This window comes from Bacillus sp. CZDM1, assembly GCF_055502545.1.
Genome location: NZ_JBUESO010000004.1, coordinates 57672 through 288357 on the forward strand (window position 1 = coordinate 57672; position 230686 = coordinate 288357).

A 230686-nucleotide genomic window follows, 5' to 3' on the forward strand; every position below is an offset into this window, starting at 1 on the left:
ATCGCATCGGCCGCTTGAATTCCATCCATTGGAGCAAACGTAAATTCAAGTTGGCTAGGACCGAATTCGTCTTCAATGGTTCGAAGCGGTAAGCCTAAATTGGTAATATGACTTATTAACACTTGGAGAATTTCATCAATTTCATCATTATGTGATTCTAGCTGATATTGATACCCTCTCGAAACCGGGCGTACCGTTGGAGGGATGGTCGGAGAACCAGGAGCACCTAAGTTATCCATCGTTAAATTCGTATCCTCGATTTTTGTGAGCACAAATTCCACTTCAAGTCCGACCTTCATGTCATACCCTTGATTCCTTAGGTCTGCAAGCGCTTGTTTACAAATTTGTCTTGTGTCATACATGAGCGGCTGACCACTTTTTAAATACGCATCACATAAAATCCAACCCGTGTTTGGCGCCCATGGCAGGATTCGGAATGTCAACGGATCGGGAACCAGTGTATAGTTCGGACACCCGGTCATTTCTTCTAATCCCACACCGCCTCCCCATTCAAAAGGATTATAGACAGGCAAATTAGCCGTATCAAAAAAGAGCGGACCCATATTAAAATCCATTCCATTTTTTAAGATACTGTCAAAATTATTTGCTGTAATGGTTTTCGCACGGGAAATCCCATGCTGATCAGCCCAAGCAATCCGAATCAACTGCAAATTATTTTCTTCCACTATTTGCTTCACACGGACAACTGCTTCCTTTTGTTCTTCAGTCCAATTTGGATGCTCCAACAATGCGATTTGTTCACTCATACACTCATCCCCTTTACCCTAATCTCCTATTTATAAAAGTAGCGTTAAATTTTCATGTGCCTGATCTGAATCCAACAAGTTGTTTTGCTTTACTTGTATCTTCCAGTCGTCCTTTTCTTTTGTTAAAAGATATCCATACCAGCCAGAAAGAAGTTTCATTCTGCCTGCACGAAGCTCAGGCAGCAGAAAATTACATCGTGCTCTGTAAAGATTTTCTTCATTTTCCTTCCATACTTCGACATTACTAATCACTCGAATCGTCCGGGAAGCTGGAACTTGGGACCATGCATAACCGGTTCTCAAGCGATAGATTCTATCTTCCAATCTTCTGCGATCATCAAAGGAAATCGTCACTTCTTTTGAAGGGTCGCCTCCACCAGGTGTGACCGGCGTCCAATATAGGCAATCCTTCGTAAATAGCTGCAGCCACTCTTCCATTTTGGCTTCATCTAATAGACGCGCTTCTCGGTACAAGAACTGTTCCACTTCAATAACAGTAGAGGGATCAGCTTTTGTACCTTCTGCTGTCCAGGCATTTATTTTTTTTGCAAGATCCTTATAGTAGTCAAGATCCATATAATAGGAATATCTAGAAGTATCCTCTCTTACATGACTTTCTATCATTTCCTTCACCCTTTCATCAACAATTTCTGCTTACTTCCCACAAATGGCCGCCAATTCAATACTTGCTTTCATTAAACGCTTCCACTCTTGGAAGTAGTTGCGCATTGGTAATTCATCGGTTACGGGGCCTTTTATGACTCCTTGCTCATCCACTTTTTGTCGTCCTTCGATACCATAACCACGAGAGGTGTCCACCCATTCCACTTCTGGAATTGTCAATCCAAAATGACATTCTTCAAAATTGGTCATATCATCGGGTTCTCCAAATGAAGGGAAATCCTCTTGACTGCGCATACGAAGAATATTGATTTCTTCTGGCAACCCTTCCACTTGGGTTGAATACCAGGTGAGTTCCGTTCTATCCACATCAATCGGCTGAATCACCTGAATTTGATTTCCTATTAGGAGTAAGTTCGGAAAGATGCAAAGATTCATTTGGCCGCCAATCGCTTGATCCAATAGACGGTCAGCTTCCTCGCCATACTTCGCACGGACGGCCTCTTCCATTGCTTCTCTTCCAGGCTGTGGTCGCTGCTGCTTCCAATAATCTCCTACATTCTTATAATTTGGCCGCTGGTCAACAAAGGTGTGACCATTCCCTAGATATTGAATCGTCATCTCGCTATGGTCAGGGTTTTGGGCAAAGTAGGTCATATCCTTATTTTCACCAAGACGTTGACCAACTGCGAGAAGCGAACGATGTGAAAAGGCTACATGATATCCATCTGCGCCATTATCATAAGAAAGTTTCCAATTGCCGTTATAGACCATTCGGTTGGCGTTGCGTACAACAATATTTTTTCCTTCATAACGGTCCAGCCATTGATCCATTAAGGCTGCAGCTGGCCCTAAGTGGTCCATTAATTCTGGTGCTTCCATGTTTAAAGTTCCAAAGATAAAGCCCCGGTAAGATTCCACACGAATATGAGAAAGATTCAAATTTGAACGGTCCATATCTTTTGCATATCCGCTCGGCCAAGGCATCCCAGCTAATTCTCCTGTGTTTTTAAAAGCCCAGCCGTGATAAGGACAAGTAAAAACCTTACTATTTCCTTTTTCTTCCCGACAAATCGTTGCCCCGCGGTGTGTACAACGATTAAACATCGCACTAAAGTGGCCATATTTATCGCGAACAACGATGATTGGTCGTTTACCCATATTGACCGTCTTAAAATCATTATGTTTGGGAATTTCACTTTCATGAGCTAAGTACACCCATGAACCCCCAAAAATTTTGATCATTTCTTGGTCGAAAATTTCTTTTTCTGTATACAGCTTCCGATGTACACGATGCGGTTGAACCATATTATCTAAACTAAGATATTTTTCCATTCCGTTGCCTCCTACATTTTCTACTCTCTTTCACGTTCGGATAAAACATATTTTTCGCTTATTTATAAACCGAATATTACGAATATTCTGAAATCGATTTACCCAAGTCATTCTATTTTTACTCAAAGTTATACTTCATCTATTAATCTAAAATCATACTGACATCGGTAATATGGCTGGTTGACACCTTTCTCTCGGCATTCTTCCATATCTGTAACTTTTTCTACCTTCATAATTAATTGCTCCTTTACCGCTCCAATCGCATCTGAATCTAACCAAGGAACATCTGGCGGGAACAATTGAGTGGTAAGTGTTTTATATCCCTCTCTCTCAATCTTGAAATGAATGTGTGCAGGTCGCATTGCGTGTCGTCCAACGGCTTTCATCAATTCTCCAACCGGACCTCCTTTGCCAATATCATACCCAGCCGGAACAACCGTTCGGAATTCAAAGCAACCATTGTCATCTGCTAAAATCCTTGCTCTTAAATTGTAATCTACCTGACGTTCATCCTCGTTTTCATAATCACCAAGTGCATTAGCCTGCCAAACATCCAATAATGCATTTGGAATTGGCCTTCCATTGGCAGCAGATACGACTTTCCCATGTACAAACAAAATATCTCCTGGTTCATCAATTTCACATAAACTTCCTGGAGTTGTTTGTAATGGGGCTTTTTCCCGATATAACGGACCTTGCACATTAAAGAGTGTCGCATCCCCAGCGATTTCATCACGGTGAGTAATTTCATCTACGACAACCGAAACCCCTAATACGTCTGATAATAAATGAAACTCGCCTTTTTTACCTACTTCATTTAAAAAGGCAATTGCCTTAAGCAGTTCTTCTTCTTTTATTTCGCATTCATTTACGGCATCTATGATCGCTTTGGATAATTTATCGATAGTGGCAACCAGCCTTTGATTTTGACTTACTTCAACCAATTCCTTACTCAATTTAATTCCTCCCTATTAAGAGTGATGTTTTGATTTCAAATGGTTTAATAGAATTGCAAAGATAAGGATTCCACCAGTAATTACACTTTGCCAATAAGAGGAAATCCCAGACAAACTAAGACCATTTTGCAAGACAGCAATAAACAATACACCTAATGTCGTTCCAACCACTCCACCTTCTCCGCCTTTAAAACTGGTTCCTCCCAATAACACCGCTGCAGCAACTAGCAATTCCATCCCACTTCCAATCGTTGGGGAGGCTGACGCTAATCTTGCGGTTTCCACTACTCCAGCAATTCCCGCAAAAAGTGCGCTAATTCCATAGACTGAAATAAGTATCAGCGGTACTTTAATTCCACTTAATTTGGCGGTGACCGGGTTTCCACCCACAACATAAATCGAGCGTCCAAAATGGGTATAGCGTAGGAGAAGATAGGTAAGGACAAATAGAACGACCATGATAATAATCGTTACCGGAATCGGACCAACACTTCCATTTCCAATAAAATTAATGAGCGGAAAGTCACTTGCATACTGCGTCTTTCCATCTGACCATACGTAGACGAGCCCGCGGAATAAGGACATCGTTCCAAGAGTGACCACAAAGAAATTTAAACCGATTTTTCCGATTAATAATCCATTTGTGGCAATCCCAATGATCGAAATGGCAATTAGTGTAATGATAATACTGACGAGTTCAGGTACCCCCGCATTTAATAAGGAAACCATTACCATCCCGCTTAAGGCAAGAACGGCTCCGACTGATAAATCAAACCCAGCCGTAATAAGAACCAAGGTCATCGCCATCGCCATAATCCAGATGCCTGAAGAGGCATTTAATAAATTAATCCAATTTTGAAACGTGAGAAACACGGGATTAACCAATGTAATGACAATACAGAGAAAAATTAAAAGAGGGCCAATACCTGTAAACTTAAATAAAAGTTTTTTTATATTGTGATTTTCCACTGAAGTTTTTGGATTCATTACAACTGTTTCCAATTCCACCACCCCTATTCATCATTCATTCCCTGTGGCATAATACATGATTTTTTCTTCAGATAATTCAGCAGAACTTAGTATTTTTTGAAGTCTTCCGCGAAACATAACTCCGACACGGTCACCAATTCCAATCGCTTCTTGTAAATCTGAGGTGGAGATAATCACAGTCATGCCTTCCTTGGTTAGTTGATTAAGTAAATTGTAGATTTCTGCCTTTGCGCCAATATCAATTCCGCGTGTTGGTTCATCAAGCAGCAATATTTTTGGAGTGACGGCAATCATCCGAGAAAGGATGACCTTTTGCTGATTTCCTCCAGATAAGGTTTCGATTGGTGTCGAAAGGGAAGATGTTTTAATGGTTAACTTTTGAACCATCTCTTCCATTTTTTCCTTTTCTTTTTTAAAATTTATCCACTTAAGCAAATGGTTATTTAACCGCAAACTTAAGACCCCATTTTCTTGAACAGACAAGCCTGCAACAATCCCCTCAGATTTTCTCTCTGCAGGGATATAGGCGAGCCCCGCATCCATAGCTTCCCTAGGTTTTTTAAATGAAGCTTGTTTGGAGAATACCTCAAGCGTCCCACTAATAGAGCTGATCCCGTAAATCCCTTTAATCAATTCACTTCTGCCGCAGCCAACCAAACCAGCAAGGACGAAGATTTCTCCTTTTCGGATAGAGAGTGAAACCTCTTTCACATTGTTGCCACATGAGTAATCTGTCATGGATATAGCGATTTCCGATTGCCTTAATGGCTCTCTTGTAGGAAAATACTCAGACATTTGTCTTCCGACCATAGCGTTAACGATTTGCTCCTCCGTGATGGCTGGTGGCTGTAATTCACAAATAAATTCAGAGTCTCGTAAAACAGTAATTCGATCACACAGGCGAGTATACTCTTTTAATCGGTGTGAAATAAAAATGATGATTTTTCCTTTCTCCCTTAACTCATCCAAGAGCGAAAAAAGATTCTCTGTTTGGTCCTCAGTTAAGGAACTTGTTGCCTCGTCCAATAAGAGGATATCCGGATTCTTTGCAAGTGCCCTTGCGATCGAGACAAGCTGTTCTTGGTCTGGTGGTAAGGTTTCCGCTTTGGCATTTATATCAATATTTGCTTTTAACTGGTCTAAGGCTGCTTTGGCCACTTCCTTATACTGATTCCAATTAACGAATAGTTTGGATGAAGAGCTATTCGAAAAAGCAATGTTTTCAGCGACCGTCAACGGAAGAACCAATGAAGGTTCTTGAGTAACCATAGCAATTTTATTTTTTGAGGTTTTTAGAAAGTCTGTCAACGTTTTGCCTGAGACCCGTACTTCTCCGCTATCCGCCTCTTCTAAACCCGTCAATATCCGTAACAGGGTGGATTTTCCAGAACCATTTTCTCCAGCCAATCCATGAATACTTCCAGGGTAAACCGAGAAGGTAACGTCTGACAAAGCCTTTACTCCAGGATAACGTTTTGATATTACTGAAAATTCAATCACCGGTTTCGTTACAATTGCATGAGGTTTAGGATTCATTGGTTTCCCCATCCTCAGATAACGGAGAAAATTCTTTCCCGTTTTGAATCGCTTCAATTTCTTCCTTCCAAGGAATAAATTCACTTACATTTTCTAATGAAATCATTGGTGAGGAGATAAGCACTTCTTTCGGAATTTCACTGCTGTTTTTCTTATCTATCAACAGCTGGTGGATATAATCTACAGAAATCGCGCCAGCCTTAACAGGGTTTAGATTATAGGTCGCAAATTCTTTTCCTTCTTCAATCGCCTTGATACCGCTTTCATCTGCATTAAATCCAATAATCATAATACCATCAGGATTTCCCTTGCTATATAAGGTTTTATTTGAGTTTATAGCCGCTTGCGCAGCACCTATTGCACTTTCATCGTTATAAGCAAAAACCGCTTTGATGTTCGGGTTTTTGGTTAACATATTATTCATTAACGGTTCTGCCCCAGATATATTATCCGTTGCGTTATCCTGTTGACCAACCCACCTTAAATGGTTATAGCTTTCAACTTCAGATTTGAACGTTTCCATGACAAAGAGATTGCCAGGTACAGGGATTGCATAGCCAATTCCTGCCACTTCTGTTTCTTTTGTAAAGGTTTCCGCCATTAGATTAGCAACTTGAACAGCCGTTTCTTCTCTTCCAAGAATCACTTCATTCGTTAATCCATAATCTGTGCCGCCTTTTTTTACATTAAAATCAATGCCCATAATGGGGATATCTTTTTCTTTTACACGATTAATCGCAGGTCTTAATGCATCAGCATCCAATGGCCAGATTACAACAGCATCCACATTTTGAGCTAGTAAACTATCAATATCACTAGCTTGTTTCCCCGGATTTCCATTCGCATCGATACCAACCACTTCAAATCCATAGGATTCTCCCCTAGCTTTTATCGCTTCAAACCAAGTTTTAACCGTATTATTTGCTTCTAGGGAAATGGAAACACCAATCTTTATTTTTTGATCCGCACCTGTTTCTTCACTGCTGCACGCACTCATCATCATTACAACGAAAATAATAAATAAGTTAACAATTGATTTTCTCATATATTTCCCCCCCACTTTTATCGGATTCGAAAACTTAGTTTTTCTTTAGGTAAATGGAATCAAAGCTCAAGGAAGACCTAAGTCTACTTGAGCATTAATTCTAGTGAGCTACCTAGCGAATTACTTCGGCCACGGTTCCTCTTTTGGCATCACTTATTTTTACCCCGTAATGTTTTTCTGCCACTTCTTCGGAAATATATCCATACTTAACTTCTTGTGCCACCAATTCAACCGGGCGTTTTTTCGGATCCCCATAACCACCGCCGCCACCTGCGAGTTGTTTATACATCGTACCAGCAGGGATATCAGAAATTAAATCTTTCGTTTTTGACTGATAGGTTTCTCCATTTGGATATTCTAGAATAACATGGTTCGCTTTCCCTGAAGTCCCTCCAAGGATTCCTGGAGCAGCATTTTCTTCTTTGCCCCCGTCACCAAATACACTCGCTTGAGCACCCCCTGAAAGGACGGTAAATTCCGTTTCAACCCCTAAACCGCCCCGCCATTCACCTGTGCCAGCCGAATCCGTCGCATATTCGTATTTATGAACAAATAACGGATTCGTGATTTCGAACATTTCCGGGTCTTGTGCCGCTAATGCCCCGCCGGAGGCAATTAAGCCGATATGATCGTACCCATCCGCACCGTATGTTCCTCCACTTCCACCTTTACTGGCATTTAAAAGAATATCTACATAAGGTGCCTGCCTGCGCTCATCATACCCATTCATGATGGTTGATAAAAGCGGGTTCCATCCTGCTGTAATTCTTTCAGGAAGAGCCTCTGATAAGGCCAGGAATATCGCCGAACAAATCTGGTCACTCAAATGATTTCCAAATCCAGTTGCAGCTGGGAAACGTGGATTAAGCATCGTTCCTTCTGGAACCTGAATCGTAATGCAGCGTTGAATCGCTTCATTTCTAGCGATATCTTGTTCACTTAACATAAAGAAAGCAATCATCACCGATGAAATCGTTACAGGCATCGGGGCATTCACATAACCTTTTGTTTGGATGTGTGTACCTGCGAAATCAAAGGTTAAATGGTGATCTTCAACCGTAATTTTTAAATCAATGTTCATCTTTGCATTTGGATTTAAACCATCATCATGAACCCACCATTGAGAGGAATATACCCCATTTGGGATTTTCCCAATTATGTCACGCGCCATTTTTTCCGTTGAATCAAAAATTTCTTCTACGGCTTGATTAAAGGTATTTACATCGTATTGCGTAAGTAAGTTCACTAGTTCCCTTTCACCGAGCACACAGCCGCCAATCATTGCTTGGATATCATCGGCAACAACAGGCAAACGAATGTTACCAAAAATCAAGTCCCAAACATCTCGACGTTTTTTCCCTTTTTCATAGACCTTAATTGGCGTGATACGAAGCCCTTCTTGCCAAAGGTCGGTTGCATGTGGGTTATACGATCCAGGTACCGCGCCGCCCACATCTGCTTGGTGCCCGGTAATAACTGTCCAAGCCACACAATCCCCTTCAAAGAACACCGGACGCAATACTTTCCAGTCAGAGTTTTGGTTCCCGCCAGAGAAGGTATCGTTATGCAAGAAGACATCCCCTTCATGAACATCTTCTTTAAAATAGTTAATAACCGCTTTTACTCCTGGAACAGCAGCATAACCAAGGATTGGGATATATTCGGTTTGTTCAATCAATTGTCCATCCCTTGTATAAATTCCTAACGAAAAGTCTCTCCCCTCTACAAGTAGAGGAGAATGTGCGCTTCGCTCAATCGCAGCCCCCATCTGTCTCCCGATTGACCTTAAGCGATTAGAAATGACTGACACTAGTATTGGATCCATACAGGTCCTCTCCCTTCTCGGTTTCAGCTATCTTGTCTTTCATTATGAAGTTGCCATTTTGGTCTAGGTTAATCTCGAATTGATATGGAACAACAATCGTTGTTGTGGTCATTTCAATAATAGCTGGTCCTGAAATCTTACTTCCAGCCTTCATGTGGTCACCATCATAGACTGGAGCTTGAATCGCTTTGCGTAAAATAGGATCAAAGATTTCACGTTCGTTTTTCGCTGAAAGCTTATCTTCACCCAGTGATTCAATCTGCTGAGGAGAAAATTGAGCATAATTACCACGGCAAGACAAGCGGACATTCACCACTTCGATTTCATGCCCTTTAAGGTCGAAACCGTATAATCTCTCATGCTCTTCATGAAACTTTTCTTCTACATTTGTTTTATTCCCCGCCAAAATCTCACCTTCCGGAACCTCAATCGTTACCTCATAATGCTGCCCGCTATACCTCATATCAAGGCCAACCATGATCATTTGGTCTTCGGTTTTAACACCTTCAGAAATTAGAGCCTCAGTACCATTCTCGCGGTCATTTTTAAGGACGTTGACAACATCTGAAAAGTCCGTGTTCATCCATGTTTTCTGAAAGCTCCTGACATAATCATGTCTCAACTGGGAAGCGAGCATGCCCACTGCGCATAAGACGGAAGAAAAGGTTGGAATAATTATCTCTTTAATTCCTAATTCTCTAGCAATCATCGCCGCATGAATCGGTCCAGCACCACCAGCAACAACCAATGGGAAATCACGTGGATCATAGCCGTTTTGAATGGTTACTTCTTTTACTCCATTGGCCATATTTAAATTAGAAATTTGGTAGATTCCATACGCAGCCTCTTGGTTGCTCATCCCGAGCGGATTAGAAATATACTTTTCAATCGCTTGTTTCGATTTATCGAGATCAAGACTCATCGTTCCACCAAGGAAGAAACCAGGGCTTAAATATCCTAAAACAAGATTGGCATCGGTACAGGTAGGCTGAACGCCTCCTCTGCCGTAACAAGCAGGTCCTGGAGAAGCTCCTGCGCTTTGTGGACCGACCCGGAGCAATCCTCCGGAGTCAATCCAAGCAATGCTGCCTCCACCGGAACCAATCGTATGGATGGATGCCATTGGCAGTGAAATAAGGTTTCGGTTAATTTCCCCTTCTTTCTTAATCGCTACTTGACCGTCCTCAATGATTGAAGCCTCAAAAGAAGTACCTCCCATATCAACGACAATCGCCTTATCATATCCAGAAGCCTGTGCAAACGCGCTGCCTGATACTGGACCTGCAGCAGGACCTGATAAAACGGTGGAGGCAGGAACTTTGGACACGGTGACTGGATTTGTTACCCCGCCATTTGATTGCATGATTAGCAGTTCGCCATTGGTAAAACCATTTTTTTCGAGCTTATCAATTAAACGGTCCATATAATTCTTTAAAATTGGTCCAACATAAGCGTTCATGGCTACCGTGCTTACACGGTTATTCAAGCGAACGACCGGTGCCGCATCGGTTGAAATCGTGACATATGCCTCTGGCATGTATTTTTGCACGAGTTCCTTTGCCTTTTGCTCATTTTCTGGGTTCGCATAGGAATGCATGAAGCATATAGAAACAGATTCTACGCCTTCTTCTTTGAACCACTCAACCGCTTCTATTATTTCTTCCTCATGTACCTCTTTAAGTACCTTGCCGGTTAAATCTGTCCGTTCGTCAATACAGATGACTAAATCTCTTGTAACAAGTGGAGGTGGAGCCACATATTTGTTATTGTACAAGTGTTCCTTACTCCTAACCCCTCGTCTCATTTGCAAAATATCCCTGAAGCCTTTGGTTGTCAGCAAGCCTGTTTTCGCACCCGTGCTTGTTAAGACTGCATTCGTTGAAACGGTTGTACCGTGAACAATTAAATTTGTGTTCTCCAGTAATTCTTTTGTTTCCATGCCTAGCTTACTAGCAATACTAGTTAATCCATTTATGACTCCAATCGATGGATCCGCTGGCGTAGAGGAAGTTTTTTCGATCATTTGTGTCTCATTTTCAGAATTTAAAATTAAAAAGTCGGTGAATGTACCGCCAACATCAATTCCAATAGTATACGATTTCAATCGAATCACCCTTTCATCTTAGAGATACGTAATGTCATAGGATAATTTACTTAGAGACTCTGCTCCGTCTTTACGGACGACCAACACATCTGCGATACTTGCTCCAACTGTTTCATTAGCGTCAGAAAAGTTTGGATGAATACTGAGGACCATGCCCTCCTCTAATACCACTTTGCTGTCATCCATAATATTTGGAATGTCATGGTCAACCCCTACTCCATGCCCATGCCAAATTCCCATTTTTACATTCAGGTGGTCTGTGTGTTTATGAATGGCATTTGCCACTTCCCCTACCGTAATTCCAGCCTTGATTGTTTGTTTGACTTCCTTCATGGCCGCCACACAAGCATTGGCAAGGTCTAACGTTTCCTGTGGCAAGTCACCTATTGCGAATAATCCACCCTTTTCGACCCAATAGCCATTTTCATCTATTAACTCCACATAAGCTGTGACTAATGCTGTTTCACTAATAGGTGTTTGAGTGGCTTTACGTAAAAAGTAAGCGCCTTCTTCAACGAAGATTAAGGTATCAATCGCCCCGCCTCCTCTAGCCACCTTTTCGATATCGGCAGCAATTTCAGAGGATGTTCTGCCTGGACGAATCACATCTTTAAAACCTGCGAAGCTTTTTTCAGCTAGAGCAAACGCCTGACGAATCATATCGATTTCTTCTTCCGATTTAATCTTCTTAAGCTCTTCTACCATTCCTGTTGCATCGACAACTTCTGCATTGATTTCTTTTATAAAATACTCATGTTGTTCGTAATTTAAATGAGATTTCAAGCCAACAAAGCCAACTTTACTAGGATTGGAATCATTGATTTCCTTAACAATTTCGGCATATAAACCGTTTTCACTATGAATGACATCTCCTGTGCCTACGTAACGAACGTCTTCAACCGTTCCCATGTCTTTTGCTAGAAAGTAATCTGCTCGGGTATTGTAGTATGCAACCGGCTTTTCTCCCTTTTTATAAAGAACAAATCCATGTCTAACAATAGGGAAATATCCGCCATAGTAGAATAGGTTCCCATAAAGGGTAAGCGCCCCTTTCCCATATACAATCACGGAATCTAATTGATTCTTTTCCATTTCCCTTTCAAGATTCTTCCACCTTTGTTTCATAATTGTTTCTTTCTTTGATTCAATTACTGTAGTCACTACAAACACCTCCGAATTTTTTAAATGATTCATAATAATTTCTAGTTTTCTAGTTTTAAAGTTAATTAATTAAAACTGCATTTAATTAAAATATCCCTTAAATAGAAAATTTTGAAAATTTATATATTTTTAATTTATCAAACATTTCGATCGATGTACATCGTTTTAATTGTATATTTTCTTTACAATTAAGATTAATCAATTTAATTAAAAGGATTGGTAGGAATGATAGGAAACATTTACTTAAAAGGTCAAAAAAAAATGAGGAAATACAATGGAATACTGGGTATTCACATTCTTCCCTCTGTCAAATTAGTAGTTTTGTAAGAAATTATTACATTTCGGCCTCTTTATTAGCAATGGTATCCACTTCAATTTTTTCATCAGGTTTACAGAATAGAATAAAGATGGTTCCAAAAATAATTAGCATATACGCCAAAAAGTGAAAGGCATTGCTAAATCCAGCCAATGAACTAGCAGAGTTCTCAATGATAATTCCAGTAATAATAGGACCAATAATTCCAGCGGTATAGACTAAAGACATGAGGGTTCCAAGAATTTTAGCACGATGTTTATCTGGGACAAACGAATCTAAGATCGCTGGTAGAAGAACGAAGAATACAGCTCCCATCCCAACTCCCATAGCAAACATGGCAACGGATAATAGATTTGAACCGACAAGTGGAGCAAAATAGAAAAGGATTCCACAACTCACAGCGATTGAGCCTAAAACGAATACACGTGATTTTCTTACACTGCCAGTTTTACGGTAGAGATGGTCAGAGAACAAGGCAATCGTAACTTGTCCCAGTGCTTGAGCTGCCCATAGATAGGCTGTGTAGGCTTCGCTCATGTTTCGGATCGTCGCCAGATAATTTGGCAGCCATGTTAACAATACAGAAAAAATCCAGTAAGAAGAAAACCCAATACAAACTAAGAGTAAAAAATTTTTCGAACGTAAGATTGGTGAGATTTCAGCCCAAGTAGATGTAGAAGGGGACCCAGCAGTTTGCTTCAAAGCTTCTTTCACTTGTTTGGCACCATCTGGATTATCTTTTGCAAAAATTATCCAAAGGATAATCCAGATAATCCCCAATATCCCGGTCATGATAAAACCATACCGCCAGCCAAACTCTGCAATCACGTATACAAGCAGAGGCATATAAAGAGCAACCCCGACATTTCCTCCAAGATTAATGAGCGTAAAACCAAATCCTAATTTGTCTTTTGGAAGCCATCTAGCCCCTGCTGTCATACTAACGGTATACGCAGGGCCTTCTCCAGCTCCTAAGATCATCCTAGTAACAATTAAATAGGGTAAGTTGAATGAAAACAGTGTAGCAAACTGAACAAATGACCATATACCTGTAATCCATGCAAGCATTTTCTTTGGTCCAAAATAATCAGTCAGAAAGCCGCCGATAAAACCTGTTAGTGTAAAAGTCCAAAAAAACGAACTTCCTAAAATTCCCCATTGGGAAGGACTTAAATCTAATTCTTTCATAAGTTGTACGGAGGACAATCCAATTATGGACTTGTCTGCAAAGTTAATCAGAAAAGAGAAGAATAATAACGAGAGCATCGTCCAGCCTGTTTTGGAAATTTTCCCGCTTCTCTCTTGTTCTAGTACAACGTATTTTGGGGCCTGTTTCATATTTCCTTCCACCTTCCTAAAATTAATTGAACACCTAATAAAATTTAAATTTTGAATATTCAGAAAAAATATAATAAAATCCTTGATATCCTGTAAATAGGTTGAACCCATATAAGATATCTTCAACCATATGTACAGGATTTCAGAGTTTTTCTTCTATCTTATTTACACTGTCCTACCTATTTTATTACCTCAACCCATATGGATGACTGTATGGCCATTCCATATTAATAACTTTTGTCAGTTCTTTTTTTGATACCATATGCCCAGGCTCTGAGGCACATAAATTCACGCCATCCGTTGCAGGATCCTCTTCCCTTTCGGATAGTATGTTTACCATTCTTTCTCTCCAAATGGTTTTCATATCAAGTTCAATATTCGAAAGATTTTTCAGCTCTTTTGGGTCTTCACGAAGATTAAAAAGTAGTTCCATTCCATCCTCTTCGTACCAAATAAACTTCCAATGACCATCTGTTAACATGAATGAGCGTTTACCGGTACGACCGAATTCACCCAAAATTACCTCCCTAACCAATTCCTCAGGTTCTTTTACAATCGTTAAAAGGCTTTTTCCATCGATGTTTTCAGGCACCCTTCCCTTAGCAATATCTAGACAAGTCGGCAATAAATCTTGTAATCCCACAACTGATTGACTAACTCTTCCTGGCAGCCAATCCGGACTAACTGAATCATCATACTCTCCGCTCAATGGAGGGGTAATGATAAACGGGATATTAGAAGCACCTTCGAGAAAGTTTGCTTTTTGCCAAAGATGATGATCACCTAAATTATCTCCATGGTCAGATGTAAAGATAAACCAAGTATTTTCCAACTGTCCTTGTTCCCTAAGCGTTCCTATAATTCTATTAACCTGGCGATCAATCTGGGTAACGGAAGCATAATAAGCCTTTCTTGCTAATGCAATCTGCTTGTCCGTCTTCCCTTCTCCAAATGAAAGATTCAAAGCATGAAAGGATGGGTGGACCTCGCTCCAATCACCATATACAGGCATTGGGATCTCATCTCCTTCATACATATACAAATCCTTCATTAGCGGTGTTAATGGAGGGTGCGGAGCTGTAAAAGACGCCCAGAGAAATAATGGTCGAGTCCAATCACGTCTTCTAATTTCTTTGCAAGCATTAGTTCCAATCCATTCAGTTGGATGTAAATGGTCTGGGAGATGCCAAGGGGTTGTCGCGTATTCGTTGACAGATATCCCATGGGAAAATGCCATGCCTGGATATCCTTGTTCGGCTAACCAATTTTCATAGTCGTCATACCCCCTATTCTCTCCAAGGTAATCACCAAATCTGGCACCTTCCTCACATAAGAGCATTGTTTCGAAGCCATAATGACAACGTTCTGGAAAGACATGCATCTTTCCGACAACCTTTGTTTGGTAACCCTCCTCTTTTAATAATTGAGGCAAAGTTTCTGTGACAGGAAGTTCAAAACCTTTTTTAAACTCTGTTAAGCCAAGACTATGACCTTCCAACCCAGTCATAATCGATGCACGAGCCGGGATGCAGATAGGTGTAGTGGAGTAAGCGTTTTCAAATCGAACACCATTTCGTGCTAGCTGGTCAATATGTGGTGTCTGAATCACTTGATGTCCAGCACATCCTAAATGGTCTGCCCTTAAATGGTCACATGTAATCAAAACGATATTGGGTTGCTGTTCATTCAAGATCCATTCAACCTCCTAATTAATTAAAATACAAAACCAAATTTTATAAACATTCGGAAAATTTCCTATTTGTAATTTATCAGATAACTGCAAATGTGTAAATATTAACATTTGTAAAAAAAATTTACATTTAGAAATTGCATTTTATTTCTTTTTTTATTATGATGAACAAAAAGGGGGAAAATTATGAAAATTCTAAACAGGAAATTACTTACTCTTCCCGAACAAATTGTCGAGCAAATAAAAGAATCGATTGTAAGTGGGCAATTAAAAAAAGGAGATAAGTTGCCCTCCGAGCAGGAATTGGCGGATCTTTTTCAAGTAAGCCGTCCAACCATAAGGGACGCATTAAAATTACTTACAGCTTCAAAACTGCTTGTTTCTCGACCTGGGGCAAAAGGTGGCCACTTTATTACCGATATTTCACCTGAATCTTTTATTTACGACTTCAAAAATTACATTTCACTGTCATTAGTTTTGAAAGGGTTTTCAATTGATGAACTGATTGATTATCGCATTGTTTTAGAAATAAAAACATGTGGACTAGCAGCTGTAAGAAGAACAGATGAAGACCTGAAAAAATTAAAAAGTTTAATACCTGACCCTCATGAAGGGTTAACGGATTATGAATATTTCGAACGAGATTTTGATTTTCATCGTGCCCTTGCAACAGCCTCTCATAACTCCCTAATATTTGTAACAATGGAGTCAATTATGAACGTGTTAAAACCAATGTTTCAATTAATAAGCTCGACAGATGAATTTAAAGTTGAACTCGCTAAAGAACTACAAGAGATTTATGACATTATTGAACTTGGCGACCAAAAACATGCTGAAGAAAAAATGGCAAACCACCTTGAACACTTTAAGAAGGACTTTTCTTTGATCGGTCATAAAGGTATAACGATATAACATTCAAAAACGGACATCATACTTGTCCGTTTTTTCTTTATAAAACGGGCAAAAATTTTGATTTATTCCTTGCAGAGCTATTTCATGTGTTAATAACAAAAGCATGATCATTCATATATGATTGATCATGCTTTATGAGATATTTACTTATGAGTATATTGCCGCACCCAATATTCCAGACATAAGGATGACTAAGGCCGGATGTAAACGAAGTTTTATTAAAGCAAAAAGAGATAATAAAAATATTAGTATTAGGCTAAAAGAGTGCCATGTAACGGAATCCGCTAGGTGATTGCTAATAGCAAATTTGATTGCTGCATATCCGATTAGCCCGGTAATAATCGGTCTTAAGCCATAAAATGCAGATTCCACATGTTTATTTTTATTGAATCGTTTAAAAAACATCGCAATAATGATTACAAGGATTAAAGATGGAAGCACCATACCCAAACCTGCTGAAATGGCACCCGTCATCCCTTTAACATGATAGCCGACAAAAATCGCACTATTTGTGGCAATCGGTCCTGGTGACATACCTGCCACTGCTATGACATCTGTAAACTGCTGTGTTGTCATCCAGCCCTTCTTTAATACCTCCATCTCGATGATTGGTATCATTGCATACCCGCCGCCAAATGAAACAAACCCTATTAATAAGAAGGAGCAAAATAATTCGACTAGTATCACTTTATATCCCTTCCCCCATAAACCATTCTCTTTCATCTTTAGAAATGTATTTTTCCTTTTTTTCAGGAGCACACCCCAAACGCTGTTTGATCTGAACAAGTACGATTCCAAGAAGAATACCAAGTAAAATAATTAACACAGGGTGAATATGGAAAAATAATAAAACAGACATGGCTCCAAAGGAAATGATTAAAGTTGTTTTATCAATTATGGCTGTTTTGCCAATCATATACCCTGCATAAGCAATTAAAGCTACAATCGAGGCCCGTATTGCCTTAAAAGCTGCTTCAATTTTTGGGTTATCCTGAATCTGCAGAAAAAGGATACTAAGTACCACTACGATAAAAAAAGTTGGTAAAAATACACCTAATAATGCAGCAACTGCCCCTTTTATTCCACCAATTCGGTACCCAATAAAAGTTGAAGAATTGATGGCGATGGCCCCTGGTATGGACTCAGCAAGAGCAAACACGTCCGTCACATCCTCAATTTTCACCCACTTCTTTTTATGGACGACTTCCCTTTCTATTAGCGGGATCATGGCATACCCTCCGCCGAAAGTTACTGGTCCAATTTTAAAAAAAGTCCAGAAAATCTGAAATAACCTTTTCCATTCATCCTTCATATGCATTCTCCTTCGTTTCATCATAGCCGATAAGGAATCCAACGTTAAGTTGTTCTTACCTACTACGGTAACATGGATAAGGCAGGAGGTATATTGCAACAAATGCATAGGTTATAACATTTTGTTATACTTATATATTCCCTTTCAATGTGTTAGCCTTAGTGTAATCAAAGTGCAACATTTTCTATGATGTTACGGGTGCATTTATTTCAAATAAAAACAGAAATGGTACTCTATATCTAAGTATCTAAATATGATAAACTCTATTAAAACTATTTGAGTGTTCCTAATTGTAACTACTATCCCTTAAGCAAGATTAAGAGTATTTATTTAGAAAAATAAGGAGTGAAAATATGACAAACGAAGTGAATATGTCCTGCTGTTCTATAAAAAGAGATACCTCCACCAATAAAACCGAAATACAAACACATCCTATTCATGACAGTGAACCCAACAAAACCTTATTTCAGGATAAAATGGTGTATATCCCTGGCGGGGAATTTTTTATGGGTACAGATTCAAAAGAAGGCTTCCCCGCAGATGGCGAAGGACCAATAAGAAAGGTAAAAGTGAAGCCATTTTTAATAGACACATATGCTGTAACAAATGCTGAATTTAACGAATTTGTCAAAGCAACAAATTATACGACAGAGGCAGAACAGTTTGGCTGGTCGTTTGTATTTTATGGTTTCGTTTCACAAAATCCTTCAGTTCAAGCTCAACAAGTAGTGAATACACCTTGGTGGTATGGTGTTCATGATGCTTATTGGTACCAACCAGAAGGACCCAATTCAACGATTGAACATCGAATGAATCACCCTGTTGTCCATATATCCTGGAATGATGCAAATGCCTTTTGCAAGTGGGCTGGAAAACGATTGCCTACCGAAGCTGAATGGGAATTTGCGGCTCGTGGCGGTCTTGAGAAGAAATTATATCCATGGGGAGATGATCTTACTCCAAATGGTAACCATTATTGCAATATTTGGCAGGGAAAATTTCCACATGAAAATACGAAAGATGATGGTTATGAAGGAACTGCTCCTGCTAAATCTTTTCCTCCTAACGGTTATGGTCTTTATAATGTTTCAGGAAACGTGTGGGAATGGTGCTCAGATTGGTTTAGTCGAAGCATTCATAACAGAGGAGGACGAACAAATCCTCAAGGACCTGTAACAGGAGAAACGAAAGTTATGCGTGGCGGTTCGTATTTGTGCCATAAGTCTTATTGTAACCGTTACCGCGTTGCTGCACGCACCTCAAATACACCTGATAGTACATCAGGGCACCTTGGTTTTCGTTGTGTTGCAGATGTATAGCAGATATAAAAAACCTGATAATCGTTTTTCCAGATATTAAATAAGGCGGGATAAATTAGATGAATTTAGAAAGCTTAAGAATGTTTTGTCTAGTGGTCGACGAAGGAAGCATTAGTAAGGCTGCGCGCTTAAGCTTCGTATCACAGCCTGCTGTTACTAGGCAGATTCGTCAATTAGAGGAACTATATGGAGCTAAATTATTTGAGAGAACCGCTGGTAAGTTAACCCTTTCAGAGGCTGGTGAAGTACTCTACCCTTATGCTAAAGAAATAGTTCAATACTCCAAAAGATCTTTTGAGGCCATTCAAGAGATCACGGCAATCCAAGAAACCGTGCTTAATGTGGGGGCAAGCTCAACCATCGGGGAATACTTGTTACCTGGTTTGCTTGGAAACTTTAGCAAAAACTACCCTGAATTAAAGTTTAGTCTATCCATCGGTAACACACCGAATATTCTATCAAAGTTGGAAAACTATGATATTGATATAGCATTCGTTGAAGGTGCTGTAGAGAATGATGAGTTTATTACAGAAAAATTTACTGATGATGAGTTGATTTTAGTTATATCACCTCATCACCACTGGAAGAAGAAGGGTAAAATCGATATTGATGATTTGTCGGAAGAAAAAATGATTTGGAGAGAAGCTGATTCAGGAACACGCCAAATTGTAGAGAATGCATTGCAAGAATATGGGGTTCTTGAAAAAATCAATAGTGAGATGGAGCTAGGAAGTTATCAATCTATTAAAAGTGCTGTGGCGGCAGATTTAGGTGTTAGTATTCTTCCCAGGTTAACCGTTGCAATGGAGTTAAAATACGGTATTTTACATGAATTGAAGGTTTCTGATTTTAATATATCAAGAGATTTATGGATGGTACAAAAAACGAATCGATTCAGGAAATCGGGTTTGAAGTATTTCATCCATTTTATTCGTAGTTATTATTGAACACCTTCATTCATAATAGTAGAAAGAGGCAAACAGCTGTATTTAAATTACAATCGTGCGGAGTTGTTTACATTCAAATCTCAAAAAGTCAAAATAGGAATGGGTTATTCCAACTTATACCCAAGTTTTCCTCCAAATAAAAACACCACCATAGTCGTTTATGATCCTATACGATACAGGGGTGTTTTTTCTATTTCTAATTTATATGGGTTTTCCCAATAACAGCAATCCATTTTATGCTTAAATTTCAACTATTTTAATGGCGGAAAATATTTCTTTTTCAGGGGATAGATTATTCCATTCATCTGGAAAGTATCCGAGTGGGTTGCATATCAATTCAATCCCTTTATAGGTTTCATGATGCCGGGTGTGAATATGACCGAATATGTATTTTTGAACACCATATTTCACAGCAAGTTCCCCGAACTGTTTGCTCCCCATCATCGCATTGAAAAAATCCCATTCAGGCTCATTTTTGCACTGGACAAATTGTTCGAAGGGAACCATATGTGTAACCATAATAATCTTTTTCCCGCTATTTTCCCGCAGCCAGTGCTCCAGCTTCCTTACATAACGGTTTGTCTCTTCTGTATCTGTTCCTTGCCAATTTGCAAACTGCTTATCAGGCCAAGTAAAGTCTTTAAAGGTACCCATCGAAAACTGTTCACTCGTATATTCAGGTATCCCAAAACTATAATCGTACCAACCTCCATCGCCAATCATTACCCATTCGTCCGTCAGTTGTACCGGACCATTCCCCAGGTTACCAGGAAACTTCAACAATGTTTCATAGGCACTTGTTGAGTTTTCCCCATAAATATCATGATTTCCATGTACGAACAAAAGTCTGGTTTGCGGGCATTCATTTTGTAAGCGGTTCAAATGGGTAAGCGCCTTTTCCGGCTTGGCTGTCATATCACCAGCTATGATAAATACATCAGGTGAATGGGTTTCTATCCATCTTTTGATTATATCTAAGATATCTGTTTTCGTATTTTTCCGATTCAACCCTTCATGAATGTCCGATAGAACAGCTATTTTCATCCTCATTCACCCCTTATATGTAAATAATCTCTCACACTTTCAGTTTAACAGGGAAATACCCAGATTTGTTATTCTATTTTGTTCCCAAAGTGCTGCTCTAGCTTCTCCAGTAGACAGTGTCGAGTTCCGCCTCTAAACTAGATCTGGAGATTCATTTTACCAGCATTTCAGATTTATCGATGTTAACCTGTCTGCTCTTCCAATTTCTTAACCAATTATTAATTTTATCTTTTAGTTCAGCATCAAGGGGTTGTTTCAGCAATTTTTTATTATGATTCATGATTTTGCTTATGCTGTATTCAATATCTGTTTTACGAAGCAAATGAGTCATATCTTGAATCATATGTGTTTCACATTCACCTTGAACCAGTGCTTTAATCTTTTCTAGGTCGCTGACCTTTACGTTAACATCCTTTGTACCTGTAATCGCAAGGACAGGACAAGTAATCTTTTGTAATGGTTGTGAAACATCAAAGTGTATATGCTCTCGATTCCATTTCGCATTAATCTTTTTCCCTTTATACTTAATAACCGGCTCATCCGATGCAAGCAGCGCCTTTATTAAATCATCATTCATTTTTGTGATTTTTTTATCAACTTTTAATAATCGAAGTAACCAGCCTTGAAACCCTTTTACATCATTGATGATTGCTTCACGCTGCCAAGTCATCGTATCGGCTAGAGGTTCTGCTGTACCTGCTAGGAGAATGATCCCATCGACCGGAACTTTTTCATTCACAAATGGCGTTAAAATACTACCTTCACTATGTCCTAGTAAAATTACATTCTCTTCGTCTATGCTTGGATGATTTTTTGCAAACTCTAACACAGCCTGTGCGTCATCAATTAAATCGTGCACTCCCGCTTCATAAAAGTCCCCTTTACTCGCTCCTACTCCTCGTTTATCATATCGTATACTCGCAAACCCTTCTGTAGCAACGACTTCACTTAATTCCTTAAAAATATTCATCGGCATTCCTTTTGTATTGGAATCCCGATCGGTTGGACCACTTCCGTGTACCATTACCACTATTGGATATTTTTCAATGCTGCCTTCTGGGATGGTTAATGTTGCGGCTAATGGAAATTGCCCTGGTATCGTCACTTCAAACTCTTTACTCATCCTATTCATCGCCTTTTATCATTTATTTAAACTTACTTATCTTATTAATTTTATTCATTAAAGATAGTACATCTAAACAAGCAAAATCGTTCATTTATTTATGTTCGTTTTTACAATATTCATTAATAAAGGTGCCTGTCACTGTTATGACAGGCACTCTATAATTATTCTTACCTCGTTAATTGTTTCACTTTTGTCGGCTTGGTTTCCTTGGTTAGTTTGATGATTTCTCCGATAATACTGATGGCAATTTCCTCCGTTGTTTCCGCACCTATCTCTAAACCTATTGGAGAATGTACCTGCTCAAGCTGTTCTTCTGTGACACCTTCACTTTTTATTTTTTCAAAAATGGTTATCGTTTTGCGCTTGCTGGCAACCATCCCCACATAAGCAATCGGAAATTGTAACGCTGTTTTTAAGACAATATCATCGCGATCTTTTGTCACAATGATCACATATGATTTTTCGTTTAGGCTGGCGGCGAGGAGAGCCTCTCCAATATCCTCGTTCACAAATATGTTGGTCGCATTAGGGAAGCGGTCCTTGGTTGCATAACCTGGGCGATCATCGACAATGCAATAAGGATATTCAAGGGAATCGGCAAGCTTTGATAGCGCATTTGCTAAATGACCGGCTCCAGCTAGGACAAGTTCTGGCCTGCTAGTATAAACTTCAATGAACACCCTTAGCGTACCGCCGCAATTCATTTGGATTCCATCTTTAGCATGTTTATTTAGTTTGTATTCAACAATTTTCGATTTACCGAGTTGGATTGCATTTACACTTTCTTCGATGATATAGTGTTCAGCTAAACCTCCGCCGACAGTCCCTTCAATCGTACCATCACGGTAGACAATCATTTTTCCAACATGCCTGGGAGTTGAGCCCTTTGATTCGATAATCATGGCTAGAGCAAAGGTTTCGTTTTGACGATTCAGCAAGGCGACTTTTTCCATTAGCAGCATATAGCTCCCCCCTTTTTAACATTAATTATGTTGTAATTGTTTCATGCTAAGAAAATAACGCAGGAGATTTAAGGCGACGGTCTTTCTGTATATAGCAGTCGAGCGCTGATCGTCAATGGGTTTAATGATTTTATCGAAGGCTGCCACCACCTGAGAGATGTCTGAATCTGCTAATGGTATGGTCTTCCCTAATAGCATCTTCTCAATATCTACGGAACGAACCATTGTAGGACCGACCGCCCCGAAAGCAAAGCGAACATCATCAATCACAGCACCATTTAACCGGATATATCCTGCAAACCCTACTTTGGCAATAGCGTCTGCGTTGCGGTTGCCGACTTTTTCAAAAACAACATGAGCTCCTTCTTCTAGTACGGACGGCAATATAATCTCAGCTAGAATTTCATTGGACTCTCGTTGAACTCTTCGCACACCTTGAATAAAGTCGCTAATGGGAACGGTGCGATCACCCTTTATAGACCGGAGCAATAGTTTTGCGTTGTAAACATATAATAATGGCAATGTGTCACCCGCCGGGGAGGCGTTGCAAATATTTCCTCCCAGAGTCCCTCTGTTTCGAATGGCCGGTGCCGCAATGGTTTTGATTGCCTTCTTTAAGACGAAAGGAATGAGCGGGTTTTCAAGTAATTCACTATAGGTACTGCAGGCCCCGATGTGAAGATCCTTCTGCTTTTGATACACCTGCTTTAATTCAGATAGATGATCAATAAAAACAATCGGTTTCGGGATTTTAGGGGGTACTCCTCTTCGACTTTTGTACATGACCATGACATCTGTGCCTCCGGCAATGATCGCACAGTTTTCTTTATTCAATTGGCTTAAGGTTTGGTCTAACCGATCGAACCGATACGCACTTATTTTTTCTGCCATAAGCCGTCCCCTTTTTTCGCTGCGAGGTTTATCGCATCCACAATCATGTTGTAGCCCGTACATCGGCATAGATTTCCGGATATCCCTTCCCGAATTTCTTCCTCTGAAGGATGTGGGATTTGAGATAATAAAGCTGCACTTGCCATGACCATCCCAGGAATACAGTAGCCGCATTGTACTCCTCCAGCATTGCTATAGCTTTCATCTAAAATCATAAATTGATCACTTTCCATGATTCCTTCTATTGTTACAATATCGGCTCCCTCAATGGAGCCAATTGGAATCAGACAGCTGTTTTGCAGGAGGTTATTTACAAACACGCTGCAGGCGCCGCATTCTCCTTCACCGCATCCTTCCTTTGTTCCAATTAACAGTTGATCATCTCTTATAAAATCTAGCAATCTCACTGTCGCAGGGGCATCTGTTTCTACCGTTCTTCCATTCAGGGTAAATTTAATCAACCATCTTCACCTTCTCTCACATAAAGACTTTCTATTATGACTTCCGGTGTAATCGGTATTTGCTGAAAAGGAGTCTGCACTGCATCCTCAATCGCCGCTTGGACTGCTGGAGCTCCGCCGATTAATGTTAATTCACCAGCGCCCTTCGCCCCGTATGGACCATCCGCATAGGGATTATCAAAAACTTTGCTTTGTATTGAAACAACATCCATTGAGGTTGGGGGTCCATAATCCGTTATGCTTTTTTGTTGGATTCTTCCTTCTTTTGAAGTCATCTTCTCTAAATATCCGTACGCCAATCCTTGTGCTAAACCACCGTCAATTTGGCCCTTCATAACCCGGTCATCAATGACCTTCCCCACTTCATAATTGGCGTATACTTTTTCAAGCTTAATATTTCCTGTTAACGTATCCACTTCTACTTCAACGATATTCACGCCCCATGAATATGCCGGATAGGCATCTCCGGTGAAGGTCAACTCGTTCCAAGGAATCATTTCACGGTGAACATAGTTCTCCACCACTTCCTGTTCCACCCCTGTCTGCCACTGAGCCTTCATCTTTTTCGCAGCCCGTTCAAGTAATTTCCCGACAATCATTGTCGTCCTGGAGGCTACGGTCGGGCCAGAGTCAGGAACCTCCTTTGTATCGGGATAAGGGTATAAAACTTCTTCGTAAGGAAGATCTAGTTCTTTGGCGACAATTTTACTCAGCGTCGTCAAAATGCCTTGTCCCATATCAGAATTTGATATTTTAAGTGACACCTGGTCATCTTTTGATTTAACCAGCTTCACCTTTGCTTTAATATGATCTCTTTCCCCACTGCCTGTAAATCCACAGCCGTGGAGGAACAATGATGTACCAATGCCTTTTTTATAGCGCTGATTTTGTTGATTGAACTGCTGATATTCCCGCTTTTTCTTTTTGTAATTTGAGGTATTAAGTAAGTCTTCAATCATGTCTTCCATTAAGATGGGGTCGCGGAAATTTCCTTTGGTGATGGTGGGATCTCCTTGTTTGACGAGGTATTTTCGTTTATATTCCAGTGGGTCGTTGTTTGCTAGTTTACTAAGATGACCGATATGACTTTCGATTCCAGCGAAGCTTTGAGGAGCTCCAAAGCCTCTAAAGGCACCATTCGGAACCGTATTTGTTTTTAAGACATAGCCTATTGCATGAAAATGAGGAATTTTATATACACCGGCACTATTTAATAAGGCGCGCTGGAGCACGACTGAGCTCAAACCCACATTCGCTCCGCCATCTAAAAAAATCTCTACACACATGCTCAGAATGTTTCCTTCCTTATCTATGGCCGTTCGATATTTAAGCTTGGCTGGATGCCTTTTCGTCGTTACCACCATATCCTCTGAACGATCGAACACAAGCATTACCGATTTTTTTACTGCTTTTGCTGCTACAGCTACATGACATGCCATCATCGAAGGAAATTCTTCTTTGCCGCCAAATCCTCCGCCGGTAGGGCTTTGAACCACTCTGACGTCATCATCGCCACAGGCTAAAGCATTTACCAATGCATTTTTTATATAATAAAGACATTGCATCGATCCCTGGACAACGATTTCATCATCCTTATAGATAGCGAGCATTCCTTGTGGCTCAAGATAGACATGTTCCTGATAACCTGTATCGTATTCTTCTACGATGATTTGATGTGCTTTTAGTTCAATAGATGTAATGGTGTCCAAGCTTTCCCCAAATTCATAGCTTGCCATATTAACCCCTGGTGCTGATTTTTGCTTGATGGCTTCCTCCAATGTATATATAGCCTGATGTTTTTCAAATTCAATCTTCACTTCATCTAGCAAACGATATAGGATATCTAGATCTTTTCCCACGAGCATAAGAATCGGCTCGCCAATATAATTGACCCACTCATTAGCAAAAATAGGCTGATCTTCTTTGATAATTTTGACATAATTCGGTCCGGGGATATGCTCCGCCCCAACCGCTTCATAGCCTTCCGGAAGATCTGGTAATTGAATGGATTTGATTTTTCCATAAGCAATGGGTGAGCGATACAAAACACCATACACCATATTTTCCACTTTCACGTCACTAATATAAGGCAACTGGCCCGATACTTTACCCTTATGGTCCTTTCTGGGCACTGAGGTGCTTATGTCTTTAAGATTCACATTCCAACAACACCCTTCGACTCATTTTTAAACAAAACCTCTTCCTACGATTTTATAAATAAACATGATGTTTTATGATTAATTTCATATAAGAATTTGATTAAAAGACCGTGGGGACGGTTCTATTGGTCTACTTTTCGACTTGATTGAACCAAGAGAAGCGTCCCTAAAGAGTAGTATTATAATAGTCAATGGCTTTTTGGTATTCCTCCTGTGTATCAACATCCATGAGTACTCCCGGATCTTCAACATTTATGTAGTCCTTTTCATAACCATTGAGGACTCCGCGCAAATTACTATCTGGATTGGTTTCGAGAATTTTCTGTTTTACTAGTAGGGATAGTTTGATTGGGTGACCACCTTTATATTGAAAACTAGGTATCACTACATTCCCATGGTGCCCTGATAGTAACTTCAGCGTCTCTCTTTTTACAAGAGGACAATCTCCGGGTGTTATGAAGAAAGTTGAGGCATTTATTTCTTGGCAACCCTTTTGAATTGAAGTAAACATTCCCTGGTCAAAGTTTTCATTGTAAACAACCTTTATCTGAAATGAAAAGGCATTTTTATTGCAAATTTTTGCAACTTCCTCTTGGATGAGTTCCGCATTAAACCCTGCAACGACGATGACTCTGCTGCATATTCCTTCAAATTTAGAAATGGTTTGCTCCAGCACAGACATTTGCCCCAGTGGCAAAGTCATTTTAAATGCATTTGCTCGGCGCGAATATCCGGCAGCTAAGACGATTGCTTCCATTTTTATCACCCTCTAATTAACGTTTAATCTTAATCTCTATTCGTCTAATGAGTATCCCCCTAGCTAAAGATATGGGGATATTTTTCATATTTTTTAGGATAATGTATGTGTCTCACTATACATTCAATACAGCTATTTGCTATGTTTATTCCGACATAATCATGATTATCAATTAACATATGGTAATTTATATTTTTTTCCTATTCCCCACATAAAAAAAGGAACCAGTCACTTAACAAGTAACTGGCCCTTTTGCCTTATCTTTATTAGCTAGAAGTATTATTTACTCTCCTTTTTTTTCCTTTTTGATTTTGGTGGTTTTGGATAAATTTGAGGTCTTTCCGGACCCATATCTTCGATCCAACAATCTAACATTTCATTGAGTATTTTGACGATTTTCGGTAAGTTGTGATGGTGATGAGGGTCATTACAGTTGCAATGATTCCCTGAATTGAAATTGTCATTAGGTTCATTATCCTCCATGGAATTGAACTGACTTTGAGTTGCAAATCCGCTTCCAGTACCTGTTAATGCAGTACCTTGTGTGACACCTGTAAATTGTGCATTTTCCAAAATAATTCTGTTTTGACGAGCTACAGTACATTGTGCAGCATTGAGGTAGGGATTCATTGCAGGGACAAAAGGGAACATGATATTTTGAGGATCATTGTTATGATCATCACCAGGGTTCGAAGGGTCATTAATTGTCGAGACGATAGGGCTTAGGCTCAGAATGCGGTAAAATAAAATATGACCTACTTCATGAGCAAGCAAATACGTTTCGAAGGCACCATCACTTAATGAGCATCGTCCATAGATACTATAAAGATTTGTGTTCGTTACGTTTTCGACCACTGGACCTGCATTTCCCACATGTCCTCCGTTAAAGGTTTCACCACTTAAATAAACGACATAGATCGCCGTAGCGAAATTTGTTGCGGCTCTTGCCTCATTGATCACCTGTATAATTCTTGGGTCTGTTGAACTCGTAACAGTAGAAGCGTCGATTGTCACCTCAGGACGGTAAAAAAGACTTTGTGAAACAAAAATAATACCACAAGCCACACCCGGTTGGTTCCCTGTCCCCCAAACTTCATTTGCTTTTTGTATATCAGCTTGCACCCTTGCATTACGCAGTTCGGGTGTTTCACTTGACCTAGCACCCCTAGTAAAAATACTGATAATAGAAACTACTGGCATTTATAACACCTACTTTCATATAAATTCCACTTACATAATAGTAGATGGGAGACTACCAAAAGTGGCTTGTACGTTTGAATCAGGTTATTTTAATCATTTTTAATAGAAATGCAGTCACAACCGGAAATTTCTCGAACTAGACTAGTTATAGCACCATTTTTATCTGCTAAATCTTAAAGTACGGTTTAATAAGTATGATATATAAAATGATATTTTCCCTTCAAATAATCCTAGTAAATTACGGCAGCACTTACTTATTTGGGTTACCCTAAATTTTTTGATATCATTTAGCAATGGAAGGCATCAAGGAGGTTCCCAAGAATGAGTTACATAAACTTACTATTTCGTAATAGAATAGCTATCCCGCAAGATGAAGTAATTACTTTTCAAAATTTAGATATGGTTCTTGAAAAGACTGCGAAGGCCATTCCGTTTAAGAATTTATGTATTATCGAGAATAGAACGAAGGAAATTACAAAAGAAAATTTGACGAGTAAAATACTAGAACAAAATGAAGGCGGCCTTTGTTACGAACTAAATTCAATTCTTTACCTTTTCTTATATGAGAATGGCTTTAACCCAACCTTAATCCGGGGAGTAACTTATAATCATATAAATCAACAATGGACTGCGACTGGGAATACCCATGTGGTTAATCTTATTACCCATAATGGGCAGATCTATCTCGTGGATACTGGTTTTGGAGGGTTCTTGCCATTAAAACCTGTTCCTTTAAGCGGTGGGCCTGTTGTTTCTAGTAATGGAGAATTCAGAGTGGATCGTGTAGACAGTGAACATGGGGATTATATTTTGTACATGAAATTGAAACATAAAGAGGGAGACTGGAAGATAGGATACGCTTTTAATTCTAAAGAGGAAATTCAAAATATAACTGAATTAAACGAGGTTCAAAGAATTATCATCGAACATCCAGAATCTGCCTTTAATAAGAAACCAATAATCACCAAACTAACAGATAAAGGGAACATAACGTTAACTGACACTTCATTTACAGAATGGGTAGATAGTGCAATAAATAAGGAAAACATTGATGAAGAAAGATTCAATGAAATACGAAAAGACAATTTTAATCTCTAAGGACCCTGGGGACGGTTCTTTTGGTCCACTCTTGTCTAACTTGGGCCAAGAGAACCCTCCCCAAATTAAATAGTTAACATAATATAATTATATAATAGTTATAGTTTCCTTAAGAACCGCCTGTGCGGAGTTCCCTTCGTCATCCTTTCTACCGTAAAAAGTGCCAGAACTATCCACATCTATGGATAGTTCTGGCACTTTTCTTGTTATCTACCGCAGCATTTTTTATATTTTTCCCCACTTCCACAAGGGCATGGCTCATTTCTGCCTATTTTAACAACCTTTTCGCTATCACTATTGTTGATTTTAGAGGTTGGAAGAGGTTTTAAATACTTATTTCTCTGTGCACTTAATTCTGTTGATGTATATCCTTTAAGAAACCATTCTCTCGTGTTATGCATCAGGTGAACAACTTTATCCATTAACGCTTTGACGGTATCTAAACTATCAATTTCGAATTGTTTACTTAAATAATTTAGAACATCATTAGGGCCATGGCCAATCCTCGTGGCATAAACACATTCTTCTACGATACTATCTGCTTTCACTTTATTTATTTTAAAGTTTTGTATAAGAAAGTTCACTAATTGTGTATAACTTATATTCCTGTCAACAAAACCTGGTTCACCAGCTATTAGGAGTTGTTGCTTTGAAAAAGGAAAGTAAGGTACTGTTTTTCTCGCTTGCTGTTCCTTAATAACTTTTTTCGAATCAAATACTCTTAAAGTAGAATAGCCATGTTCATTACTATAGTTTTCCTTACGAAAAGTATTAGCTTCAAAATTTACATCGAGGTATTCTCGGATGTTTATCTTTGCTTTTGTATAACTTTCCAGCATTTCTAGTAGGTTTGTTAAACTCAATGTTCCATAATAATATAAAAGACCGTTTGTTAGCCTTATCCACTCAGTATTTCTAGCTACAGTTTCCTTTATTTTTAAATTGTTATGTAAATCTAAGATTGGATCGATAATTTCATTAGGGACAGCTAGCATTTTATTTCCTTCAAAAGTCCCCGTATAAACCAACCCGCTATCACGAAAATACTCAATTTGATTCGCCTCTAGGTTTGGTACAATGATTTGACCACCATTACCGGCTATATTGGTGAGAATGTTAAAACGTTCTATATCCCATAATGAGAAAAGGCTCTCAATATTCTCAGGAATCCTTTCTTCCAACAAAGCAATCAACTCTGACTTTTTCAAACTACTTGCGTTTTTAAGGTCTAATTTTTTTCTAATATCGTCGAGGTCTGCTTTTGTATAGGAAGCTAATCCTTCTAATAGTGTAAAAGGAAACTTCCTTTCCCCCCAATGTTTTTGGTATTGTTTTTCCTCTTGTTCTCTTTGCAAATTTTTCAATCCATTGAATGCCTTTACCAAAGCATCTTCCACTTTTTTATCGCTCATTTTATACACCTACTCTAATACCTATTATATATAGTGAAGAATACACCAAAATCCTTTACTCCACAACCAGAAGTCCATAGGGACGGTTCTCTTGGTCAAATAGGCCAAGAGAACCGTCCCCACTGCATCCAAGCATCATGATGCTACTTCGACTTTGTCGATTTCGGTTTCTTTATTGAATTCCTTCAAATATTCTAAAACTCGCTTGGCCATTCGTTTATAGCCATTTGTATTTGGGTGAAATTCATCTTCTGCCAATAAGTCTTCATTTGAATTACTGAATAAGTCTTTTGTTGGAATATATCTTACATTTTCGTATTCTTCTGTAAGAGATTTTCCAGAATCATTCCAATTATCAATAATCATTCCAAGTTCTTTTATTTCACCAAAGTGCCGTTCAAACGGATTATAAAACCCAATTAGATAAATTTGGGCATCTGGATTCAGATTATTGATTTTATCAAAAATGGCTCTTAATCGCTCCATATATTTCAACCTCTCCACTTGGAAGGGTTCCATTGTCACATTCATAAAATTGGACTTTAGTACATTCATAATGTCATTCGCACCAATTGTGATTAGCACCATGTCAGCCTCCTTAATGGCAGAGGCAATCTCTTTATTTTCCATCCGTTTTAGTAATTGATCTGACCGGTTTCCTTTTTTACCGAAGTTTTCTACTTTGACATTTAGGTTATGGTCTTCAAACGTGTGACTAAGGATACCGACATAGCCGCCATTCTCCGTTTCATCTCCAACCCCCTCGGTTAGAGAATCACCGATTGCCACAATCTTTTGATTCTTTTTAAAGAAATCTAATGCAATTTCCACTACTTCCCTGACCTTCGCCTTAATATCTTCCTTTATAGGTTTATCGTTTGCGTCTTCCGGTTCTGTTTGTGCCTTTTCAACTACTGGAGCATTTTCAGCAGCAGTTTCTCCTGTATTTTCGGTTTGGTCTTGATTAACAGAAGCGATCGCCTTTACACTTTCCACCTCTGTTTGTTCACGATCTGGCAGAAATAAAAATAGAAGAAAACTCATAATTAACAAACTGCCTATAATCATCATCATCGTTGTTTTTTTTCTCTGCAAAATTCCATCACACCTATTACTTTTGTAAATTCATAATCTAAGAAAATAACATCTTAGTAATATATAGTTATTCATTTTATCATGGGAGGCAACATTCCGAAAGACAACAAATATTAGAAATCAAAGGGGGACTGTTTTCATGCTTCTTCGTTAACTAACCGAAGCGTGAAAAACCTCCCCCTCAATTGTTATTTATGAAAATGGAGGAATCCAGCTTCCGTGTGCTTCAAAGAGGTCATCACACAGTGAGATAATATCATCGATGGACAACTCTGCACTTGTATGTGGATCCAACATCGCGGCTTGATAAACGGCTTCCCTTTTCCCGGTGATGGCGGCTTCAATGGTTAGGAGCTGTGTATTGATATTGGTTCTGTTAAGTGCTGCTAACTGTTCTGGCAAATCCCCTATATAACAAGGCATGATTCCACTTCTATCGACTACACAAGGCACTTCTACACAGGCTTTCTCTGGTAGATTACTGATTAACCGTCCACTATTTAGAACATTGCCGCCAAATTTATATGGTACATTTGTTTCCATGGCTTCTATTATTCTTGAGCCATATTCTCGAGACCGGGTATGTGTGAGTTTACTATTATTCACCATCTGCTGCCTCATCGTTCTCCAGCCTTCCATTTGTTTCACACAGCGACGAGGATATTCATCCAATGGAATATTAAATTTGTCTATAAGCTCTGGGTATCTATTCTTGATAAAATAGGGATGATACTCCGCATTATGTTCGGAGGATTCCGTTACATAGTATCCGAATTTATCCATTAACTCATAACGCACCATATCTGTGTGCTTTGATTTTTGCTTTTCCTTTGCACGTTTCTTAATTTCTGGGTATAAATCCTGGCCATCACGTTTCACTTCTAGGAGCCATGCCATATGGTTGATCCCCGCGATTTTTTCCTCAATTCCTTCATGGTCGATTCCCAAATCTCTAAAAAGGTGCTGTGTACATACTTGAACGCTATGACACAGCCCTACCGTTTTCACATTCGTGTAACGGAGCATCACTCCAGTCAGCACTGCCATGGGATTGGTATAATTCAAAAACAGCGCATCTGGACAAACCTCTTCGATATCCCTGGCAAAATCGAGCATGACGGGAATGGTTCTAAGTGAACGAAAGATCCCGCCAATCCCTACGGTATCCGCAATCGTCTGACGAAGACCATATTTCTTTGGAATCGCAAAATCAATTACAGTACTAGGCTCGTAACCGCCGACTTGAATGGCATTAATGACATATTTTGCGCCTCTTAAGGCTTCCTTTCTATTAACATACGATTTAATCGTAATATTTTTATTGTAATTATTTTTTAAATTCGTCAACATATTCTCTGAATCTTTTAACCGCTGCTCGTCGATATCATAAAGAGCAAATTCAAATCCCGCTAAGGCTTGGACAAACATACAATCACCCAGCACATTTTTCGCAAAAACCGTACTACCTGCACCTAAAAACGTAATTTTTGACATACTACAACATCCTTCCTGTGTAAAAGCTCTCTTTTACTATTCGTTCACTACTAGTCTATTTCCTTGCTACTTAAGTCATTTCAATTATCTGCAGAAAGCAGCATCAATAAAGTGGGAAAGTTATTTTATCATCCTCCATATCTTCTACACTCTTTATATAAAAAAATCCGGTTACGATGATCGTAACCGGATTCCTTACTCATTCTTTAAATATGAATCAAACGAACTCATGTGTTTTAAATTGTGCTAATTCACCGGCCGCTTTGACACGGATTCGTGTTGCGTTTCCTGGCATATAGGCAAGTGGAACGTCTTCAATATCAACAATAACCAGTGATTCAGGATTTGCTCCCGCATTGATGGCTTCATTCATAGCGATTGATTTTGCATCTTCTAAGGCTTTTTCTCTTCCAATCACATCAAGTGTATATACCTTTTCGATTTGGCCGCTAACCTGTGAAATGGCTGAACCAATTGCATTTGCTACACCGGAATGTTTTGGTCGAATCACCTCGCTAGCTCCTTTTAATTCTTCTGGGAACAGGATGCTCCCTCCGCCAACTAAAATAACAGGGACAGGAGTTGCGTTTGTTTTCATTTTATCAATCGCTTCCTCTACCATCTCTACTATTTTTTGATAAATTTTCTCCAACAACGATTTATCTAGATGTGCCACCTTTGAAGCATCTCCCAATTCAACTTTCCCAAGGGCTACAGCAACATCGGTTGTTGTTAACGTATCTCCGCCAAAAATTAATCCCTTTTCAGGAAGTCGGTATCCGACACTGTCTGGTCCAATCAAGAATTCACCATTTTCTTGAATTCTTACAATCGTACCTCCCCCGAGTCCGATGGAAACAAGGTCAGGCATGCGGAAATTAGTACGCGCACCGCCAATTTCAACAGCTAATGAAGATTCTCTAGGGAACGATTGTACTAAAACCCCAACATCTGAGGTTGTCCCGCCAACGTCGACTACAATCGCATCGCTTAGATCACTCAAATAGGATGCTCCGCGTAAAGAATTCGTTGGTCCGCATGCCACAGTGAAAATGGGATATCGGACAGCGTAATCGACAGACATAAGCGTACCATCGTTTTGTCCGAAAAATACTCTCGCGTCAATCCCTTCTGCCTTTAGTGCATTAATAAATCCATCAGCCGCTGTTTTCGCCACATTTACAACGGAGGCATTTAAGATCGTCGCATTTTCTCTTTCTAGTAATCCAACGGAACCAATTTCTGAGGATAAAGAAAGAGCGATATCTTCACCAAGTACTTCTCGTAAAATTTCACCAGCTCTTTGCTCATGTGATTGCGTCACGGGTGAAAAAACTGAAGTTATCGCGACAGAATCTACCTTCCCTTTGATTTCATTCGCAATTTCGTATAAACGCTCTTCATCTAAGTCAACAATTTCTCGGCCGTCAAATTCATGTCCTCCACGGATTAGATAAACATGCTTGCCAAGTGCATCACGAAGGTCATCTGGAACACCAATCAAGGGTTTCACAGCTAAGGTAGCAGGTGCACCAATCCGGATTGCCGCAATTTTATTCAATCTTTTCCGTTCAACGATTGCATTGGTACAATGAGTGGTACCAAGCATGGCGTATTTAATTTGGTCACGAGGAACCTGCGCTTCGTCAATGATTTTTTTCATAGCATTGTAAATACCAGTCGCTACATCCTCAGTCGTCGCTGATTTCGTTTCTGAAACCACCTGATTATGCTGGTCTAAAAGTACAGCATCTGTATGTGTTCCCCCAACATCAATTCCAATACGATAAATACTCATTATAAAGCCTCTCCTTTCTCTACAAGCTCTTCAACTGGAACATAATCCACGTCATAGCCAAAGTATTTTGGACCTACTGTTTCAATCCCCTTAGCTGTCCTCCACTTCGGATTGCATGGAATTCCTATCACGACACATCGTGCACCATAGCGTATACCTTCTGTTGTAATCGGAAGACCCGTTTCCGCATCCAGTACAGCAATAAGGTCAGGTGTGACGCAAACAAGTCGCTGCTCTGTCTGAGCAAGTAAATGTTCATTTTGAAAGCTTAGCGTGAGCGTTTCACCCTTATACTCATTGAGCCCCTCAATTTTCGCTTCACCTCTGGCAAAACCTGTTTCTGTTTTTCGGTTAATATCACTAACCTTTCCGCTAAACAATTCAAATCCACCAACGGTTTTCAATACTTCTTGGATTGGATTTACATTGTTTACTTTTGCAAGTCTAATTGCTTTTCCAATCTCTTCTTCGAGCTTCAAGATACCGCTTATTCCGCTCTCTTTCAATTGCTTACCAGTCATCGGATAAATGGCACACATAACCGAACCACCCATTTGAATCGTTGTTGCACGAGCAATTCTCTCGGTCCAAACATTATTAATCGTTGATAACAACATCGTATTCCCTTTCTCATCGGAAATCACTCCAGGTGTTGCTGAAATGCCATCTAAATAAAATGTTACCATTTGTAACTCTGGAAAGGCTCTGCCCATTCCGTCCACATCAATGACAGGTAAACCTAATCTTGCAGCTGTGGCAAAAGGAAGCATTGAGTTCACTCCTCCTGCTTCTATCGGAAACGTTCCATAAATCTTTTTCCCTAAATATTCTTCAAGTTTTTGAAAGGCTTCAATTGCTTCTTCTCCACTCGGTGCTTTTTCAAGCATGACAGTCGGAGCTCCCATCATGGATGAAGGGACAACTAATGCGTCTTCCGGTACCTCATCACCTTCTAATAAAGTGATTTCTCCATATTCTTCAATGGCTTGAAGTGCCATAAGTTTCCCAATGTACGGGTCACCTCCGCCGCCTGTACCAAGCAGGGCTGCTCCTACTGCTATATCCTCAATTTCTTGTTTTCCTATTTTTCTCATAATCTAAAAACCTCCAAAATTCCAAAAATTTATTAGGCAGCTATCCCATTTCCAGCCTTTTTGTTTCTCATTGTTATATAGATTTTTGAACCGAAGTAATAAACAACTGCACTTACTACCAGTGAATTGATTGATGGAATACCAGCTGTCACGAAATATCCAGCTGCAAATCCTGCTCCCCATGCGATTAATGTCACAGGACTCATTTTTTCAACTTCTGCAGGCAACGTTCCATTGGCCCTGCTTTCATCTAGTGCTTTTCGATGCGTTTTTAAAATGAAATAATCGATTACCATTATTCCTGCTACTGGCGGAATAAAAACACCTAGTAAAATGAGAAAGCCGACAAACATATCTAGAATACCCAAAACTGAGAGCACGGTTCCAATTACCCCGATGATAAGTGTGACCACCCCGCGATTTAACTTGATATTAAAAACAGTATCAAAAATATTTGTAAAACCTAGAGATGAAGAATATAAGTTTAAATTATTGATTTTAATCGTAGAAAAGACAACTACAATCGCCCCTAGCCAGCCTGATGTTTGCACCATAATGCTGACCACGTCATTTGTTCTAGCCGCATGTGCCATAAGCACAGCAATCATGTTAATACCTAGCTCTCCAACAAAGGTCCCAATCATCGTCATCCAAAAAACATCTTTTCCACTTTTAGCAAAGCGGCTGAAATCAGGTGTGATGACCGCTCCTATGATAAAACCACCAGCAACCATAGTAGCAGCTACACCCATTGTTAATGGATCACCTGCAGGTGCAGTAGTTGTTAAATCGAAAAGAGAATGTTTACTAAGAACTTGATAAATTCCTACTCCCACAGCTAAAAGAAATGCAGGTACAGCAATGGTTGCTGTTACACTTAGTAATTTAAATCCAAAAATAACAAGGATGGTTACGCCTAATCCCGTAAGCGTTGCGGCAACTGGAAGACTTAACTTACCATTTGTTGCCTGAACGAGCCCATCTGCAAAAACCCCATTCTGTACACCAAACCAACCGATACATGCAATTGCAATGATGGCCCCAATAATACTTGAACCATAGCGTCCAAATCCGGTCCATCGTGCTAATAGACTCGTCGAAAGACCTTCACGTGCCCCCGCATAACCTAAAAGAAAACTAATGACCTGTAAAATTACGCTGCCGAACATCGTAGCCCAAAAAGCTTCCCAAAAAGTCATTCCGTATCCTAATGCCGCACCTAATATGAACTGTGAAATGGTTGCAAGGGCACCAACCCGTACAATTGTGATACTCCACAATGATTGCCGCGCAGATTGCGGAACACGTGATAAGGAGTAATCATCGCCCAAGACCTTTTTGTTTTCCAATATAATCACTCCTACTCGATTTTTTTATCTTCATGATCATAGCCAACAGAGTTAAATCTGCAATTCTCCCAAAGCCTTTATGCGAATCCTTAATACTTCCCCTTTAAAATAATCAAACGGGAACTCTTCGATTGAAACCACCTTAATGCTCTCCACTTTTGCACCTTTTAGGAAGAGCTGTTTAAATAGTTTTTCTTTCTCAAGCTCAATGATTTCCTCTATCGTTTGATTTTTTAACCAAAAAACTTTGTCCGTTTGGGCACTAAGGGGAGCATAGCAGGCACCAATGGCATTACTTATATGATGACCTGATGGATGAATAACCCTTTTGTATTTCCCGAATAACCGATTCACAATTAATGTGCTTCCCCCGCCAACCAACACGATAGGAAGTCCTTCACTATTTAGCTCTAAACGGGTAATCTTTTCCTTTATCTCCTGGGTCACCTTTTTTACGACTTTCTGACAATCTTCATATGTTAATTTCTTTAGCCAGTTAGAAGTCATCTTTTCGTTTGATAATGAATCCAGATCCATCCCAAAGAATGAATCTGTTACAGTCCAGGAATCTCCTCCCCAAGAAATCCCTTGATGTTCAAGGTCACTAGCAATCGTTGCCTTTATTTGTATTTCTTCATTATCCAGCGAAATCAGACTTCCGCCTCCATAAGGCAATGAATATATTTTCGGAACTCTCATATTGACATCGATGTTTAAAAAAGAGGTTGAACCCACAGTCAATTCCGGCTGGCCATTTCGAATTTTCCCGATTTCTATCGTACTTCCCCCAAAATCAACAACTATACAATCTTGTAAACCACTTATGATGCTTGCCCCTCTGAAACTATTTGTTGCTCCAGATCCAATTGTGAAAATGGGATATTCTATTGCATCTTGAAGTTCTAACAGAGAACCATCATTTTGGGTTAACCAACATGGGCATTGTAAGGAAAGCTTTTTAAATAATTCTGTTAAGTCCATCATTGCCTGACGAATAACTTTTGAGAAAACAGCATTTAAAAGGGCAGCATTTTCTCTTTCTACAAAACCCATTACCCCCAATTCATGGGACATGGTAATCGGAATTTCAGGAAATTGTGTTTTTAAATCATCTCGAAGGTATCGTTCTTCCGTATCAATTAGTGGTGAGTTTACACCAACAATGCAGATAGACTCAATGTTATCCTTTTGAATATGCTCGTAAAGCCTGTCCATCTCCCCAGGGTCTGGCGTTTTAGTTAGATCTTCATAAAAACTAGTAATATGAAAGACATTACCTATATATTTTTTAAGATGTTCTGGCCAAAATAGACCTGGTTTAAGAAGTGTCGGCTTTTTCATAATCCGAATTAACGCTGTTTTCGAGAGTTGTACTGGGTGATAAAGTGCATTTTGAACATGAGTGGTTCCAACAAAAACACCCTCAATTTCATTCGGTGCTATACCCGCCTCACTAATTACTTTTCTAGCTGCTTGCTCAATCCCCGAAATAATATCCTTGGAGGTTAATTGTTTATTCCAAGAAAGGAGCTTCCCGTTGCTTCCTATTAAAACAGCATCTGTATTGGTACCTCCGACGTCAATTCCAAGCTTCATGCGACTGATCTCCTTGCAATGGTTGATAGGTAACAGCTAGACCATAATTTTCAGGGCCAACCAATTCAAGCATATCCTTTGTCCGGAGGATATTGGGTGCTGGAACAGCAAATATTGTTACTGCCAAGCCTACTTGTATTTCGGAAACATTATAGGGGCTAAATTTTTCATCATCCAATACAAGAATTAGATCAGGCGTCATGCAACGATATAGTTTTTCTTTAATCGCAATAAATTCATTTTTAAACTCTATTTCCATTCTTTTATTGGAATGAGACGACCTTCCCTCTACGGTGAATTTCCCGATCAATGCCCCTTCTTCAAACCATCTGCTAACTTCTGTTATGACACCCGTGATGATAGATATCGGTTTTCCATAAAGTGAGTTTTCAAAGACTGCCATCATTTCTATCCTTTTTTCACTAACCGATGTTTCTTTCATTAAAGCTGACCCTAAGCGATAAATTAAGTTTAAGGAACCTGAAATCATTGATGTTTTCATCTTCCTAGCGTTTGAACCAAAGCCAACAAAATGAACATACCCGCCGCTTTTCGCAATAAAATTCTTTGTCTTTTCAGATGTAATTTGAATATCTTCATTTCCCTGTATAACTGTGTATGCATCATGAGTTTCAAGGACCATCGGTGAAACAGGAATCTTATTGAGATGATAGGTTGTCATTGATAATTCTGGAAATGCCTTTCCCATGCCATCTCCATCGACTACCGGCAAATTGTTCTGATAGGCCATCAGTAACGGTTCTAATCCGTTTACTCCCCCGATTTCAACAGGGATGATGGCACCAATCTTTTGTTCTATGATGGACTCATATACCTTTAACGCTCGACTTCCCTGTATACCTGTTGGAATGTTCTCATTATAAAAAATTGTTGAGCCCATCATCCCAGTTCCTACAATCCATTCATCCTCTAAATCAACAATTGTCTTTACTGTGATCGACTCTTCGTCTTTCATTATCGACATTATTAGATTCTGAATGGATTTTGTATCGCCACCACCTCCACAGGCAATTAATTTTGCCCCCAATGCTACTAATGGAATATCCTGTTTTTTAATTTGCCATGACATATACTGCTCCCCTTTCTTTTTATATTGCAAGTACCGTGCCAAAAAAATAAAACCTCTGAAACCAGAGGATAGAAGGATTTTTAAAATTCAATATTAAAAATTATTAGAATAATCTTGATAATGATAATGGCAATTTATAGCACGAATCATAATTATTCTCATCTTTACTCAATTTTTCTCATCCTTTCTCAACTTTTATCAATTTCTACTTTATTTTATATTTAGTAATCCTTCGATATAATGTTGGTAAACTTATTTTCAAATGTTTTGCTGCCTTCTTTTTCCCATTCGTATCTCTGCCATATTGGTCTAATAGTTCGATAATCATTTCTTTTTCATCTTTACGATTGGTTGTTTTACGTGCCAGAACAGTCTCTGTTTCCATTATGTGATCTTTTTTATCTTCTAATCCAAAATAATTCGGCATACTTTCAATTGTCACTAAGTCACCAATTTCTAATTGTACAAAATGATGTACAACATTTTGAAGCTCTCTTATATTTCCTGGCCATACATATCTAAGTAAATTTTCGATGACCACTTCTGATAACCTCTTCGGTGAACGCCCTAACTCCATAGAAATTTTATTTAAGTAATAATCAATAAGAATGGGAATATCTTCTCTTCGTTCTCTCAAAGGTGGAATCATAATTGGAATAACATTTAACCGGTAATACAAGTCCTCTCGAAATTCCCTATTTGCGACAAGTTCTTCTAGATTACGATGAGTTGCCGTTATGATCCGAACATTCACCGGCGTGCTCTTTGTATCCCCAACTCTTTCAATCTTTCTTTCCTGGACTACCCTTAGTAATTTAGCTTGTAAAGGAAGTGGAAGGTCACCGATTTCATCTAGAAAAATCGTTCCACCATCGGCAAGCTCAAACCTTCCCGCTTTATCACTGGTCGCACCAGTGAATGCGCCTTTTACATGTCCAAATAACTCACTTTCAAGTAAGGATTCTGGAATGGCAGCACAATTTAGAGCAATAAAAGGAGCTTCCCTCCGAGGACTAGCAGAGTGAATAGCTTGGGCAAATACTTCTTTTCCCGTTCCACTCTCTCCTCTTAATAGAACGGTCGTATCACTTGGAGCAATTCTTTTTCCAATATCAATGACATTTTGAATCGACTCGCTCGTTCCTTTGACATCATTAAAGTTATAAAGAACCCGCCGCTCATTCACCTTCTTTTTCGACTCCTTAAAAGGAGTTAAATGGAGAAGAAGAGAGACAATCTCCCCATTCGCCATTAAAGGATTTACCCTTACTGAATATTCCTTTTGTTTCCCGCTCGTTAATGGATAAGAAATCCTCCATTCTTGCTGCTTCGACTTATTTCTCATTTCTAACCAAACAGCTTGAGGGATGATTTCACTTATATTCTCACCCATTAAAACGGTTCGAGCTTTATTAAACTTCAAACTTCCACTATTGCTGATATTATGAATCGTTCCATCTAAGCCGACAATTAGCAGTGGATCCTCAATTAATGAAAAAACCCCGTTCATTTCTTCTAGAATTGAATGGTTTTCTTTTCTTAATCCTTCATTTTCTATTTTATTACTCATCCATTCCCTGCAAAAATCTAGCTGCAGTTCCATTTTGTTACAGTTATCAACTAACCATTCATCCTGACCTTTCACTGACACAGCTAAAAGTACTCCTATTACTTTTCTATCCTGAAATATAGCTTTAATCATAATGTTTTGGGCTTGACCAACTTCTGTTAATAAACATGTTTCACACGTATGCTCTATTCTTTTTGTAACAAAAACATCCATACCTGTCTTTTTAACTTTATTGAGAATAGGACATTTTAGGTGTAATTGATCAAAAAATACTACCTCAATTTTAATGGGATATGGCTCCATAATCTTGGATATAGTCCATTCCATATCCTTCTTTTCCATTTCTTTATACATATGTACCACCTAATCATCTAGCTTTTATTGATGTTAATAAAAAGTAATTCCTTCTATTCTAAACAATAAGAATTTTAAATTCAAAACTAAAGTAAGGTAACACCCTAGATAGAACGATTTCCTTTATAAATTCTTTGCCTGACATTCACCTATTTTTCCTCTTAACATAGGATGATTTAAAAATGGCAGGAGGTCGTATTATGGAGAAGGAACAAGCATCCATCACAAAGTCCTCTAGGTCAAAATGGCAGACTTTTGAAGTGATTGGCATCTTGTTAGTCTTTGGATCATTGATTCTTCTATTATTCGCTCCTAATTCATTGTCTAGCCTGTTTGATACGATTATTAAGGAAGTTAAACCAATTGTCGTAGATATATTTCTGACAAGTGAAGTTGGGATTGCCATTATTGTAAGTGTTATTGTTGGACGCCTATTGGAGCGATTAGGCTTTACGGATGGGTTAATTCGACTATTTGTTCCCATTATGAAGTGGTTCAAAATCAATCCATCCGTCATCATTCCAAGCGTATACAACATCCTTGGTGATATTAACGCTGCTGGAAAAATCTCTGGACCTATACTTGTCAAAGCAAATGCAACCAAGGCTGAGCAAAAAATTGCGGTAGCGACGATGATTCAATCTCCACAATCCTTTGCAACCTTTGTGTTAGGACTCATCGCACTATCAGCGTTTAGTATTAATGCCTTTCCACTCGTAATCTTATCTATTTTTGTCCCAATCATTGCGGTCCCATTTCTGTTATCTAGAACCATTTACCGAGATACAAAAAAAGTGGAGCTTGAGGAACTGCCGCGTTTTACACCTACTACAAAATTTCTGCAAACAATTTTCTCTTCCGCTAAAGAAGGCGTTGAACTGCTGTTTTTAATTATTATTCCAGCCGTTGCAGCTGTCTTTTTCTTTATCGGAGCCTTAAAATTCATAGGTGTTTGGAGTTTTATAGAATCTAGCTTATCCTCAGTTCTTACATTCTTAAGTATCGAACCAGCTACCGGTATTGTGTCCATACTTGCTGCTCCGACACTCGCGGTTGCTCAGCTTGCGGAACTCTCGAGTACCATTGATCCACGTTTAATTGTAGGCTCATTTGTTATAGCTAATTCTGGACTGCCATTGTCGGTCATCTTTGGCCAGGTGCCTGTCACCTGGGCTGAAACATCTAGTTTAAATGAGAGAGAAACGTTAGAGGCAGCGATTATTGGCATGGTTTTAAGATTTATTACGGCATGTGTATTGGGATATTTTTTAACTCCATTTTTGGTGTGATGACTGATGAACTACTTGATCCGAAGTAAAAGGTTAGTAACTGTCAGTCAGTTAGGGACGTTGGAAGATGGCGCAATGGTTATTGAAAATGGAAAAATAGCTGAGATTGGCAGCTGGGATAGTTTGAAGGAGAAATTTCCGGATTCCGTTTTGATTGATTGTTCAAACTATGTAATTACACCTTCATTAGTAGATTGTCATACTCACTTACTAGAATTTGCTCCAACCTCTCTTTATCCGGTGACGCCTCAAACTCATTTTTTGGCTGGAAAAGCGATTCTCTTTCAAGCATTGTCAGCAGGGATCACGGCACTTGGGGAGCAAATCTGCGGTCATCCGCTATGCGATTTTTCAAAGGAAGATTATCAAAAAGCCGTTCAAGATATACCACTCGATGTTTCCTTTGCAACAACTAGCATTTCGATTGGTTTCGAAAATTTGGCTCATTTTACTTCCATCTCACAATCGCGAGCTGTTACACAATACGATTTATCTGACCCGGTTTTAGTGCAGATGATTGCACTTGAAAGTGACTATCCTGGTGAAAATATCTTTATCAATGCCACACCAGCAAATTTCACCGAAAAAGAAGTACCGCGGGCTGGAGAGATCATCTACACACTCGAGGAGTTAAAAAAGATTGTAAAAATCTATCATCGATTAGGAAAACGAATAGGCGCTCACGTTGCAGGTGAGCAAGGTATCAATCTAGCCTTAGAGGCAGGAATCGATGTTTTGCACCATGCACATGGAATAACAGATGAACAAATTGACATTGCTGCAAAACAAGGAGCTGAAATTGTCGCCACTCCAATGGGCGGTACACATCTACGGCCGAACTCTCCAGAGGAAATTCTCAAATTGATGCAAAAAGACATTCCAGTATCAATCTCAACTGATTCCTATCTTCCACCATACCCGGGAACTTCATGGCTCCCCTTTCATGATCAAACATTACAAGGCCCTGATGTTCTAATGCTAATCGCGCAGCCAGCTATGCAGTTGTTAAAGAAACATCATTATGATGAAAATAAGATTCTAGCGCTTTTAACTGATAATCCTGCTAGACTATTAGGAAAAGATGATCGTTTCGGACGACTAGAAGTAGGTTTAGAAGCAAACTTTTTAGTATCTGAAGGTATTCCTGGACTAGAAATTACAGAGATTGATCAGATAAAAAACGTTTTTTATAAGGGTGTTAAGGTGATAGTTCGAAAATAAAAAAACGTGCCAGTAACCTACCAACAAAATTTGAAGGTGCCTGGCATGTTTTTCCGTTTGTTGAACCTGTATAGTTTTTTGTTAAAGCTGTACCCTTTTTTGTAGAAACTGTATGGTTTTTTGTTTAAACTGTACGGTTTATTATACAAACAGTACGGTTTATTACAATAAAAAGTGCCAGGACCACCCAAATTTGGTGGTACCTGACACTTTTTTCAAGCAAAAACTTTGCTTGTTTTCATAACTCTCTCTCTTGCAGCAACATACTCTTGATGAAGCTTCTTTTTATCTGGAATATGAATTTATTAATAAAGTTTCAAGTGAATCCTTACTCTGCTTGAAATCTATTTTTCCGCTTTAAGAGCATTTTTCAAGCTTTTAATGGTGCCAAGATGTTCATTTTCATGGAATGTAGCGTAGGAAAGGAGTTCACCGATGGTTTCCAATTTTAATGATCCTATAGTAAATGGGTTTTCAACATTTTCATTTAGTCTTCCGGCAAACGTTTCTTTCACACGTACTAATTGTTTTGAAAGTAATGGAAGAATCTCCTCTATAGTAGGCGGAGTGAGATTCCAGTCGGTTGTTTTGGATCCGGATTTGAATAAGTCGATATATCCCTCTGGCAAATTTGGAATTTCATTTGAAAAGTGAAAGACAATCCTCTCAACAGCAACATAAATATGACCCAACTGCCAGCGTAGTGAATTAGGGTATCCATTTGGGATAATGTCCGCATTTTCTTCCGTTATGTCTTGTGCCGCCTTTAATGTAGCGTTGCGAGCATATTCAAATAGATCAAAAATCATTTTTTCAGTCATGTTTAAGTCCCCTTTTCCAATCAGATTTTTTATTGCTCTACACTCTTTACTATTCAGCTATATTTCCCATTGCAATCGAAATTCTATTCCAGCTGTTTATTTGATTAATTAATAGAATGAGGTCCACATACTGTTTCTCATCATAGTGTTCACGCACTCGCTGATATAACTCATCCGGAACACGTTTTGTCGCAATTAATGTCACATGCTCTGCAAGCTCAAGTGCTGCTTTTTCTGCATCTGTGTAAAATGTACACTCTCTCCAGGCACTAAGACAAAATAGCCGTTGTTCGGTCTCACCCATTTTTCTAGCATCAGCAGTGTGCATATTGATGCAATAAGCACACCCATTTATTTGAGAAGCTCTAATTTTTATCAACTCACGAAGTTTACGGTCTAAACCAGTGGTTTTTGTATATTTTTCCATTTCCATCATAATTTTTAGTGCTTCCGGTGCTTCATTGTAGTAATTGATTCGCTGTTCCACGATCATTACCTCCTGTTGATGTTTTAATTGGCGACAACGTTAATCGACGATTAACTATATCTATAATATGACGGTTATTAAATTATGTCAACCCTCCGAAAAAGACCCTTAGTTGATAGAAAACTATATTTGACAAAGAAATAAAACATTCCTAAGATAAATGGAAGGAATTACTTTTTATTTATGAAGAAGGTGTTGGTATGCAGTATAGTATTGGCGTTGAATATGCACTTCATTGCCTCGTTTATTTAATTGATATTCCTGAGGATTCTTCCACTGGAATAAAGGAGCTTTCCTTTTTTCAAGGAATTTCAGATACATACCTTTCAAAGATTTTCACAAAATTATCGAAGGCGGGTATTGTCAGTTCAGTTCCCGGGGTTAAGGGTGGTTATAGACTTGCTAAATCTCCAGAAGAAATTACTTTTTGGGATGTAGTGGAAGCAGTTGAAGGGCCTAAGCCAATTTTTCAATGTAAAAATATTAAAGATAATGGGTATTTGTATAGAGAAAACTGCTGTACCGCTCCCTCTTTTTGCACCATCAATTTAGTGATGCTCTCTGCGGAGGAAAAAATGCGTGATTTCTTGCGCAGTAAAACACTTGCTTGGTTAAATGAAGAGCTAAATAATGTACTGCCTGAACAAGTACGTGAAGGTTCACGGAAATTTTTTTCAAAAAACAATATGTAAAAAACCTCTCGTGAGATTCTTACACTAACAGAATCCAGCGAGAGGTTTTTTATATGGCAATAATAAAAACGCGAAAGTGAATACTATTATAAGTTAGAAAAATAATAAGATTGACGACATATTAGGGAGTACATTTGTTTATGTTAATGAAAAACAATAATCAAAATCCTGCTGAGAATCAAACCCTTGGAGAAATAGTGAAAAGAGCAAAGAAATCATCTGATTTTAAAGAAATAGAAAAACAGGCTGCCGGAGTCCGAATATGTATCCTATACTTCACTACACTCATCGACCACAATAAGATGGAACGTGTATTTCTTCCCTATTTAAATGAGCGTGAAGAACAGATAGAACAATCTTTTGATGTTGATAATTTTAAAGATAATCTTCCTCTTGAAGAAGTAATTCGTACGCAGGACGTAAAAGAAATCGAAGAGAAAATTCATCTGGGATATGTACTCATTACCTTTGAAAATAACTCTCAAGAATGTCTTTTGATAAACGTTAGTAATTTATCTGAAGGGGTCCGAAAAACGAATGAAACGGAAAATGAGTTTAGTGTCACAGGGCCAAAGTTAGGGTTTGTTGAGAATCTTGATACGAATATTCTCCTACTTCGAAGTAAGTTAAAATCACCATTATTAACGACAGAAGAGTTTGTTCTAGGCACATTGTCAAAAACTAGGGTTACCATTGTGTATTTAGATGGAATAACAAATGAAAAACATATAGAAACCGTAAAAAAAAGACTCTCTGAAATAGATTTTGATATTATTTGGGATACTTCTGCTATTGACCAAATAATAAGAGATAACTCTAATACTCCTTTTCCGCTTTACCTATCTACAGAGAGGCTAGATAGAATTTCTTATACACTCTCTCTGGGCCAAGTAGTTATTTTTAGTGATGGTTCACCATCTGCAATAGCTGGTCCTTCTACTATACTCGATTTTTTTATCTCACCTGAAGATTATTATTATCATTGGGTTATTGGAACATTCTTTCGGTTAGTACGTATATTTGCAATAATCTTTTCAATCTTTTCTTCCTCTATTTATGTCGCGGTTGTGACGTTTCACTTTGAGGTGATTCCCGCGGATTTACTAGGTCCGCTCATAAAGTCCAGAGCAAACGTTCCATTTCCACCGTTATTGGAGGTTCTTTTTTTAGAAATGACCATTGATTTATTAAGAGAGGCAGGAGCTCGATTGCCTACTTAGGTAGGGCAAACATTGGGAATTGTTGGTGGTATTGTCATTGGACAGGCTGCAGTTGCTGCAGCACTGACAAGTAATATTTTATTAATTATCGTCGCTTTATCCGCACTAGCATCATTCACTACACCAACAATCATTATGTCCAACACAATAAGATTATTAAGATTTCCCTTTATCATTCTGTCATCATTACTAGGCGGGTTAGGAATTATGATAGGTTTTGCAGTTTTACTATGTCATTTATTTAAGCTAAAATCATTTGATACTCCTTACATGGTTCCTTTGTATCCGTTTCGGCGAAATAATTTTAAAGATAGTTTTATTCGGTCGCCTTATAGTGAAACAAACAAAAGGCCAGAATTTTTAAAAGCAAAAGATACAATAAAATATTCACTAATGAAGAAAAAACAGAAGAAGGAGGATATTAATGACGAATAAAACTTTTGTAAAAATAGGTTTTGTCGTTTTATTGTTACTCCTGTCCGGATGTGTACCTCAGAATATTATTGATGAGGTTTCTTTAATGCATAATATTGGATTTGATAGAGAGAAGAAAATGTTAAAAGGGTTTGTTGTCTATCCTGATTATCAACAAGGTAAGGAATCTTCGTTAATTTCTGCACTTGGAACTAATCCTTCGAGTTTACGTGAAGAGCTTGGCTATAAGTCACAATTTAGAGTAGAAATGGGACAGTTAAGGGTAATTATTTTTGGAAATAAATTAAGTACACATGGTTTAGCACAAGTTCTGGATACCATTTGCAAAGACCCTCAAGTTGGCTTTGTCAGGATTGTCATTTCAAATGATTCCCCTAGCAAAATACTCAAAAAAACTCTAAAAGAGCGTCCACTTTATTTAATGAATTTAATCGAACAAAGCATTACAAACGAAGGTATACCGGAATCGAACATCCATACCACGTATGATCAATTTTTTGGAAGTGGGATTGATATGTCTTTTCCCATTCTCACGGTAGACTCCGGCGGAAAAGTGAAAGTGGATGGCGTGGGCATATTTAAAAAGGATAAATTAAAATACACGATACCAACCAAAGAGGCATTTTTATTAAAATTGTTGACAGATCGAAATAAAGTGGGGGTATATAATTTAAAACTTACCAAGAATGATCGTAGCGATTACGTAGGAGTAAGATTACTATATGGAAAGCATAAAATTAAAATATTGAATGAAAACAATATCAATAAGGTAAAAGTCACTTTGGATCTGAATGTAGAACTTGGAGGTTTACCGGATTGGATGACAGTTGAAAATAAAAAAGATTTTCAAATCATTAAAAAAGAATTACAGCAATCAATTTCCTGGGATGCAGCAAAACTCCTAAAAGATCTTCAAGCCCAAAATGTAGATCCTATTGGGCTTGGCAGAATACATAAAATTAGCCAAAACAATTGGTCTGAGGATAACTTTTATAAAAATATTTATCCTAGAATGTCCTTTGATGTTAGTACGAACATTATTATTAGACAAGCTGGAGTTGGAAAATAGTGAGCGTTAAAGTAAAAGAACAATTTCAAGTTTCTGCTTTTTTTGCTTTCTTTTTAGTTCACGCTTCACAAACCGGAATTGGCATTTTAAAATACCAAGCCCAAATAAGTAAACATGCTGAACAAGACGCCTGGATTTCATTGATTATGTCAGGAGTTTCCATACATTTAATCCTGTACATTATTTTTAAAATGTTAGATTCCAAACATAACGATTTAGTAGCGGTCCACCAACACTGTTTTGGACGAATAGCCGGAAGCACACTATCCCTTTTAGTTTTAGGCTACTTTTGGCTCGCCTCTTTAACTGTTTTTCGAACGTATATTGTCGTTATACAAACATGGGTTTATCCAACCATTAAAACCTGGCAGCTTAGTATCATATTCGGTGTTCTAATATTTTATATCGTATCCAGTGGATTCCGTATTTTAACAGGTTTCAGCTTTTGGGGAGTTATTTTACCATCTTTATTATTTATTCTAGTATACTTCCCTATCAAGCATATGAACTACATTTATTTACTGCCCGTTTTCAGTCATTCTATAGGTGATTTACTCTTATCAGCAAAGGCTTCCACTTTACTTTTTCTCGGTTTTGAATGGGTTTTAATGTACTACCCATTTATCAAGGACTCATCGAAAATACCTAAATGGGTCTACCTTGGGAATTTTTATACCATTGTTGTTTACCTGATCGTAACCTTTATATCATTTCTCTATTTTAATCAAGATGTGATTGAACAACTCCCATGGGCTACGCTCATGATGGTGAAAATCGTCCACTTTAGTTTTTTGGAGAGGTTTGAATATATATTTATTTTTATTTGGTTATTGGTCATCATTCCTCCGATGTGTATCTCCATGTGGGCATGCACAAGAATCATTAAAAGAACGTTCTCAATTCCACCAAGGGGTTCATTAGTAGTATTAATTCTTTTAGTCATGATAGCTTCGATAATGTTGAAAGATCTTGAAAGCGTAGACATGATAAGTAATATTGCCTCTAAAGTCGGATTTGTATTTATCTATTTATACATTCCTTTCCTTTTTCTTATAAAACTAATGAAAGATCGATTACTAAAGAATAAGAGAACTAGTGCTTAGTGCATAACAAACTCTTGTACCATTTTTCAATTGCCGGCTAGGAGTTAGATAAGGAAATCATTTCCTCTAAAAAAAAGAATATCAGACACATAAATTTTTTTGTGTCTGATATTCAGGCATCATGGTTCACTTTTTATAGCTCTCTTCACCCCCCCTACTAGAAATAATGGTAGCGCCGATCCCCTCCTCAACCAGATCCGTATTAAACTTCACAGAGTAACATAAAACATAAATCACAATAAGCGCAGCAATCAGATTTAACACAATCAACGATAGGTTGATAGTTAAAAATTGAGTCAGAACTCCTACACCAACAACCGGACCAATAAATCCTGTGTATGCACATAAATAAAATGCAGTTATCACTCGGGGGCGCTCTTCCGGTTTTGGTAATTCACCGGAAAATCTCAAGGCAACTTGAAACGTCCATCCTGCGCCAATGGCTTGAATGAATATTCCCGCCCAAAGTAAGAATAAATTTGCTGTCTGACCGGAGAAAACGGTCACCCATGAACCAAGAACAAGAAACAGGATACCAAGACGCATCCGGGTAATAGGGTTACGACGGCCAAGGTGAGAACTGCACTAGGGCGCCCCCACCTAATAGCAATAATATTAACAATCCGGATATAGAGAGATTATCTGTGTGAATGACATTTCTAGTGAAAGAAGGAATAAGAGAGAATACAATTCCACATAACGTAAAAGCAGTAAAGATCGGAAGTCCAATCATTGACCAAAAATGGGACCGAATATTCTTTGGAACATCGAACGAAATCTTCGTTTTAACTGGTTGTTTTTGCCCTTGGGTATCCTTTTGCTCTGGTAACATTTCAAGACTTACCAAGGAACTCAATAACATAATGAGTAGAAACCAATATGGCAAATGAAGCGTCTGAAAATGCACATACTGTACAATTAAGCCGGAGATAGCCGGACCAAGACCAAAACCAATGTTTACTGTTATCCCTGACAGTTTAAGTGCCGTACTCACTTTATCTTGAGGTGTTTGCTTTAATAAGAAAACACTGGCCGTACCTGTAAAAGCGCCATACGCAATGCCTTCTAATATTCTTGCTACATAGAGCATCCAGACAGCATGACTCATAATAAAAATCAATGTTGATAAGATTGAGATCAATATACTAAAACGGACTACGCTTTTTAATCCCCAGTCACTCCCCCTAGCACCTACTATCAGCAAGGTAGGAATTAAGAAAGCTGCATAGATAGCAAATAGGATGGTAATTTGGAGACTATTAAGTTGATAATGCTCACTATATAAAGGGAATAACGATGAAATATACGTGGCACAACATGACATGATTAAAATGATCCAAAGCATCCTTTTCATTCTGTTTCCTTCTTTCAAAGTTAATTTACATCGATGCAAAGCAAATTTAACACATTCAAGAACGAACGGACAATAATTAATTTGAATGTTCGTTCTTAAATTTACGGAATCAAATAAAATAGAGCTGTAAAAACAGCTCTTTGACTAACCTTCCTGTTCGATTTGGATGAAAGTATTCCCAAATTGAGCAATCTTTCATTCAGGTTGATTTTCCTGTATTGATCAAATCTACTTAAATTTTAACTTTATAATTCCAATCAGTTTGTCCAAGATAGCTCAATAATTGCTCTTTTCGAAAATAATTTAGCACATTCAGGAACGTTCGGTAAAAAATTATTTTTGAATGTTCATTCTTAAATGCAAGGACGATTTTTACATTTTTGAAAAAGAACCGTAAGGCATGGTCGCCTTACGGTTCTTTTGATGTCTAATAAGCACTATAGAGTAATTGTTGCATCTATTCCAATACCGACAGATTCATTTTAATAATTTGGTGTAATTTTTCCCTGTCTGTTATCGTCTTAACCATCACGCGCAGTCCTATTAATGCATTAAGAAAATAATAAGACATCCCTTCCGCATTAAGTTTCTTGGAAAATTCTCCCGATTGTTGGCCGTCCACAATAAGATTACGTATTAACTGTTCTAATGAGGTCCATCTCAGATGAACCAAATCTATTGCCTCAGAATCATGTTTTGCCAACTCAACAGCCGTATTCACTAGGAAGCAACCCCTAGGAAACTCTTTTTGTTGTTGGATTGCCATTTCAAACAACAATTGGATTGCTTCCCTAGCCGAACGGATATCAGACATACGTTCGTTAACCAATTCCTCCAACATTTCACTATAACGTTTCAATGTTTTGACATACAAGGATCTTTTATCGCCAAAAGTATCATACATGCTTCCTTTATGAACCCCCATATGCGACACCAGTTCCTGCATGGATGTCTTTTCATAACCTTGTTCCCAAAATAACTGCATGGCTTTAAGCAGAGCAGCATCTTCATCGAATTCCTTTTTCCGTGCCATTTCAATCCTACCTCCTTAATATGTGGTACCAGCGATACTATTACATTAAAATATTTACGAGGACCTCTAAGTCCTCTAACCTGCGTCTACGAAAGATACTTATCAAATAAAAATACTGATTTTTGTCATTCAATTACAATTAGCTGTGATAAATATAATAACATAGTATTATTCTACTATCCTGACCATTAGGATAACAAGAAAAGGAGTTCATGGGGAGAGTTCTATTGGTCCACTTTTTATGTAACTTGAGCCAAGAGAACCGACCCTATTGTGTCGCGCATGATATACTTACATCAAATACATCAAAAAAGCAAAGGACTACTATTATGAACTTACAAAAGAATTTATACATAGATGAAGTACTTGTCCAATACTTTCCCGCAGGAAGCTGGGAGACATGGGTTGGGCAAAGTGGTGCAAACAATACGACTCGATTTGTCCGTGTTGATGATAATCAATATGTCCTCCGCGTTTACGAAACCCATCAGGATGAAGAAAAGGTAATGTATGAGCATACAATACTCGTTGCTTTAGCGGAAATGCCTCTAACTTTTTCAATACCTCAGCCTGTACGATCACGTGATGGAAAAACGATTGTACAAACCATGGATGGTAAGATTGCCAGTTTATTTCGATACTTGGATGGAGTAAACTCTGCTCTGGGTGAAATGGCAGAAATTCATTCTTACGGGAGAACTGCTGCTGAATTGTCAGCTTCGCTAGCAAATGTTCAAATCAATCAACGACCTGCCTACAACCCTTATTATGAGATTGAAAACACTCATCCTAGTTGTTCTTTACAGGAAGTTTTGAGCTTTTGCAAAAACCCCACCAGAGAATTTTCGGAACAGACTACTGATTTACAAGTTATTTATGATCAGCTCACCTCTTTTATGGAGCAAATTTTTAGATTAAGGCAATTGCCTCATCAACTTGTTCATGGCGATTTAAACGCGTCCAACATTCTGGTCAATGAAGATGGGATTGTATCAGCTGTTCTCGATTTTGAATTTGTTACCAACGATTTACGGGTGATGGAACTGGCTGTTTGCTTATCAGACTTCATCGAACCTTGCGAAGAAAAAACTAATACTTGGGCAAAAATTAATGCATTTCTTTCAGGTTATGGAAAATCCATAAAATTGACAGAAGCTGAAATCAAAGCCATTCCTGTCCTCATCCAACTTAGAAGTCTCGATGTATTCATTCATTTTCTGGGTCGTTATTTGGATCAGATTAGCACCATTGATATCGTTAAAGAATATATTCAAAAATCGGCGAAACGCTGCAATTGGATTATGGATAATAAAAACAAATTGATTACTTTTTGTACTACTAATTTGTTAGACGTAAATAGTTAATAATTCAAAAAAACATGGGGAAGGTTCTATTGGATTAAGTTAATCCAATAAAACCGCAAGAGATTTACCAGCATCATTCCAATTGTCAATAATTATTCCGAGTTCTTTTATTTCACAAATAAAAAGTGCACAGGCACCAACCAAATTTTTAAGAATAATCATTGTTGATAGTAGTTTGTTCTCAATATACTTAGGGTCTTCCTAAGGAGTCCCTTTTTCAAAAGATAGGTATTATCTATTAAGTTAGTAACTCGTCTATCAGTTTGATGGCTCCATTAAGCCGATCCAGATAATCTCCGTTCAGGATTTCATAATCGATGTTATGACTTTTTAATAATGTCTTTAGTTGCTGATTATTTTTCACCCTTACCTCGTCCTCTCCATGAACCCGAAGCCCATCATTCACCCACTTTACATCGGGTTCAAGGTATAGCCAAAGGTCGTAGTCTTGGAGTTTAGCGATTTCATCTAGTACGGTCTGATGCTCATTATTGTAGAGGTTTGAGTAGAATTGGGTCACAATGGCTTCTGTATCAATAAATACTACCTTATTGGCTTTTTCGATTGCCTTTATTTCCTCTATCTTATGACCGTAAGCAATTTGCAGGTAATCTTCTTTTACGATAATACCATCGCACCCTCCTAATTCCTCACAGACTATCCGCCCGTATTCTTCTACATAGGTAGTGTTATAGATTTTGGCGAGGTTTTTCGTTAAAGTTGATTTCCCACAGCTTTCTGTTCCAACCACCACAACCTTTTTTACAAAGTAGGGTTTCACAATGTCAGGAATAAACTCCCAATGACGAAAGACACCTTCTTTTCGAATCGCTGTTGCGGAGATGTTCACATGAGTGCGGATAGGATCGATTAAAAAATGCTTTGCAGTTGGATACAGTTCCTCAAAGATCTCGTTATATTCAGTTTCAGAACTAAACACATAGTCTATCGGTTTTCCAATTGCCTTTTTGATTAATTGAGCTCCTTCATTCCAGTCATAATCATCATTTCCTTGATAGTCTGCAATCGGAATCACTTTTACATGCGGCATATCCTTCGTGAGTTTGGACAGCCAGCGTAAACGTATTTGAGCAGGAATGTACTCCATTTTTGTGTCTCGACACAATTCATTATCACGCTTTTCACTATGAGACAAAACCACGTAAAGTTCATCCACGATCGATGAAGCCTGAACAATGGCATACACATGACCAAGATGCAGCGGTAGAAACTTACCTCCAAAGAATCCAACACTCATTTAGGCCACCCCCTGATTTTGTTTTAGATAAAGTTTTCGCCAGTTGATATAGCCATAGAGACTGTTTACGAGGAAGGCCGACCACATAACCAACATGGAGAAATCATTCCCGCCTTGAGTGAGTAAAGCACTTATCCAAAGGAATATCGATAAGACATTTACTGAAATCCATAGGATCCATTGTTCCGCAAATCGTTTCAACATCAATATTTGTGCCGCTATCGACAATACATTTGTTGCTGAATCCGTCCAAACATTGTTGCCGCCTAGGTATTTCAAGAAGAACCCATAGCCGATTGTAAGGATTAAAATGGTTACCAATGTATATATCCAGCCTGTTTTTGTAAGGCTTTTAACTTTGACATCTTCTCCTTTAACACCCTGTTCTGTTTTGTTCTGTTTCCATAAATAAATGCCTATAAATTGGACCGGAAAGTAAAACAGCGCGTTGAGCATGACCTCTCCATAAAGACCATACCCGTAAGCAATATACGCATACGTTAACGTTTGGACAATCCCAAAATAATAATTGGAGATTTTCCCTTTTGCCACTAGCACCACGCAGAGCATGCCGCTTATAGATGATATCAAGCCAAGAGTTGAGTCTGACCAAGCAAAGAATAGATATATGTTAACCAGTGTAAAGGTGAACAACCACCCTATTTCAAAACGCTTCCAATTCCTAACTATCCCCATTCGTTCTCTCCCCTTCACCATTTTGTTTTTTTACCCTTGTAGTTTGTTTCTGTACACGGAAACAATCGGTTGAAAATCAGTAAACCGATAAAGCTGAGCAGGTGTTTTGGAATAGGTGTTTGATTTTTTTGGTTTGCCATTTTCTGTTACTGCTTCTATAAATGGCAGTGTTGGTGCTTTTCTGAAAAAGGCTGCATCTGTCGAAATCGATGGGTCATCCAAAACTGTCAATAAAACACCTTGAAGCTCTGAAAGTACAAACTCTTCGGGAAGAAAATGCTTCGCAAGTGTGGTTAGTGCCATATCCTTTTTAATAAACCATAATGCATCATCAATGATTTTTCGATGGTCAAAGGCAAGGTGTAAGGCTAGCGCCTCTTCAATGGTAAACAATTGGATATCTTGTGCGTCATAAGTCGTTTTACGATTCTTTAGGGCAATTTCATTCGCTATCACATAGTGAGCATTCGAAATAATCCATCCTCTTTTGTCTCTGCTGGGGGAATCATAGACGCCAAAATGTTTGATTCGCAGTCCTTCTACTCCTGTTTCCTCCACAAGCTTGCGTTCTGCAGCTTGAAAAGCTGTCTCGCTAGGACGAACAAATCCTCCCGGCAATGCCCACTTGCCTGCTTCTATATTTGGATTCTCTTCATGATCGAGTTCACTTCGTTTGATCAACATGATTTTCAAGCTTTTTATTGGTGGTTTATACTCGCCACTACTCTCAGATGTGATGGTAAAGACAGCAATATCGCTTGTATAGCCATCGGGTGTTGTAAAGTTTATTTTCATTTTAGTCACTCCTTTAATTAACAGTTTGTTAATTGTTAATTAAAATATATTCCAGTATTTGTTTTTAGTCAAGAAATTTCTGAAAAAAATTCAGATGATAAAAAGCCTAGAGGCTGTTTCCCCTAGGCCATACTTATTCTATTAAAAATCACTTTACCTATTTCAAAAAGACATCGCCTGATTCTATCAATTTCTGAAACTCAATAAAATATTGTAACGCTTGTGGATTTAACAGGGAATCGGAATTAACAGCCTGATTGACGGGAATTCCCATTAGTATTTTCTTAATGGGTACCTCAATTTTTTTACCATTCAATGTTTTAGGCAGTTCATTAACACTAAAAATTTCATTCGGTACATGTCTAGGAGAAGAGTTTTGTCGAATTGTTTTGTTAATATGAGATTTCAATTCCTCCGAAAATGGGATGCCCTCTTTTACAACGATAAATAATGGCATGTAGGATTGCTCACTAGTAATCGGTATGTCCACAATTAAACTATCGTGCACTTCTGGTATACTTTCTAAAGCACTGTATATTTCACTCGTCCCCATCCGAATTCCGCCCCGATTAATGGTCGCATCTGATCGACCATACATGATTCCAGATCCTCTAGGGGTTATCTTAATAAAATCACCATGCCTCCAAATATCAGGGAAAACATCAAAATAACTATTTTCGTAACGTTCCCCATTTTCATCATTCCAAAAATAAATCGGCATGGATGGCATCGGTTTTGTCACCACAAGTTCCCCAATTTCATCCACTACCTCTTCTCCTGCATCATTATAGGAAGTTACAGCTACACCTAAAGATCGAGCTTGTAGTTCTCCAGAGTAAACGGGCATTAACAGGCTTCCCCCCAAAAAACCAGAACAAATATCTGTTCCTCCGGTAGTAGAATATAACCAAATATCACTCTTCACTTCTTGATAAATCCATTCAAACCCGCTTTCGGGCAGTGGTGAACCAGTTGAGCCTATGCTTCTTAAGTGTGAAAGATTAAATTCTCTTGGTCTCACATTTGATTTCATATTGGCCACTATAAAGCTTGCACTTGTGCCCATCATGGTCATTTTAGTAGATTCCGCAAACCTCCACAGTGTTTCATCATTGGGATAGCTTGGATTTCCATCATATAAAAGAACCATTGCACCGGTAAGCAAACTGCCAACACCTATGTTCCACATCATCCAGCCTGTTGTTGTGTACCAAAAGAATCGATCTTCACTTTGTAAATCCATTTGAAGTCCAAGGAATTTCAAGTGTTCTAGCAGGATTCCACCTTGACTTTGAACAATACCCTTTGGTTTTCCTGTGGTTCCGGATGAATATAAAATCCAAAGCGGATGGTCAAATGGAACAGCTGCAAAGGTTAATGGAACATGACTATAATCTCTTATCACCTTATTCCAAAGTACGGCATTCTTCAAACCTGATAACTCAGGCTGATCTTGCAGGTTAGGAATAATGATTGTTTCTTCCAAGGTAGGTAATTCCGCTTGAATTCTTCCTACTAATTCAAGTCGGTCGTATTTCTTCCCTCCGTATTGGTAGCCATCTGACGCAAACATTACTTTTGGTTCGATTTGTTTAAACCGATCAATTACACTCTGGATGCCAAATTCCGGGGCACAGCTTGACCACACTGCACCAATACTGGCACATGCCAAAAATGCAGTTACCGTTTCGTGAATATTAGGTGCATATGACACAACACGGTCACCCGGCTTAACCCCTTTAGACTTTAGGTAACCTGCAATGGCAGCTGTATTATTTTTAAGTTCAGCCCATGAAAGTTCCTGTTGTGAACGTATTTCCGATTGAAAAATGATCGCCGCTTTTTCTGGAGTTTCATTCCTAAATATATGTTCTGCGTAGTTTACTGTTGCACCAGAAAACCAATCGATATTTGGCATTTTGCCTTCAGATAATACTTCATGATAATCACTTTTGGCCATAATCTTATAATAATCCCAAATGGCAGACCAAAATCCCTCTACGTCGGTAACGGACCAATCCCATAACTGATTGTATTGTTCAACCTTTAGCCCACGCGTTTCATCCAGCCATGTCATAAATTTCTTTATGTTTGATTTTTCTTGAATTTCATGCGAGGGTTCCCAGAGTAGTTTTCCACTTACATTTGCGGTTTTCAATCTTATCCCCCCTATCAAAATCGATTATAGCTTCCGTTAAGCATTATGGCCTAACTTTGCAGAATTCGTTAAAGGTACTTGAATAATTATTTTGATGTAATGGTCTCTTTTAAGTAATCAGCTTCACGTTTTTCAAGAAAAGCGGAAATCCCTTCTTTTCCCTCTATGCTGCTTGCTCTCTCAGCAAGGACTAATGACTCCTTACTCATTTGAGACTCAAGTGTTTCTTGCAGCGAGTGATAAAAGAGCTTTTTTGTTTCTCCATATGCATTCATTGGACCATTTGCAAGGTTCTCTGCTAACTCTATGACAACCTCAAATAATTTCTCATCGCCAACAACGTGGTTGATAATCCCCCACTCACTTGCCTCTTTTGCATCCAATGCCCGATTGGTATACATTAACTCAATTGCCCGTTTCATCCCGACAAGACGCGGTAGGAAGTAACTCCCTGAACCATCCGGTGTTAACCCAATCTTGTTATACGCCATGACAAATTTAGAATGATCAGAAGCATAAGCCAGATCACAAGCGCATACGAGACTCATTCCGGCACCCGCTGCAACTCCATTCACAGCTCCGATAAAAGGTTTATTCATTCTAGTAAAATAGGAAATCGCTTGATGCAGGTAGGCCGTTACACTTTTTAGATGAGAACTGATTTGTTCCCCTTCCTCGGCAAAGCTTCTTAAATCTCCACCGACTGAAAACTTATTTCCAGAACCAGTAATAACCACCGCTCTAATTTCTTTGCTCTCCGAACAAAATAGTGCAACATCCATAAGTTCCTTAGCCATTTCTAAATGAATAGCATTACCAGCTTCTGGACGGTTTAACCTGACAATTCCCACATGATTTTGGATCGTTAACTGAACAAATTTATTTTCCACTTTTAAACCTTCTTTCTTTTTTTATGCTTGATTTTTCTCACGAAGACCCGATGAAGGACTAATCTCAATGAGGAATCTTCTGATTTGTCTTTCATCACGCTTATGAAGGACTAATCTCACTGGGAATTCTCCTGATTTGTCTTTCATCATACTTATGAAGGACTAATCTCGCTGGGAACTCTTCTGATTTGTCTTTCATAACACTTATGAAGGACTAATCTCAATGAGAATTCTCCTGATTTGTCTTTCATCGACCTTTTATACTGTTGTACTAATAGTCAACAATAAAATTTAACAAAGCATTTTTAATAAAAGCTTTATACCCTTTCTAAAATCATGGCAATGCCCTGACCTCCGCCAATACATAGTGAGGCTAGTCCATACTTTACATTACGTTTTTTCATTTCAAGTGCTAATGAATATGTAATTCTTGTACCGCTTGCACCAAGAGGATGCCCCAAAGCAATTGCCCCGCCATTGACATTCACTTTTTCCCTATCTACCCCTAACTCTTTTATAACGGCTAGAGATTGTGCAGCAAATGCCTCATTAAACTCAAACAAGTCAATATCACCTAAGGATAATCCAGCATTCTTTAGTGCTTTTATACTTGCTGGAACAGGTCCAATCCCCATAATTTTCGGATCAACCCCTGCAATTCCCCAAGAAACAATTTTAGCTAGTGGTTTTAATCCATGTTCACGGACATACTCTTCTGAAGCTAATAAAACGGCTGCTGCACCATCGTTTATACCACTAGCATTTCCAGGTGTGACAGTTCCGTCCTTCTTAAAAGCTGGCTTTAGCTTAGATAGGCCTTCAACTGTTACCCCGTCTCTAATATATTCATCAACCTCAATGACTAAATCTTTTCCTTTTCTATCTTTCCTTACAATAGGTACAATCTCTTCCGCAAAACGTCCGTTATCTCTTGCTTTGATTGCCTTTTCCTGCGAATAAACCGAAAATTCATCCTGTTCCTTTCGAGAAAGGTCATATTTCACCGCAAGATTCTCCGCCGTCATCCCCATTCCACAGCCAACATATTGATCAATGAGTGTTTCCCAAAGCATATCCACTACAACCGGTGCCTTATTTGGTGAACCAAAACGGGTACCCTTTAAAATTTGAGGAGCTAAACTCATATTCTCAGTTCCACCAGCAGCAACGACCCTTGCCTCTCCTAATGCAATGGACTGTGCACCCGATACGATGGACTGGAGTCCTGAACCGCATAAACGATTTAAGGTTAGTGCAGCGGTTGACTCTAGCATTCCGCTTTTTAGACCAATATGTCTTGCCAAATAAGCAGAAGCCTCCCCCGTTTGGATAACATTGCCGAACACAATTTCATCTATATCTGATGCTGGAATTCCACTTCTTTTAATCGCTTCCTTGGTTGCTTCGACGCCCAGTTCAATATCGCTTACATTCTTAAAAGATCCTCCAAATGTTCCAAAAGATGTTCTGGCGCCATCAATCAAATACGTTGCCATGTTTATTCCCCCTTATAATTGTTCAATCTAGCCTAACTATATTTCCATTTTGCTATTCCTACTAACCTATAAAAAAAGGGGATTGAGAAGGCAGCATTTTACGACCTTTTTTCCCCTTTCTTCAAAAATTTATTTAAAATCTATACTTTAGCCAGATCCAATACAAATTCTGTTCCCCAAGCGCTTAGTGATTCCCAAACTTTTGGTTTTAGCGGCAGCTCCTCGTGCCAAGGACGCGGTTCGAAAATACCGAGTTCTGGAATGAAAATATCCATGTCTGTATACAATTCCACTACATTTTGGTCAGGGTCATGATGGTAGGTTGCAATATTATGTCCAGCGGTATGGCGTGATGGGCCCCAAAGAACAGGGTGACCTTGCTTCGCCAATACATCCGAACTTGCATATTGATGACTTGCATCCTTTAATTGGAAAGCAATGTGATGTAACCGTGTTTCGTCCGATGCCACAATATTTAGTACATGGTGCTCGGTATTACAAGTTAAGAAATTTGCAAAGCTTTCACCGATTTTATCTGTAAACGAAAAGCCTAATGCATCCCTGTAAAAATGAATGGTTTCATTAAAATTTTTCGCATAAAATGCAACATGTCCTAATTTATGAGGAACAATCCCTGAAGTACCAAAACCAACATTTGTTTGATCCATTTCTGTAAATAATTCAATCGTGTTTCCTGCCGGATCCTGTAACTCTATCAATCGGGAAATACCAGGTTTAACATCAACTTTTATAGTAGAATTAATTCCTAGCACATGCAGCTGTTCTTGTACTTCTTCTAAGCTAAGATTGCCATCTAATTGGTATCCATAGCGGCGAATCCCTTTTTTATCAGAAGGCGTAATGACGATATTATGATGGTCGAGAGCGTTGCTTAAATAAGTAACGCCATCCACTTCCTCAGAAATACGATAACCCATAGTATTTGTATAATACTCCACCATGCTATCAGCATTTTTTGAATAAAAATCAACATACGCTAATCTAAAAACTTTTACAGTAGACATATCCCATTCCCCCATTTGATTTATTAATAGATTTTGGAAACCCTAAAAAGAAATCTGATATCAATTATTCAATGCTGGAATCCTGAATCTATCGAATTGTTTAGATAGATCCTCAACTAGTAAAGGCAAATCAGCTAAACTCTCTGTACCACCAAATAGATAGAAATCTGGACGAACCACAACCACTTCAAGCCCAGTTTCTTTAAAATATTGTTTGTATTTTCCATCGACATCGACTGCTTTTTCAGAAAATGCCTCATTATCCTCTGATGATTCTGAGATTTCAATAAATTTAACACCGATGTCCTCTAAAAACGCAATCTGTTCTTCATTTAAAACCTTTTTAGGATCATTCAAAGGACTTATTATCGTCCACCCACTACCTACAACATCATCAAATAAACCTGATTTCCCTCTATACTCTACCTGACCTTGAAATGAAAGTTTCCCGGTGTATTTATTATTTTTCCCGTCAGCTGATTGGTAGAGTATGCCTTCAGTTAGAAATGGAAATTCCGGAAATTCAGGGACACCACCTGTAAAAAATGCCTCATCTCTTTTTCTAGCTTCTACCGGATCTGTTACGCAAATGACATTTCCTAAAAATAAGGCTGCTTCAACGACCTCTCGATTATGAGGTTTACGCTCGGCTGTATACGTCTCTAAAATAGACTCTGCAGCTTTTCCACTTAGAATAAGGTCTAGCTTCCAGGCTAAATTAATAGAATCTCGAAGACCAGAGCACATACCTTGACCCATGAATGGCGGCGTTAAGTGAGCTGCATCTCCTGCTATAATAAGCCGTCCTTTTTGCCATTCATCCGCCCACAACGCCTTAAATGTATAAACGGCATGCCGTTCTAATACAGCGTTACTAGGAGTTATATTCCAAGGTTCTAGCAAGCGCCAGGCTACATCTTCATTGTTAAGATCTTCTTTTGTCTCACCAGGAAGAGCCATGAATTCCCAGCGTCTTTTCCCAGGTCCGCCTGAGACGACCGTTGTTGGACGGGCAGGATCGCATAGCTGCAAATTCATCGGGTTCCATTCTCTTTCTTCTTTCGTAACGATATCAACAACGAGCCAATCTGCAGCAAATCCAAGGTCCGTAATCGCAGGATCCATATTTTTGCGAACAAAACTATTCGCACCGTCACACCCAACAACATACTTTGCATGAATGGTACGAACTTCCCCATGCAGGACTTTAACAGTGAGCTCGACATGATTTTCGAATTCCTTTAACTCAATTGCATCATTTCCCATATTCACATTTACGCTAGGCTGATTACGGCAAGCAACATCCATTACTTTTTCAAGTTCTGGCTGATTGAAAAATAAATGTCCCGGCCACCCAGAAATGCCATCTTGAGAAAAATCGAGAGCCAATAGTAATTGTTGTTCAGCATTTCGCCATTCATATAAATCAGGGACTGGTTGTAAAATTCTTTCAATTTCACTTTTGGGAAGGATTGATTGCAGCATTCTCGCAATCTCATCATCTAGATGAACTGCCCGGGGAAGTGGATAGGCTTCAGAAAATCTTTCATATACCCCAACCTTCCATCCTTTTTGACCAAGTAATGCAGCTAAAAGCTTTGATACAGGTCCATAACCAACAATCGCCACGTCAACCATTTCTTGTTTCATTATCCACACCCCTATACAAATATTCTCAAAATTTAATTAAGATCCCGCTTTGTAAGCGCATACATTCTTATGAAAAATTAAAACTAATTTTTTCATTTACATGGACTTTAAATATATTTATGTAAGAACTAGAGGTTGCTGGGATCGTTAATCCCAGCGTATTAAACAAAATAAAATTTTAAGAAATTGCTACTTTACTAGAAACGACCTTATTTACTTGTTCACCAAGGTCAATTTTCCCGTCTTTACTCTTAATTTGACAACGAATAACATCTCCATCATTCAGATATTTACCATTATTGATTTGACTTTCAATAAGCAAATCGACCTTCTCCGTGTAAGAGACCAGATGGCTTGATAGTTTTCCTAATATCTCTGGTGTAAGACTTAATGCTACTCCGCCTGTGGTACCTGTAATAACCAAATCACCTTTTGAAAGATCCATTATCTCCGATAGCTCTGTTAGAGTTTCAGCAGGTTTGTATAATAATTGATTCGTATTTGCTGATTGACGTAATTCATTATTTACCCATAAATTTAATTCTAGATCATGAATGTGTGGAACCTCTTCTTTATCAAGTAAGTAAAAATAAGGTCCTGTTGGTCCAAAAGTACGGTAGCTCTTCCCTTTTAACCATTGCCCCTCAGAGAGTTGTACATCTCTTGCAGAAACATCATCCATAATAACAAGCCCTGCAATATATTGATGAAGGTTTTCATCTGTGACTTCAACGGATGAAGAAATCTCTGTTCCAATGACCAGCCCCAGCTCAATTTCATAGTCTAATAGCTTAACATGTGACGGACGAATAATCTCTGTATACGGACCACAAAGTGTGCTGTCTGCTTTACTAAAGAACATATTAAATGGCGGCCGAGATGCCTCCATTCCAGATTCAGCACGATGAGAGGAGTAATTGGCTCCCTGACAGACAATTCTTGCTGGTTTGGTCACAGGGCTTAAGATGGTCACTTCATTTAATGAAAGAGAATCACCTTGTCCTTGTTCTTTTAATCTTCTAGCTTCTTCAACACCTTCTTCTAAAAAATGAGCTAAAGAAGAATATGTATCCCCTAATACGAAAATGCGATTATTTGATACAACTCCCCATTGTTCTTTACTTTCCTTTTCAAATCTTACTACTTGAAGTCCCACATTTAACTCCCCCTAATTTTTTTGGTTTATGAAGGTTCAGAGAAACTAAGAATATATTTTTTCCAATATCCTTTTAACCCTTAGGATTAACTCAGTCATTTTATCATGTGCCATTTTTTCATCACGTACCATGATTGCTTCATATATAGAACGATGTCTTTCTAATACTTCGTTTGTCGGTGTATCAAATGGAGATTCTGGATAATCCTTAGCTGCATGTAACGTTTTTTCCCGGCTAAAGACGAGCGCTTTCCGAAGCGTTCTAACCGTATTGATGATTAAATCGTTATAGGAAGCACTTAAGATTCTTTCATGAAAATCATAATCCGCAATGGCCCATGCCTTCTCATCTCCGATTGATTGCTCAAGTCGATTGAACGCATCCTTAATGCTCGCCAAATCCTGATCTGTTGCTCTCTCTGCTGCTAAAGCTGCCGCCATGGGTTCCAGCCCCATTCTAACTTCTGTTAAATGCAGGAGAAAATCACGATTATTCTCATCTTCAAGCACCCAGTTAATGAGTTCTAAATTCCACCATTGCCATTCGGAACGTGGAAGCACGATTGTACCAGCCCTTTGATTTGATCGCACGAGCCCCAAAGTAGATAAAGTTTTAAGGGATTCACGGACTACCGTTCGACTCACATTATATATTTCACCTAAATCCTCTACTTTTGGGAGGACTTCTCCTTGTTTTAACTCACCCGTTACTATTTTACGTCCAAGCTCACTGACTAATTGTTCACTTCTATTTTTCATAAAGCGTTAACACTCCTATCCTTACTATGGTTTAACCTTACCACAACAACAATGGTATTCTGACTTTTTGGGATAGAAGGTTAATAATTGAATTCCACTTCAACAATGGAAGCGCACTCATTTATTATTGAAAGTCTTTAACACCTCCTTGTGATGAAGAGTACATCTTGTTGTAATAAATATTATTTATCTGATTATTATAATAAATAATATTTATTATCACGTCAACCTATATTTTATAAATTTTCTAAAAATTTCTTATCCTTACATTTTACCGCCATCGACCCTTCACTTATATGGTGTGAGCCAGGCACTTTTTTCTATTGTTCTAGATAATGTAGAACAGATTTGTTATAATAAATGTAGAACAGATTGGAGGAAAACGAGTATGATGATTAGAATTGAACCCGACTCTGACATACCCATTTATGAGCAAATATCCAATCAAATTGTCGAAGGCATCGCAAGAGGTTTGATTCAGCCAGGTGATTCGTTGCCTTCTGTGAGGGCTTTTTCATCTGACCTCGGCGTTAATATGCATACCGTTAATAAAAGCTACCATCAATTAGAGAAAAAAGGAATTATCACAATTGTTCCGAAGTCGGGAGCGATTATCTCTTCTCCCCAAGATTTCAATGAACTCTCTTTTGATCGACTAAAAGATGTCTATAAACCACTTATTGCAGAATCCCTGGTGGTTGGAATGTCTAATGAGCAAATTCATGAACTTGTCTCATCTATTATTGAAGACTTTAAGAAAGGCAATTAATTATAGGGGGAATTCATATGACTTTAGCCATTTTTCTATTTATCTCGATTATCCTGCTTGGAATCCAAACAGCTATTCCTTTTTTAGTGAAACGAACCATCATCTTTGGTATTACCGTTCCTGAAAAGCACATAAAAAACGAACAACTTCTATCCTACAAAAAAAGATATACTTTATTGGTTTCGCTCCTTTCCCTGGTGGTATTAGCGGTTTATGTTTTTTGGGTCCTCGGTACGAACCCTGGCGAAGAACCAACCGTCTTAGTTGGAACGCTTATCCAATTTGGCATTATTCTTTTCAGTCTTTCCCTCTATTTTTTCTTTCATGGAAAAACGCTTCAATTAAAAAGAAAAAATAATTGGATGGAGAATCTAAAACAAGTGAAGGTAACTGACTTATCCGTACGGTCTCAGGATGAAATGATTCCTTGGTATCTGTTTTTACTTCCAATGATTGTTACTGTCGGAGTTATCGGATATACCGTTTTCCAATATGACCTACTGCCCGCAAAGATTCCTACTCACTGGGGAATAAATGGTGAAGCCGATGCCTTTACAGAGAAAACACCAATGTCAGCGATCTTAATGCCACTAACGCTTTTAGCGATGCAGGTGATGTATTTAGGAATCCATATTGGAAAAAATAAATCTGGTATTAAATTAAGTGCAACTGGCACAAATGCTTCAAAGTTACGTCAGTTAACGCTGCGGAAATATTCAAGCTGGCTGATGTTTTTAGTTAGTTTCTTACTAACAGGTTTGTTTAGTTACTTTCAATTAACCACGATTCACCCAGATTTGTTTGCGGGCACTGCCATGATCGCAGCACCGATGGTTTTCCTAGTTGTTATACTAGCCGCGACCATTGTTTTTGCTGTAAAAGTCGGTCGTTCAGATAAACACTCTGTCGCTGCATCAGAGGAAGAAATAACGGATTACGATGAAGATTCCTACTGGAAAGGCGGACTCTTTTATTTCAACAGAAATGATCCCTCTATTTTTGTGGAAAAACGCTTCGGTGTTGGCTGGACCCTCAATTTTGCCAACCCACTGGGATACATTATTTTCATCGTGCCGCTAGTGGTCGTTATCGTATTATCATTTTTATAGAATTGATAAAAAAAACGAGAGTGAATCCTTTGATTAGGAAACACTCTCGTTTTTTGTAGTCAACAAAATGCCGTTTTGGTATTGATTTGTAGAAACTGTATGGTTTTTTGTAGAACCTGTACGCTTTATTGTAGAAGCAGTATAGTTTTTTGTAGAACCTGTACGCTTTATTGTAGAAGCAGTACACTTTTTTGTAGAACCTATACGTTTTTTTGTAGAAGCTGTACGATTTTGCCGTATACACTGTACACTTTTACACCAATATTTAAATAATTTCCCATTTCTTATGATTAGCTACTTCTAATAGTCGAGGTTCTGGGTTAACAGCAACAGGATTTCCTACTAACTCTAGAACATTTAAGTCCGTGTAACTATCCCCATATGCAAAGCTATTTTGCCAATCTACTTCTGTATTAGACAGATGGGCATTGATGAAATCACTTTTACGTTCCCCGTATATATATTTTATAGAAGTGGTCTTTGACAATTTTTCATCATGATAGGGAATGCTGCTTCCAATAATACAATCAAAATTTACATTTTTCGTAACGGAGTGCAGGAGCGGCTCATAAGCTCCTGATACAAGCATAGTATAATAGCCTTCCCTTCTATGCTGTTCAAGTCTATGTAACACCGGTTCACTAAGGTTTTGACTCATACTCTCACCAATTTGCGAAAAAAACTGGTCAATCTCCGATTTTGGAGAAGTTCCAAATGCAGCGATATACGACCACATTGAATATTCTTTCATTTTTTGTTCGGGGTAAAGCTTACATTTGTATGCTAGGTATACCGGTAAAAGTCTAAGGAAGAAATTCCGATACTTCTGAAAATGCAGGGGATGATTCTTCAAATGTCCCATCAAAAGTGGAAAAGTCTCATTCGGAAATAAAGTTCCATCAAAATCAAATATTGCAACCTTCATCTCATCAGCAGCCTTTCATTTTAAAACATGTCTTCCATTTTATAACACATAAAGTGCATTATTTCCACACAAAAAAACCACACAGGCATCATGTGAATGCTGTGTGGTCTCTAGAGAAGTTTTCTCCAACTTTATATTAGAGTTTATTTTCCCTTATTTGCAAAATCCCCATTGGTATATACGTAATGATAAATACAATGAGTCCCACTATTTCAAGATTAATATAATACATAATCCCACTGCCGAAAAATGATAATAGGGTTTCTGTTTCCGATGGACTCGCTAAGAAGAAAAAGTTTGTGTCTATCCATAAATTCAGGAAAAATATTGGAACAGCTATGATATTCAAAGTAATAAAGCCCGTTAAAATAGCTTTACGAGGAACTCTGTACCCTTCTAAGAGGATAAAATACAACACCGCTAATGGAATAGCGGAATGATGCAGGAAATATTTTAAGAAACAAAAATGAGGAAATTGATAGACAATATCAGGAGTGACCATACTTAAAATGGGAGGAATTAGACCAATAAAAAATAGCAAATGAAACACTTTTTGATTCTTTTTCAAAAATAAGTACAGTGCTAAGAAGGTACTAAGTGAACATAGCTGTAACGGGAGATCCCCCACTTCCCATTGGTTGGTAAGGATGAGCCACAAATGCATGGAAACTTCACAAAGGATCAAAGTGGTAAATAGTGTCCATTTCAAAATGTGCTGGTAGTTCTTAAGTTTCGTTCTGAAATACACAAAGAGGAAACAGGTAAGAAAGAAGAGAATTAACGTAACAACATGGGTTGTGGAAAAAAAGGCAAAAGTCTGCATTCCTGTAACAGAAAACATAATGACAACACCTCTTTTCGCAAGTATTCATTCATCACAAACTTAGAACTTCAAGGTACTAAGAATATATGACATATAGAGGTCGTATTAGACTTTATTGACCTCAGTGAATACATCATTTTACAAACACCTTAACATTCGTGCATGTCTTGCACTATAAACAAAAAAGTGCCAGGCACTGGACATTGAAATCAAGTGCTGGCACTCACAAAATCTATATTTAGTAATTTTCAAACTTAATTTACCAAGTCCAATTCGTGATAGAGAGTAACATTAATGCAGCTGCCGCTAATGCGATATTCTTTAGGAATTGATTCATTTCGCCCACTTTTGCATTCTGATCTGTTTCCTTCCAGAAATTATGCATGATGAAAGCTGAAAGAACGAGGAATATTACTAACAAATATATGCCCCATTCAATCCAATATGCCGTAAGGATACTCAATCCCCCGGCTAGGAGCATTATCCCGGTTACCACTACAGATAGTCCTGGTGCTGGTACCCTCTTATAGGATGCATACTGCTTCAAACCTTGAAATTGGATGAAATGATTTAGACCAGAATAAGCAAAATAAAGACCAAATACTGCCCGACCAACCAGCCATAGCCAATCCATTCAGACATCATCCCTTCATTAGGTTAGTTACTTTCTCTATACATATATACGAATATTTATTAGAATATTCCGTCTTATTTAGGTTTTTTACATTCATTCTAATTTCCTAATTATCCCACCTCTGGGACCACCCTCCTAATGACCATCATCCCTTTGACATGGTATATTTAGTACCGTATTCGAGAGCAACAAACATGAAATGGTGAGTAATCGCGGCTCATGTTTACATGAGTTGAGGAAAGTCCAGGCTCGCCCGGTGCTGAGATGCCCGGAGTGTTCGTGCCATCTGCAAAGGTGGGCAGCAGTTTATACTGCTGACGGCGGGGAAATTATGCTAAGTCCTTTATGGATATGCTTTGAGTACCCTGAAAGTGCCACAGTGACGAATTCTCCTGGAAACAGGAGAAATGGAACGGGTAAACCCCACGAGCGAGCAACCCAAACTTTGGTAGGGGCACCATCCTGCGGGAAATGAACCAAACGGATGGATCGGTCTTCGTGACTGATAGTCATATGATTACACCTGTTGTGCGAGATTGGCATCGTTTGAGCACGCAGGCACAGAACCTGGCTTACAGCCATTTCATGCGCCGGATTTTTAAATTTCACATAATCAAGTGTCTAGCCTATACATACCGTGCTAGACGGGGAGTCGGCGGTGCCCTGTAACCCGCAATCCGCCATAGCGGGGTTGAAATCCTGCCTTAGGTTTGATCATGTAAGGTCTGCCTTGTGAAAATAGTGTTGACAACTGGGTCCTACGCAATGGAAACCTATGAAACTGGTCAGGTCCGGAAGGAAGCAGCCATAAGTAGACATTTCTATGTGCCGGAGGATCGCCTAGTTTGAGCTAGCTTTCACAAGTAACGCTTGGTTGGTCCAATCAAAGGCAGGTGCACGGTTTTACATATACACCATGTGACCATAGGGACGGTTCTTCTGGTCAAATCTCATTGAGTCATCATAAGAAAATGTGCCAGGTAACTTCCATATATTATGGGAGTTGCCTGGCACTTTTCTTTTCAATTGGCATCAAAATGGTCCGAGGAAGCTTTATTTAATAATAAATCCGATAACTCACTCCCATATAAATACAACCTATGCATCGGTCTTGTCATCGCCACATACAACAATTTTATGTCTAATTCTTCTACACTGTACGCTTCTTCCAAAGTAAGGATCAGTACTGCATCAAATTCTAATCCTTTTGAAAGATACGAAGGTAAGATTACAATGCTTCCCTTTTTCATATCTTGCTTTTCTTCTAAAAGATGAATGGGAAGATTACTATTTTCTAGCATTTTATGTATGCGCAAGCACTCGTTGTCGGTTCTTCCAATGATAGCAATCGAGTTGAGTTCTTCCTCTTTGAGTAATTGGATATCGTATTCAAGCGTTTCTTTTACCTGCTGCAAATGGCTAGGATCAATTTTCGTAAAACGTGGTTTGTCCCCATGACGAATGACTGGCTGTACAATTGGCAAGTCTTTGCCCATAATCGATAGAATGTCATTTGCGAGGTGCATAATCTCGACCGTTGTCCGATAACTTTTTTGAAGAGCATGATAATTCGCATTTGGGAAGATTTGCGTAACTAATGGCTCCCAGCTGTTTAATCCTCGATAGGAATGAATCCCTTGTGCTAAATCGCCAACGATTGTAAATAGATCCGTTTCAAAGCCTTCTTTTAATGCTGCAAATTGGAAATAGCTATAGTCCTGAGCCTCATCAATGAAAACACTTTTCATTTTATATTTTTCATCGATTCCTTCAAGTTTTGCCTTCATGTAAAATAACGGAGCCAAATCCTCAAGCTCTAGAGCTTTTTTATCAAAAGTTCTTTGACAATATTGACTTAACTTCTTGCATTCTATTTCAGTAAGAGTACTTGAATACTTTTTTAACAGTTCAGGAGAAGTCGTCAGTTCCTTGTATAGTGAAAAAATATCTTTTTTTACAAATGGCTCCATATAATTTTTCACTGCTGCCTTCGATTCTTGCTCCACCGTACTTAACCTTTTCTCTTTTAAATCCATAATGGAGACTACTTTTTCTCTCCTTTTATCTGAATCCAGCCTGGTGGTATAAAGTGCCTTTTCTAAAGCTTCATCATATTTACTATTAATTTTGGATAGAATGATCGCTTTTTTTATCCTTAGATCATTTGCCAATAGATTTTTTATTTTATCGAGTCTACTATAGATGGGTAAGTATTGAAACTCTGTTAAAAATAGCCGATTAATCTTTTGCCCCCTCATAAGAAGCGATCTTTCAATGATAAAATCCTTTGATGGAGCTAGATTTATTTCAATATCTTTCAAATAGGTATCGATACACTCTTTAAAGTCCAGAGAACCTTTATACCCCGACACCCATTGTAACCATTTTGATTTTCCGTCCCCTTTAAGAAGCTTCATTAATTTGGAGTTAGGAGCAATAAATTTTATTTTCTTCCCCAAACAATTTCTCATAAATTCAACATAAGTGGTTTGTTTAATTTTGTTTACCCCTAAATCGGGCAGAACAGCGGAAATATAATCAATAAACAATCTATTTGGTGCAAGAATCATTAATTTTTCTGGAGGAAATCGATATCCAGAAGAGTATAAAAAGTAGGATATTCGATGGAGTGCTATGGTAGTTTTTCCACTTCCCGCAGCTCCTTGTACGATGATGGGGTGTTTAAGAGAAGCTCGAATGACATCATTTTGCTCATTTTGAATGGTTGCAACAATTTCGGTTAACCGATTGTCTGCTTTACCCGATAAGGATTTCTGCAAGAGTTCATCATGCGTGGTTAAATCGATATCTCTAATTTCCTTTAATAATCCGTCCTCAATTTCATACTGTCTTTTCAGAGATAAATAACCACTTTGTGTTTCCCCATAGGCGTCATACGTAACATCCCCTAGACGGCCGTCATAGTAAACATTTGCAATCGGAGAACGCCAGTCAACGATAATGGGAATCTGGTTTACCCGGTCAAATAGTGAAGCTTTCCCGATATACAAAATCTCCTCATTGGTGTCACCGCTGCTGGTAAAATTGATTCTCGAAAAGTACGGTTTGCCAATGACGCTCGCTAACCTTTCCAGTTCACTTTCTGCTAATTCCAGGTATTGAGCATTTGTCAGAAGGGTCATGTAGCTTAAACTGCTATCAGACGTATCTAGTTCCGCAAAGGCTTCTTTCAAATTCTCAACAAACTGTTCTTTATTCCCCTTGGATTGTTCCAAAACACTTTTAATGTATTCCTTTGTAAACTCAAGGCGCTCAATTTCTGCTTGATAATCTTTATGCTCACGAACTGATTTTTGTTTTTTTGAACTCATTCTCTTAAAACGTCACCTCTTCCACTAGTTTCCGTACAAATGAACAGGCACAAAAAGAAACATCTACAATCTTTTTGTAGATGCTTTCATACACAATGGAGATATATTTTACCATTTGGAAATTATTAATACAATCAAATTGCACAAAATAATTAAAAAATAAGGCCGGATTCTTTCACCCTTTTAAATATAGCAATACAATGAGGAAAATAATCAATCCTATTAAAAGGATTGGACCAACACCGGTGCTATAGACAATGTGTATTTTAATATGGAGAATCGCATGGACAATAAGAATAATGAGCAGGCAAATAAGCAATAAAATAGCTAATTGGACATTTGTATTTCGATTTCGATTCAATAAATTTGCTCCCTTCTAGAAGCTTTACAGGAACACTACATGTACCACTACTTTCTTTTTATATAAATATTTTACTGCTGCTAAAAATATGACATCCTTAAAGTTTATCTAATCCGATTGCTGCCATTACAATTGTACATAGTAATAATGAAACTTGTTCGTTGTTTTACCGTATATACTAACAGACCAATTTTAAAAGATGAAGATGGAGTGGAATGTTTGATGATCGTAGAATCGACTGATTATTTAAAGGACGAATTGATAAAGATTGAAGCATGGGAAAATGAACAGAAGGATTTATGGTTTTGGGAAAAGATTGGCCGTTTGCCCTTCATGCTGCTTGATAAGCTAACTCCAAAATTTATCCAAGATAAAATTGGCTTGGCGATTGATGAATTGGGGAACTACATTCAGACTGGCGGTCAATATTTAGTCAAAGAAGAAAATGTTCTAAAGAAGTTTGTGCCGCAGGATATATCAGCAGATGAGATTCGCTTAGACATGCTTGAACAGATTCCGATAAGAAAAATGGATGAAATCGCTGAGCAGTTACGAAATTCCAGAACAAAAATAGCGACCGTTCAAGGGGCAACAACGGGGATTGGCGGGTTGTTTACACTGGCGGTTGATATTCCTGTTCTCTTAGGTTTATCCCTTAAAGTTTTACAAGAGATTGCTATATGCTATGGGTACGACCCTAAAGAAAAATCAGAAAGAATTTTTATTGTTAAATGCCTGCAATTTACTTCCTCTGATATTGTCGGAAAAAAGGCAATTTTAGAGGATCTGTCTTCCTTCAATCAAGGCAATCAGAACAATCAAATGATTTCTCAGCTGCAAGGATGGCGGGAAGTGGTTACCACCTATCGGGATTCTTTTGGCTGGAAAAAGCTGTTTCAAATGATTCCAGTAGCTGGAATGATTTTTGGAGCATTTATTAATCGCTCTTCTATCGGGGATGTGGCCGATGCAGGAAAAATGTTATACCGAAAACGTAGAATCCTAGAGCGCCTCAATCAAATGGAAAAAATTCAAGGTTAATTCAAATAAGTGCCTGGCACCTCCCTTTAATGGAATGGTGCCTGGCACTTTCTTATTTTGCTTTACTCCCCTTATCAAAAACACCTATTTTAAAAATTGTACATAGAAAGCTTGAAACTTGTCTGCTTTTCCACCATATATATATTCCAATAATATTTTGCATGATGAAAATGGAGTGGAATATCTATGAAAGAGGAATCAGCAGATTATTTAAAGGAAGAATTAAAGAAAATTGAAGCATGGGAAGGTATACAAAAGGATTTATGGTGGTGGGAAAAAATTGGACGCCTGCCCTTCCTTTTGCTTGATAAGGTTACACCCAAATTCATCCAAGATAAAATCAAATTGGCCATTGATGAATTGGGAAGTTATATCCAGACTGGCGGGCAATATTTAGTCAATGAGGAAAATGTTCTTAATAAATTTTCACCTGTCGATCCATTTTTTGCTGAGGAAAAAATAGACTTTGATTACCTTAACCAAGTACCCATTCGTAAAATGGATGAAGTTGCAGACGAAATAAGTAATGCTAGAGCTAAATTTACTACCATCCAAGGGGCAACAACCGGGATTGGCGGAATATTTACGCTAGCAGTCGATATTCCAGTTCTCTTAGGTTTATCCCTTAAAATTTTACAAGAGATCTCCATATGTTATGGATATGATCCTAAAGAGAAATCAGAAAGGATTTTCATCGTTAAATGTCTGCAATTTACTACCTCTGATTATGTCGGAAAAAAAGCTATATTAGACGAACTATCCTTATGTCAACAAGGTAATCAGAACAATCAAATGATTTCCCAGCTGCAGGGATGGCGGGAAGTGGTATCTACTTATCGTGATTCCTTCGGCTGGAAAAAGCTTTTTCAAATGATCCCGATTGCTGGAATCATTTTTGGGGCATTTATCAATCGCTACTCTATAAATAACGTTGCAGAAACAGGAAAAATGTTATTCCGAAAACGTAGAATCCTAGAGCGGCTTAATCAAATTGATCAGCGTTAATCTATCTCATATTAGGCTTCGCTATCAAAAAAGTGCCAGGCACCTTCATATTTATTGCACAGTACCTGGCAGTTCACTAAGTCAAAGGTTGGATTAACGAGTACATCATCGGGGTAAATCTCATCCCATTCACCAACTGTTCTTTTTCGATATCAACAAATCCTAGTCGATGATAGACTTCTACTGCATAGGGTGATGAATTAACAGTAATCGTGTAAATAGAATTCACACTCTTACATTTCTCCAAAACTATATTAAATAATCGTTTTGCTATTCCTTTCCTATGAAACTCTTTTTTTACAAATAACAAACAGATATGATTCATTCCTCTTGTTGCGATTATCCCTGTTAATTCATGATTTACCTTGCATCCCCAAAAGAATATTTCTTCAGTTTCAAATTGTTTAATCATTGAGTCGTAAGAAATAAATTTCCTGAATTCTTCAATCCCCTGTTGAGAATAATCAGGTGCTTCGAATTCTTGAAAAACGGTCCAAACTAATTCAAGAGCATTTTTAATCTCGTTTTTCTTCAATTTAACGATAATCATATAAATCCAGCCTCCCCCACTGCTTTTTATACTAATCTGTTGTATTATTTTTTGACTAGTCTGAAAATAATACATTAAAATCATTAAGACTTGAATTGTCTGAAAATGGTTGATTTGTGATAAGCTATTAGGTGAAAAGGGGGAATTGAATGCAGAAACGGTACCTTTTTGCTCTATTTAGTTTCATCATTATTTTTCTATTTAGTGGTTGTGGACAAGAATCACTCGAAACCAAAGACATAGCGCAACGAAAAGAAAACCTAACGGAAAAGTCATTACCAACAGAAAATGATGAAACTCCAAGTACTGAAGAAAATGAAGCTGTACCCACTGATTTAACAGAACTTACGGTCCACTTCATTGATGTCGGTCAAGGTGATTCAACCTTACTTCAATTTTCTGATGATGGTGAGGATTTTTCGATTCTTATTGACGCTGGAAACTGGACTGGGGATGAAGTCGTCCAGTATCTTAAGCTGCAGCATGTTTCGCAAATCGATATTGCGGTTGGGACTCATCCAGATGCCGATCATATTGGGCAGTTAGACCAAGTAATTAACACCTTTAACGTGGGTGAGGTCTGGTTATCAGGGAATACAAACCCCTCGCAAACCTTCCAAAGACTTTTAAAAGCAATCGATTCAAAAGCTGTTGATTACTATGAACCAAGAATGGGTGATCAGTTCGAAGTCGGCCCGCTAAAGATTGATGTATTATATCCCAAAACGATTAGCGAGCATGATAACGAAGAATCGATTTCGTTCAAACTGACCTATGGTGAAGTTACGTTTATATTAACAGGAGATGCTACCACAGAAGACGAATTAAATATGCTTCAAAGTGGAATTGATATGAAAGCTGACATTCTGAAGCTTGGTCATCACGGCTCCTCCACTTCAACACATCCCACTTTCTTAAGGGAAGTGAACCCAGATGTTGCGATTTACAGTGCTGGCTTGAATAATACCTATGGTCATCCTCATGATGAAGTGGTCAATCTTGTTCAAAATTCGAAGATTCAACTTTATGGGACCGATGTTCATGGAACCGTACTGGTAGAAACAGATGGGAAAGATTATCAAATACTGACGAAAAACGATGGGACGATTACACCCTTTAGCAGCGGAAAAACACCAAAAGATGAGGCCAAGGTTGAGCCTGCACCTATTGTTGGTCAATGTATTGACGTAAATTCTGCTAGCTTGGAACAATTACAAGAAATCATTCACATTGGTGCTGCTCGTGCACAGGATCTAATCAAATTAAGACCTTTCACCTCAGTTGATGATTTAGGAAGAATGAAAGGAATTGGCCCGGCTAGAATTGCCGATATTAAATCGCAGGGACTTGCTTGTGTAGGAGGTTAGGACGATCAAAGGATACCTTGACAGAATCGAAGATAATCAATATGCAGTTATTTTAGTTGAAGAAATGAAAAAAGAATTCATCATTCCAACAGAAGACCTGCCACAAGGCAGTAAGGAAAATTCCTTTTTCGAGATTACCATCGAAAATGAAAAAATCACATCCATGGTATTAGATGAGCAAGCCACCCTTTCCGAACAGGAAAAAGTGGATGACATGATGACAAAGCTTCGTTCCAAGAGTAAAGGCAGCAAATTCAAAAAGAACGAATGACAAACTTACTGACACAGTGATTTGTATTGGAAAAAAAGAGTGTTGACTGAGTCAACACTCTATCATTTTACCATTTCGGATAAAAAGGCTCACTCCAAGTGTAAGCTTACATCATAATAAACTTAATCAAAACGTTCTGTCTCTATTCCATCCAAAATGTCCTCTAATTCTGTAAGAAAATTCAGCTGTACAGGAGCAGGGATTTGCTCCATCCACTTTTTTATTTCAGGTAACTCCTCCGCCTCATTTATATTACTTGGCTTCGGTTCAAAAGTTGTCCACCATTTCTTCAATTCATCAATAAATTCATAAAAGTAGCGTTCAAATCTTTCAGCCCATTCTGCCCCTTCATCACCAGAAGTCTTTTGCATCATACTCCAGGCCTCCATTGCTGTTTCGAAGTATTCATCAATTCTCCTCATGCTGAACTCCTTTCAACAACCTGTTAATACTCTTTATTCTCTCATTATTATGGTAGAATGCAATCGTTTTACGCGATTCATTTACGATTTAATAACAAAATGAACATCGAAACATTCCTTCAAAAACGATGTAATATTATATTAATGTTTTACCTTCGGAAATGTTGTTATAATGTTGATATGAACAACTTAGGAGGATAACAAAATGACAATATTTGAAAAGTTAAAGCCTATTATCGCAGACCAACTGGGTGTTAAAATGGAGAATATCACACCTCAAAGCTCATTTAAAGATGACTTCGATGCTGATTCACTTGATATGGTTGACCTGACGATGGAGATTGAAGATGAATTTGCGATTGAAATTAGTGACAAAGTCGCGGCTACACTTCAAACAGTCGGTGATGTGGTAACCTATATTGAAAAGCATCGTTAAATTAATCACTGTAAGTCCACCAACCATATTAATAGAAGCCCTTCTCTTTCAGAGAGGGGCTAATCTAATTTATTTTTCTAATTCCTTCACCAAGTCAGTAATATCTTCGCCATCTACAATCACTTGTTCCAGATCTGCTCCAAAAGGCATTTCCCTTTGTATTTTCTTCCACCAATCAAAAGCAACTTTTTCCTTTGTTCTTCCGTTCAATTGGAAGGAACCTCTCCGCATTACATTATTATCCCTTGAAATATAGCTTATTTGTATAAGAACATTCATCATTTTCTGCCTAATCCTTTTCTGGGATATGTTCAATTATATCTGTTACCATACACTCTAGATATTATACTGCCTTCAAAACTATCTAATTTTCCTTGCTTTTAAGTTAGACTACCACATCGGTTCCTCCTTGTTACTTAGCTTATATATATAGGGCATCCAAATAAGCACCAAAGCATTAGCAACTAACTCAAATGCTAAAATATAGCCTATAGGTACACCAAATGATACCAAAGGTAAAATCAATAATGGTATAATTACAAAGAGACTTAGTTGGTTTCTTGATTTCCTTGAAATGTATTGGAATGAAGCACAGGACGGACATTTTAACTTGGATTTAAAGGTAAACATTTTATTAAAAGTCTCTTTCCAACTCCAGTTATAACCACAGTGTTGACAGATTGGCATGGAAAACATCCCCCCTTTGAGAATATTTTTTAACTACTTCAATACCTCACCTTTAAGAAGCGAGTATATGTATAAATCATCGAATTTACCACATGTAAATTCGTAATGTCTGAGCAAACCTTCTCTAATAAATCCTTGTCTTTCTACGAGTTTTTGTGAAGGCACATTATTAGGTTCAATTAATGCCTCAATTCTTTCTAATTGATAATGCAAATAACCATACCTCACAACGGCTTCCAAGGCTTCACTCGCAATCCCTTTTCCCCAGTAATCTTTGCTCAATTCAAAACCAACTTCACCACGATGATGTTTGGACTTCATATTAAGAAAACCACAGCTGCCTATCACCTTATCAGAATCTTTTAGTGTAATTCCCCATCTAATCCCTGAACCTTCATCATAAATAGATTGATACCACTCAATTTCATCATATACGTCATTTATTGTTTGGAAAGGTTCTAACCCCATATGTTTCACAACATCTTTATTAGATAGATACATAAACATATAATTGGCATCTAATTTTATTGCTTTTCTTAATAATAATCGATTGGTTTCTATGATTGGAAATTCCTTTGCCATTGATTTCCCCTCCTCTCAAATTACTCTTCTTTTATCATTTTACCATTTATTTGAATTGGATTGTTCCGTAGGGTCTTCTTCCTTTACTTAATAATAAAATTTATCTGCATACCTATTTTACAATGCAAATATTCCAAAAACTAATCATAGAAAAAAATCTTTTTCTGCTTTAAAATAATAAATGAATTTTAATCAATTGAGGTGAGACATCATTTTTGAATTATCCTACATCGAATGGGTTATCGTTATTTTAAGTACTGTTTTTATTGGTTTTACAAAAACCGGAGTATCCAGTATGGGTATATTGGTTGCAACAATTTTAATGTATGTATTTCCAGCAAAAGAGTCTATCGGAATCCTATTGCCCATGTTGGTAGTAGGTGATCTCTTCGCCGTTATTTTTTATCGTAGAAGTGTTGTGTGGAAATACCTTATATCACTGGTTCCATGGGTATTAATCGGAATCATTATCGGATATTTTGTCCTTAATCAAATAAATAGCGATCAATTAAAACCACTGATTGGCGTCATTGTATTAGCACTGATAATCCTGCATATCAGTCGTGAGAGATTAGGAGAAAAGTTTACCAAGTCCCTTCCTAAGTCCATATGGTTTACCCTTTCTATGGGAATCCTAGCTGGATTTACAACCATGATTGGAAATGCTGCAGGCGGCGTAATGGCCATTTATTTGTTAATGAAGGGTTTGCCGAAGAAAGAGTTTGTTGGTACAGGGGCATGGTTTTTCATGTTCGTAAATTTGATTAAAATACCGTTTTATATCAGTTTAGGTTTAATTACAGTTGATTCCATCACATTTAATGCTTGGTTGATTCCTACTATTATAATAGGGGCTGTTATTGGAATTAAAGTGGTCCCTCTCATCCCGCAAAAAGCCTTTCAAACTCTTATACTTGGATTTGCCCTCATCGGAGCATTGAGACTAATATTAGTTTAATAGCTTTAAAAAAGTAACCATTCAGTCTTGAATGGTTACTTTTTTGGGGGTATACACAGATTGATTATTCTACTTCTTTATAAATGTTGATTTCGGAACTTTCTCGTAGTTCCTTTAGCCCTGGGACAATTCTTTTTACATGCTCCGCTTGACCATGTCGGTTCAATGCCTCTTCATCCACCCATTCCTCTAGCATCGTGACAACAGATGGATCATTGATATCTTGATGAAGAGCGTATGTGATACATCCTTCTTCTTTTCTAGTTTCAGCTACTAATTCTCTAGCCTGAACTAAATAGTCTTCCACGTTTATACCTGGTTTCAATTTAGCTTTTGCAACAACTTTTATCATTTCATTAATCCCTCTCATTCTTAAAAAACCTACACATCTATTTTGAACAATCTTCTCACAATTAACAACTTCTTTGAATTAAAAAAAGTAAAGCATTGGATTTGTTTTGATTTCCAAGGCTTTACTTAGATTCTATTAACCTAATTTTTTATGGATACTGCTCATGTATTGATATTTTGTTGCTTTGTAGGTCTGATGCGTATAATATACTTTTGCTGATGCGGTGTTATCACAAAGCGAACACTTAATTTTAAATGGAGCTTTACGTATATGGGGAATTTCTAATAATGTTAATGCTTCTTTCATATGCGTGTGACAAACCCACATCGTTCTCACCTCAAATGATAGGATTAATTTTTCTTATTTGGTAGATTGTATACCATTTTTATTTATTCGCAGCTACTTCTTGCTTTAGTTTATCAGGTTTTCTCATTTTTACTTGGTTGGTAATTTCCTCATCCCAAGAGATTTCAATATCTCCATTTGTAACAAAGGTCTGGCAGCCTAAGCGATACCCTTTCTCTAGCCATTCCTCTCCAAGTTTCCTTCTTTCCTGAATTTTAACATTGTCAAGGAATTCCGCCCCTTCTTCCGCCTTAAAAACGCAAGTGCCGCAAATTCCTCCTCCACATCGATTTGGAAGCTCTCCATCATAGCGAAGTGACATTCTTAAAATATTCGAATCCTCTGGAACCTCTAACTGTTTATTACTATTAATAAATCGAATGGTTGGCATCTATGAATTCCTCCTCGAAATGTTCCTCTTGGTATACAATATACCATAAATTTAATTTTCAGACAATGTGTAAATTTAAAATTTTCTAATTATTTTTCTTTTATTTTAAGATCCTTCTAAAATAGGATAAAAATAAAACAGGCTGCTTGAAATTTAGCTGCCTGCCTCAACTATTACTTCTAAGAAGCTTCTCTTGTAGACTTTCCATATAGGTGATGTATGCTTTTTTAGAGTTTTCAATATGAATCCTCATTAAATATTCAGCCATTTCCGTTTCCTGATTACGTAATGCCTTCATAATATCTATATGTTCCTTTAAAGAAACTTTCCTTCTGCCAGGTGTCTCATAGCCCATATTCGCTGCCATATGGATATAGTCTATTAAACCGGAAAGAATTTCTAGTAATTTTGGACTCTTCGATGCTTTGTTTATTAAATGGTTCATTTTAATATGTTCAAAATTAAAGTTTTCTTCTTCATTCTCTTGAATTTCCATCAATTCTTTTATTTTTTGATCCAATTCATTTTTTGTTTCTTGATCCATTCTTTGTGAAGCTAATTTAACGGCAAGAACTTCTAATGAAGCAAGAATCGTAAAAACCTCAATAACCTCATTTACCGAAATATTGGAAAGTACGACCCCCTTCCTCGGAACGGTTTTCACAAAGCCTTGTGATTCCAGCCGGAACAAAGCCTCCCTAATGGGCGTCCTGCTTATTTTCAATTTAGCTGCAAGCTCTCTCTCAATTAGACGGTCGCCAGCTTTAAACTCACCATCGAGGATCATCTTTTTTAAATATAGATAGGCATGTTCTCTAATCGATAATAGATTCTTTTCCTCCCATTTTACTTCCATCCTTTCACCTCCCAGCTTAATTAAATACGATTCCTAGATTAAGATAAAAAGATTCCTCCATAAAGGAGTGCTCCAATAATGACAAAAGATGGATGGACCTTTAGTTTGCTCAAGGTAAAAAAGCTGAGTACCGCTAGAAGTACAAGGTGAAATACCCCACTATTTTCAAAAGCTGTTAAAAAGAATTGATAAGCCATAACTGCAAGTAAGATTGCGATAATTGGCTGTACAGACTTTGTCATGAGCTTTACTTTTGGGGAGTCCTTAAATAAATTCACAAACTTAAACAACAAAATAACGGCAATGGCTGATGGAAGAATCGTAGCTGCAAGTGCAACAATCGAACCTAGAATACCACCTACTTCATATCCGATAAAACCTGCCATCTTCGTCGCGATTGGACCAGGTAAGGCATTGGCGATGGCTAACAGGTCGCCGAACTCGGATAGAGTCATCCAATCTTGTTCATTGACAACTTCGATTTGTATTAATGGGATGGTAGCCGGTCCTCCTCCATATCCCAAAAGATTCGCAATAAGAAACGACCAAAATATTTCCAAATATATCATGAGCTTTTCTCCTTTAGTTCAACCACCTCTTTTGGAGGATTGTTTGCGGCCTTTTCTTTCCGGCTAGCAATGAAAAAGGCAGAAATTAAAAAAGTGGCGATTAGGATTCCTGGGTGAAGTCCGACCAGTTCGATTAGGATGAAAGAAATGGCTGAGAATAATAACATCTTCGATAAACCTAAACCCTTTTTGCCATTTTGGAAAAAACGATAAGCCATTTCAGCTAGCATATACCCAATAACAGGCGTAACCCCTTGAACCATACCACCTACTATAGGTGAACTACTAAATGAATAAAGGACACCTAACAAACCAAGCATGGCAATGACGGAAGGAAGAACATGGGTCAGAATGGCTACTACAGCCCCTAAGTTCCCTTTCACTTTATAACCGATATAGGCGGCCATTTTTGTAGCAATGGGGCCAGGAAGTGTGTTTGCCAGTGCTAAAACCTCGCCAAATTCTTCCTCTGACATCCATTTATATTTTTTCACTGCCTCAAATTCGATTAACGGGATGGTAGAAGGTCCTCCTCCATAGCCAGTAACTCCGGTGCGCGCAAATCCAATGGCTAATTCCAAAAATTTATTCAATTGATTCTCCATCCTTCCTTTGTAGCTAGCCTTTGAAGTGTTAAGACTATTTAAGGACCTCATATTGTTCCAAGTTGGACAATGGTTGAGGTCCTCATTTTATTATATTTTAATATCTGCTTGTGTTAATACTGAAAGACCTTGAATTTCTACATGCTTTTGCAATGCTTCGAGTGCTGCGGTTCCAACGGCTATATCCTGTTCACCGTTTCCTCCACTTACGCCTACTCCTCCGACCACTTCACCATTTATTACAATTGGGAATCCGCCTACAAAAATGGCGAACTTTCCTGGCAGCATCTGTTGAATCCCAAATGCTTCGTTACCTGGTAATGCAGGACCATTTGGCTCCTTATTAAATAAATGAGTAGAACGTTTATGACCTGAAGCCGTGTATGCTTTCGCAATCGCAATTTCAGGGCCAGTTATTCTCGCTCCATTCATTCTTTCAAGAGCAATTAAATTCCCTCCATCATCCACAATGGCGATGGTTTCCAGCACATTGATGTCCTCTGATTTCTTCTTTGCAGCTTCAATCATTAATTTCACTTCTTCTAGTTCTAATTTTAAAATTGTTTTCATTTATTTATTCTCCTCAAACTTTCTAATTTAATATCCGATATATACGGTCTTTAATTGCGTAAAAAATTCCAACCCAACTCTTCCGGATTCACGGAATGTTGAGGTACTTGATTTTTTCAACCCGCCAAATGGTGCATTCATTAAATTACCAGTGGTGGTTCGATTGACCTTTACGGTTCCGGCTTGAATGTCTTTAGTGAATTTGTTAGCGATTTTCAGACTGTCTGTAACAATCGCAGCTGACAAACCATACTCTACATCATTTGCAACCTGGATGGCTTCTTCATATGTATCTACTTCAATGACCGCCACTACAGGACCGAAGATCTCTTCTTTTGCAATTCGATGATTAGGTTTTACATTACTAAAGATAGCAGGCTGAACATAATAACCCTGCTGATAATTACCTTCTGTTAGATGGTCACCGCCAAACACCAATGACGCTCCATCTTCTTTCCCATATTCAATATACTTAAGGACATTTTTCAATTGCTTTTCATTTGCCAGAGGTCCAATTTTCACGCCCTCCTCAAAGCCATTTCCAATTTTTAAGGCGCTCGTTTTTTCAATTAGTTTTTGAACAAATTGCTCTTTTACATTTTTCAAAACGATTACTCTGCTTGTTCCAGTGCACGCCTGCCCAGTTAAGGAGAATCCACCGTTAATTGTTAACGTAGCGGCTAATTCAATATCTGCATCATCCATGACGATTAATGGATTTTTTCCGCCGAGCTCCATTTGTGTCCGAGTAGTAAAAGAAGATTTTTTGTGGATATCTTCCCCAGCAGCTGTCGAACCCGTAAAAGTAATCGCCTTAATGGCAGGATGGGTAACTAAAGCATCGCCTACTTCTGAAGCCTTGCCTGTTACAAAGTTCATGACACCTTTTGGTATACCAGCCTGATGCAGTGCTTCAACAAGACGTAAAGCAATTAGTGGTGTATCTGAAGATGGTTTAAAAACCACCGTATTACCTGTGATTAGTGCTGGTGCAATCTTTCTTGCAGGAATAGAAAGCGGAAAATTCCATGGCGTAATGACACTGATCACCCCAAGTGGCTCTCTTTCAGACGAAACTTTCATCTCCGGATCATCATTTGGATACGTTTCACCTGTTATCGTTTGTCCTTCAACAGCATAAAAGCGGAGAGTTTGTGCAGACCGAATGACTTCATTCTTAGCATCGGTAACATGCTTTCCTTCTTCTCTTGTCAACTCTTCTGCGTATTGATCAGCATTTTCCTCCAAAATACTTGCTGCTTTATTTAAAATAGCTGCACGTTTTGATGGTGATGTCTTTGCCCAATTTGGAAAAGCAGCTTGGGCTGCTTCTATCGCTGCTAGAACATCTTGTTCATTGGAAGCTTGGAAGGCGCCGACAATTTCTTCTGTATTTGCTGGATTCAGACTTACAAACTGTTTTTGGCTGACAGATTCCTGCCATTCACCATTAATATAGTTATTGAACGTTTTCACTTTTGTTGTTAACAAAGTATCACCTTTTTCTTTTTTAATAGAAAATGGCCGTCATTTAGAACCTCGATTTTTCAAGATTAATATGACGGCCAGGAAAGATAGATTCTATTAGGAGTATAATCCTTAATGAATCCGATCTATTTGTATGAAACTAAGTATTTTAGTTGGTTTGAACTAAAGACCCTAAGTCCTGCTCAAGATACTCTCTCCATAAACCATCCATGTACATACGGCGCATTTTAGCACCCACTCTAACAATTTCAAGACAACGCTGCTGTAATTCTGGTGTATCTGCGTGGTCAAGAACAATCTTGTATCCACGTTCACCATGAATTTCATCTGAAACAATGTGTAAGTCAAAGAATTCAATTTCCTCATCTGTAAATCCATATTGAGCGCGTAATGCCGGTGTTTGCTTTCTATAGATATCTGGTACTTGAGATTCTAAACCAACAACAAGGGCAGCTGTAGCAACAACAAAGTGTTCACGTGACGCTACTGCGAAGCACCAGCTTTGAAGACCTAAAGTTGTCGGTGCCATATTATCAGGGTTAATTACTCGTTCAGCAGTTGTACCGCACGCCTCTGCAAAACGAATCAATAAATCTGTATGACGATCTGCCGCAATCTCTTCTTCATACATGTTTTGTAATGTGAAGTCCTTTGCAGCTGCAAATTTTGGATCAGATGGAGTATTGTGATAGATATACGCAAGGTAATCTGCAAAAGGTCCTACATAGTGGTAATGATTTTCAGCCCATCGTGCAAAGTGCTTTCTTTCTAGTTTTCCTTCAGCCCAAGCGACTGTAAATGGAGCCTTCTGGCTATGATTACCTTTAATTGCTTCTTCTAGTTCTTTACGGAATTCGTCTTTTGATAATAATTCTGTCATTTTAACTCCTCCTGTTTCCTGGGCATTTTTTGCCGTTTTTGTATTTGATATTTTGTATACCATAATACTTGAAAAAAATTAGAGTATGTAAGTGCTTAATCTCTATCAATTTCGAATTATTGTATTTGGTATACCTTAATGAAAATATTACCCTATTATTTTTTATTTGTAAATACAATTTTTAGAATTTTTTAAAATATCAATTAAATAATTATTTAAAAGCCTAGTTTTAAATATAAACATCCTTATTTAAATTTAATAGACTGTAGAGATCTTTAGAGAGATTTTCCAATGCTTCTTCTACAATCTGTTGCCCCAATTCGAAGCTTGCTTGTGTGGCATCTCCAATACAGCCATTTTGGGTCATTTCTTCATAATAATAAAAACCTTGAATCGCCTTTCCTGGACGAAGCTGCTTCCACCTGCCTTGTTCTTGTATATCGCCTTTCTCAAGTTGATTAAGACGTACAAGCTCTGGAGCTAAATACAAAGCTTCGGATACTTCCCTTTCGCAGCTGTGTCCAAACAAAGGTGATGTGATGAAATTACCGATAGTGTTTTTAGCCGAGGCTGTGGTTTTCGCATAGTAAATTTCAACATTCAATTCTTTTGTCAAGGTCATTGATGCAACATTCAAGGTTGTTTGGTTGCCACCATGTGAATTTAACAATAAGAATTTTTTAATTCCATGGTGACTTAGGGATGAAATCATATCCCTAATGATAGAAATCAGTGTATCAGGCTGAAGTGAAATTGTTCCAGGAAAGTTCATATGGTGTGGTGAGACTCCCATATTAACGGTAGGAGTGACCCATGCATACGGAAACATTTTCTGGCCAAGTTTTTCTGCCATCTTTTCAGCCAATACAGCGTCACAGCTTTCTGCCATATGTGGTCCATGCTGTTCATGCGCTCCAATTGGAATAATTGCAAACGTAACGGTATTTAATGATTCTTTTACTTCCTGCCACGTCATATTTGTTAGATTATAACAATCCAATAATATCCCCTCACTCTATCCTTATTCATCTCGGCATTTTGTATACCAACGTTGTTTTAAAAAATAATCTACTATCTTAGGGTAGCAGATTGCTTCTTTGGCGGTTGAATGGAGATGTTTTCTTGAGAAATTTCTATATCCTGTTCGATTGTTAATTGGCAGGTTAAGCGATATCCTTCCTCCACCTTGTCACCTAACATTTTTATTTCTTTCCAATTCGGTGGTGCAATGGATTCTCCACCACTGATCACGCGGCATGTGCACTTGGTGCATCTACCCATTCCACAGCCATACTTTAATTGAGGAAATTGTCGGATACCTGCTAAAACTACTAGATTTGCGTTATCCTTTACTTGCTGTTCGACTATAGTTCCATCCACATGAAGAATTACTTTTGGCATAAAATATCCCCTTTCATTCTAGAACAAAGAATTTGATGCTTTTTAAGAATTATACATCCTTTCTACATAAGATGAAAAGAAGTTTTTATAATTTTTTAAAAAATTAGAATATACCATTGAACATTTTGATAACTTAAGATAAACTACTGGTAAGGTATTTGGTATACAAAATGTCAAAATGAGAGGTGGTCGTTACCTACATATATTTTAGGAAGCTAGTTGGATCAAGAAGTATAAAAATAATTTATAGGAGTGTTTATAATGGGGAACTATATTGTACTAACAAATAAAGATACTTTTCAAACCATTCTTGATAATGCCGGGCTAGAGGTTGTAGAGACCTATAACTTTTATTTTTTTGATAAATTAAAAGCAAAATATACGATTGCGAAAGTAATCGATGAAAATATTAAGATCCAATTATTTGAAGAATTTGAAGGTAAAGAATATGTAAACCAAATTGCTGTGAAATTTTTCGAAAGATTTGAAACGATTGAAGATGCACGCGAAGAATTGAATGAAATTGTCAAAGCATCAGGGAATAGTGAAGATTCCATTCATTCTAAGCTAGTGAAAGCAACTGAAGTAGCTTAATAAAATAAAAAAAACTTCTATTATTATTTTAACCGGAGCTGACCCACCTCATCTCCGGTTTTTTTGTAATACAGAACGACAAAAAACCGCCACTAGAGGGACTTTGACAAGTCCCCTATGTGACGGATTTTTCTGTTATTTCTGGAAGGATTTTAAAAATTTAATGTTTTTCTTAAACGAGCTAACTTCTTTTCAGCCTTTTCCATAGCCTTTTTTGATCCAAAAAGAAAATTAAACATCCCTATTCCCCCTATTTATGTTCCTGTTTTGCTTACCTTTATTGTATTATGGTATTGAAGAAATTACAACTAAATTGTATACCAAATACCAAATAAATAATGTATAATGTGTATAAATGGTGAACAAATCATCGGTTTGGTATACCATACGAATATAGATTACTGGTTTAGGATATGAACCAAATACTAAAAAGCAGGGTGTTGCTATGTTAAGATTCTTATTTTTATTCGTTATTTTTATGTTTTTACTGTCTACTTTGCTGCCTCAACTAGACTTTAGTGTCCTGCTATCCATTCTTTGTTTAATTATTGTCTGTTTCACCTTTTTTCTTGCTAAACGATCCGTTCAAATCTTAGGGGGCGCATTTCTACTCTTGGGTCTCACTCTGCTATGGACTAGCGGAGCACAATGGCATCAATACATATTATCTTTTGGACCTATGCTTGACTTGATTACTTTATTTACCTTAGTCCCGATATTAGGAATCCCCATTAAATTAGGTGGATATAGCGGCGGCATTCAAACCATTATTCAAAAAAAGGTAAACAATTCTGGTCAGTTGTATATTATTACCTCTGGTATTTCCTATTTTTTTAGTATTTTTATGAATCTCGCTACTCTGCCGATGACCTATTATTCGATACGTCCATCATTGAACATGTTCTCAGTTGAGAATAAAGAACGGTTCATGAGTAGAGCTATTACTAGAGGTTTTGCCATGCCCCTATTGTGGGCACCAGTTACCCCTATCGTAGGTATTGTTATTTCTGTAACCGACGTACGCTGGATATCCATTTTACCCTATGTGATTCCACTTAGCATTTTAGGCTTGGGAATGGATTGGTTTATAGGAGCACGCAGATCTAAAAAAATGCATACTTCTGTTCAAGACGTATCTGCTCACGAAACAGCCGCAACTATTGAACAGGGTCAAATCAATTCTCCAGGCAGGATACTGCAAATTTTCTTGGCTATTCTTATTTTTGTTATTGCCATATCTATAGCTGAATCGCTGTTTCATTATTCCTTTTTAATTCTTGTCTCTTTCCTTGTCATTCCATTTGCATTGGTTTGGTCTCTTTTCCTAAAAAAAGGAGCAGAATTTGGAAGTCAATTAATGAAGCATTTCCATTCCTTCTCAATCAGTATGAAGGATCAATTTTTCATTTTTCTATCGGCTGGTTTTTTTATCTCGACCATCACGGTCTCCCATACCAATGAATGGTTGAATGATTGGATTTTGACTTTTATTAACGTGGCTGGTGTGGAAATCTTTATGATTCTACTTCCTTTGGTACCTTTAGCTTTTGCCTTTTTGGGACTTCATCCAGCTGTTTCATTGGCACTGATGACAGGAGGCTTGGACATATCTGCCCTTGGTCTTAATCCACACATTCTAACAGTGGCCATGTTGGCTGGTGCAGTCGCGTCCTTCTTAGTAGGTCCTTATAATGCCACATTAGGCCTAATGTCGAATCTAGTAAAAGATACTTCTTATAAAGTATCAAATTGGAATATTGCCTTTACCTCATTTTATATCATCGTCGTTATGCTTTACTTGGTTCTCTTGCAAGTATTTACAGGCTGACTAGGGAAAAAAAATGAAAAACCAGGAGCTGTCAATATAGCACCTGGTTTTTTCATTTATTCTTTTTCTGACTTAATTTCTTTTAGAATTTCTTTTGCAAAGTGACCAAGAGTTCCGTTACTATAGGCACGGATTACTTCAGGCGCAATGGATGTTAAAGCCCTTTTAGTATATTCAGTTGAATATTGATTTTTTGACATTTCATTCTCAATCGCGACAGCTGTTTTCAAGGCATGGTACGTTGCCAACTTATTTACTTTAATCAAATGGTCCTCTCGGTCTATTTTCACTTGACCTAATGGTAGAAATAATTCCTCTATTTGTTTCGGTAATGCTGTCTCAGTAATAAATAAACCATTGCCATTCTCCAGTAAATCTCTCCATTGCCCCATATATTTGACACCAAAAACATTTAAGGATGGGAAATTATTTTTAATCTCATTTGTATGTATCGCCGTAGCCATATTAACAATATTAATAGAAGAAACTGGTTGCATTTTTATTATTTCATTTGAAATGAATGGGATGATCTCTTTTGCTGGTAGTGCTAATATAAATATATCGATTTCGTTAAATTTACTTGGGGTTAATAGATAGCTATTTTGATAGTGCTGAACAAAATCTTCCGTTTTCGTTAATGAAGGATGATAAACTCCTATTGATATGTTCGTTTTATTCCAGTGTTCCATCAGGGCTTTCCCCAATTTACCAATACCCACTAAACACACTTTTACTTTCTTCAAGATCTTCACCTCTCCTAATCATTGCAAAAAATAAAAAACAGGACTATTAGCTTGGTCCGAAAACGACTTCGCCGATAGCCCCCATTTTTCAACTACGTTTGATCTTTTTTACCAAATTAATACAGCTATTAATGTTGCAATGAAAAGCCCAGTCATGACAGGGATGAAGTTCTTTCTGGCGAGCTCAATTGGTGATATTTGCAAGAAGCCTGCCACAGCAACAAGTGAAGACCAAGCAACAATCGTTCCTCCACCCCAAATTGCGCCCATTTGACCTATTGCTGCCATAGTCGAAGGATCAATACTACTTCCGTTCGCTAAAGCTCCAGACAGAGCACCTGTCAATGGAAGCCCTGAGAATCCTGAGCCGTCTAAGCCAGTTACTAATCCAACAATCAAAATACCAAATCCAGCAATAAAGGAGTTTTGAGGAATGAAAGTCTGTCCAGCCTGAATCATATCAAATAGAAATGCTGGCTTCGCAGCTTCTGCGTCAAGCGAAAGAATACTTGGTGTAAAATCTCCACTACCCATGAAGAAGAAACCTGCAATTGGAATAACTGGAGCCATCGCTCTGAATGCAAATACAAAGCCTTCTGTAATATGGTCACTAATTTTATCAAGCGCATGAATGCGATTAAAAGCAATGGTTGCTAGGATTAGTAGAACGGCAGCCACACCACCAACAAAAGCTGCTCCATCGGTTCCTTCAAAACCAGCACCACCAGAGAATTTGGATTGGAACATATAAATCATGACAGCCAACATGGATAATGGCACTAAGATGGCAAATCTCTTACTCCATTTATTTTTCCTATTTACCATCTCAACACTTTCTTCAGTCGTAGCAGCAAGTTCATCCGCAACATTAAAAAATGCATTATCAGTTGAAAAATTCATATCCGGATCTAAAGTGGAACTTTTTACGATTGATTTTCGATGTGCAAAATAAACCACACCCAATGCACTAATACCAGTTATCAGAGAAAGAATTAATCCTCTATCTGTAACTAAAGTTTTATCTATTCCTGCAGCCTTTGCACTAAGCATAGGAGCAACTTGCATGATATAGTCAGATGAGAGTGCCATCCCTTGACCAGCAATAACAACTACCATAGCAGCTGTCATGACTGGCAATCCAGCACGGACTGCAGCCGGTACTAATAACGCACAAATGAGAGGGACCGCTGGTGTTGGCCAGAAAAATAATGAAATAACATAGGTCACAACCATTAATACAAAATAAGAGACATGGCCGTTAACCATTATTTTTTGAATAGGAATAATTAGTTTTTTGTCAGCACCTAAATCTCTTAAAGAATTAAGTAGTGCAATCATCAGGGAAATAATTAAGAAAATGCTGAATAACTCCTTAGCAGCAACGAGGTTTGCATTAAAGACTGCTTGAAATCCTGAAATCAAGTTCCCTTTATATACTACCGCTACTAAAAATGTACCTATAATGACTGGTAATACAACACCTTTTCTAAATAGCATCGTAGTAATGACAGAAACAGTTACAAGAGCGTAAATCCAATGAGCTAATGTTAATTCCATATATTCCCCTCCGACTCTCCGCATTTTTTTGATTCAGGTTCCGTTAATGGAATGCAAGCAATTATAAATTCGTATTGTTTATGAGGTAATGATGCAGGCTATCAAATTTATGTATTCCCTCATATAAAAATAGGTACATCTATTCTTGCCAGTTTACCATTTTTGTACATTGTGCATTGTAGATTGTATACCACGGTAATATAAAAAATTTCTATCTTTTTAAAAAAATTATGATTCCTACTTAATCACGTTGCAAACGAATGATTTCCAATCAACCAAAGATAACGCTTTCATATTCTATTTGACTCGTAACCACCTCCTAGTTTTCACTATTTACACCTTATTAAACATAATAACATCATTGCTTTAATCGTGCAAATAATTTTAAATATTTTGATATTTTTGTATTTTGGAAATTACTCTATTGCTAATATTCATAAATTTCGGTAAAATATAGTGAAAAATCGGTATATCGTATACCAAATTATTAATACAATATTTACCATTCTCCCTTTCTATCCTGAAGTTTTACTCGCAACCAACTTTTTATTAGATTTACAATAGCATGGATTAATGGTCCATGCTAGGAAGTTGTGAGGGAATCTAACAGAGTTTTACAAAGTTAACGTTATTAATCTATCAAAAATAATATGAGGTGGTTGTATAATGCTAAAAGCTGGGATCATTGGTTATGGAACAATAGGAAAGGGTATTGCCGATTTAATTCAATCACAACAAGCAGGAGACATTGGGCTGCAAAGCGTTCTTGTCAGGAACCCAAATCGAATGGAGGAGCTTTCGCATCCCCCTTTTTCGATCACGAACGATGAAGAGTTTTTTTTCAAGCAAGATCTAGATATTGTAATCGAAGCTGCAGGCCATCATGCTTTACAATTATATGGAGAAAAAGCTTTGAAAAGCGGGAGTCATTTAGTGGTCATTTCCGTGGGAGCGCTAGCCGACAGTGAGTTTCTGGAAACCCTACATAAAACAGCACAGGAAAATAACAAACAAATTCTTATTCCGTCAGCCGCTATTGGTGGCTTAGATAGAATTGCTGCAGGGGTTTTAGGTGAAATTGAAGAGATTACCCTTATTACGAGGAAGCCTGTAAAAAGTTGGTACGGAACGATTGCGGAAGAAAAGGTTAACCTAGAAACGATTTCTGAGCCATATTGTATCTTTGAAGGGAATGCGAGAAATGCTTCAAAATTATTCCCTGAAAATGTCAACGTGTCTGCAACATTAAGTCTAGCAGGAATAGGATTCGAAAAAACGAATGTTCAAGTTTTTGTCGATCCCACCATTCAGCGTAATATGCATACCATTAAGGCAAAAGGTTTTTTTGGAGAAATCGAGATATCTGTTCAAAATCAACCCTACCAACAAAATCCTAAATCCAGCCCCATTGTAGCGATGAGTGTCGCAAAGGTGTTAAAAAACTTAACCTCTTCCATTGTTATCGGGGTTTAAACAAATAAAAGAAAGAGCTAGAATTAGCTCTTTCTTTTATTTGTTTAGTTTCTTATCCCTTTTTAACAGATTCAATGTACGCCTTTCTAGCATTTTCAATATGAATTTTTGTAAGAAATTCTGCCATTTCTGTTTCTTGATTCACAATGGCTTCCATAATTTTAATATGCTCTTCCATTGCCTGTTCTGCTCTTCCGGTTTTTTTATGGCCAAGCTTTGCAAATGCTTTTATATAATCCGACAATCCACTTAGAATCTCAAATAATTTAGTATTCTTAGCAGAACTATATAATAGATGATTTATTTCAAAGTGGATATCTGCGTAATCTGATTCTCTCTTATCCTGCAAAGCTGCTTCCACTTTTTTAATACATTCATTGAATTTACTTTTTGATACGTCATCTAACTTCTGAACAGCTAATTTTGCTGCCAAGACTTCAAGGGATGCAAGAATTGTAAATACCTCAATGATTTCTTTCTCAGAGATATCTGCAACAATTACACCTTTTCTAGGTACGGTTTTCACAAACCCTTGTGATTCTAAACGAAATAATGCTTCACGAATAGGTGTCCGACTAATATTCAGTCTTTCTGCCAGCTCTCTTTCCACCAATCGATCGCCTGCTTTGAACTCTCCTTCTAGAATCAGATCTTTAATGTGGATATAAACCCTCTCGCGAATCGAGATTAAATTATCCTCCGTCCAGTTACTTACCATTTTGACTCCCTCTTCCTACTCGGTATACTTTATACCAATTATAACATTTTCTTGGAATTTTTCCCTAGCAGGAAGAATTTCAGATACACTTCTTTACGTTACTTGGTCATTTTGAAGGTTCTTAACATCAAATGCAGCCTTGATGATAATCTCCGTTACTATTTCTGCAAGAATCTTAACGGTATACAAACGAGTGCTATTTAAAGATTGTACCGGTGAGAGTGGGTCCAGATAATTGACGATTGCCTTCAAATGATAATTACCCACACTTGGTAATACGTTATTTACCGCGTTTCCAGGGATAAAGGCTCCCTCTTTAATAAAAACGGAACCTATTTTCCCTTCATCCCCCAAACAAGCGTCAATGCCAAAAATAAAAGGTTCATCATATGTTTTATGGATATCCTTGATAATTTTCTTTATATTTAGTGCATGAACGGGCTGTTCTAGTGTTCCATAAACTGGAAAAGGAATATTCTTTTCCTTCAGCATTGTGCCCACCATTGGACCGAGTGAATCGCCTGTGGACCGATCTGTTCCAACACATAAAAAGACTATTTCCTTAGAAGTTTGGCAAAGTACTTCCTTAAGAGTATTGGAAATTTTTTCAATTTCAGCTTCTTTCGTAGCTTTTCGTAGGGACATAATATTCGAACTTTCTGTCCTGTCTTTATTTTTCCTTTTGAAAATATATGACCACATCTACATCCAACTCCTAAATTTTAGGATAGAGTGTCGATAAATACATTCTAAGGTAATTTTAGCTGAAAAATAAAAATATTTCATATGAAAAATATATTTTTTACTAAAGAATAATTTATTTTCTGGATTAATTAATATAATTGCCTAAAGTAATTTTTTAGTTCTTTTTCAGAAAGAATGATTTTCCCGTCTAATTTCATGGTTTGTAATACAAATTCTTTAACACCGATAAACTCTGATTCTGCTATAAGAAAGAAAATAGTGCCTTTCTTGTGAATACCTCTGTAGTTTTTAAGTAATTTGTATCTTTTCATTAAATACCTCAATCTGTTTGATTGTAGTTATTTTACAATCTGTTGTTGAATCATACAAGGGATAGAGGCTGTATTTCTTGTTTGATTTCCTTTGATGTAAATACCAAATAACAAATGATTGGTATTCATGATATTTCCATGAATATATGTTAAAATAATACTAATATCTTCCATTCAGTACAGGGGCTATAGTCCTCTCTATTGTACAGAAACAGCTGTGCCAATATTACCGTTGGCCTTTCTGCTTTCTTTTTTGGAAGGTTTCATTTTTTTATTTAGGAGGATTTTATAATGAAAAATTTAATGAAGTTTTGCAAAAGGTTAAATCCTAGCTTGGGGGTTATCTACTATGAACCATAGTGCATATCAAGGTAGAGACTACTTCATTCAACAGTTAGTTTATATTGATGAAAACATCAAGGAGCTAACGAACCTTTACCTCTCATCCACCCCTATACCTGACCGTTTAAAACACTTTTTTAATTTATATGTATTAGAAGTTGAGGACTTATTAAAAGTACATCAAAAAAATAATCATATTTCATTTTTCCCTAAGGTATTAATTGGGACAAAGGTTACGGTACTGTATAACGAGGATAACGAAACAGAGGATTATGTCATTTGTTACCCAGAACAATCGGATCCGGATACTGGTTATATTTCCTTCTTATCTCCAGTGGGCAGACAGCTTCTTTTTAAAAATATTGGTGAAAAGATTTCGTTAAAAATTCCAACAGGAGAACTTTCAGTAACGATTCAAGAAATTTCGTTTGTTGGCCACCTTTTAAATCAAGAAATACGAACCAAAGAGGCTTAAAAAATCGAAAGCGCTTCCAAATCACTAAAAAAATAAACCTTCCACCTGTGCTAGGGGAAGGTTTGTTTTATCGTTTATTAGGCTTTAGTCAGACTAGCCTCAAACATATCAATGATTTCTAGGAATCTCGAAGCTTCCCTAAATGTATGGTCAGCTAAGAGCGGGTGAATGTTGCTCTTAATCCGACATTCTTCTATTAAGTCTCTTGCTGTTTTCTTGAAATCCCTTAATGAAGCAACAGATACTTTATTTTGGTTTAAAAATTGACTCAGTAATGGTTGGGTTTCAGATTGTGGCCGCATATAATCTAAATCAACTGCTTGGAACAACAATTTATCAAAATCATTACTAAACTCTCTCGCCTGCTCCACTAACTTTCTTTCAGAAGGATCTAAAAGGTGCCCGATAAACTTTGCATGGTCTGCCATAATCTTTAAGAAAAATACATTTTCTTCAATAATTGAATCAGGTGTCGGGGCTAATATACCTTCATTTAATTCTTTTAACCGATTCGCAAAATATGCCGCTTCTCTGCTAATATGGTCAATTAATAAAGGATAATTGTTATGCCTGATTTGACAGCGAAGTGTTAAATCTAATATCTTCCTTTTATAGCCGTAAATTGATGCCGCGGCTTGATAAACCTCGGTATTAAAAGCTTGAACTTGACGTAAATCCGAATTGACCGTAAATCTAGAGAGCTTCTCCTCAATTCTTTCGAATAAGGCCATAAATTGCTGGGCTTCTTCAATTAATTGCTTCTGTTCATAGGTAAATCCAAGACTTAAAAATAAAGAATGTTCCTTCATAATCCTAGACCAAAATTGGATTTCGTCTAATGATCTAGCAACAATCGGATTTGCTGCCATTTTGTCCCTCCTCTTAAATACACTTCCTTCCCATTTATATGAATACACTGTTAGTCCTAATTACCTATTTCTCCTATCGATTTTTATTCCCTGTTGTGTGAACAAAAAAAGCTAAGGCAAATCACCTTAGCTTTAGGAAACAATCCATTTTATTAAAATTTTAATCCATGACCAAGTTTATAAACATTACCATCACTATCTTTATAAGCATATGAAAGTCCTTCAGGCATATATTTGTCCTTGTCATAGCCTGGTACATCATTTCTCGACACACAGTCACCATTTTCATCAACCGCAATAACTTCATCACTTGCAGGCAATGTAATCGGCAGGACGCCAACAGGTTGGAACTGGCCAGCGATTACCTCAAATTGTGGCTTAAAGAATGTATCGTAACCAACAATCAATGCATCTGCTAAAGGTTCAACATTTCCAAGAATCCATGGCAATGTAACATTCACACTGATTACCACTTTACCGCCACGATTATGGAGGGTATCACACACTTCTTTAAGATGTTCTATTCCACTCAAAGTTGATTCTTGATACTCACTGCCATCTAAAGCTTTAATGGTTTTGTCCTCGCATAATTCAAGTTCTAAAAGTCCAGGTGTTGCATTAAAATAGGATCCGGATTTTGGCTGCAAGAATAATATAGCTACATCTGCTTCTTCATGGTTCTCTGTTAAAGAGAAGGTTCCAAGTTCTTGACATTCTTTCCTTGCTTGTTCTGTATAAGTAGATGCAAGTTTTTGATCCTTATGGAAAACTTCAACATAGACCATTTTATTATTAAGCTTTTCAGCATTTAAAGGCAATGTCTCTTTTGAATTTTTGAGAACCGTTACTGATTTTTTATGCGCTTCATAAGCTGCTTCCCAGTGCTTTGGATTTCTAACAACTTCAGTGGCTTGGTCAGGATATACGTAAGTACGATCATCAAATATTCCTAATATAAACATTTCAGTAAGAAGTCGTACATTCGCTTCATTAATACGCTTTTCACTAATCCAACCTTTTTCAATTGCTATTTTCAGGTTTTCAATATCATTGGTATCTGCAACAAGATCTGTTCCGGCATTGATTGCTTTTGCAAAACGCTCCGCTTCACTCTTATCCTCAACGCCCCAGCTCATTTTATTTGTGATGCCACTATCACTATTGATATAACCTTTAAAGCCTAGTTTTTCTCTTAGGATACGTTGTAAGAAATACTGATTAAACGTAAAGCCGACCTCTTCGAAAGGAATGTCTTCACCCTCAAATTCTTGAACCACACTCTTACTTATACTTGGTATCGAATAATACGGCATAATGGAGGATGTTCCATGCTCGACCGCTGCTCTAAATGGCGGCAAGTGATATTTTTCTAAACTTCCTGGAGTTGGGTAGAGATTCCACTTTCCTTCTGCATAATGAGGATCAAAGCCATTTTCCCTTGCACCACCACCTGGGAAATGCTTTGTTGTCATGGCAATACTTTGTTTGCCTAACTCTTTACCTTGGAATTCGTCAATAATACGGCCAATTGCATCTGAAATAAACTCGGGATCTTCCCCAAATGTACCATACGTCCGCTGCCATCTAGGATCTGTAGCAGTATCTGCCATATACATATAACCTTTTCTGATTCCGGTAGCATCCCACTCATCGTGCGCAATTTGAGCAAATTCGCTAATAAGAGATGCATCCCCGCCATTTTTGATATCACCTTTCGCTGCAGCAGCAAGCCCTAACGTTCCTGGCCATGTTGAAAAAATCCCTACTGCATCATTCATACCAAAGATGGATTCACCATTTTCATTTCGTGAATTGGATGTGATTAAGCAAGGAATACCAAGACGAGTTCCCTCTGCAACTTCATTCATTTTATTAATCCATTCTGCCATTTGTGCTGGACTATGATTGTCTCTATGAATAAAGTGACGTAAATGCATATTTTCAATCGTATGTGTTGTTCCATATATTTTGGAAACGGCAAAGATATTTTCACCTTTTTCAACGATTGCCTCATCAAGCACACCATCATGACTTGTCTTACTCTTATCTTCTTGAGATAAACCCATTTTACGAGTATTTATCAGCATCATACCGATCTTTTCATCAATATTCATCAATGAGACCAGGTTCTCCGCCCGTTCTATCGGACTTAAACGCCAATCTTTATAAGGTTCTAATTTCCCACTATTATTCAAGTCCTTAAATTTTAACCCATCAACTTCAATGATTTTTTTGACCCTGACTTCTAATTCAGGTTGTTTGTGGTTCTTTTCCACATTAACGCCTCCTAAAATGGATCCATGACTATTGATTCAACAAAAAATGCCCTTTTAATAGGGTGCTCAATTTTGGAATTATCATTATATCAATTACCTTAACAATGTTATAATAACAACAAAAAGTGATAAATAAATATCATTTATTGCTTAAAACATTGTAATTGTTGCTATTAGAGAGGGCGACCTAAATGAAGCAGTCGATACATATCCCAGTAGTCAATCAGGTTTTTGAAATTTATGACTTTAGTCAAAAAAATCAATCCTATGATTTACTCAAAAAATATAACGAATCCGCAGAAAGATTTTATCAATTGGATCCTTTATTTCGCTTACACACTCACGATTGTTTGGAGATTCTGGTATTTTTAGGCGGGGATTGTGATTTTTTTTGTGAAGGAAAGACCTACACCCTTAAGAGAGGAGATATAGTAGTGGTGCCTCCTTATGCGGTTCATCAAGCAATCGTTAAGAATATCGATCACTATGAACGTATCATCATAAACATTAGAAATCGGTTAATGGCAGATTTTGTAACAGTTTCACCAGCTATGAATGAGAATATTGTTTTTCAAAAGACCCAAGGTTCTTATGTGTTACATCTAAATGAAACGAATTTTCAAGATATCATATCTTTACTCCATGAAATAACTCATAGAATAAAAAATGGTGAAGAAAAAGTTTCCTTCACCTTACAATATCTATTATTTCAAGTGCTTCAAGTCATATTTAATCCTGCAAGCAGTTTGCCAAACCTTAGTGAAAAGGAAGAGCACGATGAAAGGTTACGGTCGATACTAGATTTCATTGAAGGACATTTAACAGAGCCAGATCTAAGTTTAGACAAGGTATCGAGCTATTTTCATTTAAATAAGTACTATTTTTCTCATTATTTTAAAAAACACATGAACCTGCCCTTTTACCGGTATGTATCATTAAAACGGTTATCATTTGCGGTAACGATGATCAAACAAAAGCAGATCCCAATAGAGAAAATTGCTTTAAAATGCGGTTTTCCTGATTATTCAAGTTTTTACAGACTCTTCAAGAAAGAATACAATCTTTCTCCTAAGAATTTGCAAAAGGAATATAAAAATTAGGAATACGTCAATCCCCCATTGCGTTTAGGCAGTCATTCACTGGGGGACTGACCCGCTGCATTAGTGTATTTCTGATTCTAATCTGAATCCTTCAACGATAACATCATCTTCGATTTCCAACAGTAAGCACCGTTTTCCTTGGAACATAATGTATTTTACATGTTTCAAATCCATCGGACTAAGAGATAAATTTGCAACCTTTGTTTCAATTTTTATCGATTTAGGTACTAAGTTGCTGGCTTTTAGCTCATGTTTTTCATCATCTACGATCGCTTTAAACGCATGTTCCACTTTAGCAGTATCTACATTTTCAACGCCGCTGACTGTTAAAATCCGTTCTATATCCCGAGAATCCAACATAGGTGCTTCACTTTCTTCATTTTCTTTATTCTCCTGGACCACCCTGTCTATTTCCTCATAGACGTTAGAAATAACCTGGGAATCTACTGAATCTCCGATTACTTTATTCAAAATTAATTCAAAGCTATCCTTTTCTTCCAAAGCGGTAATGATTTCTTCGCAATTAAGTACCTGTTCGATAAATGTCTCATCTGGTTGATTCGCTTTTCCTGCACAATAAAGGATATGGTTCACATCTGCCGCATTGTCATTAAAGGCAGGGAACAAAAATCCTGACAAGGGTTGTGCTAAATTAATAATCGGATCAAAGGCGTTATTTGATCTAAATTCTCTTTCAATATAATCAAAAACTAACGCTTTTTTCGGCTGATCGGTTTTATTAAGGCTGCAAAGGATAAACTGGTTGGAATAAACCTCGTCATCTCCGCCTTCTCCGGATTCTGGATCCCGTTTTTTTGTCGCTTTTCGATATTCACCTCGAATAAATGTCACCACGGTATCAAATTCATAGACCGTATGCGCAAACATTTTCCCAACGATTTGGTGCATAGATTCTATCCAATCATCGGTGGTATCACTTTGCAATCCATCAAAGAGGATCATTTGGGTACTATCTTCTATATCCCGATGAAATTTCAGCTCAAATAGCTTGGCATCGAGAGCCCCTGTCAAAACTTTTTTAAAATTCATTAAAAATAATTCTTGTGACTCCTGATCTACCATTTCAAATGGTGAAATAACGGAGTGGTAAATCTCACCTGACTCTTTCTGAACATAAACATTTAAGATTTCTCGAATTTTCATTAGATCATTGTTTAATTTAAACTGCTTTCGGATATTAGCTATATCTTTTGCATTCATTTTCTCAACTCCCATCCCTGATTATACTGTTCCAAAAGAAAAATAGGAATACTTGACAATTTCTACACTTAAAATCAGTGCAACTGTTCTAAAATAGCATCAGATTTCTTTGAAATCGGCAAACTGTTTACAGTTTCTGTTAAGCCCCATTACCACTCCACGTTTCTGAATTGGGAAAATCAGCAGCATCACGCTCAACATAACAGGTAATAAAAGACCAGTTCCGATTGCTTGTACGACACGACCAAGTAATAAAATACCAAAACTGAAATTTAACGCTGCTAAAATTGCTCCTAACAACGAAATAACAAGTCCCCCGATAATTAATTGTCTTGTCGTAAACCATTTCATTAATAGTGCTGAGACTGGCACTAAAATTGCTAATACCAATAAATAACCTGTTGTCAGCCACTGTGCAGTTGTTGCAGCGACTTCAAATTGTTCCATAATATTTGATAATGCCATATTCAACGCTGTTTCACCGAACAATCCTGCAAAAGCACCTAACATTAAGATAAATGCCATTGTTTTAGGATTTTTAACTTGAATTTGTGTACTCATAACTATCTCCTCTTTTATTTAATTTAAAACTCTACGAAATTACGAACCTGCAAAATATATCAAATTTTTTCTTTCTATGTCAACCGAGTTGACAAAATATAATATTTACGTTATTATCAACTTAGTTGACGATTTATATTAGGAGCGAAAAAAAGTATAATCTTGGAGATTTGGTTATCTATTCCGCACATGGCATATGTAAAAAAAAACCACGCTCTGTTACACAAAGCGTGGGTTATCACATTATTAAATATTCCAATCTAGCTTTAATATTTCTTTTAGTATACTTACTTGATCAGCACCTATTTTTTCAGCAATTTTATTCTCAAGCTGAGCCTTCAGGGCCTCGTTTTTTTCGTAGCATTCCTCACCTAAAGCTGTTAATTGGATACACTTTTCTTTCTTATTGTTTTCGACATTTTCAACCTGTACTAATCCTTTTTCCGAAAGTTTATTGATAAACTTATGTATCGCCTGACGAGAGATTTCTACATTTTTTGTAATATACGATATGTTCGGCTTTCTTTTATAAATCCTAGCCATGATATACCATTCGGAATTTGAAATATGGATTTCACTTTGATTATTCCATGATGTTTCTGAAATTTTCCGGACTAAACTATGCCGTTCACTCAATAGATCAATCAGATCTAAATTTTGTAATTCAGAGTTTGAAATCAAATGTTTCACTCCCATCCTATTCTACATCAACTACTATACAAAATCCGAAATAACATGTCAATTTGGTTGACATACTAGGTTTTTTTCCACCGTTGCAAAAAATTATTTAACCATTCCTCTAGCGTCGACTTTCCATACGTCGATTACCTGTCCATTTTCATGAACTACATACTCTTCAAACAGATTGACGACAGGACAGGCATGGTTTGGAATGATTTGTACTTTATCATTTAACCTTAAATTGGTTTCTTCCTCGAAAACTCCTACACCGTGCTCTTCAGATAATCGGTCAATGGTTACTTCATTGTGTCCAATGATCTGGCCGAACCCGCTAACAGTCTGATTACCATGTGCACCCTTGTCTAAACACAAAGACTTACTGCCTGTATCAAAAATAATCCGATCCTTATAGACACCCACCACGGATGCTAGTAGAGTTACTGCACAATTCTCTATGTTTGTCACACCAAGACCTACTTGAATGGCATCGAAAAACACTGCATTACCTGGCCTGATTTCTGTTACGCCAGGTACTTTTCCTGCAATACTAAAGGTTGGAGTGGAACCTACACTTCGAACGGGAATTAGAATACCTTCCTGTTCACATTCCTTTGCACTTTCAACCACTGCCAGCCCTTCCTGCAGGCCTATGTTTTCAATTTCCTCATAGGTTTTGGCCGCATACGAATGTCCAGCATGTGTAAAAATCCCTCCTAGTTTAAGCTTTGAATGCAGCATAATTGCCTTTGCTAAAAGAACTGCATCTTTCCCAGGTTCGACTCCACATCGATTGAGTCCAGCATTTACTTTGATCCATACTTCTAATGTAAAAGGTGTATGTTCTAGTCCTCTTTGTAAATAACGTAAGGATTCAGGAGTGTCTACGGATACTTTCAGTTGGACTCCTTTTTGTAATAGCGTTATTAATTTAGTGATTTTTTCTGGGTTGGATATGGGATAGGCAATTAATATATCCTTAATTCCTCCAGCAGCCATTACTTCTGCTTCACTTATTTTAGCCGTTGTCACTCCTACTGCTCCTGCTTCTACCTGGAGCTGAGCTATTTTCACAGATTTGTGTGTTTTGATATGAGGGCGATATGATACACCCTGTTCATTTGCAAAATTAGCAATATCGCTTATATTCTTTAACAGCTTTTGATGGTCTAGCAGCAAGGTTGGAGTGTCTAATGTTTGAAAGTTGGTCATGACTTATACATCCTTTATTGTTTCCTTGATTTTAGGTTCTTCTATTTATTAAATAAATACTTTCTCCATTCGGATATCAAACCACATTTTATCCGCCCAATAAGTGAAATTTTCAATACGTCCGATTTCCTTATATCCTAACTTCTTATAGAGCTTTTGAGCCTGAGTATTAAATTCAAATACTCCTAACTCAATTCGCTTTAGTCCCTGCTTTTTTATCTCCGCCTCTAAATATTGGATTGCTTGATAACCAATCCCTTTTCCTCTGCCTTCAAGCTCTCCAATTGTAATCCCAATCCAGGCTGTACCTCCTTCTTTTTTGAAGAGATACCTTGGATCAACTGTATAGTTCATTTCTCCGATTAATTGGTCATCGAGGTAAATCAAATATATGTGATGGTGATCTAATCTTTGTTTTAAGTCATCCAAGGTCATGGTATCCCTGCGTTCCAATTCAGCCTTATTTTTATTGGGACGTGTTAACGGAATTAATACCTCATCATTATCCCAGCGGTTAAAAACGTCTACGAGCGTTTCGCTAGGTTCTATTACTTTGATAAATTTTAAGTTCATGATGGTCTCCCTTAATCGTTATAATTTGAATTTATCTTTGATGACTTTGGCCACTTCTTCTGCACTCATGTACGTATTGTTTATTTTTAAATATTCCTCTTTTTTGCTAATTCCTGACCAACCGTCATTTTCCCAACAGCCTGCGGACCAAATATCAAAACAAATTTCATTTAACCTCCTAAAAAAATTCAATATTACTATAATGATATTAAGTTCTCTCTCTATAATAAAATTCCTTCTTTTTTGATTATACAGGACTTCCATCTGTTTTTTTTACATTAAAAAAGGCGCTATCCCAATGGATTAGCACCTGATATTGAAAATTTTTTACAAACGGTGTTCACTTTGAACCATTCAATTTTAAAACATCTCATTAATTTCCCAAGATTCAACAGTTAAATATGCGGTCTGTGGATCCATACCATTACCCATTAAGTAGGTTATTGCAGCCACTTCCTGTAATGCATGTGCAAATGCCGTATGTTTTGCTTCATGTAATCCATATTTTACAAAAGGAGCAATGCTATTTAATACATGTGATTTCATATGAGGGTATAAAGGTTTTATATCTTCCTGTAATTGCTCTGTTATTTGACGGCACAGTTTATCTAATTCCTCTAAGCTTTCATTGTCAACAAGGATAGATAACTTTGGTTTCATAATGTTCCAATTTGAATAAAGGTTACAACTCCATTCTAACAATTCTTCTCGGTATTGTTCTCGTTCCTCCATATCGATATTTCGTTCAGATTCAAGCTCACTCTCCTCTTGAAAAGCATCTGTTTCTAAACATTCTTGAGGTATTTTCTCTTCCCCTTCCAAACGATGGTCAGTATCCATTTCTATTTCGTCTAGATACGCATTGGATTCACTGTAAAACAAACCTAATTGTTCATATAAATTTTTAGCTGTTTCATAATCATCGAGGTCCGCGTTTATGCTTCCCTGTAATTTGGCTTTTAATTGGCGGCAGGAGTCTTCCCAATCCTTTAAGCTTTCGTGATTAAAAAGTTCTCGATTCCTTCGATTCATACTCTCCCAATTTAACTCAGCGATTTTACACCATTCCAACAAATCATCACGGTATTGTGTTGGCTCATTCATTTTGATACAATCCCCCACCCTGTTTGTTTTTTTATCATCCTACAAATGAATTAGATATATCTCACACCTTTGAATAACCACAATCTCATACTATGTACCGCGTTTGTCACAAGATTAGGCGTTAACCCATAGGCACAACGAATAACTTCAGTAATTTTAAGAACTGTAGAAATTATATAAATGAGCCGTTCCCTTTTGACCTACCACTGGTTCAATATTTCTTTTCAATCAAAAAAGTTGTTATGCCAACAGTGGTTATAGCGACACAAGAATAAAGGAAGCTGTCCGTTTCCAGGACACTAACACCTGCTAAAACAATAATTCCATCGATTAGTATAATGACAAGTGCTAAATTTAAAGAAAACCTTCCAGAAATGATTTTTGCGAGTAAGTCCGTCCCCCCTGTACTCGACTTATACCGCAGCATCAAACCAACTCCCGTTCCAATGATGACTCCTCCTATTAACGCACTACCAAGCTGAGAAATGATAAATTGATAACGAAGAGGTGAGAGCAAATCAATAAACAAAGAAGAGACCAACAATCCTTGCAAACTGCTAAGAAAATAACTTTTCTCACTCAGAATTGACAATATACAGATTGGGGCACTCAAAGCGATCATGGTCATTCCTGTCTGAAAATGATAGAAATAATGAAGGATTAATGCAATTCCTAGGATTCCACCATCAATTAAATGATTAGGCACAAGAAACCCGTTTACTCCAATTCCCAATAGCAAACTGCCAATAATAGTGGCTATAAATTTCTGAAAAATAAACATCACCTTGTCCTATCTTTTTAGTCTATAATTATGTAACCAATTTGGAATTCAGAATCATAGATAAATATAAGATTAGGGAGATTACTTCCAACGACCCAATGAAAAAGCGATGCTCCTTTAAGCATCGACTTTTTTACCTTAATTTTACATTTTGCGTTCTTAGTACTTTTACAACCATTTCTCCGATTTGTCTGCCTAAATCTAATCCTTCATCGTTATCTACTTTAAAATGGACTCCTGCATATAGACGAGATTGAGCGCTTAATTCCATTCTTCCCTTTATTTCAGATACCTCTTCGGGAAAAAAATAACTTAATAGAACCTCTGCACAACCTGCCACAGTTGCGTGTGCAGAGGGATAGGACGGAAAACGAGGGGTGGACAAAACAGGAGATAGGTCTTTGCTATATTGGTTTGGACGTGCCACGTCCCAAAGGTATTTAAAATACCAGGTTATAACAAAGGCATCATTTAATGAAGCATGAAGAAATCCTAACACCCTAGCTATATCGGGTGATCCCAGCCTATGCTTGTCTGCGAAATCACAGGTCATAGTAGAAATTCTCTCTGTTATCTCCACTGTTCCCCAATATTTTGCAATTTGTATTTGGCTTGGCGTTAATGATTTTAATGTTGCCTCTACTATTTGTAATTCTTTCTCCCAATCAATATCATTAGGATTTTTAATTCTCCAAATAATGCGCTGACGAAAAGGGTCTAAGAAAATATTGTCTTTTTCTCTAAAAATAAAAAACATTGGCCAATCGCTTGGTTCTGAAGATCCTTGAGGCGGGTTTTCTTCCCCTGGGTAAGGATATTCTGACCAACTTCTGTATTTTGCTCGCATACATCATCCCCCCTTTTTAAAGGTTTCTTAGTTATTTATGAAAAATTGATATGAAAAATGACCCATATTTCCACATATCACAACGGAAATTTCAAAACTATCAATTTCTTGGACTATGCCTGCAATCAAAATGTAAATATTCTGTCACTGTAATAGAGTTGATGTTAGGAGATTGAAAGTATAAACTTTACCTACTAATTAAGGAGTGATTAAGTTGAATACAATAACCGTAGATAAGCTGACATTTAAGAAAAAATTATCGATGATTGAGCAATTTGCAATCAAAGATTTCCTTTTTAAATGGGTTGGCAGACCAGCAGAAGGTATAGATGAATATCTACCACTTGAATACACAGAATGTGTCTTTGCGAAGATGGAGGCAATACAGGAAAAAGCTTTTGTGATAAATGGGAATGAGCATTTCCGATATGCGACCATTACAGAGGCTAATCAAATGGTGATCGGATTTTTAGATTGGAATAATGAGTTAAAGCATAGAGTCCTTTCTCTAGATGAGGTTTTAATTGGTAAGCACTTTTAGTTGCTTACCTTCTTAAACACTACGCTTCCCACAACGCCCAGATACCCATATTATTTCCTCCCCATTCAGTCCCTTCCATCGTATAAATTCTTGAATTGGTTTCAACAAATCACCACATATATTAATGTTAAATTGGTTGTATTCCTTTTTGTGGAATCGCTATAGTTTTCATCAGGCCTCCCCGTTAATACCAGGGTTGAAACAACAGCAACAATTAAGATTAAAACGACTAAAACAGATAATATTTCCATGCTGCACCTCTTCTATTTTTATTAGTGCTATTTACTAATTAATGATAGCGCAACTGGAACAACTTTTAACCATCCAATTCACCTAAAAATAGACCATCCACTTTAAACATTTTCCAAAACTCTCTCTATGTACCAAATATTACGGCTGATTAAGCCTCCCCATTAAAACGGTATTATTCTGTAAATTAAAAAGCGCAATGGAAGAAACTAATCCATTACGCTAGAGGTATTTTTATATACTTACAGTTTCAGTTTGAGGCTGGAGCGCCTTTTTCAACGCTTGTACATATTCATTTCTTGCTTGTTTACCTATTTCTGAAGTTGGATTTAATAGTTCAAAACCATGGTAAGCACCAGGATAGAGGTGGAATTCCACAGGTACTCCTGCTTGCGCTAATTTTGCAACATATTCAATCGTTTCATCACGGAACGGATCTAATTGACCAACACAAGTAAATGTTGGAGGCAGGTTAGACAGATTTTTTGCGCGAGCTGGTGCTGCATACGGTGAGATTTCTCCGTTTGCATGTTCTCCTAAATACATCCTCCAGCCTGCTAAATTGTTCCCACGATTCCAGATGGCACGTTCGTCTGTAATTTCGTAACTAGAAGGTGTAACATTACGGTCATCGATCATCGGGTACAGTGGCATTTGAAAAGAGATGGCTGGGCCCTTGCGATCACGAGCTAGCAGACTTAGAGCGGCGGTCAATCCACCCCCTGCACTTTGACCCGCGACAGCAACACGCGATACATCAATCTTCAGATTATCAGCTGCATTTGTCATCCATACCAAAGCCGCATAACAGTCCTCTAGTGGCGCCGGAAATGGATGCTCAGGAGCAAGGCGGTAATCCACGGATACGACAACACACTGTGCTTCCTCAGCAAAGAGTTGGCAGTCGCCATCAGAGCCATCCGCATCTCCTAACACGTATCCACCACCATGGATGAACAACAGTGCTGGAAGTTTTTCCGTCTTTCTCGATGCAGGTTCATAAATCTTAACCTTCATATCCTGGCCATCACCGCCAGGTATAGTACGCGTCGAAATGTTAACGCTTTCAAGTCTTTCGATTGGAATGGCGGGAGCTTGTCTAGCTGCCTCCAATCCTTCGGGAAGATTTAGCGGTGGGAAAACAGTAAGTATTTCTTTTAATTCTGGTGCAACTCTACTAATAAAATCCATTCAAAAACCTCCTATGAATACATAAACATATTTTACTATGAATAAACATAGCTTGCACAGTAATAATATGCTGTTCCATATAAAGTTATAACTTACTAGAAGACTTTTTTACCTATTAATTTCTTACCTTCTTTAAATCAATAAAATCCAGTTTTTCCACCGAATGATTCTTTTCCTTCCAAATAATAAATAAGAGTAGTTTAGACTCCTTATCATAATAGGTACACTCATTTTTACATTCATAAATATAATATCCATTTTCATCTAATGATGGTAATCCACTTTCATAATGAGGATGAATGTTAAAATTGAAATTCTCGATTTTTTCGCTCCCTTTATACTTAACTTCAATCCGATAACTACTATTAAGTCCTTCTATTTTTGCATTTATCGTTATAAGCCAATTCTCATCCTCACCCATATAGGTAACAGTTTTCCCTCTTAGCATCACTTCATAGAAAGAAACTGACAGGACCAATATAATAATAGACCAAATAAGCTTTTTTCTCATAAAAAAACACCTCTTTATATGAGATGTAAAGTTAAATATATTTATGACTGAAAACGTGTTTGTTATACAATTATTGCTTGATATCCTTTTGCTTTCAACTCTTCCACTAAGCTTTTTGCGTTATCGATATCTGAAAATGCCCCCACTTGTATACGATAAACCACATCAACTGTAGATGAAACTGCTGGTTTCTTTTTCAGTCCATACTGGGCAACAAGTCCATCCACTACCGATTTCGCTGCTTTTTTCTGATACTCTTCTGTCCTCATTTTTATAGCTTCGTTATGATTTGTCATAAATGCAAATTCTATTAATATTGCCGTCATTTTCGTTTCTCTTACCATTTGGAAATCCGCGGCTTTTATACCACGATTACGAAATCCTAATTCTTTCACTAGGTTAGTTTGTATTTTTTCAGCAAGAGCCGCAGCCTCTTTTGGCTTTGTTGTGTACGTATACGTTTCAGTACCACCAGCATTGTTGTTCCATCCAGATCCGTATGCATTGAGATGGTAGTCTATATGAACATTGGCACCCCAGCCATTTATTCGTTCGCATCGTTTTTTTAAGGAAATATCACTTTTCCCAGTTGAATCATCAATCCGTTTTTGAATGACTCCTTCATAATTTTCTAGTTCCAACATCACAAGCTTCACAATCTCACTTGTAACCTGCCATTCTTTATATCCATCGGGTGACTGCTTCCCTGGTGTGACAAGTGCATGTCCTGCGGCATGCGTTATTTTTATCATATAAATATCCTCCCTTTTACAAATCCTATTCTTCCACCTTTTATATATAGATAAAATACAAAAAAGGACAGGGACTGAGAAAATCTTTTATTAAACCTGTTATTTTTATCACACCTACAGCGATTCTATGTATGTAAAATTAAAGTGAAATATCAAAAATAGGCAGGAGGTTGTTTTTTGTTAAAAATATTTATTTTTGTTCTGATTCTAATTACTTTGGTCTTGTTTAGTATGTTTATTGATGGTGTGATGGAGTTACATAAGAAGGAAATGGAAGAGAAGAAAAATATCATAAGAGAAGGAATGGAAGGTTATTTGGATAGAACCTTTGGATTTGGCAATGTTACTATCTTCAAATCCATCTTTGATGCTGAAGGCAACACCAGGTACTTAGTGTATTTACCTAAATATGAATGGTTTAAAGCTCCTAAATACGAATGGTATGAAGTCTATTCAACAAACAGCGGATATAAGCATCAAGCAATAAAGGGATGATATCAAAAGCCCAATGCTCGAAATTCAACTCGAGTCATTGGGCTTTTGATACGATTTGTCAGTATAAATAATACTATTCTCTTTTTAAAACCATTCATCCGCAATCGTGCTATTATCGGCGAGAGAGAATGCTGCATTCGTGATGGCTTTTGCTAACGTATCACCGTTTTCACAAACTGTATTAAAACAAACTTCATGTTCCCCTTTTGCTGTATAGGTATATCCGAAACTTTTTAATCTTTCAACGATTAACAGTGCATGGTCTAGGTTTTCCTCGGGGCTAAAGTCATATATGAAAACACCCTTTTCTGGATCATACCATCTATCCCATCGATTTAGTTTCCAACCTAGTATTCTACGTGCGATTACCTCAGTATTGTTCATTTGCCAATTACCTCTTTTACTCTAGATGATAATATTTTATCATTTCAAAACGTTACAAGCATCATGAGGATGTGACAATCAAAATAAAATGGCTCAGACAATAGAACTGAGCCATTTCAATCTATTAGAGTAAACAGCTTTTTCCTTAACAGGAATACAATGCTTTTCTGCTTTATTTTCAGTTTGGTAATCTTTTAGCTTTCCTTCATAAACGAATATCACGCTTATTACGTGTATTTCAATGCTTGTTTATTCCAGATTATTGATTAGATTAATTGAACCTCTTTCCATTTTCGGACACTATTGATAAACCAGACTCTTGTTGCCTTATTCAAATCTGATTTTGTTAGTGTTCTTTCATGTATTTCCCCAATTTGTATTAATCTATCACGAAAAGTTCCAGTCAATAATCCACTTATTACCGGAGGGGTCCACAAGATGCCTTCGATTTCTAAAACGATGTTGCCATTTGTAAATTCAGTTAATTCACCTTCTTGATTCCATAGCAGCACATCGAAAGTTTCTGCAGGCTTTTGTTTTTGAAAGTTAGTATAAATCTCGCGATTGGTTGTTTTATGATACAGAAATGGATTGGTTTTATCAACTGGTTCATCCGCTAGGGTTACCTTTAATTGGGCATTCCCTTGAGTGATTGTCTGACCTTCAATCGTCAAATCTCCATTTTTCGCTATCAGTAATCGAACCTTTAACAACCCGGTATGATTTTTATCCCCAAACTCTTTTAAGGATCTTTTTATTTTTTCACCTAGGTATCGAAACCCAAAATACCGAGCTGAATTCTCTAACCGTTTAAGATGCTCTTCAAGCAAAAAATAATCTCCATTTTCAAGCAGCAAACTTTCCAATAATTGAAATTCAGTCAGTTTTTCTTCTAACAGCTTTGCTTTCGCAAGAATCTCATGATATTCCCCTTCCGATGTCGAATCCCAAGTAATTCCTCCACCTACACCATAGACGGCATTTCCTGTTTGATGGTCAATTAGAACTGTTCTGATAGGTACGTTAAAAATGGCTTCCTTGTTTGGTGTAATATAGCCAATCGCCCCGCAATATACTTCACGAGGTTCATTTTCCAAGTCTGCAATGATGTTCATTGTACTGATCTTTGGTGCTCCTGTAATCGATCCGCATGGAAAAAGAGCTTTAAAAATCTCAACAATGCTTGTCGTTTCCGAAACTTTAGCTGAAATCGTAGAAGTCATTTGATGGACAGTTGGATACTGTTCAATTTCGAAGATTTTTTCAACATTAACAGTGCCAGATTGAGCAATCATCCCAAGATCATTACGCAGCAAATCGACAATCATAAGATTTTCTGCACGATTCTTCTCTGATTGAACTAGCCACTCTGCGTTAGCGGCGTCCTCAGCAAAGGATGCTCCCCTCTTTATTGTCCCTTTCATTGGACGAGTCGTAACCTTTCCTTGATCCAAGTGAAAAAACAATTCTGGTGAAGCAGACAAAATACTTTGTTTGCCCGTATGTATATATGCACAATAATTAGAGTTTTGCGCTTGCCTCAACCTATTATAAAAAGCTAGCCCATCCCCATTAAATAGTGAATGGAGTCGGATGGTATAATTCGTCTGGTATGTATCACCAAACTGTATGGATTTTTTTATCGAGGTAATCCCTTGATTATACTCGTCCATCGATATAGATGGTTTCCACTCCGATACGGTAAATTCTCCTGAACTGCTTAGTTGAGAACATTCAGGCTCTGAAAAAATACCAAACCAAAGCAAAGGAAACGAACCCCCACTATTGACCTTAAATGCTGGGTCAAAGGCGGGAGCACTTTCATAGGATAGGAATCCAGCAGCGTAATATCCTTTATCAACAGCTTCTTGAACAAGCTGGAAACTAGGTAAAACATCTTCCACCTTGAAGGCGGTAATCACGTTGATGGGGTTTTGAAACGTTAATGGATTTATATTTCCGTTAGAGTCTGCAAATTCAAATGCTAATAGAGGTTCTTTTTGTTCCATGCTTTTTGCCTTCACCCTTAAGTTTTCTATATTTAAAAGATAGGCTGTGTTAAATAAGGCTGTTGATTTGCTCTCCAGGCGCTTCGCTTTCCGCAGGCGGTTCGGGAAGCCTCCTCGGCGCTAATGCGCCTGCGGGGTCTCCCCTGTCCCGTCCTCCTGCAGGAGTCTCGCGCCTTCCGCACAAATCAACAGAGTTCTAAAAGCAACAATTTCCTTTACACAGCCAAAAGAAAAGAAACCTCTTTCAGTTTATTTTTCCTAGGTTCTTTCGTCAACTGTTTCAACTAATTCCTCTGCAACACGGTAGCAAAGGTTGGTTGGACATTACTTGGTGTAAGTGATACTGCTGGTCAGCCAACTTTGAAATATCCTATAATTGACAAAAAATTTACAATTCAACAACTCTGTCTTAACAAATCTCTCCTATACTGAGTTTAATAAGGAAGTTTTTGGAGGGAGGATGCAGCATGCGCGAGTTCATGTTTAGAATCGTCATTTTAATTCCGATTTGCACCTTTATGTAATTAATCCCAAAAACAATAATTAAACCTATTCCTCATAGAATCCACATTAATATTCCTCTATGTTTATTCCATCGAACTTGGGAGCTGTTTATATGCTAACTTCATGATAATTTCTTTATGTTGCGGATATTTTCCAAGAAGTTCTTCCTGTGTAAACAATTCAAAGTCTTGAAATTCAAATCCTGGTGAAACCATACACCCCACCAGCGAACATGTATCCTTTTCCGAAACGGATGAACCAAATATCGAATTTTTTCTTACTAATGCTTGTGGGACTTCGCCAGCATCAAGATTCATTCCTAACTTTATTTCCTGATATTTTCCAGCTTCATCAATAACATGAATGCTTAAAGAACTGCCACCGTGATAGTACCAAAGTTCATCTGATATGAGACGGTGAAAATGGGACACATCATCAGAGGTTAAAAGAAAATAAATACTAGTATAAAGCTTACGGGAACCTTCGTAATTAACGGATAATTCGTTGTCACTAATATGTTCTTCCGATTTAAAAGTTTCTTTGTAATAACCGCCTTCAGGATGTGGAGAAAGTCCTAGTTTAGACACCCAGTTATGTAAATCATTAATATGCATGGAATAAATCCCTTCATTTCGTAAGTTATTAAGTATACGCCTCAAAGTAAAGAGGCTTTCTACAGTTGATTTTGATTCTATAATTTTGTTTAGAGCAGTCTTTTCAATTCCTCAATAAGGCTATTAACCTCTTCCTCTTTTGTTGCCCACGATGTTACGAAGCGAATCGCGGATGAATCAGAATCTACCTTCTCCCAAATATGAAAAGCATAGTTTTTTTGCAGCTCGCTGATGACTGAATTCGGCAGGATCGGGAAAAGTTGATTAGATGTTGAGTGGGTCAGAAACTTGATATTCGCACTGTTGAGTTCCTCTCTGATTAAGCCAGCCATCTTATTCGCATGGTTAGCCAAATCTAAGAACAAATTATCACGAAAAAGTTCAAGAAACTGTATGCCCATAAGCCTTCCTTTTGCTAGAAGTGCTCCTTTTTGCTTTATATGATAACGAAAATCCTCTTTTAAGGAATCACGACAAATGACTAATGCTTCACCAATCAATGCCCCATTCTTTGTTCCGCCAATATAAAACGCGTCAACTAGTTTAGGAAGGTCATTCAATTGTAGATCATTTTCCTCCGAACACAATGCCGAACCAAGTCTCGCACCATCCATATACAATATAAGTTTGTTGCGTTGGCAGAATTCATGTAACTCCTGAAGTTCGCTTTTGGTATAAATGGAACCAATTTCAGTAGAATTTGATATGTATACCAGCTTCGGCTTCACCATGTGCTCATCCGGATGACCGTCGAGTACTCCCTGCAAATCGGTTGGTGCAAGCTTTCCATCTTTCCCCTCTACAGATAGTATTTTATGACCGGTTGCCTCGATGGCGCCTGTTTCATGTCCGAGAATATGTCCGCTGCTAACGGCAATTGCCGCTTCATGTGGTCTAAGGAAGGCAGAAATCGCGATTAGATTGGTCTGGGTTCCGCCTGAAATGAAATGAATATCTACGTTATTGCTCCCTATTTTCTCCTTTATTCGTTCCATTGCATCCTTCGAATATCGATCCTCGCCGTACCCTTCATCTTGTACCAGGTTGTTTTCTAGTAATGCATTCAAAATTCTAGGATGTGCACCTTCACTGTAATCGTTCTTAAAGCTATACATTATATTGCCTCCATTTTCACAAATTATATCTATTGTAATCTATCATACCAAGATTGCAGACAGTATTTCAAAATAAAGACGCTTGTTTACCAATTGAAAACAGCCAAAAAAATGACTACCAGCTCAGCATTCTTTTTGGTATTATTACCAATATCAGTTCTTGACTATGGATTATAAAGGGAGACCAAAATAGTGGATATTTATAAAAGAAAAGGGAATTTGATTAAATTTCACCCTGCACAAATACTTGTATTGGGTTTTGGAGCTTTAATATTATTGGGGACTTTTCTTTTTATGCTGCCAATTGCTACTTATGAAGAGGGTCGCGGACTAAGCTTCATAGATGCTTTATTTGAGGCCACTTCAGCCGTTTGTGTAACCGGTTTGGCTGTTGTCGATACAGGAACAACCTTTACCTTGTTTGGAGAGATTGTTCTCCTCTGCTTGATTCAGATTGGCGGCTGGGGTTTTATGACCACCGGTATATTTATGTTCATTGTCCTAGGGAAAAAAATTGGATTAAAGGAACGCTTACTGCTGCAAGATTCATTAAATGTATTTTCTCTTGCGGGTGTTGTCAGCTTAGTCAAACGGATCATTCTTATTACATTTATTGTTGAATTCCTGGGGGCTGCTGCTTTAGCGATTCGCTGGTCTTTTGAAATGCCGCTTGGGAAAGCCATTTATTATGGAATCTTCCATTCAATATCCGCATTTAATAATGCTGGTTTTGGTCTAGAACCTGATAGTTTAAGTAAATGGGTTGGTGACCCTGCGGTAAACATCGCCATCACTACTCTTTTCATTACAGGGGGGATCGGCTTTACCGTTATTCTAGATTTATGGGCTAAAAAATCATTTCGTAAACTATCCCTGCACTCTAAAGTGGCACTGCTCATGTCACTCTTTTTAAATATTGCAGGATTTCTAATTATCTTAATTTCCGAATATAGTAATTCGGCTACGATTGGAAACCTTGCGTTTGAAGATAAGCTTTGGGCTTCCTATTTTCAAGGAGTCGTAACCAGGACAGCTGGTTTTAATACGATTGATATTGGGGCCATGAATCTATCGTCTCTTGTTTTTATGATGGCACTCATGTTTATAGGTGCATCATCTGGATCAACGGGTGGTGGAATTAAAGTAACAACCTTTGCCATTATCATTCTTGCCTTTTGGGCGGTCGTGACTAATCGGCACAACGTGAACCTGTTTAAAAGAAGAATATCATGGGAATTGGTGAATAAATCTTTATCAATCGTAGTAGCTGCTCTATTTTTTATCTTTCTAATCTTCTTTTTACTAACTTTTACAGAAAAAGCTGATATGAGTAAACTCCTATTTGAAACCATTTCAGCCTTCGGAACGGTGGGCTTGTCGGCAAATTTCACACCAGAACTATCCCCATTCGGAAGGGTTTTGATTACCATCATGATGTTTATAGGAAGACTCGGCCCCTTAACTATGGCATTTGCTTTATTGAACCCTCGAAAAGAAGCTAAGGTTAAATATGCAGAAGAGAAAATATTAATTGGATAATACGAAAAACACCGTTCATTTTGATTTGACGGTGTTTTTCGTATTTATTAATTATTTTCAAGGACTTCTTTAATTTTTTTTAAATCCTTCATGTTAGCTTTCCTCATCATCGTTGACATGAATGGGGAGAATAGCTTGTTAAAACCAGTCGGATTTCCTTTGTTTCGTAAGGTCATTTTTGTTCGATTGGCGTCCATCTCTTCCCATGTATAGATTGTTTCCATCGGAAAAGGACCTTGAGCCGTTTTCATTGCTAGTTTCTTTCCTGGAATGAGTTCAACAATTTCATACACATAAGCAAGTTCTCGACCAAGAAACTTCGCTTTAAAAGCAACTTGAGAACCTATCGTGAGTGGTTTTGGTGTTCTCCACTCCGCTGATTGGATATTTACATACCATTCTGGAGCATGATCAGGGTTGGAAGCATATTCAGATACATTTGAAATCGGACAGCTGATAATTATTTCTGTTATTACATCTACCATCTCAATTTACTCCACTTTGTTTTCTACGTAATTTTTAAGTAAGGTTCCAAGTAGATAGTTCCACCCTTTAGTATGTTCTTGTTCCCATTGTTCTTGGATTACTCCTGATGCCGTATGAGAAAGCTGAAGCACCGTTCCACCTTCTTTTTCTTGTAGACGATAGGTATAAGCACTATTTACCGCTCCTTGCATTCCAAGGTGACCAAATAGGCGAATTTCTGCAGGAGCGTTTACATAGTATACATTCCCCCAGATGGCTCCTTCCTTTTCTCCCCATTTTTCAATAAATTGCCCACCTGGTACTGGGTCAAATGTAAAGTTAGAGTCTACACCTTTGGGAGCTATACGAAATTCCCACCAATCCTCTACCTTTTCAGTTAATGCTTTAAAAACTTCTTCCCGAGATGCGTCTACAAATAACTCTTGCTCAATACGAAATTCACTCATTTTTTCTTTTCCTCCTTTTTGTTCTACTGCCGATCGTAACTTCATTAGAGAATTGGCTGTTGGCTGCATATATTTACCTACCCAGCGGTTGTGCATTTCCTGGAGAGGTACCGCGTTAAGAAAGTTACGTTTATACTTACCTTCACGCCTTACTAACACCAAATTGCCTTCCTCTAATATCTTTAAGTGCTTCATAATCGCATACCTAGTAACTTCAGGAAAATATTCGTCTAGTTCACCAGTTGTTCTTGGCGATTGCTTGAGAATATCGAGTATTTGCCTTCTGATTGGATGTCCTAATGCTTTAAATACGGTTGAAAGTTCTTCATCCATTCCAACAACCCTTTCATCAAGGTTAGGTGATTTTAAAAAACATGTTACTATAAGGTCACATGTTTTTTAAGTGACCTTATAGTAACATGTTTTAGAATAGCGGTCAAGAACTCCATAATATCCATATATTTATACTTCTACTTGTATCAGACAAAAAAACAAACACCGACCATTGACGGTGTTTGTTTATTCTATAATTTTTTCTATTTCTAATTACAAACTTGCTTTAGATGTGTTCTCTTAAGCAATAAAATCTTTACTAATTAAATTCACGTGGGCTTTTTGTCTTAGTAATCTTAACTTCTGTTTTTTCGTTAATCTTCTCCAGAACTTTACTTTAAAATACATATAAAGACCTCCTAAAAGTACCTCTATTGTGGCCCTGACAAAGATAAGTCTAGACATTTTTCACACTTTTACTCTATCCAATTCTACATGATTTATAGTTTCGTTTAATTATTGTTGAATGTTCTTTCATTTTACCAAACAAAATATTTATAAGTAATTGAAAGATTCCGACTAATTAATACTGAATATTACAAAATTTACTGTAAACTTTATTATTAAAGGAAGATAAAAAAAGATATTATCAAAAACTACTCATTAAATGTCGAAATATACAATAAAAATTTTTGATAAAATATGTCAATACCGTGAACTATCAATGACAAAAAAAGCCAATCTTGTGGTACAAAAATTTAACATACAAAAAAAGAATCTATTTTCAAATAGGAAAATAGATTGAAGCAGATGTTAACTTTTCTGTGAAAATGAACTTATCCGACTTTCCTGCACAGATTTGCAGGATTGATTTCATGTACCCTAACAAGCTAGACCGCATGAACATTTATTTTTCCCAAAATACAAGGAATAGGCTGCAGGAAATTCTGAATTAACCCGCTGAACCTCATTAGCAAATTCCTCTTCTGTTTTAGGCACAGCGGCTAATGCATTTGCTTTTTCCTGTGTGTCGACGTTTGCACCGGGTGGTACAAAGCTATTTGGTTTAAGTTCCACACCATTGGTAACCACCGCACCGGACGAAATAAAGCTTCCTTCCCCAATAATTGCATTATATACGATTGCTTTAAAGCCTATAAAAACATCGTCATCCACCCGGCATGGTCCATGTACCAAGGCACCATGAGCACAAGAAACTCGGTCCCCGATATATATGGAGTACATTTTGCTGTTCTTTTCAAAGTATTTATTTTTTAAGCCATGGAGAATGACACCATCCTGAAGGTTACTATTCCTTCCAATATAAAATGGCGTCCCTTCATCTGCTCGTATACTTACAAACGGCCCAATATAAGTATTTTTCTGAATCGTAACATCCCCTGCCACAAACGTAAAGGGACTCAGGAATACATGATTATGAATACTCGGAAACTTTGGATGCGGATTCACCGAAGTCGGGGGATTATAGCCAATATAGTAACTATAAAGATTATATGGTCCATAATAATATCCAGATTGATTCCACAAAAGCTACCCTCTCCTTTATTTTCTAAATACTTAAAATGTATGTTTGTAAATAGCAGTCATACACAAAAACCTGCATAAAATGGTGAAAATGTATAAATGGTGCCTGTCACCTATTAGGACTCTGGCTAGTTTCATCTTTTTCTTCGGCATTTATTGTTTGCTGCTGATTGGTTTTGAAGATGTCTTGGGATATGGCGTTTAGTTTGTTTACGAACCGGTTGAATCCAAATCCAACAAAGAAGGCAAAGCTTATTTGTGCGTACGGGGTATCTTCGAAGTCGACAAATTCGATGAGTAAGATTCCACTTTGAATTAAGGTGACTGCCACAATCGCTGTTCCGGTTGCGAAGATTGGATAAAAGATATACATAATCCATAGTCTATAGTCATTCAATTCATCTTTCATATAGTGGGAACAGAACATGTACAAATGCCGTAATGAACCGCCAATGGATCCAGCGAAGAAATAATACAAGAAAATTTTGATATCATCAATAAAGGGAAGCTTCTCGTCTAAAACTCCTGTCCAAACTACACCAATAGCTATAAAACTCCCGAAAAACAGTAGTGAAAGATATAGTAAAATACCGGCCTTTAACCAATTATTCACCCAAATCACCCCGCTAGTAATATTGCATCCTATGTAGTAATGAATACGGGCGTGACTAATTTGGCTTTCAAGAGCACACTCATTGTTATTTTGCTATCCTAAATGAGCACAAAAAAATGACGTTTGTACAACGTCATTTTTTTCAAATTGAATACTGGAGAGTACAGAATTACTTGCCTTCTACAACTTCTTTAAATATCTCATATGAACGTTTTTGTTTTTCAGGGTCATAAATGTAAGACACTGCCATGATTTCATCCACAGCATAGCGATTTTGGAAGCTTGTAAGCTGCTGACGAATTGAATCTTTACTACCTAACAATGTCACGCTGGACATGGACTTCGCCATTTCTTCTTCCATCGGGTTCCAAATACCGTCCATGCTTTCAACCGGCGGTTGTAATGGATTACGTGAACCACGGACCACATTTAGGAAAAACTGCTGCATGGTAGTTTGTTGATATTTCGCTTCTTCATCGCTTTCTGCTGCAATGACATTCAGACATACCATCATATATGGTTTATCTAGATACTCAGATGGCTGGAACCTCTCTCTATAAATCGAAATGGCTTCGCCCATGAATTTTGGTGCAAAATGTGAAGCAAATACATATGGCAGACCTAAACTTGCTGCTAAATATGCCGAATCTGTAGAAGAACCCAGAATATAAATTGGAACATTGGTTTCAACTCCCGGATAGGCTTTTACATATCCTTGGTGCTCCTCAGGCCCAAAATAAGTAAGTAATGACTGAACATCCTCTGGAAAGGTATAAACTGAATCATTTTTTGAACGTCTTAGCGCACTGGCTGTCATCATATCTGTTCCTGGTGCGCGTCCAAGTCCAAGCTCTACTCGATTTGGATAAATAGTAGCCATTGTGCCGAATTGTTCCGCGACAACAAGAGGCGAATGGTTGGGCAGCATAATTCCCCCAGAACCTACCTTGATTGTTTTGGTATGCTCCAAGGTATGTTTGATTAATATCGGTGTTGCTGAACTGACAAGTGTCGGAGTATTGTGGTGCTCGGCTATCCAGTAGCGCTGGTAGCCCATTGCCTCCGTTGCTTGTGCAAGTTGCACCATTTCCTCAATCGCTTGTTTTGAATTCTGTCCCTCACGGATCGGGGCTAGATTTAAGACTGATACAGGTATATTAATAGTTCCCATTATTTATATTAGTCCTTTCTTTATTAAAGGGTATATTTCTATAGTAACAATAGAAATACAGGAAACAAACTTATTTGCTTTGGTCATATGATTACTTAAATTATCGTTTGTAACTTGTTATTAAATGATTCATATTGTTTTGTTCGTTTCATGAGGACCACTTTCCCCCTCCCCCAAATGTTTGGGCTCCATAAACGATTACCTCTCAAACCACCTATTAAATTCCAGCAAAGACTCTACCAATATGGTATTTACTACTAAACTCTAGAATTCAAATTGTCTTATCCATGTAACTTAACTGTAATACTATTCTATTTTTTAAACTCATAGTAATAGATTTAAATACATTAAACCAACTTGGAGGACTAGAATTATGAAAAAGCTTATTTCGTTACTTACTCTGACTGCATCACTATTATTTGCTTCCCCTGCTTTTGCTTATGACGTAAAGACTGGGGACACGATGTCAAGTATAGCAAGAGATCATCATTTAACCTTACAAGAACTAGCAGACGCTAATCCACAAATTTCAAACTTAAATCTAATTTACATAGGTCAAAAAATTAATACTCCTGATACTGCTAGGCAGAATAAACCAATCCAAGAAAAATCTTTGAACATCAGTCTCTCAGACTCTGAAATAGATTTACTAGCAAGATTGGTTAAAGCTGAGGCACAAACGGAACCATTAGAGGGGAAAATTGCGGTAGCTTGTGTAGTACTGAACAGAGTCGAAAGTCCTCAATTTCCCGATACCCTTAAAGAAGTCATTTATGCCCCAGGTCAATTTCAACCTGTAAAAAATGGTCAAATCGATATGCCCGCCGATGAGGAATCCATTCAAGCTGTAAAAGCAGCTCTTACTGATCAACGTCAATTAGCACCAGGTGCATTATTTTTTTACAATCCCGCTATTGCCACCAGCCGATGGCTCGATTCTAGAGCAACAACGCAAGTAATAGGACAACATGTCTTTAAAAAATAAACAAAAGGGCCAGCATTGGTCCTTTTCCCTTTAGAAGATAAATCCCATAATGAGTTCCGTAAAATTACTTTTCCATTAATTATGTATGAGTTACTACAAAAACTCGAATAATATAACTTAGTATCGTGTCAAAATAGAATGAAAGGAAGTGTGGATTTGTCGTCAAATGAAGTCATTATTGAGGAATTAAATACTTTATTAAGAGGTACCTATATGGGTATACGTTCTTTTGAACACTATATCCAAAAGGTTGAGGATGAAGAATTAAAGCGTGTCTTTCAATTCATGCAGCAGGACGTAAAGCTGAATGCGCAAAAACTCTCTGAGAGAATTCAAAATTTGGGCGGCATTCCTGCGGACGGTGAAGGGTTCTCGGGCTCAATGCATAGTTTTATGCACAATGCCATGCTCCCAAATGATTCAACTGAAATAATTGAGGATGCTTTGAAAGGCTTAGATCAATATGGAGTTCAATATTCTGAGGAACTTGTTCGTGGCGACCTTGACCCCAAAAGCAGGCAAATTGCGGAAGAAGTCATTGATACAAGTCGAAAGCAGATTGAGAAGTTACGGCATTATCTACAATAAAAATGACAAAAGAGGTTTACAATACCTCTTTTTTAACAATAAATGCCACTCCTAATGCAATATTGATGGACTTCGCCCAGCTTTTTATCTCATATATTTCTTTTTTTCCAAAAAGAAAAGCCGTCTTAACGACAGCTCCGTTTAATTTTAAGAACATATATTCAGCATTTATGTCCTAAAACCATATTCTTTTATTATAATCATATTCATAAAGATCCATATTATCATCACTTTCTTTATTTGGGGCACACTCTTCACAAGGTTCTTCCGACTGGTTATGTTCACATTGTGTTAATAAAAGTTCCATGGTTTGTTTCCCCTCTCCTAGTTCTTACTATTATTATAATGTAAACGTTTTCAAATGTCTGCTATTATTTACTGGAAATATTATCTTTTTAATAGAATAGACTAAATTTACAGATGGACTAGGAACTGCCATTTTTATAATTTTACCTTATAGTAATCCTGGGAATGATAGCTTCTAAATCCGCATGATTCATAGAGTTTTAACGCATGCGCATTTTTAGCCTCTACCTCTAGAAATATAGACAACCCTTTTTCGTCCTCCACTTTTACCACTTTCGATAGTGCTTTTCTGCCGATCCCTTTCCCTTGGAGCTCTGGAAAAATGGAAAATCCATATATCCAAGACTCACCATTCATTTCGGAGAGGCGCATTTTTCCAGCAATTCTACCTTCTGCTTCAATTATTAATCTTAGATCCGTATCAAGGTCTTTTGTTTCCTGCTTATACTGGCGTGCTTCCTTTTCATTTAACCCAAAGCACTGGACATCGAGTTGTATTTCCGCTTCCAAATCTTCTTCCGAAAAAGACGGTCTTATCGTAACTGAAGGATTTTCAGGTAACTCTGTTTTTTGCCATTTCATTTGATACTCTACCATCGACAAGCTGCAAGGGATGTTCTTTAAAAACTCCTTCGCAGAATGGGATTCGGTTGGAGCATTTAACAAAATGGTTCTAGCTTCTCGTTTTTTTGCTTCCTCAAGTGCATCCTCTAACAGCTTTGAAAATATCCCTCTTCTTCGGTAATCCGGATGCACCATCCCGCATATTTCAACCTTATTACCAAAATAATAGCTTCCAAGAAAGCCAACAAGTTTGCCTTCAGCATAATGAAAAAAGTCTTCCTTGCGATTTACAGCCCTGCTTTCCAGCATGTCAAAATTAAGCTTTAATTGAAGTCTGCCTTCTTTCTCGCAAATCTCCTGAAGCGTTTTTATTTCATTTAATTTTTCTTTCGATAACATCCTCGAACACCTCTTTTTATTAATTGTGGCTTTCCACAATCAAACATTCTACCTTCAAGCCTCATTCACCTTTTTTTTAAAATATTCAGATGCATATTATAAATAGATTAAATTAAGCTAGACTATCATTAGCCTAGCTTTTTTGCTGTATTCAATAGCTTTTTATTTATCGTGATTTTTACTTTCAATGCCTTCCTTGTTTCCTTTGGATAGTGCTCTACGGTCAATTGCTTTTGGCGGCTCTTCCATCCAGCCATTTTCTATCATTAAATTCGCACCATCTTCTGCATATCTAACAAGTTCGCTTGCCATTACGATATATTTTTCAGCAATATCTGCTCTAGATGTGACGCTCAAAGCCGTCCCATAAAATGCAATCGCAATTTGGGTAGATAACTGGACCTGATACATCATCCATTTATCTGAAAATGGCGATGTTGTGGAGCTTGTAACATGGGATTGCCAGGACATTGGTGAATTCAACATTTCTTCACGAAAGATTTTCCCAAATGCAGCGATATGTTTATTGGATATCTCACTACCCCTATTTATATATTGTCGAACTTTTTTAGAAGCAGCCACTTGGCAAAATCCCACCTTTAATGCGACATGCATATGCATTTTGTTCATATTAAAGGTAATATCCCCTATTTCCATCCCCGTTAAGGGACGCTTTTCCCCAAACCAACCCGTTAAGAAGCTTTGGTGTTTAATAAAGTCGATATTTTCAGCAGGAGTAAGGACAACAGGTCTTGAATATAGCCCTTTCGAAAGCATTGTATCAATCGATTTCTCAAAAAGCATCATGGTTTCAGTATTACAAGAAATATAGTATTTACGAAGATCTGCGCGAATGGAGGTCCCGACTGATAGAGCGTAACCTGTCAGCCCTTGAAGTACCATTATGTATATATAGTACAAATAAAATGGATCCTGAAATAGGCGGGGGGCATGAATGTTTACATCCTCGTTTGTAAAACCTTGTGGGATGGGAATCCCTTCACCTACAAAAAACTCTTTAACTTTTTCTACATGTCTTTCTGAAAGCACAAGTGAATCTTTATAGATTTCAATGATATCTTCGTCTTCTAAGTGCTCAAGCGCATACTTAATAAAACAAATAGACATAGAGTCAAACATGTATTGTGTCCATAAACTGGAAACCTCTGGAGCGGTTAGTGAAATTCGAGTCGAATCCATATCACTCTTCCTTTACATTTATAAGATTTTCCGTATTCAAATCAAAGCTATTTTGAAGACAAATTCTCACGATCAATTGCCTTTGGTGGTTGTTCCATCCAACCGTGTTCAATCATGATATTTGCCCCATCTTCTGCATATAAAGAAACCTCTGCAAGTGATTTCATATACATTAGGCTGATATCTCGTCTCCCATTGACCGACATAGCGTTTGCAAACGAACGAATCTTGATTGAAAACATATCTACTTTATGGAATACCATGATCCGATCAGAGAAAGGTGAAAAAGTAGAATCCGTAACTAAATGATCAATCTGTGAAGGGAATGGTAAATTGCCTTTATGCATTTTATCCTGAAAACGCTGAACTTCCTTATCTGTAATTTCTTTCCCTCTTACAAAGTAATTTCTTATCTTATCCTTTTTTGCAACCTGACTGAAACCAATCAACAGTGCTTTGCTCGTAATATTATTTTCGATATTATCGTACAAATGTGTAATTTCTAACGCATGTAATTCTCGAACATCGCCGAAAAAGCCATTCAAATAGTTTTCTCTTTGGATAAAATCTACTTTTGTAGGCCCTGGAATTGTAGGAGCCTTTATGATATATCCTTTTTCCAGTAATACATTGTTAATCTGCCCTAAAAGAATTGTGGTCGTAGTGTTACAATGGATGAAAAATTCACGTATATCTTCTCTTAACGTCAACGGAATGGCAATCGCATATAAACTGAGTCCAGCCTTGGCAGCATATTTCAAATAATGAACATAAAATTGGTCTTCAAATAACCTAGGAGCCCCGAGGTTAACGTCCTCCTCCGTAAATCCTATCGGTATTGCGACCTTATCATTAGTGAAAAACTTTTCAATAGTCTTCATAAAATCAACTGTTAGGTTGTATCCATTTTCCAGTAATATTTTGACATGTTCATCTTCTACATATTTAAGAAAATAGCTTAAAATCCGGTTAGACATACTATTTCCTATATATGTAGCCCAAAGCTTTCCCAATTCGATGGCAGTAAATGGCTGATCAGGGCTTAATTTATCTGAACTTATGTGGATCGGTTTCATTAAATCCATGTTAAATCCCCTTAAACTTAATTTTCCTTAGTTTTTACATACCTATAAAATATATTCAGAATGCATTTTAATAAATGGGAATTTTAAAATAAATGACAAAGAATAAAATGATTGGAATTGAAATGAGTAGAGCTGCAATTGGGTGTTTATAATGTAAAAGTAGCATAGAAAAAATGATCAAATTGAATAATACGGACCATCCCATTGCCCAGCCGTTGTGATGAGAAACTAAGTTTAGGTAACTTAAATTTATGTATTCTACCAACGAGTATAATGTTGCCCAGCAGAGTATCCACAAAACTACTCTATTTGGATCCTTTGGGATATTTCCTAGATAAATTATTACAGTGGCTGGGTAAGCAACAAACATAATTAATAATGAAACAGCTAAATGTTTAGGCAGGAGATTTTGACCAAATATCGTCTCCTTGTACTCCCACATCAAATAATTTTTACATAGAACATTATAAAGCAAATCACCAAACCAAAAGAATAAAATAGTGGAATGATATTTACTCCAGTTTTTCCAGTCCCCCCATCTAATACCAGCAATTAGAAAAAGGCTATTCAACAATAAATGCACCTCATCAACTCCGTTTTTTATAACCATCAAATTATTTCGGCTAATATATTATTAACTGGAAATAAATTGGATATTCTATGAATTTGACAGTCAACATTAAGGCAACTTTAGGACAAAGAAAAACGTCCCTGATTGATTACAGAAGACGCTTTGATTCACTATTTTTGTAAAATACTTTGTTTTTAAAACTTTCACAACCATTTTTATATTTCATTTAGAACGTTGCTCTCTAATAATTTCTAGGTATTGTACATCACCCAATCCATACCCTTTAAAATTTTCTAAGAGGGCATACACAAGTTCCTTTTCCGACATATTTTGGTGTTTTTTAATATACAACATTAGGTTACTATCCTCATGAAGATAAGTTAAATATAACTCAACTCCCTTCTTTATCGGGGCTGGATAGATCCATTCAGGGAGCGTTTTATGCATCATTACTTGTATAAAAACATCATAATAACCCGTTGCGAATAGTGTGTAATTTTCAATAGGTTTAAATTTATCTTCAACAATATGAAGGTCTATGGGTTTACTGAGACCGTTTTTGTCGAGCCAAGCAAGAATCGTGAGGATATTGATTTGACAGAACATATCCTCGTCAAACCATAGTTCTATGTGGGTAAAACCTTTGCTAAAGAGCGGTTTTAATGGATTTAAAGTAATTTCGTAATATTGTTCTGGACTAACGTGATGAACCTTTGCACGTTTTTCGACAAATTCACGTGTAAAAAGCTCATCAGATGTGTCCCCAAAACACATTGCTTCGTTAAAAGGAATCATCATTTCACCCTGGAGGAAATTCGTCCTTTTAAAAAAATCGTGCATTGCTTGCCCATTTAAAATATGTAATGTTGATTCATTCATCATCGTCAACATTCCTGCCCTTTTTATTACTCTTAATCATTACTTGGAAACGTCCATAGAAACATAATTTTATCATTTTCTTTTATCTCCCATTATGAAAGAAACTTCTCTTTATATATTGGGCTAAGTTCACTCCACACATCAAATTTATTACCATCGAGATCATAGAAAACAAAGTTTCTTCCGATATGTCCCCGGTCCTCAATTACACCAACTCTAATCTCTTTTTCCTTGAACTCACTATGAATTGCTTCAAGGGAGTTTAGTCCATCCACTTCAAATGTAATTGAAAAACATTCCTCACCGTATGTATTAATAAAGTTAGCGCTCTGATTTACCTTGGCCTTTACTAGAAATACACTTTGATTAGCAAAACTCAGTATGGCTTTGTCTTCATCTTTATAGTTTAAAATGGCTCCTAATTTGTTTACATACCATTCTGATGAAATGTCTACATTGCGTACTGGTAAATAGGTTGTTCCAATCCTAAGTAATTTATCTTCCATTCCATTTTCTCCTTTCAATAGAATAAATCACTTGCTCTGCTCCAAACCGACTAACTGTTTCGCACACTTCCATATCTAATTTCTTTAATAGTTTACAAGAATCTACGTTTGCACTCTGTGTTTCCGCTACTACTTTTGTGAGGTTAAGTTGAAAAATTGCATAATCTAGTAACTCCTTTAGAACTTCATATGCATATCCGTACCCCACCATTCAGGCATGAACTGATATGATAATTCAATTTTTTCCTTATCATGGTGAGGGTCGAGTGAAACCAATCCAACAAATTTATGACTCTGTTTTTCCTTAACTGTTAAGTAGATTGAATCACTAGAAGACTGGAGCATTTTTGAAAAACTTGCTTGGATATCCTCTTCCTTCCCTTCCTTCCTCCTTATTTACACACTCTATATTATTCGCTTTAAAACTGGATTTTTCCTTTTTCAACCAATTAAACATTAGACAAATGGTATTTAAACTTGGTAAGATGACTAATAACATAATTACATTTATTATTGATAAAGGAGCTACACATAATGTTTTTGACAAAGCTTCAACAAGAGGAGAAAGAAGCGTTTCTAGAGTTAGCCTATTTAATGGCAACCATAGATGGGAAATTTTCGGTATTTGAAAATCCAGTTATCGTTAAGTATCAAAAGGAAATGGATCTCGAGGATTATAAAATCAAAGGCTTAGCGATAGATGATATTCTTAAGGTTTTTAAAGAGGAACGCTCCAAACATATTGTACTAATTGAAATCCTCCGCATTGTTTATTCAGATGGAATCGTTCATGAAAATGAACAAAATTCTATTCGTTTAATTAAAGAACACTTTGGTTTCGACGCCAATAAGTATGCCACTCTCAAGGACTGGATCGTTGGAATAAAAGAATTAGCTAATTATCCAGAGCATGAAGCATAATGTTAATGACTAAGAGCAACGATACTGACGTTGCTCTTTCGTATTAAACTTTTCGTCCTTTTCTTAAAAGATAGAGTTTCTTCTTCATTTCTTTTTCTAAGCTCTGAAAGAATTTCTCTATCCCCTTGTTTGCTCCGCCATTTAGGATACGTTCTGCTGCCCCAGAAAGAGTGCCCGTGACATTAACTTCCGCCTGGATGTTGAGCTGTGTACTTCCTTGGTGATCACTCAAGAATAAATCCGCTTTGCCGCTGACCTCTCCTAAATTACCTTTTCCTTTCAGATTTATATGATAATAAGAAGGTGACTTTTCTTTCTCCAGTTTAACCTCGATGGTAAAAACATCCTTGAGCGGCCCAATGGTAATCTCCATTTCAACTTTGTATAATCCCGGTGAGCTTTGAACAAAAGATTGACAGCTAGGGATTGCATTCCGAAGTACCTTTTCATCCTTGATGTATTTCCAGACAATTTTCCTCGGCAAACCAAAAATATGCTGGTACTCAATTTTCAGGAGTATCCCCTCCATCTTTCCAAACTCTTCAAGAAAATATATCTATTTTAACTAATATTCATGTCACAAATAAATATTCGGAGGGACAGCCCTGTTATCGCATATTTAACGATATTCAATTTCATCGTCCACCCGATACATAATATAAAATGGATACGATTCATCATAATAATAAGCGGCTTCCTCTTGAAATCTTGTCCGTTGTATAAACGAAGGAAATCCTCGATTACTCATTCGGTTTCTCAACCTATTCACAGATTGTATATAGGTGTTTGGCCGAATCGTATCGACAACAGAGAAGTCATGCCTTGTTGCAGGATGCTCTTCTAAACTTTTAATTAGGAAATAACTGAGCATGTATCCTTGATCCTGTGTAAGAGAAACTTCCTCGCCATTAAAGAGTGCAATAATCGTACGATCACTAAAATATAATAGTAATGTTTCAGGAGGGGGAGATGAAATTAACTTTTCACATTCCGCTTTTGAGCAAGTGTCTGTCACATCTCTACTAATCTTATAAAACGCATTCCGCAGCAAATATTTCTCATTTTCCAATAGTCTGCTAAAAAGTGGTGATAACTCCTGCTTCGGAATATCTTGTATTTTTGCAAACGGTAAATGTCTCATTTTTTCATACGTTTCCTTCGCAATTTGCAATGCGCAATTGGTTAAATACAAATGGGCATTTAACTGCTGCTGTTCATTAAGTTGATAGAGATGCTGTTTATGGTATTGATCATGGTCTAATGCCTGTTGAAAGTACTGTATGGCTTTAATATAATCATTAAACTTATAGGACAAGAAACCTAGTCGATAAGCTGCCAAGGGATTTCCTTTATCATATTTTAAGGCTTCCTCCAGGCAGCTTCTTGCCAAATAGTCATCCTTTTGGTATTCCGTTTTTAAATAGGTACCATAATGAATGAGACAGTAAATCAATTTCCTTTTTACATAATCAAGCGAACTTTGAACATCCTCATTGTGCTGCCGGACAAGCTGGGAGAGTTTTCGGTACATTTCCTTATACAAATCAATTTTCATAGAATAATTAGAAAAGCCATGCTCCTCTTCCTGCTCATTCAATTCTTCTTCAATCTCTTCTAATTCTTCAATGGTTTTATCTCCTAAACTCATTTTCGTCCCTCCCCCCTCAATGAAAGATTAGATCCACTCAAGAATCTCAATACGGTTACCAAAAGGGTCCGCTGTATAAAAACGATTTGCCCCCGGAAGGTTATCATCTTCAATCACTTCTATTCCGTTAACCAATAAATGTTTTTTCAAAGCTTCAATATTTTCTACTTCAAAAGCAGGATGTGCTTTTTTAGCTGGCGCAAAAGGTTCCTCTACACCAATATGAATCTGCGTTTTTCCATTTTGAAACCAAACACCGCCACGTTTTTTTAGTACTTCTGGTTTTTCCATTTCCTCAAAACCTAAAATATCTATAAAAAACTTCCTTGCACTATCTTCACAGCCTTTTGGAGATGCTAATTGAATATGATCAATGGCTTTAAAACGATACATAATGAAACTTCCTTTCAAAAAAAGTTTATTATATACAATTTTCGCCACAACTTGATAAATTCCTTCTACCATTTACCTACAACCTTTTTATATTAGAATGACCGAACTTATATCAAGTCCGGTCAAATATCATTAATATGGATCTGCTTCATGTCCCATTTGTTGTGCCTGGCCGGTTGCCTCATCTGCATCAGCTGTGCTGGTATGAGTTGTTTCCTTCCTCATTTCCATTGCTTTATCTACGCCGTCTCTTACCCGTCTTCCATAATCCTCGTCGGCATTGGTAAAATACTCAATCATTTTATTTTGGATTTCTGGTCTGCATACTTTGAGTGCTTCAACAAGATTGCTTATGAGCTCCTCTCTCTCCCAGTCCTCAAGGTTCCTGTACGTATCGCCTGCTTGACCATAATCATTGGTACGGTCGATTGGTTCACGAACCAATTTGTCATTATAGTGCGGTTCATGAACTTTCCCTATTTGTTCAGCTTCCTTCAAGCCTCCGATAACAGAAGGCTCATAGTTTACGTGTGGATTTTGATCTGAATCCACATGATAAGACATTTGACCGCCGCGCTGATTAGTCGCTACCCGCTTCTTAGGAGCATTAATGGGAAGTTGTAAATAGTTTGTGCCTACGCGGTATCGCTGTGTATCGGAATAGGAAAAAGTTCTGCCTTGCAGCATTTTATCATCAGAAAAATCCAAGCCATCAACCAATACACCTGTACCAAACGCTGATTGCTCCACTTCATTAAAATAATTTTCGGGATTTTTGTTTAGAACCATTTTTCCTACTTTTAAGAAGGGAAACTTATCTGTTGGCCACAATTTAGTATCATCTAATGGATCAAAGTCCAATTCTGGGTGGTAATCATCACTCATGATTTGTACGCAAAGCTCCCACTCTGGATAATCACCATTCTCAATGGCTTCGTACAAATCCTGAGTAGCATGGCTAACACTTTTAGCTTGTATTTGCGATGCTTCCTTTTGGGTAAGATTCTTAATCCCTTGTTTCATTGGTTCCCAGTGGTACTTGATTAAAACAGCTTCCCCGACCTTGTTCACCCATTTATATGTATTTACACCTGATCCCTGCATTTGGCGATAATTCGCTGGAATTCCCCATGGGGAGAATAGAAATGTCACCATATGGGTGGCTTCTGGCGTACGAGAGAGAAAATCAAACATTCGTTCAGGGTTACTTAAATTTGAAACCGGGTCAGGCTTAAAAGCATGAATCATATCTGGAAACTTCATCGCGTCGCGAATAAAGAATATTTTTAGATTATTCCCGACAAGATCCCAGTTTCCATCCTCCGTATAAAACTTCACCGCAAATCCCCTTGGGTCACGTTCTGTTTCGGGTGATTCCATCGCTCCAGCTACTGTAGAAAAACGAACAAAGACCGGTGTGCGTTTTCCAGCTTCCTGGAACAGCCTTGCTCTTGTATATTTTGAAACGGGCTCATCCCCTGCTTTTCCATAGGCTTCAAAATATCCATGTGCCCCAGCACCTCGTGCATGTACCACCCGCTCTGGCACTCTTTCTCGGTCAAAATGAGATATTTTTTCAATAAAATCATAATTCTCAAGTGTTGATGGACCACGATTGCCAACCGTCCTGATATTTTGGTTATCTGTTACAGGATGACCTTGCCGATTTGTTAATGAATCTGCGCCTTCGCCAGTACCCCGACCATTTAGTTCTTCCATTTTATCCCTCCATTGCTAAAAATAATACTATTTATTTATTTCCAGTTTGATTTTTTATATGTAATTCAGATACAAAAGAGGACTGGTCTATTCTTTAGACTAGTCCTTCATTCACTCAGAGGAATTTATTCATCCTCATCCTCATCTTCGTCTTCCTCTTCTTCATCTCTTTCTTTATCCTTATCCTTTTTCTCCTTATTTTTTTCCTTGCCTTTCCCCTTGCCTTTATTTCTCTCTTTATCTTTCCTTTCTTGTTCTTTCCTAGCTTTTTCCTCTTTTTCTTTCATCTTTTTCATTTCATTTTTATATTTTTTCTCAAGCGCTGATAGGGCAAATTTTTCATCAGAAAGCTCTGATTTTGATTTCGCCAGGATCTCTTTAAAAATAACTGGAGTGGTTCCACTGCTTGATGAGGATAGGTAATGATTTTCATCAGTTTGATCGTAGCCTAACCACACTGCCCCGACAATGTCAGGGGTATATCCGACAAACCAATGATCCTTTGTTCCACCGTCATTCGTAAATGGCAGCTGTGTCGAACCTGTTTTACCCGCAACATCAATGCCATCCATAAATGCCCTCTTCCCAGTTCCTTCCTTAACAACACCCTTTAGCATATAGGTGATTTTTTGTGCCACTTCTGGTTTGGTCACTTCAGTTGATTTGCTCTTCCATTTTGCAATAACCTTTCCATCTATATCCTCTATTTTTTGGATCGAATGTGCCTCTACCATCGTTCCATTATTGGCAAAAGTGGAATAGGCTTGTGCCATTGCCAGCGGAGAGGTCCCTTCGTGCATACCTCCAAGCGCAATCCCCAGTGCATGATCTTTTTCATGTAAAGGAATACCGAATTCCTTCACTGCGTTCGTACCTTGCTGTAAACCGATTTTATTTAACAACCAAACAGGGGGAACATTGTACGAATGAACAACTGCATCATACATCGTTACCTCGCCTCGATATTGCTTATCAAAATTCTTTGGCTGGTAACCTCCAAAATCTATTGGTCTGTCTTGTAATAAATCAAAAACCTCATAACCTTTTTCTAATGCAGGAGTATAAACAGCCAGCGGCTTCATGGTTGAACCCGGCTGTCGCACTAATTGGGTCGACCGGTTAAATCCTAAAAACGTATGTTGTCCACGCCCGCCGACAAGTGCTTGAATTCCTCCACTTTTAGGATCAATGAAAATAGCCCCGCTTTGGAGCAATTGATCGTTTTGACTCGCCGGAAAAAAGTTGTCATTCTGATATACTTCTTCTGTTGCCTTTTGAATCGTAGGATTTAATTCTGTAAAAATATGAAATCCGCCTGATAAAATTTCATTTTTAGTAAGCTTATATTTTGCCATGGCTTCCTGAATAATATGGTCCACATAGTAAGGATATTTGCCATCATACTCGTCTTCCACTTTTTCCTGATTTAACACTACTGGCTGCTGCTTTGCTTTTTCAACATCATTTTGACTAATGTATCCTTCGTTTTCCATTAAGGATAATACAAGATTTCGCCGCTCGACTGACTTTTCCATATTCTTAAATGGTGAAAGAATCGAAGGAGCCTTAATTAACCCAGCAAGCATCGCAGACTCACTTAAAGTTAAATCACTAGCTTCTTTTCCAAAGTAAGTCTTGGCAGCACGCTGAATTCCCCATGCACCTTCCCCAAAATAAATCTGATTCAAATATCTTTCCATGATTTCATCTTTTGAGTAGGTACGTTCAATCTTTTTTGTAATGATCAACTCTTTGACCTTACGTGTATATGTCCGTTCATGTGTGAGGAATGCATTTTTTGCAAGCTGCTGCGTAACGGTACTCCCTCCTGCAACAATGTCACCGCTTAACATATTTTTAAAGAAAGCCTTCATAATCGCAAAGTAATTGATACCATTATGCTTATAAAAAAGCTGGTCCTCCGTTGCAATTACAGCCTGTATGACTTCTTTTGGAATTTGTTTGAATCCTACACCTTCAATACTTGAATTTGAAATCTTACTGGCAATTTCCCCATTTTGATCATAGATAATCGTTGGCTGAGGCGCTGGCTTATCTAATTTACTTACATCACTAGTCCAAATAAAGATATTTACAAGGAGAAGACCGCATAATCCAGCAACAATTCCTGCCACAAATAATTTCTTTACCATTCCTTTTGCAAGTATCTGTCTCCAATCCCATTTTGACGCTTTTCTTTGCTGTCTTCGTTCCATTCGTCCCACGTCTGATACCACCTTCAACTCTGCTAACTCCAAATATCATTATACATATTGCTTCATTTTAAAACGAAATCCAATAAAGTTAATGAGAAAATAGCCTTACATTTTATAGTTCAAAACGCTTATATATTCAAAAAACACACGATAAATACATATAATCATTAACTATGGAAATGATGGTATTAGGGATTCATTTTTGGAGGTAATGTATGAAAAATGGTAAGAATATGAGGATTACATCTGCCGAATTAGCTCAGCTCTGGACGCAATATATGAATGACAGTGGAAGTATGTGTGTCCTAAGTTATTTTTTAGAAAAGGCTGAGGATCAAGAAATATCATCTGTTATTGAATTTACTTTACGATTATCAGAGACACATATTGAAAAATTAACAGCCTTTTTTGATAAAGAGGATTATGCCGTTCCTTATGGTTTTAAAGTAGAAGAAGACGTTGATTTATCTGCTCCAAAATTATTTTCAGACAGCTATGTCCTTCATTTTATCCATCAAATGTCGAAGATTGGGCTAACCAATTATTCAGCTAGTGTCGCCTCATCAACAAGAGCAGACATTACCGATTATTATATGGAATGCTTGTCTGAAACCATGCAATTATACAAAATATCAAAGGATTTATTATTAGCAAAAGGTCTTTACGTAAGGTCACCTTCTATACCTAATGAGAAGGTTGAATTTGTAAAAAAACAAGCTTTTATTTTTGATGTTATTGGTGAAAAAAGACCATTAATTGTTGCTGAAGTAGGCAATCTATATGCGAACACCCAGCGTAACATCTTAGGTGTGGCTACACTGATTGGATTTAGTCAGGTTGCAAAAGACAAGGAAGTTACCCAGTTTTTTCTTAGAGGAATCGATATTGGCAAGAAACATGTAAAAGTATTTGGAGCAAAATTAGAGGAATGTAATCTCCCTGTTCCGGCATCTCTTTCTGCGGAAATAACATCAAGTACTGCCTACACATTTTCCGATAAACTGATGATGTTCTTTACCACAGGGTTAATCGCTTTAAGTATCGGTTATTACGGGACTGGTGTAGCTCAAAGTCCTCGAATCGATTTGGGGGTCATGTATAACAGATTATCTTTAGAAGTTCAATTGTATTCAGAGGATGGCTCAAATATCATGATTCATCATAAATGGCTGGAGCAGCCTCCTATGGCGACGGATCGCGGAGAATTAGGATCAACAAATACATAAATTATTAGTGAAAAAGCCGGACTAAACAGCCGGCTTTTTTCCTGTGTCTAAGTATACAGCTCATTATTGCAGCTGTTGGTTTTCTTGTTCCATCTTACCCTTAACTGGATTTGTTTCCGTATATTCATATTCCCTTTCAAGGTCACTTAAAGTCCATTCATACAGGTGTCGATCTTCTTTTTTGAACACACCAATTTTAAGCAGTTTATCTATAAGAAATTGCCTTCTTTGCTGTACAGCGTTTCTAAGTATATTTTTCATATACAGGCACCTCCAAAATATTTACATCCCTGACTCCACATCCGATTTTAAACCGTTGATTATTCTGCGTCTGTCGAATATTGGAAGATTTACCCACTCTTAATTCAAATTTCATCTTTATTTAATAAACGATACAAAGATGTATTTATTTTAATGGATTAGCTTAACACCTGAACAGAAAAAACCCACCTAAGTGAATAGGTGGGCCATACTATTTAAACACCGCGTTTATTACCCCAAAGCAGGGCATGAAGTTGTGGGAGTACTTTGACATTGTTTAATTGACTGTCTTCGACTACCCGATTAACCAGCCACTCATATTTATCCAGCAGCTTTGGGATCAATTCTTGATTATTACCATTCATGATATCATCATTCCCTGCTTGCAGATAAAAAGGAATGCCTTCGTACCTCTTATGAACCATTCTCGCATATTCCAGATCAGCTTCATCAAAAATAACAACCTTTAAACTTACATTATTGTCAAACTGATTTTCGTCAAGATTAATAAAAATCGAATCTAATATTTCAAAATTTGTTTCCATCGTTGAACTTGGCGGTTTAGGAGAAATGGTAAGTTCATCGATTTTTAAAAACCAATCCTGCCATTTGCTTCCCTGTGTTTCAATTCCAATATTAATCTGCTTTTCTTTTAATAAATCAATCAGTGAATCTAGGTGTTTCAATAGTGCGGGGTTTCCCCCTGAGATGGTTACAAAGGAGAACTTGTCTCCACCAAGGGAATGTAATTCATCCCAAATTTCTTCCGCAGTCATTTGCCTTATATCGTCTTTGGCGCTCCCGTCCCAAGTAAAGGCTGAATCACACCAGCTGCAGGAATAATCGCAGCCCGCGGTTCGAACGAACATCGTTACCTGACCAATGACCATCCCCTCGCCTTGAATTGTGGGGCCAAAAATCTCAAGAATTGGAAGTTTTCTCATTCTTCCATCCACTCCCTTCTTGCCTCTGCATAGCTGGCAGGCGTTTCAAAAAGGCGGACAAATTCTACTCTTGCACCGTGGAATTGCTCCTTGTTCTCTTCTTTAGCTAATACTTCTTGCATTTTTTCATATATCCAAACCACGATATTTTCAGCGGTTGTATTCATCGGCGGCAGTGTTTCATTTAGGTATCGATGATCAAGGTGAATTTCTATTTCTTTTTTCCAAATTTCCTTGATATCACCAAAATCCATCATCAATCCTCTGTCATCCACAAAACCGCTTATTCCAAAGATAACTTTGTACGTATGTCCATGGAGATTCTTACATTTTCCTTCATAACAATGTAAATGGTGTGCTGCATCAAAGGTGAATTCTTTACTTACCAAAACACGCTTTGTATGATACTTTAATTCCTTACGCTGAATGTCTTCATCCATTTTCTGAAGTTTATCGACGATTCTAAAGCCGTACATTTTTAGTCCTCCCACTTAGAAAGTCATCGAGTCCGCGTTTTCTTAACACACAGGCTGGACATTCTCCACAGCCGTCAGAAATAACGCCATTGTAGCAGGTTAAGGTTTTTTCACGTACATATTCAAACGCATTTAATTTATCCGCTAATTCCCACGTTTCCGCTTTATTCAGCCACATTAATGGAGTGTGAATAACAAAGTTATCATCCATGGATAGATTCAAGGTAACATTAAGTGATTTGATAAAGATATCACGGCAATCTGGATAGCCGCTGAAATCTGTTTCACAAACACCCGTCACTAAATGCTTGGCACCAATCTGACGAGCTAACACTCCGGCAAAGGTAAGGAACAAAAGGTTTCTTCCTGGAACAAACGTTGAAGGTAGTTCACCATCTTCTCCGTCTTTGACTTCAATATCAGAGCGTGTTAACGCATTGGGTGCAAGCTGGTTCAATAAAGACATATCTAATATATGGTGTCTTACACCTAGTTCATTGGCAATATTTTTTGCACATTCTATTTCTAAACTATGCCTCTGATTATAATCAAATGTGACTGCTTCCACCTCTTTAAATTGTTGTATTGCCCAAAATAAACAGGTAGTACTGTCCTGCCCGCCGCTAAATACGACAATGGCTTTTTCATCTTTTAACATATTTAAGGAAACTCCTTCCAAAATAGAAAAAAGCCGTACCCCAAGATAGAAGTACAGCTTCATCTTAGTTTTTTTAACGAGGGGTGCTAGAACCTCTATTCGTTTATGCTGTTAGTATAATACCATAAAAAAAATGAAAAAAGGAACCATAATTTTTTATTTGACGTTTTTGCTGATGTCCTTTATCATATGGAGAAGATAATACCCGTACTTACACGGGAGAGGTTCATAGCTGATACCCTCTATAAAAAACTATGGATACATGACTCTATGCCATGTCCATACCGGACGTGGCTTTTTGTTTTTTATCCTTGTGGTTTTGTATAGAATGCTGGCTGGGACTCTCCTTCTTAAAAAGTGTTGGGATACATTTTAATGGGGGTTTTTTTATGTCTGGACGTAGCCATGAAGAAGGATTAAAGGATTTAACACTATTAGGTAATCAAAATACAAAATACTCGTTTGAATATGCACCAGAGGTTTTGGAGGCAGTCGATAATCTTCATCCAGAGCGTGATTATTTCGTAAAATTTAACTGTCCTGAATTTACTAGTCTTTGTCCGCTTACGCATCAGCCTGATTTTGCTACGATGTATATTTCTTACATCCCGAATCAAAAAATCGTTGAGAGTAAATCTTTGAAACTCTATTTATTCAGCTTCAGAAATCACGGTGATTTCCATGAGGATTGCGTCAATATTATCATGAACGATTTAATCAAGCTTCTAGATCCTAGATATATTGAAGTTTGGGGGAAATTCACTCCACGCGGTGGAATTTCCATTGATCCATGGTGTAACTACGGGAAACCAGGTACCAAGTTTGAGGAAATGGCGACTTTCCGTTTGATGAACCATGACCTGTATCCAGAAAAAGTAGATAATCGATAATTGAAAACTATTTTTAATACAAATTAAATAGTCTTGTAAACCTATAACGTTTTCCATATGATACATTGAATTTAGCAGACACTAGATGATTGAAGAATGAGTTGATTATATGTTAAATGTTAAAGAAGTTACAGAACAGCTTAGGCTTGAGGGAATTACAAATAGTGAACAAGTTGTCATCCGCTGGATTCTTGATGGAAAAATCAAGGCTAGAAGAACCAAGCACCTTAATCTAGAATACTCGATAAATCCTGTTGATTTAGCATCTTTTATTTTGGAAAAGAAGATTGAGGACAAAACAAAGAAATATGGGATAGATTTTCATCAGTGGGAAAAAACATTCCACGAGAATCAAAAATTCAAAGAAGAAATTGAACAGTTAAAATCCACGATTCGGATTGAACAAGCAAAAAATAGGTCTTTAAAAAGGATGCTAAAAGCTGAGTATGCTCTTTCCGACTCTCCACCTTTGACCCTTACCTCCTTATTGGGTTTAGAACCTGGGGCAGATATGGACGCAATCAGGAAGGAATACAAGAAAATATTAAAGGCCCTCCATCCTGATAGAGGCGGCGACGAACGACTATTTAAAGTTTTTTATGACCACTATGAAAAGGTAAAGGATCCAGCTGCGCGCTGAATCCTTTTTATCTTTTTATAAAACTTGATTCCCTTTTGTTCCGTTAATTGAATAGCTTGCTACTATGTTTGCACTTAATGAGTGAGATACGGAGCAATATTTATCTTTCGATAATTGAATCGCGCGGACTACCTTTTCTTCCGGCAAATCCCCCTCTACTAAGTAATGAATATGAAAATCAGTAAATTTTTTCGGTTCAGTGTCTGCCCGCGTTCCTTCTACCTCCATTGTAAATCCAGTCAGTTCTAATCGCATTTTTTTCAAAATCATCACGATATCGATTCCTGTACAGCCTGCAAGCGAGTATAGGAGCAGTTCTGTTGGTCTAGGACCGCTATTTTGTCCGCCAACTTCTGGTGCTGCGTCCATCCTTAAATCATGCCCTGAAGGTGTTGTACCGGTAAAAGCCATATCCCCTGTCCAGTAAATAGTTGATTTCATTTCCATCGTCCCTTCCTCTATGTAAATTCATCCTTATTTTACCTTAAAAAAAGGTTTTGAACTCATAATTGAGTCCAAAACCTTTTCTATTATTTAAGTAATGACAAATCGATAAGCCCTTTAATATCACTGCTTGGAATATATCCAGCTTCTTTACTGATATCTGCCATTTCCTGAATCACTTGTTCATTGACATCTGTTGTCACCGCTAAACGCGAGAATGCTGCATCCACTTCCTCTTTGTTTAACTCTTTACCAGTAAGGTCCTTTAAGTGCTTGATGACAATTTCTTTACTTTCATCTGGATTGTCCTGGATGAATTTTACCGATTTTTTGTGAGCTTCCAAATACTTCTTAGTTAAGTCCTTGTTTTTCAAAAAGTCTGCTCTAGCTGCAACTACAGTATTGGTTGATTCTTTACCCCAAGCGAACTCATCCCAGTCAAGAAGTAATTTTCCATTTGCTTGGTTTTCCAGTACATATCCCCATGGCTCCTGAGTCGCTGCCGCATCCACTTGTTTTTGGATGAAAAGAGAAACTGTATCAGCTGGAGCTGCAGCGAATAAATCTACAGTACCTCCACTTGTTTTTGCTGTTAAGTCTGCTTCTTTTAGCGCTTTTCGGAGCATGACATCCTGTGTGCTTCCGATAACTGGAATCGCCACTTTCTTACCATCTAAATCAGCTAATTTCTCAACACCGCTGCCTTCAGCCGCAACTAGAACGGCTCCACCATTCACAGCACCGGAGATAAGGTGGTATTCCTTATTTTTCACATAAAAGTTAAGTAATGGACCAGGTCCAACAGTTCCAACGTCAATAGCCTTTGTTGCCATTGCTTCCATAAATAGTCCGCCGTTTGAAACTGTTTTTGTTTCAATCGTTACATCCTTACCGAAAGCTTCTTCAAAATAACCTTTTTCAAGTGCAACAATTGTTGCAATATGTGTTAAGTTTGGAAAATATCCAATCTTAACGTTTTTCACCTCTCCGCCTTCACTTTCGTTGGAAGATTGAGCACAACCACTAAGCAATCCAATGAACAATGCAGTGAAAAATAAATAAAGTATAGATTTTTTCATCATTTTTTCTCTCCTGGCTATTTTATATTTTTATTAAGATCTTTTTCGAATTCCCCATTTTACTTCTACATTGCGTTCGAGCCTTGAAAAAACAACATTGTCCACAATGGTTCCGATGATTGCTATGATAATCATGACAGAAATTACTAAATCCATTTGCCCTAGTGAACGACCCATTTCAAGCAGCTGACCAAGTCCGCCGCCGCCTCCAAGCAATTCACCGGCCATAAGTGCTCGCCATGAGAATGCCCAAGCAATCCTCAGCCCTGAAATAATTTGCGGTACAGATGCTGGAAGGATTACAGTACGCAGAAAGTGAAGACCGCTGGACCCATAGACTTTAGCAACACGCTGATAAAGTTGTGGAACGTTTTTAAAGCCGCTTGTAGCATTCACCGTCATCGTCCATGTTGCTCCAATCGTAACAATAAACAAGATGGAAAAATCATTTAATCCAAACCAGATAATCGCTAGTGGAAACCAGACAATACTTGGAATTGATTGGAGCGCAGTTACGACAAATCCAAGTGTATCCTCGACAAGTTTATATCGCCATATGAAGTAACCAAGTATCAATCCAACAATAATCGCGATCGTAAACCCTAGTAAAATACGTCCAATACTTTTGCCAATGGCAAGTGTGATTTGCCCGCTTAGTAAGCCATTAAAAAGAGTTTCAAAGACTTGAGTTAAGCTTGGAAACATGAAATCGGGAAGGCTGGAAAATCTAGATGTGACTTCCCATATCACCGCTATCACCGCGATGAAGATGATCCGTCTTAAAGCTGTAGTCATCACCCATTTCCTCCTTCAATACTTTTTCAATTTCATCTTGTAATATTGATAAAATTCGTTGTTCCGTATTTAATGTAACACTGTCCGGTGTTACTCCATCCTTCATCGTTGGCACAGGAATGATTTCTTTAATCCTCCCTGGACGAGTGGCAAATACGACCACTTCCTCTGAGAGCAGCACCGCTTCTCTGATATTGTGTGTGATAAAAAAGATGGTTACTTTGGTCTTTCTCCAGATTTCTAGCAATTCTTTATGCAGCACCATTCTAGTTTGTTCATCCAGTGCCGAGAAAGGCTCATCCATTAACAAGATATCAGGCTCCATTACTAGCGCCCTAGCGATTGAAACCCGCTGCTTCATTCCACCTGATAATTCGTGTGGATATGAATTTACATAACGGCTGAGGTGAACCATTTTTAATACATCAAGTGCCTTGGCTTTCGCCTCTTCTTTTGGCATGTTTTTAAGATTCAAACCATAGGTTACATTTTCTAATACGGTCAGCCATGGAAACAAACCTGCTTCTTGGAAAACTACTACTCTTTCAGGTCCAGGTTTTGTAACCAAGTTCCCATCGACACGGATTTCGCCGCTATCGGCTTTGTCGAGTCCAGCAACCAAGTAGAGCAACGTAGACTTCCCGCAGCCTGATGGTCCCACAATCGAAACAAAACTACCTTTTTTAACATTTAAATTTATCCCATCAAGAACTTTCACGTTTTCTTTTCTATCATTTATAAAGCTTTTTTCGATAGAATCAATTGTTAAATACATCTAACGTCACCTCTTTTTTAATCCCAAGTAAATCTATTGGTTTTATTATATTACAAACAATAGGTAAGTCAACTATTATTCTATTATTCCGCAAAATTTTTCCGGAGTTTCTTACTAATTTACTGAATATTTAAATATTTTTCTACAATTGACAAGCAATCTAAATGGATTCCCGTCGTTATTTGCAAGAACTTTACTATTTCTAATAGAATCTGGTGATTCATGTAGATAAGTTTTTTACAGTTCATGCAGGAGAAACTCATACGTTTCTAAAATTAGTAGAGTAGACGAAAGCTAGTCTAATGAATAAGTTGAAAGGTGGTCATTGCCATGAGCCAAGATATTACCCTACAACAAATTGCAGAAGGTGTACCAAAGACACTATTAAATGCATCTGATAGAGACATTGAAGGATTCCAAAAAATCATCGAAGAAACGATAAAATTAAGAGAAGCACATAGAAACCTTCAGAAGATGGTAAAAAGTTTCTCTACTTCTACGATTCAGCGAACGTAAGTATTTTTGAAAAGAAAAAAGACCCATCCTTGGCGAAGGGCTGGGTCTATACATACCTTATAAAGTAAATCATTCATCAATAGAATCTATTACCTTTATAAGGAGATATAAATTTGTAAGGTCTTGATACTAATTTGACAAAATACTGTATAACCGAAACAAAATCATCTAGAAAAAAGGTGGAATTTGACATACCCTGATTTAGGGTTAACCTTCTATGTTCATTAAGAAGGTTATCTAGTTCTTGACTGCAAATTATCGTTTCTTTATTAGACAGTCCCTTTGTCATACCAATTTTGATCATTTCGTCTCTCTTCTCATTTATTGCCTCTTCTAAATCTACTATCCTCATAACAAAAACACACCTCTAACTCTATTAATTACCAAGATGCTTTAATATATTAGTCACGAAAAGTATTATAGCATGTATTTAAATCTATTAAATCGTTTCGATAAAACAAGTTAAAATATGACAAAACTAGACGATTTTTAAAATTTCAGACTATTCTATAAAGTTATTTCCGATAAATTCTGGGTGTTTTTGTATGTTGAAAGCAAATCAGGCGAATACTTACCATATGGTTATTATTGGTTTAGTTTGATTTATTAGACAGTTTTTGTGAAGAAATCAGGAGGTATAGATCATGCTTTATGAAGAATATGAATTATTACTGAAAAAGACTGTTGCTGTTGCACCTGAGTGGATTATACGCGACATCCAGGACATTTTGAAAAAAGATGAAGGAAAACATATTGGGGTTAGTTATGTCATTTCACAGCTAAATGATAGATATTCTTTTAGTCTCAGACACATTTTGTCTGCAATGGATTTTTCGAGTGAATGGACTAAGGTTTCAAGAGAACGCCTTAGTTTTATTGATAATAATATTGATGTCGTTGTGGCATTGTATTATGACCTCAAAGACTAAACATGAGAAATTCTATATCAATACAAAAAGGAACACCAATTCCTTTGAATTGGTATTCCTTTTTATTTTTACTTTATTCATGAAAATTTGTGCCGTCGGTTGTAGCTTGGACTATGCCTGCACGAATGACGAAGTCTCCGAAGTGCTCTTCTTGCTCTCGTTCTTTAGCGTAACGGGAAAGAATGACACGCAGTTCGCTCAGGATTTCTTCTTCACCGATATTTTCACGGTACATTTTGTTGAGTCGGCTGCCGTCAAAAGCCGCTCCTAGGTACATATTATATTTTCCAACCGCTTTACCCATAAAAGCTATTTCTCCCAGTCCAGGACGCGCACAGCCATTTGGACAACCTGTCATACGGATGGTAATTTCTTTATCCCTAAGACCATTTTCATCTAAAATGTCCTCAATTTTATCAATAAGTTTTGGTAAGTATCTCTCTGCTTCAGCCATTGCTAACCCACATGTAGGAAGTGCAACACATGCCATAGAACTGCGGCGAAGTGCAGAATAGTGACTGCCATCCGTTAAACCATATTGTTCAATAAGTTCATTAATTTTTTTCTTCTCTTGGTTTGAAACATCTGCAATAATTACGTTTTGATTAGCAGTTAAACGGAATTCACCTTTATGAACTTTTGCAATTTCTTTGAGAGCAGTTTTTAACTTATAATCATCCGAATCTGCCACACGGCCGTTTTGGATATAAAGGGTATAATGCCATTTTCCTTGAACGCCTTCTACCCATCCGTAACGGTCGCCGTTATCATCAAAATGATATGGTTTTGCTTCGCCAAGACTCCAGCCAAGTCGAGCTTCTAATTCTTCCTTGACGGTTTCTAATCCTAGTCTGTCAACGGTGTACTTGAAGCGGGCATTTTTTCGCTCGGAACGGTTTCCGTAATCGCGTTGAATGGTAATGACTTTTTCTGCTACATCTTGAACTTGATCTGGTGTACAGAAGCCGATTACCTTAGCAAGCTGCGGGTAAGTCTCTTTATCTCCATGTGAACTTCCCATACCTCCGCCAATTGCCACGTTAAAACCAATAAGATTTCCGTCTTCTACAATCGCAATTAAACCAAGATCTTGTGAAAAGACGTCAATATCATTCGAAGGCGGAACGGCAATGGCAATTTTGAATTTACGTGGTAAATATAGCGATCCATACATCGGTTCAACTTCATCTACTTCAGGACTGCCAGCTACTTTTTCTTCATCAAGCCATACTTCATGATAGGCCCTTGTTCGCGGTAATAAATAATTACTTAAATGTTTTGCCCATTCGTATACCTCCATATGAATTTCAGATTGATAGGGATTTGAGGTACACAATACGTTACGATTGACATCGCCGCAAGCAGCAATGGTATCCAATAACGTAGAATGGATTTCCTGTATCGTATTTTTCATATTCCATTTTAATATCCCGTGCATTTGAAACGTTTGACGTGTTGTCAGTTTTAATGTTCCGTTACCATTTTTTTCAGCCAGCTCATCCATAACCAGCCATTGGGACGGTGTCGCAACACCGCCAGGCAGCCGAACACGTAACATAAACTGATATGCAGGCTCAAGTTTTTGCTTTTGACGCTCATTGCGGAGATCTCGGTCGTCTTGCAAATAGCTGCCATGGTGTTTCATTAGACGGTTATCATCGTCTGGAATTCCTGCACTGATTCGATCAAGCATGACTTCTTTCAGTGTTCCGCGTAAAAAGTTACTCTCTCTTTTTATTCGCTCTACATCACTTGGCGCGCCTTCAGGTGCCTTTAACTTTTGCTTCACCATTTATGAAAAATCTCCTTCCATTACTCAATATACATCGCGCTGGTATCGTTTTTGCTGCTGCATGTCTGCTAGATAGGCTTCTGCCTCTTCTCGGCTCAAGCTGCCCTCTTTTTCAATTATTCCAATTAGCGTTTGGTGTACGTCATGTGCCATATGTTTCTCATCACCGCAAATATAAACCACAGCACCTTCTTGAAGCCACTGGAACAATTCCTTGCTTTGTTCTAGCATGCGGTGTTGAACATAGACTTTTTCTGCTGTGTCCCGGGAAAAAGCAACATCCATTCTGGTTAACACGCCATCTTTAAGCCATTTTTGCCATTCTGTTTGATAAAGGAAATCTGTCACAAAATGCTGGTCTCCAAAAAACATCCAAGACTTACCCTCTGCTCCTATTTCCTCGCGCTCTTGCATAAAAGAACGGAACGGTGCCACCCCTGTTCCTGGTCCAACCATAATAATTGGAGTTTCAGGATTCACTGGGAGTTTAAAGTTTTCATTGTGCTGAATGTAGATTGGTACATTATCTCCCGATTGCAAGCGATCTGCGGTGAAAATAGAACAGACACCTTTTCGGTCACGACCATGTGCATGGTAACGGACAGCCCCGATCGTTAAATGGACCTCGTCAGGATTCGCAGTTAAGCTGCTTGCAATGGAGTATAAGCGTGCAGGCATTTTTCTAAGAATCGAAACAAACTCTTGAGGAGAGCTATTTACTGGGCCAAATTCACGAACCACATCGAGTAAATCATGTCCTTCAAGATAGGCTTTTACTTTTTCACTATCTTTTAACAGCTCCTCTAAGTCGCTGTTTGCAGTGAGTTTTGATGCTTTTTCTAGTAGCGGTTTTGTTAATGTAGTAATCTCATAATAGGTTGTTAGTGCATCTTTTAATGAAAGAACTTCACCTTGTTTATTAATAGAAACACTTTCTTCTGGGTTCCATTTCAATTCTTCAAGAAGCAGGCTAACCAGTTCTGGATCATTTTCCGGATAGATTCCAAGACTATCACCTGGTTGGAAGCTAATTCCAGAACCTTCAAGTGATAACTCCAGATGTCTCGTTTCTTTGTTAGAGCCTCGTCCGTTTAAGTTTAGATTATCAAGCACTTCTGCTCTAAACGGATTGGTTCTAGAGTAGGTAGATTCTGCCGTTTGTGTAGATGCTGCCTGTGTTAATGCAGGAATTCCACCCTTTGCTTCACCTAGGCTGCTAATGATTCCTTCAAGCCATTCTGCTGCCGGTTCATCATAATCGAGATCACAATCGAAACGTGGATAAAGTCGGGTGCCCCCTAGTTCCTCCAAACGAGCATCAAATTGTTTTCCTGTTTGACAGAAAAACTCATAAGAGCTATCGCCAAGGGATAAGACTGAAAAGTTGAGTTCCTCAAGCTTTGGAGCTCGTTTTCCATGTAAAAATTCGTGGAAGGTTAGCGCATTATCCGGTGGATCACCTTCTCCGTGTGTACTCACGATAATAAGTATATTTTTTACCTTTTTTATATTGTTAGGTTTAAAATCGCTCATAGCGGAAACAGTTACTTGGAACCCTTTCCCCTCAAGTGTCGAGCTGGCCTTTTTTGCTAAGCCTCTTGCATTGCCTGTTTGTGATCCGTATAGAATGGTTACTTCTTTTGATGCTGTACCATCGGCTGTTTGCTGGCTTGGCATGCCTAGCACAGAAGGAATTGGCGCTTGTGCAGCACCAGCAAGATACCCACTCAACCAAACTTTTTGTGATTCAGTAAATGTCGGTAAAAGACGATTTAGGAGTTCCGTCTGCTCCTGATTAAACGGACTGTTCATTACCTGAAGTTGCAACGTTATCCACCTCACTATGGAATATAAACTTATCATACAGTATTTTTTAGAGGCTGTTAGATATTAATTGGTCTATTTCTTGACCCAGTTCTCTTTTTACAATGTTTATCGGTAATTCTATAGACTTTACTCACCAACCGCACGTTCAAGTACGATATCTTCAATCACGGTATGGTTACTTAAAGCTGGAGTACAGAGAATCCTCTGACCTTCTTTTTGACGGGATCGAACGGTTTTGTTTAATTCTGCAAGTAGGAGTCCGGTAAATAACATATAGGGAACAACAATTACCCGACCCGCAGCATCTTCCGAAATTTTCTCCAAACCCTCATTAAGCTTCGGCTCGGTTGCTGCTAGATAGCACACAGATACCCTTTCAGGTCCAAGCCGTTCCCCAAGACCAACCGCAATCTTTCCAAAATTCACGTGGACATCAGGGTCACTGCTGCCTACACCGACAATCAATAACCTGTCTGTAGTGGTCACCTCACCTGCAGAATCCCTAATTAATTCAGCCACACCATCCAGAATAACATCCTGTACCCCAAAAGGATTCTTTATTTTTACCGGAATAGTAGGATATTTGGCAATAAAGGGAGACAAAGCTTCAGGAATATCCCGTTTTATATGTCCCGCTGCCAAAAGAAACAGTGGAACAACGTCAATCTCCGTTGCACCCCGCTCGACACATGTTTCAAAGCCTTCTTCAATCAGCGGCTCTGTGAGCTCTAAGAAACTCAGTTCTTGTATTGGAACGTCAATTCGTGCCTTTACTCGTTCAATAAAAGCCTGTATCTCGACCGCCCCTTTTTTCGAACGAGTACCGTGGCCGATATAAAGAATTGCTTTCATATAAAAATGTACTCCCTTCTGCTGTTACCGGTTGGCGGCTGGAATATTGGCCAAAATTTCTTCTTGAAACCAATTCAATTTTTTGTGCAAGGTGACTACCTCCCCAATCACGATCATACTTGGATTGGTAATCCCCTCTCTTTCTACCACTTCTTCAATCGTATCAAGTGTGCCAACTACTGTCCTCTGGTCGCTTAAAGTGCCCCAATGAATCAAAGCGATTGGAGTCTGTGGTGATTTCCCATTTGAAATTAAATGTTTGGTTATCACCGGAAGATGAGATACGCCCATGTAAACACAAATCGTATCGACTCCCTTTGCCAAGTGTGCCCACTGGTGTTCTGCACAGACATCACCAGCCTGATGACCGGTAATAAAGGCGAAGCTTTTACTTAAGGTACGGTGGGTCACAGGAATTCCTGCATAAGCGGAAGCCGCTATTCCAGCCGTAATACCTGGAACAATTTCAAATGGCACGTTATGCCTAGCACATTCCTCTGCTTCCTCACCGCCGCGGCCGAAAACAAAAGGATCTCCACCTTTAAGCCGTACCACGTTATATCCCTTTTTGGCATATTTCACCAGAAAATGATTAATGGTTTCCTGCTTCATTGTATGATAATGTGGAAGCTTGCCGCAATAGACAAGTTGCGCTCCCTCTTTCGCATTCTCCAAAAGTTCAGGATTTACTAGCCGATCATAGAGGATGACATCAGCTTGCTTGAGGCAGCGTAACCCTTTTACTGTAATTAAATCTGGATCTCCGGGACCCGCACCTACTAAAAAAACCTTGCCAACCATTGATCAACCATCCTTTCTTATCGACTCATATTAGAGAATGTTCTTTTCTTGAAGGTAGCCAAAGATTTGATTAACTGCCTCTTCGACTGTTAAAAGATCTGAGCGAACCGTAATTTCTGGGTTTTCCGGTGCTTCATATGGGGAATCAATCCCAGTAAAGTCCTTTATTTCTCCACGGCGAGCCTTAGCATATAGCTGCTTTGGATCACGTTTTTCACATTCTTCAATTGGACAGTCAACAAACACTTCAATAAACTCTCCTTCTTGGAAAATGGATCTGACCTGATCGCGATCGGAACGGAATGGAGAAATAAATGCTGTTGTTACAACTGCACCGCTGTCTACAAACAAGTTTGCTACTTCGCCAATTCTTCTGATATTCTCTGTCCGGTCAAGGTCGGAAAAACCGAGATCCTTGTTTAATCCATGGCGGATATTATCACCATCTAGAACATATTCATTAATCCCCTGCCGGTACAAAGCGCTTGAAACGGCGTTTGCAATCGTCGATTTACCCGAACCAGAAAGTCCTGTAAACCACAGGACACAGCTTCCATGGCCATTTTGAACATGACGGTCGGATTTGGTAACTGCACTAGCGTGCCATGTAATATTGGTTGCTTTAGTCATTATTTTCTCCTCCTTAAACCGTCGTTTCTTCTTTCATGCCTTCTATTAACACTTCAACAACCTCTTTACGGCTGAATGTGGATGGTGGAAGCTGACCAGCACGAAGCAATTCTCTTACTTTTGTTCCAGATAGAATGACTCGGTCTTCATTGCTATGCGGGCAAGTTTTGTCAGAAGCCATTCCTTCACATTTTGTGCAATAGAAGCTATGTTCAAAGAATAATGGCTTAATGCCAAGCTCCCCATCAGGGAATTCATTAAAAATTAATTGGGCATCGTAGGTACCATAATAATTACCAACACCTGCATGGTCACGGCCGACAATAAAATGCGTGCAGCCAAAGTTCTTACGGGCAATCGCATGGAAAATTGCTTCCCTCGGGCCTGCATATCTCATTGCCGCTGGGTGGACACCTAGCTGTACACGTTCTCGTGGGTAATAATTTTCCAGAAGGACACGATAGCTTTTTAGGCGAACATCAGCTGGGATGTCATCAGACTTTGTTTCACCAACAAGCGGATTCACGAAAAGTCCATCAACGGTTTCAAGTGCAGCTTTTTGAATATACTCATGGGCACGGTGAATTGGGTTTCTTGTTTGGAAGCCTACCACCGTTTTCCAGCCTTTTTCTTCAAACAATGCACGTGTTTCCTTTGGCTCAAACCATACATCACTAAAGACACCTTTTTCTGGTTTTTTAACAAGAGTTACGTCACCAGCTACATAAACAGGTCCTCTTTCATAAAGTCGCTTAACTCCTGGATGCGCCGTTTCAAGGGTTTTATATACCTCAACTGCTTCCCTGTCTAAGTTCGGCTCATACCATTCTGATACGATAATTACCCCGTATACCTCTTTGTTAAAAACAAGCTTGATTTTCTCCCCTTCTTCAAGTGTTGCGGCTGTTTCATAGGAAACAGGGAGTGTAACGGGAATGGACCAGATGGTGTTATCTGCAAGACGCATATTCTCCACTACGTTTTCATAATCAGCTTTCCCAAGGAAACCCGTTAGCGGACTAAATAACCCAACACCGATTAACTCAAGGTCACTTAGGGCAATGGCGTCAATTTCAAGTTCTTTTACAATGGATGTTACATCATAATTTGGATCAAATGCTTGGATTAGTTTACCTCCATGAGGTGCTGGTAAAAATGACAATAGAATCAAACCTTTCTACATTTAAGTTAAGTTTTATTATTAAACTCTTCAAAAAAAGAGATTAAATCAGTGAAACTATCAAGCTACTTTTCTACAGCTTCTGTTACGGGTTGATTCGATTTTTTCATTAGTGACAAAACACCGAATACGGAGATTAAGACACCTGCCATCGCAACAATTGGATAGAAGTTATGCTCTATCAGCATTTGGATAAGTGTGTAAGAAAGCACCATAGATAATACAGGTGATACGATCCACACAGTAAGCAGCTGAACCACTATACCCTTTTTTAGAACTGACTTGCCATGTTTGGCAAAGCCAATACCGATAATCGAAGATGTCGTGATTTGTGTCAGTGGCACAGGTATGCCGAAGACAGAGGCTGCCGTAACGATCGCTGCTCCTGTCCCAGAAATGACACAACCCTCTTCCAGCCGAAGCGTGGTAATTTTCTTTCCATTCGTTTCGAGAACACGATGGCCTAACAGAATCGCACCAGCTGCAACAAAAAGCCCGCCCCAGAAAATACCGTCACTTGTAGACATGATGGCAGCACCGACTAGCGGTCCTACAGCATTAGCGACATTGTTCATTCCCGCCGAAAAGGCTTCAAATAATCCCATACAAACGACAAGAACTGAAAGATACGGAACGGCTTTTGGCGCTTCCATCCAGCGTTTTAGCATCCTGTTTTTTAATAGCTTAGTAGAAAAGATGGCGATTATAAATGCTGCAACAGGCGTTAGCAGCCAAAAGACCATAATCCATGCCAAACTGCCGACAAATACTGATTGATAGACAATTCCGGCCCCAACGACGGATCCTACTGCTACCTCACTTGTTGAAAGTGGAATCCCGAAAATATTTGCTAAAAATAACGCTAGCGCAGCAGATGCTAAAACAATAAGAGCAATGGGTACGGTAAAGGTACTACTCGGAACAATCCCGCTTCCAATCGTTTTCACCACTTCCCCGCCGCCAAGCCAGGCACCAAGAAAAACGGTAATACCGCATAAAAACAATGCCAGCCTTTTATTAACTACACCTGCTCCGTAGGAAATCCCCATCGAAGCTGCTGCACCACTAGCACCAATATTGAATGCAAAAAATAATCCTATGATAACCGCAATAATTGTGAGCAAACTATAAGCCCCCTTTTAGGATGTGTGCAAGCCACACTCCGTCTTGCCGCTTCCCGTCCAGCGTCCTGCACGTGAATCACCGTCTGCCGAAACAGGCTGTGTACAAGGAAAACAGCCGATACTAGGGTAATTTTGATCGTGCAAGGTATTGTAAGGGAGATCTTTTTCCTTGATATAGGACCAAACTTCATCCCAAGTCCAGTAAATCAGCGGACAGATTTTAATGTTTTGAAACTTTTCATCTTTATTTAGGAATTCTGTGTTTGCTCTTGTCGGTGATTGTTCTCTGCGAAGTCCTGAAATCCACGCTTGTTTTGCCGTTAGTGTCTCCCTTAATGGAATCACTTTACGTATATTACAGCATTGGTTAGGCTCCCTCTTCCATAGCGCTGATCCATATTGTTCACGTTGTTCATCTAAGGTTAGCTTTGGAAGTTTCCGCTCAATTTTCAATGAAGGAAACCGTTGTTCCATTTTATTAATAACCTCATAGGTTTCCGGAAAGTGTAATCCTGTATCCAAGAAAACGATATGCGCATCTGGCTTCACCTGCTGGATGAGGTCGATTAATACGATCGCCTCTGCACCAAAGCTGGATGCATAGACAATTTGTTCTTCTGGATATGAGCTGTAAGCCCACTCCAGTACCGATTTTGCTCCCTTCGTTTTATTCTCGGTTGGGAAAGAACCTGATATTTGACTCCAATTTTCATACGTAACTGGTGTAGTCATGTCTATAAACCTCCTTTGTCCATCAAAAAGCCTTCCCAAAAAGGAAAGGCATCTCACGTTTGTTTAACGCCTTATCTTCCAAAATGAAGTTCATTTTGCTGGAATTAGCACCTTACACAGCAGGTTGCCGGGCTTCATCGGACCAGTCCCTCAGCCTCTCTTGATAAGTATTTGGTAATTGTTGAAATTAATCCTACCATACCAATAGGATTTGTGTAAATAAAAAAATATAAAATTTAGAAAAATTATTTTTCACACTTTTACTACATCAAAAAACAAAAAAAACGTCCTGGACTCATGTACCCCCAGAACGGTTTATTTGCTACTACTTTAAGCCATGGTTGCATAGCTTTCTTTATTCACTTTTGCTCCTATTAAATTTATTTTTTCACGGAAGGTGACGACTTCTCCAACAACGATCATGGCAGGATTTTCAATTTCTTCTTTTTCAACTATGTCTACAATAGAACTCAACGTTCCTGTTACGGTACGCTGTGCACTTGTTGTCCCTTGCTGTATGATCGCAACAGGGGTCTCCGCTTTTTTACCATGCTTCATTAATTCCTCGCAAATATATGGGAGATTTGTCATTCCCATGTAGATTGCCAGAGTATCTACAGCTGTTGCTAGACCCTTCCAATTTATGTCGTCAGGTTTCCCCTTTGGCTTGTGACCCGTTACAATAGCAAAAGAGCTTCCTAATTCACGATGAGTGATCGGAATTCCAGCATAAGCAGGAGCGGCTACTCCTGCTGTTATCCCGGGAACTACTTCGACTGGCAGACACTGTTCAACCAAAGCTTCTACTTCCTCAGCTCCGCGTCCAAATACGAAAGGATCTCCACCTTTTAATCGAACAACATTTTTCCCCTGTTTTGTGTATTTGACTAGAAGATGATTAATGGTTTCTTGCTGAAGTGTATGGTAATTCGGTTTTTTCCCACAATAAATGAGATGGCAATCTCGTTTTGCTTCCACTAAAAGCTCTGGATTAACCAGCCGGTCATAAAGAATCACGTCTGCTTTCTGAATACATCGTAACGCCTTAACTGTTATTAAATCAGGGTCACCAGGACCTGCTCCAACGATATATGCCTTTCCCATAATCATCCCTCCTTCTTATCGCTGTGTACTCGGTATCACCGCCTTTGTTTGTGGCAGTTCTAGAATATTTTGCGATTCTGTCTTTTTATGAGTGTAATAGAGCGCCATTCCTGTAAAAAGAACACCGCTGACTAAATTGCCAATTAATACGGGGATTTGATTCCATACCCACCAATCTGTAATTGTGACATCCGCACCCAGTATCATGCCAGCTGGAATGACAAACATATTCACCACTGCGTGCTCAAAGCCCTGGGCAAAAAAGATTAAGATTGGAAGCCACATTGCTGCAATTTTCCCCATGACAGACTTCGTGGTCATAGCCATTACCGCACCAAGAGTAACCATCCAATTACAGAGCATCGCTTTTACAAATACGACCAGTAAGCCTTCAGAACCAAGACTTTTGTATCCTAACGTTTTGGCTTCGGCCACTGCGAGGATTTTTGCTGCAACAGCATGATTGGTAACTTGGCCAAACTGTGTGACTGCAATGATATATAGAATGGCATACATAACTGCTCCTAGAACATGCCCAATAATGACCCAAAACCAATTTTTCATCATTTGTGCAGCTGTAGCTTTTTTCGCCATCACCGCAACAGGAATTAGTGCGAAACTACCAGTAACTAATTCCAACCCAAGTAGAATGATAATGACAAAAGCAGCTGGAAAAAGTAATGCTCCGACAATTCCTAATCCTGTTTGGACCTCTGCAGTAAAAGCTAATGTCGTGCCAAATCCGAGCAATGCTCCACCTAGAGCTCCGCGGATTAGTAAATCCTTCACTGGTAATTTTGCCTTACCTTCACCTGCCTGAATCATACTTTCCACAACTTGATTTGGACTCACAATTGACAAGGTATCACTCCCCATATTCAGATTCGTTCACTATGAATCTCTTATCAATCCCTTATTAAGATATAGACTTGATCCCCTTTGAGTTCAACTGGATAGGACTGAACGCAGCCTACATCTGGCGCCTGGACTTTGCCGTCCTTTACGCTGATTTTCCAATCGTGCATCGGGCAAAATACATATTCACCGCTTAGTATCCCTTCGGCAAGGACGCCGCCTTTATGGGGACAGCGGTTCTCAATGGCTCGGATTTCCCCATTTTCCAATTTAAAAACAGCAATTTCCTTACTTCCGATGGTGACTGTTTTCCCTAACTTTTGCGGTAAGTCTGCAACTTCCCCGATGAACACGCTGCGTAATGTTTTTTCCATTATCCCCAACTCCCCCAATCGTCATATTTTTACAGTCTGATATAAGTCTCTTATGAGATTTTTATTGTGAATCGCTTCTTTCCATGGATCTTGAACCACAGACAAAGCCTCACCAATTCGATTATTGTATTCCTTCACCAGTAACTCATCGGATAGGACTTCTCTAATATGCTCTAACCCTAAGCGGTCCACCCAAGCGGAAGTTCTTTCTAAATATTTAGCACTTTCACGATAATATTGGAGGAAGGCCCCAATCATTTCTACCAACTCATCTCCTGTTTTGAACTTGAACAACAGATCCCCTTCGCGTAAATGAGTCCCTCCATTGCCGCCAACATACATTTCCCATGCACCTTCTACACCGACAACACCTACATCTTTAATTCCGCTTTCTGCACAGTTACGGGGACAGGCTGACACAGCCATTTTCACTTTATGAGGAGTGTTTAAGCCTTCAAATTTCCTTTCTAGTCTGATTCCCATCCCAATTGAATCCTGGGTGCCAAACCGGCAATAATTTTCCCCTACACAGGTTTTTACTGTGCGAAGTCCTTTAGAGTAAGCTGACCCCGATGGCATATCGAGTTCTTTCCAAATCTTAGGCAGGTCCTCTTTATTCACTCCTAGCAAATCGATTCGCTGACCACCGGTGACCTTAATCATGCCAACCTTATATTTATCCGCCACATCGGCAATTTTTCGTAAGTCCCCGGAGGTTGTAACGCCGCCATACATTCTTGGAACAACGGAATAGGTCCCATCCTTTTGGATATTCGCATGCATTCTTTCATTGACATATCTAGCTTCTTTTTCGTCTTGGTAATGCAGCGGATCAATCATTCCTAAATAATAATTAAGAGCTGGTTTACATTTCGAACAGCCATCTGTTTTCCACTCCAGCACGTTCATTACCTCGCGAATATGTGTCAGCCCTTTTTCACGAATTTCCGCCAAGACCTCATCTCTTGAGAATGTCGTACAGCCACAGATTGCTTCCTTTTGGTCTGCCTGATATTGATCACCAAGTGTACAAGCAAGTAAATCAGAAACAAGTGTCTTACAGCCTCCACATGAACGGGATGCGTTCGTACAGCCTTTTACCTGGTCTACTGTCGTTAATCCATTTGCTTTTATGGCCTCTACAATTGTTCCTTTCGTAACACCATTACAGCCGCAAATGAGCTCTTCATCTGACATACTGGCAGCCACATTTACTTCAGATTCAACTCTTTGTTCAGATTCTAAATATTCCTCAATAGCCGCGCCATTTTTGATAAAATTAAACAACTTGTTACCATCCTTCGTATCACCAAACAAGACAGCCCCGGCAATTTTCCCGTTTTCAATTAAGACCTTTTTATAAACACCGTGCCAATCGTCGTAGGTTTTATATACTTTTGTACTTTCATCCTCATTGATTTTCCCTGCTGAGAAAACATCTACACCGGAAACTTTTAATTGAGTGGACAGGACTGACCCTTGGTAGCCTTCATCCTGTATCCCACAGATTCTTTTTGCTAACACTTGTCCTTGTTGATATAACGGTGCCACTAATCCATAGGCAATCCCGCGGTGCTCGGCACATTCCCCAACAGCAAACACATTCGGGACTTCTGTTTCTAAATAATCATTCACTAGGATTCCGCGGTTAACGGGTATTCCAGCTTCTAGGGCCAAAGCGACATTCGGCTTAATTCCAACGGCCATTACTACTAAATCAGCTTTAATATTGCTGCCATCAGAAAACTTTAATCCTGTAACATGCTTTCTCCCGGTAATTTCTGCGGTATTTTTTTGTAAAATAAAGTTCATGCCCTGTTTCTCTAATTCTGCTTGCAGTAACTTCCCTGCCGTTCGATCTAATTGACGCTCCATTAAGTAATCATAAATATGAATGACATCTACCTCCATCCCGAGGTTAAGAAGCCCTCTTGCTGCTTCCAAGCCTAGTAACCCGCCGCCAATCACTGCCGCCTTTTTATATCTTTTTGAATATTCAATCATTTCTTCGCAGTCTTTTATATTCCGAAACGCCTTAACCCCTGCCTTATCTGCACCAGGAAGTGGAAGCATGAATGGGTTAGAACCTGTTGCAATAATTAATTGATCATAGGGCTCTATTCGCCCTTTTTCAGTGCTCACTCTTTGTGTTTTCGTATTAATGGATGTAACACTCTCTCCGGGATAAAATCTGATCTTATTATCTTCGTACCATTCCCAATCATTTAAAGTGATGTCACTCACCGAAGTACCACCCTGCAGCACCTTAGATAACTGAATTCGGTTATAATTCGGATAAGGCTCTGTGCCAAAAATCGTAATTTCAAATCCATCTGGGTTAATTTTCAACACTTCTTCTACAGCTCTAACCCCTGCCATACCATTCCCTATGAGGACGAGTTTTTGTTTTACCATGTGAACACCTTCCTTGTTTGATTTGAATCATCTGAATTATTTATAACATTGTGACAACTTCATTAACATGAGTTTGAAAGGTTATCTAACACATTATTTCAACGCTTTAACCTGATAAAGTGTGTTATAAACCCTTATTTCACAGTCGTGATAACGGATACATTTTTATAAAATTCCATAAAAAAATTGGACCTCAAAATTGAAGTCCAAAAACAAAATCACCACATGAAACGGGTGTATATAAAATCCGCTGCAATTAATCCAAAGCCAATAGAAATATTGATCCATCCTAATAATTTTGAAACTGTCTTTTCTTTTTTCAAGGAAGCATTTCGACATGCCTTTACATCAGTAAGAAGGATTAATCCCCCTGTCACCCAGCAGATTACGATTACATAATTTAAATATCCAATATACATCAAAGAAACTCCTTATTTAGATTTCATACCAACGCGGTGAATATGGGAATCAACCATTATATCAAACGTAACAGTCTGATAAATTTCATCCCATTTTTCCTTTGTTTTTACGTTTTTGTTCCAATATTGTGGAAATTTAGCTCGAAAGTGTTCACCAAACCCAAAAATATCAGATTTTGTTTTTTGCGTCTTAGCAATTAATTTTTCAATCGATTTTTTTGTGTTTTTTGATGCTTCCTTTTCAATTTTTTTCAGGATCGCAGAATTGGAGAGCTGGATTTTCGCACTTTCCTTTTCATCTATCTCACTTTCATACTGTATTTTAATAGAGACATGCGGTCTGCCATTATTAAGTGTGACTTTCGTTCTTGTTTTCCGGCTAACAGCCCTTACTAAAACAGATTCATTCCTGCCAGGCACCTCTACAAAGGCTCCATACCCACCTCTGCCGATTCCTCGTACTGCCATAAAAACACCTATTTCTAAAGGAGATGTCTTTCCCACCATCTTATCACCATGAAAATATGCAAGACCGTTAAGTTGGATGGTAGACTTTTCTTTTAGTGCTAGATAAGGCAGGTAAGTCTCCTGCCCTTTACTAGAGTAAAGGGTCCAAAATAGACCAATGAAATTGGGTGGAAATTTCCCTATTGCCGTTAAATTATCCACTATATCTGCTAAATATAGGGATGGAACACGTTCCAGTTCCGGAGTTAAATTCATATATTTTGAAGCTGATTCTTTCGATACCACTAGAGAAGCAGTTCTGCGAATTTCAGGATTACGTCTAAGAAAATCATTAAATTGGCTTGTTCCTCCACTGGCTATTTCCTCACTGAGGACAATAATCCGCAGATGTCCTAGAAAAACTTCATCCGCAACTTCCTGCTGCAAATTAAGCATGGCATCCTGAAAGGTATGACCCACGACTTCTAAAACCAAAACTGGTTTTACCGAACCCCCAGTCTGCTGCGGACCTAGAGGTATTCTACCAGGAATCGCAATTTGCGCCGTAACCTTGACCATATCTTCATCTGGAATCGGAAACTTTTTTCCCAAATGAGAGATTTCATCTTCCTTTTTTCGCTCTTCCTCACTCGCTTTATCAATTCCAATTGCCAACACCGTTGCCCTTTTTTCAATTTCTTTACTATCCCAACATCCTGAAAGTAAGGGAATAAGAATAAAAATGACGAACATAACTTTTCCTTCACGATGATTTTGCCACATTTTTTTTCCTCCTCCAACTCCTGAGGAAATCTATACATAGTAGTAGAGCTGGATACATAATGGTTATTAGCAAGCCTGCTCTTCCAATGTATTGAATAATCTCATACATATGTAAAACATTTTGCGGCAGCATCGCCAAAAAAAACACAAAAGGCAGGATAAAATAGGAAAGCATTTTATGGTCCATTAGTCCGAAAAGCTCTTTAATGGAATGGATGGTAAAATAGTAACTTGAGAATAAAGTAGTAAAGACTGCCAGTACCCATACGGCTAAAAAGATAATATCCAACCTTTGGAGGATATTCCCTGGTATTGCAGTCGTCCGAGCTAGTTCTAACGTAGGCCAAAAGATTTGTTTGATTTCTTCCGGACCAAAAATAGCCACCGTTGCAATGACAATTAATAGGTATAACCCCCCTGAAACCAAAATACTCCAAAAACTAGCTATCATTGCTTTCTTTGGCGATTTCATCGAGGGGATAATCATGGTAATAATAAATGACCCCTGAAATAATGCTGAAATAGTTAGCATTCCACCAGCCATACCTCTAAAATCATTTCCTAAAAATATAGGACGCAAATATAGTGGATTTGCATTTTTCAATGAAAATGCAACCACAATTAATACAGGGGCCAATATCATAGGTACATAAAAATTGTGTATGTAGGAAAAGACATTGATATTATTCCTACAACTAATGGAAGCCAGTAATAGCATGACTATTACTGTAACCTCCAGTGGCGTTTCTCTTAAAACAGCCGTTACCACAACTGCACCAAATTCCCGTGCTGCCAATCCGGTTAAGATAAGAAAGAAGAAAATGACAAAGATGCTAAAGATTTTGCCCAGCCATTTACCGATAATATCTTGACTGTACGTAATAATGGTTTTTTGAGGATGGCGAACCCCTAGATATGTTAGGATGAATAATCCAAAAGCAGCCAATGCAATTCCTGTTAGAGTTACAAACGGGGCACTCGTTTCACCTGCTCGGACTGCAAACAACGGTAAAGGAAGAACTCCTACCCCAATAATGGTACTAATTAAGATGGTTGTTGCCTGAAGTGTTGTTATCTCCTTTGGATCCCCCATTTGATGTATCCTCCCGTTGATCATTTCCAACTTTATTGTGTTCTAAAATCGTATTGTCATTTTGACCCAATCGATCTTGATTGGCAGGTTGAAGAAATCCAGGTCTTTTTGGCATCCACCACAAAGGACTGCGGATAATGACATCCTTCATCCCTTGATAATTCTCTGGGGAAACAGGTGCCATATACGGAACACCAAAAGATTTTAATGACAGCATGTGATTAAAAATAAAGATGACTCCAACCATTACACCGTATAATCCAAAAATCCCAGCTAAGATCATGATTGGGAATCTTAGCATTCGGAGGGCAAACGCAGCCGTATAGGTAGGTGTCGCAAACGAACCAATCGTGGTTAAGGCAATCACTACAACGGTTATCGGACTTGATAATCCCGCTTCCACTGCCGCCTGGCCTATTACCAGTACGCCAACAATCGATAATGCTCCCCCTACTTGTTTTGGAAGACGGACAGTGGCTTCTCTTAAAATTTCCATCGCAATTTCAATCGCTAATACCTCAATAACTGCTGGATATGGCACTCCAGCACGACCACCAGCAACCGCGACGGCAAATTCCGTTGGTAGCAGTTCGGGATTAAAGGAAATAAGGGATACATATAGGGATGGAAAGATAAGTGAAAATACCAAGGCCAAAATACGAGCTAGCCTTACAAAGCTACCCATCAGAAATCTTGAAGAATAATCCTCCGGTGTTTGATAGAATTGATTAAACACAACCGGAACCACCAAAGAAAATGGGGAACCGTCGACTAGGACGGCCACTCTACCCTCTACTAAATTGGCAACCGTTTTGTCTGGTCTTTCTGTCGTCTGGGTCTGGGGAAATGGTGAAAAAGGATTATCTTCAATAAATTGTTCTAGATACCCTACATCAAGGATCACATCAATATCAATCTCTGATAGTCTTTTTTCCACCTCTTTGATAACCGTCTCATTTGCAATCCCTTTCAGATAACAAATCGCAACCGTTGATTTGGTTAGGCGCCCAATTTTCATCGTCTTCACTTGGAAGTCTGGTGTTGGAAGTCGATACCTTAATAAGGAAATATTCGTTGCGATACTTTCGATAAATCCCTCCCGTGGCCCTAAGATAACCTGTTCCGTTTCCGGCTGGGCAATGGCTCTCTTTTCTACCTTTCGTGTTCCTATATGAATGGCTTCCTTTATTCCGTCAATAAAAATGACTGTTTCCCCACGCAGCATCAACTCTATTAATTGATCAAGACTTTCCCCAATTTTTGCCTGACTGTGATAAAGAGTTTCAGTTAAGATGAGATCGATTAATTGGTGCAGAGGTTTCTCTTTTCCCACTAAATGCTCAGGTTCATACATTAAGGGCCTTAGAATATCCTTATTGAGAACATCCTGATTAATCAAGCTTGAAAAATAAATACTGGCTGCAGGGAATTTGCCAAAAATCTTAAAATGTTTTATTTGTAAATCTACGTTATTACCTAGAATTTCTTTTACTTCCTTCTCTGTCTCCATTAACGAGGTAGAAGCTGGTGTGTCCCCCTTTTCCTCAACCAAATTACTCGGAGTCAACAATTGTGGTTTTTTGATGTTGCGTTTCTTTGTTCGAAATAAGGACACACTTCCACCTCCTACTTAATAATTTTTACCTTTTTACCAATTTTATTCCTCACTTCCCTTTAGTAAACAAAAATACCGAATAGCCCCATTTCGCGAATTGAAATTTCTGCATTTAAGACCAGAGACTTAGAAAAGGTTACGTCCGAGGCTCATTATTTAGCTTTCGTTTCATTGCTAAACTATTAATTGAAAATACTGTTGAAAGGGGAACATGATTTGAAGAAAGATGAGAATTCAACTAGAAATCGTATAGGCAGTATCAGTTTTGCATTGCTGTCGATTTTATTTTTAATTTGCATACTTGTTCAAGTTTTCTTTGCGGGTTTGGCCATCTTTGTTAACCCTGTAAATTGGACAAAGCACACAGGTTTTATCCATTTATTTGAATTTATTCCTATTCTTATGTTCATTATCGCCTTTGTTGGAAAATTACCACGCTGGGCAATTGGACATAGTGCAGCATTATTTGCTGTCATTTTCGTTATGTATTTCACTGCCAATATAACATCTGCTATCCCTTGGGTAGCTGCTCTTCATCCAGTTATCGCTTTCATTCTATTTTGGATGTCTGTTAAGAATGTCCCACGGGGATGGAAAATGGCTTATAAAAACAAGCAAAGTGAAGGGGTTGTCAGACTATGAGGACACTACTAATTTTCATTACTGGTTTTGTACTCGGTTTGATTCTAACTGAACTGATTAATATTTTTGGCTTCTTGTTGTATAACCAGACCATTGGGCTAAAGTTTTTCCCGATATTAATGGGGATCGGATTAGCTGGCATGGATTTTCAGCTTCGCTGGAAATCAAAACTTCCTAATTTTAAGAGCAGCCTACGGTAAGGAAGCTGCTCTCATTGTATTATTTTTTCTCAAGGCTGAAGTTATTTTCTTTTTGTTTTTTACAAATATAATAGCCCTTCTTTGGTTCCACATAGAAAAATATGGGAAATCTTAGATTTTTAGAAATGGTTTCTTGAAGCTCAATAGCCTTATGACGTCTAGTGTTAAAGGCTCTTTCTGTCATATCAATTAAGATTGTGTGACCATAACTCGTTAATACTTCTGTCTGATTGACTCCAACACGCTTGGTTGTTTTCACATGAATAAGTGAAAACCAAATGCAGTTAGGGGACTTCATATTCTTTGTTGGAAACAATAAGATGCCCATTTGCGGATTGACACTAATAGGGTGCATCCTCATCGGTGAAAGTAAGTATTTAGAACTACGTCTTGCTCCTAGGAAATCCGAGCCCACATGTAATAATGTTTCCTCGATTACTGCTGTTGGTGTCTTTTTTACGAGGAAGGTTTCTTCCCCTTCCATTACTCTTGACCATAATTCTCCTCTATCACTGAACTCACCTGTAACTAGAACCGTCTTTTCATTAAGTAAATGCTTATCTCTAACATCCATAAATTAGTTACCCTCTTCTCTAATTGTGGTTATTGATTTTTTTAAGAATAAGAGTATACTAACGATAAAGTTGTATACTCAACTAGCTTTGCCCTTGGGTATCGTTCCGGGAAGATCATTACCCGAGGGTGATTCTTTTGCACACCGCTTACATCATACATTTCCACAAAATCCCTCCTCAAAATAAGTATATTTTACTAGTTTATATATGTAAATCTATTATAGAATAATTATTTTTATGTCTTTTATGCCTGCACTCCTATGATTGTTACCACATATTGACGTGCGTTTGTTTTATAAGTATAATGATTGATTCTTTATTAACAACTACTCAATTTCTCAGTATGACGTGGCTCTACAATTAATTTAATCACGTATATTTTAACTTTTCTCTCGTTTTAGATCTTCCTGAACACCTTTCAAAATGGCTTTATCGCTTGTTTACTGAAAATTCATTAATACACAGAAAATACTTATTTACTATTTAACTAAAATAATCTTACCCTTTTGATAGAGTAAGATTATTTTTTCGCTACTTTAGTTTACATAATACTTTTATATGCTTCTTCAATTCTTCAAGATAAGATTCACTTAAATATCCAGTGCCGCCTCGAATGATTTCCTTAGAATAATGGTCAGGCGGTGCTGTTTCTGCCTCCTTATTAACCACGATAAAGGTCAATACATCATTATATAAAGTTCCATTTATGGTGAGATCAACGAAAGCCGGCCGGTAAAGACGTGACCCTACCCCTTCTCTACTATAAAGATAGGAAACACAATTTACTGGAATCTCATACACCTTGCCTTCAACGATTCCACCTTCCTCTACAATGTCAGCTCGACCGCCATCATGCATATTTACAGAATAGCGTAATGTATAGCCATGTAGAATGCCGGTGCCTGTCACCTTTTGAAAATAGTGATCAACCTGTGCCTTTTTAAAGCGTGCGTCATCCATGCAGCTTCCATAGGCAAAATAAAGGATTGAGTCTTGATGATTGAGGAAGTGATGCTCCTTCCAATCACCAGAGTTAATGGGAGTTTTCAACATATGCTGGTTGTGGTCTGCTATGGTGTACACATATGCTTGGGATTTCCCCCTGTCATAAGAGATAACCTTCTTCTTACGATTATATAAATTATCCATACAATCTGCACTGTACCCTTCCAACTCATCCAACCTCCGCAGCTGTTCCTCCGTAACAAAGTACAATTCTCCATAAACCACATTATTACTAGATTCCTGTAAGGCTGGATAGCCATAACCCGTATCAAATAACTTCCCTTCCGTCCATGCCTGCTCAGCAACAACCTCCGCTTCCTTCAACAAATAATGATTCCGTTCATGCTTCCTCAACGTTCCATAAACAAAAACAAAATATTGCTCCATAATAGCCACTTCCTTCTATCTAAAATAAAGAATAATATCATTATCACATATCAACAATGACAACATTGTCATTTTTTTGTCACGGTGCCTGTCACCAAGGTGACACCTAAAAGGTGTTCACCGGCCGTGGACACTGTCCACCGCAGGCGGAGACCAGAAAAGTCCTCATCACACTAAAGGGGTGATGAGGACTTTTCTGGAGGTTACTGTTATATTATATTGTAAATGTTTATACGGCTTCTAGTTTATGTGTGTCTATGAATTTTCGTTTTTGAATGTAGATGAGTCTCCATGATAAGGCGATTCCTGCGGCCAATAGACCTACAGTAAGTCCCAGCCAATATCCGGTTGCTCCTAGATTTGTAAAGTTCGCTAGTCCATATCCAACTGGCAGACAAATTAGCCAGTATGCAATTAAGGTCATGATAAAAGCAAGGTTTACATCTTTATAGCCCCGTAATGCTGCCTGTGCTGTGGCTTGAATGGCATCACTGATTTGGAAGAACAACGCAAATATCAAAAAGTGTGCCGTTAAGTTGATGACTTCTGCTTCATTAGAGTAAAATCCAGCAACTTGATAGCGGAAAAGTACCACTAATACACCGGTAATAAGAGCAATTAATATAGCCAAATAGATTCCAAGCCAGCTATAGGTTTTCGCGTCCTTATACCTTCGGGCTCCTACTTCATACCCCACAAGGACCGTTTGTGCCATCGAAATGCTAATCGGAATCATATAGAGAAAAGAAACAATATTCAATGCGGATTGATAGGCCGCGATTGTCGTCACGTTAAATTTACTTAATAGAATGGTCACGACAGCAAACATACTTGTTTCAAAGAACGTTGATAATCCCATTGGGACACCAATTTTCAATATTTCCTTACACTCAGTCAATGAGAACTTTTTCAGATTCTGGAAAACATAAAAGCCTGAAAAAGGTTCCTGCTTTTTTACTATAAACAAAGTCATTCCTGTTATTACCCAATAAGTGATGGAGGTAGCGTAACCAGCACCTGCCCCGCCTAGTTCCGGGAATCCCCAATGTCCAAAGATTAACACATAGTTCAAAAAGAAATTAATCGGTAAAGACAGGAGCAGGATGTACATGACTACCCGTGTTTTTCCTAATGAATAGATAAAGGACCTAAGCACGTTAAATATAAATAGAGGAAGAATTCCAAAGCTTAGTCCTACTAGATAGTCAAAAGCTGTTTTCTGTACTTCTCTCGGTAGATTCATTTTAGCTAATATTGGATTTAAAAAGAAAATTCCTAGTACAATCACCACAATAGCTATCATAAAGGACAGATAAAGACCATGCCTTACAACTGAAGCAACTTCCCTGCTTTTCTTTTCCCCAAAGCGCTGAGCTGCAATCGGCGAAACCGCAAGCAGTATTCCACTAATACCCATAAATATCGGGCTCCAGATTGACGATCCAATCGCAACAGCAGCTAGATCGGAAGAATTGTATTTACCCGACATAATGGTGTTAAAGAAGACCATCGAAAACATTCCAAGCTGTGTGATTAAAATGGGAATTAACATGACAAAAATTTGTTTTGTCTTTTCCTTTAACGTAAAAGTCTGATTCATATATATTACTCCTAGAAAAACTGACATATACAAGCCAAATATTCATTATACTTTATTTTGGCTATATTTACATGAAAAATATTATGAATCACGAGGTTAATATTGTCGGTATTTTTTCAAAAGAATTATATAGAAATTTCGGATGCCGTAGTATAATATTATCGTAATTGATTAATAGAGAAAACTGGTGAAGATTCGTGCGCACATTTAATGAAAAGATTAGTATTTATCATGGCATGGTTTCTACCATTGCCATTAACCTTGCCGGGAACTTTTATCCCATCTTTGCTATCTCGATTCTTGGAGCATCCAATTATCAAGTTGGATTGATTAGTTCACTTCCTCCTTTCATTGCACTTCTGATGACAATTCCTGCAGCTATTCTCTTAAATCGTTTGGAGACGCAGAAAAAAACAGTTGCGATGGCAGTTTTATGGGCTCGACTATTTTTTTTACTCCTAATAGGAGTTGTTTATTTCTCCTCCACTTACCAAGCGTGGGCATTCTTGATCATTATCGCTTTCATGAATGTACCTGCAACAATATCTAACGTTGGCTGGCAAACATTAATTAGCGGTATGATAAAGGAAGAACGAAGAGGTGCTTTTTTTAGTGATCGTAACCGGCTTTTAACCATTGCTGGAATGATTTCCACACTTATTATCGGGATTATCATGAAAAACCAAACAAGTAACGCAACTGCCTATCAATGGCTATTTTTTGCAGCCTTACTTTTTGGCTTACTCGAAGTATTTTTCTTAATGAAACATAAAGAAACAGTCCGGCCCGTCCCCAATACAAAAAAATCATCGATGGACTGGTCTATTTTTAAAGATCATGGTTATAAATGGTTCCTGATTGCGGCACTCTGCTTTAATTTCACCTGGCAGATGTCATGGGGAATATTCAATATTTACCATGTCAGAATCGCAGAAGCGACCATCCTTTGGATTAGCATCTTTTCAGTAGCTTGTCAATTGGTTCAAATATTTTCGTTCCCATTGTGGAAGAAATGGGCAGAGGAAAAATCTAATACCCTCATGCTGGTATGGGCTGCGCTAGGGATGGGACTTGTTCCCTTCTTAACGATTCTGTCTACTAACCTATTCTATTTAACAGGTGTTCAAGCACTATCCGGATTTTTTATTTCCGGGGTTGTGCTCTTATTGTTCAACCTTTTGTTGGAACAATCCCCTGCCGAAACGAGAACGTATTGTATCACAACCTATAATGTACTCTTATCATTTGTCGCCTTTATAGCCCCTCAGATTGGTATTATGCTGTTAGAAGGGTTAGGCATACAAAAATCAATGGAGTTAAATTCCATTATGAGAATAGGCAGTGCATTTGTATTTCTACTCATGTATTCTCGTACTCGAAAATTCACAAAAACAGTGTTATTAAAAAGCTAGTAAACTTTTCTAGCAATTGGCATTTTCCGTATGACCAACTTGATATACTAGTCCCAACAATATCCAAAAACCGAAAACTTAAACAGGCACCAATGAAATGGAATCTTCGTCCATTACATTGGTGCCTGTCACCATTTATTCACTTATTCATATATTGACTGCATATCTCTTTTTTGCTTTAAAGTAAACCCATTCTTTGAAGCCTATTTCATTGAGTCGAGCACGAACTTGTTCGAATTCGTCACCGACTCGGTGTGGGTCGTGGGCGTCGGAGCCGAAGGTGACTTTTACTCCGTGATGGAGTGCCATCTCTAAAATGTCATGGGCTGGATACCAGCCTCCAACGTATTTTGTTTTTCCTGAGGTGTTGATTTCGATAGCGATATCACATTCTGCAATGACCTTTAAGGTGTGCTCAACTGCTGCAGTTTGAATGTTTGAAAAGTCAGGATAATAGCCCTTCATTGCGTCAATATGGCCCAGTATCTGAAACATACCGCTGCGAGCAGATTGCTCAATTAAAGAATAATAGGTTTCTTTCGTTCGTATTTGTTCTTTGGAGCTCAGGCCCTCCCAGCGGTTCTTATTAAAAATGCTTACTCCATCCACTTGATGAACAGATCCAATTATATAATCAAAAGGATATCTGTCAAAATAAGGTCGATAGTTTTCTACCTGCTCAGGAAAGAAATCTGCCTCGATTCCTAAAAGGACATCAATTTTACCAGAATACTCTTGTTTTAACTTTAAGACTTCTTCAACATATTCCGGAAACTGACTGGCTGCCATCGATATATGTGGAAAAGGATGATCTTCTTCACTCGAGAAATAAGGTGTATGATCGGATATCCCGATGACATTTAAGCCCATTTCAATACCGGCTTCAATATAATCACGAATACCTCCCCTTGCATGACCGCACCGGTCATGATGTGTATGTAAGTCAAATTTCACTCTTGTTTTACTCATTTACTCTTCACCTCTAACTCATATTTACCCATATTAAGGAACTTTCATTCTTTTCCTTTTTCTTCTTATCATCTCATATTATAAATAATTGACTTCCCCTTAAACATTCAATTCTCACAGCTAAAACTCCTTTTTATCACCCCTTGTCCAATCCAAAAGACAAGCTTTTTCATATATATAATTATTAAATATTAATGTGAGGTGTTTTATGGAAAGTTGTGATTGTCGTGCAACCTTATCCGCTACTGCCGTACCAGTTGAAACCTTAATTAATCGTTTTCCCTCCAGCGGCATGATTACGGTATCTGCACAAATTTGTGATGTTAATTGTTCAGTTAAAAACAGTTATATTTCCATTCTTTATGGTGACCATCAAGATCAAAACAATAGCTTTGTTTTTAAATCCGTGGTATCTGGGTTACCCACATGTGAACCTGTTTCCGGTGGCGGTATTGGTATGATAATGTCAGCTGAAGGAGAGGCCTCTGGAGTCCTCTTTAATGACAATGCAATTCTATCCAACATACATTTTCTCCATGAAACTATTATTGGTAATGCCATTTGTTCTATTTCATTAACAGCTAACGGGCAGACCTTTGAGGTGCCGGGATGTATCTTTAGTCATGCTGAAAAACTAAATTGAGCAGCTCCCGTATCGGAGCTGCTCTTTTATCATTTTTTTAAATGATATGGAACGGTTGTGATGATAACGTTTCTTTTATATAGCAGGTATGCTTTAATAAGTAAGCTTGATTGATTATGCAGGATATTATGCCAGCCTTTTTTAGGTATGAATTGTGGAATGATGACCGTGACCCTGTAGTTCGCTTCACTAGCTTTATGCTGTACCGTATCAACAAATTTAGTCAATGGCTGTATGATACTCCTGTAATGCGAGTGCAGGGTTACGAGCCTAATATCAGGCTGCCACTTATTCCATTTTTCTTCGAATTTCTTTTCATCATCTCGTTCAAAGGAAACATAGACGGCGAGCACTTGATCCGCTCCTAGAGATTTTGCGTAATTAAGTGAATTTTCTACCACTTGTGTAATTCCTGCTACAGGAACAATAATTACGTTCCCTTCGATTGGAATTGCAGGTTCGTCGGCATTTATTCTTAGTTGTTCACCCATGGCCTCATAATGCTTTCTAATTCGGTAAAAAACGATAACAATGACAGGCAAAAATACCAATACCGGCCAAACCTGGGCGAACTTAGTTAAAAAGAACATAATGGTAACAATAAAGCAAATCACTGCACCTAAGGTATTAATAAATAGCTTAGCCTTCCAGCCTTGAGGCTTTTCACGAAGCCATTTTAACATCATTCCCGTCTGTGACAACGTAAAAGGAATGAATACTCCAACCGCATATAGTGGTATTAAGTGCTCAGTTTGACCTTTAAAAAATATAATTAGGAGGATGGAAGCTAAACCTAGGACTAAAATTCCATTTGAATATCCTAACCGGTCTCCTCTTATTTTGAACATTCTTGGGATAAACTTATCGTTTGCTAAATTTACTGCCAGCAAAGGAAAAGCTGTATACCCTGTGTTGGCGGCAAGTATTAAAATCAAAGCCGTAGTCCCTTGAATAAAGAAATACATAAAATTCCGCCCAAATGTTTGCTCTGCAATTTGTGAGACTACTGTAACCGTTTCATTTGGCCTAATTCCATAATAATAAGCTAAAAATACAATTCCAGAAAATAATACAGCAAGTAATCCGCCCATTGCTGCTAATGTTTTTGCAGCGTTATTTGGGGCTGGATCTTTAAAGTTCGGAATTGCATTCGAAATCGCCTCAACTCCTGTAAGTGCTGAACTTCCTGAAGCGAAAGCCCTTAAAAGCAGAAATAAAGAAATCCCAGCAATAGGTGTACCAACAGGTGTATGCAATTCCGCTGGAACCTGACCTGTTACGATATTGTACATACCTACACCAATCAAAATGAATAAAGCGAGGACGAATAAATATACAGGATATGCTAAAATAGAAGCAGACTCTGTTACACCTCTTAAGTTTAATGTTGTAATAAATAACACAAAGACAATCGCTATACCCACATTATGGTCGTGTAGTGCTGGAAAGGCTGATGTTATGGCATCCGTTCCAGCTGAAACACTAACTGCTACCGTTAAAATATAGTCAACAAGTAGAGAACCTCCCGATATCAGCCCATAATTCACACCCAAATTTTCCTTTGATACTACATAGGCTCCTCCGCCATGAGGGTAGGCAAAAATAATTTGTCGATAGGATAAAATTAACGCCAATAATAAGATTAAAACCCCGATTGCGATTGGAATGGAATACCAAAAGGCAGCCGCACTAATAGTCACCAACACAATCAGGATTTGTTCCGGTCCATACGCAACCGATGATAAAGCGTCAGAGGAAAGAATTGCCAACGCTTTTGTTTTATTGAGCTTTTGTTCCCCTAATTCTGTTGACTTTAAAGGTCTGCCAATTAAAAATCTTTTGACTGAAGAAACCACTTTTTCCACTCCCGAGAAACCATAAATTGTGAATAACTTTCTATTACCTTATTAAATTGTCAAAAATGCACAAAAAAATGCCCACAAGTCAAAGTAAATAGACCTGTAGACATATATGCTCTGTCAACAAGCTCCACCTTCCTTCTCATTAACGCTTACGAGGTTAGCTGTCGGATTCGGGCCATTGAGTAGCCCTACCTATTAAAGGATTCACCCCTTGGATATACTATCCATATGAATGGTTCCCCCGCACCAATTGGTCTCAGCGATTTAGAAATATGAAACTGTGATTATCATACTCCTGTGTTTATCAAATGTAAATTAAAATTTTTAAAAGAAAAATATGATTGGAGAAATTTATGTCTAAAGAGAAAAAGCCGTTATTGACTGATGAATTTTTAGATGAACTTGCAAAAGAAATCAATGAAATATACGGTCCTCCGGATGAACAAAATAATAATACAAAGAATGATGAAAAAGATAATTAATCCACCATTCCATATTTCCGTATAACAATGGTACACTTGTCCAAATTGTTAGAATCGCTCACATTTTAAAGACAAACTCGATGATTAGTACATATAATAACGTATCCAGGATTTATGGTTGGGAGGAATATAAATGGATAATGTTATTCTGCTATCGAGAAACACCACTAACAGTGGGATATTGACTCTTCATCCCAAATTAGCAGAATCAATGGGAATTACTCAAATTACAGCTAGAAAGATCAGATTTGGAGCAAAAACCTATCAATCTATTGTAGAAATTTCTGATGAGCTACCCTTGAATGGGGCAAGCCTATCTGAAGATATTTTGGACATGCTGAACATACCTCAGCATTGCAGTCTTGAAATTAAGCAGCATGGAAACGAAATACAAATAGGACCCTTTATAGGTTTACTTGCTGGTTATTATCAAAGCTCCATCAAGAAATACCTTGAACAACTACGAGATTATGTTTTCCTTTATCATGAGATTAAAGGTGCAATACTTGTCTTTTCTCTTGACCATGTTGATAAAATCAATCATACAGCCAAAGGATATCTTTATAATCCACGAACAAAACAATGGGAAGAAGGTACCTACCCATATCCTTCAGCTATTTTTGTGATGACATCTTCTGTAAGCTCTGCGTGGATACAGCATTTCAAATCAGTCATTGGCGATGTCATTTTTAATGATTTCTTTCTATCTAGATTGAGTATTCACAAGAAATTAGCAAATTCAATTGGTGTAAAATGTTACCTGCCCGATACGATTCTTTATGGTTCTCCTCAAGATCTGTACTACTTTTTAAAGAAATTCCCTAATTTAACAGTTAAACCACTTAATAACGCAAATCGTTCAGTCATAAGAGTATACTTAAAAAACTCGAACTCACTCGTTATATCTAATCTGAGAACCTTGGAAACTAAGAGTTTCAAATTTAATAGTCGGGATCAAGCCTATTCCATTTTTAAACAATATTTTAAAGATGGAGAATATTTGATTCAGGAATCGATTGATGTAACAGGTTATCGAACGATGTCAATTCGAATCATTACTGTTAAAGATCAAACAGGTCAGTGGAAGGCTATGGGCTTGTTTACCCGAGGAGATCAATCTGGAGAGAATGAAGGTAAACTAATGCCTTTGGTTAAATTTCAAAAAGAGATGGTATCAGATTTCTTGCAGCAAAGTGATTTGTATGCATCCCTGACCTATCAGGAATTAACCCATATTGCTATTGACACAGTCAAAGAAATTGAGAGCATGGGGGTGCATTTTGCGAATGCAGCTGTAGATATAATAATTGGAGAATTAGGCGATATCTGGATTTCAGAAATCGATTACTTCAATCCCTCACACGAAATAGCACTAGTCGCAGGTTATCCGAACCTATACTATGAAATCTTAAAAACCAATATGCTCTATGCGAAAAAGCTAGCAGGTTTTTAACAATAACAAAAGAGCTAACCAAAAATTAGCTCTTTTTTGCTATTTCCATTATTTCTTTCAGTTCATTTGTAAAACCTTTTACAGCTTTATTTCCTATCACCGTTACCGGAACACCTAAAAAGCCATATTTCTCAACTTCTGTTTGAAAATCTGTGTTCGTTGAAATATCCCTCACCTCAAAAGGTATGCCTTCCTCCGTAAGGACTTTTTTGACCATTGTGCACTCTATACAGTCATTTGTGGTATAGACGATAATCCCTTCAGCCATTGTTTACCCTCTCCTTCCATTCGTAGTTACTCTTCATCAAAATATAAAAGTTCTGCTGCTATTTTATCACTTATGGTGATTACCCCGAAAGAATACTGCTTCTGTCTTCTCTTGTCAGTTGGCGATCCTGGGTTAAAAATTAATATTTCCCCTTCAAATCGGTTTACCGGGATATGAGAATGTCCAAAGATAATACAATCTACTTTTTCACCTTTAAAGGCTTCAATGGCACGTTTTTCCGTTGTTTTTCCTTTACCATGTCCATGGGTAATACCAATTTTAAACCCACATACTTCTACTATTTTTTTAAAAGATAACAATTCTATTATTTCTTGTCCATCTACATTTCCATATACACCTTCAACTCTTGCATATGACTGTAGCTCTTTATATACATCTATGGTTGTCCAGTCACCTGCATGGATAATCAAATCAGCATCCTTCAGTTGTTCTAATAATCTAGTTGGTAATCCCATTTTTCTCTTTGGTAAATGCGTATCTGATATTACGACAATATTCATACTTTTTCCTCACTATTTTCAAAAAAATAATCTATTCCGTTTGACATTATGCACCAATTCTGTGATTCTCCTTTGTTAATACGACAACATTAATTGACATCCGTACTCAGAAAATGTCTGTTCCTGCGCTTTCCCGAGAAATACAGAAAAATTTCCCAATGGAACCGCTTACATCCTATTTTTTTCATTACATAATTGGACAAATTCTTGAATCAACTTGTTTAATTTTCCCGCTGCTTTTGTCGGTATCTGATGCTTTTCTTTTGAAAGAAACTTTATTACATTACATGGTAATTGGTCACTTAATAGACTGGCATACCGATGAAAAGATTTGTCTTTCTTACCATAGACCAATAATATTGGGAGTTCAATATTATTAAGTTGACTCGTACAATTATATTCCAAACTGTACTGGTAATATTGAATAATATTTCTGGCAACACCTTTTACTGATTCATTGTACAATTTATTAAACGTTTCTTTTGTATCGGAATTGCCCCATGTAACGGAATATGTCAGAATAGAAAATGTCAGAGGGTTTGCAAGTTTAATGGCTAAAGATATCCTGTTTCTCAGATAAAAATCACTCGCCTCTGACATCCCACTTACTAAAATACTTCCTAAAGCTCTGTCGGAATAAGTCAGCATAAATTCTAAGGCAATAGAAGCTCCTGTCGAATATCCGCAGAAAAATGCTTTTTCTATACCTAAATAATCCAGCAAACGTTTAATATCATCCACGATTAACGGATAAGTTAGCGATTGATTTGAGTACTGACTTCTGCCATGGCCTCTTATATCAAAAGTAATAACTTTAAAATCCTGAGAAAGTTCTTCCATTTGGTAACTGAAATTCTCACTCGTCAGTAAAGGCGGATGGATAAAAACGATGGGAGTTCCGCTTCCTTTAACATTATAGTATAGGCTGACACCTTTAACATCCAGCATTGGCATTGACTAGTACACCTCAACAACAATTATGAAATCACTTAACTTGCATTCTAAATAAACTTCCTCTTGTTATTATGTATCTTTTAGTAATAAAAAAACTGTTCCCACTTTAAAAAGGAACAGTTAATGCTACTAAAGAATTAAGAAAGCTATAGGTGCTGTAAGGAGAATCGTGAATACTACTCTTTCAAACCAAATGACGACGAGTTTTCCAATCGTAAGTGGAATTTCTGTCGATAAGATACATGGTACTACAGCTGAGAAAAAAATAATCGATGATACCGAAACAACAGCGATAACAAACTTAGTAACAATGGCTGCCTTGGTAACTAATAGGGCCGGCAAGAACATTTCTGCAATTGAGACAGCGCTTGCTTTTGCGGCCAGCATTGGATCTGGTAATTGAACGAGTGCTGTGAAAGGATAGAAAATATAACCAAGCCAATCAAATACAGGTGTAAATTCTGCCAATATAAGTCCAAGTAACCCAACTGACATAATAGATGGCAAGATACCCATAGTCATGATAAAGCCATCTTTAAGGTTGTCCCAGATATTTTTACCTAAGCTCGAAGATTGATGAGCGGTGACCATCGCTTCTTTCCACGCAGTTTTAATACGGTCTTTCTTGATAATGACCTCTTCATCACCCTTCATATCCTGGAAATATGAGTCGCTCATTTTATTTAGCGGCCAAATTCTAACTGTTATAGCGGTAACGATGAATGTCACCACAAAGGTAACCCAAAAATAGGCGTTCCATACCTCCATTAGATCCAATGTCTTCGCAACAACAATCATAAAGGTTGCCGAAACAGTTGAAAAACCCGTTGCAATAATGGCTGCTTCTTTTATTGAATATTTACCTTCTTTAAACACACGGTTGGTAATTAATAACCCAATGGAATAGCTTCCTACAAAAGAGGCAACCGCATCTATAGCTGACCTTCCAGGTGTTTTCCAAATCGGTCTCATCACTGGCTGCATGAATATTCCGATAAATTCAAGTAAACCATATCCCACTAAGAGAGCAAGAAAAACTGATCCAATTGGAACTAACAATCCAACAGAAATCACCAGTTTGTTAAATAGGAATGGTGCCATATTTGGATCAAAAAACCACTTCGGACCAAAATTAAAAACAAGCATAATAGCAGCAACTAATCCGAAGATTTTCAGTACTGAAAACACAATAGAAACTGTGTCTTTATTCCAAGATTTCGTCACAAAAGGGTATACGGTACCTAACAATATGACCAGTAAGGCGTAATAAGGTAAAACACTTGGGACCGCAAGTTGAATATAAGAAACAAAATGATCCAGCATAATAGAAGACTTGCCATTCATAGTAACAGGTACAAAAAATACAAAAATACCAATCGCACTAAAAACAAAAAACTTCATGACATTCAACATATTACTATTCTGCAATTCTGGCTGCTGAACCTGCTGTAACGGTCGATTTTCCATACCCAATCCCCCTTGTTCGAATAAATTCCCTAAGTTCCGTATTCGCACCCACCATTTGTCCACCCAGGGTGGACAAATGTCTTTTAGCGGTGCCTGTCACCATAGCTATCAATTAGATATCATTTGCTATCTAGTTGCTAGCACTTTGTCGAAGCATGACTCCTGTTAGGAAAGTTAGGAATACGTGTGTTCCGAGTTTGACTGTTGGCTGGACTTGTGTGTCTTTTTGTGGATCCAGGCAGACGATGTCCATTGCTTTTACTTTTGGATGACGACCTGCTGCTAGTACCCCTTCTAGCAGTTCTTCTGTTGTCATGCCCCCCGGCGTTGATGCCGGTACCCCTGGAGCATAGGCAATGTCTAACACATCCATATCTACAGTTAAATAAATGGTATCCACTTTAGAAGATAACTCCTCTAAGCAATGTAGAACGAGCTCTTCTATTCCCTTTTTCCGTGCTGTTCGAAGTGTGAAATAGTTGACTCCTTTTTCATCTGCATACTGTTTTAAATCCTTTGTATTAAAAAATCCATGGAGACCAATGTTGTACATATTGTTCCCTTCTACCACACCGCTCTCAATTAAATTGCGCATCGGTGTACCGTTAGAAGGTCCATTATCTGACATATCCCGCAAATCAAAATGTGTATCAAATTGCAGGATCCCAATTTTTTCTGTAGGCTTTGCCTGATTCATTCCCTTCACCATCATCGCTGTGATGGAGTGGTCTCCGCCAATTGCACATACATTCGAATGTTGAAAATGCTGATGAATAGCTGCAGATGCCTCAATAATGTTTTCATGACACTTCGCAATATCCGTAACATACATAGGAACGTCCCCGGTATCAAGTACAGTCATTTCAGACAAATCGACATCATCATCTAGATTATAAGCAGCAAAACCACGCCATGAGCGTCTGAAGGCTTCGGGAAAATCTGATGCAGCTGAAGCACTAATCGATGAACGGGACAAAGGAACACCGAGGATGACTACCTCTGCCTCCTTGCTTTTTTCAGGGTCAGTCAAAGCTGTAATTGGCTGAATCCATTCATGAACCTTCAACGCTGCCCCATTTTCAGGCCGTACCCACATAAAACTAGAAGGATTAATTTTTGGATAGAGAAAGCTCTTCATGTAATTGACCTCCCCTAACAACTACCTTCCCAGACTTCACGACTGTATGTGTATGATTCACCCCATAAGAGTATTGAAGCTTCATATAATTATCGACATTGAAAATCGTAATGTCCGCCTTTTTTCCAACTTCTAAACTGCCAATTTCCTGGCCGCGATTAATCGCATGCGCAGCATTGATGGTTGCTGCAGTGATCACTTCTGCAGGTGTCATCCCCATTTTCAAACAGCCAAGATTCATAATAAATGGTAATGATACAGTCGGAGAGGATCCAGGGTTACAATCGGTCGATAATGCAACAGGAACCCCAAGGTCAATCATTTTACGACCATTTGCCGATTCCGCCATTAAAAAGTAGGCTGTCCCAGGAAGCAACACGGCGACCACACCTTTTTCAGCCATCGCTTTCATTCCCTTTTCAGACGCTCTTAATAAATGGTCTGCAGAAATCGCCCCTACCTCGGCAGCTAACTCTGCCCCTTCATAGGGTTCAATTTCATCCGCATGGATTTTTGGCATCAGACCATGCTGCTTCCCTGCCTCCAGGATTCGCCTTGATTGTTCAGGGGTAAATACACCATGCTCACAAAATACATCATTGAATTCTGCCAATCCCAGCTCCGCTACCTTTGGAATCATTTCATTAATGAGCAGCTCCACAAATTGATCAGGCTTCTCTTTATACTCTTTTGGAACGGCGTGAGCGCCCATAAAGGTAGGAACCACATCGATGACATGCTTTTCATTGAGCAATTTTGCGACTTCAAGCTGTTTAAGCTCCGTTTCCCATTCCATTCCATAACCACTTTTGGCTTCGACAGTTGTTACACCGTGACGCAGGAATTGATTTAAGCGTTCAAAGCTTTCTTCAAAAAGCTCTTCACGAGTGGCTGACTTAGTTCTTCTAGTTGTTGCGTGAATCCCGCCGCCGCTATTCATGATTTCCATGTAAGTGGCACCAAGCAGCCTCATATTAAACTCATTTTCCCTGCTTCCAGCAAAGACGAGATGAGTATGAGGGTCTACTAGTCCTGGTGTTACAAGCTTTCCACTTGCATCCACAATCTCCGCTTCACTAAGACGGTCTTGATATTTTTCAAAAAGTACCTTATCATTTCCTACAGCACAAATGACTCCGTTCTCAATCCAAACACTGCCATTTTCAATCACACCAAGCTCTGACATCGCTTCCTTTACAAGGGGAGCCTGTGAACTCCCCTGTAATGTCACGATCTGAGAAGCATTTCTTATAAAAATTGGCTTACCCAACTGTATCACCTCTTAATCTTGATTTAGCATTGGCATTTTAATGCCTTTTTCTTTCGCAGTCTTAATCGCAAGCTCATAGCCTGCATCAGCATGACGAACAACACCCATCCCAGGATCTGTTGTTAATACTCGTTGCAAGCGGACTTCTGCATCCTTGGTTCCATCCGCAACAATGACCATTCCGGAATGTTGAGAATAACCCATTCCTACGCCTCCGCCATGGTGGAGGGAAACCCAGCTGGCACCGCCAACGGCATTGATCATCGCATTTAGGATTGGCCAGTCAGAAACGGCATCACTTCCGTCTTTCATTCCTTCTGTTTCCCGGTTAGGGGATGCAACTGAGCCTGCATCTAGGTGGTCACGACCAATAACAATCGGCGCCGATACTTCACCAGAGGCAACCAGGTCATTAATGATTTTTCCTAAGCGGGCACGATCTCCATATCCAAGCCAGCAAATACGAGCAGGCAGACCTTGAAAGCTAATCTTTTCCTGAGCCATTTTTACCCATTTACATAGGTGCTCATCATCCTTAAATTCACGCAGCAGGACTTCATCAATTTTTCGAATATCCTCAGGGTCTCCTGACAATGCCGCCCAGCGGAAAGGCCCTTTTCCTTCGCAGAATAATGGACGGATATAAGCAGGAACGAAGCCAGGGAAATCAAAGGCATTTTCTACTCCCTCATCCTTTGCCACCTGACGAATGTTATTTCCGTAGTCAAAGGTTATTGCGCCTTTTTCCTGCATCTTCAGCATAGCTTTTACGTGGATAGCCATGCTTTGCTTCGAAAGTTTCACATATGTTACAGGGTCATTTATTCTAAGATCCCTTGCTTCTTCTAAGCTGTAACCAACTGGTACATAACCATTTAATGGATCATGAGCAGAAGTTTGATCTGTTAACACATCCGGGATAAACCCTTTTTCAATCATAATCGGCAGCAATTCAGCAGCGTTTCCAATCAAACCGATTGATAATGCCTTCCCAGCTTTCTTTGCTTCGATTGCAAGATTAATAGCCTCTTCTAAATCGCTCGTTTTCACGTCAAGGTAGGCGGTTTCAATTCTGCGATCCACTCTAGTTTCATCAACATCAATCGCAAGGCATACACCATCATTCATCGTTACCGCTAATGGCTGGGCGCCACCCATGCCGCCGAGACCAGCAGTTAATGTAATGGTATGTTTTAGTGATCCACTGAATTCTTGACGTGCAAGCTCCGCGAACGTTTCGTAGGTTCCTTGGACAATTCCCTGCGTTCCAATATAGATCCAGCTGCCTGCAGTCATTTGTCCGTACATCATTAACCCCTTTTTATCTAGCTCGTGGAAATGCTCCCAGTTCGCCCAGGCAGGAACTAAATTAGAGTTTGCCAGCAGCACACGAGGTGCGTCCTTATGTGATTTGAAAACGGCCACAGGTTTACCTGATTGAATTAACAATGTTTCATCACTTTCTAATTCAAGTAGAGATTTAACAATAGCATCGTAGGATTCCCAATTACGTGCTGCCTTCCCAATTCCACCGTAAACCACTAAATCCTCTGGTCGCTCTGCTACTTCTTGATCAAGATTGTTCATTAACATTCTTAGTGCAGCCTCTTGAATCCAGCCTTTAGCATGTAATTCTGTTCCTTTAAAATTCTTAATTACTCTTGATTTAGATATACTAGCTTCCATACTATTCACTCCTCTATGTCTTTTATCTCTCCTTTATTATAAAAATAAAATCTTCTGAAAAATACAAATCAATCATTAGAAAATTAGCACTATTTATCTGTATAACTCGTTTATTTTTAGCCTATAACTATATTATTTTTAGAAAATTGCACTTTAATTAGAAAAAATAAGACTCAGTATGTTCTGAGTCTTATCCCTTTTTATTCATCCGATATTCTCTCGGAGTAACTCCGACTACCTCTTTAAAGATTCTGCTAAAGTAATTAGGATTATGAAATCCCACCAACAGCGCTATTTCCTTTATCGGCTTACTGGATTCAAGCAAGTACCTTTTCGCTTCTTTCATTCTTATAGCTGACAGGATGTCCGTAAAGCTTCTGCCTGTTTTTGAAATTAGCAAATGACTGAAATAAGATGGATTTCGGTCGACATACCTTGCCACATCCTCTAGCTTTAGATCCCTGTTATCGAAATGGGACTCAATAAAGGCAATACCCCGCTCTATGAGGTCTTGTTTGAACATCTGGGGATTAGAGCCTGCTGCTAAAAATAACTTTTGAACAAATAAGATTAAATTTTGTACTGACCGATAGAGCACACTATCATACAAAATGGAATGGAAGATATGGCGGTACTCTTTTTCGTAATTTTGCTGTTCATTTAAATCGTAGGTCTTCATAAATCGTCTTATTTGTGCTAAGATGCTCGTCAGCCTAATTCTTACCAATCCTGGATCCGGATATGGATCTTCCCATTGGAGAAATTCATCGTAAAGCCATTTTTTTATACCTTCTATATCATGATTTGCTAGCATGTCCACCCAAACCCTTTGTTCAGGGGGAGCCAAAAAAGGATCGATATGTATCCATTCGGGAGTATACTCAAACTCCATAATTTGCCGATAGCCCCGATAATAGGTTAACTCCATCATGATTTGTGTTTCTAAAAATTTTTCATTGAGACTTACATGTGGTGATGTTTCGTTACGCACCACTACCGCGAGTGGGTCAGAGAATGCCTCTTCCCACTTTCTCATCGCCTTTTGACATTGTTCTTTGATATTTTGGCAAGTTTCTTTAAATAAAAGAACGACCTTATCGTTTAAAGGGAATATCCCATGAATTTCTCTAAAAGGATAATCTGTAAAAAAGGAATACAGTACATCAAGATTCTTTGTATTTTCAATTTTAAACGCAGCCATTTTATAGTCCGCAGAAACTGTGCGTTCAGAAATAAACAGTGCCTCATACGATAAGTCCTTATAAAACTGTGTAGGAGAAGTATTTTTCTTATCCTGTTTTTTATCAAGTGCTTTTGTTGCTTTTTGATAAGCAGCTTTCACCTTGGTAGCAGAAAATGGTTTAATCATTAAATCTAGGGCTTGAAGGTCAATCGCTAAGTGAGCTTTTTCAAAGGTAGCCTCCGCACTTGTTAACAGCAAAATAGGTTGATAGATTTGCATCAATTCTCTAAAACCAGACCAACTATCACTGCTAACCATATCCAGTTCTAATAAAATGATATCCGGTGACTCTTTTTCAAAAGTAACGATAAAGTCTTGATAATTGGAGGCTAAAGTAATAGTGGACACAGGTATAGAGGATGATTTTAACAGCCATTTTAATCCCTCTCGTTCATTTAAATCGCGGTCTGCAATCAGCCATTTCCCTTCCAATATAATCTCTCCTATCTAAAATTAGTGCTACTAATATAATAAAAGTATACATCCTATGTGAAAATCTACAACTATTTTCCGTTTAAATATCTTATACCTAAAACGAAATAATTTTAATCGAATTCATAGGTTCATTATGCGCATAATAATTTTTGTGACTACTGAAAGAGAGGGGAAAAACTAGGGATGAAATGGCACAAAAATTTACTAAAAATCATACAGGATCGTCAAGGTAAAAAACTTGCATTGATCGTCGATACCTCAACAAACGAAACGAAAATTGATCTTATCGCAAATATTGTAACTTTTTTCAAAGAACTAACTCCTGAAACCACACTCGTCCAAGCTGATTTTAAAATACGAACTACAGAGCCCATTACGGAAGGATCAGAAATAAAGTACTACACACACGGAAAAGCTTCCTATACCTTGGCACTGGAATGGGCAGAAGAGGAGAAAATCGAGACGGTTTTCTATATTACTGATTTAACCGGCTTTCTACCAGAAGACATGCAAGTTCCCTATGAAGTATATTGGCTGGTGCCGACCGAATTTGTTCCTAAAGCACCGTTTGGAAAGGTAATGAAAATCGTTTAGAAAAAAGCACATTAAAAAGAGGAGTAAACCTCCTCTTTAACAATTTCTTGAATTATGGTGAGCTCTCATCCAAATGAACGGGGGATGAATTCTGAAAAGATGATGACGAGCTTTCTTCATTCGGAATGGCAATAGATTGCTCCCTCTTTGGAAGTGGTAATGTATTTTTCTCGACCAGCTGTTCTAATCGATTAATTCTTTCGTGTAATTGAGCACGCTCCTTTTCCGCCATTATCCCTTTTGAAGAATAGTATGGATCCTTTTCCCACCAGTCCATTCCTATCTCTCTAGCCTTGTCTACCGATGCAACCAGCAGCCGAATTTTTATCGTTAATAAATCGACATCGGCTAAAGATATTTTAATATCACCAGCGATGACAACTCCTTTATCGAGAATTTTTTCAAGAACATCGAGTAAATTCGATGATTGCGGCGGGTGATGAATGGGCATATGATCCCTCCTAATCGATGATTAAAGCAGTTTTCCTAAAGGTCCCAATTCAATATTGAGATCCTCATTTTCTAACCCAAAAACCAGCTTTAATTCTTCCATTTTTTCTTCAAGCCTCATTAAGGTTAACCCTAATTCTTCAATTTGCTCATCTGTTAATGAATCACTTTCCACTCTTCGCATCGCCTGCCTCTCCATAAGCTGACGGAGAAGTTCAATAATCGTAAGAACTAATTTCGCTAACCCTTGCTCGACCTGATTAGAATCAAGTGGTAATCTCTCCATCACCTATTGCCTCCTCAACAATTTTTCGCTCGTATGATCCAAAGGCACTCTCAATCGACGAAATTAGCAGCTTAAGATCCACAACAATTAAATCGATATTGGCAACCGAAATTAATATCTCACCACTAACCACAACACCAGTATCAATGATTCCATCCAGGAGATCCAACAGCGTCATTTCTTTATTTTGAAAAAGATGAACCTGCTCCATCGTTAATTCTCCTTTGAAAAATGATAAGGCGGCCAGGGTCCGCTAACTTGAAAGGTGCAGCCTGCCTTAGCAAATTCTTGTTCTAGCTCATGAATTTTATATAGAAAATGTTCGGAATTCTTTTTATTAATAAGAAAATCACAGTTTACAATCATTTCATCCTTTCGTTCGGTTATTTCTCTTCCCCAGTTTTTCCGGAGCTTTGCCTCTTCGAAAAATGACGTTAACGTTTGTTCAATCTGGTGCCACCACTGGGATTGTTCTTTTTCTAGTTCATCTGTAATCAGCTGATTTAGCCTTTTCTTCATAATAAATTGCTTTCCCTTTGGCATAGTGGCGATATTTCCTTTTAACTCAAGTACCGTTTGATTATGATTTACCACATAGGAAAATGACTGCTCAGGGTTACAATATATTTTTAAGTTCCATTCTTGTTTTTCTTTCAATCGATTAAGCTTTTCGAGAATCACATCATATTGTTCATTAAGTAAACTTTTTAAATTTTCTTCTTTTTGAAAAATCGTACAAAATGACATTGGTAGGATGGTCAATTGGCTATGAATGGCTGATATACATCCATGATGATGAAATGCTTTCTCCTTTATCCACTCAGGGTTCTTTAATTGAAGGTCAATACGCTGCTGGGAAAAATTCAGGGGATTAACTGGGGTAATTACTGCACCAAGTTCTTTATAGGGAATGACTGAAGCTCTCTTTTGATCAATCCCGATAATGTATGGAACCTCTGTCTTTTGTAGTTCCTCCTTAAGGATGACACCATACAAATAGATAAAATTGGTTTCAACCGTTGTATCAGCCATAACTACCTCCTCCTTTAAAACTTAATACTCGTTCTTTTCACGTTCTTTGGCTATTCTGTATCTGTTAAGTAATTCCTGCTCTCGTTCCATATAGGCTTCTTCATCAATTTCTTTCATATCGTACATCATATGCAGTTCGATCAACTGTTGCTGTATATATGTGAGATCATACAGCTCTTGATCCACTTCTTCTTGAATTTTTTCACCTAGTTTAATGATCGAACGAATTGGCAGAGTAAATAATTTAAATATCATAATTTCCCTTCAATCCTTAAGCGGATATTCACAAAGTTGTAAGCAGGCCATGGTCCAGAATACTTAAACTCCGCTTTATCCTTCCATATTTCATAAAGATCATTTACCCTTTTATCAAAGGATTCTTCGTTTTTGGTATCAATTAGATAAGCTGCATTTAACAATGTTTTTCCTGGTATGGTTTTATTTTGCTTACCAGCTTCTGCTAGCTCTAATAAGGATTCAAAAATATCCGTTGCTGCTTTCTCCTCCAATTTGAGAATAAAATCTTGGGCTTGCTCACCTAGTTGGATCTGTTCATAAAATGAAGCAGGATCAGCGTGGTCTTTCTTCTTGGTTTTCCACTCATATAATATCGGGTTATTCCTCATCTCCTGCTCAAGCCATTCTTTCTTCGGAATGACTTTTAAGCCTACTTCCATTTTGTTTTCTAAATGCGAAAACAATTTTTCAAATTCCTCATTTAGATGTTCCATTATTAAGTGAACATCATTTTTGGAGTGAAATACATTTCCAAAACTGAATGGAATGACGCTATATTGTTTCATTACTTCAGTGATTGTTTGTTGATGGGCCATAAGGTTCTTACGAGTGGGTAAAACCTCTCCCAATACTTTGGATACCACCATTGCCACATTTTCGAAATGAATGGTATAAACACCGCTTATTCTATCATTTACATTAACGGTTCCAAATTTCTTAGGCGTTTTTTCTCGTATCGCACAAAAAATGTACACACCCTCTTGTGTACTCATTTTTTTTCTTCCCTTCTTAGAATTTCCTTTAGTATGAGTTCCTTAATTTTCACAGGTGGCTGTTTCGGAAGGATTTGAGTCATTGGTCTTATTAATACATCCATACAAAGTACCTGAAAGCGGATATCCTCAGCTATTATTTTAATGTTTGATTTTTTTGCAACAGCCGCAACCATTAGTGAGGCTCGTAAACTAGGACAAAATCCATTACCATACGACCTTAGGTTGGTAATCAGCCTAACTATTTCCTCTGCTTGATGCTGGTTTAGTCCTGTTTTTTGCTTTAGGATCTCTATCTCTGTTACCCTGTCGCATGAATCTAAATGTATGGTTATCAGTCGATCTAAAAGAGCGTCCTGAGTATGAAAGGTACCAGCATACTCATCTGGATTGCTTGTAAAAATAATTGAAAAGTCAGGATGACATTTTATAAATGTGTCTTTTCCATTGCCATATAAAGGCAGAACTTTTTCCTCTAGTAATGATAAAAATATATTATTCGTTTCAGGAAGGGAACGTGAAAACTCATCATAAATCACCACATTTCCATTTTTTACTGCATCAATAAGTTGACCTTGGACCCAAACAGGTTTAATTTCTTGCGCTTTCTTAAATACAGTGTGGATATAGTTATCAATTATCTCTTTCTTTCTTACGCCAGAATAATGGCCCAATAGATCTTTGTTGGATAATTCATGATGACCACGAATAATGGTCACCTTCTTCTTTAGTTGTTTCGCAATAAATAATGCTAAACTTGTTTTTCCAACACCCGTTGGTCCAACAAAATGGACAGGAAACCCAGCTTGCAAATAGTGAAGAGTTCTTGTAATGATGTCTTCAAAAAAAGGTGTAGTTACAAACTCACAGGTTCCATTTATTTTATCTAACGGATTCAACATTTTTCCTCCTTAGGATTGAAGTTTCGTTAAAAAAGGAGCCAAGGCACAGTCTAGCCTTGGCTCCTTCGATTCTAATTCAAAACACGACTACGACTCTTCTGCAAAATGATGATGTTCATGATCTTTAAGAAGACCAACCGCCTTTGCATATCTTAACCATGTATCTACACTGGCAATAACAATACGGGCATCAATTGTCAAAAGCTCAATTCCTACTAAAGAAACACGAGCCCACAAATCAATGACAACACCCTTATCTAAAATACGGTCAATTACCTCTGCTAAGCTTGAAGAGTCTACACTTTTTTGAATAGCAGCCATCTAATCCCCTCCTTCCATTAACTGCAGCTAAAGAGGGAGTGTTATAAATTATTCTTAATTTCTATTCCATGTGACACTCTCACATCTCTTTTACCATCAGCCACCCTCGTTATAAAAAACGATTACTATACTATATGAAAATCCATTTAATTTGAGTGGACAAGAGTTTTAATAATGACATCTTTTAAAATAAAAATGAGTCTTCAATTTATGTGAAGACTCATTTTTATTAAAGATTTTCTATTGTGATTTATCCATTTTTTACAATTTTGGATGGATTATTGACTTTATATAAGACAGGAGTATCGACGATAAACTCTTCTTCTACGTCTTTTCCTTTTGCCAATTTCTTCTTTGCTACTTTTCCGTCAAATTCAAGCATATCTCCTGGTGTCAATTCGAATTTTTTTAGTGTTTTACTGTGGCTGCACCAGGCGAGTCCAATTTCAATGGGTGGCTCTTGTATAACTTGGACATTTTCGAGAACGACGACTTCATCATTTTCTTCATTAAACGGGTTGTATGTAAGGGCAAACTGTTTGACACTCGCTTTGAAATGGACCTTATCTGCTGGCAGCTCAATTTTCGGTTCTTTTTCTTTTTTCGGTTTTGTTGCCTTTGGTTTTTTGGATTCAGCTTGTACTGCCGGTTTTGGTTCAGGTGCTTCTTCCTTAACCTGATTCTCCGTAACTAGTTCTGGTGTACTGAAATCCTTCTCCTCAACCTGCAGCATGCTCTCTCTGCCAAAACTGGATGACTGCATTTCCTTTAGGAAAGCAGGGTTTATGCAAGTTAAATTTCCATCCTGAAACTCAATCACAAGCGTGTTAAACTCCTCAGACTTCCCATACGTTTCATACCCTTTAATCGTAACAACACGTTGATAATTCCGTTCCTTAAACCAAAACTCCCGCTTCGCCTCCTTCGCAGACGAAAGCCCCCACTCCTTCAACTTTTCACGGTAATGCTCATCATCACGAAACCCCTCAAAATCCCCTTTAGGAGGAACATAACGAGTCAAACTACTCCGCTCCAACTGCTCATGCTCAATAACCATCTTTCCACTCCTTTCAATGCTTACACTTTCAAGGGTGAACACCTTTCAGGTTTCACCTCGGTGACAGGCACCATTCATGTACAAATGTCCGTCTCCAGTGGACACTCTGCTATTAACAAGTAAATTCATTATGTATTTTTAGTTGCAACCTTTTTTATTGTATCAAAGTTTGCTGCTATTGAAAAAAGTTTAGGCATGATTTTTGCAGTCAAATATCTTTGCAAGAATCATGCCTGGATATTATATAATGATTGGTGGTTTTCCTACTGGATAGTATTCTACTGAAATACATTTACGGATTTTCTCTTCCGAAAGACAGTTTCTGCCGTCGAAAATGATCGGTTCTTTCATATTCCATATCATTTCAGCTACATCTATACCTCTAACCTCGTTCCACTCGGTGACAATAAATACGGCGTTCGCTTCTGAAATGGCTTCATGAATGGAACCAGCATATTTAATGGTATCTCCGATAATTTTTCTCGCATTTTCAGTGGCAACGGGGTCGTACGCAACGACTTCTGCTCCTAATTTTGTTAATTCCACCGCAATCGGAATAGACGGTCCTTCTCTCATATCATCTGTTTCTGGTTTAAAGGCTAGACCTAGCATCGCAATTTTTTTGCCTTTTAATTCTCCAAATCGCTTTAATGCCTTTGTTACCAACAATTCTCGCTGATATTCATTAATGGCAATGGTCTCTTTTAATAACGGAAATTCAACGCCATTTAACCCAGCGGTATGCAGCAATGCTTTGACATCCTTTGGAAAACAGGAGCCTCCATAGCCGATCCCAGCGTTCAAGAACGCTTCACCTATCCTCTTATCCTTGCCCATTCCTCTAGCAACATCTTGTACATCTGCACCGACTGCTTCGCATAAATTGGCAATTTCATTAATATAACTAATCTTCGTTGCTAGGAAAGCATTCGAAGCATATTTTATCATTTCAGCACTTCTGGTACTTGTTAAAAGCATTGGCACATTTAATGGTCGATACATCTCTTGAATTTTCCCTGCAGCCTCTGCACTTTCCGAACCAATAATGATACGATCAGCTTTCATCGTATCCTGAATAGCAGAACCCTGGCGGAGAAATTCAGGATTCGACACCATTTTCACCTTAAAACCACACAGGTCTTCCATCATTTTTTTGACAAAATCAGTCGTTCCAACTGGCACCGTACTCTTAATAACAATGATGTTCTCAGGAGTTATATGGGAGGAAATATCTTTTGCAGCTTGTACAAGAAAGGAAAGGTCTGCTGCACCTTTATCACCTTGAGGCGTTCCAACCGCAACAACAATGGTTTCTGCGTCAGCTAACGCGTCATTAAGAGAGGTTGTAAAGTGTAATCTGCCTGCAACCATATTAGAAGTTAGTATTTCTTCAAGACCAGGTTCATAAATGGGGGAAATCCCTTTACGTAATTGATTAATCTTTTGTTCATTAATATCTATGCATGTGACATGGTGACCGATTTGTGATAAACAAACACCTGTTGACAGCCCTACATAGCCTGTACCTAAAACGGCAATCTTCATATCAATCATCAATCTCTTTCTTATTATTTTGACCGGTTTCATTCTCTGTTACTTCTTGCAAATAAGCTAATACAGATTCTCGGATATCCTCCCGGCTTAATGCGAAATCAATGGTGGCCTTAATAAAACCAAGTTTATCTCCGATATCATAGCGGCTCCCCTCAAAGTTATAAGCAAAGACTGCCTGGTGTTTATTCAGTTCATTGATGGCGTCAGTCAGCTGTAATTCATCCCCTCGACCCATTGGAATTCGCTCTAAGATTTCAAATATCTTTGGACTTAATACATAGCGTCCCATAATCGCAAATCTCGAAGGAGCCTCTTCAATGCTGGGTTTCTCAATAAGAGAGTCAATATGAAATAAATCCGATTCAATCATCGTCCCCTTTGGCTTAATAATTCCGTATTTGCTGACATCTTCTTCTGATACCGTTTGAACGGCAACAACCGAACTATTATAATATTCGAAAACATCGATGACCTGCTTTAGACAGGGAATTTCCGACATAACGATATCATCACCAAGTAAAACCGCAAATGGTTCGTCGCCAATAACGCTTTTCGCACAAAGAATAGCATGTCCAAGCCCTTTTGGTTCTTTCTGGCGGACATAAACGATATTTACTAAGTTTGATATTTTTTGAACTTCCGCTAACATATCAAGTTTGTTCTTTCTAAAAAGTGTGTCTTCGAGTTCATACGATTTATCGAAATGATCCTCAATAGATCTTTTACCTCTGCCGATGATGATGATAATTTCTTCAATCCCAGAAGCGACAGCTTCTTCCACAATATATTGAATGGTTGGCTTATCAACTATCGGCAGCATTTCTTTTGGCTGTGCTTTCGTGGCTGGCAAAAATCGAGTTCCGAGGCCAGCTGCTGGAATAATGGCCTTACGGATTTTCATATGTTGCCTCCTTTCATTTTCTTCTTAATCCTTTATATGCAGATGGACAACCTCCGGTCACGTCAGGAACCTAGTAAAATCGTTTTAAAAGACCTTTTCTAAAAAATAAAACTCCCTTTACAAAATAGCCAAGGGAATCATTTATTTTGTTCATGTATTGGCCGATAAACTCTTTTTATAAACCTTTCCATCAGTTTTTTTAGTATTCTTTTACGACGTGTGTGCAGTGTACTAACAATCGCTTTTCTTTCTTCACTCGTAACCTGCCAATCTTCTGGAATAATTGCTACAATTTCTTCTATTAAATGAATGGGCAGCGTTTGAATGATTTCTAGCTGCTCGTTAAACTCCTCCTCATTCTCGATAAAACATGCCATTAATTGATGAGTTGCACTTTTTAAAATCGTAATCGGCAGTGATTCGATATCTTGCAGTGTCCAGTCATAGGAAGCGAACACTTCAGCATGATCGATAATCCACAAGCGATAGGAATTCGGGGTGTCATCGCATAGAATGATATTTTTCCTAGTTCGATCACGATTGCACAACCAGTAATCAAATAAAATAACACCTGCTAGGTTTTCTTTGTTTGAAATAGCAGGAACATTGGTCACTTGATGTCCATCATAACAGTCTGGTACGTAAAGACTAGCAAATTGAAACTGTGTTTGAGTCATTTGAGAAAGTTCAGAGTATTGTGAGGAAAACTCCTGGGGGATTTCTACTAATTGTGCAAAAGGGATGGGGAGACCAAGGTACCGTGCTAGGCAATAGGCGACCCATTCATTTGCCAACGTTTTTTCAAATCCAGGCTGGAAATACTTCACAACATAGTCTCGTCCATCATTAAATGTTATCAAGTGAGCATTTGACTTTCCTTCTAGTGTTTTCTTGTAGGCGACTGGTTTAATCATTCCCGGCCCTCCCCCCTCCTATTTTTTTCAATAAATCAACATATTGTTCTGCCACAACCTCTATCGCGAACTTTTCATGGACGCGCGCAATCGCAGCCTTTGACATTTGTTGATGGAGGCTTGGGTTATCCAAAATACCCGAAAGTTGATTGACAGCATCCTCTACATTTTGACCACGAAATAACATACCATGTTCACCGTGGATAACCAATTCTGTAACCGGCGCCATTTTTGAAGAAACTACTGGCACACCACAAACCATCGATTCAATAAAGGTATTTCCAAAGGATTCGGTCTTAGTAGTTGCCAGCGTACACCCGCCTGATTGGCGAATTTTCGCATATACCTGCGGCATTTGCTGATAGGGTATCACTGGAAACCATTTAACAATATCCGTGAGGTTTTCCTCCTCCCATTTGGCTCTAAATTCCTCCCGCTGCACACTTTGTGCACCGCCAATCACCCAAAATTCAACATCATCACGCTGACCTTTTATTAGCTTCGCCACTTCTATTAACATTTGCCAGTTTTTACGTTTATCCAATCTGCCAATCCAGCCAATAATTTTTTTACCGTTTGGAAGGACCGGTTGACTGTCATAATTTATCTCTTCGTCATTCAAAGCTCGGTAATATGACGTATCGATGCCATTATAAATCACATGTATCGGAATCTCATCTGTTAGAATGGATACCAATCGTTTTTGATACTGTGAAGGTACAATAATGGCTTTGGGATTTATCCCTCTGAATGATTTTAAATGAGGCTTAAGCTTAATCAGTTCTGGTGTGCGTGCCTCTACCAGTACTGGACCTTGATAGTTTGCTTTCTTAAGCCACTTAAAAGCAGCACCCGTGTCAACAACAATAATGGCGTCATAATGATTGTCTTTAATAATCTTGATAATCTCCTGTTCATCCTTTGTCAAATAAACGGGAGCGACATCTTCCATAATGTGAAGCCCTCCATGATCGGTAGTGTATAAAAACTCTGTATCAATTCCATGTTTCTTAAAATAAATCGAGCGATTGCGCCAGCCGGCATTCACCCCGCCAACTGTCAGCAGACGCCAGATTACTAATACTTTCATAATGGTTTCTCCTCGTTTTCATTAGGCTCCTCCCCACCCCTGTTAGGTCACTAGGTTAAACCCTTAATGTCGTTTAACGACGTTTTTTATCCTTGCCTTTGTTCTTGCCTCGCTTATCGTCACGGCGGTTGCGATCATCGTATCTATCTCCCGAGTAGTATTTCCCTTTACCACCCTTAGCGCCTTTGCTGCGACGCCCTCTATCGCCCTCGAAGCTTTTCCATCTTCTGGCGTCACGATCCCCTTTGGAGTTTCTATCTCCTTCGAAACGTCTTTCACCCTTGTAACCTCTATCACCTTCTGGATACCTTGACTCAAAACTTTGTTCGAATTTGTCCCAATATTCATCGATTTTTTCCATTACTTTTTCTGGATCTGCCCCACGTGCCAGCATCGTTTTGATCCATTCTTCCTTGAAAACCTTATGAACGAGACCCTGGAGGAGCACCACATAGTTTTTCTCATCCGCTGTTGTCAATAAACTATTACTCAGATTTTTGACTTTATTCTTATCGGGTTTCTGCGGGAGAAGTAACGCCGTAATTTCCCTTGAGATTTCCTCCATTCGGATGTAATGGAGCCACTCTGCATATAATTCCGGTGCCATTTCTTGTACATGTGTCATAAAGATTGCTTTGTTTTCTTCCCCTAAGGATGTCAATAATTTACGTGGGTATGGATAGACCCTATCACGCCAAATGGTTCTCGCTACGTCGATTACCTTTAGACTGCCATCAGACTGTAGGTAAATTTGACGCTTATGGTGGTCAATTCTCTCATATCCAATTTCTTTAAATGTAATTAGCATTTCAATTAATTTTGCTGAAAGTGCCTCTGTTAATGGCTGGGATTGTAAATACTCGCGTAAATCAACACCCCGGATAATTTCCATCACAATATAGAGAGGACCTTTCCCATAGAGCTTAGGAAATAGAGAAGTCTGCTGTCCAAGGGATAGAGCATAATATTCGCGATCGCAATCCTCGGTATTCCCGAACACCTTTACACAGATGTCATCCGATATTTGAAATACTGCACCTTGGCGTCCTTTTCCCATCATCACTAACGGTGTGTTATTAACCACTTCCACATCGGCATTAACAAGGTTTGTTACTTTAATGTTTTGCATCCATTGTTCTAAATTCTCAATATACATATATATTCACTCCTTTCTTTCCAAGTTGGCAGCTTGATTTCATATTTTGGCAGTATTCATTTGGATAACCAGCTTGTCTAAGCCTAGACCCTAGAAATTTACTGCCTATTATATTAAATTCAATTGATGTATAAAGTGTTAAGGCAATTGACTATAAAAAGAAAAATGTATAGTTAATTCTACCTTTCCAAAAACGAAGAAAGCCGGATACTCAAAAGGAACTGGCTTTTTTCAATAGCATTATTACCATAAGTGTTAAAATTATTGAAAAATTAACAATTAAACCCTCTAGTTATTGTACAATTGTTATAGAAGCTACACTCTTTAAAAGGTGTTATAAATAAATGGATGGACTATTGTTAAAGTTGTGATAGCTCCGCATATATTTATGTAAAAGAGGTGTACATTTAGTTGACAATTAAATAGGAGGTACTCACTATGAGTCGATTGACGAAGCAAGAAAAGAGCTGGGTTTTTTATGATTGGGCCAATTCTGCATACTCCATATTAATTACAACAGCCATCTTCCCTTTATATTTTAAAGCAGCAGCAGATGGTGCAGGTCTTGCGGGTTCTACCTCTACGGCGTATTTGGGATATGCAAATTCCTTTGGGACTCTCCTCGTTTCCATTTGTGCACCGATTTTAGGAACGATTGGAGATTTTAGGGGCTTAAAAAAGCGATTATTTACCTTTTTTGTTATTCTAGGGATTGCCTTTACGGCTCTATTGGCAGTTGTTCCCAGTAACCAGTGGCTCATCCTCTTAATCTGTTACATTGTTACCGTCATTGGTTTTGGAGGAGCCAATATCTTTTATGATGCCTTCCTTGTCGACGTAACAAGTGAAGAACGGATGAATAAGATTTCCGCCCGCGGGTTTGCGATGGGATATATCGGAAGTACCATTCCTTTCATCATCGGCATTGCTCTTATTCTATTATCACAACAAGGGATTCTGCCCTTATCTGTAACTGTCTCCACGCAAATAGCCTTTGCAATCACAGCGATTTGGTGGGGAACCTTTACGATTCCAATGTTAAAAAATGTGGAACAGGTCTATTACGTCGAGCGGGTTGCAAAACCGATTTCTACCAGCTTTAAAAAAGTATTTCAAACTCTTAAAAGGATAAAAGCTTACCGTCCATTATTTCTATTCCTTATTGCATATTTCTTTTATATCGATGGCGTTCACACGATTATAACTATGTCTACTGCCTATGGAACCGATCTTGGTATATCATCTACAAATCTATTAATCATTCTATTTGCCACACAAGTAATTGCAGCTCCATTCGCGCTTGTTTATGGAAGACTGGCAGATAAATTCACAGGAAAAAGAATGTTATTAGTTGGCATTTTTATTTATATTATTATTTGTATCTATGCTTATTTCATGAAAACAACCTTAGATTTCTGGATTTTGGCGATGCTTGTAGGGTCCTCCCAAGGTGGAATCCAAGCACTTAGCCGCTCCTACTTTGCGAAGTTGGTTCCAAAGGAAAATGCAAACGAGTTCTTCGGATTCTATAATATTTTTTATAAATTTGCTTCCATCCTAGGACCAGCTTTGGTCGGTGTAACTGCCCAAATAACAGGTAATACAAACGCAGGAGTATTTAGCTTAGTTATTTTATTTATCCTTGGCGGCGCCGTTTTACTGCGCGTCCCAGAAACCACTGAAAAAATCCAGGTTATTAATAAATAATGACATAAACAAACAACGCCTTGGGAAATCACCCAAGGCGTTGTTGAAGTTAGATGTTACGCAAAAAGATCTTTTTCAAGTATCATTTCTTTCTCAAGATGACTAGCCCTAATTCCAAATTTAGGCTTCAATTGTCCGATTTCTTCACCTAGCAAGAGTTTTATCGCTAGGTACGGAAGGTTAAGGCCAGTTAAGCAGCTAAAATGCATGCCCCCGCTCATTCGAGGATTGATTTCGAGCAGCTTAGGGACACCCTGATTATATTTAACCTGAATATTAAAAATGTACGGTATATGGTAGTGTTGATGAAACCGCTGGGCTAGTTGAATTAGCTCATGATGATCTAAGATTTCTCTTATCCTTCCTTCCCCTTTCATCCTTGGTATCGCAGCGTACAGCTGTTCATTGGATGCAACACAATCTATGCTGAATTCCGGACCTTCTAAATACTCCAGCACCATTAAGTCTGGGAAAACCTCTTGCTGGCTTAGAATTTCACAAGCGTATTGATATGGAAGACGGCGGCTGCTTGCCCTTCTAAACAGCTGATCAATACTTTCAATTTTATCCTCAATAACGCGAAAACCTGTGGCGCCTTCACCCACAACAGGTTTAAAACACACTGTATGTCCTTTATCCTTCAAACATTGATAGGCAGATTTGAAATCATTTATATTATTAACCACATAAAAATCTGGTATCGAAACAAGTTTTGCCCCAGCCTCTTCCTTTTGCAGGATGGAATGGTAGGCAGCAGCTTTATTATCCAATGTCTCCATCAATTCCGAATCTGGACATACCAGTACCTTTACACCCATCGCCTCAAAATCAGCAACCCTTTTTGAGATTGTGACATTTTCTTTTCTTGGGATGAAAATATCAATCTGATGCTTCCGGCAAAACTCTAGACAAAACTCAATATATTCCTCACCTGAAACGGTGGGTTCTGTAAAGGCATAATCACAATACTGCAAATAGAGAGCGTCCTTATTTGAATGAGTGCCAAAAATCTCAAACCGCCGCCCCTCCTCATTTCCACGAATCAACTCCATAAAATGCGTAACCGTCGTAAACCACCTATTAAACCAAATTCTCATACGGAACCTCTTTCTCGTTGAATTCTTCAAACTAAAAACCTTAAACATTATTCGCCTATAATTTCCATTTTATACATTTTACTATATAATTCGATGAATAAATGGTGATACAATGTATAAATGGTGACAGGCACCGGACAACCGGCACCGGACAACCAGAGGGGGTATTGTACATGTGTGGACGGTTTACGTTGACGGCTACGGTTGATCAGTTGATTGATCGGTTTGATGTGGAGTTTTTTCTTCAGGAGGAGGAGTATTTGCCTAGTTATAATGTGGCTCCTTCGCAATCGGTGTTAGCGGTGATTAATAATGGAACTCATAATAAGATGGGGTTTTTGCGTTGGGGATTAATTCCGCCATGGGCAAAGGATATGTCTATTGGATATAAAATGATTAATGCGCGTGCCGAAACTTTATCTGAAAAGCCAAGCTTTCGGAATGCCTATCAGAAAAAACGCTGTTTGATTGTGGCCGATAGTTTTTATGAATGGAAAAGAATTGATAATAAGACTAAAATTCCGATGAGAATTAAGCTCAAATCAGATGAATTATTTGCTATGGCTGGTCTCTGGGAGAATTGGAAGTCCCCCGAAGGAAAATCAATTTATTCCTGTTCCGTGATCACCACAAGCCCGAACGAGCTGGTTCAAGACATCCATGACCGGATGCCTGTAATCTTAAAACCTGAAGATGAAAAATATTGGCTTGACCCTTCCATAACAGAGACTAATAAGCTTCATCACTTGCTTAAACCCCTTGAGCATAATTTAATGGAAGCCTATGAAGTGAGTCCTCTTGTTAATTCACCCAAAAATAATTCAATTCAACTGATTCAAAAAATTTGTTAAGCCCCAAAAAAATACCTGACCCAACGGAGGGTCAGGTATTTTTTAAACATGAGCAAAGGTTGCATTAATTTTCATTACAAAGGTCATGATTGCCGTTGTATCTAAATTCGAAGTATCCTCAGTAACACCACTCACTTTTTTAACAATCTGCCTTTCAATAAAATTCATTTTACTTACGAGGAATTCTCCCCCAAAAATACCGTTTGCGATTGAAACTTTCCTTAATTCCTCTGGAAAGGCGAGATCAAATTGCTCAATAGCTGTTTCGCCATCATGCCAGCAGCAAAGAAACAAGCCCAGTTTTTTGGTTAACAGCTCATCATGATGCTTGCCGATAAAATGCTTTATTTTCCCTTGAATACTGCCGGCATGGATAGAGCCGCCGATGATTACGAAGTCATAATCGCTTACTTCAAATGCAATTCTATCCCTTTTTAAATCGACAGCTAAGACTTCTCCTTCCATCCACTCACTCAGTAATTGGACAGCTTTTTCTGTAGTGCCATGAGATGAGCAATAAACAATCAATGTCTTCATAAATCATCCTACCCTCCATGGAAAAATTTTCACCTTCAAATCACCCAAATCTGTCTGACCTTTTGATGTTACCTTAATTATAATGCAGCAATAATAAATATCCGGGATAAATATTGGCAATATTTCTACAATTCAACCCCCAAACAACTCAGTCCTAATGTGATGCGTATCATGAGGAATAAAAAAACTCTATCAAATTATTACAATAGAAACCTTGAAAAATAGTGCCACCCTTTATAGGAGCACTATTTTTCGATGATATTCCCTTCTTCTGTAATAAAAACGACCTTAGCCTGTTCATTCAGTTCATTTTCATAATATCTTACCTCGATTAATACAGGGAAACGAGCCTCTTTTAAAAATTGACTAAGTTTCTTCATTTTCTTTAATTCGTTATTTTGGTTTATATTTGACCAATTTGTTTTTAAATCTATAGGAATAGAGGTAGAGAGGATCGATACATTTATTTCTTCATAGGTAGGAATATTCGAACCAAAGATTTCTCCTTTGTCTTTGATTTGCAGTGCTTTAAACATTCCTTCGTCCAAATCCGGAAAAAGTTCTTTAATTTGAGCTTTAAGGTCCGTTGCTAACTCACTATCCCACATAACTTTCGGATAATTATCGGAGTAACCACGCGGAGAATCCGCATCCTGCTCAATGATAAATAAAAGGTTTGAATGATTCTTAGGATGGGCATATCCTTGGTAGGTTTCGCTTAAAAAATTGTAATTAATTTTCGTAAGTACAAATTCAGCTTGATATTTTTCCGTTATATAGTTCTGCATATTTCCTTCATGATTCTCTTTTCCCCAGGGTGTCCCGTAAAATACTGTATAAGCATAAAAACTAAAAGTCAGAATGAGTCCCGTAAATACCATTAGGATAATCTTAGTTGCCTTTATATTCCTCACCCCTTTGAATTATCAGAATATTATAACTATATTATTCTTCACCGGTTTTTCTTATTCCTTCTAACAACTACAATAAAATGGAAAAAAAAAGACGTACAAAAAGTACGACCTGGAGGAGGAGCATTATTTCTTCATTAATTTGTGAATCGTAACCAGGACCTCATCTAAAACCTCATTGTCCCCTTCTTGAATTCTTTCAAGCACACACGATTTAAGATGGCCTTCTAACAGTATTTTTGCAACGCTATTAAGTGCGGATTGCGTGGCTGAAATTTGCGTAATCACATCATCACAATATGTATCCTTTTCAATTAATCCTTTAATTCCACGAATTTGTCCTTCAATTCGATTAAGTCTCGTAACAAGATTACTCTTCACCTTATCGGAATGATGGCTTTTTCGGTGGCTGCCTTCAATACTGCAGCAGGAATCATTATTCATTTCTTCATCATTTTCATGTTCAATAGACATTCCATCACCTCATTTTCAATTATTATATCATACCCCCCTATCGTAAAGCGATGCACAACATTCCTCCTAAATAAGAAAAAAACTGACACGTGAATGTCAGTTTTCTTTTTGACCAAAAGCATCAGCCTGTTTTTTCAACTGTCTCTTTTTCAGGATACTTATACTCATGTTCCCAGAAATCAGCATCATTGATACCCAATTTAACAGGATCAAACACAGGATCTTTTCCATCCTTCAACTGTGCTTCATAGTCTTTAAGAACTTTTAGGGCAGGTTTGGTTAATAAGAGAATAGCGATAAGGTTTAACCAGGCCATTGCCCCAACCCCAACATCCCCTAGTGCCCAGGCAAGACCTGCTTCTTTAACGCAGCCATAGTAGGTCATTCCTAAGATAACGAATTTCAGAACATATTCCGTCCAACGATTCTTATTTTTAAAAATATAAGCAAGATTTGTTTCCGCCATATAATAGTAAGCCATGATGGTTGTAAATGCGAAGAATAATAATGCAATTGCTACAAACGGCGCACCAAATCCTGGTAAAACGGATTCAACTGCTGCTTGTGTGTAGCCAGGACCGGCCTCAACTTCGGTAAGGTTTGTAACAATTGGTTCTTTTCCTTCTGGTGTGACATTGTACATTCCAGTCATCAGGATCATAAAGGCAGTTGCCGTACAAACAAACCAAGTATCAATATATACAGAGAATGCTTGCACAATTCCTTGCTTAGCAGGATGCGATACTTCCGCAGCAGCAGCTGCATGCGGCCCTGTACCCTGACCTGCTTCATTTGAATAAATGCCTCGCTTCACTCCCCAAGAAATAGCAGCACCTAAAATTCCCCCATAAGCCGCATTGCCGCCAAATGCACTAGAAAATATTAAAGACAGGACTTCTGGTATTTGAGAAAAATTTGCAAAAGTAATGATAAAAGACACGAGAATATAACCAACAGCCATAAATGGTACAATAAGTTCGGCTGTACGTGCGATCCGTTTTATACCGCCAAAAATAATGATGGCTAACACTAAAATTAATACAATACCTGTAATACTCGTATTTATCCCAAAGGCATTATCTATACTGACGGCAATACTATTTGCCTGTACCCCTGGTAAAAGGGCACCAGTAGCAATAACTGTTACGATAGCAAATAATACAGCGTACCATTTTATCTTTAAACCTTTTTCTATGTAATAGGCCGGACCCCCGCGGAATTGGCCGCCTTGTTTGGTCTTATACACCTGTCCAAGAGTAGATTCAATGAAGGCCGAACCTGCTCCTAAAAAAGCGATTAGCCACATCCAGAAAACAGCACCTGGACCACCAAAAGCTATTGCAGTCGCAACCCCAGCAATATTCCCTGTTCCAACCCTGCCGGACAATGCTAGATTAAGTGCCTGAAAGGACGAAATTCCAGCTTCTGATTTTTGACCTTTAAACATTAACCTAAAAATATCCTTCATATGCCTAATTTGAAGAAACCTAGTTGATAACGTATAAAACAATCCTACCGCTAAACATAAAAAAATAAGTGCCTGACTCCAAATAATTCCATTTAACCAATTCACAATTTGTTCCAAGTAAATCCCCCTTTTCTCTTTGATGTTTTCTATTATATAACAGCTTATCTACAAAATAAAAGAATTTTTTGTCTTTTAAAAATATTTAGATTAATTTGTTTTTTAAACATACAAAAAGCCTATTTCATTAAAAATGTAATAGGCTTTCTCATTATTATTTAATTCCGAGTTTTTCTTCCATAAATGACTCTAATAATTTTAATTTGTTGTTTCCGATCCCCATAGACTGAAGCATTTCCTCAGCCTCATCAGCTTGTTTCATTTTCTTCATTTCCTTATGAAGATTTTCCATTTTATTGTCTAACATTACAGTCATTTCGGCAGTTGTTTTTAATTCATCAAGCATTTTTTGAGGAACTGCTTTGTTATATTTATAATAAATTTTATGTTCTAGGCTTGCCCAAAAATCCATGGCAATGGTCCGAATTTGAATCTCAACACAGGTTAATTCCTCACGATCGGACATGAAAATCGGTATTTCCAGAATCATATGCAAGCTTTGATAACCATTGGGCTTTGGATTTTTAATATAATCCTTATATTCTAATATTCGAATGTCTTTCTGATTCGCAATCATCCTGCTAATTTCATAAATATCGGAAATAAAGGAACAGGTTATTCTCATACCTGCTATATCTTTTATATTGTCCTTTATGCTGTGTAGGTTGAATTCCAACCTTTTTCGCTGAACTTTTCTAAAGATGCTCTCAGGCGATTTTAATCGTGTTTTAACATGTTCTATTGGATTATAGTCATGAATATAATTAAATTCATCTTTAAGTATATTAATTTTTGTGGACATTTCATCTAAAGCAAATTTATAAGCCATCATAAAACGAGTCAATTCTATTTTGATTGCTTTTAAATCCTTCAAATCTAGGGTCTTTTCCATTGCTATCGCTTACATCCTTTCGAAAATCGTTACTCTTCTTTTGTTACAGTTCCATTTGTGCGTAATTGTTTCATGACTTCTGGTGGAAAAATTATACGGCACATCACCTTAGCTACTTCACGATAATCTGTCTGATTCCCACATTGTTTCATTTTCTCATGGGCATGCTCGGCCAAAATCATCACCGACCACGTAACGGTATTTAAATCTAAATCGTTCCAAGTTAAATCATTATCGTTAGCCCTTTTTAATCCGGAAAGAATCCTAGTAAAAATCTTCCGTTTTCCGGCTGCTAATACCTCTGCAAACTCTGTATCCTTAGCCAATAACTCAGGAAGTAATCGCTGCAAGCCCATTTCCTTCAGACGTTCATCATGTGATTCTAATAGGGAAGCTAACGTACTTTCTGGATCTGAAACACCCCATTTTGGTTCAGGCGGCATTAACATCTCAATTTGATCCTCTAACAGAGACATTAACAGCTGTCGTTTATCCGAAAAGTACCGATAAAAAGTCCCGGTTGCCACCCCTGCATGTGCGGCGATTTCCTTTGCCGTTGTATGCTCAAACCCTTTTGAAACAAATAATTCATGACCACTTTTTAATAATAAATCTCTTTTTATTTGCGCTCGTTCCTGCTTAGGAATTAGGGGAAACTCACCAACCAGCTGGTCTTCTCGGTCTGACATTTTTCTCACCTCATACCTAGTATACCACAAAAATTTAATATTGAACCACAGTTCATGTTTCCATTGACAGACTCACTTTAACATGTAATACTTGAACTATAGTTCATGTTATTCCAATCTATGTTCACACCCCTTGGCAGTCGATTGAAATAACATGAACAAATTATTTATTTTTTGATTTTCTGAGTCTTTTTACTCGCTTTTTTTGGTTTTATTCATATATAATATTCTATAATTAACTTTGGAAGGTGTTGATTAATATGGCAAACCAATCTGATAAAAAAGATATCTCAATCAACTCAAGTGTTTCACTAAAGGGAATTGTAAAAGCCATTTTCAACGATACCGTACACGTGCAAATTGGCGGCAAGATTATTACACTGCCAAAAGCTGATTTCATGTTAGATAAATCTATGAATTAAAAAGATTTTAATTTGCAACCCATAACAAGAAAGCCCATTGCTGCACATGCAATGGGCTTTCTTTTGTTTCGATAAAAACATTACAAGCTCTTATTGGAAGGATATGGCTTCTATTTTAAGAACGTAAGAGTTATATTCACGAGCATCCACCTCACGAAAGCTGACCGCCAGATATGCTGTTTTTTCGACTTTGTATGGAAATAATTGCAGTGCTATCATTGTAATTGTGTTACCCATAAAGCCGTTAAAACGGTAAAAACCGGAGGGATTCATTATCCATTATTTGAAACTAAAGTATACAAATGAAATGGAAAAAGCGATGTTGAGTGCACACGGAGTATGTTATGAAGACTATAAACGAAAATTAAATGTGAGAATGGAAGTTGAAAAGCGGCGTGAGCTGGATTATTTAATCAGCAAACGGCTTAGCGCTGATTTTGACGGAAGAATACACGGTTGATATATAAGAGGAGCTTCCATTTCGGAAGCTCCTTATTCTTTAACGCAATAGGTTAATCGTTCTATAATTTGGCCTTGTGATCATACGCATAAGATAAGCAGATTCCGTATGATTCTCTTTTCTCTTTCCATTTAAGAAGTTAATAATGGTCTTAGAATCTCTTATTCCAATTCCATGTCCAAAGAATTTATCATTACCAAAAAAAATTACATTTTCAGCCCTCCACCACGGCTGTTTTGGGTCAAAATCTGGATTTTTAAAATGTAAGACATCACCAATGAGAAAATCCTCACCATCCTTTTGATAAACAGGAAGATCCTCGTCGAATTGCCAATCCATTAAATAAAGACGCCTGAAGTACGTATTAAATGCCCTCGGTCCAATGGTATAGAGTGCAGCAATGTATAGGACGATTGCAATAGCTGTAGCGCATTCGAAAGCATATAACTTCCCATTTTTCACGATATCCTCAATTCCTTCAGAGGGATTGAACCCCTCACGCAAGAGAAAGCCTCCATTCGGCAATCGATACCAGTACTTCCTGTTGGGAAAGGAATATGTGAAAGTGGTAAACTTTGCACCGCCTTTATCTAATGCCGTTGCAGCCTTAATTGTATTTACTCGAAATAATAATTCAAATTTCAATTGTTGAAGAGAAGAGTAATAATAAACCACAGGGTAACTCACCATTTGCTTCAAAATTGCCCTTTGATCATTATTCGTAATTTCTTTTTGGAGATCTTCTGCCTTGACGATCACACCATTGATACTAATCATTGGATACCTCCTTTCTAAACCATATGAACCTATCCCTAGGAACATGCAGGAGAGTTTGCCCGTCAGTAATAATATCTTTATGAAATACCAACTTGAATTATTATATAGGCGATAATGGGTAAAATCCTTGGACAAAAAAAGACCACAGGACTAGACTAACCCAGGTCTTTTTTATCATTTATAATCTTACTTTTAATGCCGTTTCTTCAGCTATACAGCCAGCTACACAGATTCCACAGCCCGTACATTTTTCAATTGAGACACTTGGGGTACCCTGTACTAAATTCAGTGCTCCTTCATTTGGGCATGCACGAACACAGTAATCACACATTACATTTTTAAAAGCAAGACAATGTTCAGTATTGACCTGGACAGTTCCAATACTAGGGGTGACAGCGAAATCGGCAAAGTTTAATGATTTGGCCGGACATACTTCGATACACTTCGTGCAAAGTGTGCAAGGTGTTACGTTTGGATCAAGATAGGGAGTATTAACCAATTTCACTCCACTTTCAAGAGGAAATAACCTGATACTATTTTCAGGACATATCTCCTTGCATTTCCCACATCTAGAACAAGAGGTTAGAAATTCCAGTTCATTACAAGACCCCGGCGGGCGGAAAAAATCCCTTTCCACCTCTATTTGTGGTGCAATAAAATTCCCTAAGAAACCAATGGCAGATTCCCAGTTTAATGAAAGAAATTCTCTTCTTTTTAGCTTTTCTGTCATCTAGCACCAGCAGCCTCTTGATAATATGGCTCATCTTCAAAGTTTGTGTAAACTAGACAAATGGCAAGGACCCCGGCAATTTCCTTAAAGGTTTCTGCGGTTCTATAGCTTTGGTCTACCGTCTCCGTTTCTAATGTAAGGATTACTTTTTTTCCTTCATGGATATGGTGAACTTCAACACCGTTTATAGAAGCTAATTTTTCTGCTGCATGTTCTGCTTGGCCTGGGATTGTTTCAACATAAATTCCCGAAATAACCATGCTCAACCCCTCCAGACTTTATTTGGTTGGCCTTCAGATTAAGAAAGGAGGCCAATCACGCTATACTACTCGTTGAACGCCGTTTTTGTATCATTTTGTTGGGCGTGACATTGAACACAATTATCCCTGAAAACTTGGCCTTTTGGATCATTATCATAAAAATGGTCATCTGGCGGCGTAGGTGCTCCAGTCCCCTCTTTTCCATGGCAGGCTAAACAGCTTTCATGGTGAAGCTCTCCATTCCATCGGTCTACATGAGTAACATGCTGCATCGGAGGTGCATTCAAAAGTCCCATAGTTGCAGCATCTTGTCTTCCTTCTTCGGTCAACTGAATTAATCCTGCTGCCGGGTTATTCACTTTCAGATTAGTAGAGGCAGATTCTAATGATCCTTGCAATTTAGTCGAAGTAATTGCAACAACAATTACTAAGACAAACCCTAAAATATAAAGAAGTTCTTTTCCTCTCATACCATTCACACCTCCATTATGCTTTTACAATTTTAACCGCACATTTCTTAAAATCAGGCTGCTTTGAAATTGGACAATAGCAATCTAAGGTTACTAGATTAATAAGTGTTTCTTCGGCAAAAAATGGCACATAAATAAGTCCCTTAAGAGGATTTCCTCGACCTTTTGTTGTGGCCTTTACCTTTACTTCACCCCGTCGTGAAATCACTTTAACCATATCTCCTGTTTTGACTCCCAGTGACTTCGCATCCTCTGGATGAATTTCACATAAAGCTTCCGGAACAGCGCGATGAAGTTCTGGTACTCTTCGCGTCATCGAACCGCTATGCCAGTGTTCCAGCACCCGCCCTGTACACAACCAGAATGGAAATTCCTGATCCGGTACCTCTGCCGCTTCTTCAAAAGGGCGGAAATAGATATTCGGTTTGTGATCAACAGATTTATAGAAATCAATATCTTTGTATTTGCCTGTCTTTCCAAATTCCTCGACACCAAACTGATCGAAACCTTCTTCTTGTTTTCCATGTACATACCGCCAATTTGTCTCGATCCATTTGCCATTAACGTTTCGGACTGGCCAACACATTCCATGCTGTTTTAGATATTCATCATAAGGTGCCATTTGCTTTGCTTTAATCTTTAACTTAGCACCCATTTCCTGGATTGCAGTGTTTTTACTTTCATGGGGATTAGAAAAAGCTCGATACTCCTCCCAGAGTCGGCCATTTACCTCATGCTGGTCTTCAAGTAAATCATTTTTAGCTTTATCCCAAACCATACCAAAAAGGACATCAAATGCAGGCTTGCCACCAATCATTTTTCCGTCTAGAACCCGTTTGGCCACTTGAACAATCGCCCATAAATCCCATTTCGCCTCACCTGGCGGCTCTATACATTTTTCAAATATCGAAGTCCTCCGTTCAGCATTTCCAAATTGGCCTTCCCTCTCAACCCACATGGCCGCTGGAAAAACAACATCTGCCATCTCAGTAGACCTAGTTGGGTAGACCTCCGAAACGACAATAAATCTATCGATTACACCTTTTCCATTCGCATCTTTCCCTCTAAATCTATTAAGCTTAGGCATGGTTTGAGCCCAGTTATTCGACATACTCCATAGGAACTTTACTTTTCCATTTCCAAGCTCACGGAACATTTTTACGGTATGGAACCCAGGAGTTTGAATAGGTTCTAAATACCCCTCGGGCAGATTCCAAATTAATTCGGTATAACGACGGTGCTCCGGGTTCTTTACGACTAGGTCAGCCGGCAGTCGGTGAGAGAATACGCCCACTTCTCTTGCTGTTCCACAGGCACTCGGCTGGCCAGTTAATGAAAATGGACCATTCCCTGGCTTCGAAATTTTTCCAGTTAACAAGTGAATATTATAGATGAGATTATTCATCCACGTTCCGCGTGTATGTTGGTTTACACCCATTGTCCAAAGCGATAAAACCTTTTTCTTTGGATCAGCAAATTCTTTTGCAAGTGCTTCAATATCTTTTGCAGGCACACCTGAGATTTCTTCTGCTTTTTCCAGTGTATACTGTGCAACCTTTGTTTTAAATTCATCAAATGTGATGGTCCATTCTTTTTCTGCCGCCTGGCCAATCTCGCTTGCTTCATAATTATCATCAAAGGTGTGTCCAAGGTTTTCAGTACCGGCTTTAAATTGTGTGTGTTCATCAATGAATTTTTGATCATAATGATTGTTTTGGACTAAATAATTTGCAATAGCATTTGCGATTGCTAAATCTGATTGTGGTCTAAATTCCATTACAACATCTGCAAGCTCTGAGGTTCTAGAACGTCTTGTCGTTAAGTCATAATGCTTAACTCCGCTTTCTTTAAGCTTACGGGCTGTAAGCCGGGAATATAAAACTGGGTGCATCTCAGCCATATTGGCTCCCCAGGTCACGTATACGTCTGCTTCATCCAAGTCACGGTAGGATCCCATTGGTTCGTCAGATTGGAACGTTGTCATAAATCCTGTTACTGCACTTGCCATACATAACCTGGCATTAGGATCAATATTATTATTCAATAATCCAGCCTTCCAAAGCTTCACAGAGGCATACCCTTCCATAATCGTTTGTTGTCCAGACCCCCAGAAGGCGATCGACTTTGGATCAGCATTATGGGCTTCTTTCAATTTATTTGCTACCAAGTCTAGGGCTTCTTCCCATGTAGCCTCCCTGAAACCTTCCATTGTTCCCTTTTTGGATTTATCATCCCGGATCAGCGGTTTTGTTAAACGATCTTTGCCGAATAGGATTTTACCGATGTAGTATCCTTTAATACAGTTAAGACCATTATTCGAACGATTATCCGGATCACCTTTTGTTGCAATTACCTTGCCATCCTTTATACCAACTAGAATTCCACAGCCTGTACCGCAAAAACGGCACACAGAGGTTTTCCATTCATCTGGTTCAATACTTGCTGCTTGAGCACTTTTCATTTCGGAGTTTTCGGTTTTTTTGCTGCATCCTGCAGCAGCCATTGTCATTGACACTGCGGTTGCTTTCAGTAAGGATCTTCTCGTTAGTTCCAAGCTCATCTTCCTCCCTTAAAAACCATGTTTATACTTAATGAATATCCATTTCTATCGTAATCGAGGAGTGAGTTTAATTAAATTAGTTTTAAAATCGTTTTCAAAATGTTCATAGATTTCATGGGAGGTGTGACACAGATCTGCCTTTACTGTGTAATCAATGTAATAAAGAAAAAAACCTAAATTTACAGACAAAAAGAACCCCTCTTGTCGTTTATACAAGAGGGGTAGGTTTATGCTATAGATTCATGTTTCATTAATTTCACAATTTCTAATAATTTAATATGATAACCATCGATTTCTAGTACTTTAAATTCATAATCACCATATTTAACTTTATCACCTTCGACAACATCCATTTTCTCAGATAGAATCCAGCCGCCAATGGTATCCATCTCATCTTCCTGGATGTCTAATCCGAATAAATCATTTACTTCATCGATTAGAACCTTTCCATCCACTACGGTTTTATGTTCACTGATTTTGTTGATTTCTGGAACTTCGTCTTCGTCAAATTCATCTCGAATCTCTCCGACAATTTCTTCCAGAATATCTTCAACCGTAACCAAACCTGCCGTACCACCATATTCATCCATTAAAATAGCCATATGAACACGATCTTTTTGCATTTTAACTAATAAATCATGGATGGCAATTGATTCAATGACCTGAATAACAGGACGTGTATATTCATCAATAGGTGTGTCAAGGTTCTTACCACTAATATAATCTGTCAGTACTTCTTTCATGTTCAACATACCAACAATGTTATCTTTTTCCCCATCAATGACTGGGTACCTTGTATAATTTTCTACCTTCACAATTTCTAGACATTCTGCAAGAGTTTGTGATCGATCAAATACCACGATTTCAGTACGAGGTACCATAATTTCTTTTGCAATACGATCATCAAATTCAAATATATTGTTCACATATTTGTACTCAGACTGATTAATCTCACCGCTTTTGTAACTTTCAGAGATAATTAATTGAAGTTCTTCCTCTGAATGAGCCTCTTCATGTTCAGATGCAGGTTTTAAGCCAAAAATACCAACAATCAAACGAGCCGAACCATTTAAAGTTTTAATAAACGGATACATAATTTTATAAAAGAGAATCATTGGTTTTGCAAAAACAAGCGTAACCGCCTCAGCTTTATGGATCGCAATAGTTTTCGGAGCAAGTTCCCCAACCACAACGTGTATAAACGTTACGGATGCAAAAGCAATAATAAAGGATAATATACTACTTGCAGATTCAGGTATGTTAAATTGAGTAAACAATGGATGAAGTAAGCGTTCCACTGTTGGTTCACCCAGCCACCCTAATCCTAAAGCAGTAACTGTAATACCTAACTGACACGCTGATAAATATTCATCTAAATTTGATACAATTGTCTTAGCTGCAATTGCTTTTTTATTGCCTTCTGATACTAGCTGATCGATTCGTGTACTGCGGATTTTTACAATGGCAAATTCGAAAGACACGAAGAATGCCGTAAAAGCAATTAAAATTGCAATTACAATCAAGTTTATAATGGTCAATGGTCTCCTTACCTTAATGAAAAAGTAAGGAATACACCTCCTGGGTTTTTTAAATGTATGTTTAACTTAGTAATAATAATAGTGTTTGGGCTAATGGAACACCTTGGGAAGAAAGTTTATTCACAACCATTTCTTTTTGATTGCCGTTTAGTTTTTCAAGAATGGGTTCGATTGCTTCAATTTCTTCTTTAAGATGACGCATTAAAATTCCAATTTGTTCAAAATGCTTTTCTACTCTTTGTTTATCAACACAATCCTTCGTCTTAATTAATTCAATGGATGACTTAATCTCCTCAAGCGGCATATTAAGATTTTTATAGTGCTCAATTAAATGCATAATTTGAATGCTGTCTTCTCCATACAATCGATAATTGGAATCCGTCCGAATAGGGTTAAGTAAGCCTATTTGGGTGTAATAATCGATTGTTCTTTTGGAGAGATTCATTAACTTGGCGATTTCGCCTATACGATACAACTTCCCAACTTACTCACCCCTCTCTACAATACTATTAATATATCATGCGGAAAGTGTACAGTCAACGTAATAGTTTCTCTAAAAAAATAAACCGTTCCTATAATAAGAACGGTTTGTTTTATTAAACACTTTGATTAAAAATATCCGTTAAAACAGGTACGATTTGTTTCTTACGAGATACAACACCCTTTAAAACTGCAGTGTTATTCTCCAGGGTAACATTATATGCCCTTTCAACAGCACTCGTTTTACTTCCTAACGCTAAACCGACAGAGTCATTTGTTAAGATATCCGTAACCACAAATAAGAATAAATCTAAGTTCTTATCTGCAATATTTTTTGAAATAGCAGCTTCTAATTCCTCTTGGCGTGCAAATACCTCAGCTGTATCGACTGCATTTACTTGAGCAATTTCGACCTTACTAGAGCCCATTTCAAATTCTTTTGCGTCAAGTGAAATTAGTTGTTCAATGGTCTTGTCACTTAAATCTGCACCAGCTTTTAGCATTTCTAATCCATAGCTCTCGGCATTAACACCAGCAATTTCAGCTAGTTCTTTTGCAGCTGCTACGTCCTCTGCTGTGCAAGTTGGCGATTTAAATAATAATGAATCAGAAATAATAGCGGACAGCATAAGTCCAGCAATTTCTTTTTTAATTTCTTTGCCGTTTTCTTTAAACATTTTATTTAAAATCGTTGCTGTACATCCTACTGGTTCACAACGGTAATACAATGGATCGCTTGTTTCGAAGTTCGCAATACGGTGATGATCGATAACTTCTAAGACACGAACATCAGCAATATCATTCGCACTTTGCTGGCGCTCATTGTGGTCGACTAAAATAACTGAATTTACTTCAGCTGCAACATTTTCAACTAGGCGTGGAACCTCCGAATTAAAATGGTCCAGCGCATATTGCGTTTCCCCATTTACACTTCCGAGGCGGATTGGTTCAACATCCATTCCAAGTTGTTTCTTCAAATCTGCGTAAGCAATCGCAGAACAAATTGTATCTGTGTCAGGGTTTTTGTGACCAAAAATAAGTACTTTTTCCATTATTAAAACTCCTAATCGTAATAAAATATGTAGACAAGCTCCATTACTGAGATTGACCCTAACGAAAATTATATATGAATCTTTACTAGTATTCAAAAAAAAAATAAAAATGCGAATAAAAATAAGAACAGGGCACCATATCATTATGGTATCCTGTTCCAAGACTGAGACAATCTAATTTATTTTACTCCTAGTGGTACAACTCTTTGTCCAATCGCTGCAATCAATTCTTTAGGCATTGGGAAGCTTAGTGCTGCTGGATCTTTCATCACAGCAGGAATCGTCTGTCCCAGGTTTTCTTCGGTAATGTTAAACTGTTTGAAATCTGCAGGAAGTCCGACTTTCTGCTGAAGTAAACGAATCTTTTCCACTACCTTCGCTAATGCCGTTTCAGCACAATCACCTCTCACCTCAACATCTAAGGCGGCTGCAAGCTCATTCACTTTTGGCAGGTATAATGCAGGAACCATTTCCATGACCACCGGAAGGAAGACAGCATTGGCTAAGCCATGTGGAATGCGGAACAATGCACCGTATGCGTGGGCCAAATTATGCACTGGGATAGCATTCAATGCAAAGCTAAAGGCTGTAATACCCATCAGGCTTGCTTGTAATAAATCCATCCGGGCAGCGATATTCGTTCCTTCTGACACTGCTGCTGGAAGATTTTTTTCAATTAAACGAATCGCATGCAGTGCATATGCATCCGTCAGAGCCGTCGCCGTCGGCGAGGCAAATGCTTCAATGGCATGTGTTAAGGCGTCAAACCCAGTAAAGGCCGTGATAAAAGGCGGCAGTCCAACCGTTAAATCAGGATCGAGAATAGCCATATCCGCATTTATGAATGGATTTATGATATTTGTCTTCATTTGAATATCTTCATTGAAAATAACTGCAATCGGGGAAACCTCAGACCCTGTTCCTGCTGTAGTCGGAATCGCAATATGTGGAATCGGGATAAAGTTTGCCTTTGGAAATTGTTCATATAAAAGGCCGCCAGGAATCGCTTCCTTAATATCCGATAATCCTTTATGAAGTGCATATTTAACCCCTTTAACGGTATCTAAAACACTACCGCCGCCAACTGCCAGCAGGGCATCTCCGCCTACCTCTTTTACATAACGGACTGCAACATTTATGCATCGGCTTTCTGCATCCTGGGTAATATCAAGATATTGACCGACCAGCTGTGGTCCGCTGCCATGGCCAGTTAAATTAAATATTTCTGCCACCTTCTCGACGACACCAGCTTTTTCTAACCCTCTGTCACTTAAAAGAACCACTCTTTTTGCACCTAGGCCAGCAAACAAACTTGGTACCATTGCCCGTGAATTCGCACCACTGTAAATTCCTGTGCGAAGCATAAACTGTGATAAGGAAGTCTTCATAATTTTTTCACCTCTTCTTTAGTTTTGGCCAAACAGAATTCCATACCAGTTACGTCTTTCAAGCTCTGGAGACATCGACGTGTGTACATGCTTTGTTTGTGTATAAGCATCAAGTGATTGCTGGCCCATTTCTCTGCCAATGCCGCTTTGTTTATAACCGCCAAATGGGGCATCGCTTCTAAGCATATGCCAGTCATTAATCCAAACGACACCAGCCTGAAGCTTTCTCGCAACCTCATACGCTTTATTGACATCACGCGTCCAAACACCTGCTGCCAATCCATAAATCGTATCATTTGCCATCTTAATGGCTTCGTCTAATTCGGAATATCGAATGACACATAATACAGGTCCAAAAATTTCTTCCTGAGCAATTTTCATATCATTGGTCACATTGGTGAAGATGGTTGGTTCAACAAAATATCCATCCTCACAACCCGCAACCTTGACTTCTTTTCCACCGCAGACAAGGGTGGCTCCTTCTTGCTTACCAGCTTCAATATAAGAAAGAATGGTTTCTTTTTGTTTTTTTGAAATGACAGGACCTACATCCGTCGAAGGATCTAGAGGGTTTCCGATCTTCAACTTACTTGTTAATTCGACTAGTCCGGTAACAACTTGATCATATAAGGAATCTGGAACAAATAAACGAGTTCCACTTTCACAAAGCTGTCCAGAATGTAAGAACACTCCAAAAAGACTTCCTGGAAGGGCAATGCTAAGGTCTGCATCCTCTAAAAGAATGTTTGGTGATTTTCCTCCAAGCTCTAAGGTAGTATTTTTAATACTTTCTGATGCCAAACTCATGATTCTCCTGCCCACTTCTGTTGATCCAGTGAAGGCTATCTTGTCAACCTTTGGATGGCTAACTAATGCTTCGCCAATTTCAGCCCCAGGACCTGTTACTACGTTAATCACTCCGGGTGGAACTACCTTTGAAATCAGCTCTGCCAGCTTTAAGGTGGATAATGGAGTATAGCTTGCAGGCTTAATGACCACTGTATTTCCCATTGCTAGTGCGGGGGCGATTTTCCAAGTCGCAATGACCATCGGTAGATTCCATGGTGTAATGGCTGCACATACTCCAATTGGCTCCCGCCAGATAAAATTATGTGCCGGACCTGGAAATGGCGGTACTGGCAAGGTTTCGGAGAATGGATATTCTAATGTAAAGTTCGCCAATGTTTGGAAAAGGTCGACCATTTGTAAAATATCACTATTGCCAATCCTGCGTACGGTACCTCCGGAACTAATCGCTTCTAAATACGCTAACTCTTCGGCATGCTCTGCAATTTGATAAGAAATGGCATATAAAACTTTAGCCCGGTCTTTCGGATTCATGTTTTTCCATTCGGTGTTGTCAAACGCCTCCCTTGCTGCCATAACTGCACGATCAACATCCGCCACGGTGCCTTTTGCAACTTTTGCAACAATCTCACCTGTTGACGGGTTAAAGACATCAAAGGTTTCTTGATTGCTTGCAGGTTCCCACTTTCCATTAATAAACAGCGGGAAACTTTGAACTTCAACTTTTACTGCCATTTTAATTCCTCCTTTTTATAAAACCTCTAATTCACTTTCTGAAAATCTATAAATCTCTTCGATTTTTTTGCCTTTTGCTCGTGCTAGAATTTCCATCCTTACTGACAGCTGTTTAAGCGTGAAATCCATGACCATTGCTGGATCACCGCCGAATGCACTTACCTCCCTTCCCGCTATTCCTTCCTCATTTAATCTAAGAGATAAAGGAGTAAGTTCAGTCATTTTCGCCGCAACAAATTCAAAGAGATGAGGGTGTTCACAAATTAATCGTTGAAGCAGAAAGGTGCCATAGCCAATATGCCGGGACTCATCCTTTTTCAAATTTCCAATGCCCTCTAAGAGGCCAGGCATGATATTAGCAGTTTCTAACGCTTGGTAAAAAGAATAATAACCTGTTTCTGCTAATACACCTTCAACAAACATGTTATAAACTACGGAGGCTTCTGCAATTGCTTCTGGAGATTGGTCCGTCACAAGACGTTCCATCGTAGTTGGGAGGATTTCATAGAAGATCTTTTTATACGTCTCTGTATGGAAATGGGATAAGTCCCCTCTTTCGCCGATGGCATTCAATACAAGCCTAAAAAATTCTGTATGCTTGGCTTCTTCATATAAGAAAGTAGTTAAGAACATTTCTTCTTCAAGACGTCCTTCTTTTGCGATTGCCATGATTAGAGGAAGCAAATCCAGCGTCACGGCTTCTTCCCCAGCTTGAAACTGTGAGATCAAACGAAGAATATCTTCCTTTTGTTCATAATTGAGGATTTTCCAGTCTCTAGCATCCTGACTAAAATCAATGTCTGCTGGATTCCAGGTTCCTAATCTTTTCGCCTTTTGATATAAACGAAACGGGAATGAATCTTCTAATAAACCTCTTTTACTTGTCGTTAATATTTTTCTCTCTCTCATTTTTGACCTCCTATTTACTCTGCCTCTATTTCAGCTGCCGTTTTACGTAAATGAGTTTTCAAAATCTTCCCGACACCATTCCGCGGCAGAGTTTCTAGAAAAACAATTCTCCGTGGAGTTTTGTTTTTTGCTAAATGCTCCTGACAATATCCTATTAATTCCTCTTCACTTACAATTGCCCCCGGTTTTACAACAACACAGGCAACCATTTCTTCTCCCATCTGTTCGTCAGGAATTCCTACCACTGCGACTTCCGAAACAGTTTCATGAGCATTCAGAATCTCTTCGACATCCCGTGGATAGACATTAAATCCACCACGAATAATTAAATCCTTTTTCCGGTCAACAATATAGACATACCCCTCATCATCCATTCGTGCCATATCACCAGTATGTAACCAGGAATCAATCAGGACCCGCCTTGATTCTTCGACATTTTGATAATAGCCGGGTGTTACGTTTTCACCGCGAACACAAAGCTCACCGACCTCACCACATGCCGCCTCAACTCCGTTGTCATTGACAATTTTCACTTTCACCCCTGGTATTGGAATTCCGACTGAGCCAGGTTTAATTTCAATACCATCTTTATGAGCCGTTACTATAGGTGCAGCCTCCGATAAACCGTAGCCTTCATAAACCTTGGCACCAAACTTTTGTACAAAAGCATGCAGCAGGGTGACAGGGAGCGGTGCCGAACCCGAACTAACTGATTCGAGACTTGAGGTGTTAAATTGGTCTGCACCGGGATAGGAGACTAAAGCATGAATCATTGCCGGCACTGCCGAAAAAGTCTTCACTTCATATTTCTCGATTGCTTTAAATATTGCTCCCGCGTCAAAGCTGGAAAAAATGACAATAGAACTTCCCATTAATAAGCAAATATTTGAGATTGTCAGCCCGTAGACATGTGCAAGAGGAAGAACTCCAAGTGTGGTTCCCCTTTCTAGTTCATTGTGTTTAGCCGAATTTTCAGCATTACTGGTTAAATTTTTATGGGTTAGCAGAACCCCTTTTGGATTACCAGTAGTACCGGATGTGTAGAGTATAACGGCTGTATCATCTTCCTTTACCGGTTCAGTGGTAACGAAGGACAGCTCAGCCTTTACGTCATAAAAGTTCAAAATTTGATCATCGGATGGCTGGTCAACTACAACAACTTTTGGTTTGGGATCCAATCCATCGATCGCTTTCTTCACATTTCCTAGAATTAGTGAGGATGTAATCACTGCTTTAGCACCGGCATTCAAAGCGATATAATGCAGTTCTTTCGGATGGAGTGTGAACATAACAGGAACGATAATTGCACCCGCTCTGGTAATGCCCTGATAAGCAAATATAACTTCAGGACAGTTTGGCATACAAACAATTACTCTATCTCCCTCTGAAATGCCTAAGTACTCTAGCCCGCCTGCAAATTGGTCAGCAAACATCTTTGTTTCAATGTTTGTATAATGATTTTCATTAAAATACAAAAAAGGATACTCGCCAAACTGACTGATGTTTGTTTCCAGCAAATCACTTAGCCTCACAACATCCTCTCCTTTAAAAGGAATCTTTTCAAAATAATAGAGTACTACCCATACAAGAATCCCCTCTTGACTTTAATGAAAAACAAGAGGGTCCCTTGAATAGATATAGCTAGGTCTAACAAACTATTCCTATTAATCTACTTTAATTGGAACTATTTTTCCGTCTTCTACAGCAGCAACTGACAAGTCAAATTCAAATCCGCCATCATCATTAATTTTTTCAACGATATAGATTTTTTTATCGTCTGGCAAATTGTCTAAACCAGCTTGCATATTAGCTCTGATTTTTTCCACATCATCCACTGAACCAGCAGCTTTCATAGCTTCAACAAACACATGCATGCCAATATAATTTAGTCCCGCTTCAGAACCAGGATTCTCACCATATTTTTCATTGTAACGTTTCACAAAATCAGGTATTGCAGCCTCTTGAGAATCAACAAGCGGCATAACACCAATGGAGCCATTCAATAAGTCATAAGAACCTGTTACTGCCTTCATTTCATCAAATTTCGCTTGATCCATAACGATGAATCCGCCTTTGAAGCCAAGCTCACGAGCTTGCTTTGCTACTTTCGCTGTAGGTTCAGAAGCTCCACCGATAAATAATACATTTGGCTTTTCTTTTAGAGCATTCGTTAAAATGGTGAAGAAATCTGTTTCCTTTGAAAAATCAATTGCTGAATCGTAAACAACTTTTCCGCCTTCTTTTTCCCAGTATGTCTTTAAGTTAGCTGCCCAGTCCTTACCATATTGAGAAGCAGTTGGCAGGAAGGCAACGTTCTTACCAAAGTTATCCATTGCATACTCGGTGAATGGCTGTAAATATCCATCATAACGAGGCGGTATTCGGACAGTTAATTTATTACCAACTTCCGTTATTTGTGGTTCGCTTGAATAGGCACCAATGATAAATTTATCAAGCTGATTAAATACTTGAAGGGCAAAGATACCACCGCTATGCGGCGTAAAAATAATCGGTGGTTTATTTTCTTGAACTAATCTTTTTGCGTTCGCTCCTGCTTCATTTGGCAGATATTTATCGTCTAAGGAAACGACATTTAACTTGTACTTCTTGCCATTAACCTCAAAACCGCCGGCAGCATTCACTTCATCAGCTGCCATTTTCACCCCATTTAATGTCCGCTCTCCATAAAAGGCAGCCGGTCCGCTTAAAGGTCCCGTATACCCAATGTTCACAGTTCCTATTTCTTCACTCTTATTATCATCTTCTTTGTCATCATTTTCCCCTGATGTATTGGAAGAACTATTGCAGGCTGCTAAGCTGAAAATTAATACAAATATCATACTGAACATAAAAAGCCACTTCATTTTTTTCATGGTTTTCCCCCTCGTATTTTCATTAAATTTTCAGTCGCAAATCGTGATGATGTGAACATCACCCCCTTAGAAGACAAACAAATTTTAAGCTCCTATGTACGCCTTCCTAACCTCATCATTGGCAAATAACTCTTCTGAAGTCCCTTGAAGGACAATAGAGCCATTTTCAAAAACATAGCCTTTATCTGCTATTTTTAAGGCTGCATTGGCATTTTGCTCAGCCAAAAGGATCGTCGTCCCCTCTCGATTGATTTGCTGGATGACCTCAAACATTTGCTCCACAATTAACGGAGCAAGTCCTACTGATGGTTCATCGAGCAGCATGAGCTTTGGTTTTGACATTAAGGCCCTGCCGATGGCTAGCATTTGCTGCTGTCCACCGCTTAAGGAACCGGCAGCATCGTCCTTTTTATCACGGAGAATAGGAAATAGTTCATACACATGCCCTAAGGATTTCTTAATTTCGTCTTTCTTCCTTCTATGAACAAAAGCCCCCATCTTCAGGTTTTCCTGAACGGTCATCGCCGGGAAAAGATTCCTTCCTTCCGGACATTGACCGATTCCTAATTGAACAATTTTGTCCGCTGACACCTTGTTTAAAGATTTTCCTTGAAAGAGAATCTCACCTTCTGAAGGTTTACTTAAGCCGCTGATTGTACGAAAGGTGGTGCTTTTCCCGGCACCATTTGAACCTAATAAAACAACGATTTCTCCTTCGTTCACGCGGATATTTATGTCATGAACAGCGGTAAAGCTGCCGTATTTGACAGAGATATTTTTCAAACTAAGCAATGGCACTACCCCCCAGATAAGCCTTTATCACCGCTTTATTATTCTGGATTTCTTCTGGTTTACCCTCGGCAATCTTTTCACCATAATTCAACACCATAATTTTGTCTGCCAGCTTCATGATCATCTGCATTTTGTGCTCAATTAGACAGACTGTGACTCCTTTATCTGCCATCTTTCGCATTAAATCTGCCAAGCCTTCTGTTTCATCGGGGTTGACTCCGGCAGCTGGTTCATCAAGAAAAACAATTTCAGGATTAGTAGCCAGTGCAAGTGCAAATGCCGTTCTTTTTTTCTCCTCTTGAGTTAAGCCTGTAACCGGTTTATACGCAACCTTTTGCAAATCAACAAAGTCAATCACCTCCATAGCTTTATCACGACAAAGGGATTCCTCCGTTTTAAGCCGTTTTGTACGGAAAATCGCATCGAACAAATTTGACTTCGTCCGTAATCGATGACCGACCATGATATTATCTAAAACGGTAGATTGCTCGAATAGATTTGTAGTTTGGAAGGTTCTAGCCACCCCCAGCTGAGCTATTTTATTGGCAGGTAATTGGGTAACATCCTGTCCTTTAAAAATAACCTGTCCTGAGCTCGGAGGATGAAAGCCGCTGATTAAGTTAAAAAAGGTAGACTTCCCGGCACCATTAGGACCAATAATGGCATTAATCTTTCCTTGCTCAATCACAAAGTCAACATTGTTAACAGCCACTAAACCACCAAAGTTTTTGGTTAACTTCTTCGTTTCTAAAAAAATCAAGCTTACCCCTCCTTTACTTGTTTTTCCGGTAGATTCTTTACTTTGATGTTTGCATTATGAACCAAGGTTTTGCGCTTTTGACCCCAGGCAGCCACTGCCCCAACAATTCCCCGAGGATAAAAAATGATCAACAGTGTTAATACTGGACCGAAGACAAGCATCCGGTAATCCTGTAAAAACTGAAGACGCTGAGAAAGAACGACGATTAGCAGCGTACCAACAATGGGACCGCTTAGAGTACCAATCCCGCCGACAAGTAAATAGGTAAGAAAATCAAACACAATTGCAATCGACCCGATATCAGGCCCAATAAAACGGACAAAGGAGGCATAAAGTGCACCTGATAATCCTGCAATAACCGTAGAAATAACAAAGACCGTTAATTTATTTTTCATCGTGGAAATCCCAATGGTCTGTGCCAAATCCTCACTATTGCGAATCGCGATATATGTTCTGCCGGATAGGGAGTGAACGATACGGTACATGATGAGAACAACCAGAAGAAGGAAAAACAATACTAAATAGTAATGAGATTGAAGTGTCTCAAAAGAAAGAGGTCCGATGTCCGCTGGTGCTGGAATCCCAATTAATCCACGTACACCTTCAGTTAAACTGTCCCATTTATCAATAACGAGATAAATAATATAGCCGACACAAAGTGTGTAAATGGCAAAAAAGTGCTCTTTTGTTCTTAGCGAGATGAGTCCTGCAAAGAACCCTATGATTCCAGTAATGACGAGTGATAAAAAAAGTGCTGGCCAGAAATTCATTTCTGCTTTAACGGTTAGCAACCCAAGTGAATAGGCACCTATGGCAAAGAATCCAGCATGTGCCAAAGATAGATAGCCGGTATAACCTGCAAGAAGATTTAGACCGTAAACACCAATCATCCAAATAAAGGAAAGTGTCATAATGTGAATGAAATAGTCGTTATTGCTGATTAAAGGAAAAACGATGGCAAAAAGTATGAGTACGAGTATAACAATTTTTTGAATCTTTGACATTAGTGGCCCCCCTTTGAGAAAAGCCCAGTAGGTTTAACAGATAGAATAATAACAAGGAGTACAAAGGCTATAATGTCCTTGTAGTCATTGGAAATATAGGTTGCGCCTAAGCTTTCAGTAAACCCTAAAATATAGCCGCCTAAAATAGCTCCGGGAACACTTCCCATCCCACCGAGAATAATGATGACGAAGGCTTTTAAAATAACAAGTTGTCCCATTCCTGGAAATACTAGATTAATAGGCGCGCTCAAGGAGGCTGCTATCGCCGCTAAACCACCAGAAATCATGAAGGTAAGCATGGCAACTTTATTTGTGTTAATTCCAACAAGGTTTGCTCCCTCACGGTTTTGTGACATGGCAATAATCGTTGAACCGGTATAGGTTTTTTTCAAGAATAGTGTTAAAAGAATCATGACGACGATTGCGGCAATGACAATAAGCAAGCGCTGCATCGTGAAGGTTAATCCTAAAATTTCTACTACCTGTCCATATGGAGTCGGCATGCTTTGGAACTCTGCTCCCCAGACAAATTGAGCGAATGCTTCCAAGAATAAAAGAATACCAATGGCAGCAATCTTATCATGGATAGGTGGTGCCTCTCTGAGAGGATGGAAAACAAATCTTTCCATGAGAACTCCTAATAGTCCAACTACCAAAATAGATATGAAAATAGCAATCCAATAGTGTAAACCATACTTTGTCATCATCGTAAGCGTTATGTAGCCACCCATCATATATAATGCACCATGTGCAAAATTTGGAATGTGAAGGATTCCATAAACTAGCGTTAATCCTAAAGCCACTAGACTGTAAACGCTTCCAATTGTTAACCCATTAAACAATTGCTGAATTAATATCTCCATATTTCCCCTCCCAATTTCACATGATGATACCACTGGAGCAGACACCTGCTCCAGTGGTTCTCCGATTACTTAACCTTAATTTTCTGCTTCTTCATCCCTTTAAAGATGACACTCTACATCGCGTGTGCACCGCCATCCACAACTATAATGTCACCTGTAATAAAATTAGAAGCAGGTGCCGCTAGGAATAAAGCAACTCCTTTTAGGTCAGTATCTGATCCGAACTTACGTAATGGAGTCCCTTCTAGAATTCCTTCGCTGCCTTTCTCCAGCAGCCCTTTTGACATTTTCGTAGGGAAAAAACCTGGTGCAATCGCATTTACATAGATTCCGTGTGGTCCCCATTTAACCGCTAAATCCTTTGTAAAGGTAATCACGGCGCCTTTAGAGGTATTGTATCCAATGGTATTCATATATTTTGGGTTACTGCCTTTGAGTCCAGCCACAGAGGCAATATTAATAATCTTTCCGGATTTTTGCTCGAGCATGACTTTGCCCACACTCTGTGACATGAGGAAGGTTCCGGTTACATTGACGTCCATTACTTTTTTCCAAGCCTCAAGCGGCATTTCTTCCACCAGTGCTCCCCAGGTAGCACCACTATTATTAACGAGGATATCAATTTGTCCAAATCTCTCTATCGTACGTTCAACCACATTTTTTACATCCTCTGCGTTCGTAACATCACATTTTAATGCGATAGAATCGACTCCGATTTTCTTTAACCCTTCACTTACATCTTGACATGCCTCTAAATTCCTTGAACAAACCACTACATTTGCACCAGCCTCAGCAAATCCTTCAGCAATTTGCTGACCAAGCCCCCTCCCTCCGCCTGTAACAATCGCGACTTTTCCTGTTAAATCAAATAATTCCTTCACATGCATCGACGTTTCCTCCCATTGACATATATTCTCTATCTATATGAATTTTCTACATACTAACTAGTTGGTATGTTAATAAGGACATAATATACAAAATATTTATAATATTCAATATCTATTTTTCGCTAAATTTAGCAGAAAAAAAGGCAACAAATCGGATCGGTGTCGATTCATCACCTGGACATTTATCGGTAAATATTTAATATGTGGTAAACAAAACCTCACCTTTCAATACTTCATTCCCATTTTGGTTTACAGCCTGCACCTGGAAACGAAGATTAGGTTCATTTATCTCTTTCAAGGTAGCTTTCAGTGTAATCACATCATTTAAAAAGACCATTGCTTTAAAGCGGATGGAATAATCCTTGACGAAACCTTCTTCAAAATACGGTGTAAAAAGCTTTGCGAGATTACCCATCGTCCACATACCATGTGCGATTATTCCTGGTAATCCTGCCTTTTTAGCTTCCTCATCAATAGTATGAATCGGATTAAAATCTCCAGAAGCACCTGCATATTTAATTAAATCGATTCTTGAGACAGGCTCTAACTGAATTTCTTTTACGGAATCACCAACTTGTAACTGTGTAAGAGTACTCATTTTGTCAGCACCTTCCTCACTGCTTCAGAAATTACAACGGTCGAGGTTGAACTGAAAATCGTATTACCTGCTAAATCCTCACCAAAGCTTTCTAGTATCAGAAAACCCATTTCGCCAAAATTCCCTTTTTTCTCAAAGTATTTTTTCACTTCGGAGTAACATAGAATCTCTTCACCAACTACTAATGGCCGTTCGTAATGAAAAGTCTGTTCCCCGTGGATTAATCCTTTATTAGGAAGATTAAATCCCTCAATCACTCCGTAGTCAAACGTCCTTGGAAATGTTGGCGGTGCAATATTATTTCGAAATCTTGTATTTCTCCCTGTTTCTTCATCAACATAAATGGGGTGAAGGTCTCCTATTGCTTCCGCAAATTTCTTCACGGCTCCTCTTTCCACAACGTTTTTCACTTTAGTGGAACGTTTACCAACTTGATCACTGAACAAATTATCCTCGCCTCACTTTAGTTATTAATTTTGGCTGTTTTCGCAAAGATTGTTGTTTTTATTATTGGTTAATAACGTTTTTTGGCTAAGTCGCCTCTGGTTCGGACACCATGACTCTTAAATTCATCAAGCTTGTCTGAAGTTACCTCTAGTTCGGTCACCATGACTCTTAAATTCATCAAACTTGTCTGAAGTCACCCCTGGTTCGGACACCGTGACTCTTAAATTCATCAAGCTTGTCTGAAGTTACCTCTAGTTCGGTCACCATGACTCTTAAATTCATCAAGCTTGTCTGAAGTTACCTCTGGTTCGGACACCATGACTCTTAGATTCATCAAACTTGTCTGAAGTCACCTCTGGTATTTGTACAGAAAGCAACAAAGTTTACGAAAAGAGACTTAATTTTTTGGTCCACCAGCAACATAGATAACCTGGCCATTTACAAAGGAAGATTTTTCATCGGCAAAGAATGCCACAGCATTGGCAATATCTTCAGGCTTTCCACTTCTTCCAACAGGGATATTGGCTACACTAGCTTGGATTAATTGCTCAAACGGAACTCCAATTCTTGCTGCAGTTTCCTTTGTCATTTCAGTTTCAATAAACCCTGGTGCAACGGAGTTTGCAGTAATACCATATCTTCCTAGCTCAATCGCAAGCGTTTTTGTGAAACCCTGTAACCCTGCTTTGGCGGCAGCATAATTGGCCTGACCCCGATTACCAAGGGCAGAAGTCGAAGAAATATTAATGATGCGTCCATATTTATTTTCAACCATATACCTTTGAGCAGCACGTGCAGCATTAAAGGATCCTTTTAAGTGAACATCCATGACCATTTGCCAGTCAGAGTCTGTCATTTTAAATAAAAGATTATCACGGATGACACCTGCATTATTGACTAGAATATCAATTGAGCCAAGTGCCTCATAAGCCTCTTGAAAGGCACTTTCCACTTGCTCGGCATGTACTACGTTTGCGACCTTTGAAAAAACGTCATAACCCTTTTCTCTAAGTTCCTTCGTTGTTTCTGCTAATGCTTCTTCATTTAAATCAATAAACGCTACCTTCGCGCCTTCCTCGGCAAAACGTTCTACAATCCCCTTACCAATCCCCCGGCTTCCTCCTGTTACAAACGCCACTCTTCCTAAAAATCTACCTGCCATTTCTAATCCTCCTGTAAAAAAATAGTAATCTATTCGATTTTAATAGACAACGCTTACAAATACTATTTAAACGTATTGCCCTACCTTTACATGTCCCTTAATCAAATTCCGCGCAATTATCATTCGCTGGATTTCATCGGTACCATCGTAAATTCTCCAAAGTCTTGCTTCACGGTACCAGCGCTCGATTGGCAGTTCTCTCGTATAGCCCATTCCTCCATGGATTTGAAGCACACGGTCTACCACATTATTTCCCATATTTGCGCCATAAAGCTTTGCCATTGAAGCTAGGTGACGATTATCTTCACCGTTATCAAGAGTGAATGCCGCATTTAAAACCAACCATTTAGCCGCTTCAATTTCTACTGCTGAGTCAGCTATTTGCCACTGAATCGCTTGTCTTTCTGCAATCGGTTTTCCAAAGGTAATCCGTTCTTTTGAATAGTCAATCGCCATCTGCAATAATCGCTCTGCCGCTCCTACCGCTCTTGCGCCAACAACCCATCTAGCAAAACCAATCCATTCTAATCCTAGATTATAGCCCTTGTGTAACTCACCAAGAATATTCTCTTCCGGAACACGAACATTTTCGAATACTAGGCCGGCTGGACCCCATTCTCCCATCGTATGTATATACTCTGACTTCCAGCCCATATCACGATCAACAATAAAGCAGGTAACACCTTCCCGCCCATGGGTAGATTGGTGTAATTCTTTATCTGTAATCGCAATTGCCATAACAAAATCCGCTTCATTCCCACCGGTAATAAACGTCTTCTCCCCATTTAACACCCAGTCACTGCCATCTTTTACAGCTGTCATCTTAATGTTTCTCGTATCGGAACCAGCACCAGGCTCTGTCATCGCAAAGCATGACTTTTTCTCACCATTAATGGTAGGCAGAAGGTATTTTTTCTTTTGTTCTTCGTTCCCGTAATAAAGGATGTTATCTGCAGATCCGCCAAAGCTAAATGGAACAAATGTTTTGGAAACCTCCATTAATACAATAGCCATCATCATTTGCCCTAGATTAGCTCCACCATATTCTTCAGGTGTATTAATACCCCAGAAACCAGCTTCCTTTGCTTTTAATTGAAGCTCCTTTAGTATTTCTTTAGAAAGGCTCGGTTTCCCTTCCCTTTCATTTCTTAATACATCATTTTCTAGTGGAACCAATTCTTTTTCTACAAATTTTCTAATTGTCTTCTGGACCATTTTTTGTTCATCTGTCAGACGTAAATGCATACCTTTCACTCCATCCTTATTAGTAGAATTTAGTCATAAAGCCCGTAATAATATATGCAAGCAAAACCGGATACATACCTACCGGTTGGTATGTTACTTTAATTGTATTCTGAACTTTCAGATAAAACAAGTTTTTTGTTCATATTTATTTTTTTCTCTTTTTTAAAATTTGACAAAACCCCAAAAAAGGCAGCGAGTTGTAATTATAATTTGCTGCTTACATTTAGAGAAGTTGTTACTATTTGTAGCCTTTTTATTGTAGTTATGTAGATTTCCAGTTTTCTGATATTCCAAAACGCGTCAAACTTTAGTAATATAGTATATGTGACTCTATAAATTAGTAAAAACCTAGGAAAACTTTCCCTCCAAGAGAGGATAGGAGAAATAAATGAATAAACCGAAATTAGTAGCCCTGTACCTAATTACCAGCTTAATTTGGATTTACGCAAGTAATTATTTACTGACTCATTATATCCCTTCGCCCCTTGTTAATTATTTTGAACGGGGGAAAGAAATATTCTATATTCTTGTAACTGGCGGAATTTTTTATTTTTTCATCCTTAAAAAGGAAGAACTAGTTTCTACAAAAGAACAAGAAAAACGTTTATCTACTCTCATCAACTCAATGGTAGATTTCGTAAACTTCAAAGATGGTGAAGGCCGCTGGATTCAATCTAATGACTTTGGACTGAAATTATTTCAGCTCGAGAATGTCGATTATTTTGGAAAAAAAGACTCCGAATTAGCAGAATACACTGAGTTCTATGGCGATGCGCTAAGATTCTGTGAAGTATCTGATGAGGAAACGTGGGAAAAGGGTACTATCACACGCTGTGAAGAGGTTGTGCCGCGCCCCGATGGAACATCGAAGATTTTTGATACGATAAAAGTTCCGTTGTTTCATGAGGATGGAACTAGAGAAGGATTAGTTATTATTGGACGTGATATTACGACACTAAGACAAACAGAAGAACGGTTGAATCGAACTGAAAAATTATCCGTCGTCGGTGAGTTATCTGCGAGTGTCGCCCACGAGATAAGAAATCCACTCACCTCCCTAAAGGGCTTTGTACAATTGTTACAAATGGAAGATGATAAACACCAAGATTATTACCAAATTATGTTAGATGAATTAAATCGAATCAACCACATTGTTGGTGAACTATTGTTATTAGCAAAACCACAGCACTTAAAATATTCGAAATTGGCTATACAAAGGGTATTAAATGATGTTATTTCGTTACTAGCCGTTGAAGCATCCCTTTACAATGTACAGCTTGAGTCTAATTTCCCAAAAGAGGATATTATAATTGAATGTGAGCCAAATCAGTTAAAGCAATTATTTATTAATTTAATCAAAAATTCAATCGAAGCATCTAATCATGACAGTAAAATATTGATTAGTCTTGATCAAATAGAACAGGATAAAATAGCTATTACGGTGAAAGACAATGGATGCGGTATTTCTAAGGAACGTCTACAAAAAATCGGAGAACCCTTCTATTCCTCAAAAGAAAAAGGGACAGGCTTAGGCTTAACGGTCAGCTATAAAATTGTCCAATCCCATAATGGTCATATTATTTTTGACAGTGAGCAAGGCTGCGGAACAACGGTTAACATTACCTTACCAATGGTCCAGGATCCCTCGCTTACAAAAAGTCATTCTGTAGTGACTGCATAAAAAAATTGCCTTTCCTGTCGGAAAAGGCAATTTTTTGTATAAGGAAATTCCACTAATGGGAACTAACTTTACGGATAT

Annotated in this window: 233 protein-coding genes, 2 other RNA genes, 5 pseudogenes and 3 riboswitches (2 of these 243 only partly in view); of the genes and pseudogenes, 49 read left to right on the plus strand and 191 right to left on the minus strand. The window is 38.2% G+C overall.

Annotated elements, in window-relative coordinates; translation table 11 throughout:
• From ACY3XC_RS10455 to ACY3XC_RS10510, 12 genes are all read right to left on the minus strand, one after another.
• A protein-coding gene (locus ACY3XC_RS10455; protein WP_464868493.1) for a glutamine synthetase family protein crosses the window boundary here: on the minus strand, window positions 1–767 show its 5' portion. 718 nt of this gene lie to the left of the window's left edge; only the first 767 of its 1485 coding nucleotides appear in the window; the start codon lies at window positions 765–767; its stop codon lies off the left edge, out of view.
• 30 nt (window positions 768–797) lie between these two features.
• Complete coding sequence (locus tag ACY3XC_RS10460) at window positions 798–1391, minus strand: aromatic-ring-hydroxylating dioxygenase subunit beta (protein WP_464868494.1); 594 nt, start codon at window positions 1389–1391, stop codon at window positions 798–800.
• 30 nt (window positions 1392–1421) lie between these two features.
• On the minus strand, window positions 1422–2723 hold the full coding sequence (locus tag ACY3XC_RS10465; RefSeq protein WP_464868495.1) for an aromatic ring-hydroxylating oxygenase subunit alpha: 1302 nt from the start codon (window positions 2721–2723) through the stop codon (window positions 1422–1424).
• 128 nt (window positions 2724–2851) lie between these two features.
• Window positions 2852–3679 carry a dioxygenase family protein gene (locus ACY3XC_RS10470; protein ID WP_464868496.1) on the minus strand — a complete coding sequence of 276 codons (828 nt, stop codon included), beginning with the start codon at window positions 3677–3679 and terminating at the stop codon, window positions 2852–2854.
• Window positions 3680–3694: 15 nt separating this feature from the next.
• Entirely contained in the window at window positions 3695–4681 is a 987-nt protein-coding gene (locus tag ACY3XC_RS10475) for an ABC transporter permease (protein ID WP_464868497.1), read from the minus strand.
• A gap of 18 nt (window positions 4682–4699) precedes the next feature.
• A complete protein-coding gene (locus tag ACY3XC_RS10480) occupies window positions 4700–6205 on the minus strand; it encodes a sugar ABC transporter ATP-binding protein (protein ID WP_464868498.1) in 1506 nt (501 codons plus the stop codon).
• Window positions 6195–7250, minus strand: coding sequence for a sugar ABC transporter substrate-binding protein (locus ACY3XC_RS10485; RefSeq protein WP_464868499.1), 1056 nt, complete (start codon window positions 7248–7250; stop codon window positions 6195–6197). The genes ACY3XC_RS10480 and ACY3XC_RS10485 overlap by 11 nt, the downstream gene beginning before the upstream one ends.
• A gap of 112 nt (window positions 7251–7362) precedes the next feature.
• Window positions 7363–9075 (minus strand): hydantoinase B/oxoprolinase family protein, encoded by a 1713-nt coding sequence (locus tag ACY3XC_RS10490; RefSeq protein ID WP_464868500.1) that lies wholly within the window; start codon window positions 9073–9075, stop codon window positions 7363–7365.
• A complete protein-coding gene (locus tag ACY3XC_RS10495; RefSeq protein WP_464868501.1) occupies window positions 9044–11179 on the minus strand; it encodes a hydantoinase/oxoprolinase family protein in 2136 nt (711 codons plus the stop codon). Before ACY3XC_RS10495 ends, ACY3XC_RS10490 begins: the two co-directional genes overlap by 32 nt.
• A gap of 18 nt (window positions 11180–11197) precedes the next feature.
• Window positions 11198–12340: a M24 family metallopeptidase gene (locus ACY3XC_RS10500; RefSeq protein WP_464868502.1), complete on the minus strand. Its 1143-nt coding sequence runs from the start codon at window positions 12338–12340 to the stop codon at window positions 11198–11200.
• 334 nt (window positions 12341–12674) lie between these two features.
• The gene (locus ACY3XC_RS10505; protein ID WP_464868503.1) at window positions 12675–13994 is read right to left on the minus strand and encodes an MFS transporter; all 1320 of its coding nucleotides are present in this window, start codon (window positions 13992–13994) and stop codon (window positions 12675–12677) included.
• A 187-nt stretch (window positions 13995–14181) separates the two neighbouring features.
• Window positions 14182–15684, minus strand: a complete 1503-nt coding sequence (locus ACY3XC_RS10510; protein ID WP_464868504.1) for a sulfatase-like hydrolase/transferase — start codon at window positions 15682–15684, stop codon at window positions 14182–14184.
• Between the two features lie 186 nt (window positions 15685–15870).
• Between ACY3XC_RS10510 and ACY3XC_RS10515 the strand changes: the two genes are divergently transcribed.
• Entirely contained in the window at window positions 15871–16596 is a 726-nt protein-coding gene (locus tag ACY3XC_RS10515; protein ID WP_464868505.1) for a FadR/GntR family transcriptional regulator, read from the plus strand.
• Window positions 16597–16743: 147 nt separating this feature from the next.
• On the opposite strand, the gene ACY3XC_RS10520 is transcribed toward ACY3XC_RS10515, so the two are convergent.
• Together ACY3XC_RS10520 and ACY3XC_RS10525 are read right to left on the minus strand one after the other, a co-directional pair.
• Window positions 16744–17283, minus strand: coding sequence for a chromate transporter (locus tag ACY3XC_RS10520; protein ID WP_464868506.1), 540 nt, complete (start codon window positions 17281–17283; stop codon window positions 16744–16746).
• A 1-nt stretch (window position 17284) separates the two neighbouring features.
• The gene (locus ACY3XC_RS10525; protein WP_464868507.1) at window positions 17285–17908 is read right to left on the minus strand and encodes a chromate transporter; all 624 of its coding nucleotides are present in this window, start codon (window positions 17906–17908) and stop codon (window positions 17285–17287) included.
• A gap of 353 nt (window positions 17909–18261) precedes the next feature.
• Between ACY3XC_RS10525 and ACY3XC_RS10530 the strand changes: the two genes are divergently transcribed.
• Both ACY3XC_RS10530 and ACY3XC_RS10535 read left to right on the plus strand, forming a co-directional pair.
• Window positions 18262–19227 (plus strand): formylglycine-generating enzyme family protein, encoded by a 966-nt coding sequence (locus ACY3XC_RS10530; protein WP_464868508.1) that lies wholly within the window; start codon window positions 18262–18264, stop codon window positions 19225–19227.
• Between the two features lie 59 nt (window positions 19228–19286).
• Window positions 19287–20174, plus strand: coding sequence for a LysR family transcriptional regulator (locus ACY3XC_RS10535; RefSeq protein ID WP_464868509.1), 888 nt, complete (start codon window positions 19287–19289; stop codon window positions 20172–20174).
• A gap of 240 nt (window positions 20175–20414) precedes the next feature.
• Here ACY3XC_RS10535 and ACY3XC_RS10540 read toward each other — a convergent pair whose 3' ends face one another.
• From ACY3XC_RS10540 to ACY3XC_RS10575, 8 genes are all read right to left on the minus strand, one after another.
• On the minus strand, window positions 20415–21218 hold the full coding sequence (locus tag ACY3XC_RS10540; RefSeq protein ID WP_464868510.1) for a metallophosphoesterase: 804 nt from the start codon (window positions 21216–21218) through the stop codon (window positions 20415–20417).
• Between the two features lie 151 nt (window positions 21219–21369).
• On the minus strand, window positions 21370–22341 hold the full coding sequence (locus ACY3XC_RS10545; RefSeq protein WP_464868511.1) for an alpha/beta hydrolase family protein: 972 nt from the start codon (window positions 22339–22341) through the stop codon (window positions 21370–21372).
• 170 nt (window positions 22342–22511) lie between these two features.
• On the minus strand, window positions 22512–23306 hold the full coding sequence (locus ACY3XC_RS10550; protein WP_464868512.1) for an XdhC family protein: 795 nt from the start codon (window positions 23304–23306) through the stop codon (window positions 22512–22514).
• A 21-nt stretch (window positions 23307–23327) separates the two neighbouring features.
• Window positions 23328–24260, minus strand: a complete 933-nt coding sequence (locus ACY3XC_RS10555; RefSeq protein WP_464868513.1) for an FAD binding domain-containing protein — start codon at window positions 24258–24260, stop codon at window positions 23328–23330.
• Window positions 24182–24658: a (2Fe-2S)-binding protein gene (locus ACY3XC_RS10560; protein WP_464868514.1), complete on the minus strand. Its 477-nt coding sequence runs from the start codon at window positions 24656–24658 to the stop codon at window positions 24182–24184. The genes ACY3XC_RS10555 and ACY3XC_RS10560 overlap by 79 nt, the downstream gene beginning before the upstream one ends.
• Window positions 24655–26817 (minus strand): xanthine dehydrogenase family protein molybdopterin-binding subunit, encoded by a 2163-nt coding sequence (locus tag ACY3XC_RS10565; protein ID WP_464868515.1) that lies wholly within the window; start codon window positions 26815–26817, stop codon window positions 24655–24657. The genes ACY3XC_RS10560 and ACY3XC_RS10565 overlap by 4 nt, the downstream gene beginning before the upstream one ends.
• 166 nt (window positions 26818–26983) lie before the next feature.
• Window positions 26984–27574: a nucleotidyltransferase family protein gene (locus tag ACY3XC_RS10570; protein WP_464868516.1), complete on the minus strand. Its 591-nt coding sequence runs from the start codon at window positions 27572–27574 to the stop codon at window positions 26984–26986.
• 279 nt (window positions 27575–27853) lie between these two features.
• Window positions 27854–28774 carry a hypothetical protein gene (locus ACY3XC_RS10575; RefSeq protein WP_464868517.1) on the minus strand — a complete coding sequence of 307 codons (921 nt, stop codon included), beginning with the start codon at window positions 28772–28774 and terminating at the stop codon, window positions 27854–27856.
• 321 nt (window positions 28775–29095) lie between these two features.
• Here ACY3XC_RS10575 and ACY3XC_RS10580 point away from each other — a divergent pair, with 321 nt between their 5' ends.
• A complete protein-coding gene (locus ACY3XC_RS10580) occupies window positions 29096–29872 on the plus strand; it encodes an arylamine N-acetyltransferase family protein (RefSeq protein ID WP_464868518.1) in 777 nt (258 codons plus the stop codon).
• A 206-nt stretch (window positions 29873–30078) separates the two neighbouring features.
• Here the strand turns inward: ACY3XC_RS10580 and ACY3XC_RS10585 are convergent, their stop codons facing one another.
• The 9 genes from ACY3XC_RS10585 to ACY3XC_RS10625 all read right to left on the minus strand — a co-directional run bounded on the left by ACY3XC_RS10585 (window position 30079) and on the right by ACY3XC_RS10625 (window position 42724).
• Window positions 30079–31284 carry an SEC-C metal-binding domain-containing protein gene (locus tag ACY3XC_RS10585; RefSeq protein ID WP_464868519.1) on the minus strand — a complete coding sequence of 402 codons (1206 nt, stop codon included), beginning with the start codon at window positions 31282–31284 and terminating at the stop codon, window positions 30079–30081.
• Between the two features lie 135 nt (window positions 31285–31419).
• Window positions 31420–32379, minus strand: a complete 960-nt coding sequence (locus ACY3XC_RS10590; protein ID WP_464868520.1) for an SGNH/GDSL hydrolase family protein — start codon at window positions 32377–32379, stop codon at window positions 31420–31422.
• 192 nt (window positions 32380–32571) lie between these two features.
• The gene (gene melA, locus ACY3XC_RS10595) at window positions 32572–33873 is read right to left on the minus strand and encodes an alpha-galactosidase (RefSeq protein ID WP_464868521.1); all 1302 of its coding nucleotides are present in this window, start codon (window positions 33871–33873) and stop codon (window positions 32572–32574) included.
• A 217-nt stretch (window positions 33874–34090) separates the two neighbouring features.
• Window positions 34091–35671 carry an ROK family protein gene (locus tag ACY3XC_RS10600; protein ID WP_464868522.1) on the minus strand — a complete coding sequence of 527 codons (1581 nt, stop codon included), beginning with the start codon at window positions 35669–35671 and terminating at the stop codon, window positions 34091–34093.
• Entirely contained in the window at window positions 35671–36765 is a 1095-nt protein-coding gene (locus tag ACY3XC_RS10605) for a DUF917 domain-containing protein (protein ID WP_464868523.1), read from the minus strand. The genes ACY3XC_RS10600 and ACY3XC_RS10605 overlap by 1 nt, the downstream gene beginning before the upstream one ends.
• A gap of 32 nt (window positions 36766–36797) precedes the next feature.
• Entirely contained in the window at window positions 36798–38114 is a 1317-nt protein-coding gene (locus ACY3XC_RS10610; protein WP_464868524.1) for a purine-cytosine permease family protein, read from the minus strand.
• Window positions 38115–38165: 51 nt separating this feature from the next.
• On the minus strand, window positions 38166–39710 hold the full coding sequence (locus ACY3XC_RS10615; protein WP_464868525.1) for a hydantoinase/oxoprolinase N-terminal domain-containing protein: 1545 nt from the start codon (window positions 39708–39710) through the stop codon (window positions 38166–38168).
• Window positions 39694–40800 carry a DUF917 domain-containing protein gene (locus ACY3XC_RS10620; protein WP_464868526.1) on the minus strand — a complete coding sequence of 369 codons (1107 nt, stop codon included), beginning with the start codon at window positions 40798–40800 and terminating at the stop codon, window positions 39694–39696. Before ACY3XC_RS10620 ends, ACY3XC_RS10615 begins: the two co-directional genes overlap by 17 nt.
• A 205-nt stretch (window positions 40801–41005) precedes the next feature.
• Entirely contained in the window at window positions 41006–42724 is a 1719-nt protein-coding gene (locus ACY3XC_RS10625; protein ID WP_464868527.1) for a sigma-54 interaction domain-containing protein, read from the minus strand.
• A gap of 200 nt (window positions 42725–42924) precedes the next feature.
• Between ACY3XC_RS10625 and ACY3XC_RS10630 the strand changes: the two genes are divergently transcribed.
• Both ACY3XC_RS10630 and ACY3XC_RS10635 read left to right on the plus strand, forming a co-directional pair.
• A complete protein-coding gene (locus tag ACY3XC_RS10630; RefSeq protein WP_464868528.1) occupies window positions 42925–44013 on the plus strand; it encodes a hypothetical protein in 1089 nt (362 codons plus the stop codon).
• A 6-nt stretch (window positions 44014–44019) separates the two neighbouring features.
• A complete protein-coding gene (locus tag ACY3XC_RS10635; RefSeq protein ID WP_464868529.1) occupies window positions 44020–45234 on the plus strand; it encodes an amidohydrolase family protein in 1215 nt (404 codons plus the stop codon).
• Between the two features lie 344 nt (window positions 45235–45578).
• On the opposite strand, the gene ACY3XC_RS10640 is transcribed toward ACY3XC_RS10635, so the two are convergent.
• Together ACY3XC_RS10640 and ACY3XC_RS10645 are read right to left on the minus strand one after the other, a co-directional pair.
• Entirely contained in the window at window positions 45579–46055 is a 477-nt protein-coding gene (locus ACY3XC_RS10640) for a DinB family protein (RefSeq protein ID WP_464868530.1), read from the minus strand.
• Between the two features lie 49 nt (window positions 46056–46104).
• Entirely contained in the window at window positions 46105–46542 is a 438-nt protein-coding gene (locus ACY3XC_RS10645; protein ID WP_464868531.1) for a carboxymuconolactone decarboxylase family protein, read from the minus strand.
• A 200-nt stretch (window positions 46543–46742) separates the two neighbouring features.
• Here ACY3XC_RS10645 and ACY3XC_RS10650 point away from each other — a divergent pair, with 200 nt between their 5' ends.
• The 4 genes and pseudogenes from ACY3XC_RS10650 (at window position 46743) to ACY3XC_RS10665 (ending at window position 51061) form a co-directional block, all read left to right on the plus strand.
• Complete coding sequence (locus ACY3XC_RS10650; RefSeq protein ID WP_464868532.1) at window positions 46743–47234, plus strand: Rrf2 family transcriptional regulator; 492 nt, start codon at window positions 46743–46745, stop codon at window positions 47232–47234.
• A 140-nt stretch (window positions 47235–47374) separates the two neighbouring features.
• Window positions 47375–48889: pseudogene (locus ACY3XC_RS10655) on the plus strand (spore germination protein).
• Window positions 48879–49958, plus strand: coding sequence for a Ger(x)C family spore germination protein (locus ACY3XC_RS10660; RefSeq protein WP_464868533.1), 1080 nt, complete (start codon window positions 48879–48881; stop codon window positions 49956–49958). The pseudogene ACY3XC_RS10655 and the gene ACY3XC_RS10660 overlap by 11 nt, the downstream one beginning before the upstream one ends.
• Complete coding sequence (locus tag ACY3XC_RS10665; protein WP_464868534.1) at window positions 49958–51061, plus strand: GerAB/ArcD/ProY family transporter; 1104 nt, start codon at window positions 49958–49960, stop codon at window positions 51059–51061. The genes ACY3XC_RS10660 and ACY3XC_RS10665 overlap by 1 nt, the downstream gene beginning before the upstream one ends.
• A gap of 126 nt (window positions 51062–51187) precedes the next feature.
• On the opposite strand, the gene ACY3XC_RS10670 is transcribed toward ACY3XC_RS10665, so the two are convergent.
• The 3 genes from ACY3XC_RS10670 to ACY3XC_RS10680 all read right to left on the minus strand — a co-directional run bounded on the left by ACY3XC_RS10670 (window position 51188) and on the right by ACY3XC_RS10680 (window position 53448).
• Window positions 51188–51607, minus strand: a complete 420-nt coding sequence (locus tag ACY3XC_RS10670) for a hypothetical protein (RefSeq protein WP_464868535.1) — start codon at window positions 51605–51607, stop codon at window positions 51188–51190.
• Window positions 51608–51620: 13 nt separating this feature from the next.
• Window positions 51621–52415 (minus strand): MFS transporter, encoded by a 795-nt coding sequence (locus tag ACY3XC_RS10675; RefSeq protein WP_464868536.1) that lies wholly within the window; start codon window positions 52413–52415, stop codon window positions 51621–51623.
• Window positions 52416–52872: 457 nt separating this feature from the next.
• Window positions 52873–53448: a TetR/AcrR family transcriptional regulator gene (locus ACY3XC_RS10680; protein ID WP_464868537.1), complete on the minus strand. Its 576-nt coding sequence runs from the start codon at window positions 53446–53448 to the stop codon at window positions 52873–52875.
• Window positions 53449–53660: 212 nt separating this feature from the next.
• On the opposite strand from ACY3XC_RS10680, the gene ACY3XC_RS10685 reads away from it, so the two are divergent.
• Window positions 53661–54812, plus strand: a complete 1152-nt coding sequence (locus tag ACY3XC_RS10685; protein ID WP_464868538.1) for a phosphotransferase — start codon at window positions 53661–53663, stop codon at window positions 54810–54812.
• Window positions 54813–55050: 238 nt separating this feature from the next.
• On the opposite strand, the gene nadR is transcribed toward ACY3XC_RS10685, so the two are convergent.
• The 10 genes from nadR to ACY3XC_RS10735 all read right to left on the minus strand — a co-directional run bounded on the left by nadR (window position 55051) and on the right by ACY3XC_RS10735 (window position 66695).
• The gene (nadR, locus tag ACY3XC_RS10690; protein WP_464868539.1) at window positions 55051–56070 is read right to left on the minus strand and encodes a multifunctional transcriptional regulator/nicotinamide-nucleotide adenylyltransferase/ribosylnicotinamide kinase NadR; all 1020 of its coding nucleotides are present in this window, start codon (window positions 56068–56070) and stop codon (window positions 55051–55053) included.
• On the minus strand, window positions 56071–56766 hold the full coding sequence (pnuC, locus tag ACY3XC_RS10695; protein WP_464868540.1) for a nicotinamide riboside transporter PnuC: 696 nt from the start codon (window positions 56764–56766) through the stop codon (window positions 56071–56073).
• 30 nt (window positions 56767–56796) lie between these two features.
• Window positions 56797–57561: an NUDIX domain-containing protein gene (locus ACY3XC_RS10700; RefSeq protein WP_464868541.1), complete on the minus strand. Its 765-nt coding sequence runs from the start codon at window positions 57559–57561 to the stop codon at window positions 56797–56799.
• A 157-nt stretch (window positions 57562–57718) separates the two neighbouring features.
• On the minus strand, window positions 57719–59719 hold the full coding sequence (locus tag ACY3XC_RS10705) for an acetoacetate--CoA ligase (protein WP_464868542.1): 2001 nt from the start codon (window positions 59717–59719) through the stop codon (window positions 57719–57721).
• Window positions 59720–59805: 86 nt separating this feature from the next.
• Entirely contained in the window at window positions 59806–60609 is an 804-nt protein-coding gene (locus ACY3XC_RS10710; protein WP_464868543.1) for an enoyl-CoA hydratase/isomerase family protein, read from the minus strand.
• Window positions 60610–60926: 317 nt separating this feature from the next.
• A complete protein-coding gene (locus ACY3XC_RS10715; RefSeq protein WP_464868544.1) occupies window positions 60927–62105 on the minus strand; it encodes an acetyl-CoA C-acetyltransferase in 1179 nt (392 codons plus the stop codon).
• Window positions 62106–62245: 140 nt separating this feature from the next.
• Window positions 62246–63130 carry a VOC family protein gene (locus ACY3XC_RS10720; protein WP_464868545.1) on the minus strand — a complete coding sequence of 295 codons (885 nt, stop codon included), beginning with the start codon at window positions 63128–63130 and terminating at the stop codon, window positions 62246–62248.
• Window positions 63131–63190: 60 nt separating this feature from the next.
• Window positions 63191–64780: a bifunctional 3-(3-hydroxy-phenyl)propionate/3-hydroxycinnamic acid hydroxylase MhpA gene (gene mhpA / locus ACY3XC_RS10725; protein ID WP_464868546.1), complete on the minus strand. Its 1590-nt coding sequence runs from the start codon at window positions 64778–64780 to the stop codon at window positions 63191–63193.
• A 178-nt stretch (window positions 64781–64958) separates the two neighbouring features.
• Window positions 64959–65936 carry a fumarylacetoacetate hydrolase family protein gene (locus ACY3XC_RS10730; protein WP_464868547.1) on the minus strand — a complete coding sequence of 326 codons (978 nt, stop codon included), beginning with the start codon at window positions 65934–65936 and terminating at the stop codon, window positions 64959–64961.
• 45 nt (window positions 65937–65981) lie between these two features.
• Window positions 65982–66695 (minus strand): FadR/GntR family transcriptional regulator, encoded by a 714-nt coding sequence (locus ACY3XC_RS10735; RefSeq protein WP_464868548.1) that lies wholly within the window; start codon window positions 66693–66695, stop codon window positions 65982–65984.
• 388 nt (window positions 66696–67083) lie between these two features.
• Between ACY3XC_RS10735 and ACY3XC_RS10740 the strand changes: the two genes are divergently transcribed.
• Together ACY3XC_RS10740 and ACY3XC_RS10745 are read left to right on the plus strand one after the other, a co-directional pair.
• On the plus strand, window positions 67084–67464 hold the full coding sequence (locus ACY3XC_RS10740; protein ID WP_464868549.1) for a GntR family transcriptional regulator: 381 nt from the start codon (window positions 67084–67086) through the stop codon (window positions 67462–67464).
• Window positions 67465–67481: 17 nt separating this feature from the next.
• Window positions 67482–68573: a DUF1648 domain-containing protein gene (locus ACY3XC_RS10745; protein ID WP_464868550.1), complete on the plus strand. Its 1092-nt coding sequence runs from the start codon at window positions 67482–67484 to the stop codon at window positions 68571–68573.
• A gap of 265 nt (window positions 68574–68838) precedes the next feature.
• On the opposite strand, the gene ACY3XC_RS10750 is transcribed toward ACY3XC_RS10745, so the two are convergent.
• The 3 genes from ACY3XC_RS10750 to ACY3XC_RS10760 all read right to left on the minus strand — a co-directional run bounded on the left by ACY3XC_RS10750 (window position 68839) and on the right by ACY3XC_RS10760 (window position 70955).
• Entirely contained in the window at window positions 68839–69498 is a 660-nt protein-coding gene (locus ACY3XC_RS10750) for an HAD family hydrolase (protein WP_464868551.1), read from the minus strand.
• Between the two features lie 136 nt (window positions 69499–69634).
• Complete coding sequence (locus ACY3XC_RS10755; protein ID WP_464868552.1) at window positions 69635–70339, minus strand: YwaF family protein; 705 nt, start codon at window positions 70337–70339, stop codon at window positions 69635–69637.
• Between the two features lie 241 nt (window positions 70340–70580).
• Entirely contained in the window at window positions 70581–70955 is a 375-nt protein-coding gene (locus tag ACY3XC_RS10760; protein ID WP_464868553.1) for a DoxX family protein, read from the minus strand.
• 198 nt (window positions 70956–71153) lie between these two features.
• Between ACY3XC_RS10760 and rnpB the strand changes: the two genes are divergently transcribed.
• An RNA gene (gene rnpB, locus ACY3XC_RS10765) (RNase P RNA component class B) lies at window positions 71154–71535 on the plus strand.
• A 55-nt stretch (window positions 71536–71590) separates the two neighbouring features.
• An RNA gene (gene ffs, locus ACY3XC_RS10770) (signal recognition particle sRNA large type) lies at window positions 71591–71856 on the plus strand.
• A gap of 121 nt (window positions 71857–71977) precedes the next feature.
• On the opposite strand, the gene helD is transcribed toward ffs, so the two are convergent.
• Both helD and ACY3XC_RS10780 read right to left on the minus strand, forming a co-directional pair.
• Window positions 71978–74287, minus strand: a complete 2310-nt coding sequence (gene helD / locus ACY3XC_RS10775; protein ID WP_464868554.1) for an RNA polymerase recycling motor HelD — start codon at window positions 74285–74287, stop codon at window positions 71978–71980.
• Between the two features lie 175 nt (window positions 74288–74462).
• Window positions 74463–74648 (minus strand): hypothetical protein, encoded by a 186-nt coding sequence (locus ACY3XC_RS10780; protein WP_179161036.1) that lies wholly within the window; start codon window positions 74646–74648, stop codon window positions 74463–74465.
• Window positions 74649–74870: 222 nt separating this feature from the next.
• On the opposite strand from ACY3XC_RS10780, the gene ACY3XC_RS10785 reads away from it, so the two are divergent.
• Together ACY3XC_RS10785 and ACY3XC_RS10790 are read left to right on the plus strand one after the other, a co-directional pair.
• The gene (locus ACY3XC_RS10785; RefSeq protein ID WP_464868857.1) at window positions 74871–75689 is read left to right on the plus strand and encodes an EcsC family protein; all 819 of its coding nucleotides are present in this window, start codon (window positions 74871–74873) and stop codon (window positions 75687–75689) included.
• Window positions 75690–75875: 186 nt separating this feature from the next.
• Window positions 75876–76694 (plus strand): EcsC family protein, encoded by an 819-nt coding sequence (locus ACY3XC_RS10790; RefSeq protein ID WP_464868555.1) that lies wholly within the window; start codon window positions 75876–75878, stop codon window positions 76692–76694.
• 76 nt (window positions 76695–76770) lie between these two features.
• On the opposite strand, the gene ACY3XC_RS10795 is transcribed toward ACY3XC_RS10790, so the two are convergent.
• Window positions 76771–77244, minus strand: a complete 474-nt coding sequence (locus ACY3XC_RS10795; protein WP_464868556.1) for a GNAT family N-acetyltransferase — start codon at window positions 77242–77244, stop codon at window positions 76771–76773.
• 149 nt (window positions 77245–77393) lie between these two features.
• Between ACY3XC_RS10795 and ACY3XC_RS10800 the strand changes: the two genes are divergently transcribed.
• A complete protein-coding gene (locus ACY3XC_RS10800; protein WP_464868557.1) occupies window positions 77394–78611 on the plus strand; it encodes an MBL fold metallo-hydrolase in 1218 nt (405 codons plus the stop codon).
• A gap of 25 nt (window positions 78612–78636) precedes the next feature.
• On the plus strand, window positions 78637–78882 hold the full coding sequence (locus tag ACY3XC_RS10805; RefSeq protein WP_464868858.1) for a DUF3006 family protein: 246 nt from the start codon (window positions 78637–78639) through the stop codon (window positions 78880–78882).
• A 122-nt stretch (window positions 78883–79004) separates the two neighbouring features.
• Here ACY3XC_RS10805 and ACY3XC_RS10810 read toward each other — a convergent pair whose 3' ends face one another.
• On the minus strand, window positions 79005–79304 hold the full coding sequence (locus tag ACY3XC_RS10810) for a hypothetical protein (protein WP_464868558.1): 300 nt from the start codon (window positions 79302–79304) through the stop codon (window positions 79005–79007).
• A 205-nt stretch (window positions 79305–79509) separates the two neighbouring features.
• On the opposite strand from ACY3XC_RS10810, the gene acpP reads away from it, so the two are divergent.
• Window positions 79510–79740 (plus strand): acyl carrier protein, encoded by a 231-nt coding sequence (gene acpP, locus ACY3XC_RS10815; protein ID WP_464868559.1) that lies wholly within the window; start codon window positions 79510–79512, stop codon window positions 79738–79740.
• A 69-nt stretch (window positions 79741–79809) separates the two neighbouring features.
• Here the strand turns inward: acpP and ACY3XC_RS10820 are convergent, their stop codons facing one another.
• From ACY3XC_RS10820 to ACY3XC_RS10830, 3 genes are all read right to left on the minus strand, one after another.
• Complete coding sequence (locus ACY3XC_RS10820; protein ID WP_464868560.1) at window positions 79810–80022, minus strand: hypothetical protein; 213 nt, start codon at window positions 80020–80022, stop codon at window positions 79810–79812.
• A 108-nt stretch (window positions 80023–80130) separates the two neighbouring features.
• Window positions 80131–80436, minus strand: coding sequence for a TIGR04104 family putative zinc finger protein (locus ACY3XC_RS10825; protein ID WP_464868561.1), 306 nt, complete (start codon window positions 80434–80436; stop codon window positions 80131–80133).
• A gap of 24 nt (window positions 80437–80460) precedes the next feature.
• Window positions 80461–81009: a GNAT family N-acetyltransferase gene (locus ACY3XC_RS10830; RefSeq protein ID WP_464868562.1), complete on the minus strand. Its 549-nt coding sequence runs from the start codon at window positions 81007–81009 to the stop codon at window positions 80461–80463.
• A 247-nt stretch (window positions 81010–81256) separates the two neighbouring features.
• On the opposite strand from ACY3XC_RS10830, the gene ACY3XC_RS10835 reads away from it, so the two are divergent.
• Window positions 81257–81967, plus strand: coding sequence for a sulfite exporter TauE/SafE family protein (locus ACY3XC_RS10835; protein ID WP_464868859.1), 711 nt, complete (start codon window positions 81257–81259; stop codon window positions 81965–81967).
• 64 nt (window positions 81968–82031) lie between these two features.
• Here the strand turns inward: ACY3XC_RS10835 and ACY3XC_RS10840 are convergent, their stop codons facing one another.
• The 10 genes from ACY3XC_RS10840 to ACY3XC_RS10885 form a co-directional block, all read right to left on the minus strand.
• Window positions 82032–82319 carry a putative quinol monooxygenase gene (locus tag ACY3XC_RS10840; RefSeq protein WP_464868563.1) on the minus strand — a complete coding sequence of 96 codons (288 nt, stop codon included), beginning with the start codon at window positions 82317–82319 and terminating at the stop codon, window positions 82032–82034.
• Between the two features lie 385 nt (window positions 82320–82704).
• Window positions 82705–83055 (minus strand): 2Fe-2S iron-sulfur cluster-binding protein, encoded by a 351-nt coding sequence (locus tag ACY3XC_RS10845; RefSeq protein WP_179161044.1) that lies wholly within the window; start codon window positions 83053–83055, stop codon window positions 82705–82707.
• A gap of 166 nt (window positions 83056–83221) precedes the next feature.
• Window positions 83222–83911: a GntR family transcriptional regulator gene (locus ACY3XC_RS10850; protein ID WP_464868564.1), complete on the minus strand. Its 690-nt coding sequence runs from the start codon at window positions 83909–83911 to the stop codon at window positions 83222–83224.
• Between the two features lie 38 nt (window positions 83912–83949).
• A complete protein-coding gene (locus ACY3XC_RS10855; protein WP_179161046.1) occupies window positions 83950–84480 on the minus strand; it encodes a chromate transporter in 531 nt (176 codons plus the stop codon).
• Window positions 84477–85085, minus strand: coding sequence for a chromate transporter (locus ACY3XC_RS10860; RefSeq protein WP_464868565.1), 609 nt, complete (start codon window positions 85083–85085; stop codon window positions 84477–84479). Before ACY3XC_RS10860 ends, ACY3XC_RS10855 begins: the two co-directional genes overlap by 4 nt.
• 90 nt (window positions 85086–85175) lie before the next feature.
• Window positions 85176–85655: a GlcG/HbpS family heme-binding protein gene (locus ACY3XC_RS10865; protein WP_464868566.1), complete on the minus strand. Its 480-nt coding sequence runs from the start codon at window positions 85653–85655 to the stop codon at window positions 85176–85178.
• A 27-nt stretch (window positions 85656–85682) separates the two neighbouring features.
• On the minus strand, window positions 85683–87146 hold the full coding sequence (locus ACY3XC_RS10870) for an aldehyde dehydrogenase family protein (RefSeq protein WP_464868567.1): 1464 nt from the start codon (window positions 87144–87146) through the stop codon (window positions 85683–85685).
• Window positions 87147–87291: 145 nt separating this feature from the next.
• Entirely contained in the window at window positions 87292–88023 is a 732-nt protein-coding gene (locus tag ACY3XC_RS10875) for a TenA family transcriptional regulator (RefSeq protein ID WP_179161050.1), read from the minus strand.
• Window positions 88024–88252: 229 nt separating this feature from the next.
• Entirely contained in the window at window positions 88253–89023 is a 771-nt protein-coding gene (locus ACY3XC_RS10880) for a creatininase family protein (protein WP_464868568.1), read from the minus strand.
• 71 nt (window positions 89024–89094) lie between these two features.
• Window positions 89095–89424: a 2Fe-2S iron-sulfur cluster-binding protein gene (locus tag ACY3XC_RS10885; protein ID WP_464868569.1), complete on the minus strand. Its 330-nt coding sequence runs from the start codon at window positions 89422–89424 to the stop codon at window positions 89095–89097.
• Between the two features lie 261 nt (window positions 89425–89685).
• On the opposite strand from ACY3XC_RS10885, the gene ACY3XC_RS10890 reads away from it, so the two are divergent.
• Window positions 89686–90018: a hypothetical protein gene (locus ACY3XC_RS10890; RefSeq protein WP_464868570.1), complete on the plus strand. Its 333-nt coding sequence runs from the start codon at window positions 89686–89688 to the stop codon at window positions 90016–90018.
• Between the two features lie 445 nt (window positions 90019–90463).
• Window positions 90464–91846, plus strand: coding sequence for a hypothetical protein (locus ACY3XC_RS10895; RefSeq protein ID WP_179161053.1), 1383 nt, complete (start codon window positions 90464–90466; stop codon window positions 91844–91846).
• A gap of 56 nt (window positions 91847–91902) precedes the next feature.
• On the opposite strand, the gene ACY3XC_RS10900 is transcribed toward ACY3XC_RS10895, so the two are convergent.
• Both ACY3XC_RS10900 and ACY3XC_RS10905 read right to left on the minus strand, forming a co-directional pair.
• Window positions 91903–92589: an NAD(P)-binding domain-containing protein gene (locus ACY3XC_RS10900; protein ID WP_256989273.1), complete on the minus strand. Its 687-nt coding sequence runs from the start codon at window positions 92587–92589 to the stop codon at window positions 91903–91905.
• A 108-nt stretch (window positions 92590–92697) separates the two neighbouring features.
• Window positions 92698–94146, minus strand: a complete 1449-nt coding sequence (locus ACY3XC_RS10905; RefSeq protein WP_179161054.1) for a hypothetical protein — start codon at window positions 94144–94146, stop codon at window positions 92698–92700.
• Between the two features lie 666 nt (window positions 94147–94812).
• Between ACY3XC_RS10905 and nadX the strand changes: the two genes are divergently transcribed.
• Window positions 94813–95619 (plus strand): aspartate dehydrogenase, encoded by an 807-nt coding sequence (gene nadX / locus ACY3XC_RS10910; protein WP_464868571.1) that lies wholly within the window; start codon window positions 94813–94815, stop codon window positions 95617–95619.
• A 52-nt stretch (window positions 95620–95671) separates the two neighbouring features.
• Here nadX and ACY3XC_RS10915 read toward each other — a convergent pair whose 3' ends face one another.
• The 3 genes from ACY3XC_RS10915 to ACY3XC_RS10925 all read right to left on the minus strand — a co-directional run bounded on the left by ACY3XC_RS10915 (window position 95672) and on the right by ACY3XC_RS10925 (window position 97353).
• The gene (locus ACY3XC_RS10915; RefSeq protein ID WP_179158505.1) at window positions 95672–96337 is read right to left on the minus strand and encodes a GntR family transcriptional regulator; all 666 of its coding nucleotides are present in this window, start codon (window positions 96335–96337) and stop codon (window positions 95672–95674) included.
• Window positions 96338–96430: 93 nt separating this feature from the next.
• A complete protein-coding gene (gene yyaC / locus ACY3XC_RS10920) occupies window positions 96431–97039 on the minus strand; it encodes a spore protease YyaC (RefSeq protein ID WP_464868572.1) in 609 nt (202 codons plus the stop codon).
• A gap of 131 nt (window positions 97040–97170) precedes the next feature.
• The gene (locus ACY3XC_RS10925; RefSeq protein ID WP_464868573.1) at window positions 97171–97353 is read right to left on the minus strand and encodes a hypothetical protein; all 183 of its coding nucleotides are present in this window, start codon (window positions 97351–97353) and stop codon (window positions 97171–97173) included.
• Between the two features lie 349 nt (window positions 97354–97702).
• Here ACY3XC_RS10925 and ACY3XC_RS10930 point away from each other — a divergent pair, with 349 nt between their 5' ends.
• Window positions 97703–98170: a GreA/GreB family elongation factor gene (locus ACY3XC_RS10930; protein WP_464868574.1), complete on the plus strand. Its 468-nt coding sequence runs from the start codon at window positions 97703–97705 to the stop codon at window positions 98168–98170.
• A 77-nt stretch (window positions 98171–98247) separates the two neighbouring features.
• Here ACY3XC_RS10930 and ACY3XC_RS10935 read toward each other — a convergent pair whose 3' ends face one another.
• The gene (locus tag ACY3XC_RS10935) at window positions 98248–99039 is read right to left on the minus strand and encodes a DUF2935 domain-containing protein (RefSeq protein WP_464868575.1); all 792 of its coding nucleotides are present in this window, start codon (window positions 99037–99039) and stop codon (window positions 98248–98250) included.
• Window positions 99040–99191: 152 nt separating this feature from the next.
• Window positions 99192–101315 (minus strand): glycoside hydrolase family 3 protein, encoded by a 2124-nt coding sequence (locus tag ACY3XC_RS10940; RefSeq protein ID WP_464868576.1) that lies wholly within the window; start codon window positions 101313–101315, stop codon window positions 99192–99194.
• A 191-nt stretch (window positions 101316–101506) separates the two neighbouring features.
• Here ACY3XC_RS10940 and ACY3XC_RS10945 point away from each other — a divergent pair, with 191 nt between their 5' ends.
• Window positions 101507–102415 (plus strand): helix-turn-helix domain-containing protein, encoded by a 909-nt coding sequence (locus tag ACY3XC_RS10945; protein WP_464868577.1) that lies wholly within the window; start codon window positions 101507–101509, stop codon window positions 102413–102415.
• Between the two features lie 60 nt (window positions 102416–102475).
• On the opposite strand, the gene ACY3XC_RS10950 is transcribed toward ACY3XC_RS10945, so the two are convergent.
• The 9 genes and pseudogenes from ACY3XC_RS10950 to ACY3XC_RS10990 all read right to left on the minus strand — a co-directional run bounded on the left by ACY3XC_RS10950 (window position 102476) and on the right by ACY3XC_RS10990 (window position 109392).
• Complete coding sequence (locus tag ACY3XC_RS10950) at window positions 102476–103636, minus strand: DUF4317 domain-containing protein (protein WP_464868578.1); 1161 nt, start codon at window positions 103634–103636, stop codon at window positions 102476–102478.
• Between the two features lie 141 nt (window positions 103637–103777).
• Window positions 103778–104197, minus strand: a pseudogene (locus ACY3XC_RS10955) (MFS transporter); the annotation flags it as partial.
• Between the two features lie 246 nt (window positions 104198–104443).
• Complete coding sequence (locus tag ACY3XC_RS10960) at window positions 104444–104893, minus strand: winged helix DNA-binding protein (RefSeq protein ID WP_179158514.1); 450 nt, start codon at window positions 104891–104893, stop codon at window positions 104444–104446.
• An 87-nt stretch (window positions 104894–104980) separates the two neighbouring features.
• Window positions 104981–106087: a D-TA family PLP-dependent enzyme gene (locus ACY3XC_RS10965; protein ID WP_464868579.1), complete on the minus strand. Its 1107-nt coding sequence runs from the start codon at window positions 106085–106087 to the stop codon at window positions 104981–104983.
• Window positions 106088–106135: 48 nt separating this feature from the next.
• Window positions 106136–106660, minus strand: a complete 525-nt coding sequence (locus ACY3XC_RS10970; RefSeq protein WP_464868580.1) for a GNAT family N-acetyltransferase — start codon at window positions 106658–106660, stop codon at window positions 106136–106138.
• Window positions 106661–106761: 101 nt separating this feature from the next.
• Window positions 106762–106830, minus strand: a pseudogene (locus tag ACY3XC_RS10975) (shikimate kinase); the annotation flags it as partial.
• A 190-nt stretch (window positions 106831–107020) separates the two neighbouring features.
• Window positions 107021–107764: a hypothetical protein gene (locus ACY3XC_RS10980; protein WP_464868581.1), complete on the minus strand. Its 744-nt coding sequence runs from the start codon at window positions 107762–107764 to the stop codon at window positions 107021–107023.
• Between the two features lie 211 nt (window positions 107765–107975).
• A complete protein-coding gene (locus tag ACY3XC_RS10985; protein WP_464868582.1) occupies window positions 107976–108545 on the minus strand; it encodes a YitT family protein in 570 nt (189 codons plus the stop codon).
• Between the two features lie 133 nt (window positions 108546–108678).
• Window positions 108679–109392 (minus strand): vanadium-dependent haloperoxidase, encoded by a 714-nt coding sequence (locus ACY3XC_RS10990; protein ID WP_464868583.1) that lies wholly within the window; start codon window positions 109390–109392, stop codon window positions 108679–108681.
• A gap of 214 nt (window positions 109393–109606) precedes the next feature.
• On the opposite strand from ACY3XC_RS10990, the gene ACY3XC_RS10995 reads away from it, so the two are divergent.
• On the plus strand, window positions 109607–109933 hold the full coding sequence (locus ACY3XC_RS10995) for a hypothetical protein (RefSeq protein WP_179158519.1): 327 nt from the start codon (window positions 109607–109609) through the stop codon (window positions 109931–109933).
• A gap of 483 nt (window positions 109934–110416) precedes the next feature.
• On the opposite strand, the gene ACY3XC_RS11000 is transcribed toward ACY3XC_RS10995, so the two are convergent.
• The 3 genes from ACY3XC_RS11000 to ACY3XC_RS11010 all read right to left on the minus strand — a co-directional run bounded on the left by ACY3XC_RS11000 (window position 110417) and on the right by ACY3XC_RS11010 (window position 112636).
• The gene (locus tag ACY3XC_RS11000) at window positions 110417–111373 is read right to left on the minus strand and encodes an alpha/beta hydrolase (protein WP_464868584.1); all 957 of its coding nucleotides are present in this window, start codon (window positions 111371–111373) and stop codon (window positions 110417–110419) included.
• Between the two features lie 115 nt (window positions 111374–111488).
• Complete coding sequence (locus tag ACY3XC_RS11005; RefSeq protein ID WP_464868585.1) at window positions 111489–111884, minus strand: hypothetical protein; 396 nt, start codon at window positions 111882–111884, stop codon at window positions 111489–111491.
• A 62-nt stretch (window positions 111885–111946) separates the two neighbouring features.
• Window positions 111947–112636 carry an N-acetylmuramoyl-L-alanine amidase gene (locus tag ACY3XC_RS11010; protein WP_464868586.1) on the minus strand — a complete coding sequence of 230 codons (690 nt, stop codon included), beginning with the start codon at window positions 112634–112636 and terminating at the stop codon, window positions 111947–111949.
• A 177-nt stretch (window positions 112637–112813) separates the two neighbouring features.
• Here ACY3XC_RS11010 and ACY3XC_RS11015 point away from each other — a divergent pair, with 177 nt between their 5' ends.
• Window positions 112814–113131: a hypothetical protein gene (locus ACY3XC_RS11015; protein WP_464868587.1), complete on the plus strand. Its 318-nt coding sequence runs from the start codon at window positions 112814–112816 to the stop codon at window positions 113129–113131.
• An 84-nt stretch (window positions 113132–113215) separates the two neighbouring features.
• On the opposite strand, the gene ACY3XC_RS11020 is transcribed toward ACY3XC_RS11015, so the two are convergent.
• From ACY3XC_RS11020 to ACY3XC_RS11035, 4 genes are all read right to left on the minus strand, one after another.
• Window positions 113216–113515 (minus strand): BC1872 family protein, encoded by a 300-nt coding sequence (locus tag ACY3XC_RS11020; protein WP_179158525.1) that lies wholly within the window; start codon window positions 113513–113515, stop codon window positions 113216–113218.
• A gap of 266 nt (window positions 113516–113781) precedes the next feature.
• Window positions 113782–115524 (minus strand): aminodeoxychorismate synthase component I, encoded by a 1743-nt coding sequence (gene pabB / locus ACY3XC_RS11025; RefSeq protein WP_464868588.1) that lies wholly within the window; start codon window positions 115522–115524, stop codon window positions 113782–113784.
• 587 nt (window positions 115525–116111) lie between these two features.
• Window positions 116112–116642, minus strand: a complete 531-nt coding sequence (locus tag ACY3XC_RS11030) for a cupin domain-containing protein (protein ID WP_464868589.1) — start codon at window positions 116640–116642, stop codon at window positions 116112–116114.
• 89 nt (window positions 116643–116731) lie between these two features.
• Entirely contained in the window at window positions 116732–117757 is a 1026-nt protein-coding gene (locus ACY3XC_RS11035) for a threonine aldolase family protein (RefSeq protein ID WP_464868590.1), read from the minus strand.
• 192 nt (window positions 117758–117949) lie between these two features.
• Here ACY3XC_RS11035 and ACY3XC_RS11040 point away from each other — a divergent pair, with 192 nt between their 5' ends.
• The gene (locus ACY3XC_RS11040; RefSeq protein ID WP_464868591.1) at window positions 117950–119296 is read left to right on the plus strand and encodes a TrkH family potassium uptake protein; all 1347 of its coding nucleotides are present in this window, start codon (window positions 117950–117952) and stop codon (window positions 119294–119296) included.
• Between the two features lie 47 nt (window positions 119297–119343).
• On the opposite strand, the gene ACY3XC_RS11045 is transcribed toward ACY3XC_RS11040, so the two are convergent.
• The 5 genes from ACY3XC_RS11045 to ACY3XC_RS11065 form a co-directional block, all read right to left on the minus strand.
• Entirely contained in the window at window positions 119344–119781 is a 438-nt protein-coding gene (locus ACY3XC_RS11045) for an SRPBCC family protein (RefSeq protein ID WP_464868592.1), read from the minus strand.
• A 6-nt stretch (window positions 119782–119787) separates the two neighbouring features.
• On the minus strand, window positions 119788–120561 hold the full coding sequence (locus tag ACY3XC_RS11050) for an SRPBCC domain-containing protein (RefSeq protein ID WP_464868593.1): 774 nt from the start codon (window positions 120559–120561) through the stop codon (window positions 119788–119790).
• A gap of 822 nt (window positions 120562–121383) precedes the next feature.
• On the minus strand, window positions 121384–122049 hold the full coding sequence (locus ACY3XC_RS11055; protein ID WP_464868594.1) for an LbetaH domain-containing protein: 666 nt from the start codon (window positions 122047–122049) through the stop codon (window positions 121384–121386).
• 106 nt (window positions 122050–122155) lie between these two features.
• Window positions 122156–122659, minus strand: coding sequence for a hypothetical protein (locus tag ACY3XC_RS11060; RefSeq protein WP_464868595.1), 504 nt, complete (start codon window positions 122657–122659; stop codon window positions 122156–122158).
• 169 nt (window positions 122660–122828) lie between these two features.
• Window positions 122829–123830, minus strand: a complete 1002-nt coding sequence (locus ACY3XC_RS11065) for an LLM class flavin-dependent oxidoreductase (protein ID WP_464868596.1) — start codon at window positions 123828–123830, stop codon at window positions 122829–122831.
• A gap of 373 nt (window positions 123831–124203) precedes the next feature.
• Here ACY3XC_RS11065 and ACY3XC_RS11070 point away from each other — a divergent pair, with 373 nt between their 5' ends.
• Window positions 124204–124815 carry a cell wall hydrolase gene (locus tag ACY3XC_RS11070; protein ID WP_464868597.1) on the plus strand — a complete coding sequence of 204 codons (612 nt, stop codon included), beginning with the start codon at window positions 124204–124206 and terminating at the stop codon, window positions 124813–124815.
• Between the two features lie 150 nt (window positions 124816–124965).
• Complete coding sequence (locus tag ACY3XC_RS11075) at window positions 124966–125403, plus strand: DUF2383 domain-containing protein (RefSeq protein ID WP_464868598.1); 438 nt, start codon at window positions 124966–124968, stop codon at window positions 125401–125403.
• Window positions 125404–125578: 175 nt separating this feature from the next.
• On the opposite strand, the gene ACY3XC_RS11080 is transcribed toward ACY3XC_RS11075, so the two are convergent.
• From ACY3XC_RS11080 to ACY3XC_RS11120, 9 genes are all read right to left on the minus strand, one after another.
• The gene (locus tag ACY3XC_RS11080; RefSeq protein WP_256989066.1) at window positions 125579–125710 is read right to left on the minus strand and encodes a hypothetical protein; all 132 of its coding nucleotides are present in this window, start codon (window positions 125708–125710) and stop codon (window positions 125579–125581) included.
• 134 nt (window positions 125711–125844) lie between these two features.
• Window positions 125845–126672: a GNAT family N-acetyltransferase gene (locus ACY3XC_RS11085; RefSeq protein WP_464868599.1), complete on the minus strand. Its 828-nt coding sequence runs from the start codon at window positions 126670–126672 to the stop codon at window positions 125845–125847.
• Window positions 126673–126834: 162 nt separating this feature from the next.
• Entirely contained in the window at window positions 126835–127872 is a 1038-nt protein-coding gene (locus ACY3XC_RS11090; RefSeq protein WP_464868600.1) for a DUF3231 family protein, read from the minus strand.
• A 47-nt stretch (window positions 127873–127919) separates the two neighbouring features.
• A complete protein-coding gene (locus ACY3XC_RS11095) occupies window positions 127920–128957 on the minus strand; it encodes a DUF3231 family protein (protein ID WP_464868601.1) in 1038 nt (345 codons plus the stop codon).
• A 67-nt stretch (window positions 128958–129024) separates the two neighbouring features.
• Complete coding sequence (locus ACY3XC_RS11100) at window positions 129025–129567, minus strand: CBO0543 family protein (protein ID WP_464868602.1); 543 nt, start codon at window positions 129565–129567, stop codon at window positions 129025–129027.
• Window positions 129568–129750: 183 nt separating this feature from the next.
• Window positions 129751–130410 (minus strand): AraC family transcriptional regulator, encoded by a 660-nt coding sequence (locus ACY3XC_RS11105; RefSeq protein WP_464868603.1) that lies wholly within the window; start codon window positions 130408–130410, stop codon window positions 129751–129753.
• Window positions 130411–130499: 89 nt separating this feature from the next.
• Window positions 130500–130913, minus strand: coding sequence for a VOC family protein (locus ACY3XC_RS11110; protein WP_464868604.1), 414 nt, complete (start codon window positions 130911–130913; stop codon window positions 130500–130502).
• Window positions 130903–131124: a GNAT family N-acetyltransferase gene (locus tag ACY3XC_RS11115; RefSeq protein ID WP_464868605.1), complete on the minus strand. Its 222-nt coding sequence runs from the start codon at window positions 131122–131124 to the stop codon at window positions 130903–130905. The genes ACY3XC_RS11110 and ACY3XC_RS11115 overlap by 11 nt, the downstream gene beginning before the upstream one ends.
• On the minus strand, window positions 131091–131258 hold the full coding sequence (locus tag ACY3XC_RS11120; RefSeq protein ID WP_464868880.1) for a hypothetical protein: 168 nt from the start codon (window positions 131256–131258) through the stop codon (window positions 131091–131093). The genes ACY3XC_RS11115 and ACY3XC_RS11120 overlap by 34 nt, the downstream gene beginning before the upstream one ends.
• 189 nt (window positions 131259–131447) lie before the next feature.
• On the opposite strand from ACY3XC_RS11120, the gene ACY3XC_RS11125 reads away from it, so the two are divergent.
• The gene (locus ACY3XC_RS11125; protein WP_464868606.1) at window positions 131448–131834 is read left to right on the plus strand and encodes a tellurite resistance TerB family protein; all 387 of its coding nucleotides are present in this window, start codon (window positions 131448–131450) and stop codon (window positions 131832–131834) included.
• A gap of 43 nt (window positions 131835–131877) precedes the next feature.
• Here ACY3XC_RS11125 and ACY3XC_RS11130 read toward each other — a convergent pair whose 3' ends face one another.
• The 5 genes and pseudogenes from ACY3XC_RS11130 to ACY3XC_RS11150 all read right to left on the minus strand — a co-directional run bounded on the left by ACY3XC_RS11130 (window position 131878) and on the right by ACY3XC_RS11150 (window position 137831).
• Window positions 131878–132363 carry an SRPBCC domain-containing protein gene (locus tag ACY3XC_RS11130; RefSeq protein WP_464868607.1) on the minus strand — a complete coding sequence of 162 codons (486 nt, stop codon included), beginning with the start codon at window positions 132361–132363 and terminating at the stop codon, window positions 131878–131880.
• Window positions 132364–132453: 90 nt separating this feature from the next.
• Entirely contained in the window at window positions 132454–133482 is a 1029-nt protein-coding gene (locus ACY3XC_RS11135) for a tetratricopeptide repeat protein (protein WP_464868608.1), read from the minus strand.
• 27 nt (window positions 133483–133509) lie between these two features.
• Window positions 133510–133878: a VOC family protein gene (locus tag ACY3XC_RS11140; RefSeq protein WP_464868860.1), complete on the minus strand. Its 369-nt coding sequence runs from the start codon at window positions 133876–133878 to the stop codon at window positions 133510–133512.
• Window positions 133879–134007: 129 nt separating this feature from the next.
• Window positions 134008–135573, minus strand: a pseudogene (locus ACY3XC_RS11145) (catalase); the annotation flags it as partial.
• Window positions 135574–135719: 146 nt separating this feature from the next.
• The gene (locus ACY3XC_RS11150) at window positions 135720–137831 is read right to left on the minus strand and encodes a transglycosylase domain-containing protein (RefSeq protein WP_464868861.1); all 2112 of its coding nucleotides are present in this window, start codon (window positions 137829–137831) and stop codon (window positions 135720–135722) included.
• Window positions 137832–138025: 194 nt separating this feature from the next.
• Here ACY3XC_RS11150 and ACY3XC_RS11155 point away from each other — a divergent pair, with 194 nt between their 5' ends.
• Entirely contained in the window at window positions 138026–139036 is a 1011-nt protein-coding gene (locus ACY3XC_RS11155) for a DUF3231 family protein (protein WP_464868609.1), read from the plus strand.
• 63 nt (window positions 139037–139099) lie between these two features.
• On the opposite strand, the gene ACY3XC_RS11160 is transcribed toward ACY3XC_RS11155, so the two are convergent.
• The 4 genes from ACY3XC_RS11160 to queC all read right to left on the minus strand — a co-directional run bounded on the left by ACY3XC_RS11160 (window position 139100) and on the right by queC (window position 141375).
• A complete protein-coding gene (locus ACY3XC_RS11160) occupies window positions 139100–139297 on the minus strand; it encodes a Fur-regulated basic protein FbpA (RefSeq protein WP_179158545.1) in 198 nt (65 codons plus the stop codon).
• Between the two features lie 215 nt (window positions 139298–139512).
• Window positions 139513–140241, minus strand: a complete 729-nt coding sequence (gene queE, locus ACY3XC_RS11165) for a 7-carboxy-7-deazaguanine synthase QueE (RefSeq protein ID WP_464868610.1) — start codon at window positions 140239–140241, stop codon at window positions 139513–139515.
• A complete protein-coding gene (queD, locus tag ACY3XC_RS11170) occupies window positions 140238–140717 on the minus strand; it encodes a 6-carboxytetrahydropterin synthase QueD (protein ID WP_464868611.1) in 480 nt (159 codons plus the stop codon). The genes queE and queD overlap by 4 nt, the downstream gene beginning before the upstream one ends.
• A complete protein-coding gene (gene queC / locus ACY3XC_RS11175) occupies window positions 140704–141375 on the minus strand; it encodes a 7-cyano-7-deazaguanine synthase QueC (protein ID WP_464868612.1) in 672 nt (223 codons plus the stop codon). Before queC ends, queD begins: the two co-directional genes overlap by 14 nt.
• Window positions 141376–141590: 215 nt before the next feature.
• Window positions 141591–141637: riboswitch (PreQ1 riboswitch) on the plus strand.
• Window positions 141638–141764: 127 nt separating this feature from the next.
• On the opposite strand from queC, the gene queF reads away from it, so the two are divergent.
• Together queF and ACY3XC_RS11185 are read left to right on the plus strand one after the other, a co-directional pair.
• Window positions 141765–142265 (plus strand): preQ(1) synthase, encoded by a 501-nt coding sequence (gene queF / locus ACY3XC_RS11180; RefSeq protein WP_464868613.1) that lies wholly within the window; start codon window positions 141765–141767, stop codon window positions 142263–142265.
• A 109-nt stretch (window positions 142266–142374) separates the two neighbouring features.
• A complete protein-coding gene (locus tag ACY3XC_RS11185) occupies window positions 142375–142905 on the plus strand; it encodes a J domain-containing protein (RefSeq protein WP_464868614.1) in 531 nt (176 codons plus the stop codon).
• 15 nt (window positions 142906–142920) lie between these two features.
• On the opposite strand, the gene ACY3XC_RS11190 is transcribed toward ACY3XC_RS11185, so the two are convergent.
• From ACY3XC_RS11190 to ACY3XC_RS11205, 4 genes are all read right to left on the minus strand, one after another.
• Complete coding sequence (locus tag ACY3XC_RS11190) at window positions 142921–143346, minus strand: OsmC family protein (protein ID WP_179158781.1); 426 nt, start codon at window positions 143344–143346, stop codon at window positions 142921–142923.
• An 89-nt stretch (window positions 143347–143435) separates the two neighbouring features.
• Window positions 143436–144431 (minus strand): aliphatic sulfonate ABC transporter substrate-binding protein, encoded by a 996-nt coding sequence (locus ACY3XC_RS11195; protein WP_464868615.1) that lies wholly within the window; start codon window positions 144429–144431, stop codon window positions 143436–143438.
• A gap of 30 nt (window positions 144432–144461) precedes the next feature.
• Window positions 144462–145223 carry an ABC transporter permease gene (locus ACY3XC_RS11200; protein ID WP_464868616.1) on the minus strand — a complete coding sequence of 254 codons (762 nt, stop codon included), beginning with the start codon at window positions 145221–145223 and terminating at the stop codon, window positions 144462–144464.
• Window positions 145156–145998, minus strand: coding sequence for an ABC transporter ATP-binding protein (locus ACY3XC_RS11205; RefSeq protein ID WP_179158553.1), 843 nt, complete (start codon window positions 145996–145998; stop codon window positions 145156–145158). Before ACY3XC_RS11205 ends, ACY3XC_RS11200 begins: the two co-directional genes overlap by 68 nt.
• Before the next feature lie 330 nt (window positions 145999–146328).
• On the opposite strand from ACY3XC_RS11205, the gene ACY3XC_RS11210 reads away from it, so the two are divergent.
• Complete coding sequence (locus tag ACY3XC_RS11210) at window positions 146329–146514, plus strand: hypothetical protein (RefSeq protein ID WP_045515772.1); 186 nt, start codon at window positions 146329–146331, stop codon at window positions 146512–146514.
• A 76-nt stretch (window positions 146515–146590) separates the two neighbouring features.
• On the opposite strand, the gene ACY3XC_RS11215 is transcribed toward ACY3XC_RS11210, so the two are convergent.
• Window positions 146591–146866, minus strand: coding sequence for an aspartyl-phosphate phosphatase Spo0E family protein (locus ACY3XC_RS11215; protein WP_179158554.1), 276 nt, complete (start codon window positions 146864–146866; stop codon window positions 146591–146593).
• Between the two features lie 292 nt (window positions 146867–147158).
• On the opposite strand from ACY3XC_RS11215, the gene ACY3XC_RS11220 reads away from it, so the two are divergent.
• Window positions 147159–147443, plus strand: coding sequence for a hypothetical protein (locus ACY3XC_RS11220; RefSeq protein ID WP_464868617.1), 285 nt, complete (start codon window positions 147159–147161; stop codon window positions 147441–147443).
• 73 nt (window positions 147444–147516) lie between these two features.
• Here the strand turns inward: ACY3XC_RS11220 and cysI are convergent, their stop codons facing one another.
• The 16 genes from cysI to ACY3XC_RS11300 form a co-directional block, all read right to left on the minus strand.
• A complete protein-coding gene (gene cysI, locus ACY3XC_RS11225; RefSeq protein ID WP_464868618.1) occupies window positions 147517–149235 on the minus strand; it encodes an assimilatory sulfite reductase (NADPH) hemoprotein subunit in 1719 nt (572 codons plus the stop codon).
• A 24-nt stretch (window positions 149236–149259) separates the two neighbouring features.
• Window positions 149260–151062 carry an assimilatory sulfite reductase (NADPH) flavoprotein subunit gene (locus tag ACY3XC_RS11230; RefSeq protein WP_464868619.1) on the minus strand — a complete coding sequence of 601 codons (1803 nt, stop codon included), beginning with the start codon at window positions 151060–151062 and terminating at the stop codon, window positions 149260–149262.
• Between the two features lie 126 nt (window positions 151063–151188).
• Entirely contained in the window at window positions 151189–151914 is a 726-nt protein-coding gene (locus tag ACY3XC_RS11235) for a sirohydrochlorin chelatase (RefSeq protein ID WP_464868620.1), read from the minus strand.
• A 24-nt stretch (window positions 151915–151938) separates the two neighbouring features.
• A complete protein-coding gene (cobA, locus tag ACY3XC_RS11240) occupies window positions 151939–152715 on the minus strand; it encodes a uroporphyrinogen-III C-methyltransferase (protein WP_464868621.1) in 777 nt (258 codons plus the stop codon).
• Between the two features lie 30 nt (window positions 152716–152745).
• Complete coding sequence (gene cysC / locus ACY3XC_RS11245) at window positions 152746–153345, minus strand: adenylyl-sulfate kinase (RefSeq protein ID WP_179158560.1); 600 nt, start codon at window positions 153343–153345, stop codon at window positions 152746–152748.
• Window positions 153346–153358: 13 nt separating this feature from the next.
• Window positions 153359–154507: a sulfate adenylyltransferase gene (sat, locus tag ACY3XC_RS11250; RefSeq protein WP_464868622.1), complete on the minus strand. Its 1149-nt coding sequence runs from the start codon at window positions 154505–154507 to the stop codon at window positions 153359–153361.
• 83 nt (window positions 154508–154590) lie between these two features.
• A complete protein-coding gene (locus ACY3XC_RS11255; protein ID WP_464868623.1) occupies window positions 154591–155649 on the minus strand; it encodes an anion permease in 1059 nt (352 codons plus the stop codon).
• A gap of 15 nt (window positions 155650–155664) precedes the next feature.
• Entirely contained in the window at window positions 155665–156381 is a 717-nt protein-coding gene (locus ACY3XC_RS11260; RefSeq protein WP_464868624.1) for a phosphoadenylyl-sulfate reductase, read from the minus strand.
• A gap of 68 nt (window positions 156382–156449) precedes the next feature.
• A riboswitch (SAM riboswitch) is annotated at window positions 156450–156551 on the minus strand.
• A 160-nt stretch (window positions 156552–156711) separates the two neighbouring features.
• A complete protein-coding gene (gene cobA, locus ACY3XC_RS11265) occupies window positions 156712–157485 on the minus strand; it encodes a uroporphyrinogen-III C-methyltransferase (protein ID WP_464868625.1) in 774 nt (257 codons plus the stop codon).
• 15 nt (window positions 157486–157500) lie between these two features.
• Window positions 157501–158337 (minus strand): formate/nitrite transporter family protein, encoded by an 837-nt coding sequence (locus ACY3XC_RS11270; protein WP_464868862.1) that lies wholly within the window; start codon window positions 158335–158337, stop codon window positions 157501–157503.
• Between the two features lie 53 nt (window positions 158338–158390).
• The gene (gene nirD / locus ACY3XC_RS11275) at window positions 158391–158717 is read right to left on the minus strand and encodes a nitrite reductase small subunit NirD (protein ID WP_464868863.1); all 327 of its coding nucleotides are present in this window, start codon (window positions 158715–158717) and stop codon (window positions 158391–158393) included.
• Between the two features lie 18 nt (window positions 158718–158735).
• A complete protein-coding gene (gene nirB, locus ACY3XC_RS11280) occupies window positions 158736–161129 on the minus strand; it encodes a nitrite reductase large subunit NirB (RefSeq protein WP_464868626.1) in 2394 nt (797 codons plus the stop codon).
• A 218-nt stretch (window positions 161130–161347) separates the two neighbouring features.
• Window positions 161348–161548 carry a CLC_0170 family protein gene (locus tag ACY3XC_RS11285; RefSeq protein ID WP_179158567.1) on the minus strand — a complete coding sequence of 67 codons (201 nt, stop codon included), beginning with the start codon at window positions 161546–161548 and terminating at the stop codon, window positions 161348–161350.
• Between the two features lie 12 nt (window positions 161549–161560).
• Window positions 161561–162778, minus strand: coding sequence for a Ger(x)C family spore germination protein (locus tag ACY3XC_RS11290; RefSeq protein WP_179158568.1), 1218 nt, complete (start codon window positions 162776–162778; stop codon window positions 161561–161563).
• Entirely contained in the window at window positions 162759–163871 is a 1113-nt protein-coding gene (locus ACY3XC_RS11295; protein ID WP_179158569.1) for a GerAB/ArcD/ProY family transporter, read from the minus strand. Before ACY3XC_RS11295 ends, ACY3XC_RS11290 begins: the two co-directional genes overlap by 20 nt.
• Entirely contained in the window at window positions 163819–165486 is a 1668-nt protein-coding gene (locus ACY3XC_RS11300; protein WP_464868627.1) for a spore germination protein, read from the minus strand. Before ACY3XC_RS11300 ends, ACY3XC_RS11295 begins: the two co-directional genes overlap by 53 nt.
• Before the next feature lie 216 nt (window positions 165487–165702).
• On the opposite strand from ACY3XC_RS11300, the gene ACY3XC_RS11305 reads away from it, so the two are divergent.
• Window positions 165703–166128, plus strand: coding sequence for a DUF6220 domain-containing protein (locus ACY3XC_RS11305; protein ID WP_464868628.1), 426 nt, complete (start codon window positions 165703–165705; stop codon window positions 166126–166128).
• Window positions 166125–166328: a DUF5957 family protein gene (locus tag ACY3XC_RS11310; RefSeq protein ID WP_179158570.1), complete on the plus strand. Its 204-nt coding sequence runs from the start codon at window positions 166125–166127 to the stop codon at window positions 166326–166328. Before ACY3XC_RS11305 ends, ACY3XC_RS11310 begins: the two co-directional genes overlap by 4 nt.
• Before the next feature lie 19 nt (window positions 166329–166347).
• Here ACY3XC_RS11310 and ACY3XC_RS11315 read toward each other — a convergent pair whose 3' ends face one another.
• From ACY3XC_RS11315 to ACY3XC_RS11330, 4 genes are all read right to left on the minus strand, one after another.
• On the minus strand, window positions 166348–166902 hold the full coding sequence (locus ACY3XC_RS11315) for a competence protein ComK (protein WP_464868629.1): 555 nt from the start codon (window positions 166900–166902) through the stop codon (window positions 166348–166350).
• Between the two features lie 41 nt (window positions 166903–166943).
• On the minus strand, window positions 166944–167069 hold the full coding sequence (locus ACY3XC_RS11320) for a hypothetical protein (RefSeq protein ID WP_464868630.1): 126 nt from the start codon (window positions 167067–167069) through the stop codon (window positions 166944–166946).
• 365 nt (window positions 167070–167434) lie between these two features.
• A complete protein-coding gene (locus tag ACY3XC_RS11325) occupies window positions 167435–168295 on the minus strand; it encodes a gamma-glutamylcyclotransferase (RefSeq protein WP_464868631.1) in 861 nt (286 codons plus the stop codon).
• A 229-nt stretch (window positions 168296–168524) separates the two neighbouring features.
• The gene (locus ACY3XC_RS11330; RefSeq protein WP_179158574.1) at window positions 168525–169895 is read right to left on the minus strand and encodes an MATE family efflux transporter; all 1371 of its coding nucleotides are present in this window, start codon (window positions 169893–169895) and stop codon (window positions 168525–168527) included.
• 197 nt (window positions 169896–170092) lie between these two features.
• Here ACY3XC_RS11330 and ACY3XC_RS11335 point away from each other — a divergent pair, with 197 nt between their 5' ends.
• Window positions 170093–171307 carry an MFS transporter gene (locus ACY3XC_RS11335; RefSeq protein WP_464868632.1) on the plus strand — a complete coding sequence of 405 codons (1215 nt, stop codon included), beginning with the start codon at window positions 170093–170095 and terminating at the stop codon, window positions 171305–171307.
• A gap of 147 nt (window positions 171308–171454) precedes the next feature.
• On the opposite strand, the gene ACY3XC_RS11340 is transcribed toward ACY3XC_RS11335, so the two are convergent.
• Window positions 171455–172261, minus strand: a complete 807-nt coding sequence (locus ACY3XC_RS11340; RefSeq protein WP_464868864.1) for a histidinol-phosphatase — start codon at window positions 172259–172261, stop codon at window positions 171455–171457.
• A gap of 223 nt (window positions 172262–172484) precedes the next feature.
• Between ACY3XC_RS11340 and ACY3XC_RS11345 the strand changes: the two genes are divergently transcribed.
• Window positions 172485–172919, plus strand: coding sequence for a hypothetical protein (locus ACY3XC_RS11345; RefSeq protein ID WP_464868633.1), 435 nt, complete (start codon window positions 172485–172487; stop codon window positions 172917–172919).
• A 29-nt stretch (window positions 172920–172948) separates the two neighbouring features.
• On the opposite strand, the gene ACY3XC_RS11350 is transcribed toward ACY3XC_RS11345, so the two are convergent.
• Window positions 172949–174775, minus strand: a complete 1827-nt coding sequence (locus tag ACY3XC_RS11350; protein ID WP_464868634.1) for an APC family permease — start codon at window positions 174773–174775, stop codon at window positions 172949–172951.
• A 137-nt stretch (window positions 174776–174912) separates the two neighbouring features.
• Window positions 174913–175053, minus strand: a riboswitch (cyclic di-AMP (ydaO/yuaA leader).
• A gap of 81 nt (window positions 175054–175134) precedes the next feature.
• Between ACY3XC_RS11350 and ACY3XC_RS11355 the strand changes: the two genes are divergently transcribed.
• Complete coding sequence (locus ACY3XC_RS11355; protein WP_464868635.1) at window positions 175135–175263, plus strand: hypothetical protein; 129 nt, start codon at window positions 175135–175137, stop codon at window positions 175261–175263.
• A 133-nt stretch (window positions 175264–175396) separates the two neighbouring features.
• The gene (locus ACY3XC_RS11360) at window positions 175397–176716 is read left to right on the plus strand and encodes a YheC/YheD family protein (RefSeq protein ID WP_464868636.1); all 1320 of its coding nucleotides are present in this window, start codon (window positions 175397–175399) and stop codon (window positions 176714–176716) included.
• Window positions 176717–176741: 25 nt separating this feature from the next.
• Here the strand turns inward: ACY3XC_RS11360 and ACY3XC_RS11365 are convergent, their stop codons facing one another.
• The 8 genes from ACY3XC_RS11365 to ACY3XC_RS11400 form a co-directional block, all read right to left on the minus strand.
• Window positions 176742–176984: a glutaredoxin family protein gene (locus ACY3XC_RS11365; protein ID WP_464868637.1), complete on the minus strand. Its 243-nt coding sequence runs from the start codon at window positions 176982–176984 to the stop codon at window positions 176742–176744.
• Window positions 176985–177010: 26 nt separating this feature from the next.
• Window positions 177011–177505 carry a metallophosphoesterase family protein gene (locus ACY3XC_RS11370; RefSeq protein ID WP_464868638.1) on the minus strand — a complete coding sequence of 165 codons (495 nt, stop codon included), beginning with the start codon at window positions 177503–177505 and terminating at the stop codon, window positions 177011–177013.
• A gap of 168 nt (window positions 177506–177673) precedes the next feature.
• On the minus strand, window positions 177674–178459 hold the full coding sequence (locus tag ACY3XC_RS11375; RefSeq protein WP_464868639.1) for an alpha/beta fold hydrolase: 786 nt from the start codon (window positions 178457–178459) through the stop codon (window positions 177674–177676).
• Between the two features lie 129 nt (window positions 178460–178588).
• Entirely contained in the window at window positions 178589–179872 is a 1284-nt protein-coding gene (locus ACY3XC_RS11380; protein WP_464868865.1) for a YjiH family protein, read from the minus strand.
• Between the two features lie 184 nt (window positions 179873–180056).
• Complete coding sequence (locus ACY3XC_RS11385; protein WP_464868640.1) at window positions 180057–181064, minus strand: agmatinase family protein; 1008 nt, start codon at window positions 181062–181064, stop codon at window positions 180057–180059.
• Window positions 181036–182334 (minus strand): imidazolonepropionase, encoded by a 1299-nt coding sequence (gene hutI, locus ACY3XC_RS11390; protein WP_464868641.1) that lies wholly within the window; start codon window positions 182332–182334, stop codon window positions 181036–181038. The genes ACY3XC_RS11385 and hutI overlap by 29 nt, the downstream gene beginning before the upstream one ends.
• Before the next feature lie 12 nt (window positions 182335–182346).
• Entirely contained in the window at window positions 182347–184020 is a 1674-nt protein-coding gene (gene hutU / locus ACY3XC_RS11395) for a urocanate hydratase (RefSeq protein ID WP_464868642.1), read from the minus strand.
• A gap of 190 nt (window positions 184021–184210) precedes the next feature.
• Entirely contained in the window at window positions 184211–185695 is a 1485-nt protein-coding gene (locus ACY3XC_RS11400; RefSeq protein ID WP_464868643.1) for a helix-turn-helix domain-containing protein, read from the minus strand.
• A gap of 186 nt (window positions 185696–185881) precedes the next feature.
• On the opposite strand from ACY3XC_RS11400, the gene ACY3XC_RS11405 reads away from it, so the two are divergent.
• Window positions 185882–186292 (plus strand): VWA-like domain-containing protein, encoded by a 411-nt coding sequence (locus ACY3XC_RS11405; RefSeq protein ID WP_464868644.1) that lies wholly within the window; start codon window positions 185882–185884, stop codon window positions 186290–186292.
• Between the two features lie 169 nt (window positions 186293–186461).
• Here the strand turns inward: ACY3XC_RS11405 and ACY3XC_RS11410 are convergent.
• The 14 genes and pseudogenes from ACY3XC_RS11410 to ACY3XC_RS11475 all read right to left on the minus strand — a co-directional run.
• Window positions 186462–186743: pseudogene (locus ACY3XC_RS11410) on the minus strand (gas vesicle protein); the annotation flags it as partial.
• Window positions 186744–186764: 21 nt separating this feature from the next.
• Entirely contained in the window at window positions 186765–187028 is a 264-nt protein-coding gene (locus ACY3XC_RS11415) for a gas vesicle protein K (RefSeq protein WP_179158591.1), read from the minus strand.
• The gene (locus tag ACY3XC_RS11420) at window positions 187009–187239 is read right to left on the minus strand and encodes a gas vesicle protein (RefSeq protein WP_464868645.1); all 231 of its coding nucleotides are present in this window, start codon (window positions 187237–187239) and stop codon (window positions 187009–187011) included. Before ACY3XC_RS11420 ends, ACY3XC_RS11415 begins: the two co-directional genes overlap by 20 nt.
• 2 nt (window positions 187240–187241) lie before the next feature.
• Entirely contained in the window at window positions 187242–188060 is an 819-nt protein-coding gene (locus ACY3XC_RS11425; RefSeq protein WP_464868646.1) for a GvpL/GvpF family gas vesicle protein, read from the minus strand.
• Window positions 188061–188081: 21 nt separating this feature from the next.
• The gene (locus ACY3XC_RS11430) at window positions 188082–188315 is read right to left on the minus strand and encodes a gas vesicle protein GvpG (RefSeq protein WP_464868647.1); all 234 of its coding nucleotides are present in this window, start codon (window positions 188313–188315) and stop codon (window positions 188082–188084) included.
• Complete coding sequence (locus ACY3XC_RS11435; RefSeq protein WP_464868648.1) at window positions 188312–189070, minus strand: GvpL/GvpF family gas vesicle protein; 759 nt, start codon at window positions 189068–189070, stop codon at window positions 188312–188314. The genes ACY3XC_RS11430 and ACY3XC_RS11435 overlap by 4 nt, the downstream gene beginning before the upstream one ends.
• Window positions 189067–189972: a gas vesicle protein GvpN gene (gvpN, locus tag ACY3XC_RS11440; protein WP_464868649.1), complete on the minus strand. Its 906-nt coding sequence runs from the start codon at window positions 189970–189972 to the stop codon at window positions 189067–189069. Before gvpN ends, ACY3XC_RS11435 begins: the two co-directional genes overlap by 4 nt.
• A gap of 87 nt (window positions 189973–190059) precedes the next feature.
• Complete coding sequence (gene gvpJ / locus ACY3XC_RS11445; RefSeq protein ID WP_464868650.1) at window positions 190060–190293, minus strand: gas vesicle protein GvpJ; 234 nt, start codon at window positions 190291–190293, stop codon at window positions 190060–190062.
• 250 nt (window positions 190294–190543) lie between these two features.
• Window positions 190544–191350: a hypothetical protein gene (locus tag ACY3XC_RS11450; protein ID WP_464868651.1), complete on the minus strand. Its 807-nt coding sequence runs from the start codon at window positions 191348–191350 to the stop codon at window positions 190544–190546.
• A 240-nt stretch (window positions 191351–191590) separates the two neighbouring features.
• A complete protein-coding gene (locus ACY3XC_RS11455; protein WP_464868866.1) occupies window positions 191591–192895 on the minus strand; it encodes a UDP-glucose dehydrogenase family protein in 1305 nt (434 codons plus the stop codon).
• Window position 192896: 1 nt separating this feature from the next.
• Complete coding sequence (gene galU / locus ACY3XC_RS11460; RefSeq protein WP_179158599.1) at window positions 192897–193805, minus strand: UTP--glucose-1-phosphate uridylyltransferase GalU; 909 nt, start codon at window positions 193803–193805, stop codon at window positions 192897–192899.
• A gap of 137 nt (window positions 193806–193942) precedes the next feature.
• Window positions 193943–194719: a HipA family kinase gene (locus ACY3XC_RS11465; protein ID WP_464868652.1), complete on the minus strand. Its 777-nt coding sequence runs from the start codon at window positions 194717–194719 to the stop codon at window positions 193943–193945.
• Window positions 194712–195809, minus strand: a complete 1098-nt coding sequence (locus tag ACY3XC_RS11470) for a glycosyltransferase family 4 protein (RefSeq protein WP_464868653.1) — start codon at window positions 195807–195809, stop codon at window positions 194712–194714. The genes ACY3XC_RS11465 and ACY3XC_RS11470 overlap by 8 nt, the downstream gene beginning before the upstream one ends.
• Before the next feature lie 73 nt (window positions 195810–195882).
• Window positions 195883–196965: a hypothetical protein gene (locus tag ACY3XC_RS11475; RefSeq protein ID WP_464868654.1), complete on the minus strand. Its 1083-nt coding sequence runs from the start codon at window positions 196963–196965 to the stop codon at window positions 195883–195885.
• Window positions 196966–197403: 438 nt separating this feature from the next.
• On the opposite strand from ACY3XC_RS11475, the gene ACY3XC_RS11480 reads away from it, so the two are divergent.
• A complete protein-coding gene (locus tag ACY3XC_RS11480) occupies window positions 197404–198672 on the plus strand; it encodes an MFS transporter (protein ID WP_464868655.1) in 1269 nt (422 codons plus the stop codon).
• 56 nt (window positions 198673–198728) lie between these two features.
• Here ACY3XC_RS11480 and ACY3XC_RS11485 read toward each other — a convergent pair whose 3' ends face one another.
• Complete coding sequence (locus ACY3XC_RS11485; RefSeq protein ID WP_464868656.1) at window positions 198729–199769, minus strand: ATP-grasp domain-containing protein; 1041 nt, start codon at window positions 199767–199769, stop codon at window positions 198729–198731.
• A gap of 173 nt (window positions 199770–199942) precedes the next feature.
• On the opposite strand from ACY3XC_RS11485, the gene ACY3XC_RS11490 reads away from it, so the two are divergent.
• A complete protein-coding gene (locus ACY3XC_RS11490) occupies window positions 199943–200620 on the plus strand; it encodes an SOS response-associated peptidase (protein ID WP_179158605.1) in 678 nt (225 codons plus the stop codon).
• 42 nt (window positions 200621–200662) lie between these two features.
• Here ACY3XC_RS11490 and ACY3XC_RS11495 read toward each other — a convergent pair whose 3' ends face one another.
• The 6 genes from ACY3XC_RS11495 to ACY3XC_RS11520 form a co-directional block, all read right to left on the minus strand.
• A complete protein-coding gene (locus ACY3XC_RS11495) occupies window positions 200663–201157 on the minus strand; it encodes a flavodoxin domain-containing protein (protein ID WP_464868657.1) in 495 nt (164 codons plus the stop codon).
• Window positions 201158–201402: 245 nt separating this feature from the next.
• Window positions 201403–202071, minus strand: coding sequence for a YfjL-like protein (locus ACY3XC_RS11500; protein ID WP_464868658.1), 669 nt, complete (start codon window positions 202069–202071; stop codon window positions 201403–201405).
• Between the two features lie 123 nt (window positions 202072–202194).
• On the minus strand, window positions 202195–202542 hold the full coding sequence (locus ACY3XC_RS11505) for a metal-sensitive transcriptional regulator (protein WP_464868659.1): 348 nt from the start codon (window positions 202540–202542) through the stop codon (window positions 202195–202197).
• 121 nt (window positions 202543–202663) lie between these two features.
• Complete coding sequence (locus tag ACY3XC_RS11510) at window positions 202664–204127, minus strand: alanine/glycine:cation symporter family protein (RefSeq protein WP_464868660.1); 1464 nt, start codon at window positions 204125–204127, stop codon at window positions 202664–202666.
• 154 nt (window positions 204128–204281) lie between these two features.
• A complete protein-coding gene (locus tag ACY3XC_RS11515; RefSeq protein ID WP_464868661.1) occupies window positions 204282–205019 on the minus strand; it encodes a GTP pyrophosphokinase in 738 nt (245 codons plus the stop codon).
• 29 nt (window positions 205020–205048) lie between these two features.
• The gene (locus ACY3XC_RS11520) at window positions 205049–205708 is read right to left on the minus strand and encodes a TetR/AcrR family transcriptional regulator (RefSeq protein WP_464868662.1); all 660 of its coding nucleotides are present in this window, start codon (window positions 205706–205708) and stop codon (window positions 205049–205051) included.
• A 260-nt stretch (window positions 205709–205968) separates the two neighbouring features.
• Here ACY3XC_RS11520 and ACY3XC_RS11525 point away from each other — a divergent pair, with 260 nt between their 5' ends.
• On the plus strand, window positions 205969–206130 hold the full coding sequence (locus ACY3XC_RS11525; protein ID WP_165979054.1) for a hypothetical protein: 162 nt from the start codon (window positions 205969–205971) through the stop codon (window positions 206128–206130).
• Between the two features lie 283 nt (window positions 206131–206413).
• Window positions 206414–206590, plus strand: a complete 177-nt coding sequence (locus ACY3XC_RS11530; RefSeq protein WP_179158504.1) for a hypothetical protein — start codon at window positions 206414–206416, stop codon at window positions 206588–206590.
• 39 nt (window positions 206591–206629) lie between these two features.
• Here the strand turns inward: ACY3XC_RS11530 and ACY3XC_RS11535 are convergent, their stop codons facing one another.
• From ACY3XC_RS11535 to ACY3XC_RS11640, 22 genes are all read right to left on the minus strand, one after another.
• On the minus strand, window positions 206630–207367 hold the full coding sequence (locus ACY3XC_RS11535; protein ID WP_464868663.1) for a protein-glutamine gamma-glutamyltransferase: 738 nt from the start codon (window positions 207365–207367) through the stop codon (window positions 206630–206632).
• Between the two features lie 178 nt (window positions 207368–207545).
• Entirely contained in the window at window positions 207546–208097 is a 552-nt protein-coding gene (locus tag ACY3XC_RS11540; RefSeq protein ID WP_464868664.1) for a 4Fe-4S dicluster domain-containing protein, read from the minus strand.
• The gene (locus tag ACY3XC_RS11545) at window positions 208094–208357 is read right to left on the minus strand and encodes a chaperone NapD (RefSeq protein WP_464868665.1); all 264 of its coding nucleotides are present in this window, start codon (window positions 208355–208357) and stop codon (window positions 208094–208096) included. The genes ACY3XC_RS11540 and ACY3XC_RS11545 overlap by 4 nt, the downstream gene beginning before the upstream one ends.
• A gap of 65 nt (window positions 208358–208422) precedes the next feature.
• Window positions 208423–208827, minus strand: a complete 405-nt coding sequence (locus tag ACY3XC_RS11550) for a nitrate reductase cytochrome c-type subunit (RefSeq protein ID WP_464868666.1) — start codon at window positions 208825–208827, stop codon at window positions 208423–208425.
• A 16-nt stretch (window positions 208828–208843) separates the two neighbouring features.
• Window positions 208844–211381: a nitrate reductase catalytic subunit NapA gene (gene napA / locus ACY3XC_RS11555; RefSeq protein WP_464868667.1), complete on the minus strand. Its 2538-nt coding sequence runs from the start codon at window positions 211379–211381 to the stop codon at window positions 208844–208846.
• 233 nt (window positions 211382–211614) lie between these two features.
• Entirely contained in the window at window positions 211615–212925 is a 1311-nt protein-coding gene (locus ACY3XC_RS11560) for a hemolysin family protein (protein WP_179158616.1), read from the minus strand.
• Window positions 212926–212986: 61 nt separating this feature from the next.
• Entirely contained in the window at window positions 212987–213400 is a 414-nt protein-coding gene (locus ACY3XC_RS11565; RefSeq protein ID WP_464868668.1) for a MerR family transcriptional regulator, read from the minus strand.
• A 121-nt stretch (window positions 213401–213521) separates the two neighbouring features.
• Window positions 213522–214457, minus strand: coding sequence for a manganese-dependent inorganic pyrophosphatase (locus tag ACY3XC_RS11570; RefSeq protein WP_464868669.1), 936 nt, complete (start codon window positions 214455–214457; stop codon window positions 213522–213524).
• Window positions 214458–214636: 179 nt separating this feature from the next.
• Window positions 214637–215845 carry an iron-containing alcohol dehydrogenase gene (locus ACY3XC_RS11575; RefSeq protein WP_464868670.1) on the minus strand — a complete coding sequence of 403 codons (1209 nt, stop codon included), beginning with the start codon at window positions 215843–215845 and terminating at the stop codon, window positions 214637–214639.
• 18 nt (window positions 215846–215863) lie between these two features.
• A complete protein-coding gene (locus tag ACY3XC_RS11580; RefSeq protein WP_464868671.1) occupies window positions 215864–217387 on the minus strand; it encodes an aldehyde dehydrogenase family protein in 1524 nt (507 codons plus the stop codon).
• Between the two features lie 15 nt (window positions 217388–217402).
• Complete coding sequence (locus ACY3XC_RS11585) at window positions 217403–218296, minus strand: R2-like ligand-binding oxidase (RefSeq protein ID WP_464868672.1); 894 nt, start codon at window positions 218294–218296, stop codon at window positions 217403–217405.
• 14 nt (window positions 218297–218310) lie between these two features.
• Window positions 218311–219828, minus strand: a complete 1518-nt coding sequence (locus ACY3XC_RS11590; protein ID WP_464868673.1) for an AMP-binding protein — start codon at window positions 219826–219828, stop codon at window positions 218311–218313.
• 132 nt (window positions 219829–219960) lie between these two features.
• Window positions 219961–221169: an ABC transporter substrate-binding protein gene (locus tag ACY3XC_RS11595; RefSeq protein ID WP_464868674.1), complete on the minus strand. Its 1209-nt coding sequence runs from the start codon at window positions 221167–221169 to the stop codon at window positions 219961–219963.
• Between the two features lie 84 nt (window positions 221170–221253).
• Complete coding sequence (locus ACY3XC_RS11600) at window positions 221254–221961, minus strand: ABC transporter ATP-binding protein (protein WP_464868675.1); 708 nt, start codon at window positions 221959–221961, stop codon at window positions 221254–221256.
• Window positions 221954–222718, minus strand: a complete 765-nt coding sequence (locus ACY3XC_RS11605) for an ABC transporter ATP-binding protein (protein WP_464868867.1) — start codon at window positions 222716–222718, stop codon at window positions 221954–221956. The genes ACY3XC_RS11600 and ACY3XC_RS11605 overlap by 8 nt, the downstream gene beginning before the upstream one ends.
• A gap of 5 nt (window positions 222719–222723) precedes the next feature.
• Window positions 222724–223725: a branched-chain amino acid ABC transporter permease gene (locus ACY3XC_RS11610; RefSeq protein ID WP_464868676.1), complete on the minus strand. Its 1002-nt coding sequence runs from the start codon at window positions 223723–223725 to the stop codon at window positions 222724–222726.
• Window positions 223725–224588 carry a branched-chain amino acid ABC transporter permease gene (locus ACY3XC_RS11615; RefSeq protein WP_464868677.1) on the minus strand — a complete coding sequence of 288 codons (864 nt, stop codon included), beginning with the start codon at window positions 224586–224588 and terminating at the stop codon, window positions 223725–223727. Before ACY3XC_RS11615 ends, ACY3XC_RS11610 begins: the two co-directional genes overlap by 1 nt.
• Before the next feature lie 113 nt (window positions 224589–224701).
• The gene (locus ACY3XC_RS11620) at window positions 224702–225475 is read right to left on the minus strand and encodes an SDR family oxidoreductase (protein ID WP_464868678.1); all 774 of its coding nucleotides are present in this window, start codon (window positions 225473–225475) and stop codon (window positions 224702–224704) included.
• A 196-nt stretch (window positions 225476–225671) separates the two neighbouring features.
• Window positions 225672–226073: a MaoC/PaaZ C-terminal domain-containing protein gene (locus ACY3XC_RS11625; protein WP_464868679.1), complete on the minus strand. Its 402-nt coding sequence runs from the start codon at window positions 226071–226073 to the stop codon at window positions 225672–225674.
• On the minus strand, window positions 226070–226519 hold the full coding sequence (locus ACY3XC_RS11630; protein WP_464868680.1) for a MaoC family dehydratase N-terminal domain-containing protein: 450 nt from the start codon (window positions 226517–226519) through the stop codon (window positions 226070–226072). The genes ACY3XC_RS11625 and ACY3XC_RS11630 overlap by 4 nt, the downstream gene beginning before the upstream one ends.
• Before the next feature lie 398 nt (window positions 226520–226917).
• Window positions 226918–227682 (minus strand): 3-oxoacyl-ACP reductase FabG, encoded by a 765-nt coding sequence (gene fabG / locus ACY3XC_RS11635; protein ID WP_464868681.1) that lies wholly within the window; start codon window positions 227680–227682, stop codon window positions 226918–226920.
• A 66-nt stretch (window positions 227683–227748) separates the two neighbouring features.
• Complete coding sequence (locus ACY3XC_RS11640; RefSeq protein ID WP_464868682.1) at window positions 227749–228927, minus strand: acyl-CoA dehydrogenase family protein; 1179 nt, start codon at window positions 228925–228927, stop codon at window positions 227749–227751.
• Between the two features lie 388 nt (window positions 228928–229315).
• Between ACY3XC_RS11640 and ACY3XC_RS11645 the strand changes: the two genes are divergently transcribed.
• On the plus strand, window positions 229316–230608 hold the full coding sequence (locus ACY3XC_RS11645) for an ATP-binding protein (RefSeq protein ID WP_464868683.1): 1293 nt from the start codon (window positions 229316–229318) through the stop codon (window positions 230606–230608).
• Between the two features lie 52 nt (window positions 230609–230660).
• On the opposite strand, the gene ACY3XC_RS11650 is transcribed toward ACY3XC_RS11645, so the two are convergent.
• Window positions 230661–230686, minus strand: the final stretch of a protein-coding gene (locus ACY3XC_RS11650) for a hypothetical protein (RefSeq protein ID WP_464868684.1). 190 nt of this gene lie beyond the right edge of the window; only the last 26 of its 216 coding nucleotides appear in the window; its start codon lies beyond the right edge, outside the window; it ends in the stop codon at window positions 230661–230663.

What these genes read in the sequence shown, in the direction of transcription:
- ACY3XC_RS10460 (WP_464868494.1), bottom strand. Translation starts at nt 1,391, where the DNA reads ATGATAGAAAGTCATGTAAGAGAGGATACTTCTAGATATTCCTATTAT.
- ACY3XC_RS10465 (WP_464868495.1), bottom strand. Translation starts at nt 2,723, where the DNA reads ATGGAAAAATATCTTAGTTTAGATAATATGGTTCAACCGCATCGTGTA.
- ACY3XC_RS10480 (WP_464868498.1), bottom strand. Translation starts at nt 6,205, where the DNA reads ATGAATCCTAAACCTCATGCAATTGTAACGAAACCGGTGATTGAATTT.
- ACY3XC_RS10485 (WP_464868499.1), bottom strand. Translation starts at nt 7,250, where the DNA reads ATGAGAAAATCAATTGTTAACTTATTTATTATTTTCGTTGTAATGATG.
- ACY3XC_RS10490 (WP_464868500.1), bottom strand. Translation starts at nt 9,075, where the DNA reads ATGGATCCAATACTAGTGTCAGTCATTTCTAATCGCTTAAGGTCAATC.
- ACY3XC_RS10505 (WP_464868503.1), bottom strand. Translation starts at nt 13,994, where the DNA reads ATGAAACAGGCCCCAAAATACGTTGTACTAGAACAAGAGAGAAGCGGG.
- ACY3XC_RS10515 (WP_464868505.1), top strand. Translation starts at nt 15,871, where the DNA reads ATGAAAATTCTAAACAGGAAATTACTTACTCTTCCCGAACAAATTGTC.
- ACY3XC_RS10525 (WP_464868507.1), bottom strand. Translation starts at nt 17,908, where the DNA reads ATGAAGGATGAATGGAAAAGGTTATTTCAGATTTTCTGGACTTTTTTT.
- ACY3XC_RS10530 (WP_464868508.1), top strand. Translation starts at nt 18,262, where the DNA reads ATGACAAACGAAGTGAATATGTCCTGCTGTTCTATAAAAAGAGATACC.
- ACY3XC_RS10535 (WP_464868509.1), top strand. Translation starts at nt 19,287, where the DNA reads ATGAATTTAGAAAGCTTAAGAATGTTTTGTCTAGTGGTCGACGAAGGA.
- ACY3XC_RS10540 (WP_464868510.1), bottom strand. Translation starts at nt 21,218, where the DNA reads ATGAAAATAGCTGTTCTATCGGACATTCATGAAGGGTTGAATCGGAAA.
- ACY3XC_RS10545 (WP_464868511.1), bottom strand. Translation starts at nt 22,341, where the DNA reads ATGAGTAAAGAGTTTGAAGTGACGATACCAGGGCAATTTCCATTAGCC.
- ACY3XC_RS10550 (WP_464868512.1), bottom strand. Translation starts at nt 23,306, where the DNA reads ATGCTGCTAATGGAAAAAGTCGCCTTGCTGAATCGTCAAAACGAAACC.
- ACY3XC_RS10555 (WP_464868513.1), bottom strand. Translation starts at nt 24,260, where the DNA reads ATGTACGGGCTACAACATGATTGTGGATGCGATAAACCTCGCAGCGAA.
- ACY3XC_RS10570 (WP_464868516.1), bottom strand. Translation starts at nt 27,574, where the DNA reads ATGGAAGCAATCGTCTTAGCTGCCGGATATTCGCGCCGAGCAAATGCA.
- ACY3XC_RS10575 (WP_464868517.1), bottom strand. Translation starts at nt 28,774, where the DNA reads ATGCCAGTAGTTTCTATTATCAGTATTTTTACTAGGGGTGCTAGGTCA.
- ACY3XC_RS10580 (WP_464868518.1), top strand. Translation starts at nt 29,096, where the DNA reads ATGAGTTACATAAACTTACTATTTCGTAATAGAATAGCTATCCCGCAA.
- ACY3XC_RS10585 (WP_464868519.1), bottom strand. Translation starts at nt 31,284, where the DNA reads ATGAGCGATAAAAAAGTGGAAGATGCTTTGGTAAAGGCATTCAATGGA.
- melA (WP_464868521.1), bottom strand. Translation starts at nt 33,873, where the DNA reads ATGTCAAAAATTACGTTTTTAGGTGCAGGTAGTACGGTTTTTGCGAAA.
- ACY3XC_RS10600 (WP_464868522.1), bottom strand. Translation starts at nt 35,671, where the DNA reads ATGAGTATTTATCGTATTGGAATTGATGTTGGGGGAACACATACAGAT.
- ACY3XC_RS10605 (WP_464868523.1), bottom strand. Translation starts at nt 36,765, where the DNA reads ATGAGAAAAATAGGAAAACAAGAAATTGAGGATATAGCAGTAGGAGCA.
- ACY3XC_RS10615 (WP_464868525.1), bottom strand. Translation starts at nt 39,710, where the DNA reads ATGAAGCTTGGAATTGACGTCGGAGGTACCAATACAGATGCTGTTTTA.
- ACY3XC_RS10620 (WP_464868526.1), bottom strand. Translation starts at nt 40,800, where the DNA reads ATGTCATGGCAAATTAAAAAACAGGATATTCCATTAGTAGCATTGGGG.
- ACY3XC_RS10625 (WP_464868527.1), bottom strand. Translation starts at nt 42,724, where the DNA reads ATGTATAAAGAAATGGAAAAGAAGGATATGGAATGGACTATATCCAAG.
- ACY3XC_RS10630 (WP_464868528.1), top strand. Translation starts at nt 42,925, where the DNA reads ATGGAGAAGGAACAAGCATCCATCACAAAGTCCTCTAGGTCAAAATGG.
- ACY3XC_RS10635 (WP_464868529.1), top strand. Translation starts at nt 44,020, where the DNA reads ATGAACTACTTGATCCGAAGTAAAAGGTTAGTAACTGTCAGTCAGTTA.
- ACY3XC_RS10640 (WP_464868530.1), bottom strand. Translation starts at nt 46,055, where the DNA reads ATGACTGAAAAAATGATTTTTGATCTATTTGAATATGCTCGCAACGCT.
- ACY3XC_RS10650 (WP_464868532.1), top strand. Translation starts at nt 46,743, where the DNA reads ATGCAGTATAGTATTGGCGTTGAATATGCACTTCATTGCCTCGTTTAT.
- ACY3XC_RS10660 (WP_464868533.1), top strand. Translation starts at nt 48,879, where the DNA reads ATGACGAATAAAACTTTTGTAAAAATAGGTTTTGTCGTTTTATTGTTA.
- ACY3XC_RS10670 (WP_464868535.1), bottom strand. Translation starts at nt 51,607, where the DNA reads ATGCGTCTTGGTATCCTGTTTCTTGTTCTTGGTTCATGGGTGACCGTT.
- ACY3XC_RS10675 (WP_464868536.1), bottom strand. Translation starts at nt 52,415, where the DNA reads ATGAAAAGGATGCTTTGGATCATTTTAATCATGTCATGTTGTGCCACG.
- ACY3XC_RS10680 (WP_464868537.1), bottom strand. Translation starts at nt 53,448, where the DNA reads ATGGCACGGAAAAAGGAATTCGATGAAGATGCTGCTCTGCTTAAAGCC.
- ACY3XC_RS10685 (WP_464868538.1), top strand. Translation starts at nt 53,661, where the DNA reads ATGGGGAGAGTTCTATTGGTCCACTTTTTATGTAACTTGAGCCAAGAG.
- nadR (WP_464868539.1), bottom strand. Translation starts at nt 56,070, where the DNA reads ATGAGTGTTGGATTCTTTGGAGGTAAGTTTCTACCGCTGCATCTTGGT.
- pnuC (WP_464868540.1), bottom strand. Translation starts at nt 56,766, where the DNA reads ATGGGGATAGTTAGGAATTGGAAGCGTTTTGAAATAGGGTGGTTGTTC.
- ACY3XC_RS10700 (WP_464868541.1), bottom strand. Translation starts at nt 57,561, where the DNA reads ATGAAAATAAACTTTACAACACCCGATGGCTATACAAGCGATATTGCT.
- ACY3XC_RS10715 (WP_464868544.1), bottom strand. Translation starts at nt 62,105, where the DNA reads ATGGCAACGTATTTGATTGATGGCGCCAGAACATCTTTTGGAACATTT.
- ACY3XC_RS10720 (WP_464868545.1), bottom strand. Translation starts at nt 63,130, where the DNA reads ATGTCTACTGTAAAAGTTTTTAGATTAGCGTATGTTGATTTTTATTCA.
- mhpA (WP_464868546.1), bottom strand. Translation starts at nt 64,780, where the DNA reads ATGAAACAAGAAATGGTTGACGTGGCGATTGTTGGTTATGGACCTGTA.
- ACY3XC_RS10735 (WP_464868548.1), bottom strand. Translation starts at nt 66,695, where the DNA reads ATGAAAAATAGAAGTGAACAATTAGTCAGTGAGCTTGGACGTAAAATA.
- ACY3XC_RS10740 (WP_464868549.1), top strand. Translation starts at nt 67,084, where the DNA reads ATGATGATTAGAATTGAACCCGACTCTGACATACCCATTTATGAGCAA.
- ACY3XC_RS10745 (WP_464868550.1), top strand. Translation starts at nt 67,482, where the DNA reads ATGACTTTAGCCATTTTTCTATTTATCTCGATTATCCTGCTTGGAATC.
- ACY3XC_RS10750 (WP_464868551.1), bottom strand. Translation starts at nt 69,498, where the DNA reads ATGAAGGTTGCAATATTTGATTTTGATGGAACTTTATTTCCGAATGAG.
- ACY3XC_RS10755 (WP_464868552.1), bottom strand. Translation starts at nt 70,339, where the DNA reads ATGTTTTCTGTTACAGGAATGCAGACTTTTGCCTTTTTTTCCACAACC.
- ACY3XC_RS10760 (WP_464868553.1), bottom strand. Translation starts at nt 70,955, where the DNA reads ATGGATTGGCTATGGCTGGTTGGTCGGGCAGTATTTGGTCTTTATTTT.
- helD (WP_464868554.1), bottom strand. Translation starts at nt 74,287, where the DNA reads ATGAGTTCAAAAAAACAAAAATCAGTTCGTGAGCATAAAGATTATCAA.
- ACY3XC_RS10785 (WP_464868857.1), top strand. Translation starts at nt 74,871, where the DNA reads ATGATCGTAGAATCGACTGATTATTTAAAGGACGAATTGATAAAGATT.
- ACY3XC_RS10790 (WP_464868555.1), top strand. Translation starts at nt 75,876, where the DNA reads ATGAAAGAGGAATCAGCAGATTATTTAAAGGAAGAATTAAAGAAAATT.
- ACY3XC_RS10795 (WP_464868556.1), bottom strand. Translation starts at nt 77,244, where the DNA reads ATGATTATCGTTAAATTGAAGAAAAACGAGATTAAAAATGCTCTTGAA.
- ACY3XC_RS10800 (WP_464868557.1), top strand. Translation starts at nt 77,394, where the DNA reads ATGCAGAAACGGTACCTTTTTGCTCTATTTAGTTTCATCATTATTTTT.
- ACY3XC_RS10810 (WP_464868558.1), bottom strand. Translation starts at nt 79,304, where the DNA reads ATGAGGAGAATTGATGAATACTTCGAAACAGCAATGGAGGCCTGGAGT.
- acpP (WP_464868559.1), top strand. Translation starts at nt 79,510, where the DNA reads ATGACAATATTTGAAAAGTTAAAGCCTATTATCGCAGACCAACTGGGT.
- ACY3XC_RS10820 (WP_464868560.1), bottom strand. Translation starts at nt 80,022, where the DNA reads ATGATGAATGTTCTTATACAAATAAGCTATATTTCAAGGGATAATAAT.
- ACY3XC_RS10825 (WP_464868561.1), bottom strand. Translation starts at nt 80,436, where the DNA reads ATGTTTTCCATGCCAATCTGTCAACACTGTGGTTATAACTGGAGTTGG.
- ACY3XC_RS10830 (WP_464868562.1), bottom strand. Translation starts at nt 81,009, where the DNA reads ATGGCAAAGGAATTTCCAATCATAGAAACCAATCGATTATTATTAAGA.
- ACY3XC_RS10840 (WP_464868563.1), bottom strand. Translation starts at nt 82,319, where the DNA reads ATGATAAAAGTTGTTGCAAAAGCTAAATTGAAACCAGGTATAAACGTG.
- ACY3XC_RS10845 (WP_179161044.1), bottom strand. Translation starts at nt 83,055, where the DNA reads ATGCCAACCATTCGATTTATTAATAGTAATAAACAGTTAGAGGTTCCA.
- ACY3XC_RS10850 (WP_464868564.1), bottom strand. Translation starts at nt 83,911, where the DNA reads ATGGAAGTAAAATGGGAGGAAAAGAATCTATTATCGATTAGAGAACAT.
- ACY3XC_RS10855 (WP_179161046.1), bottom strand. Translation starts at nt 84,480, where the DNA reads ATGATATATTTGGAAATATTTTGGTCGTTTCTTATTGCGAATCTTTTG.
- ACY3XC_RS10860 (WP_464868565.1), bottom strand. Translation starts at nt 85,085, where the DNA reads ATGGAGAATCAATTGAATAAATTTTTGGAATTAGCCATTGGATTTGCG.
- ACY3XC_RS10865 (WP_464868566.1), bottom strand. Translation starts at nt 85,655, where the DNA reads ATGAAAACAATTTTAAAATTAGAACTAGAAGAAGTGAAATTAATGATT.
- ACY3XC_RS10875 (WP_179161050.1), bottom strand. Translation starts at nt 88,023, where the DNA reads ATGACAGAATTATTATCAAAAGACGAATTCCGTAAAGAACTAGAAGAA.
- ACY3XC_RS10885 (WP_464868569.1), bottom strand. Translation starts at nt 89,424, where the DNA reads ATGCCAAAAGTAATTCTTCATGTGGATGGAACTATAGTCGAACAGCAA.
- ACY3XC_RS10890 (WP_464868570.1), top strand. Translation starts at nt 89,686, where the DNA reads ATGGGGAACTATATTGTACTAACAAATAAAGATACTTTTCAAACCATT.
- ACY3XC_RS10895 (WP_179161053.1), top strand. Translation starts at nt 90,464, where the DNA reads ATGTTAAGATTCTTATTTTTATTCGTTATTTTTATGTTTTTACTGTCT.
- ACY3XC_RS10905 (WP_179161054.1), bottom strand. Translation starts at nt 94,146, where the DNA reads ATGGAATTAACATTAGCTCATTGGATTTACGCTCTTGTAACTGTTTCT.
- nadX (WP_464868571.1), top strand. Translation starts at nt 94,813, where the DNA reads ATGCTAAAAGCTGGGATCATTGGTTATGGAACAATAGGAAAGGGTATT.
- ACY3XC_RS10915 (WP_179158505.1), bottom strand. Translation starts at nt 96,337, where the DNA reads ATGGTAAGTAACTGGACGGAGGATAATTTAATCTCGATTCGCGAGAGG.
- yyaC (WP_464868572.1), bottom strand. Translation starts at nt 97,039, where the DNA reads ATGTGGTCATATATTTTCAAAAGGAAAAATAAAGACAGGACAGAAAGT.
- ACY3XC_RS10925 (WP_464868573.1), bottom strand. Translation starts at nt 97,353, where the DNA reads ATGAAAAGATACAAATTACTTAAAAACTACAGAGGTATTCACAAGAAA.
- ACY3XC_RS10930 (WP_464868574.1), top strand. Translation starts at nt 97,703, where the DNA reads ATGAACCATAGTGCATATCAAGGTAGAGACTACTTCATTCAACAGTTA.
- ACY3XC_RS10935 (WP_464868575.1), bottom strand. Translation starts at nt 99,039, where the DNA reads ATGGCAGCAAATCCGATTGTTGCTAGATCATTAGACGAAATCCAATTT.
- ACY3XC_RS10945 (WP_464868577.1), top strand. Translation starts at nt 101,507, where the DNA reads ATGAAGCAGTCGATACATATCCCAGTAGTCAATCAGGTTTTTGAAATT.
- ACY3XC_RS10950 (WP_464868578.1), bottom strand. Translation starts at nt 103,636, where the DNA reads ATGAATGCAAAAGATATAGCTAATATCCGAAAGCAGTTTAAATTAAAC.
- ACY3XC_RS10960 (WP_179158514.1), bottom strand. Translation starts at nt 104,893, where the DNA reads ATGGGAGTGAAACATTTGATTTCAAACTCTGAATTACAAAATTTAGAT.
- ACY3XC_RS10965 (WP_464868579.1), bottom strand. Translation starts at nt 106,087, where the DNA reads ATGACCAACTTTCAAACATTAGACACTCCAACCTTGCTGCTAGACCAT.
- ACY3XC_RS10970 (WP_464868580.1), bottom strand. Translation starts at nt 106,660, where the DNA reads ATGAACTTAAAATTTATCAAAGTAATAGAACCTAGCGAAACGCTCGTA.
- ACY3XC_RS10980 (WP_464868581.1), bottom strand. Translation starts at nt 107,764, where the DNA reads ATGAATGAGCCAACACAATACCGTGATGATTTGTTGGAATGGTGTAAA.
- ACY3XC_RS10985 (WP_464868582.1), bottom strand. Translation starts at nt 108,545, where the DNA reads ATGTTTATTTTTCAGAAATTTATAGCCACTATTATTGGCAGTTTGCTA.
- ACY3XC_RS10990 (WP_464868583.1), bottom strand. Translation starts at nt 109,392, where the DNA reads ATGCGAGCAAAATACAGAAGTTGGTCAGAATATCCTTACCCAGGGGAA.
- ACY3XC_RS11000 (WP_464868584.1), bottom strand. Translation starts at nt 111,373, where the DNA reads ATGGATTTTATTAGTAGAGTTGCACCAGAATTAAAAGAAATACTTACT.
- ACY3XC_RS11005 (WP_464868585.1), bottom strand. Translation starts at nt 111,884, where the DNA reads ATGAGAAAAAAGCTTATTTGGTCTATTATTATATTGGTCCTGTCAGTT.
- ACY3XC_RS11010 (WP_464868586.1), bottom strand. Translation starts at nt 112,636, where the DNA reads ATGATAAAAATAACGCATGCCGCAGGACATGCACTTGTCACACCAGGG.
- ACY3XC_RS11020 (WP_179158525.1), bottom strand. Translation starts at nt 113,515, where the DNA reads ATGAACAATACTGAGGTAATCGCACGTAGAATACTAGGTTGGAAACTA.
- pabB (WP_464868588.1), bottom strand. Translation starts at nt 115,524, where the DNA reads ATGGAACAAAAAGAACCTCTATTAGCATTTGAATTTGCAGACTCTAAC.
- ACY3XC_RS11030 (WP_464868589.1), bottom strand. Translation starts at nt 116,642, where the DNA reads ATGCATATTAATGATTTACATAACTGGGTGTCTAAACTAGGACTTTCT.
- ACY3XC_RS11035 (WP_464868590.1), bottom strand. Translation starts at nt 117,757, where the DNA reads ATGTATAGCTTTAAGAACGATTACAGTGAAGGTGCACATCCTAGAATT.
- ACY3XC_RS11045 (WP_464868592.1), bottom strand. Translation starts at nt 119,781, where the DNA reads ATGGTAGATGTAATAACAGAAATAATTATCAGCTGTCCGATTTCAAAT.
- ACY3XC_RS11050 (WP_464868593.1), bottom strand. Translation starts at nt 120,561, where the DNA reads ATGGATGAAGAACTTTCAACCGTATTTAAAGCATTAGGACATCCAATC.
- ACY3XC_RS11065 (WP_464868596.1), bottom strand. Translation starts at nt 123,830, where the DNA reads ATGGGAACTATTAATATACCTGTATCAGTCTTAAATCTAGCCCCGATC.
- ACY3XC_RS11070 (WP_464868597.1), top strand. Translation starts at nt 124,204, where the DNA reads ATGAAAAAGCTTATTTCGTTACTTACTCTGACTGCATCACTATTATTT.
- ACY3XC_RS11080 (WP_256989066.1), bottom strand. Translation starts at nt 125,710, where the DNA reads ATGGAACTTTTATTAACACAATGTGAACATAACCAGTCGGAAGAACCT.
- ACY3XC_RS11085 (WP_464868599.1), bottom strand. Translation starts at nt 126,672, where the DNA reads ATGTTATCGAAAGAAAAATTAAATGAAATAAAAACGCTTCAGGAGATT.
- ACY3XC_RS11090 (WP_464868600.1), bottom strand. Translation starts at nt 127,872, where the DNA reads ATGGATTCGACTCGAATTTCACTAACCGCTCCAGAGGTTTCCAGTTTA.
- ACY3XC_RS11095 (WP_464868601.1), bottom strand. Translation starts at nt 128,957, where the DNA reads ATGGATTTAATGAAACCGATCCACATAAGTTCAGATAAATTAAGCCCT.
- ACY3XC_RS11100 (WP_464868602.1), bottom strand. Translation starts at nt 129,567, where the DNA reads ATGGTTATAAAAAACGGAGTTGATGAGGTGCATTTATTGTTGAATAGC.
- ACY3XC_RS11105 (WP_464868603.1), bottom strand. Translation starts at nt 130,410, where the DNA reads ATGATGAATGAATCAACATTACATATTTTAAATGGGCAAGCAATGCAC.
- ACY3XC_RS11110 (WP_464868604.1), bottom strand. Translation starts at nt 130,913, where the DNA reads ATGGAAGATAAATTACTTAGGATTGGAACAACCTATTTACCAGTACGC.
- ACY3XC_RS11115 (WP_464868605.1), bottom strand. Translation starts at nt 131,124, where the DNA reads ATGGTGGGGTACGGATATGCATATGAAGTTCTAAAGGAGTTACTAGAT.
- ACY3XC_RS11120 (WP_464868880.1), bottom strand. Translation starts at nt 131,258, where the DNA reads ATGCTCCAGTCTTCTAGTGATTCAATCTACTTAACAGTTAAGGAAAAA.
- ACY3XC_RS11125 (WP_464868606.1), top strand. Translation starts at nt 131,448, where the DNA reads ATGTTTTTGACAAAGCTTCAACAAGAGGAGAAAGAAGCGTTTCTAGAG.
- ACY3XC_RS11130 (WP_464868607.1), bottom strand. Translation starts at nt 132,363, where the DNA reads ATGGAGGGGATACTCCTGAAAATTGAGTACCAGCATATTTTTGGTTTG.
- ACY3XC_RS11135 (WP_464868608.1), bottom strand. Translation starts at nt 133,482, where the DNA reads ATGAGTTTAGGAGATAAAACCATTGAAGAATTAGAAGAGATTGAAGAA.
- ACY3XC_RS11155 (WP_464868609.1), top strand. Translation starts at nt 138,026, where the DNA reads ATGAAAAATGGTAAGAATATGAGGATTACATCTGCCGAATTAGCTCAG.
- ACY3XC_RS11160 (WP_179158545.1), bottom strand. Translation starts at nt 139,297, where the DNA reads ATGAAAAATATACTTAGAAACGCTGTACAGCAAAGAAGGCAATTTCTT.
- queE (WP_464868610.1), bottom strand. Translation starts at nt 140,241, where the DNA reads ATGAGAAAACTTCCAATTCTTGAGATTTTTGGCCCCACAATTCAAGGC.
- queD (WP_464868611.1), bottom strand. Translation starts at nt 140,717, where the DNA reads ATGTACGGCTTTAGAATCGTCGATAAACTTCAGAAAATGGATGAAGAC.
- queC (WP_464868612.1), bottom strand. Translation starts at nt 141,375, where the DNA reads ATGTTAAAAGATGAAAAAGCCATTGTCGTATTTAGCGGCGGGCAGGAC.
- queF (WP_464868613.1), top strand. Translation starts at nt 141,765, where the DNA reads ATGTCTGGACGTAGCCATGAAGAAGGATTAAAGGATTTAACACTATTA.
- ACY3XC_RS11185 (WP_464868614.1), top strand. Translation starts at nt 142,375, where the DNA reads ATGTTAAATGTTAAAGAAGTTACAGAACAGCTTAGGCTTGAGGGAATT.
- ACY3XC_RS11190 (WP_179158781.1), bottom strand. Translation starts at nt 143,346, where the DNA reads ATGAAATCAACTATTTACTGGACAGGGGATATGGCTTTTACCGGTACA.
- ACY3XC_RS11195 (WP_464868615.1), bottom strand. Translation starts at nt 144,431, where the DNA reads ATGATGAAAAAATCTATACTTTATTTATTTTTCACTGCATTGTTCATT.
- ACY3XC_RS11200 (WP_464868616.1), bottom strand. Translation starts at nt 145,223, where the DNA reads ATGACTACAGCTTTAAGACGGATCATCTTCATCGCGGTGATAGCGGTG.
- ACY3XC_RS11205 (WP_179158553.1), bottom strand. Translation starts at nt 145,998, where the DNA reads ATGTATTTAACAATTGATTCTATCGAAAAAAGCTTTATAAATGATAGA.
- ACY3XC_RS11210 (WP_045515772.1), top strand. Translation starts at nt 146,329, where the DNA reads ATGAGCCAAGATATTACCCTACAACAAATTGCAGAAGGTGTACCAAAG.
- ACY3XC_RS11215 (WP_179158554.1), bottom strand. Translation starts at nt 146,866, where the DNA reads ATGAGGATAGTAGATTTAGAAGAGGCAATAAATGAGAAGAGAGACGAA.
- ACY3XC_RS11220 (WP_464868617.1), top strand. Translation starts at nt 147,159, where the DNA reads ATGCTTTATGAAGAATATGAATTATTACTGAAAAAGACTGTTGCTGTT.
- cysI (WP_464868618.1), bottom strand. Translation starts at nt 149,235, where the DNA reads ATGGTGAAGCAAAAGTTAAAGGCACCTGAAGGCGCGCCAAGTGATGTA.
- ACY3XC_RS11235 (WP_464868620.1), bottom strand. Translation starts at nt 151,914, where the DNA reads ATGAAAGCAATTCTTTATATCGGCCACGGTACTCGTTCGAAAAAAGGG.
- cobA (WP_464868621.1), bottom strand. Translation starts at nt 152,715, where the DNA reads ATGGTTGGCAAGGTTTTTTTAGTAGGTGCGGGTCCCGGAGATCCAGAT.
- cysC (WP_179158560.1), bottom strand. Translation starts at nt 153,345, where the DNA reads ATGACTAAAGCAACCAATATTACATGGCACGCTAGTGCAGTTACCAAA.
- ACY3XC_RS11260 (WP_464868624.1), bottom strand. Translation starts at nt 156,381, where the DNA reads ATGACTACACCAGTTACGTATGAAAATTGGAGTCAAATATCAGGTTCT.
- cobA (WP_464868625.1), bottom strand. Translation starts at nt 157,485, where the DNA reads ATGGGAAAGGCATATATCGTTGGAGCAGGTCCTGGTGACCCTGATTTA.
- nirB (WP_464868626.1), bottom strand. Translation starts at nt 161,129, where the DNA reads ATGGTAAAACAAAAACTCGTCCTCATAGGGAATGGTATGGCAGGGGTT.
- ACY3XC_RS11285 (WP_179158567.1), bottom strand. Translation starts at nt 161,548, where the DNA reads ATGTATATTGGATATTTAAATTATGTAATCGTAATCTGCTGGGTGACA.
- ACY3XC_RS11290 (WP_179158568.1), bottom strand. Translation starts at nt 162,778, where the DNA reads ATGTGGCAAAATCATCGTGAAGGAAAAGTTATGTTCGTCATTTTTATT.
- ACY3XC_RS11295 (WP_179158569.1), bottom strand. Translation starts at nt 163,871, where the DNA reads ATGGGGGATCCAAAGGAGATAACAACACTTCAGGCAACAACCATCTTA.
- ACY3XC_RS11310 (WP_179158570.1), top strand. Translation starts at nt 166,125, where the DNA reads ATGAGGACACTACTAATTTTCATTACTGGTTTTGTACTCGGTTTGATT.
- ACY3XC_RS11315 (WP_464868629.1), bottom strand. Translation starts at nt 166,902, where the DNA reads ATGGATGTTAGAGATAAGCATTTACTTAATGAAAAGACGGTTCTAGTT.
- ACY3XC_RS11325 (WP_464868631.1), bottom strand. Translation starts at nt 168,295, where the DNA reads ATGGAGCAATATTTTGTTTTTGTTTATGGAACGTTGAGGAAGCATGAA.
- ACY3XC_RS11330 (WP_179158574.1), bottom strand. Translation starts at nt 169,895, where the DNA reads ATGAATCAGACTTTTACGTTAAAGGAAAAGACAAAACAAATTTTTGTC.
- ACY3XC_RS11345 (WP_464868633.1), top strand. Translation starts at nt 172,485, where the DNA reads ATGGAAAGTTGTGATTGTCGTGCAACCTTATCCGCTACTGCCGTACCA.
- ACY3XC_RS11355 (WP_464868635.1), top strand. Translation starts at nt 175,135, where the DNA reads ATGTCTAAAGAGAAAAAGCCGTTATTGACTGATGAATTTTTAGATGAA.
- ACY3XC_RS11360 (WP_464868636.1), top strand. Translation starts at nt 175,397, where the DNA reads ATGGATAATGTTATTCTGCTATCGAGAAACACCACTAACAGTGGGATA.
- ACY3XC_RS11365 (WP_464868637.1), bottom strand. Translation starts at nt 176,984, where the DNA reads ATGGCTGAAGGGATTATCGTCTATACCACAAATGACTGTATAGAGTGC.
- ACY3XC_RS11370 (WP_464868638.1), bottom strand. Translation starts at nt 177,505, where the DNA reads ATGAATATTGTCGTAATATCAGATACGCATTTACCAAAGAGAAAAATG.
- ACY3XC_RS11375 (WP_464868639.1), bottom strand. Translation starts at nt 178,459, where the DNA reads ATGCCAATGCTGGATGTTAAAGGTGTCAGCCTATACTATAATGTTAAA.
- ACY3XC_RS11380 (WP_464868865.1), bottom strand. Translation starts at nt 179,872, where the DNA reads ATGTTGAATGTCATGAAGTTTTTTGTTTTTAGTGCGATTGGTATTTTT.
- ACY3XC_RS11385 (WP_464868640.1), bottom strand. Translation starts at nt 181,064, where the DNA reads ATGAAGAGCTTTCTCTATCCAAAAATTAATCCTTCTAGTTTTATGTGG.
- hutU (WP_464868642.1), bottom strand. Translation starts at nt 184,020, where the DNA reads ATGGAAGCTAGTATATCTAAATCAAGAGTAATTAAGAATTTTAAAGGA.
- ACY3XC_RS11405 (WP_464868644.1), top strand. Translation starts at nt 185,882, where the DNA reads ATGAAATGGCACAAAAATTTACTAAAAATCATACAGGATCGTCAAGGT.
- ACY3XC_RS11415 (WP_179158591.1), bottom strand. Translation starts at nt 187,028, where the DNA reads ATGGAGAGATTACCACTTGATTCTAATCAGGTCGAGCAAGGGTTAGCG.
- ACY3XC_RS11420 (WP_464868645.1), bottom strand. Translation starts at nt 187,239, where the DNA reads ATGGAGCAGGTTCATCTTTTTCAAAATAAAGAAATGACGCTGTTGGAT.
- ACY3XC_RS11425 (WP_464868646.1), bottom strand. Translation starts at nt 188,060, where the DNA reads ATGGCTGATACAACGGTTGAAACCAATTTTATCTATTTGTATGGTGTC.
- ACY3XC_RS11430 (WP_464868647.1), bottom strand. Translation starts at nt 188,315, where the DNA reads ATGATATTTAAATTATTTACTCTGCCAATTCGTTCGATCATTAAACTA.
- ACY3XC_RS11435 (WP_464868648.1), bottom strand. Translation starts at nt 189,070, where the DNA reads ATGAGTACACAAGAGGGTGTGTACATTTTTTGTGCGATACGAGAAAAA.
- gvpN (WP_464868649.1), bottom strand. Translation starts at nt 189,972, where the DNA reads ATGTTGAATCCGTTAGATAAAATAAATGGAACCTGTGAGTTTGTAACT.
- gvpJ (WP_464868650.1), bottom strand. Translation starts at nt 190,293, where the DNA reads ATGGCTGCTATTCAAAAAAGTGTAGACTCTTCAAGCTTAGCAGAGGTA.
- ACY3XC_RS11450 (WP_464868651.1), bottom strand. Translation starts at nt 191,350, where the DNA reads ATGGTTATTGAGCATGAGCAGTTGGAGCGGAGTAGTTTGACTCGTTAT.
- ACY3XC_RS11455 (WP_464868866.1), bottom strand. Translation starts at nt 192,895, where the DNA reads ATGAAGATTGCCGTTTTAGGTACAGGCTATGTAGGGCTGTCAACAGGT.
- galU (WP_179158599.1), bottom strand. Translation starts at nt 193,805, where the DNA reads ATGAAAATCCGTAAGGCCATTATTCCAGCAGCTGGCCTCGGAACTCGA.
- ACY3XC_RS11465 (WP_464868652.1), bottom strand. Translation starts at nt 194,719, where the DNA reads ATGATTAAACCAGTCGCCTACAAGAAAACACTAGAAGGAAAGTCAAAT.
- ACY3XC_RS11470 (WP_464868653.1), bottom strand. Translation starts at nt 195,809, where the DNA reads ATGAAAGTATTAGTAATCTGGCGTCTGCTGACAGTTGGCGGGGTGAAT.
- ACY3XC_RS11475 (WP_464868654.1), bottom strand. Translation starts at nt 196,965, where the DNA reads ATGTATATTGAGAATTTAGAACAATGGATGCAAAACATTAAAGTAACA.
- ACY3XC_RS11480 (WP_464868655.1), top strand. Translation starts at nt 197,404, where the DNA reads ATGAGTCGATTGACGAAGCAAGAAAAGAGCTGGGTTTTTTATGATTGG.
- ACY3XC_RS11485 (WP_464868656.1), bottom strand. Translation starts at nt 199,769, where the DNA reads ATGAGAATTTGGTTTAATAGGTGGTTTACGACGGTTACGCATTTTATG.
- ACY3XC_RS11490 (WP_179158605.1), top strand. Translation starts at nt 199,943, where the DNA reads ATGTGTGGACGGTTTACGTTGACGGCTACGGTTGATCAGTTGATTGAT.
- ACY3XC_RS11495 (WP_464868657.1), bottom strand. Translation starts at nt 201,157, where the DNA reads ATGAAGACATTGATTGTTTATTGCTCATCTCATGGCACTACAGAAAAA.
- ACY3XC_RS11505 (WP_464868659.1), bottom strand. Translation starts at nt 202,542, where the DNA reads ATGTCTATTGAACATGAAAATGATGAAGAAATGAATAATGATTCCTGC.
- ACY3XC_RS11515 (WP_464868661.1), bottom strand. Translation starts at nt 205,019, where the DNA reads ATGGAAAAGACCCTAGATTTGAAGGATTTAAAAGCAATCAAAATAGAA.
- ACY3XC_RS11520 (WP_464868662.1), bottom strand. Translation starts at nt 205,708, where the DNA reads ATGTCAGACCGAGAAGACCAGCTGGTTGGTGAGTTTCCCCTAATTCCT.
- ACY3XC_RS11525 (WP_165979054.1), top strand. Translation starts at nt 205,969, where the DNA reads ATGGCAAACCAATCTGATAAAAAAGATATCTCAATCAACTCAAGTGTT.
- ACY3XC_RS11535 (WP_464868663.1), bottom strand. Translation starts at nt 207,367, where the DNA reads ATGATTAGTATCAATGGTGTGATCGTCAAGGCAGAAGATCTCCAAAAA.
- ACY3XC_RS11540 (WP_464868664.1), bottom strand. Translation starts at nt 208,097, where the DNA reads ATGACAGAAAAGCTAAAAAGAAGAGAATTTCTTTCATTAAACTGGGAA.
- ACY3XC_RS11545 (WP_464868665.1), bottom strand. Translation starts at nt 208,357, where the DNA reads ATGGTTATTTCGGGAATTTATGTTGAAACAATCCCAGGCCAAGCAGAA.
- ACY3XC_RS11550 (WP_464868666.1), bottom strand. Translation starts at nt 208,827, where the DNA reads ATGAGAGGAAAAGAACTTCTTTATATTTTAGGGTTTGTCTTAGTAATT.
- ACY3XC_RS11570 (WP_464868669.1), bottom strand. Translation starts at nt 214,457, where the DNA reads ATGGAAAAAGTACTTATTTTTGGTCACAAAAACCCTGACACAGATACA.
- ACY3XC_RS11575 (WP_464868670.1), bottom strand. Translation starts at nt 215,845, where the DNA reads ATGAAGACTTCCTTATCACAGTTTATGCTTCGCACAGGAATTTACAGT.
- ACY3XC_RS11580 (WP_464868671.1), bottom strand. Translation starts at nt 217,387, where the DNA reads ATGGCAGTAAAAGTTGAAGTTCAAAGTTTCCCGCTGTTTATTAATGGA.
- ACY3XC_RS11585 (WP_464868672.1), bottom strand. Translation starts at nt 218,296, where the DNA reads ATGAGAGAGAGAAAAATATTAACGACAAGTAAAAGAGGTTTATTAGAA.
- ACY3XC_RS11595 (WP_464868674.1), bottom strand. Translation starts at nt 221,169, where the DNA reads ATGAAAAAAATGAAGTGGCTTTTTATGTTCAGTATGATATTTGTATTA.
- ACY3XC_RS11610 (WP_464868676.1), bottom strand. Translation starts at nt 223,725, where the DNA reads ATGTCAAAGATTCAAAAAATTGTTATACTCGTACTCATACTTTTTGCC.
- ACY3XC_RS11615 (WP_464868677.1), bottom strand. Translation starts at nt 224,588, where the DNA reads ATGGAGATATTAATTCAGCAATTGTTTAATGGGTTAACAATTGGAAGC.
- ACY3XC_RS11620 (WP_464868678.1), bottom strand. Translation starts at nt 225,475, where the DNA reads ATGCATGTGAAGGAATTATTTGATTTAACAGGAAAAGTCGCGATTGTT.
- ACY3XC_RS11625 (WP_464868679.1), bottom strand. Translation starts at nt 226,073, where the DNA reads ATGAGTACTCTTACACAGTTACAAGTTGGTGATTCCGTAAAAGAAATT.
- fabG (WP_464868681.1), bottom strand. Translation starts at nt 227,682, where the DNA reads ATGGCAGGTAGATTTTTAGGAAGAGTGGCGTTTGTAACAGGAGGAAGC.
- ACY3XC_RS11640 (WP_464868682.1), bottom strand. Translation starts at nt 228,927, where the DNA reads ATGCATTTACGTCTGACAGATGAACAAAAAATGGTCCAGAAGACAATT.
- ACY3XC_RS11645 (WP_464868683.1), top strand. Translation starts at nt 229,316, where the DNA reads ATGAATAAACCGAAATTAGTAGCCCTGTACCTAATTACCAGCTTAATT.